The organism is Dehalobacterium formicoaceticum (genome assembly GCF_002224645.1).
GTDB lineage: Bacteria > Bacillota > Dehalobacteriia > Dehalobacteriales > Dehalobacteriaceae > Dehalobacterium > Dehalobacterium formicoaceticum.
Genome location: NZ_CP022121.1, coordinates 3,228,528 through 3,459,213, shown reverse-complemented (window position 1 = coordinate 3,459,213; position 230,686 = coordinate 3,228,528). Strand labels below are relative to the sequence as shown.

222 protein-coding genes, 2 tRNA genes, 6 pseudogenes, 1 CRISPR repeat array and 2 riboswitches (1 of these 233 running past the window's edge) are annotated in these 230,686 nt (G+C 43.0%); of the genes and pseudogenes, 161 read left to right on the top strand and 69 right to left on the bottom strand.

Translation table 11 applies throughout. The features are described from left to right. Window positions 1–5: 5 nt before the first annotated feature. The 18 genes from istB (CEQ75_RS16825) to CEQ75_RS16740 all read right to left on the bottom strand — a co-directional run bounded on the left by istB (CEQ75_RS16825) (window position 6) and on the right by CEQ75_RS16740 (window position 23,442). Complete coding sequence (gene istB / locus CEQ75_RS16825) at window positions 6–758, bottom strand: IS21-like element helper ATPase IstB (protein WP_198306583.1); 753 nt, start codon at window positions 756–758, stop codon at window positions 6–8. Further along, a complete protein-coding gene (istA, locus tag CEQ75_RS16820; protein WP_242965302.1) occupies window positions 751–2,304 on the bottom strand; it encodes an IS21 family transposase in 1,554 nt (517 codons plus the stop codon). Before istA (CEQ75_RS16820) ends, istB (CEQ75_RS16825) begins: the two co-directional genes overlap by 8 nt. Before the next feature lie 137 nt (window positions 2,305–2,441). After that, window positions 2,442–2,609, bottom strand: coding sequence for an AAA family ATPase (locus CEQ75_RS19620; RefSeq protein ID WP_089612214.1), 168 nt, complete (start codon window positions 2,607–2,609; stop codon window positions 2,442–2,444). A gap of 51 nt (window positions 2,610–2,660) precedes the next feature. Further along, on the bottom strand, window positions 2,661–2,915 hold the full coding sequence (locus tag CEQ75_RS16810; protein WP_089612213.1) for a hypothetical protein: 255 nt from the start codon (window positions 2,913–2,915) through the stop codon (window positions 2,661–2,663). 168 nt (window positions 2,916–3,083) lie between these two features. Continuing rightward, window positions 3,084–3,863, bottom strand: a complete 780-nt coding sequence (gene istB, locus CEQ75_RS16805; RefSeq protein WP_089608935.1) for an IS21-like element helper ATPase IstB — start codon at window positions 3,861–3,863, stop codon at window positions 3,084–3,086. After that, window positions 3,860–5,449 carry an IS21 family transposase gene (gene istA, locus CEQ75_RS16800; RefSeq protein ID WP_089608934.1) on the bottom strand — a complete coding sequence of 530 codons (1,590 nt, stop codon included), beginning with the start codon at window positions 5,447–5,449 and terminating at the stop codon, window positions 3,860–3,862. Before istA (CEQ75_RS16800) ends, istB (CEQ75_RS16805) begins: the two co-directional genes overlap by 4 nt. Before the next feature lie 90 nt (window positions 5,450–5,539). Then, a complete protein-coding gene (locus tag CEQ75_RS16795) occupies window positions 5,540–8,512 on the bottom strand; it encodes a helicase-related protein (protein ID WP_242965301.1) in 2,973 nt (990 codons plus the stop codon). Window positions 8,513–8,538: 26 nt separating this feature from the next. Then, on the bottom strand, window positions 8,539–8,763 hold the full coding sequence (locus CEQ75_RS16790; protein WP_089612212.1) for a helix-turn-helix domain-containing protein: 225 nt from the start codon (window positions 8,761–8,763) through the stop codon (window positions 8,539–8,541). A gap of 362 nt (window positions 8,764–9,125) precedes the next feature. Then, window positions 9,126–10,526 (bottom strand): relaxase/mobilization nuclease domain-containing protein, encoded by a 1,401-nt coding sequence (locus CEQ75_RS16780; protein WP_089612210.1) that lies wholly within the window; start codon window positions 10,524–10,526, stop codon window positions 9,126–9,128. A 59-nt stretch (window positions 10,527–10,585) separates the two neighbouring features. Then, entirely contained in the window at window positions 10,586–10,777 is a 192-nt protein-coding gene (locus CEQ75_RS19615) for a CD1845 family protein (RefSeq protein WP_420838533.1), read from the bottom strand. 160 nt (window positions 10,778–10,937) lie between these two features. Continuing rightward, window positions 10,938–11,273, bottom strand: coding sequence for a plasmid mobilization protein (locus CEQ75_RS16770; RefSeq protein WP_089612208.1), 336 nt, complete (start codon window positions 11,271–11,273; stop codon window positions 10,938–10,940). Continuing rightward, window positions 11,273–16,855 carry an SNF2-related protein gene (locus CEQ75_RS16765; RefSeq protein ID WP_420838532.1) on the bottom strand — a complete coding sequence of 1,861 codons (5,583 nt, stop codon included), beginning with the start codon at window positions 16,853–16,855 and terminating at the stop codon, window positions 11,273–11,275. Before CEQ75_RS16765 ends, CEQ75_RS16770 begins: the two co-directional genes overlap by 1 nt. A gap of 347 nt (window positions 16,856–17,202) precedes the next feature. Continuing rightward, complete coding sequence (locus CEQ75_RS19095) at window positions 17,203–17,547, bottom strand: TnpV protein (RefSeq protein ID WP_242842488.1); 345 nt, start codon at window positions 17,545–17,547, stop codon at window positions 17,203–17,205. Between the two features lie 822 nt (window positions 17,548–18,369). Beyond that, a complete protein-coding gene (locus CEQ75_RS16760) occupies window positions 18,370–18,591 on the bottom strand; it encodes a hypothetical protein (RefSeq protein ID WP_089612206.1) in 222 nt (73 codons plus the stop codon). Between the two features lie 15 nt (window positions 18,592–18,606). Further along, window positions 18,607–18,951 carry a DUF1413 domain-containing protein gene (locus CEQ75_RS16755; protein WP_157677515.1) on the bottom strand — a complete coding sequence of 115 codons (345 nt, stop codon included), beginning with the start codon at window positions 18,949–18,951 and terminating at the stop codon, window positions 18,607–18,609. An 84-nt stretch (window positions 18,952–19,035) separates the two neighbouring features. Beyond that, window positions 19,036–19,257: a transposon-transfer assisting family protein gene (locus tag CEQ75_RS16750; protein WP_089612204.1), complete on the bottom strand. Its 222-nt coding sequence runs from the start codon at window positions 19,255–19,257 to the stop codon at window positions 19,036–19,038. A gap of 2 nt (window positions 19,258–19,259) precedes the next feature. Next, a complete protein-coding gene (locus CEQ75_RS19675; RefSeq protein ID WP_089612203.1) occupies window positions 19,260–21,863 on the bottom strand; it encodes a YodL domain-containing protein in 2,604 nt (867 codons plus the stop codon). A gap of 52 nt (window positions 21,864–21,915) precedes the next feature. Next, a complete protein-coding gene (locus CEQ75_RS16740) occupies window positions 21,916–23,442 on the bottom strand; it encodes a DNA topoisomerase (protein ID WP_276327713.1) in 1,527 nt (508 codons plus the stop codon). Between the two features lie 123 nt (window positions 23,443–23,565). Here CEQ75_RS16740 and istA (CEQ75_RS16735) point away from each other — a divergent pair, with 123 nt between their 5' ends. Continuing rightward, the gene (istA, locus tag CEQ75_RS16735) at window positions 23,566–25,155 is read left to right on the top strand and encodes an IS21 family transposase (RefSeq protein WP_089608934.1); all 1,590 of its coding nucleotides are present in this window, start codon (window positions 23,566–23,568) and stop codon (window positions 25,153–25,155) included. Beyond that, complete coding sequence (istB, locus tag CEQ75_RS16730) at window positions 25,152–25,931, top strand: IS21-like element helper ATPase IstB (protein WP_089608935.1); 780 nt, start codon at window positions 25,152–25,154, stop codon at window positions 25,929–25,931. The genes istA (CEQ75_RS16735) and istB (CEQ75_RS16730) overlap by 4 nt, the downstream gene beginning before the upstream one ends. Before the next feature lie 204 nt (window positions 25,932–26,135). Here the strand turns inward: istB (CEQ75_RS16730) and CEQ75_RS16725 are convergent. The 15 genes and pseudogenes from CEQ75_RS16725 to CEQ75_RS16655 form a co-directional block, all read right to left on the bottom strand. Continuing rightward, window positions 26,136–26,669, bottom strand: a pseudogene (locus CEQ75_RS16725) (toprim domain-containing protein); the annotation flags it as partial. Window positions 26,670–26,835: 166 nt separating this feature from the next. Then, the gene (locus CEQ75_RS16720; RefSeq protein WP_089612201.1) at window positions 26,836–27,549 is read right to left on the bottom strand and encodes a DUF4366 domain-containing protein; all 714 of its coding nucleotides are present in this window, start codon (window positions 27,547–27,549) and stop codon (window positions 26,836–26,838) included. Beyond that, on the bottom strand, window positions 27,536–27,787 hold the full coding sequence (locus CEQ75_RS16715) for a DUF4315 family protein (RefSeq protein ID WP_089612200.1): 252 nt from the start codon (window positions 27,785–27,787) through the stop codon (window positions 27,536–27,538). Before CEQ75_RS16715 ends, CEQ75_RS16720 begins: the two co-directional genes overlap by 14 nt. A 13-nt stretch (window positions 27,788–27,800) precedes the next feature. Beyond that, a complete protein-coding gene (locus CEQ75_RS16710; RefSeq protein WP_089612684.1) occupies window positions 27,801–29,504 on the bottom strand; it encodes a CD1108 family mobile element protein in 1,704 nt (567 codons plus the stop codon). A 207-nt stretch (window positions 29,505–29,711) separates the two neighbouring features. After that, on the bottom strand, window positions 29,712–30,566 hold the full coding sequence (gene dinD / locus CEQ75_RS16705; RefSeq protein WP_089612199.1) for a DNA damage-inducible protein D: 855 nt from the start codon (window positions 30,564–30,566) through the stop codon (window positions 29,712–29,714). 110 nt (window positions 30,567–30,676) lie between these two features. Next, window positions 30,677–33,004, bottom strand: coding sequence for a VirB4-like conjugal transfer ATPase, CD1110 family (locus tag CEQ75_RS16700; RefSeq protein ID WP_242965490.1), 2,328 nt, complete (start codon window positions 33,002–33,004; stop codon window positions 30,677–30,679). Window positions 33,005–33,017: 13 nt separating this feature from the next. Then, window positions 33,018–33,431, bottom strand: coding sequence for a PrgI family protein (locus tag CEQ75_RS16695; protein WP_089612197.1), 414 nt, complete (start codon window positions 33,429–33,431; stop codon window positions 33,018–33,020). A gap of 18 nt (window positions 33,432–33,449) precedes the next feature. After that, window positions 33,450–34,319, bottom strand: a complete 870-nt coding sequence (locus tag CEQ75_RS16690) for a VirB6/TrbL-like conjugal transfer protein, CD1112 family (RefSeq protein ID WP_089612196.1) — start codon at window positions 34,317–34,319, stop codon at window positions 33,450–33,452. A gap of 13 nt (window positions 34,320–34,332) precedes the next feature. Then, window positions 34,333–34,548 (bottom strand): Maff2 family mobile element protein, encoded by a 216-nt coding sequence (locus tag CEQ75_RS16685; RefSeq protein WP_025434998.1) that lies wholly within the window; start codon window positions 34,546–34,548, stop codon window positions 34,333–34,335. 54 nt (window positions 34,549–34,602) lie between these two features. Beyond that, entirely contained in the window at window positions 34,603–36,375 is a 1,773-nt protein-coding gene (locus CEQ75_RS16680) for a VirD4-like conjugal transfer protein, CD1115 family (protein WP_089612195.1), read from the bottom strand. Beyond that, complete coding sequence (locus tag CEQ75_RS16675) at window positions 36,372–36,857, bottom strand: PcfB family protein (protein WP_089612194.1); 486 nt, start codon at window positions 36,855–36,857, stop codon at window positions 36,372–36,374. The genes CEQ75_RS16680 and CEQ75_RS16675 overlap by 4 nt, the downstream gene beginning before the upstream one ends. Before the next feature lie 35 nt (window positions 36,858–36,892). Continuing rightward, the gene (locus tag CEQ75_RS16670) at window positions 36,893–37,828 is read right to left on the bottom strand and encodes a DUF6017 domain-containing protein (protein WP_476728648.1); all 936 of its coding nucleotides are present in this window, start codon (window positions 37,826–37,828) and stop codon (window positions 36,893–36,895) included. Window positions 37,829–37,848: 20 nt separating this feature from the next. Next, window positions 37,849–38,787 (bottom strand): ParB/RepB/Spo0J family partition protein, encoded by a 939-nt coding sequence (locus tag CEQ75_RS16665; protein WP_089612192.1) that lies wholly within the window; start codon window positions 38,785–38,787, stop codon window positions 37,849–37,851. Then, on the bottom strand, window positions 38,744–39,565 hold the full coding sequence (locus tag CEQ75_RS16660; RefSeq protein ID WP_089612191.1) for a ParA family protein: 822 nt from the start codon (window positions 39,563–39,565) through the stop codon (window positions 38,744–38,746). Before CEQ75_RS16660 ends, CEQ75_RS16665 begins: the two co-directional genes overlap by 44 nt. A gap of 98 nt (window positions 39,566–39,663) precedes the next feature. Beyond that, on the bottom strand, window positions 39,664–40,068 hold the full coding sequence (locus tag CEQ75_RS16655; protein ID WP_089612190.1) for an RNA methyltransferase: 405 nt from the start codon (window positions 40,066–40,068) through the stop codon (window positions 39,664–39,666). A gap of 175 nt (window positions 40,069–40,243) precedes the next feature. Here CEQ75_RS16655 and rhuM (CEQ75_RS16650) point away from each other — a divergent pair, with 175 nt between their 5' ends. After that, a complete protein-coding gene (rhuM, locus tag CEQ75_RS16650) occupies window positions 40,244–40,969 on the top strand; it encodes a RhuM family protein (protein WP_089612189.1) in 726 nt (241 codons plus the stop codon). Here the strand turns inward: rhuM (CEQ75_RS16650) and CEQ75_RS16645 are convergent. Then, window positions 40,919–42,310, bottom strand: a complete 1,392-nt coding sequence (locus CEQ75_RS16645) for an IS4 family transposase (protein WP_420828388.1) — start codon at window positions 42,308–42,310, stop codon at window positions 40,919–40,921. The two genes, rhuM (CEQ75_RS16650) and CEQ75_RS16645, sit on opposite strands and share 51 nt — an antisense overlap. Before the next feature lie 142 nt (window positions 42,311–42,452). Between CEQ75_RS16645 and rhuM (CEQ75_RS16640) the strand changes: the two are divergent. From rhuM (CEQ75_RS16640) to tnpA, 13 genes and pseudogenes are all read left to right on the top strand, one after another. Further along, window positions 42,453–42,776: pseudogene (gene rhuM / locus CEQ75_RS16640) on the top strand (RhuM family protein); the annotation flags it as partial. A 98-nt stretch (window positions 42,777–42,874) separates the two neighbouring features. After that, the gene (locus tag CEQ75_RS18500; protein WP_157677514.1) at window positions 42,875–43,174 is read left to right on the top strand and encodes a hypothetical protein; all 300 of its coding nucleotides are present in this window, start codon (window positions 42,875–42,877) and stop codon (window positions 43,172–43,174) included. A gap of 384 nt (window positions 43,175–43,558) precedes the next feature. After that, window positions 43,559–43,849 (top strand): transposase, encoded by a 291-nt coding sequence (locus CEQ75_RS16630; RefSeq protein WP_089610851.1) that lies wholly within the window; start codon window positions 43,559–43,561, stop codon window positions 43,847–43,849. Window positions 43,850–43,863: 14 nt separating this feature from the next. Further along, on the top strand, window positions 43,864–44,319 hold the full coding sequence (locus tag CEQ75_RS16625; protein ID WP_089612186.1) for an IS3 family transposase: 456 nt from the start codon (window positions 43,864–43,866) through the stop codon (window positions 44,317–44,319). After that, window positions 44,264–44,608: a DDE-type integrase/transposase/recombinase gene (locus CEQ75_RS16620; RefSeq protein WP_089612185.1), complete on the top strand. Its 345-nt coding sequence runs from the start codon at window positions 44,264–44,266 to the stop codon at window positions 44,606–44,608. Before CEQ75_RS16625 ends, CEQ75_RS16620 begins: the two co-directional genes overlap by 56 nt. A 495-nt stretch (window positions 44,609–45,103) precedes the next feature. Continuing rightward, a pseudogene (locus tag CEQ75_RS19610) lies at window positions 45,104–45,361 on the top strand (transposase); the annotation flags it as partial. Window positions 45,362–45,600: 239 nt separating this feature from the next. Next, entirely contained in the window at window positions 45,601–45,942 is a 342-nt protein-coding gene (locus CEQ75_RS16610; RefSeq protein WP_089612184.1) for a hypothetical protein, read from the top strand. 355 nt (window positions 45,943–46,297) lie between these two features. Further along, window positions 46,298–50,323: a type II CRISPR RNA-guided endonuclease Cas9 gene (gene cas9 / locus CEQ75_RS16605; RefSeq protein WP_089612183.1), complete on the top strand. Its 4,026-nt coding sequence runs from the start codon at window positions 46,298–46,300 to the stop codon at window positions 50,321–50,323. Between the two features lie 11 nt (window positions 50,324–50,334). Then, complete coding sequence (gene cas1, locus CEQ75_RS16600) at window positions 50,335–51,192, top strand: type II CRISPR-associated endonuclease Cas1 (RefSeq protein WP_338031976.1); 858 nt, start codon at window positions 50,335–50,337, stop codon at window positions 51,190–51,192. Between the two features lie 4 nt (window positions 51,193–51,196). Then, entirely contained in the window at window positions 51,197–51,502 is a 306-nt protein-coding gene (cas2, locus tag CEQ75_RS16595) for a CRISPR-associated endonuclease Cas2 (protein ID WP_089612181.1), read from the top strand. Next, window positions 51,499–52,170 carry a type II-A CRISPR-associated protein Csn2 gene (csn2, locus tag CEQ75_RS16590; RefSeq protein WP_089612180.1) on the top strand — a complete coding sequence of 224 codons (672 nt, stop codon included), beginning with the start codon at window positions 51,499–51,501 and terminating at the stop codon, window positions 52,168–52,170. Before cas2 ends, csn2 begins: the two co-directional genes overlap by 4 nt. A gap of 108 nt (window positions 52,171–52,278) precedes the next feature. Beyond that, window positions 52,279–54,497: a CRISPR direct-repeat array (repeat unit 36 nt; unit sequence GTTTGAGAATGGTGTAATTTCATAGGGTAGCAAAAC). Window positions 54,498–54,716: 219 nt separating this feature from the next. Then, a complete protein-coding gene (locus CEQ75_RS19605) occupies window positions 54,717–55,232 on the top strand; it encodes a DUF6431 domain-containing protein (RefSeq protein WP_420828421.1) in 516 nt (171 codons plus the stop codon). 127 nt (window positions 55,233–55,359) lie between these two features. Beyond that, window positions 55,360–55,677, top strand: a complete 318-nt coding sequence (gene tnpA, locus CEQ75_RS16580; protein ID WP_089610477.1) for an IS66 family insertion sequence element accessory protein TnpA — start codon at window positions 55,360–55,362, stop codon at window positions 55,675–55,677. On the opposite strand, the gene tnpC is transcribed toward tnpA, so the two are convergent. From tnpC to CEQ75_RS19265, 5 genes are all read right to left on the bottom strand, one after another. Further along, window positions 55,666–57,258: an IS66 family transposase gene (tnpC, locus tag CEQ75_RS16575; protein WP_089610479.1), complete on the bottom strand. Its 1,593-nt coding sequence runs from the start codon at window positions 57,256–57,258 to the stop codon at window positions 55,666–55,668. The genes tnpA and tnpC overlap by 12 nt on opposite strands. A gap of 72 nt (window positions 57,259–57,330) precedes the next feature. After that, window positions 57,331–57,681, bottom strand: a complete 351-nt coding sequence (gene tnpB / locus CEQ75_RS16570) for an IS66 family insertion sequence element accessory protein TnpB (protein WP_089610481.1) — start codon at window positions 57,679–57,681, stop codon at window positions 57,331–57,333. Between the two features lie 107 nt (window positions 57,682–57,788). After that, window positions 57,789–58,889: a hypothetical protein gene (locus CEQ75_RS16565; RefSeq protein WP_198306582.1), complete on the bottom strand. Its 1,101-nt coding sequence runs from the start codon at window positions 58,887–58,889 to the stop codon at window positions 57,789–57,791. Between the two features lie 448 nt (window positions 58,890–59,337). After that, entirely contained in the window at window positions 59,338–59,577 is a 240-nt protein-coding gene (locus CEQ75_RS16560) for a helix-turn-helix domain-containing protein (RefSeq protein ID WP_157677513.1), read from the bottom strand. A gap of 153 nt (window positions 59,578–59,730) precedes the next feature. Beyond that, entirely contained in the window at window positions 59,731–59,862 is a 132-nt protein-coding gene (locus tag CEQ75_RS19265) for a hypothetical protein (protein WP_257914017.1), read from the bottom strand. A gap of 384 nt (window positions 59,863–60,246) precedes the next feature. Here CEQ75_RS19265 and CEQ75_RS16555 point away from each other — a divergent pair, with 384 nt between their 5' ends. Continuing rightward, entirely contained in the window at window positions 60,247–60,441 is a 195-nt protein-coding gene (locus tag CEQ75_RS16555) for a hypothetical protein (RefSeq protein WP_089612177.1), read from the top strand. 164 nt (window positions 60,442–60,605) lie between these two features. Here the strand turns inward: CEQ75_RS16555 and istB (CEQ75_RS16550) are convergent, their stop codons facing one another. Next, window positions 60,606–61,385, bottom strand: coding sequence for an IS21-like element helper ATPase IstB (gene istB / locus CEQ75_RS16550; RefSeq protein WP_089608935.1), 780 nt, complete (start codon window positions 61,383–61,385; stop codon window positions 60,606–60,608). Next, window positions 61,382–62,971, bottom strand: a complete 1,590-nt coding sequence (gene istA, locus CEQ75_RS16545; protein WP_089608934.1) for an IS21 family transposase — start codon at window positions 62,969–62,971, stop codon at window positions 61,382–61,384. The genes istB (CEQ75_RS16550) and istA (CEQ75_RS16545) overlap by 4 nt, the downstream gene beginning before the upstream one ends. Window positions 62,972–63,074: 103 nt before the next feature. On the opposite strand from istA (CEQ75_RS16545), the gene CEQ75_RS18765 reads away from it, so the two are divergent. From CEQ75_RS18765 to CEQ75_RS19410, 13 genes are all read left to right on the top strand, one after another. Further along, on the top strand, window positions 63,075–63,365 hold the full coding sequence (locus CEQ75_RS18765; RefSeq protein ID WP_198306581.1) for a hypothetical protein: 291 nt from the start codon (window positions 63,075–63,077) through the stop codon (window positions 63,363–63,365). Between the two features lie 611 nt (window positions 63,366–63,976). Then, window positions 63,977–64,384, top strand: a complete 408-nt coding sequence (locus CEQ75_RS16535) for a hypothetical protein (protein WP_089612175.1) — start codon at window positions 63,977–63,979, stop codon at window positions 64,382–64,384. Window positions 64,385–64,647: 263 nt separating this feature from the next. Next, window positions 64,648–64,938 (top strand): transposase, encoded by a 291-nt coding sequence (locus CEQ75_RS16530; protein WP_089612174.1) that lies wholly within the window; start codon window positions 64,648–64,650, stop codon window positions 64,936–64,938. A gap of 14 nt (window positions 64,939–64,952) precedes the next feature. Beyond that, the gene (locus CEQ75_RS18490; protein WP_157677511.1) at window positions 64,953–65,408 is read left to right on the top strand and encodes an IS3 family transposase; all 456 of its coding nucleotides are present in this window, start codon (window positions 64,953–64,955) and stop codon (window positions 65,406–65,408) included. Continuing rightward, entirely contained in the window at window positions 65,353–65,832 is a 480-nt protein-coding gene (locus CEQ75_RS16525; RefSeq protein WP_157677541.1) for a DDE-type integrase/transposase/recombinase, read from the top strand. The genes CEQ75_RS18490 and CEQ75_RS16525 overlap by 56 nt, the downstream gene beginning before the upstream one ends. A gap of 733 nt (window positions 65,833–66,565) precedes the next feature. Beyond that, window positions 66,566–67,780, top strand: a complete 1,215-nt coding sequence (locus CEQ75_RS16515) for a hypothetical protein (protein WP_198306580.1) — start codon at window positions 66,566–66,568, stop codon at window positions 67,778–67,780. Between the two features lie 400 nt (window positions 67,781–68,180). Next, window positions 68,181–68,852, top strand: coding sequence for a CPBP family intramembrane glutamic endopeptidase (locus CEQ75_RS16510; protein WP_089612173.1), 672 nt, complete (start codon window positions 68,181–68,183; stop codon window positions 68,850–68,852). A 109-nt stretch (window positions 68,853–68,961) separates the two neighbouring features. Continuing rightward, on the top strand, window positions 68,962–69,144 hold the full coding sequence (locus tag CEQ75_RS16505) for a nucleotidyltransferase domain-containing protein (protein ID WP_420828410.1): 183 nt from the start codon (window positions 68,962–68,964) through the stop codon (window positions 69,142–69,144). A 106-nt stretch (window positions 69,145–69,250) separates the two neighbouring features. Continuing rightward, the gene (locus CEQ75_RS16500; RefSeq protein WP_089612172.1) at window positions 69,251–69,445 is read left to right on the top strand and encodes a hypothetical protein; all 195 of its coding nucleotides are present in this window, start codon (window positions 69,251–69,253) and stop codon (window positions 69,443–69,445) included. After that, complete coding sequence (locus CEQ75_RS16495) at window positions 69,435–70,055, top strand: GyrI-like domain-containing protein (RefSeq protein ID WP_089612171.1); 621 nt, start codon at window positions 69,435–69,437, stop codon at window positions 70,053–70,055. The genes CEQ75_RS16500 and CEQ75_RS16495 overlap by 11 nt, the downstream gene beginning before the upstream one ends. A gap of 249 nt (window positions 70,056–70,304) precedes the next feature. Then, window positions 70,305–70,874, top strand: a complete 570-nt coding sequence (locus CEQ75_RS16490; protein WP_089612170.1) for a flavin reductase family protein — start codon at window positions 70,305–70,307, stop codon at window positions 70,872–70,874. A 174-nt stretch (window positions 70,875–71,048) separates the two neighbouring features. Continuing rightward, window positions 71,049–71,429 (top strand): EFR1 family ferrodoxin, encoded by a 381-nt coding sequence (locus CEQ75_RS19415; RefSeq protein WP_338031975.1) that lies wholly within the window; start codon window positions 71,049–71,051, stop codon window positions 71,427–71,429. Between the two features lie 38 nt (window positions 71,430–71,467). Further along, a complete protein-coding gene (locus CEQ75_RS19410) occupies window positions 71,468–71,812 on the top strand; it encodes a 4Fe-4S dicluster domain-containing protein (protein ID WP_338032031.1) in 345 nt (114 codons plus the stop codon). Between the two features lie 170 nt (window positions 71,813–71,982). On the opposite strand, the gene CEQ75_RS16480 is transcribed toward CEQ75_RS19410, so the two are convergent. Beyond that, window positions 71,983–72,444: a MerR family transcriptional regulator gene (locus tag CEQ75_RS16480; protein WP_089612169.1), complete on the bottom strand. Its 462-nt coding sequence runs from the start codon at window positions 72,442–72,444 to the stop codon at window positions 71,983–71,985. A 288-nt stretch (window positions 72,445–72,732) separates the two neighbouring features. Here CEQ75_RS16480 and CEQ75_RS16475 point away from each other — a divergent pair, with 288 nt between their 5' ends. The 4 genes and pseudogenes from CEQ75_RS16475 (at window position 72,733) to CEQ75_RS16460 (ending at window position 75,343) form a co-directional block, all read left to right on the top strand. After that, window positions 72,733–73,668, top strand: coding sequence for an alpha/beta hydrolase (locus CEQ75_RS16475; protein ID WP_089612168.1), 936 nt, complete (start codon window positions 72,733–72,735; stop codon window positions 73,666–73,668). A 28-nt stretch (window positions 73,669–73,696) separates the two neighbouring features. After that, a complete protein-coding gene (locus CEQ75_RS16470; RefSeq protein ID WP_242965295.1) occupies window positions 73,697–74,425 on the top strand; it encodes a dihydrofolate reductase family protein in 729 nt (242 codons plus the stop codon). Between the two features lie 46 nt (window positions 74,426–74,471). Further along, a pseudogene (locus CEQ75_RS16465) lies at window positions 74,472–74,940 on the top strand (cupin domain-containing protein). An 85-nt stretch (window positions 74,941–75,025) separates the two neighbouring features. After that, window positions 75,026–75,343: a carboxymuconolactone decarboxylase family protein gene (locus CEQ75_RS16460; protein WP_089612167.1), complete on the top strand. Its 318-nt coding sequence runs from the start codon at window positions 75,026–75,028 to the stop codon at window positions 75,341–75,343. A gap of 304 nt (window positions 75,344–75,647) precedes the next feature. Here CEQ75_RS16460 and CEQ75_RS16455 read toward each other — a convergent pair whose 3' ends face one another. Both CEQ75_RS16455 and CEQ75_RS16450 read right to left on the bottom strand, forming a co-directional pair. Next, window positions 75,648–76,043, bottom strand: a complete 396-nt coding sequence (locus tag CEQ75_RS16455; RefSeq protein WP_242965292.1) for a pyridoxamine 5'-phosphate oxidase family protein — start codon at window positions 76,041–76,043, stop codon at window positions 75,648–75,650. Window positions 76,044–76,242: 199 nt separating this feature from the next. Then, a complete protein-coding gene (locus tag CEQ75_RS16450) occupies window positions 76,243–76,710 on the bottom strand; it encodes a hypothetical protein (protein ID WP_089612166.1) in 468 nt (155 codons plus the stop codon). A 208-nt stretch (window positions 76,711–76,918) separates the two neighbouring features. On the opposite strand from CEQ75_RS16450, the gene CEQ75_RS16445 reads away from it, so the two are divergent. The 9 genes from CEQ75_RS16445 to CEQ75_RS16405 all read left to right on the top strand — a co-directional run bounded on the left by CEQ75_RS16445 (window position 76,919) and on the right by CEQ75_RS16405 (window position 84,179). Then, complete coding sequence (locus CEQ75_RS16445; protein ID WP_089612165.1) at window positions 76,919–77,542, top strand: class I SAM-dependent methyltransferase; 624 nt, start codon at window positions 76,919–76,921, stop codon at window positions 77,540–77,542. Window positions 77,543–77,595: 53 nt separating this feature from the next. Beyond that, window positions 77,596–77,928, top strand: a complete 333-nt coding sequence (locus tag CEQ75_RS16440; protein ID WP_089612164.1) for a CGGC domain-containing protein — start codon at window positions 77,596–77,598, stop codon at window positions 77,926–77,928. 111 nt (window positions 77,929–78,039) lie between these two features. Beyond that, window positions 78,040–78,906, top strand: a complete 867-nt coding sequence (locus CEQ75_RS16435; RefSeq protein WP_089612163.1) for an arginase family protein — start codon at window positions 78,040–78,042, stop codon at window positions 78,904–78,906. Window positions 78,907–79,059: 153 nt separating this feature from the next. Further along, window positions 79,060–79,542, top strand: coding sequence for a PaaI family thioesterase (locus CEQ75_RS16430; protein WP_089612162.1), 483 nt, complete (start codon window positions 79,060–79,062; stop codon window positions 79,540–79,542). 253 nt (window positions 79,543–79,795) lie between these two features. After that, window positions 79,796–80,965: an iron-containing alcohol dehydrogenase gene (locus CEQ75_RS16425; protein WP_089612161.1), complete on the top strand. Its 1,170-nt coding sequence runs from the start codon at window positions 79,796–79,798 to the stop codon at window positions 80,963–80,965. A 234-nt stretch (window positions 80,966–81,199) separates the two neighbouring features. Further along, window positions 81,200–81,784, top strand: a complete 585-nt coding sequence (locus CEQ75_RS16420) for a LysE family translocator (RefSeq protein WP_242965284.1) — start codon at window positions 81,200–81,202, stop codon at window positions 81,782–81,784. 25 nt (window positions 81,785–81,809) lie between these two features. Further along, window positions 81,810–82,586, top strand: a complete 777-nt coding sequence (locus tag CEQ75_RS16415; RefSeq protein ID WP_089612160.1) for an AraC family transcriptional regulator — start codon at window positions 81,810–81,812, stop codon at window positions 82,584–82,586. Between the two features lie 280 nt (window positions 82,587–82,866). Then, window positions 82,867–83,214, top strand: coding sequence for a PadR family transcriptional regulator (locus CEQ75_RS16410; protein ID WP_089612159.1), 348 nt, complete (start codon window positions 82,867–82,869; stop codon window positions 83,212–83,214). Continuing rightward, window positions 83,214–84,179, top strand: a complete 966-nt coding sequence (locus CEQ75_RS16405) for an HAAS signaling domain-containing protein (protein ID WP_089612158.1) — start codon at window positions 83,214–83,216, stop codon at window positions 84,177–84,179. Before CEQ75_RS16410 ends, CEQ75_RS16405 begins: the two co-directional genes overlap by 1 nt. 170 nt (window positions 84,180–84,349) lie before the next feature. Here the strand turns inward: CEQ75_RS16405 and mgtA are convergent, their stop codons facing one another. Together mgtA and CEQ75_RS19080 are read right to left on the bottom strand one after the other, a co-directional pair. Further along, window positions 84,350–86,884, bottom strand: a complete 2,535-nt coding sequence (mgtA, locus tag CEQ75_RS16400) for a magnesium-translocating P-type ATPase (RefSeq protein WP_157677510.1) — start codon at window positions 86,882–86,884, stop codon at window positions 84,350–84,352. A gap of 46 nt (window positions 86,885–86,930) precedes the next feature. After that, window positions 86,931–87,952 (bottom strand): annotated as a pseudogene (locus tag CEQ75_RS19080) (AI-2E family transporter). Between the two features lie 1,433 nt (window positions 87,953–89,385). Here CEQ75_RS19080 and CEQ75_RS16380 point away from each other — a divergent pair. The 8 genes from CEQ75_RS16380 (at window position 89,386) to CEQ75_RS16350 (ending at window position 93,981) form a co-directional block, all read left to right on the top strand. Beyond that, window positions 89,386–90,054: a class I SAM-dependent methyltransferase gene (locus CEQ75_RS16380; protein WP_089612153.1), complete on the top strand. Its 669-nt coding sequence runs from the start codon at window positions 89,386–89,388 to the stop codon at window positions 90,052–90,054. A gap of 108 nt (window positions 90,055–90,162) precedes the next feature. Continuing rightward, a complete protein-coding gene (locus tag CEQ75_RS18760; protein WP_198306579.1) occupies window positions 90,163–90,924 on the top strand; it encodes a polyphosphate kinase 2 family protein in 762 nt (253 codons plus the stop codon). 11 nt (window positions 90,925–90,935) lie between these two features. Further along, entirely contained in the window at window positions 90,936–91,637 is a 702-nt protein-coding gene (locus CEQ75_RS18755) for a polyphosphate kinase 2 family protein (protein ID WP_198306578.1), read from the top strand. Between the two features lie 39 nt (window positions 91,638–91,676). Beyond that, window positions 91,677–92,048 carry a DUF488 domain-containing protein gene (locus CEQ75_RS16370; RefSeq protein ID WP_198306577.1) on the top strand — a complete coding sequence of 124 codons (372 nt, stop codon included), beginning with the start codon at window positions 91,677–91,679 and terminating at the stop codon, window positions 92,046–92,048. A 109-nt stretch (window positions 92,049–92,157) separates the two neighbouring features. Beyond that, a complete protein-coding gene (locus CEQ75_RS16365) occupies window positions 92,158–92,862 on the top strand; it encodes a Crp/Fnr family transcriptional regulator (RefSeq protein WP_089612152.1) in 705 nt (234 codons plus the stop codon). An 85-nt stretch (window positions 92,863–92,947) separates the two neighbouring features. Further along, window positions 92,948–93,475, top strand: coding sequence for a nitroreductase family protein (locus CEQ75_RS16360; RefSeq protein ID WP_089612151.1), 528 nt, complete (start codon window positions 92,948–92,950; stop codon window positions 93,473–93,475). Between the two features lie 140 nt (window positions 93,476–93,615). Continuing rightward, window positions 93,616–93,690, top strand: a tRNA-Glu gene (locus CEQ75_RS16355). A 42-nt stretch (window positions 93,691–93,732) separates the two neighbouring features. Beyond that, window positions 93,733–93,981: an adenylate cyclase gene (locus CEQ75_RS16350; RefSeq protein ID WP_089612150.1), complete on the top strand. Its 249-nt coding sequence runs from the start codon at window positions 93,733–93,735 to the stop codon at window positions 93,979–93,981. Window positions 93,982–94,041: 60 nt separating this feature from the next. On the opposite strand, the gene CEQ75_RS16345 is transcribed toward CEQ75_RS16350, so the two are convergent. Further along, complete coding sequence (locus tag CEQ75_RS16345; RefSeq protein ID WP_089612149.1) at window positions 94,042–94,953, bottom strand: RluA family pseudouridine synthase; 912 nt, start codon at window positions 94,951–94,953, stop codon at window positions 94,042–94,044. Between the two features lie 302 nt (window positions 94,954–95,255). Here CEQ75_RS16345 and CEQ75_RS16340 point away from each other — a divergent pair, with 302 nt between their 5' ends. Beyond that, on the top strand, window positions 95,256–95,705 hold the full coding sequence (locus tag CEQ75_RS16340) for a universal stress protein (protein ID WP_089612148.1): 450 nt from the start codon (window positions 95,256–95,258) through the stop codon (window positions 95,703–95,705). A 99-nt stretch (window positions 95,706–95,804) separates the two neighbouring features. Here the strand turns inward: CEQ75_RS16340 and CEQ75_RS16335 are convergent, their stop codons facing one another. Next, on the bottom strand, window positions 95,805–96,173 hold the full coding sequence (locus CEQ75_RS16335) for a VOC family protein (protein ID WP_089612147.1): 369 nt from the start codon (window positions 96,171–96,173) through the stop codon (window positions 95,805–95,807). Between the two features lie 324 nt (window positions 96,174–96,497). On the opposite strand from CEQ75_RS16335, the gene CEQ75_RS16330 reads away from it, so the two are divergent. The 4 genes from CEQ75_RS16330 (at window position 96,498) to crcB (ending at window position 99,025) form a co-directional block, all read left to right on the top strand. Continuing rightward, window positions 96,498–97,046, top strand: coding sequence for a flavodoxin family protein (locus tag CEQ75_RS16330; protein ID WP_089612146.1), 549 nt, complete (start codon window positions 96,498–96,500; stop codon window positions 97,044–97,046). Between the two features lie 77 nt (window positions 97,047–97,123). Further along, the gene (locus CEQ75_RS16325) at window positions 97,124–97,567 is read left to right on the top strand and encodes a VOC family protein (protein WP_089612145.1); all 444 of its coding nucleotides are present in this window, start codon (window positions 97,124–97,126) and stop codon (window positions 97,565–97,567) included. A gap of 201 nt (window positions 97,568–97,768) precedes the next feature. After that, complete coding sequence (locus CEQ75_RS16315; RefSeq protein ID WP_089612143.1) at window positions 97,769–98,578, top strand: MBL fold metallo-hydrolase; 810 nt, start codon at window positions 97,769–97,771, stop codon at window positions 98,576–98,578. A gap of 57 nt (window positions 98,579–98,635) precedes the next feature. After that, the gene (gene crcB / locus CEQ75_RS16310; protein WP_089612142.1) at window positions 98,636–99,025 is read left to right on the top strand and encodes a fluoride efflux transporter CrcB; all 390 of its coding nucleotides are present in this window, start codon (window positions 98,636–98,638) and stop codon (window positions 99,023–99,025) included. Window positions 99,026–99,048: 23 nt separating this feature from the next. On the opposite strand, the gene CEQ75_RS16305 is transcribed toward crcB, so the two are convergent. Next, on the bottom strand, window positions 99,049–100,707 hold the full coding sequence (locus CEQ75_RS16305) for a nucleoside kinase (RefSeq protein ID WP_089612141.1): 1,659 nt from the start codon (window positions 100,705–100,707) through the stop codon (window positions 99,049–99,051). Between the two features lie 235 nt (window positions 100,708–100,942). Continuing rightward, window positions 100,943–102,427, bottom strand: a complete 1,485-nt coding sequence (locus CEQ75_RS16300; RefSeq protein WP_089612140.1) for a CehA/McbA family metallohydrolase domain-containing protein — start codon at window positions 102,425–102,427, stop codon at window positions 100,943–100,945. Window positions 102,428–102,878: 451 nt separating this feature from the next. On the opposite strand from CEQ75_RS16300, the gene CEQ75_RS16295 reads away from it, so the two are divergent. The 4 genes from CEQ75_RS16295 to carB all read left to right on the top strand — a co-directional run bounded on the left by CEQ75_RS16295 (window position 102,879) and on the right by carB (window position 107,373). Then, window positions 102,879–103,358 (top strand): DUF6530 family protein, encoded by a 480-nt coding sequence (locus CEQ75_RS16295; RefSeq protein ID WP_089612139.1) that lies wholly within the window; start codon window positions 102,879–102,881, stop codon window positions 103,356–103,358. A 50-nt stretch (window positions 103,359–103,408) separates the two neighbouring features. After that, window positions 103,409–103,759 (top strand): GIY-YIG nuclease family protein, encoded by a 351-nt coding sequence (locus tag CEQ75_RS16290; RefSeq protein ID WP_089612138.1) that lies wholly within the window; start codon window positions 103,409–103,411, stop codon window positions 103,757–103,759. A 27-nt stretch (window positions 103,760–103,786) separates the two neighbouring features. Beyond that, entirely contained in the window at window positions 103,787–103,957 is a 171-nt protein-coding gene (locus CEQ75_RS18750; RefSeq protein ID WP_198306576.1) for a hypothetical protein, read from the top strand. 197 nt (window positions 103,958–104,154) lie between these two features. Then, on the top strand, window positions 104,155–107,373 hold the full coding sequence (gene carB / locus CEQ75_RS16285) for a carbamoyl-phosphate synthase large subunit (RefSeq protein ID WP_089612137.1): 3,219 nt from the start codon (window positions 104,155–104,157) through the stop codon (window positions 107,371–107,373). A gap of 233 nt (window positions 107,374–107,606) precedes the next feature. Here the strand turns inward: carB and CEQ75_RS16280 are convergent, their stop codons facing one another. Further along, complete coding sequence (locus CEQ75_RS16280) at window positions 107,607–108,218, bottom strand: hypothetical protein (protein WP_198306575.1); 612 nt, start codon at window positions 108,216–108,218, stop codon at window positions 107,607–107,609. Window positions 108,219–108,501: 283 nt separating this feature from the next. On the opposite strand from CEQ75_RS16280, the gene CEQ75_RS16275 reads away from it, so the two are divergent. From CEQ75_RS16275 to CEQ75_RS16265, 3 genes are read left to right on the top strand one after another with little or no spacing between them, the layout of a single operon-like run. Next, window positions 108,502–110,898 carry a glycyl radical protein gene (locus CEQ75_RS16275; RefSeq protein ID WP_089612136.1) on the top strand — a complete coding sequence of 799 codons (2,397 nt, stop codon included), beginning with the start codon at window positions 108,502–108,504 and terminating at the stop codon, window positions 110,896–110,898. After that, complete coding sequence (locus CEQ75_RS16270; RefSeq protein WP_242965283.1) at window positions 110,879–111,862, top strand: glycyl-radical enzyme activating protein; 984 nt, start codon at window positions 110,879–110,881, stop codon at window positions 111,860–111,862. The genes CEQ75_RS16275 and CEQ75_RS16270 overlap by 20 nt, the downstream gene beginning before the upstream one ends. Next, complete coding sequence (locus CEQ75_RS16265; RefSeq protein WP_089612135.1) at window positions 111,862–112,506, top strand: GntR family transcriptional regulator; 645 nt, start codon at window positions 111,862–111,864, stop codon at window positions 112,504–112,506. Before CEQ75_RS16270 ends, CEQ75_RS16265 begins: the two co-directional genes overlap by 1 nt. 185 nt (window positions 112,507–112,691) lie before the next feature. Here CEQ75_RS16265 and CEQ75_RS16260 read toward each other — a convergent pair whose 3' ends face one another. Then, complete coding sequence (locus tag CEQ75_RS16260; protein ID WP_089612134.1) at window positions 112,692–113,666, bottom strand: uroporphyrinogen decarboxylase family protein; 975 nt, start codon at window positions 113,664–113,666, stop codon at window positions 112,692–112,694. 282 nt (window positions 113,667–113,948) lie between these two features. Between CEQ75_RS16260 and dinB the strand changes: the two genes are divergently transcribed. From dinB to CEQ75_RS16245, 3 genes are all read left to right on the top strand, one after another. Further along, window positions 113,949–115,196, top strand: a complete 1,248-nt coding sequence (dinB, locus tag CEQ75_RS16255; protein WP_089612133.1) for a DNA polymerase IV — start codon at window positions 113,949–113,951, stop codon at window positions 115,194–115,196. Between the two features lie 52 nt (window positions 115,197–115,248). Continuing rightward, complete coding sequence (locus tag CEQ75_RS16250; RefSeq protein ID WP_089612132.1) at window positions 115,249–115,491, top strand: hypothetical protein; 243 nt, start codon at window positions 115,249–115,251, stop codon at window positions 115,489–115,491. A gap of 77 nt (window positions 115,492–115,568) precedes the next feature. Beyond that, entirely contained in the window at window positions 115,569–116,186 is a 618-nt protein-coding gene (locus CEQ75_RS16245; protein ID WP_089612131.1) for an SOS response-associated peptidase, read from the top strand. Here CEQ75_RS16245 and CEQ75_RS16240 read toward each other — a convergent pair. Continuing rightward, window positions 116,163–116,681: a flavin reductase gene (locus tag CEQ75_RS16240; protein WP_089612130.1), complete on the bottom strand. Its 519-nt coding sequence runs from the start codon at window positions 116,679–116,681 to the stop codon at window positions 116,163–116,165. The two genes, CEQ75_RS16245 and CEQ75_RS16240, sit on opposite strands and share 24 nt — an antisense overlap. Window positions 116,682–117,019: 338 nt before the next feature. Here CEQ75_RS16240 and CEQ75_RS16235 point away from each other — a divergent pair, with 338 nt between their 5' ends. From CEQ75_RS16235 to CEQ75_RS16155, 17 genes are all read left to right on the top strand, one after another. Continuing rightward, window positions 117,020–117,778 (top strand): class I SAM-dependent DNA methyltransferase, encoded by a 759-nt coding sequence (locus CEQ75_RS16235; protein ID WP_089612129.1) that lies wholly within the window; start codon window positions 117,020–117,022, stop codon window positions 117,776–117,778. A gap of 2 nt (window positions 117,779–117,780) precedes the next feature. Further along, on the top strand, window positions 117,781–118,239 hold the full coding sequence (gene trmL / locus CEQ75_RS16230; protein WP_089612128.1) for a tRNA (uridine(34)/cytosine(34)/5-carboxymethylaminomethyluridine(34)-2'-O)-methyltransferase TrmL: 459 nt from the start codon (window positions 117,781–117,783) through the stop codon (window positions 118,237–118,239). 190 nt (window positions 118,240–118,429) lie between these two features. Beyond that, window positions 118,430–118,506, top strand: a tRNA-Pro gene (locus CEQ75_RS16225). A 256-nt stretch (window positions 118,507–118,762) separates the two neighbouring features. Further along, a riboswitch (TPP riboswitch) is annotated at window positions 118,763–118,871 on the top strand. Window positions 118,872–119,134: 263 nt separating this feature from the next. Then, window positions 119,135–119,701, top strand: a complete 567-nt coding sequence (gene thiW / locus CEQ75_RS16220) for an energy coupling factor transporter S component ThiW (RefSeq protein ID WP_089612127.1) — start codon at window positions 119,135–119,137, stop codon at window positions 119,699–119,701. Next, entirely contained in the window at window positions 119,682–120,503 is an 822-nt protein-coding gene (gene thiM, locus CEQ75_RS16215; protein ID WP_089612126.1) for a hydroxyethylthiazole kinase, read from the top strand. Before thiW ends, thiM begins: the two co-directional genes overlap by 20 nt. Next, window positions 120,490–121,137, top strand: coding sequence for a thiamine phosphate synthase (gene thiE / locus CEQ75_RS16210; RefSeq protein ID WP_089612125.1), 648 nt, complete (start codon window positions 120,490–120,492; stop codon window positions 121,135–121,137). The genes thiM and thiE overlap by 14 nt, the downstream gene beginning before the upstream one ends. Window positions 121,138–122,145: 1,008 nt before the next feature. Next, the gene (locus tag CEQ75_RS16205) at window positions 122,146–123,696 is read left to right on the top strand and encodes a radical SAM protein (RefSeq protein ID WP_157677509.1); all 1,551 of its coding nucleotides are present in this window, start codon (window positions 122,146–122,148) and stop codon (window positions 123,694–123,696) included. Between the two features lie 2 nt (window positions 123,697–123,698). After that, entirely contained in the window at window positions 123,699–125,264 is a 1,566-nt protein-coding gene (locus CEQ75_RS16200) for a radical SAM protein (protein ID WP_089612123.1), read from the top strand. Window positions 125,265–125,276: 12 nt separating this feature from the next. Beyond that, window positions 125,277–126,347: a radical SAM protein gene (locus CEQ75_RS16195; protein WP_338031974.1), complete on the top strand. Its 1,071-nt coding sequence runs from the start codon at window positions 125,277–125,279 to the stop codon at window positions 126,345–126,347. A gap of 13 nt (window positions 126,348–126,360) precedes the next feature. Further along, entirely contained in the window at window positions 126,361–126,585 is a 225-nt protein-coding gene (locus CEQ75_RS16190) for a hypothetical protein (RefSeq protein WP_089612121.1), read from the top strand. Between the two features lie 132 nt (window positions 126,586–126,717). Further along, window positions 126,718–128,391 carry a S8 family peptidase gene (locus CEQ75_RS16185; RefSeq protein WP_089612120.1) on the top strand — a complete coding sequence of 558 codons (1,674 nt, stop codon included), beginning with the start codon at window positions 126,718–126,720 and terminating at the stop codon, window positions 128,389–128,391. 19 nt (window positions 128,392–128,410) lie between these two features. Continuing rightward, window positions 128,411–128,683 carry a hypothetical protein gene (locus CEQ75_RS16180; RefSeq protein WP_089612119.1) on the top strand — a complete coding sequence of 91 codons (273 nt, stop codon included), beginning with the start codon at window positions 128,411–128,413 and terminating at the stop codon, window positions 128,681–128,683. 425 nt (window positions 128,684–129,108) lie between these two features. Further along, on the top strand, window positions 129,109–129,213 hold the full coding sequence (locus CEQ75_RS19600; protein WP_089612118.1) for a plastocyanin/azurin family copper-binding protein: 105 nt from the start codon (window positions 129,109–129,111) through the stop codon (window positions 129,211–129,213). Window positions 129,214–129,474: 261 nt separating this feature from the next. After that, the gene (ku, locus tag CEQ75_RS16170) at window positions 129,475–130,248 is read left to right on the top strand and encodes a non-homologous end joining protein Ku (RefSeq protein ID WP_089612117.1); all 774 of its coding nucleotides are present in this window, start codon (window positions 129,475–129,477) and stop codon (window positions 130,246–130,248) included. Window positions 130,249–130,252: 4 nt separating this feature from the next. Further along, on the top strand, window positions 130,253–132,730 hold the full coding sequence (ligD, locus tag CEQ75_RS16165; protein WP_089612116.1) for a DNA ligase D: 2,478 nt from the start codon (window positions 130,253–130,255) through the stop codon (window positions 132,728–132,730). 176 nt (window positions 132,731–132,906) lie between these two features. After that, window positions 132,907–133,536: a DUF3786 domain-containing protein gene (locus CEQ75_RS16160; protein ID WP_089612115.1), complete on the top strand. Its 630-nt coding sequence runs from the start codon at window positions 132,907–132,909 to the stop codon at window positions 133,534–133,536. A 36-nt stretch (window positions 133,537–133,572) separates the two neighbouring features. Next, complete coding sequence (locus tag CEQ75_RS16155; protein WP_198306574.1) at window positions 133,573–135,711, top strand: copper-translocating P-type ATPase; 2,139 nt, start codon at window positions 133,573–133,575, stop codon at window positions 135,709–135,711. 26 nt (window positions 135,712–135,737) lie between these two features. On the opposite strand, the gene CEQ75_RS16150 is transcribed toward CEQ75_RS16155, so the two are convergent. From CEQ75_RS16150 to CEQ75_RS16140, 3 genes are read right to left on the bottom strand one after another with little or no spacing between them, the layout of a single operon-like run. After that, complete coding sequence (locus tag CEQ75_RS16150; protein WP_276327712.1) at window positions 135,738–136,919, bottom strand: acetoin utilization protein AcuC; 1,182 nt, start codon at window positions 136,917–136,919, stop codon at window positions 135,738–135,740. A gap of 17 nt (window positions 136,920–136,936) precedes the next feature. Continuing rightward, a complete protein-coding gene (locus CEQ75_RS16145; RefSeq protein ID WP_089612113.1) occupies window positions 136,937–137,566 on the bottom strand; it encodes a CBS and ACT domain-containing protein in 630 nt (209 codons plus the stop codon). Between the two features lie 12 nt (window positions 137,567–137,578). Further along, entirely contained in the window at window positions 137,579–138,211 is a 633-nt protein-coding gene (locus CEQ75_RS16140) for a GNAT family N-acetyltransferase (protein ID WP_089612112.1), read from the bottom strand. Window positions 138,212–138,345: 134 nt separating this feature from the next. Here CEQ75_RS16140 and acsA point away from each other — a divergent pair, with 134 nt between their 5' ends. From acsA to CEQ75_RS16085, 11 genes are all read left to right on the top strand, one after another. Next, window positions 138,346–140,064, top strand: coding sequence for an acetate--CoA ligase (gene acsA, locus CEQ75_RS16135; RefSeq protein ID WP_089612111.1), 1,719 nt, complete (start codon window positions 138,346–138,348; stop codon window positions 140,062–140,064). Window positions 140,065–140,240: 176 nt separating this feature from the next. After that, window positions 140,241–142,394, top strand: a complete 2,154-nt coding sequence (locus tag CEQ75_RS16130; RefSeq protein ID WP_089612110.1) for a P-loop NTPase family protein — start codon at window positions 140,241–140,243, stop codon at window positions 142,392–142,394. Window positions 142,395–142,458: 64 nt separating this feature from the next. Then, window positions 142,459–144,567, top strand: a complete 2,109-nt coding sequence (locus CEQ75_RS16125) for a vWA domain-containing protein (RefSeq protein WP_157677508.1) — start codon at window positions 142,459–142,461, stop codon at window positions 144,565–144,567. A 4-nt stretch (window positions 144,568–144,571) separates the two neighbouring features. After that, on the top strand, window positions 144,572–145,771 hold the full coding sequence (locus CEQ75_RS16120; RefSeq protein WP_089612108.1) for a WD40 repeat domain-containing protein: 1,200 nt from the start codon (window positions 144,572–144,574) through the stop codon (window positions 145,769–145,771). Window positions 145,772–145,812: 41 nt separating this feature from the next. Further along, complete coding sequence (locus CEQ75_RS16115; protein WP_089612107.1) at window positions 145,813–148,023, top strand: nitrogenase component 1; 2,211 nt, start codon at window positions 145,813–145,815, stop codon at window positions 148,021–148,023. After that, window positions 147,989–149,302, top strand: a complete 1,314-nt coding sequence (locus CEQ75_RS16110; RefSeq protein ID WP_089612106.1) for a nitrogenase component 1 — start codon at window positions 147,989–147,991, stop codon at window positions 149,300–149,302. Before CEQ75_RS16115 ends, CEQ75_RS16110 begins: the two co-directional genes overlap by 35 nt. A gap of 193 nt (window positions 149,303–149,495) precedes the next feature. Then, window positions 149,496–150,422 (top strand): sugar-binding transcriptional regulator, encoded by a 927-nt coding sequence (locus CEQ75_RS16105; protein ID WP_198306572.1) that lies wholly within the window; start codon window positions 149,496–149,498, stop codon window positions 150,420–150,422. Between the two features lie 39 nt (window positions 150,423–150,461). Beyond that, window positions 150,462–152,093, top strand: coding sequence for an FGGY-family carbohydrate kinase (locus tag CEQ75_RS16100; protein ID WP_089612104.1), 1,632 nt, complete (start codon window positions 150,462–150,464; stop codon window positions 152,091–152,093). Window positions 152,094–152,113: 20 nt separating this feature from the next. After that, window positions 152,114–153,424 carry a RuBisCO large subunit C-terminal-like domain-containing protein gene (locus CEQ75_RS16095; protein ID WP_089612103.1) on the top strand — a complete coding sequence of 437 codons (1,311 nt, stop codon included), beginning with the start codon at window positions 152,114–152,116 and terminating at the stop codon, window positions 153,422–153,424. 67 nt (window positions 153,425–153,491) lie between these two features. Continuing rightward, entirely contained in the window at window positions 153,492–154,148 is a 657-nt protein-coding gene (locus CEQ75_RS16090; protein ID WP_089612102.1) for an HAD family hydrolase, read from the top strand. Window positions 154,149–154,162: 14 nt separating this feature from the next. Beyond that, entirely contained in the window at window positions 154,163–154,831 is a 669-nt protein-coding gene (locus CEQ75_RS16085) for an NAD(P)H-dependent oxidoreductase (protein WP_089612101.1), read from the top strand. Window positions 154,832–155,013: 182 nt separating this feature from the next. On the opposite strand, the gene CEQ75_RS16080 is transcribed toward CEQ75_RS16085, so the two are convergent. The 7 genes from CEQ75_RS16080 to CEQ75_RS16050 all read right to left on the bottom strand — a co-directional run bounded on the left by CEQ75_RS16080 (window position 155,014) and on the right by CEQ75_RS16050 (window position 164,067). Continuing rightward, window positions 155,014–156,186, bottom strand: coding sequence for a DUF4317 domain-containing protein (locus tag CEQ75_RS16080; RefSeq protein ID WP_089612100.1), 1,173 nt, complete (start codon window positions 156,184–156,186; stop codon window positions 155,014–155,016). Window positions 156,187–156,298: 112 nt separating this feature from the next. Continuing rightward, on the bottom strand, window positions 156,299–157,066 hold the full coding sequence (locus CEQ75_RS16075; RefSeq protein ID WP_089612099.1) for a sulfite exporter TauE/SafE family protein: 768 nt from the start codon (window positions 157,064–157,066) through the stop codon (window positions 156,299–156,301). 82 nt (window positions 157,067–157,148) lie between these two features. Beyond that, the gene (locus tag CEQ75_RS16070) at window positions 157,149–157,517 is read right to left on the bottom strand and encodes a hypothetical protein (protein WP_089612098.1); all 369 of its coding nucleotides are present in this window, start codon (window positions 157,515–157,517) and stop codon (window positions 157,149–157,151) included. Window positions 157,518–157,563: 46 nt separating this feature from the next. After that, window positions 157,564–158,898 carry a YeiH family protein gene (locus tag CEQ75_RS16065; protein WP_089612097.1) on the bottom strand — a complete coding sequence of 445 codons (1,335 nt, stop codon included), beginning with the start codon at window positions 158,896–158,898 and terminating at the stop codon, window positions 157,564–157,566. Window position 158,899: 1 nt separating this feature from the next. Next, window positions 158,900–160,291 carry a sigma-54-dependent transcriptional regulator gene (locus tag CEQ75_RS16060; RefSeq protein WP_089612096.1) on the bottom strand — a complete coding sequence of 464 codons (1,392 nt, stop codon included), beginning with the start codon at window positions 160,289–160,291 and terminating at the stop codon, window positions 158,900–158,902. 4 nt (window positions 160,292–160,295) lie between these two features. After that, entirely contained in the window at window positions 160,296–162,383 is a 2,088-nt protein-coding gene (locus tag CEQ75_RS16055) for an ATP-binding protein (RefSeq protein WP_089612095.1), read from the bottom strand. Window positions 162,384–162,720: 337 nt separating this feature from the next. Beyond that, the gene (locus CEQ75_RS16050; protein ID WP_089612094.1) at window positions 162,721–164,067 is read right to left on the bottom strand and encodes a YeiH family protein; all 1,347 of its coding nucleotides are present in this window, start codon (window positions 164,065–164,067) and stop codon (window positions 162,721–162,723) included. 646 nt (window positions 164,068–164,713) lie between these two features. On the opposite strand from CEQ75_RS16050, the gene CEQ75_RS16045 reads away from it, so the two are divergent. The 10 genes from CEQ75_RS16045 to CEQ75_RS16000 all read left to right on the top strand — a co-directional run bounded on the left by CEQ75_RS16045 (window position 164,714) and on the right by CEQ75_RS16000 (window position 172,717). Then, a complete protein-coding gene (locus CEQ75_RS16045) occupies window positions 164,714–165,346 on the top strand; it encodes a hypothetical protein (RefSeq protein WP_089612093.1) in 633 nt (210 codons plus the stop codon). Window positions 165,347–165,484: 138 nt separating this feature from the next. After that, window positions 165,485–165,841, top strand: a complete 357-nt coding sequence (locus tag CEQ75_RS16040) for a GerW family sporulation protein (RefSeq protein ID WP_089612092.1) — start codon at window positions 165,485–165,487, stop codon at window positions 165,839–165,841. 153 nt (window positions 165,842–165,994) lie between these two features. After that, window positions 165,995–166,450: a helix-turn-helix domain-containing protein gene (locus CEQ75_RS16035; protein WP_089612091.1), complete on the top strand. Its 456-nt coding sequence runs from the start codon at window positions 165,995–165,997 to the stop codon at window positions 166,448–166,450. Next, window positions 166,443–167,375, top strand: a complete 933-nt coding sequence (locus CEQ75_RS16030) for a HipA domain-containing protein (RefSeq protein WP_089612090.1) — start codon at window positions 166,443–166,445, stop codon at window positions 167,373–167,375. Before CEQ75_RS16035 ends, CEQ75_RS16030 begins: the two co-directional genes overlap by 8 nt. 266 nt (window positions 167,376–167,641) lie before the next feature. Further along, window positions 167,642–168,001 carry a BlaI/MecI/CopY family transcriptional regulator gene (locus tag CEQ75_RS16025; RefSeq protein WP_089612089.1) on the top strand — a complete coding sequence of 120 codons (360 nt, stop codon included), beginning with the start codon at window positions 167,642–167,644 and terminating at the stop codon, window positions 167,999–168,001. 5 nt (window positions 168,002–168,006) lie between these two features. Next, window positions 168,007–170,364, top strand: coding sequence for a M56 family metallopeptidase (locus tag CEQ75_RS16020; protein ID WP_089612088.1), 2,358 nt, complete (start codon window positions 168,007–168,009; stop codon window positions 170,362–170,364). A gap of 133 nt (window positions 170,365–170,497) precedes the next feature. Continuing rightward, window positions 170,498–171,334, top strand: a complete 837-nt coding sequence (locus CEQ75_RS16015) for a pirin family protein (RefSeq protein WP_089612087.1) — start codon at window positions 170,498–170,500, stop codon at window positions 171,332–171,334. Between the two features lie 317 nt (window positions 171,335–171,651). After that, window positions 171,652–171,912, top strand: coding sequence for a type II toxin-antitoxin system Phd/YefM family antitoxin (locus CEQ75_RS16010; protein WP_089612086.1), 261 nt, complete (start codon window positions 171,652–171,654; stop codon window positions 171,910–171,912). Continuing rightward, entirely contained in the window at window positions 171,902–172,174 is a 273-nt protein-coding gene (locus tag CEQ75_RS16005; protein ID WP_242965279.1) for a Txe/YoeB family addiction module toxin, read from the top strand. The genes CEQ75_RS16010 and CEQ75_RS16005 overlap by 11 nt, the downstream gene beginning before the upstream one ends. Window positions 172,175–172,420: 246 nt before the next feature. Beyond that, window positions 172,421–172,717, top strand: a complete 297-nt coding sequence (locus CEQ75_RS16000; RefSeq protein ID WP_089612084.1) for a LytR/AlgR family response regulator transcription factor — start codon at window positions 172,421–172,423, stop codon at window positions 172,715–172,717. Window positions 172,718–172,734: 17 nt separating this feature from the next. Here the strand turns inward: CEQ75_RS16000 and CEQ75_RS15995 are convergent, their stop codons facing one another. Then, on the bottom strand, window positions 172,735–173,229 hold the full coding sequence (locus tag CEQ75_RS15995) for a sporulation membrane protein YtrI (RefSeq protein WP_089612083.1): 495 nt from the start codon (window positions 173,227–173,229) through the stop codon (window positions 172,735–172,737). Then, entirely contained in the window at window positions 173,226–173,552 is a 327-nt protein-coding gene (locus CEQ75_RS15990) for a YtrH family sporulation protein (protein WP_089612082.1), read from the bottom strand. The genes CEQ75_RS15995 and CEQ75_RS15990 overlap by 4 nt, the downstream gene beginning before the upstream one ends. 196 nt (window positions 173,553–173,748) lie before the next feature. On the opposite strand from CEQ75_RS15990, the gene CEQ75_RS15985 reads away from it, so the two are divergent. The 9 genes from CEQ75_RS15985 (at window position 173,749) to CEQ75_RS15945 (ending at window position 183,642) form a co-directional block, all read left to right on the top strand. Next, entirely contained in the window at window positions 173,749–174,375 is a 627-nt protein-coding gene (locus tag CEQ75_RS15985) for a YigZ family protein (RefSeq protein WP_089612081.1), read from the top strand. A gap of 47 nt (window positions 174,376–174,422) precedes the next feature. Beyond that, window positions 174,423–174,635: an alpha/beta-type small acid-soluble spore protein gene (locus CEQ75_RS15980; protein WP_242965277.1), complete on the top strand. Its 213-nt coding sequence runs from the start codon at window positions 174,423–174,425 to the stop codon at window positions 174,633–174,635. A gap of 143 nt (window positions 174,636–174,778) precedes the next feature. Continuing rightward, window positions 174,779–178,183 carry a DNA polymerase III subunit alpha gene (locus CEQ75_RS15975; protein WP_089612079.1) on the top strand — a complete coding sequence of 1,135 codons (3,405 nt, stop codon included), beginning with the start codon at window positions 174,779–174,781 and terminating at the stop codon, window positions 178,181–178,183. 152 nt (window positions 178,184–178,335) lie between these two features. Further along, on the top strand, window positions 178,336–178,827 hold the full coding sequence (gene coaD / locus CEQ75_RS15970) for a pantetheine-phosphate adenylyltransferase (RefSeq protein WP_089612078.1): 492 nt from the start codon (window positions 178,336–178,338) through the stop codon (window positions 178,825–178,827). Window positions 178,828–178,853: 26 nt separating this feature from the next. Then, complete coding sequence (mtrB, locus tag CEQ75_RS15965; protein ID WP_089612077.1) at window positions 178,854–179,084, top strand: trp RNA-binding attenuation protein MtrB; 231 nt, start codon at window positions 178,854–178,856, stop codon at window positions 179,082–179,084. Between the two features lie 58 nt (window positions 179,085–179,142). After that, window positions 179,143–179,343, top strand: a complete 201-nt coding sequence (locus tag CEQ75_RS15960; RefSeq protein ID WP_089612076.1) for a putative signal transducing protein — start codon at window positions 179,143–179,145, stop codon at window positions 179,341–179,343. Between the two features lie 67 nt (window positions 179,344–179,410). Beyond that, window positions 179,411–180,370 carry a 6-phosphofructokinase gene (pfkA, locus tag CEQ75_RS15955; protein ID WP_089612075.1) on the top strand — a complete coding sequence of 320 codons (960 nt, stop codon included), beginning with the start codon at window positions 179,411–179,413 and terminating at the stop codon, window positions 180,368–180,370. A 15-nt stretch (window positions 180,371–180,385) separates the two neighbouring features. Next, window positions 180,386–182,131, top strand: a complete 1,746-nt coding sequence (pyk, locus tag CEQ75_RS15950; protein WP_089612675.1) for a pyruvate kinase — start codon at window positions 180,386–180,388, stop codon at window positions 182,129–182,131. An 86-nt stretch (window positions 182,132–182,217) separates the two neighbouring features. Then, a complete protein-coding gene (locus tag CEQ75_RS15945; RefSeq protein WP_242965274.1) occupies window positions 182,218–183,642 on the top strand; it encodes an oxaloacetate decarboxylase subunit alpha in 1,425 nt (474 codons plus the stop codon). A 165-nt stretch (window positions 183,643–183,807) separates the two neighbouring features. Here the strand turns inward: CEQ75_RS15945 and CEQ75_RS15940 are convergent, their stop codons facing one another. After that, on the bottom strand, window positions 183,808–184,026 hold the full coding sequence (locus CEQ75_RS15940; RefSeq protein WP_089612074.1) for a hypothetical protein: 219 nt from the start codon (window positions 184,024–184,026) through the stop codon (window positions 183,808–183,810). A 99-nt stretch (window positions 184,027–184,125) separates the two neighbouring features. On the opposite strand from CEQ75_RS15940, the gene CEQ75_RS15935 reads away from it, so the two are divergent. The 19 genes from CEQ75_RS15935 (at window position 184,126) to CEQ75_RS15850 (ending at window position 201,977) form a co-directional block, all read left to right on the top strand. Beyond that, a complete protein-coding gene (locus CEQ75_RS15935; RefSeq protein ID WP_198306571.1) occupies window positions 184,126–185,784 on the top strand; it encodes an S-layer homology domain-containing protein in 1,659 nt (552 codons plus the stop codon). A 187-nt stretch (window positions 185,785–185,971) separates the two neighbouring features. Next, a complete protein-coding gene (locus CEQ75_RS15930; RefSeq protein WP_089612072.1) occupies window positions 185,972–186,337 on the top strand; it encodes a helix-turn-helix domain-containing protein in 366 nt (121 codons plus the stop codon). A 180-nt stretch (window positions 186,338–186,517) separates the two neighbouring features. After that, window positions 186,518–187,150: a cyclodeaminase/cyclohydrolase family protein gene (locus CEQ75_RS15925; protein ID WP_089612071.1), complete on the top strand. Its 633-nt coding sequence runs from the start codon at window positions 186,518–186,520 to the stop codon at window positions 187,148–187,150. Window positions 187,151–187,198: 48 nt separating this feature from the next. Then, entirely contained in the window at window positions 187,199–188,059 is an 861-nt protein-coding gene (locus CEQ75_RS15920) for a bifunctional 5,10-methylenetetrahydrofolate dehydrogenase/5,10-methenyltetrahydrofolate cyclohydrolase (RefSeq protein WP_089612070.1), read from the top strand. A 58-nt stretch (window positions 188,060–188,117) separates the two neighbouring features. After that, window positions 188,118–188,534, top strand: a complete 417-nt coding sequence (locus tag CEQ75_RS15915) for a hypothetical protein (protein ID WP_089612069.1) — start codon at window positions 188,118–188,120, stop codon at window positions 188,532–188,534. Between the two features lie 53 nt (window positions 188,535–188,587). After that, entirely contained in the window at window positions 188,588–189,769 is a 1,182-nt protein-coding gene (locus CEQ75_RS15910; protein ID WP_089612068.1) for an anti-sigma factor family protein, read from the top strand. A 557-nt stretch (window positions 189,770–190,326) separates the two neighbouring features. Continuing rightward, on the top strand, window positions 190,327–190,623 hold the full coding sequence (locus CEQ75_RS15905; RefSeq protein WP_089612067.1) for a UxaA family hydrolase: 297 nt from the start codon (window positions 190,327–190,329) through the stop codon (window positions 190,621–190,623). Then, window positions 190,613–191,767 (top strand): UxaA family hydrolase, encoded by a 1,155-nt coding sequence (locus tag CEQ75_RS15900; protein ID WP_089612064.1) that lies wholly within the window; start codon window positions 190,613–190,615, stop codon window positions 191,765–191,767. The genes CEQ75_RS15905 and CEQ75_RS15900 overlap by 11 nt, the downstream gene beginning before the upstream one ends. Before the next feature lie 39 nt (window positions 191,768–191,806). Beyond that, window positions 191,807–193,087 carry a nickel-dependent malate racemase, LarAH5 family gene (gene larAH5, locus CEQ75_RS15895; RefSeq protein ID WP_089612066.1) on the top strand — a complete coding sequence of 427 codons (1,281 nt, stop codon included), beginning with the start codon at window positions 191,807–191,809 and terminating at the stop codon, window positions 193,085–193,087. 35 nt (window positions 193,088–193,122) lie between these two features. Beyond that, window positions 193,123–193,419 carry a UxaA family hydrolase gene (locus tag CEQ75_RS15890; protein ID WP_089612065.1) on the top strand — a complete coding sequence of 99 codons (297 nt, stop codon included), beginning with the start codon at window positions 193,123–193,125 and terminating at the stop codon, window positions 193,417–193,419. Further along, window positions 193,409–194,563, top strand: coding sequence for a UxaA family hydrolase (locus CEQ75_RS15885; RefSeq protein ID WP_089612064.1), 1,155 nt, complete (start codon window positions 193,409–193,411; stop codon window positions 194,561–194,563). Before CEQ75_RS15890 ends, CEQ75_RS15885 begins: the two co-directional genes overlap by 11 nt. A gap of 106 nt (window positions 194,564–194,669) precedes the next feature. Beyond that, entirely contained in the window at window positions 194,670–195,182 is a 513-nt protein-coding gene (locus CEQ75_RS15880; protein ID WP_089612063.1) for a tripartite tricarboxylate transporter TctB family protein, read from the top strand. A 57-nt stretch (window positions 195,183–195,239) separates the two neighbouring features. Beyond that, the gene (locus CEQ75_RS15875; RefSeq protein WP_089612062.1) at window positions 195,240–196,748 is read left to right on the top strand and encodes a tripartite tricarboxylate transporter permease; all 1,509 of its coding nucleotides are present in this window, start codon (window positions 195,240–195,242) and stop codon (window positions 196,746–196,748) included. Between the two features lie 40 nt (window positions 196,749–196,788). Beyond that, a complete protein-coding gene (locus CEQ75_RS15870; protein ID WP_089612061.1) occupies window positions 196,789–197,781 on the top strand; it encodes a tripartite tricarboxylate transporter substrate binding protein in 993 nt (330 codons plus the stop codon). Between the two features lie 132 nt (window positions 197,782–197,913). Next, on the top strand, window positions 197,914–198,618 hold the full coding sequence (locus tag CEQ75_RS15865; RefSeq protein WP_089612060.1) for a FadR/GntR family transcriptional regulator: 705 nt from the start codon (window positions 197,914–197,916) through the stop codon (window positions 198,616–198,618). 23 nt (window positions 198,619–198,641) lie between these two features. After that, window positions 198,642–199,325, top strand: a complete 684-nt coding sequence (locus tag CEQ75_RS15860; protein ID WP_089612059.1) for a response regulator transcription factor — start codon at window positions 198,642–198,644, stop codon at window positions 199,323–199,325. Continuing rightward, the gene (locus CEQ75_RS18485) at window positions 199,322–199,486 is read left to right on the top strand and encodes a hypothetical protein (protein WP_157677506.1); all 165 of its coding nucleotides are present in this window, start codon (window positions 199,322–199,324) and stop codon (window positions 199,484–199,486) included. Before CEQ75_RS15860 ends, CEQ75_RS18485 begins: the two co-directional genes overlap by 4 nt. Before the next feature lie 56 nt (window positions 199,487–199,542). Beyond that, a complete protein-coding gene (locus tag CEQ75_RS15855) occupies window positions 199,543–200,751 on the top strand; it encodes a sensor histidine kinase (RefSeq protein WP_089612058.1) in 1,209 nt (402 codons plus the stop codon). Between the two features lie 53 nt (window positions 200,752–200,804). Then, window positions 200,805–201,977, top strand: a complete 1,173-nt coding sequence (locus CEQ75_RS15850) for a S1C family serine protease (protein ID WP_089612057.1) — start codon at window positions 200,805–200,807, stop codon at window positions 201,975–201,977. Between the two features lie 100 nt (window positions 201,978–202,077). Here the strand turns inward: CEQ75_RS15850 and CEQ75_RS18480 are convergent, their stop codons facing one another. Then, complete coding sequence (locus CEQ75_RS18480) at window positions 202,078–202,236, bottom strand: hypothetical protein (RefSeq protein WP_157677505.1); 159 nt, start codon at window positions 202,234–202,236, stop codon at window positions 202,078–202,080. A 47-nt stretch (window positions 202,237–202,283) separates the two neighbouring features. Between CEQ75_RS18480 and CEQ75_RS15845 the strand changes: the two genes are divergently transcribed. The 11 genes from CEQ75_RS15845 to CEQ75_RS18740 all read left to right on the top strand — a co-directional run bounded on the left by CEQ75_RS15845 (window position 202,284) and on the right by CEQ75_RS18740 (window position 213,264). Then, window positions 202,284–202,481, top strand: coding sequence for a hypothetical protein (locus CEQ75_RS15845; protein WP_089612056.1), 198 nt, complete (start codon window positions 202,284–202,286; stop codon window positions 202,479–202,481). A 183-nt stretch (window positions 202,482–202,664) separates the two neighbouring features. Further along, window positions 202,665–202,765: riboswitch (glycine riboswitch) on the top strand. A 191-nt stretch (window positions 202,766–202,956) separates the two neighbouring features. Then, on the top strand, window positions 202,957–203,343 hold the full coding sequence (locus CEQ75_RS15840; RefSeq protein ID WP_089612055.1) for a GrdX family protein: 387 nt from the start codon (window positions 202,957–202,959) through the stop codon (window positions 203,341–203,343). Window positions 203,344–203,462: 119 nt separating this feature from the next. Beyond that, a complete protein-coding gene (locus tag CEQ75_RS15835; RefSeq protein ID WP_089612054.1) occupies window positions 203,463–204,752 on the top strand; it encodes a glycine/sarcosine/betaine reductase component B subunit in 1,290 nt (429 codons plus the stop codon). A 38-nt stretch (window positions 204,753–204,790) separates the two neighbouring features. Further along, the gene (gene grdB, locus CEQ75_RS15830) at window positions 204,791–206,098 is read left to right on the top strand and encodes a glycine reductase complex selenoprotein B (RefSeq protein ID WP_089612053.1); all 1,308 of its coding nucleotides are present in this window, start codon (window positions 204,791–204,793) and stop codon (window positions 206,096–206,098) included. A gap of 79 nt (window positions 206,099–206,177) precedes the next feature. Next, a complete protein-coding gene (locus CEQ75_RS15825) occupies window positions 206,178–206,939 on the top strand; it encodes an REP-associated tyrosine transposase (RefSeq protein ID WP_089612052.1) in 762 nt (253 codons plus the stop codon). A gap of 43 nt (window positions 206,940–206,982) precedes the next feature. Beyond that, on the top strand, window positions 206,983–207,564 hold the full coding sequence (locus tag CEQ75_RS15820; RefSeq protein WP_089612051.1) for a uracil-DNA glycosylase family protein: 582 nt from the start codon (window positions 206,983–206,985) through the stop codon (window positions 207,562–207,564). Between the two features lie 410 nt (window positions 207,565–207,974). After that, complete coding sequence (locus CEQ75_RS15815) at window positions 207,975–208,217, top strand: DNA-binding protein (protein WP_198306570.1); 243 nt, start codon at window positions 207,975–207,977, stop codon at window positions 208,215–208,217. 152 nt (window positions 208,218–208,369) lie between these two features. Further along, entirely contained in the window at window positions 208,370–208,576 is a 207-nt protein-coding gene (locus CEQ75_RS15810) for a helix-turn-helix domain-containing protein (RefSeq protein WP_089612049.1), read from the top strand. Between the two features lie 51 nt (window positions 208,577–208,627). Continuing rightward, a complete protein-coding gene (locus CEQ75_RS15805; protein ID WP_089612048.1) occupies window positions 208,628–210,733 on the top strand; it encodes a DNA methyltransferase in 2,106 nt (701 codons plus the stop codon). After that, window positions 210,734–212,236, top strand: a complete 1,503-nt coding sequence (locus CEQ75_RS18745) for a DEAD/DEAH box helicase (RefSeq protein WP_198306569.1) — start codon at window positions 210,734–210,736, stop codon at window positions 212,234–212,236. It abuts the gene before it with no gap. A gap of 14 nt (window positions 212,237–212,250) precedes the next feature. Then, window positions 212,251–213,264: a hypothetical protein gene (locus CEQ75_RS18740; RefSeq protein WP_198306568.1), complete on the top strand. Its 1,014-nt coding sequence runs from the start codon at window positions 212,251–212,253 to the stop codon at window positions 213,262–213,264. 378 nt (window positions 213,265–213,642) lie between these two features. On the opposite strand, the pseudogene CEQ75_RS15795 reads toward CEQ75_RS18740, so the two are convergent. Both CEQ75_RS15795 and CEQ75_RS15790 read right to left on the bottom strand, forming a co-directional pair. After that, window positions 213,643–214,506: pseudogene (locus CEQ75_RS15795) on the bottom strand (IS3 family transposase); the annotation flags it as partial. Between the two features lie 23 nt (window positions 214,507–214,529). Further along, the gene (locus CEQ75_RS15790) at window positions 214,530–215,213 is read right to left on the bottom strand and encodes a helix-turn-helix domain-containing protein (protein WP_089612046.1); all 684 of its coding nucleotides are present in this window, start codon (window positions 215,211–215,213) and stop codon (window positions 214,530–214,532) included. A gap of 112 nt (window positions 215,214–215,325) precedes the next feature. Here CEQ75_RS15790 and CEQ75_RS15785 point away from each other — a divergent pair, with 112 nt between their 5' ends. From CEQ75_RS15785 to CEQ75_RS19670, 18 genes are all read left to right on the top strand, one after another. Further along, entirely contained in the window at window positions 215,326–216,150 is an 825-nt protein-coding gene (locus CEQ75_RS15785) for a ParA family protein (RefSeq protein ID WP_089612045.1), read from the top strand. Continuing rightward, entirely contained in the window at window positions 216,101–217,042 is a 942-nt protein-coding gene (locus CEQ75_RS15780) for a ParB/RepB/Spo0J family partition protein (protein WP_089612044.1), read from the top strand. Before CEQ75_RS15785 ends, CEQ75_RS15780 begins: the two co-directional genes overlap by 50 nt. Window positions 217,043–217,127: 85 nt before the next feature. Beyond that, window positions 217,128–217,301 (top strand): hypothetical protein, encoded by a 174-nt coding sequence (locus tag CEQ75_RS18735; protein WP_198306566.1) that lies wholly within the window; start codon window positions 217,128–217,130, stop codon window positions 217,299–217,301. A gap of 188 nt (window positions 217,302–217,489) precedes the next feature. Next, window positions 217,490–218,200: a Flp pilus assembly protein CpaB gene (gene cpaB, locus CEQ75_RS15775; protein WP_089612043.1), complete on the top strand. Its 711-nt coding sequence runs from the start codon at window positions 217,490–217,492 to the stop codon at window positions 218,198–218,200. Continuing rightward, window positions 218,190–218,927 (top strand): CpaE/TadZ family protein, encoded by a 738-nt coding sequence (locus CEQ75_RS15770; RefSeq protein ID WP_089612042.1) that lies wholly within the window; start codon window positions 218,190–218,192, stop codon window positions 218,925–218,927. Before cpaB ends, CEQ75_RS15770 begins: the two co-directional genes overlap by 11 nt. After that, window positions 218,924–220,324, top strand: a complete 1,401-nt coding sequence (locus CEQ75_RS15765; protein WP_089612041.1) for an ATPase, T2SS/T4P/T4SS family — start codon at window positions 218,924–218,926, stop codon at window positions 220,322–220,324. Before CEQ75_RS15770 ends, CEQ75_RS15765 begins: the two co-directional genes overlap by 4 nt. Further along, window positions 220,321–221,235 carry a hypothetical protein gene (locus CEQ75_RS15760; protein WP_089612040.1) on the top strand — a complete coding sequence of 305 codons (915 nt, stop codon included), beginning with the start codon at window positions 220,321–220,323 and terminating at the stop codon, window positions 221,233–221,235. Before CEQ75_RS15765 ends, CEQ75_RS15760 begins: the two co-directional genes overlap by 4 nt. Before the next feature lie 16 nt (window positions 221,236–221,251). Then, window positions 221,252–222,157 carry a hypothetical protein gene (locus tag CEQ75_RS15755; protein WP_242965272.1) on the top strand — a complete coding sequence of 302 codons (906 nt, stop codon included), beginning with the start codon at window positions 221,252–221,254 and terminating at the stop codon, window positions 222,155–222,157. Window positions 222,158–222,260: 103 nt separating this feature from the next. Beyond that, on the top strand, window positions 222,261–222,458 hold the full coding sequence (locus CEQ75_RS15750; protein WP_089612039.1) for a hypothetical protein: 198 nt from the start codon (window positions 222,261–222,263) through the stop codon (window positions 222,456–222,458). Between the two features lie 80 nt (window positions 222,459–222,538). After that, the gene (locus CEQ75_RS15745) at window positions 222,539–222,748 is read left to right on the top strand and encodes a hypothetical protein (RefSeq protein ID WP_089612672.1); all 210 of its coding nucleotides are present in this window, start codon (window positions 222,539–222,541) and stop codon (window positions 222,746–222,748) included. A gap of 47 nt (window positions 222,749–222,795) precedes the next feature. Further along, entirely contained in the window at window positions 222,796–223,284 is a 489-nt protein-coding gene (locus CEQ75_RS15740) for a DUF4320 family protein (protein ID WP_089612038.1), read from the top strand. Between the two features lie 21 nt (window positions 223,285–223,305). Further along, the gene (locus tag CEQ75_RS15735) at window positions 223,306–223,674 is read left to right on the top strand and encodes a hypothetical protein (protein ID WP_242965271.1); all 369 of its coding nucleotides are present in this window, start codon (window positions 223,306–223,308) and stop codon (window positions 223,672–223,674) included. A gap of 112 nt (window positions 223,675–223,786) precedes the next feature. After that, complete coding sequence (locus CEQ75_RS15730) at window positions 223,787–226,900, top strand: DUF8195 domain-containing protein (RefSeq protein WP_089612037.1); 3,114 nt, start codon at window positions 223,787–223,789, stop codon at window positions 226,898–226,900. After that, window positions 226,878–227,315 carry a prepilin peptidase gene (locus CEQ75_RS15725; RefSeq protein WP_242965270.1) on the top strand — a complete coding sequence of 146 codons (438 nt, stop codon included), beginning with the start codon at window positions 226,878–226,880 and terminating at the stop codon, window positions 227,313–227,315. The genes CEQ75_RS15730 and CEQ75_RS15725 overlap by 23 nt, the downstream gene beginning before the upstream one ends. A 181-nt stretch (window positions 227,316–227,496) precedes the next feature. After that, a complete protein-coding gene (locus CEQ75_RS15720; RefSeq protein ID WP_089612035.1) occupies window positions 227,497–228,108 on the top strand; it encodes a hypothetical protein in 612 nt (203 codons plus the stop codon). Between the two features lie 14 nt (window positions 228,109–228,122). After that, entirely contained in the window at window positions 228,123–228,446 is a 324-nt protein-coding gene (locus CEQ75_RS15715; RefSeq protein WP_242965262.1) for a hypothetical protein, read from the top strand. A 31-nt stretch (window positions 228,447–228,477) separates the two neighbouring features. Continuing rightward, window positions 228,478–228,744, top strand: coding sequence for a helix-turn-helix domain-containing protein (locus CEQ75_RS15710; protein ID WP_089612034.1), 267 nt, complete (start codon window positions 228,478–228,480; stop codon window positions 228,742–228,744). Window positions 228,745–228,756: 12 nt separating this feature from the next. Beyond that, a protein-coding gene (locus tag CEQ75_RS19670) for a helicase-related protein (RefSeq protein WP_157677504.1) crosses the window boundary here: on the top strand, window positions 228,757–230,686 show its start. It continues 5,576 nt past the right edge of the window; only the first 1,930 of its 7,506 coding nucleotides appear in the window; it begins with the start codon at window positions 228,757–228,759; the stop codon falls past the right edge of the window.

The following is a 230,686-nucleotide window of genomic DNA, read 5'->3' as shown; positions in this document are numbered from 1 at the left end:
TAGTTTTAATTTTTGCCTAAGAATGAACTTCTGTGTTCTAATCGATAACTTTTTCCTTCTAGTGAAATCATATCGCAACGGTACGTAAGTCTGTCCAAGATTGCGGTAGCTAATGCCGCATCTCCTAAAAACTCTGTCCATTCCTCAAAACCTTTGTTTGATGTTATGATTATAGATGCCTGCTCATGCAAATCTGATATTAACTGAAAAAAAAGGTTTGCATCCGTTCTTTCTATCGGAAGGTACCCAACTTCATCAATTACAACAAGACTGGACTTATATATCCTGTTAATCTTAGTTTTGCTTCTTCTGGATATCTCCTGGGTCCTTAGTATCTGTACCAGGTTACTCATAGTGGTGAAACTTACCTTATAACCTTCCTGTGCTGCCTTATAGGCCAATGCTATGCTAAGATGCGACTTTCCAACACCCGGAGGGCCTAAAAATATTAGATTATACATTTGTTCAATCCACTTAAGCTCAGCAAGTTGCTTTAGTTGTTTCTCGGTAATCGAATACTGAAAACTGACGTCAAAATCTTCCAGTTTTTTTATGTAGGGGAAACCAGCCTCCTTGATTCGTTTCTCCTTTGCTCTGTTTACTCTATATTTTAGTTCTCCTGTTAATACAGCTGAAATAAGCTCGGTATAAGTCTGATTCTTTTCTTCTGCGACTTTTATGAGTTTATCGATGCTGTCCCTCGTATTGATTAAACCTAGGCTGTACGCGTCCGCTTTTATATCTTTCATGTTAATCATCAGCCACACATCCCTTCATTGCTCTCTTGTATTCATTGATATCCCTTACCTTAGGATTGTTGCCCTTATATTTTGACGGTATTTGGGATATCTTCAATGGTGATGCTTTATGTGGCTCCTGTTGCAATTCCTTAAAATATTCCATACTTGACCTAAAGTCACCCGCTGACCAAAGTTTTTTCTCAACACAGTAATGTAGTGCCTGTCTTATGACATAAGGATCAAGTATCTCTTCACATATCCTCAGTATTACGCCTAATTGGTCTTTAAAATACCGTGGTTTATCTTTCTTTATAGCATCAAGCAGTACTCTTGCCTCATCAAGATAGAGCAGAGATTTAAAAGCTTTTTGATAGAGCAGTTCCTGTTTATTATTTAAATCTCTCTCCTGATGGTTTATTGAAATTAATTTACCCTTGTCAATAGATATCTTATGTCTTGCGTATATTTCACCCGTTTCCACATCTGCAATTACCATACTGCCCTTGTCGATTAGTAAATTTACTTTTAGACCAGGTTTATATGTTCCCTTTGGAACCCTATATCGGTTGGACTTATATAAAACTGTATTGTCTTTTCTGACGATATAAGGTAAACTTTTACTGGAAGATATGTTTTTATATGCAGGTACCGGCATCAGGTGTTGTTTTTCAAGGGCGAACACTTCTGCTGGTATCTTTTTTGTAATTTCATGAACCTTTGCATTGCCTGTTCTTTCAAGCCAAGCAAGACAAAGCTGGTTAAAGTCATCTATATTATCAAATATGCGATGCTTGGCAAAATTATATTTTGCATATTTCACAACGGCTTCGACTCGTCCTTTGGTCTCTGGATCAGCACCCTTACACAAATAAACCTTAAATTTCATTATACTTGTATAATGCTGAAATCCTTCGGTGTAGATGATATCACCACTATTTTCAGATACTGCCAGCACTTTATCCTGATCATATACAATCTCTTTTGGCTTGCCCCCAAAGTAGGCAAATGCTTTGTTATGAGCATTCACAAACATCTGTGTAGTAAAGGGCCGGTCAGTCCAGTATACAAACTTGTACCGTGAGTGAGACAGCACCATTGCAAAGCAGTATACTTGTGTTCGTTTTCCGTCAGCCTTTTTTAACCATATCTGGCCCATATCTACCTGCGCTTGATAGCCCATTGGCGGGTCTTCTAGCGCTTCATATTGTCTGAAATTTGCCCTCTTTGGAATGTTGTACTCTATTCTTAAATGCGCTACATAAAGTCTTAATGTTCTGTCAGAAAGCTTCGCGTCACCATGCCGCTCTTTGAGCCAGTCATAAAGCTGCGCTGAAGACATATCAGGATTATCTTTTAGCCAACTGACAAGCTCTTCCTCATAAATATCGCCTTTTTTGCATCTTGTACGGGTATCCTCTAGAGTAAGCGCGTACTCATCCGGTGGCATGTCCCAATATTTGTTTACTGTTCTGAAATTAATGCCTAGTTTTCTAGCTGCCTGGGTCTTTTTAAAACCCTCTTTTTTCTTTTGTTGAATTTCACTATACATTTTCCAATCTGTCATCCTTTCTGTCACCCCCAAGGAAGATTGTACCATTCTTCTCCTAGGTGATGTTACTTGACGGATTGAAAAGTTGTATTTTTATTTGCCAAAATCACTGCACTATTGTTTGCCAAAATCATTGCACTTTATTTTACCATTCACAAAATATCTCGAACGTTACCAAAAGCAATATTTATTGCTTTGAGCAGGTTGGATTTTCCACAATTATTCTGTCCTATGATAATATTGGTTTTATTGATTGTTAAATCAATGTTTTCCAATGATCTAAAGTTATTCACTCTAATATTTGTTAAGGATATTGACATTAAGTACCTCCTGGTATGATATTACCGATGTTATTGGGAATTATGTGATAATCATTCCACTACTAAAAAAGAAATCAGTTCAAAGTCATCCGTCGTTTCCTCGGCAAAAGCATTGTTGAATCCGCCAAAGTCAAAGGTGGCTTGGAAGGCTTTTTCTTCTTCTTCACCCTTGATGGAATGTACCGCCTTGTTGAGAAGCTCGGAATAAATCTTCATGTCCTTTGTATTGTTTGTTTTCTGAAAGAACTGGTCAAACAAGGGCTGAACAGGTGTATTTGTCAACTTAAAATTAGGCCATATAGTCATTTAATTTTCGGCCACTAAGAAAAAAAAATTTAGTCGTTTCATAAGCATATTTAGTTTTCAAAGAGCATTGTTTCACGATGAATGCTAACGCGCTATCGCTTGTTACACCCTGTATAAATGTTTATCAAAAACATGATAAACCTTTATACAGGGTTATTGTTTTTTTCTTCATGCCAGTTGCTGTTGTTGTAACCACTCCTTCGTTTCTTTCATGCGGTACGAGTTTCCATTCATGTTGACGATGTATGACTGATGCGTCAACCGGTCAATCATGGCCGCCGTCATCACGGGATCCTGAAAAATTTCACCCCATCGTTCGAAGGATAAGTTGGTTGTGATGATTGTCGATTTGCGACCAGCCCTCAGCGACAAATGGGTAAACAATAATTCAGATCCTTCCTTATCAAAAGATATATAACCCATTTCATCGGCAATAACCAAATCATATTTTTCAAAGCGGTTCTGGAAGGCTCGAAGAGTTTGCTCTGCTCGGCATTCTTTAATCCGGTTAATGAGGAGGGGAACAGTTGTAAACCATACTTTATATCCCTCCAGGCAGGCCTTTAAGCCTAGCCCAATACTCACATGCGTCTTGCCTGTTCCCGGGTTCCCCGCCAGAATAATGTTGCGCCCCTCCTGAATAAACTCTAATGTTTTCAGCTGCTTTAACTTCTTTTGGGCATCATCTGGCAAATCCGCGATGACCAAATCTTCAAGGTACTTTTTATGTGTAAATTCAGCCAGACGAATGCGATTATGCCGCGAGGCTTCCCGACGAGCATCACATTCCTTCTCCAGTAACTGCGCCAGAAATGCTTCATAACTGGCATCCTGCTGCGTTGACTCCCGAACTTGCTCATCCAAATGCTTACGAATCATAGGGAGTCTCAGTTCTTTGCTATATTCCAATATCGCTTCCTTAAACGCCTTGCGCGGCGCGTTACTCATGCAACGTCCTCCTTTGCTTTTGGTGTATGGGTATCAAACATGTCATCGTACATGCGAAGCTGCTGTGCTGACCGCTCTACAATCTCTTTTCCCGTTTTCGAGAGATTTGGTTGAACAACAGGCATCGCGTCACGATTCCTAGCACAAAGCACTTTAATTTTATCCGTAGTCACTTGAGCCGGATGAATTTTCTCCAGCTCCCGAATAGCTTGCTCGACTTCCGCAAATGGGACATCGTCTCGAATATATTGCAATAGCTGTATAAATTCCTTGTCTTGTTTGGTATAATATGTTTCGTATATTTCTTTTATCCTTTTAGGAGCCTGCTGCCATGCCGCACTACCGGCAAATGCACCAGGTTTTTTCCTTAGCGTATCCAAATAATGATTCAGATCAAGCCGCCACTCGTGGTTGCCGGTTAATCGCACATGCTCCGCTACCAAGGATTCCTGATGGAAGCATCGCACCCGGGTCGCATATGCTTTAATCATGATCGATTCACCTACCAAATGATCCGGTACTGAGTAACGATTCTGATCAACGATGATGGTGGAATATTTGTTCACCCGTCCATAAATCACGCGAGCTGCATCAAATGGTGGAAGGGTGGGCAGCAATGCGGGGCGCTCTTCTTCCAATCGTTCCTCCGCCGTCTGGCCGTTGTACTCATCATGGGACTTACGATTACGCTTAGTGCACACATCCTGCAAATATTGATTTGCCTCCTCCAGGGATTCAAATTCGTCCCGAAAAGCGAAGGCTTTTCGGCGAACGACCTCGACGCTTCGCTCCACATGACCTTTTTCGTTGCCCTTGCGAATATTGCAAAACCGATACTGAAAACCATAGTAGAGCGACAATTGAAGCAATCCTTGCGTCGGCTCCTTCTCCGTTCCAATAAACCTTTTCACCGCGACTTTCATGTTATCGTACACCATGGTACGATACACTTGGCCGATATGCTGGAAAAACAGGGCGTGTGCTTCCTGAAAACACTCTGTTGTTTGTTTGGTGAACAGATAAGCAAAGCGATAGTTCCCGTAAGCCGTTGTGAATACGGCCATCTGAAAAACTTGAAATTTTCCATTAATTTTTAGTTTAACCTCACCCCAATCAAATTCGCAAATGTCTCCAAGTTCATACAGAGCCTTAATAAACGCTTCCTTTGGTTTCCGTTCCAAGCTTCTAATGGTTCGAAGAACGGTACTGTAACTTAGTTGAGTACCCTCGGCTTCCAGTGCTTCAAAGATATCAATGGCTTTTTTTTGCTGCTTGTGCCGCCCCTGATTTCGCTTAGTTTCATTCTCGTCAAGATAGAACTGGATCCTGTTCACAACCTCGTCAGTCATTTTTCTTTTGGGTCGAATGCCCACAGTATACTTGGGGGCAGAAGTGAGGGTGTCGACTAGTGCCTGGATATCTGCCGACCCGCTCGACAATAATTGCTGTCTCCCTTCCTCATATTGTCCAATGTACTTTCCTACGGTGTCCCGATTGATCCCTGTTATTTTCGCAATTTCCCGGCGCGATTTCCCTTCATGAATATGCATCATTAAAATTTGTTGCTTGATGTTCATTGTGATCATCTCTCCCAGCCCCTACCTGTTGAATTTCCTCTCAAGTAGGTTAATCTATTGTGGCCGGTTTTTCAATGACTACGGTGGCCTACTATTAGATTACCATAGACAAACAGGTACGCTTTTGCCATAACAGAGCTTTCTAAAGAGCTTAACCACTTCACGAGCCTTACCATTCCCATAGAGCACTTCCCCGTTGTTATCAAGGTAAAGCAAATAGTAGGGGTACAGGGAGCTGTCAGACTTAGGTTTTTCGTCAGCATTGCTATGCTTAAAGCAGAACAAAACGCCTTGCTCTTCACCGTCTGTTACAGAATATAGCCCATTAGGCACACCCTTTATTGCCGGAGTGTTGTTCACGTAATCAGACAATTCATAGAGGTATTCGTTCATATTTAGGTCGGTAAGAGATATATTCTCATTGGCATCTTCAATGTCAATGACTTCATCCTTCAAGCGTTCCAGCTGCCTTTTTCTAAAGTTGAAATCATTCATTTCAGGGGACAAGAAATCCTCATCGCCGGTGGAAACAATATTCAAGGTTGTCATTTTCCCTTTTACCCGCTGCTCCAAACCTAGGTATTCATTCAGCTCAAGGTTTGGGAAGAAGTTAATCATTTGAATACGTTCATTGGTGCTGCCGATACGGTCAATTCGACCAAATCTTTGTATTAAGGATACTGGATTCCACTGGATGTCAAAATTGATTACCGTATCGCAATCCTGCAAGTTTTGACCCTCCGAAATACAGTCTGTGCCAATAAGAATGTCGATCTGCTTATCCGCTGGAATCTCCTTTTTCATTTTTGATTTTGGAGAGAAGGCACAGAGCAGGGAATTAAAATCATTATCCACATGTTTATTGTTTGTCTTTACGCCTTTACCTGTCACGCAGGCAGTGTATAAGTAGTTTTTCTTAAGCTCATCTGCAATTTGCTGATATATGTATTCTGCTGTATCTGAGAAAGCAGTGAATACGATAATTTTCTTGTTGCCGCTGTTGTAAGGCATCTGCGTTACTTTTTTTATAATTTCATCTTGCAGGGTGCGGATTTTCAAATCTCTATTTTCATCTAAAATGCTCTTTGCATCATTGTATATTTTTTCTAGGATAATTTTGTCGCCCTCTAAATCGTACAGATAATCCGCAACACGAAGGTGGGCAACCTCAATTTCATATTTGCCTTCCAGGTATTCATATTCTTCATCAGTTGTGCCTGTTTCCTCGTCAACAAATCCGCCTCGATTAAGTATTTCCACGGTTCTGTCAATCTTTTCCACCAATCTTCTGATGGTTTCCGCAAAGGAATAGACCGAGCTTTCCAAGCGTTTAAAGAGATTGAAACGGTGCATAACAATCATACCCTTGGACTGGGTTTGGAAGTCCATGCTTCCGCCACGTTTTCCTTTCAAATTGTATTTCTCGGCATATATTTTCTGGTATTCGCTTTTAATATATTTTGTCGGCGTGTACACCGATAATTCAAGGGACTCAAGCAATTCATTCGTATCAGCAAACTTTAGCAGCTTTTCATGACTGTCAATTTCAGGACGTCTGGTTTCCGGCTTGTTTTTACTGGGGAATTTGCCAACGCTGCTGTTGCCGTAATAGCTGGTAATATGCTTTCTGCTTCTGGAAATAGTCATAAGCTCAAGGAGCTTATAAAAGTCCGAAGGAAGGCTGTCTAACAAATCATTTTTATTATGGTTGGGAGTAGTTTCCCATTGATTGATAACAGCAGAGGACTTCCTGAGAAGATTCTCTACACTGGAAATGCCTTCATCCTGAAAAGCGAAATCTCTATCGCCGGTTATGATGCTAATCTGGTTTTTAAGGTCTACCAAACTATTATTAACTGGAGTAGCAGAGAGGAGTAGCACCTTGGTGTTGTTTTTTCCTCTTTTGATTACGTCCTGCATCAGTCGGGCATACCTTGTCATAATCAACTGGTCGTTGTCATCGTAACGGTCATTTCTGTTTCTGAAATTGTGTGATTCATCAATGACAACAAGGTCGTAATTGCCCCAGTCGAATCGCTTTAGGTCTTGTCCAGATTGAGACATGCCTTTGTATCTGGACAAATCTGTGTGAAACATAATTCTGTAATTGAAAATTTCATTTAAAAAACTGTCCTTGTATGTACCACGGAATGAGTTCCAGTTATCATATAGTTTTGCAGGGGTGAGAACCAAGACATTATCCATCTTGATTTCAAAATATTTTATTACAGCAAGGGCTTCAAAGGTTTTGCCTAAACCAACCGAGTCGGCTATGATGCAGCCTCTGTATTTTTGCAGCTTTTGAATGGCAGAGACAACACAATCCTTCTGAAAATCATAAAGAGATTGCCATATTTCAGTCTTTTTGAATCTTTCGCTGTCTCTTTCAAATCTTTCTATACCGCTATCTATTTGATATCCAAACAGTTCGTTGAGGGTATAATAGTACAGAAATTCAGGGGAGTGTTCTTTATAAACAAAGGATAAACTCTGCAACAATTCTTCTTTGTAATCCGAAGAAACCTGATCGTTAAACCAGATTTGATTGAATATGTTTAATGCCGAAAGTATTTGATCTTTATCCATCGTGCCATTGAGCATCGTATCAAAATTGATATTCCTGTAAGAGTTTTTGCTTTTCTTTGGAGATACCTCCAAGGAGGATGATCCTTGTATCATAAAATCATCATCAATAATGATGATATTTCCACCTATTTTGGTTTTAGGGTTTGCCCTTTTTACACTCACATTCGCTTTGATAAAATCGTGCATAGCCTTTGCTTTTGCAAAGTGCTTCAATTTGTTTTTTTCGACAATATCATAGGAATTGTATAAGATATCCGCTGGAGCCATTTCAAACTCATGCGATATTTCAGATTTCTCAGGGACAAACTTAGTATCTCTGATTACAAAGTTTATCTCCTTTACATTTTTAAGATTTTGTTCGAGTAATGCAAAAACTGACAGTGTCAGCTTGTCATTTACAATATTAACAACCGCATTCTTTTTTGATTTAAGAACATCGTTGATTTTTTCAATCATTTGCTCTGTTGAAGCGATTACGTTTCCCATGTGAACACTCCTTTCCGCTGAATACTTCAATTATTTTCTGTAACATTGCCATCTGAAACCGCTGAACAAATATCACCGATGTCACATTGTAAAACTTCACAAACTGATAGCAATACGGCAACAGAAACAGGTTCGTTTTTATTCAGCTTTGTGATTGTTCCTGCCGATAATCCGGTTAGCTTTCTCAAATCACTTTTCTTGATATCTCGCTTAATAAGCTCAATCCATAATTTCTTATAACTGATATTCATATTCATCCCTCTTTTATCACCGACTTTGCTTTGCAGGCATTGTAATCCGGGCATTATAATAACCATTACATTGTAAACCAGATATCGTAAACTTACAAGAATTAATAGCAAATCAGTAAAGAAACTCACAACTTTATGTGATAAATGACTACAATTTAATGAAGTGGGATAAGAAGAAGCGGAGTTGAAGAGAAATTGTACTGTCTTAATGTCCTGTTTTTTTGAAAACAATCGTGGCAAGCAGGGCAAGGTGGTACACACCTTGCAATTTTGCTTGTTGGGGAGCATCCCCAATCCCCACTGAACACACAATGAATTGTGTGGCTACGCTCACTGCGTGAGCTGAAATAATATGGGCAATGCTATCTTTGATTTGGAGCTTTTTCATTCTCTTTTACTGGAGGCTCACTCTGTAAAAGGCGATCGATATTTGCCTTTGCGGTAAGTACCTCCTGCATTTCTTTTTTTGCTGCGTGGTAGATCCCATAGGCTTGTTTCTTTTTGGAAAGCAGCTCGGCATACTCTGCTTGCAGAGACTTAACCGTTGACAGCTTTTTAAGCCCAAGCTCATCAAAGGTCGCCTTTGATGCCTTGTGTAAAAGAAGGTCAGCAGCATGTTCTTCATAGAACTTTTTAGAGTATCCTGCTTTGCGATAGGCAGTATAAACTTCACGGGTTTTGGCGTAATTAATTATGTGGGCTTTAAGTATAGCAATCTCTGCCATACGCTTTTCAGCAGCCTTGATTTCTGTAGAAAGGCGATTGAAATTATCGGTGGCGTTCAGAGATTTTTTCTCTAAATCCTCATAGGCAAGAAGCTTGTTTTCTGTTAAGAAGTTTATTGTCTGTGCCATCTGCTTCAGATTGAAAATTTTAGCCCACTGCTCATAGCCAGCACCTTTGCCAGCCTGTAATTTTGCCTGTATATCCACAAGCAAATTGACACGTGACGGAGGTGTTTGGTGATGATTTTTCTTGTTTATCGGGGCTTTCTCGCCACTGATTATTGCTTTGATTTCATCCTCAGAATAACCATTGCCGAGAGAACGCAGGCGAATGAATTTCTTTTGATTCTCTCCCTTGAAGGATATGTTGTTTCCTTGTTTTATTTCAAAGCCTGCCAGCTTCATTTCTTCTAAGAAGACTGTAAAATCCGCAGGCTTTCTTGTAAGAACTTCGTCAATAATCTGGCGTAGCTTTTCGGAGTGGGAGAGAGGCTTTTTATCGCCTAACCACTTGCCATAATGATTCTTTCCACGCTTTGGATTTTCGATGATAGAGAGACTGTTTTCAAGGCAAAGGCGATCAGAAATTTTACGGACAGCTTTTCCAGAGCCTAAAAAATCCCTGAACTTTTTTGTGCAGTCCAAGGAAGTGGAGTTAAAGATAATATGATTGTGAATATGGGCTTTGTCGATGTGAGTTGCAACGATAAAAGCGTGGTTGCCTTTCGTAAAACTCATGCCTAATTCATAACCGATTTTGTTGGCAAGCTCTGGCGAAATCTCATCCGGTTTGAAGGACTGGCGTATTTGATAGGCTATCACATCGTTCTCTTGCTGCCTGCCTGTAATATCAGAATACTGTCGCTTTGCTAGGAGAAATTCACCCTGTATAGTTTTGGGATCGCACTCGAAAGAACGGATGAGTTCGCCATCGTTTGTCTTGCTTGGATTCTTTGCATAATCGGTACGATCCGCAAGGCAGTCGGCTATGGATTTGCCTTTATTTTGGTGCATGGATATCAAACGTGTGGTAGCCAGGATAACACCTCCCTTTGCAAAAAAACAGCACCTAGATCCAACGATCTAAGTGCATAGTATCAAATAGATTTGAGCCTTTCATTGATCCCGCCTATTGTACCAAGGAACCATGCGGCGAGCATCGGGATACCATAAGGACTGATAAGGTAAGCAATGAATAGGACTTTTAATCCTTCATTTGTTTCACCCAAAAGTAGCATCGTTGCAAGTCCAATTGCGAACAAGACAAATGCCAAAATTGAAAGCAGCATTGAGCTAAATACACAGATGAATTGGCACACCAGCAATATGATAGATACCATAAGGGTTATGGGGAACAAAATTATTTTAAGTAGGATTCTCATAAGACCGACCTCCATTTTTATAAGACAAGCGTACCAAAGCCTTATCTGTCTGTCCATGATACGGATTTTAAATTGTAGAAAGGCGGCAGAGTATTTCATCTGCCGTCTCCCAAAGTTTATCGTAGCTTTTTCTTAATTCCTCAATGTCATCACTGTAAATATTGCCTGTTTCATGTACGCGCTTTGTGAGCTGATTTAAACTGTTACTGGTGCGTCGAAGTAGGCTTACCAATTCACGAATATCTGACAAATCAAGCTGTATGACGTAGCCGTCTACCGCCATTTTGCGAAGATAGGCTCCTAAATTTTTTGTGCCGAGCTGCTCCATTTTTTCTGCAATAAAACTACGCTCCTGTTCCGTCACCATAAAGTGAAGTTGAATATTTCGTGCCCTTTTTGCCATTATCGTGCCTCCATTTCTTTCTCATGCTTTCCCTTAAGCTCTTTGCCGATTTTGGGAGGTTGTTTTAAGCAATCTAAGATGGAAGGACGGTCTTTTTTGCATAGAGCATCACTGGAGGGGGCGTGGCCGCCTGCATCCATATTAAGCTCAGCGTCGAGGGTTGAGAGCCGTATGGTTTTTTCTTTTAGCTCCTGTTCTTGAGGGAATGGCTTGCCTAGCTCTGCTTTTGCAGCAGCTTGCTGATTGTAGAGATTGTCCAGTTGATCTGTTACCGCCTTTAAGCGCTCAGGCATAGAAGCAAGAACATTATCAATACGAATGAGATTTCCTCGGGCATCCATACCTAGTCTAGCAGGATGGCTCATTGCTCCCTTGAGTGTGAGTTGAAACTCCCTGTTGAAGCTGTCAAAGGATAGATGCATAGAGAATCCACGGTATCTTCCAATCTCTACGGATTCACTACCTTTTACTTCTTTGCAGGCTTCCAAGAGTGCTGCTCCTGCGTTGTCCTTATCCGTTAGGGTATCGTTCTTAATGAGCATTGGTATGAATTCGCCATCCTTTGGAATATGCGCTTTTAGGGTCTGCAAATCCTGCTCAAAGCCTTTGATATAGCCTTTGTTTTTTTCTATGTTTTCAGGGAAGTATTTCAGCAAATTATCCTCAAGACGGTACTGGCTGCTTTGATGATTTGATTTTAAAAGTTTGAGCCTCGCCACATCGATATCAAGGTCCATCTTCTCTTTGATTTTGGGGTTGCCTGCACAGAGCGCTTTGATTTCGGCATAGGAGAGAGCAGCCTCATCTACATCCTCACAGGAACGAACAGGACTTTTGGAGGTCATTATTTGTGAGATGAATTTTTGCTTGTTTTCGACAGTCTGCCAAAGGTATGCATCAAAGGTCGCCTCAGTTACATAGCGGTAGATCCCAACTTGCTCATTGAGGTTGCCTTGACGTTCAATTCTGCCTGAACGCTGGGTCAAATCTCCGGGACGCCACGGGCAGTCAAGGTCGTGTAGGGCGACAAGACGGTCTTGAATATTTGTACCCGCACCACATTTGGCCGTACTGCCTAGCAGAACACGAACATCGCCAGTGCGAACCTTAGCAAAGAGTTCTTTCTTCCGCACTTCTGTATTTGCCTCATGGATAAAAGCCACCTGATGCTTTGGCATTCCCATTGACACCAGCTTGTTTCGAATATCATCATAAACATTAAATCCAACAGTGCCAGTTTCAGTGACGTAATCAGGCATACTATCCTCAAGCGCGGCAAGCTCAATACCGTTAATGGTCTGTGAACCTGCCTTTGCAGCCCGATCGTCCTGCATCATGGCCCTTCCTTTAGGCGTGGAGATATCACAAAACACAAGCTGTGTCAGCTTATCTGCAGAGCCTTCTTGCCAGATACGGTAGATGTTGTTGACGCAGGCATTAACTTTGCTTGCTTCATCGTCGGGCAGTAGGGGATTGATGATCCGTTGATCAAGCCCAAGCTTTCGACCGTCAGATGTAATTTTGAGCATATTATCGATAGATGGATCAACCTTATTCGCATGGACTTCGGCTGCCCGTTTTGATAGCTCCTTAACCATCTCCGATTGGATTTCTGTAGGCTTTACGGCAACCGTTTCATAGATTACTTTTGGGGTCGGCAAGTCTAACTGATCAGCAGTCTTGATATCCGCTACTTCCTTAAACATCGCCATAAGCTCCGGTAAATTAAAAAACTTGGAAAAGCGTGTTCTTGCACGGTATCCAGTGCCTTCTGGTGCAAGCTCTATTGCCGTTACTGTTTCACCGAAGGTGCTTGCCCAGCAATCAAAGTGGGTAAGACCATTTTTTTGTAACGTGTTGTACTGCAAATATCGCTGCATGGTGTAAAGCTCAGTCATGGAGTTTGAGATAGGCGTGCCAGTGGCAAATACAATGCCTTTGCCGCCAGTCAACTCATCCATATAGCGACATTTTAGAAACATATCACTGGATTTTTGAGCATCAGAGGTAGAGAGTCCTGCCACGTTTCGCATTTTGGTATATAAGAATAGATTTTTATAGCTATGTGCCTCATCAACATAGAGTCTATCAACACCAAGCTGCTCAAATGTCACCACATCATCTTTGCGCTCTTGAGCCTCCAATTTTTTTAGCCGTTCTTCCAGTCCTTTTTTGGTACGTTCAAGTTGCTTGACTGTAAAGCGCTCACCACCGCTTGCCTTGATTTCTTCAATACCATCAATGATTTCATCAATCTGCTCACGGAGTAAGCGTTCCTGCCGTTCTATGGACATAGGGATGCGCTCAAACTGGCTGTGGCCAATGATGACTGCATCATATTCTCCGGTGGCAATCCTTGCACAGAATTTTTTGCGGTTTTTTGTTTCAAAGTCCTTTTTTGTAGCGACCAAAATGTTTGAAGCAGGATAAAGCCTTAAAAACTCGCTTGCCCATTGTTCGGTTAAATGGTTGGGCACTGCAAAGAGAGGCTTTTGACATAAACCTAAGCGTTTGCTTTCCATTGCTGCGGCTACCATTTCAAATGTCTTACCTGCACCGACTTCATGGGCGAGTAGGGTGTTGTTGCCATAAAGAATGTGAGCAATGGCGTTGACTTGGTGGGGTCTGAGGGCGATTTCGGGATTGATGCCGCCAAACTTAATGTGCTGACCATCATATTCACGGGGGCGGATAGAATTGAATTTTTCATTGTACTGCCTGACAAGGGTTTGCCGTCTGTCTGCATCTTTGAAAATCCATTCTTGAAAAGCATCTTTTATAGTCTGTTGTTTTTGTTGTGCCAAGGTGGTAGCATCCTTGTTGAGAACACGTCGTTCCTTTCCGTCGGGATCTGTTACAGTGTCGTAGATACGAATGTCGCGAAGATTAAGGGTGTCTTCCAAAATGCGGTAGGCATTTGCTCTGTCAGTGCCGTAGGTTACATAAGCGGCTACATTGTTATAGCCGATGCTATTTTTATTGGTGATGTTCCATTCGGCAGTAAAAGGTGCGTATTTTACTTCGATATCGCCTTGATTCCGCCATGGGGTATCAAACAGATCATACATGAACTGTTCGATATAGCTTTTGTCAATCCAAGTTGCACCAAGACGGACATCTATCTCTGATGCTTCAAGGTCTTTCGGCTGCGCTGCCTCTAGTGCAGAGACATTGGGAAGATAAATATCAGATAGCCTTGCTGCAAGCTTTGCGGTTCGTAGTTTTTCACGGACATTTCCAGAAAGATATTCATCGGCAGTGACATAGGTGGGCTTGTCTTCGCTTTGGAGATCTGGCAGGCGAAAGATAACGCCCTGTAGTTCTTCAGCAAGCTGATCTTCCTGTATGCCTGTGAGCTTTGCCATGAATGACATGTCCACTACTGCCTTTTCTCCAATGGATACAGCCAACGCTTCACTTGCAGTATCAACGGAAGTAATGTCAGCCCGTTTTTTGATCGTGCGTTTGGTGAACATATCGGCTTTGGACTTCAGATTGCCATTTTCGTCTACATCCTCAAGAGAACAAAGGAGATAATAAGAATTGTCCTCGCTAAAGGCAAGACTGTTGCCACGACTATTAATAAGGCCATATTTTGAGGTGAAGCTGTCGTAAAGGTAGTTTAAACGAGCTTGTTCCTGCTGGATTGTCTCGTCCCCATAATCTTCAAGCTGATATTGGATAAGGTCATTAACACACTCTCTGAGGTTCACCAATCCAGTAATACGTTCCTTAGCCATTTGATTCAACTCAGGGCGCACCATGCGACTGTTTTCGCGGTAGTAGACTTCACCATTTATGAGGGTATAGGAAAAGTTTTTTACCGTAGGATCGGCAGGAAGCGAAGTAGAGGTACCTATTTCGATATCAGGTAGCTCTGCTTCAGGAATAATGCCATCGATGTTTGCCATAGCTGTCATTAGCAGCTCGGAAAGGTCAACATCGGGAACTGGCGAACAGGTGCTTTCCATGCCGAACTGACCGCTTTTCATCTCCATCTTTCCAAGAACCATTTCAGGATGGTCGGCAAAGTATCTGTTGAGGGTTATATCATCTTCATTTTTATCAAGGTAAATCCAATCTCGATCCACATCAATCGGTCTGTCGCGCTTTTGTAAAAACAGAATATCACTGGTGACTTCCGTGCCTGCATTTTTCAAAAAGGCATTGTTCGGCAGTCGGATTGCTCCTAAAAGCTCGGCCCGCTGTGCAAGGTATCTGCGAACTTCAGGGGATTGCTTATCCATTGTGCCTTTTGATGTGATAAAAGCGACAACACCTCCGGGACGAACTTTATCGAGTGCCTTTGCAAAAAAATGGTCGTGAATGAGAAAACTTTGGGTGTCGTACCGCTTTTCACTGAGTTTGTAATTGCCAAAAGGAACGTTGCCGATTGCAAGGTCAAAAAAGCTATCAGGCAGCTCAGCTTTTTCAAAGCCAGTTATTTCAATATTGGCATTGGGATAAAGCTGTTTTGCAATCCTGCCAGTTATGCTGTCCAGTTCAATCCCATATAGCCTTGAATCTGCCATGCTGTCGGGGAGGAGGCCAAAAAAATTCCCTGTGCCACAAGCCGGTTCTAATATGTTGCCCGTACTAAAGCCCATGCGTTCAACGGTATTATAGATTGCTTTGATTACGGTAGGACTGGTATAGTGAGCGTTCAAAGTGGAGGCTCGTGCCATATTGTATTCGTCCTCAGACAAGATGGCTTTTAGCTGTGCAAACTCTCCTGAGAAGCTGTTATTATCCTTATCGAATACTTCTGATAAGCCGCCCCAGCCGATATATTTCGACAAGATCTCCTGTTCTGCTTTTGTAGCGGGTCTGTTTTCTTTTTCAAGTGTCAGCAAAGTCGTGATAGCAGTTAGATTTCTCTGGAATTTGTCACGTCTGCTGCCTTCGCCTAAATGCTCATCGGTAATGCGGAAATTTTCACCCTTTTCATGTTCGGCTTCGGGCTGAGGATAGCGCTCCAAAAGCTGCAAGAAGCTTTCTCTACTTTCTGCTCTAAGGATTGGATAGAAGAGTGAGGGATCACGAAGGGTAATGTCATGTTGTCCGATTTTTTCAATGATGAATGCCGTGTTATTTTCAAGGTAGACCGTGTCGCCAGGGACATATGGAATAGGGGAAGGCTCCACAGTTAGGTGTTGGGGTTCGGATTCAACATCAGCATAAGAAGATTCAGGCTTTGTGAGAAAGACATCTTCTGCAATGAGCTTTGCCACGTATCGCTGTACTTTAGCCCACGGCAGTTCCAGTGTCATATCGCCTTTGGTGATGGTAAAAGATGCAGAACTACTTCCATACTCATTTCTCAGCCATTCGGCTGTGTTTCGCTCACGGCTGTGTTCTTGCATATATCTAGCAACATTTTGCTTGCTCTCTAAATTGCCATTCCACTTTTGTAAGGCAGCGTCTATGTCTACCTGTGTGATTTCTTGTGCTACGGGATCAGGCTGTGGCGCTTGTTCCATTTCACTTTCTTGGATGGCATTATCCATTCCTATGGAAGCTCTTTCACGGTGATCAAGCTCGTCTTTTTCAATAGTGGTTAAATAGCGATCAGATTGGACCATGGCACGAAGATGTTTTTCAACATCGTCCCACTTTAAAGCAATATTACTGCTGGAGGCATAGTGCTGTATTACCATGCCTTTTGATGGCTGATAATCAACAAATCCACTTGTGCCATCGGTAAAGGTGTGGCTATGCCCATAATATCCATATTCCTGTTTCAAAAAATCAATGGCAGTTTTGCGGTCTGGCATGGTCTGATAGAGCTGCTGGACACGGAATTTCCCATCCTGTGTGCCTGTGCCACGCACAAGCTCGTGCTCTATCTCTGATAAGGACAAAGAAAAAGCAGAGGACATTTCGCTCTCTGCTATACGCTGTATTTGTTCTTCTTCTGTTGGGAAAAGATTTAGTTGTAGATAAGTTCCGCCAGTATCAGTTCCTCCGCTTGCGCCTTCAAGTTGTTCATGTATCCTACCCATTCCATCTGATAGATCATCTTGTCGGGAGGTGTCTGCTTTTTCTGTAAATCGGTCATGATTTGATCCATCCGTCTGGTTGCGGTGTGATCTATCTCCAATAGATGAGGGTAGAGTTTCTCGCTCAGGAGTAGGGAATTGAACAAGGCTGTCCGATGCTTCTGAAGATATGTTTTTCGCATCCTCCCGTATTTCCCCAAAGGCTGATCCTGTGGCGCTATGCTCAGGTTTGGTATCTGATAATCCCCGTTCTTCTGATAAGTGATGTTGTTCATATTCGCTGCTCCTTTCACGTTCTGTTTTTGCAATGGTTATGGCTATTTGTCTAAATATCTTTTCGGATTGTTCACTGACGGCTGTACCCAAAAGGCAAACGGCATCAGCTGTATTAAAATCGAAAATAGGGAGGAAATCCTCATGGGTGAAATATGCCTCTGTATCCAGTCCGCATCGTTTCATCAAGGTATAAGAAGTACTGACAGTTGCCGCATCTACAAAAGCAGTTTGGAGACTAAGCTCATCGTAATCTTCTAAAAAGCTGCTTCCTGTGAGATAACGAATATCATCTCTGTGGTCTTCATAATACGCCTTCGATAGATTTCGTGCAATGATGTCAAACGCCTCGAAAAGAGAACTTTCTTCTACATCAAATTTATCTGAAAGCATTTCAAGAACAGGCTCGGTGTGGTGATTTTGCATCTCCCAAAGAAAAGGGCGGCGAGAATTTTCTCTGCCGCCTGTATCGGAAACATCAAATACATATTTAAGCTTTGGCTTGTCACCTGTGGAATCAAGAAGTGCAATGCCTGTGGAGCCACGGTGAACAAATCGGTTCATTTTGTTATTCCAAAGCTCATAATCAGCACAAGCCGTTGCATCAGGTCTTTGTGCGTAAATCATTAACTGCTCATGGTATGGATATTTATATAGTCGCCCTACGGTGGTAAGAAATCCAGTCCAGTTGGCAAGGCTGCTTGTCAGGTGCTCGGCGGTAAACTCTGCAAGTTGTGCAAAGGATTGCGCTTTTGTTGGCATGTGTTAAACCTCCTTTTTACAAAATTTAAAGCACCTCCAATATGGAAGTGCCTTTGCTCAATTTAGTGGATATAGCTTTCTTTTTTAGGGGTTATTGTTGTAATATGATGTTGTTGAAGTTTTGTGACGACGAAAGAGATATTTCCACTAACTCTTTGCTTGGTAGTCTGATGTTTCGTTGCAAGAACTGAAATCAAATCTCGAGTATTGTAGATACCTTTATTTTGTTGGACATAAAAAGTTATATCTGTTCTAATATTTTTGTTTAATTGTTGTTTATTCATGAAAATCTCCTAAAATCATATTATTTTATACTGTGCTCTACGACCACTATCAACCATTTTATTAAATTTAATTTTTTCCGAGCATTCAGTTTCAACAAAGTTAAAAAATTGCTTACCAAAAACTCCTGCTACACCTCTGGCAATGGTCCAATCATCTTCATATAGCTCTGGTAATGTAAAAGTGTCTCCACTTGAATATTTTTTTAATGCTCTATTGACTGCCTCTACTGGTGTAAATATTGTTGACACGTTAAATAGGCGATTTCTTATACAATCTTGAATACTAACCCCATCATCTTTAGCCATTTGTTCCAGTCGCTTCAAATGTTCATCATTCAGTGCAAATTTAATAGTTGGCATCTGCTTTCTCCTTCCACTACATTCTTGCAAGTCCCTACATGAATATAATAACATGGAGGGACCTGCATGTAAAGAAAGAATTCACTATTCCGTAAAATCAGCCACAAGCTCATCAACTATGTTCTCAAATTCAGCATCGTTCATAGCTGATAATTTATCCATAACCGTCTTGGTTAGATCAAGAAGCTCGGTTTCGTCAGCTTGAAGGTGTTTCTGCATCGCAGAAAGCTCAGATAGTAAATCTGTCCTTGAACCGATATTGTAAATACACATCAAATTAGTTTCTTCAACTGTAAATTTACTCATAATCATCTCTCCATTTCCGCACTCACAGTGGGTGCCTTTTTTGATTTTTCTTTCTCTTGAAACTGCTTGGAATTTAACTGTTCAACTACAGAAGCACGCTTGTCCTGCTTTTCTGCCTGTACAGCGTTTGCAAGGTCTAATAGGGAGATTGTACCTCCTGATTTTACGGTTGCTTCAAGCTCAGATACAGTCGATTGGTTGTTTATTATGCCATCAATTTTGTTGAAGTTTTGCTCTGTTGATATTTCAGCAGTACGAAGGGGGTTGTCCTCGTGTCTAATGGCAAATGCACGGGTGCCGTTTCCCATAATCTGATACTTGCCATCATCTGAAGAATGGTGAAAGCCATAACCAGCTTCCGCCATCTGTTCCTTTGTCATGGAGGTCAAAGAAAAACTTCCCCGTGGTGTATCAATCTTTTCCCCCGATAGGAAATCATCTGGCACAAGGGGTGCAGACTCTAAAAATTGTGGCAAATCCTGAAAGCCAAAGCTATCTACATAATGAGAGGATACAACATTATCTATCTTTAAGACAATGATGTCGCTGACAGACAGGGAATGTCCAGTGAATCCGGTAGGGTGGTTTATATTAAACTGCTCGTATAGCTTGTTCAAGGTGTTATTTATATCGCCATTGTAATTAGAGAGGGATGCCGTATAGATAAAATCATAGTTTTCATGTGCTACTTCAAGTCCAGCATTTTGTAAGTATTTTAGTCCTTCAAAGTGATAATCACGATATTCTTCGCCTCTCTTAAGCTGATAAATGGCAAAGGCATCCTTTGGACTTTCTATAAAGAGCTGTTCTAGTATTTCAGGGGAGCGTCTACCATCGCCCTTCAGTTCCTCATAATCTTGAAGTGCGGTCCAATCGTTCTTTTCAATGCCAAATAGTCCACTGTGGTTATCGATATCCTCACGGTCAAAAGCCATTGCTTCGGTATCATCTTCAAAAAGCATATACACGGTCAAGTCTTGATCGAATAACTCAGCAGCACGTTCTTGTGAGAGGGGAAGCATTTCATCGTTTAGGTAACCGTATGAGTTGCGGTCTGCAATGCTCACAACGGGGTCAGGCAGAGGATAGCTGTGTTCCTCTGAAGGTGGCTCCGGTAAAGGATGTTTTGTTGCAGAAGGTAATATATCAATACTATCAAAATGATCTTCCAAGTCGCTAAAGCCATTCCAAACACCGTCTATAATTAGCTCGGACAGTGCGTTTATGATGACATTAGATGATTCGTCTCCATATTCTTCATGCTCCAATAGAAAGTAATCCTTCCCATCGATATTGGTAGTATCAATAACATACCAAGTGCCGATATGTCCGGGAACTTCAATATGATCACTGTCTTTTGATAAGCGTGGTTTTTCTGTCGTTCTCATGCTTTCCTGCCACACCTGATCAGCGTTTGTAGTCAGCTCTTCATAGTCGATGATCGTTGCGTTTTGACGGTCGGATAGAGCAGAAATGCCACTTATGGAATCATCTTCGACAATCGAGTCGATGGCTTCATGGATTGAAATGGTGGGATCATCATAAACACCGCCATCAAGTAGGTTATAGGATTTATCGTAAATGGAATAATCATAGCCATCTTCGGTTGTTTGAATGGCGAAAAACAACTCATTTACCTGATAGGCTAAGTGTTCGGGAGCTTGTTCCAAGCCTTGCTCTTTTGCAATCTCGCCAAAATGCCTGTCGATATCTCCAATGAGAGCAGATGCAGTTTTGTTGATAAGCTCAAGAGATGAACGTAGTTCCGGAAGCTCTTTTCCTTTACTCCACGAAGCGATGTAGCCAAAACTGTTTTCATCAGTTTTGATACCGTAATATGTGCATACTGCATAGGCAACACTCTCGGCCTCAACTTCTTCGGTGCGGCGATCCTTAGGCACTGGGATTGGTGCACTTTCATCAACTTTTGCCGATAGCTTTTCAATCTCATAATTATGGAGCTTTGAATGAGCGATTTCATGTATAGCGGCTGCTACGGTCTGTACTTCACTCATGCCATCGCGTAGAGCAATTCGCTGTTCACGGCTGCTGAAATATCCATCTTGTCCGGCTCCCATAGGTTCAAACGCGATGGGAACAGGAGATGAGCGTTTCAAAGCCTCCATAAAAATTTTATACTGGTTGACATCACCTGTCAGATCAGCTGCAAGGGCAGGCAAGGGTTCACCTTCGGTTTGGGAGAGATCAAATACAGTAACCACTTTAAACATAGGTATCTTGACTTCAACTTCTTCTGTCTGTACTTTCCCGTGTTCATCAAGCATAGGCGCATGGGTCTCGGGATCAATCTTGTCTTGTTCTTTTTTCATCTTAAATGGAGTAGGCGCAATAATCTTAATGCCACGTTCACCTTTTTTTACATGGCGGGAAAACTGGTCACGCCACTTATTAAAGCCTGCCACAAGGGTTGCATCTGGCTTTTGCATAGAGATGAGAAGGGTATTGTTGAGGGAATAGCTATGAAACCTGGACATGGTTCTAAGATATTGCATATATTTGTCACTTTCAAATAACTCCTTTATGCCGGTTTCAATGCTATCGGTAATCTCTTTTAAGCGTTCTTTTGTTGTAGTGTTGTCTGCCATAAGGCGTTACTCCTTTCGTTTTTTAATTTGAGGGAGGGGGGAGGTACCGTTCTTATGCCTTGTCAGATGCAAACTCCAGAATGAAGTTCACATACTTGCCGCCTGAATCATCGAGCAAAACAACTGCATCGTAGGTCTTGCCGGTCTTTTCGGAATAACAGCCTGTGAGTTTCGCTTTGCCGTTTTTCAAAAGCTCAATGGCAATAGCTTTGGTGAGTTTCTTTTTTTTTGCGGTAAAAAACTTGTTGTCTTTCCAAAGAGCAAAGCCACAGGTCTTGTTTAGGCAGCAAAAGCCTTTCTTATTCTCTGTCACGTCATTTCTGCAGCGAGGACATTTTCCGATTGCTTCCTGAGTGGAGGGGAACAGGACATCAGATCCCTTTATTGGCGTATAGGTCTTGATGAGGATTTTAGTCATTTGAGAAATATCCTCCAAAAAGCTGTTGGGAGACAGAAGACCGTGTTCGATTCGTTTTAATTTTTCCTCCCATTCGGCAGTAAGCTGCGGAGACTGGATTGCTTCTGGCAATACGGTAATCAGAGAAACGCCCTTTTGGGTAGGTAGGAAGTGTTTCGCTTTTTTATCACCTTTTCGCTCTAAAAGCTCGGTTTTTATCAGCTTTTCCAAAATGCCTGCACGGGTAGCAGGTGTGCCGATACCCTTTCGCTCGCTATCCTCCAGTGCATTATTTGCATTTTCCATTGCTGCAAGAATGGTATCGTCAGTAAAGTGCTTAGGTGGACTGGTCTTACCATCTTTAATAGTTGCTCTTACTACAAAGGATTCATCCGCCGTAATGGTTGGAAGCACTTTTTCCTTTTCTAATGATTGCTTATCGTTTTGCATGGCATGATAGTGCTTTTCAATGTCATGAAAACCTTCTGAAAGGATTGTTTTGCCCTTTGCGGTAAACTCAACACCGCTGACAATTGCTGTGACAGTGGTTTCTTCATATTTGCATCTCTCGTTCACGGCGCACGCTAAACGCAGGGAAATGAGCAGTAAGAGTTCACGCTCACCAAAGGGCAGCGAGGCAAAATCACAGTCTTGTATGCAAATGGTTGGAATAATAGCATGGTGGTCTGATACCTTGCTGTTATCCGTCACTTGCTCAATACATATAGAAAACTCAAAGCTTTGGGGCATAAAAATCCCTGCTGCAGCTTTTGCCACGGCAGGGATACTTTCGGACATATCTAAAGTTAAATAACGGCTGTCGGTACGAGGATAGGTTATAAGCTTTTTCTCATATAGGCTTTGGGCGTAAGAAAGTGTTTGTTCAGCGGTAAAGCCAAGCTTTCTGTTTGCTTCTCGTTGCAAAGTGGTGAGGTCATAGAGTTTGGGTGGCTTTTCACATTTTTCTTTGCTTTCCACACTAGAAATGGCAATAGTTTGACCATCACAGTCTTTGAGTAAGGTTTCTGCTGCCTGCTGATTCGTAATCTTTTCGCTTGATAGTGAAAAAGTACCGCAGTCAAGCTGAACGGCATAGAATGGTTCAGGCTTAAATGCTGAGATTGCTGCCTCACGCTCCACAATCATGGCAAGTGTGGGAGACATGACTCTGCCCACGTTCAAGGTTTGGCCATAGAGAACGGATGTCTATGGTAATCTAATAGTAGGCCACCGTAGTCATTGAAAAACCGGCCACAATAGATTAACCTACTTGAGAGGAAATTCAACAGGTAGGGGCTGGGAGAGATGATCACAATGAACATCAAGCAACAAATTTTAATGATGCATATTCATGAAGGGAAATCGCGCCGGGAAATTGCGAAAATAACAGGGATCAATCGGGACACCGTAGGAAAGTACATTGGACAATATGAGGAAGGGAGACAGCAATTATTGTCGAGCGGGTCGGCAGATATCCAGGCACTAGTCGACACCCTCACTTCTGCCCCCAAGTATACTGTGGGCATTCGACCCAAAAGAAAAATGACTGACGAGGTTGTGAACAGGATCCAGTTCTATCTTGACGAGAATGAAACTAAGCGAAATCAGGGGCGGCACAAGCAGCAAAAAAAAGCCATTGATATCTTTGAAGCACTGGAAGCCGAGGGTACTCAACTAAGTTACAGTACCGTTCTTCGAACCATTAGAAGCTTGGAACGGAAACCAAAGGAAGCGTTTATTAAGGCTCTGTATGAACTTGGAGACATTTGCGAATTTGATTGGGGTGAGGTTAAACTAAAAATTAATGGAAAATTTCAAGTTTTTCAGATGGCCGTATTCACAACGGCTTACGGGAACTATCGCTTTGCTTATCTGTTCACCAAACAAACAACAGAGTGTTTTCAGGAAGCACACGCCCTGTTTTTCCAGCATATCGGCCAAGTGTATCGTACCATGGTGTACGATAACATGAAAGTCGCGGTGAAAAGGTTTATTGGAACGGAGAAGGAGCCGACGCAAGGATTGCTTCAATTGTCGCTCTACTATGGTTTTCAGTATCGGTTTTGCAATATTCGCAAGGGCAACGAAAAAGGTCATGTGGAGCGAAGCGTCGAGGTCGTTCGCCGAAAAGCCTTCGCTTTTCGGGACGAATTTGAATCCCTGGAGGAGGCAAATCAATATTTGCAGGATGTGTGCACTAAGCGTAATCGTAAGTCCCATGATGAGTACAACGGCCAGACGGCGGAGGAACGATTGGAAGAAGAGCGCCCCGCATTGCTGCCCACCCTTCCACCATTTGATGCAGCTCGCGTGATTTATGGACGGGTGAACAAATATTCCACCATCATCGTTGATCAGAATCGTTACTCAGTACCGGATCATTTGGTAGGTGAATCGATCATGATTAAAGCATATGCGACCCGGGTGCGATGCTTCCATCAGGAATCCTTGGTAGCGGAGCATGTGCGATTAACCGGCAACCACGAGTGGCGGCTTGATCTGAATCATTATTTGGATACGCTAAGGAAAAAACCTGGTGCATTTGCCGGTAGTGCGGCATGGCAGCAGGCTCCTAAAAGGATAAAAGAAATATACGAAACATATTATACCAAACAAGACAAGGAATTTATACAGCTATTGCAATATATTCGAGACGATGTCCCATTTGCGGAAGTCGAGCAAGCTATTCGGGAGCTGGAGAAAATTCATCCGGCTCAAGTGACTACGGATAAAATTAAAGTGCTTTGTGCTAGGAATCGTGACGCGATGCCTGTTGTTCAACCAAATCTCTCGAAAACGGGAAAAGAGATTGTAGAGCGGTCAGCACAGCAGCTTCGCATGTACGATGACATGTTTGATACCCATACACCAAAAGCAAAGGAGGACGTTGCATGAGTAACGCGCCGCGCAAGGCGTTTAAGGAAGCGATATTGGAATATAGCAAAGAACTGAGACTCCCTATGATTCGTAAGCATTTGGATGAGCAAGTTCGGGAGTCAACGCAGCAGGATGCCAGTTATGAAGCATTTCTGGCGCAGTTACTGGAGAAGGAATGTGATGCTCGTCGGGAAGCCTCGCGGCATAATCGCATTCGTCTGGCTGAATTTACACATAAAAAGTACCTTGAAGATTTGGTCATCGCGGATTTGCCAGATGATGCCCAAAAGAAGTTAAAGCAGCTGAAAACATTAGAGTTTATTCAGGAGGGGCGCAACATTATTCTGGCGGGGAACCCGGGAACAGGCAAGACGCATGTGAGTATTGGGCTAGGCTTAAAGGCCTGCCTGGAGGGATATAAAGTATGGTTTACAACTGTTCCCCTCCTCATTAACCGGATTAAAGAATGCCGAGCAGAGCAAACTCTTCGAGCCTTCCAGAACCGCTTTGAAAAATATGATTTGGTTATTGCCGATGAAATGGGTTATATATCTTTTGATAAGGAAGGATCTGAATTATTGTTTACCCATTTGTCGCTGAGGGCTGGTCGCAAATCGACAATCATCACAACCAACTTATCCTTCGAACGATGGGGTGAAATTTTTCAGGATCCCGTGATGACGGCGGCCATGATTGACCGGTTGACGCATCAGTCATACATCGTCAACATGAATGGAAACTCGTACCGCATGAAAGAAACGAAGGAGTGGTTACAACAACAGCAACTGGCATGAAGAAAAAAACAATAACCCTGTATAAAGGTTTATCATGTTTTTGATAAACATTTATACAGGATGTAACAAGCGATAGCGCGTTAGCATTCATCGTGAAACAATGCTCTTTGAAAACTAAATATGCTTATGAAACGACTAAATTTTTTTTTCTTAGTGGCCGAAAATTAAATGACTATATGGCCTAATTTTAAGTTGACAAATACAAACGGAAAACAATCTCGTTGCATTGATGCCTACAATCCAATCGGCTTTTGCTCTACAAAGTGCAGAGTGATAGAGGTCATCATAATATCCGCTGTCACGGAGGTTCTTAAAGCCATCCTCAATGGCGCTTTCCTCCATAGAGGAAATCCACAAGCGTTTTACAGGTTTTTTGCAGCCTATTTTTTCATAGACCAACCGGAAAATCAGCTCACCTTCACGCCCCGCATCGGTGGCGGATGTGATAACAGTCACATCCTTTCGATTTGCCAGCTCTTTTAGTATTCTTACCTGCTTTTCTTTGCCATTAGAAATGCTATATTGCCAGTTTTCAGGGAGTATAGGCAAATCGGCATAATCCCACTTCGCATAGCGTTCATCATAGGTATCGGCAGTGGCAAGCTCAACCAAATGTCCAATACACCACGATACAATATAGTTGCTACCCTCCATATATCCATCATGCCTTTTGTTTGCACCGAGAACAGCAGCAATGCTTTGTGCTACAGATGGTTTTTCTGCTATGACTAAATTCATTCGCTTTTTTTCCTTTCTTTTTGGAGGAATATGATTCCACGATAATGCTGAGATCTGTCCTCCTTTTTAGGACACTTTTCAGTGGAAGGGGCAGGGGATTTGTTTTCCTGCCCAGGTTGAGGCTTTCTATTTGTAGATTTTTTATTGATGCTTTCAGTAAATGGACTCACTTAACATCATCCTCGCTTTCTGCGTCATCATCATTTTCGTATTCTTCCTCGATGGCATTGTTATCGTCTTCATCCTCATCTTCATCGTAATCATAATCAAGAGGGTCAATATCACCTTTGGTCTTTTGTTTGTTTTTAAGCATTTTTAAAAAGTAAAATGCGCCACCCAAGCCGCCTACAAGGAGCAGAATAACAAGTAGGCTGCCAGTGTTGCTCTTTTTCTCAGGTGCTTTATCGACAGGCGCTGATGATTTGCCGACACATTGGTTTAGATCGTTCGTGCAAACGGGGCAAGTGCTGTTAACATTCCCGATTTCGCATTTTTCGCTACAAGTACACACCTTGGGTGGCTCGGTCTTTTTGCTATTGTCTTCGATAAGTGCCATTAAGTCAGCTTCGTCTACAAGGTTTAGAAAATAGACGTTTTCTTTATCTCCTGAACGGTCAATGACTAAGTAAAAGTAGTTGCCGTTTTTGGATTGGAGTGTCACAAACTGCTTTTCAGTGGATTCTTCCACCTTGATATCGTCCACGAGAGTCAGGTTTCCTTCAGGTGTTAAAGGTGAAGTGATAGGAATAGACTCTTCAGGTACCTTGGGTGTTGTATCGATATTCTCGCCACCACCTGCAAAAGCAGCGACTGGAAATATAATAGTGCTCATCATTACTGTAAGAAGCACGGTAAAAAGCATTGCTCTAATTTTTTTCATGGTCCATATCCTCCTGTGTTGCGGGCATTAAAATAGGCGCATCGGTTTTCTCTCGATACGCCTTTAGGAAAGTGGAAAGCTCGCTGGTATTCATCTTCATACTGCGGACAAGTTCTACAATCTCAGTATTCTCGATTTCTGTTTTCTGCTGTTCCAGTTCACGAAGCCTCGTCTGCTGTTCTGATATTTTTTGCTTAATCTTGTCGATCTCCATTTGGAGTTTGGTAAGCTTGTTCATAGGTGGTCTCCTTTCAATTCATTAATCCATAGCCCATGATGACATTGCTGTTTAAATCATAATCCCTGATGCGGCAGGAATCACCGCTGTTGCCTTCTACAGTGTAAACGCGCTCGCCATCTGTGCCGATGACAATACCAACATGGTCTGCGCTGCCATCACCTTCCCAATCAAAGAAAATGACATCGCCGGGAGCTAGGTCCTTGTAATTACCATTTGCCCACTGCCCATGGTCACGAAACCAAGGGACACCTTGAGAGTTGCAGGAGGCAAACTTTGGTTCACTGTAGCCGGCTTGATTTAAACACCATGATACAAAGCAGGCGCACCATTCTACACGGTTGTTAAAGCCATACCATGACCAATAGGGCTGGCCACCTACATTTCCGACCTGATCCTTTGCGATATTCACAGTGTTTTGATTGCCCAACCGTGTGCCGTTTTGAAACCTTACACCGCTTATATCAGTAGAAGGAGCAGAGTTGTTGGTGCCACCACCAAAAATAAATGGCTTGTTGCCTCGAGTTTCGAGGTAGATGCTATACATTTCAAGTTGTTCGCTATTAAGTTTTCTGTTTGCAATAGGCGTGACAGTGAAATTATCAAGTTTTACATTTAAGATGTAGTAATCATAAGGAACTTCAACAGTATAAGTGTCTCTGTGCCTATTACCTTCCGCATCCGTCCAAGTGTCCGTCCTAGTTTCTGTACGGTAACGGACTTCAACCACAGGTGTTAAGATCAGCTTATACTGGGAATCGAAGACACGCTGTAATTCGCTTTGTGCCTCGTTGGGCGTGTAGGTTTGGAGCAGTGCGGTTAAGTAGGCTGCAAGCTCATGGGGATTATGCCCAATGGTATCAAGATCATAGCGATACTCATCATAATCAGGATACTCGTTTTCAATGTTGTCGATCCGTTGTTGAAGAGCATTCTCTAAGGCTGTGTAGTTGTTGTCGGTTGCGACAATATCCGCATCCTCAGATGTGTAGGAAGTACCGATGATGCTGTTTAAACCGCCTTGAAGCATAAGTTGACAGGATGAAACCGTACTCATTATAACAATGATCACAGTAGCAATAGCAATCAGCATCAATACCATTTTCCGGTGACTGACAACATAATGAATAAGTTTATCAGCAGTTTCTGCTACAGTCTTAGCCGCTTTTTTAGTATGAGTAGCTGTTTGCTGTGTGGTTTTTGCTCCTTTGCCGTACCTTGTAGCGAGATATTCCTTTTTAATCCTTTGTTTTTGTTGCCACCTTGAAAGCGGGTTTGAGGAGAGCTGAGGATTATCTTTCAAATTCTTATGATAAAGGTAGTTAATCTCGGCTTTCACTGCGCTTTTTTCTGCTTTTGCAAGCTGTAGGTAAGGCTTAAGCTTGTGGCTGCGATAGGCTTTTTGCATACTACTTGCCACAAATTCTGCACCTTCCTCTGTTTTATGTGCTGCTTCTACGCCTACATTGTCCTGCTCGCTTTTTCGGATTTCTTTATGGATTTGAGCATTGAGCTCTTTTTGAGGAATTGACTTGATGACATGGGCAAGCTTAGATGGAGGCTTTGGCTTATCAATTTCTTCAAAATATAAACGCACCCTGCGTTTGGCTGTGCTGGTATCTTGGGTGCGTTCTGTAACAAGGGTTTTCTTTTTTGGTACTTTTGCATGGGCTTTTTCTAGTTTATCAGCAGCTTTCTCTGCTTTTTTTAGGGGCATTTCGAGGGCTGGATCAGCACGTTCTTCTTCTGAAAAGGCAAGGCGAGATACTTTTCCAGCAGGCCTGAAAGGCTTTTTTTGCCTTTTGCTCAAATCATAATCCTCCTTCCACGTAAAAAGCCGCCTGTATCTCTACAAGCGGCTTTCTAACAATCAATTTTTTCTATATTGCGATTTTGCTGAGGTCAGCAAAATCGTAAGAGTGCTCTATTCATCAAGCATAGGCGGTTCTTTTTTCTCTTTCAGTTTTTTAAGCTGTTCCTTGCCAATTTCAGCAATGCTCTTTTCGGGAGTTGGTAGATCCTCTGGCATTGTACCATTGTTTTTTATGATTGCTTCACGGACAGTTTGTCCGACTTGGTAATGGATGCCGCTTGCTGGTTCCAGACCTTGAGGTTGTTCACGTCGGAGCTTTGCCTCGGTCTGTGTAATGCGGAACAGATTTGCACCAAGTTCTTCACTGCCCATATGGTCAAGAATTTTATCGCTTTTTTTGAGATTTTTACGTCTGTGAATATCTGCGGCGGTTAGTCCGCCATATAATCCCATGTAGCCTGCATTTTGAAACTGAGCGTATTCTAATTGGTCAGTGATACCAGCTTTGTGTGCTGCTTCTACTAACATTGCATTCCAACTTGTGACCTCGCCACGGATAACAAGGCGCTTATTATCCTCATCAAGCTCATTGAATCTATCGGCTATTTCTTGTCGGCGGGTCTGGATAGCAAAGTAGGTTTGACCAAGGGCGATAGGCTCTTTGCGTGGATCGCCATTCTGAACAATCAAATAACAGGCATAGCGTGAAAGCTCAAAATCATTTATCGGTTTTGATGTTGCGCCTGCCTCCACGATTTTGCTGACCTCGACAAAATGGTCTGCACATTCAAAACCGCTGTTTTGACAGGACAACATCGCTTTATCGATGACCTTTGTGAAATTTCGCCATTGGGTGTAATCAAGGACACTGGCAAGTTCACGGGCATACCAAAACTCAACGCCGTTATCATCAGCGTGCTTTATATCTTCAAATTGCTTATATTCTGCTGCTATAAGTGTTGCCATTTTTCTCACCACCTTTCGTTCATTGTATCATTTTTTCCCATATTGTGAAATGAAAAGTGAGTCTTTTGAATAGCGACAGGGGGATAGATTGTCCCCCTGTTGTCCATCACCTAAGTTTTTTCTGTTTCATTCGGCTTTGTCGTCATTATGCGATAAAGCTCAGTATCCTTCGGGAACTTATCGGCAAAGGGTAGAATCACATTTCCATAGAAGAGAAGCCCTTCGCCCTCACCGGAATGGGTCACATAAGAAAGCTGGTGAGGAGAGATATTGAGCTGCTTTGCTAAGATTTGACGGTCGCCTGATGCCTGATTGAGCATATACACAAAATCAGAGTTTTCAAAGATGTTCTCAACTTCACGAGAGGAAAGAAGGTCTTTGACATTTTGAGTAATCCCAGTGGGAATGCCGCCCCATTTTCTAAAGCGTTTCCAGATTTCCACTGAATAGGCGGCAGTCTGTTCTTCTTTTAAAAGAAGGTGAAACTCATCCATATAGTAACGGGTGGATCGTTTTTCTGAACGATTGACCGTTACTCTATTCCAAACTTGATCCTGCACCACGAGCATCCCCAGCTTTTTTAGCTGTTTACCAAGCTCCTTAATATCAAAGCAGACAAGTCGATTATTAATATCCACATTGGTGCGGTGGTTGAATACATTGAGGGAGCCTGTAACATAGATTTCAAGAGCAGCCATGATATGCTGTGCTTCTTTTTCGTCCTGTTCCTTAAGGGCATTGTACAAGTCTTCAAGAATTGGCATTTTCTCAGGAACAGGGTTAGACAGATAATCAGCGTAGATAAGACGGACACAGCGGTCGATGATACTTTTCTCTACAGGCATAAGGCCTTCTTTTCCACCCACAATCAACTCGCACAGGGAGAGTATGAAGTCGGATTTCAAGGAAAGCGGACTATCGTCCTCGCTGTAATTCAAGTTGATATCCATCGGATTGACAAAGTCGGTGCTTGTGGGCGAAATTTTTACAACTTGGCCATTGAGACGATTAACGAGGGGATAATACTCTGCTTCCGGATCGCAAATGATAATGTCATCTGTAGTAATGAGAAATATGTTGGTAATCTCACGTTTTGCAGAAAAGCTTTTTCCGCTGCCAGGAGTTCCTAAAATCAAACCGTTCGGATTTTTGAGCTTTTTGCGATCCACCATGATGAGGTTATTGGAAAGGGCATTCAGGCCATAATAAAGCGCCTCACCGCTGGATTGGAAAAGCTCCTGTGTTGTAAAGGGAACGAATATCGCAGTTGCTGAGGTGGTTAAGCTCCGCTGAATCACCGTTTGATTATAACCAAGTGGGAGAGAGGACATAAGGCCCTGCTCTTGCTGATAATCAAGTCTGACCAGTGTGCAGTTGTGTTTCTGTGCGATACCGGATGCCTGAAACACTGTATTTTCAAGGTGCTGTTTTGTATCTGCGGTATTAAGTATAAGAAAGGTCACAAGAAACATTCGTTCATTTCGGCTTTGTAAATCCGCTAGGAGTTTTTTTGCCTCACCTCCGTAAGTGGCAAGATCAGAGGGGATAATATCCATGTCGTATCCACTGCGGACAGCTTTTTTCTGTTCTTCAATCTTCATCTTATCCAAATCGGTGATCTTACGTTTGATTGTTTTAATTGCTTTGGTCTGATCGACTGATTGAATGTGCATGGTCACAAGGAGATTGCTTTCAATGTCGAGAAAGTCTGCTAAAATGCGGTCATTCAGTTCAGGTGCAAGGATCTGTAGAAAGGATACAGCACCAAATTTGCCACCGGTCTTAAATACTCTGCCTTCCCGAAACTCGAAAGATGAGGGTGCAATGAAATCCTTTACCGATAGTCCAGATGGGACAAGCCACTTCCAGTCAAAGTGAAATGGCTCGTTGCCATCCATTCGCAGGATGTTGTGAAAGAGCTTGAGTCTTTCCTTGCCGTCAAGGGAGTCTACCTTTGCACCAAGTCGCTTAAAGCCGTTCCATAGATCATTTTCTATTCGCTCAAGCCTTGGTTTTGCAATTTTAATGTTTTCAGCTTCTATGCCAAAGGTAAGATACTTGGTTTTCATCAAACCGTTATTCCCCTTAGATAGCTGATTAAAAAGCATTTCTGTGTACTCGCTTCGGATGCTGTCAAAGTCATCCTGCTGTGGATTGATCGAGATACTGCTTTCATAGTCATTTGCGTTTGCGGTCATATTGAGGAATGAAAGCTGAAAGTAAATGGAACTATCAAAGTAATTGAGAAAATCGCACCAGCTCTCAAAAATAGCGGTTTTATCCTCGTTTTGAGCAAGTTGATAGTTGATATCGTGAAAGCGAATGGTCTTGGTGTAGAGATTATCCGTAACACGACAGATGCCATCAGGGTACATTTTTTGAAAGGGGATTGTATCTTGTGCGCTTTTCTCTTTTTTATTATTCTTGTTTTTTGCCATTATAATGGCTGCGTTAATTTTCTGTCGTTCTGCCTTTGTTAGCTTTGGACGAGATTGATTTTCTGCCTTCGACAATGTGCTTTACCTCCTTGTCCAATTGATCCTGCCGTATGAGTAGGGCATAGAAATTGTTAGTTTTGTAAGGGCGCTGTTTTGGTTTCAAGAAACGCACCTCAATATAGTGTTTTAGGATGACTTCCAGTGGCTGCCCATGCTTCTCGTATATGGCTAACATGAAAAGAGGGAGCATAGTGAAAATCATCATAAGCGTTGAGCTACTTGTACCAGTGCTATCCTTTGTGAGGAAGAACACTGGCAATCCTACTGCAAGTGCCGCAGAAAAACAGATGAGCTGTCGCTTGGTCAAATTGAATACGACTTTTGTTTTTACGGTACTTAAATCTTTGGGTACAGATACATAAGCCATGAAAACTCCTTTCTGCTCTTAATGAGCATTAAACAGGCTTTTCGCCATTGAGCTTGTTTTAAATAGGGAAAAGCAGAGCAGTACAGTATAGCCAACACAGGTCCATACAGCCTTGATAATATCTTCATCGATGGCAATGGACTGGACGAGCACGGCATATATGCCTACGCAAACCATGATTAGAAAAGCCTGAAATCCAAGAGCGAACATGGCTCTTAAATAGTTTTGACCCATGCCGCCCCATTCTCGATTAACCATTGTGGCAAAAGGGATTGCGCCCATGGAGGTCATTAAATAGATTTCGATCATTCGTCCATAGATGATGACGAAGATGCAAATAGATAGAGCGTGCATCGTAATGCCTATTAGTGTGCTTTGCAACCACAGTCCCAACAGAGGGCCAAGATCCATTTCCTTGAGCCTTTCCTCCATACTGGCGATAACAGTGGTGATGTCGATGTTAGTTTCAGAAATGATTACACCTGCGGCATTTGATACAACATGCTGAGACATATCAAAAATTCCCATGATGATGTTGAAGGTATTTGTAATAATCAGCACAGCCACAAAGGTTTTAAAAATCCATTTGAAAAACATAAAAGTTTCAATATCATGAAGGTTATTCTTTTCAATGACCATTTGTATCAGCTCGTAGCACATCACAAAGGTCAGAATTATACCGGCAATGGGGATAATCACGTTATCGGATAGGCTTTGGATCATGGAAAAGACACCACCGTTCCACGCCGATGGTGTCTTGCCCACTTCGCCTGCAATCTCGCCAACTTTGCTGTTGACGGTATCGAACATCCCCGACAAATTCGATGTAATACCGCTAATAAGCAGCTCCTTTAACCATTCGGTAATGCTGTCGATGATGCTTTGCATATGGTATTACCAATTAACTGAACAAGCCAGAGAGTAGGGGAACAAGCGTCATGCCGATAAGTGCTACGCCACCACCTGCCATGAGCTGTTTCATCCCTTGTGATTTAGCACCGGGGTTATCGTTTCCGTAACCTTCGAGCAAGTTGATAACTCCCCAAATTCCAAGACCTGCACCAAGTGCAATAACCAGTGTCTGCAAAACTTCTACTGCTTCATTAAAAAACGCCATAATTCGTATCCTCCTAATTTCTTATCATAGTTTTTAAATAAAAATAACCGCTCATTAGGCGGTTTCGGTTTCGTCTGTGAGGTCAATTTCATACACATCATAGACCTCATCAGGCTTTGGTTTTAGCTTTGTAGATAGATATTTTTCAATATTGAAAGTGTTTCTCTTATCAAAATCGGATAGGTACTTATACTGGGGATGCTTGGTTATATCGTACTTTTCCGAGAGAAACGGGCGAACACCTCGTAGCTGTAAAATGCACTTGCCGCCATCCATTACAGCAAGCTCATCCATGCTCATTAGCTCCTTTCCCAGCTTTTGATAATTAAGCCCATAGCTTCTTTGTGCACCTCTGGTGTCGGAAGTATTGAACATATCAATGGTTTCCTTGCCAAGGGTTTCAGATAAATCCTTGAGGGTAGTTTTTTCCTTGCCCCCAAGAAAAATCATGCTGTCGCAGTTGCCGATGATGGTATCGGCATTGTCCTTGTAGAGAGCCTTTAACTGGCTTTGTGCCTGCAATACAAGACAAGCAGAGATTTCACGGCTACGGATTGTAGCCATGAGTTTTTCAAGTTTGGGGATCTGTCCGATATTTGCTGCCTCGTCAATCAGGCATCGGACATGAATGGGCAGCCTGCCACCATATACATCATCAGCCTTATCACATAAGAGATTAAAAAGCTGCGTATATGCCATAGATACCAGGAAGTTAAAGGTATCGTCAGTATCACTGATGATGATAAAGAGGGCGGTCTTTTTGTCTCCCAAGGTATCAAGCTCCAGTTCATCGTAAGCAGTCAGCTCACGAAGCTCTTTGATATCAAATGGAGCAAGCCTTGCGCCACAGCTGATGAGTATGCTTTTTGCTGTTTTGCCAGCGGCTAGTTTGTACTTCTTGTATTGCCTTACAGCAAAATGCTGAGGGTCTTTTTTTTCTAATGTTTCAAACATGAGGTCAACTGGATTTTGAAAATCCTCATCATCTTCACGCACCTCCGAGGCGTTGATAAATTCGATGAGAGTGGAAAAATTCTGTTCATTTTCTGGAGCCTCAAAGTAAATGTAGCCAATGAGTGCTGTATAGAGCAGGGTTTCAGCTTTGACCCAAAAATCGTCACCCGCTTTACCTTCACCTTTTGTGTTGGCTATCAGAGTTGTGACGAGTTTCAAGATATCCTTTTCGCTTTTTATGTAGGCGAAGGGGTTATAGCGCATGGACTTCTTGAAATTGATGGTGTTTAAGATTTTGATTTTATAGCCGTTTCGAAGCAACATTTTTCCACATTCCACTACAATGCTGCCCTTTGGATCAGTGACCACATAAGAACTATGGCACTGCATTAAGTTGGGCTTCAGCCAAAACCGTGTTTTACCTGAGCCAGAGCCGCCTACAATCAGCACATTTTTATTTCTTGCATGTTTTGGGTTTTTAGGGCGACTCGACATGGTGAGACTTTCTGTTTTTGTCAGGATTACATTTTTGTGAAATAAGGGGTCTGCAAAAGGGCGGATATCCTCCGTGTTTCCCCATCTTGCCGAGCCGTACTCGATTCCTTTTCGATACTTTTTAGCGTTTTTGCCTTTGACATAAACCACAAGGCGAAGCACAGCACCGAATAGAAAGCCTATGAGCAGGTCTTGGGAGTGAAGACTTGGTAAGGGATTTTCAAAGGCTAGAGCAAAACCGCTTGTCAGGTTTAAAAACTTACTGGCAAAGTCATACCCTACTGCAAACCGCCATGCCTGAGATGCTTTTGTAAAAAGCAAAGCTAAAACAAGGTATGGGATATTCAAAAGGAGCAGCCTTTTTGTCTTTTCGTTCATCGACTTTGCTCCTTCTCTTTGTTCTTGATCCTGTCTGAAACGGTGTTTTTAACAAGCTCGGTGAACTTCTTGAGTTGTGATAGCACAGACGGACGGGCTGCCTTTTTAACAGCTGTGGCAGTAAATTCAGTGAAAGCAGCAGTGATGGCATCGGCGTCTCTCCCTTTGAAAAACACAATGTACTTTGGGGGTATCACACTTTTGTCTTTTTGAACTGCAAAATCTACACCGTATTTTCTTGCCACGCGCTCAAAGCTCTTAATGTTCTGATCCGTTATCTCAATGCTTGTCATGCCTTGATTTTGTATGGCCAGAGATTTGACGCTCTGTTTGCCATGGGGAATTTTAGGGCTGTCACGACTTCTGGCCCTATTTTTTTGAGATTCTAAATATTTGAGAATGGCTGTCTTTAGCTCTCTAGCGGTGAGTTTAGTAACATTGATAGCCAATGCCACTGTTTTATTTTCTACTTCTTCTTGCATGAGGTTGCCTCCTTTCGTGGTTTCTAAAAATGTTACTATGGCCTGCCACCAAAATCATGTTTCACCAGTGCAGTATAGTAATGGTCAATGGTGGATGGCGCATTAAAAAGGGTGGCAAGAAGGTAACGCCTAATATTGCGGATGTAAGTGGTATTCTTATCAAGGCAGAAAAACACATACTCGATATGCGAGCTATTTATCCGAAGAAGCTTTTCTTTGACAAGCTGTGCAGGATATTCTTCACCTGCAATGTTGATTGTAGGCTTGGTCGAACATAATGTTTCCACCATGAGATCAACAATTTCATCGAGGCGATCGTCATTGTAGCGCTGACTGATGCACTCATATTCAAGGTTTTCCAAGACCATTTCTTTTACTTCTTGGGCAGTATCACATCCTATCTCCTCATATCCAATCCGTTTTTGAGGGAAGTTTTTTATTGGATTAGGATTTGATTGATAAGGATTTGATGAATCAATATTTAATACATCAGGATTTAATGAATTAGTCTTTGATGTATTAGTATTTAATTGGTGGGGTTTTACCAAGATAGGTTCACCCAGTTTAGGTTTTTCCAATATAGGTTTTTCCAGTGTTGGGTTATCCAATATTGGCTTATCCAAGATTGGATTTTCCCGTTTAGGTGAAAGCTCGCTATTATCAAGGAGTTGAGGCTGCTCAAGAATTGTATATTCTATGCTGGTGAGTTGCCCTTTTTCGTTTCGTGTTCTTCTTCGGACAACATACCCATGTTCTTCAAGCTCTTTGATGGTGGCGTTGATGCTATCAATACCATCTTTGCAAATGCAGGAAAGTCCCTTAGTGGTGTAATCCCAGTTTTCCGGCAGAGAAAGCATGAGGGAGAGCAGTCCTTTTGCCTTGAGGGAAAGCGCAACATTTCGCAAATGATGATTTGCCATCACGGTGTAATCCTTTGTCTTTTCTACTCTGAAAACTGCCAATCGTATCACCTCCTTTTACAACGGATTTTCTATCGTTCTTGATCTTGTGTACGTTTTTTGTGCCACCCTTCTAGGAGCTTGATAATCGTAGCCTCCATTTGTTGCGGGGTGTAGTTCTTAGGAAAGTACTTCTTGATTTTATCGCCAGTCAGTGTAACTTTATCGGGTTCACCTTTCTTTTCCTCGCTCATAATGGCACACATCGCCTCAAGTGTGCAGTTGCCTTCTGCACTGAATTTTTTGAGTCGCTGAGCCTGTGAAAGAGAAGGGGTAGATTGTTCTGTATCCATTGCATCAATCAAAAGGAGTTGCTCATCTGATTTTAGATAGGACAGTTCCACTGCCGGGTTAAAGGCAATTTTCTTTTCATCCACCATTGAAAGGAGTTCGGGGACCAGCTCGGTTAAGCGAATATAGCGAAATATTTGGTTTTTGCTTTCGCCTGTTTGCTCTGCTAACAGTTCGCTTGATTTTTTACCCGATAAATTATTCCCAAATTGGGAACCATTTTCTTTTGCCGGTCTGCCTGCCTGTCTTTTCATAGCAGATAGTTTTAGTTTGTAGGCAAAAGCTCGTTCACTAGGCAGTATATTTTCTCGCTGCAAATTGCTGTCAACCATAATGATAGTGGCAGCATCGTCGTCAAGGTTACGGATAATAACGGGCATGGTTTCAAGCGAAGCAAGCTCACAAGCTCTTTTACGTCGGTGTCCTGATACAAGTTCATAGCCGCCATCTTCTCTAGGTCTTGCAATAGCAGGCACAAGCACACCATACTGTTTGATGCTTTCAGCAGTATCGAACATTGCTTCATTATCAATTACCTTAAAGGGATGATCTTTGAAGGGATGGAGTTCTGATAGGGGTATCTCAACAATCTTTTCTCTTTGTTCATCGACACGGCTTTCTTCAGTAGAAAACAAATCATCTACCGATGTCAGACTTATTTTTTTGGCGGAGCTTTTCAATTTTCAACACCTCCTTCGTCAAATCCTTATAACTTTCAGCAACTTTCCCCTTTGGGTCATGGGCAAATATGCTCTTTCCCTCAGCACTGGTTTCAGCAGCTCGCACAGAATGGGGGATTTCTACCGAAAAAACCTTCATATTGCCTCCGTAAGTTTCACGGAGCAAAGAGCCGATGTCCTTAGCAAAATTGGTGCGGTTGTCCACCATTGTCAGCAGAACACCATCTATCTTCAATTTGGGGTTAATCTGTTTGCGAACCTTATGAATAGTTTGCAAGAGCTGTTCCAATCCCTTAACAGGCAGATATTGAGCCTGCACAGGAATAATCACACTGTCTGCCGCAGCAAGGGCGTTAACTGTCAGCATTCCAAGGGAAGGCATACAGTCTAAAAGCACATAGTCATATTGCTTTCTTAAAGTGTCGATATATTGTTTTAAGACGGTTTCACGGCTCATAGCATTTACGAGAGATACTTCCATGCCGGAAAGTTCAATATTGGCAGGGAGTAAATCCACACCTTCAGCATGCGTTAAGATGCCATCTTTACAATCAATGGGCTTGTCCGTCAGTAAATTACTCATGACAGTAGCGAGGGTGATAGGGAGTTTATCAGGTTGCGGATATCCTAAGCTGATAGATAAACTGCCTTGGGGATCAGTGTCTATCAGCAGTACTTTTTTACCTTCAAGTGCTAGCCCTATACCTAAATTGACACAGGTGGTTGTTTTCCCGACACCGCCTTTTTGGTTAGTGATGGCGATTACATTAGCATTCACTTTTGTTCCTCCTTTGTGATTAGCGTTAAAAGATTGAAATTATCTTATTTGTACAAACAGAAATAGCCCTTTGCAAAATGCAAAAGGCGATTTCAGGTCTAAATGACTTCAAAATGACTAAGCGCTTCTTTAATAGCAACGACTTGAATAGGAGTGGGGTGCTTTCGAGGGCTTTTTAGTGTTTCGACTGCATTAGGTGCATCGAGCATAGGAAGTCCTAAACTGCGTTTGACTTCAGCAATGTATGCGGTATGCACATTGAAGCTATATTTATTTAGGACATAGTCCTTAATCATATTGTAAGTTGTTTTGGGTTTTGGCTTGTATACCTCTGCTTTTGAGGCTATATTAGTAAGAGGAAGCCTGTTGCTAAAAGCGCCAAGGTTATCCAATGGAATCATTCCATCGCCATTACCGAAGGCTACCGTTATATTGATGTAGCTGTCTGGAGGTCTGTGGTATTTTGGAATACACGTTGAGGCGGTTGTATCTCTCTCCCACAAAAAAGCAGACACTCATATCAACGTAAATGTAGAGTTTGGTGATGAGGAAGGACAGATTCCCATTGATGAGATAGCGAGAAAAGCTGAGGAAGATAGATATAACAAAAAAGTAACATAATGGAAGTACTTTGATTAAACATGTATAATAAAGGAAAGGTGCGTAAGGAGCGTAAATATGAGTTCAGAAATTATAATGTATCAAACAGACGACGGTTTGACTAAAATTGAAACTACTTTTGACGGTGACACAGTTTGGCTATCTATTGACCAAATGGCAGAATTATTTCAGCGTGATAGGAGTGTAATTGGAAAACATATAAGAAATATTTTCAAAGAAGGCGAGCTTCAGAAAAATTCAGTGTGGGCAAAATTTGCCTACACTGCTTCTGATGGAAAGGATTATCAAGTAGACTACTATAACTTAGATGTAATCATCTCAGTTGGTTATCGTGTAAGATCCATACGAGGCACTCAGTTTAGAATTTGGGCAAGCAATGTTTTAAAAGAATATATGAAAAAAGGATTCGCCATGAATGATGAGCTTTTAAAAAATAATGGCGGTGGAATTTATTTTGATGAATTGTTGGAGCGTATTCGTGATATTCGTTCATCAGAAAAAGTATTCTGGAGGAAGGTGCTTGATATCTATGCAACAAGTGTAGATTACAATCCAAATGCAGAAACATCAACTTTATTTTTTAAGACAGTACAAAATAAAATGCACTGGGCAGCTCATGGGCAAACTGCGGCAGAAAAGATTTATTATTCGGCAGATGCAGACAAGCCTTATATGGGAATGCTTAATTTTAAAGGAGAACAACCCAAACAAGCGGATGCATTAGTAGCTAACTCAACTTTCGCAGAAAGAAACAGCCAGTCGTTCCTTGAAAAACGAGGGTAAATTGCTGATTAAGAAGTCAATCAGTTTGCGGATTTCTGCCTCTGCCAGTTGTAGTTGCTCTTGTAAAAATTGTTCCATTAGGAAGAAGATTCTCTGTAGCGCCTCCACTAAGCTGATATCCTGTAACTCGTCGCAACAGATGTAGAAAAGGTTGCCAATGGTTCTCGGGTCTTCACCGTTTCGGCTCTCCAAAGCCAGCATGATGTATCGGATAAACACGATGGTAACGTGCGCCACCATGGAATCATAAGAACGTCCCTGAAACTCTTTGGACAACCCGAGATAGGACTTGGACATCTTGAAGAAAACCTCGATGTTCCAACGCTTCCCATAAATGCGGATGACCTCTTCATCCGGAAGTTCAGTATCGGTGGTGAGGAGCGCTAGCCATTTCTTCTTGGCTCTTCTGTCCCTGACAAATACGATCTTAGCTTGTACTGGTTCGCCGCTTGACATCTGGCCAATTTCTACAATGATAGAGGCAAGGACTTTGGCCCGACCCCGTTTCTTTTTGACTGCGGCATACAGCTTGTTCAGGGTGAGATTTTGTCCCTGGTATTCATATTTGACTGTGGGCATCGACTTAAGCATACAGATGGTGTGAAGTTGCTGTTCCAATACCTTTCTGATCACGACGGGAAAGGAAAACCAACTGTCAAACAGGAGGTAGCTGGCCGGAACCATGTACGCCTTGGCTTGTTTTAGCAGTTCCAACAACACTTCAGTGCTCTTGTGGATAGCCTCTTTACGTCTCTTATAGCCGTTTGTCCGTTTGTCCATAGCATTCATGCCTTGTAGTCGGTTCGATTCCTTCTCTGAGCTAAGCAGGGAGAAGGCTAGAGGCAAAAAGGTGTTGCCGTCTGACCAACCCAAGGTTAGCATTCGGAAGCCTCGGACGTATTTGTGTTCCACATGGTCGTAGACCCTAGCCAGAAGTTCTACTGCCTTGCTTCGGGATCGACTGAAAAGGGAGTCATCGATGATAAAGACATTGACTCGCTTCTCGTCAGTGAGCGGTACGATGTGGTTTTGAATGATCTGGGAGCTGAGCAGCAGCAAGAACTTACGCCAGTTGTAGTAGCAGTTGTTCAGAAATCGGTAGACAGCATCTTTTTGAAATGGGGCGTTGTTGGCATCGGTGTTCAGATAGCGCCATAGGTTTTTGCCCATAAAGATCAGCGTCACAAGAAACTGTAGTAGGTCTTTGCAAGGAAAGCCCTTCTGTTTAAAAAAGTTCGACTGCTTTAATGTTTGGCCAATTTTATGTTCCTTGAAAAAGTTTGCAACGTAATTGGCTGACTCCTTTTCAGAAGCTATTTTTTTTGGTAATATAGAAGTCACAAGAACACCCTTCTTTCTATGGAATAATTGGGTTTTGTCACTTCAATTTTACCATATCGAGGGGGTGTTTTTGTTGTTAAATTTCATATTTACCAAGGGTTTGAGGACATTTTTCTAGTGCGAAAGTTGAGTAGCTAAAAACTATTGTACAGAGGATGAGTTATCTGCATTAAACAGTATAGTTTCTGCTTACCTAGAATTTGCTGAAATGCAAGCTCGCAGAAGAATACCTATGTATATGGCTGATTGGATTGAGACTTTGGATGGATTTCTGAAATTGTCCAAGCATGAAATACTTACCCATGCTGGGAAGATCAGTGCTAAAACAGCTGAACTTAAGGCAAAGGAAGAATATAATAAATATAAAGATTTGCATTTAGGGGATGTTTCTCAGGCAGAGAAGGGTTATATAAAGGCTTTGGAAGATATGGAAATGAAGTTGTTAAATGGGAACAATAAAAAATAAGTACACATTACACATTATAGCTATTATGGGAAGTTGAGGATGTTAAGAGTATGTTTAATTTGGACTAACATCAATTATATTAGTGAAGGAGAGCAATAGTGGCTGAATTGCAAGAAATTTTTAATAATCGTGAGATTGCAGTTGGGATATGGGTTATACTTGCTGTTGCTATCTCAGTTTTTACAAAACCCGTTCGCCAATTCTTAAAATCAGTATTACCAATATTATTCAGTCGCAAATTTGTTGTGTTTTTATATTGTGTTTTTAAGTTATTTTGGATTAGTGACTTACGGGTTATATGCAATAGGGTTTTGGGATACTTCATTACTAAAAGACACAATCTTTTGGGTCTTGTTTGTGGAGTTACCATTATTTGTAAGAACAATAGAAAAGGCTAAAGATAACCATTTCTTTGCACGACTAATAAAAGAAAATATTGCATTAATTGTCATTATCGAGTTTATACTGAACTTCTGGACATTTGAGTTAATCATAGAAATAATTATTGTACCAATTGCTGTATTTATTGGGTTTTTATATGCGATATCAGTGAGGGGAAAAAATACCAAAAAGCAAAACATTTATTCGACTGGATTTTCACCATTTTTGGAGTAGTGATAATCATAAATACTGTTGCACATATTATCCAAACATCAGATGAAATTATAAATGTAGCCGCATTAAAAGAGTTTTAGAAAGGTGGAAACTGGAGTGCTATAATTAAAGTGCAGTCCAAAATCGCAAGGAAATGATATACTAAAAATACAAAGGAGCGATTTTGGATGGCAAAAAGTTACACAAAAGAGGAACGCATTGAAGCTCTAAAACTAGCTAATGAAATAGGGGCAGCGGCAGCAGCCCAACGATTGGGAATTAAAGAAGGTACAATTTACGGTTGGAAAGCCCGAGCCAAGAAACAAAAAATGGTATTTGATAGTAACGGCCGGCAAATGAGCGAAGAAGAAATCAAAGCAGAAAATGACAGACTTCGCAAGGAATTAAAACAAGCCCGGGAAGACATAGAAATACTTCAGGATGCTTTAGGTTTTTTCGCAAAAAGCCGGAGGAAGTAAAAAAGGATCAGCGGATGAAGTACATTGAATTACGCAGCCAGGAAAGAAAATGGAGCGTAGCGGCATTATGTCGGGTACTTCAGGTAAGCGAATCCGGCTATTATAAATACCTTAGAAATAAAAGTAAACCCTACAAATATGCTGATCTATTAAAACAGATTTATGATCTCTTGAAAGAAGATCCGGAAAACGCAAATTATGGAGTTAAAAGAATATATCAATACCTAATGAATAATAAAAATTATGAAGGTAGCTATAGCACTATATACAGAATATGTAAAGAAAACAATCTAATGATCCATTGTAAAAGAAGGCCAAAAGGAATAACGAAAGCCGATTCTGAGGCACAAAAAGCAGAGAACCTCATAAACCAGGATTTTACAGCACAAAATCCCAATGAAAAATGGTTAATGGATATTACCGAAATACCTTGTAAAAAACGGGAAGCTCTATCTTGCGCCAGTACTTGACTGCTACGACGGCAGCATACGTGGTTTTAAAATGGATACTAATATGAAAGCCGAACTTTGCGTAGAGGCCTTTAAACATGCCTGTCGCAATGATGGGGCCAGGGGAATGATCCTGCATTCAGACAGGGGAAGCCAATTTACCAGCGGTATCTTCAGAAACACCTTAACTCAATATGGGGCAATACAAAGCATGAGCAGTGTCGGCCGTTGTTATGACAATGCTAGAATGGAGAGCTTTTTTGCCACCCTAAAAAAGAAAAACGATATCAGATGGATACTACAAAAATGACTACAGCAGAGGTTAAAACAGTAATATACAGGTATATTTGTTACTATAATTTAAGGCGTATTTATAGTACGAACAATGGATGGCCCCCAATGATATTTAGGGGAATGTATTACCAAAATCAAATAGCAGCCTAAATTGACTTTTTAAAATATAGTCCGATTGTTTTATGAAACCCCGGTGGCCTTGACATCCACCCCACGCGTGTCGTTATTAAATTACCGACGGGCGGCTCCGAGAAACATAATGTTTCATTTAAGCCCGTCTAAAAACTATTTTAACACGCTTGGGGACCCCGTCTGTAAAGGCTCCCCTTCGGCACCTAAGTAGCCCAAGTGGTAATTATCTCTGGGCTAACCAAAAAACATTAATAGTTTTCATTAATTCTTAAACATGTTTTCAATGGTGGTGCTATTTTAGAAAGAGTAAATTTCCATTTTCAATTAAACTAATATTTTATCCTTGCGCTTTTTTACTGAACCAATATTGACAAATCCAAAATATAAAAGCCGTGCAGGACATGAATGGAAAAACGGTGAGATGAAAAATCATCATGGATTAAACCGTGCCCGAGGGTACGGTAAGCGAAGCATGTCCGTACAATCTAAATTAACGGCTATTGTGGTAAATTTAAAGAGGATAGCAGCCATACTATCCTCTGGATCTCTTTCACTTTCCTGTTTCAGTTTAAATATCTTTAAGTCAAGGCTAATATTTGGGGGGAAACCAACATTTGTGCCGATAGAGTTGTTTTAAAAGGGCACTTTTTCAGTGGTCTCGGACAGGTTCCTTGTCCCGCCCAAAGTTAAAATAATAAAAAGGGTTGGTTCTTTGTTTGACATAAATATCCAGACTTACCGACTTTGCTATTAATAAGATTTATCAGTGCTGGAACAGGGAACCGTCCCCTGTTTTACCCCTGTTTTATGTTTTAGTTGTTTTAGTCGAACAATTTGCTAAGGACTATATTTTTTTATATGAAAGGATAAAACTTAATGAATGAAGATTATGTAAAAGAGTTTGAAAAGATTAAACAGAAACATCTAAAAAATAGAGAAAAATTATTCGAAAAATACAAAGATTATATTATTCCCCCTGGCCTTGATGGAGAGCCATATAATAAAGAACTTAAAGAAGAAATGAACAGATTCCAAAACGAATGGAATAAATTAAAAGAAAAGTACAATAAATTAGAGCAGGGGACGGTTACCTGTTTGAGGAGGGTGCAAAGGGACGATCCTTTTGTTCTTGCAATTTTAATGGTGACAATGAATCTGTCCCCCTGTTGCGTAGTAAAGAAAACAAGGAAAAATAAAGGATTTTCCATAATTATGTAGAATTGACTAATGAAATGCAGTTTATTTATTTAAATGTGACGATCAATTTGATCCAGGAATTATCTTCTTTTTCTGTTATTCTGAACTGCAGGTGAAGAATCTTATGTTTTAAAAAGCTTAGATCTTTCGCTAACGCTCAGGATGACAAGAGCACATCGTTCATACCTATCCTGAGCTAGTCGGATAGTCATGTATTTAAATAATAAAAAGAACCTGCATAAGCAAGTTCTTATACCACACACTGTGGAGTCACAAAGACGATTTGAATAAATTTTTATTTGAACTAATGGTGTAATCTCATAGGGTAGCTATAAGACATAACTAATTTTAATATAAGTTATAGGGGTTGTCAACTATGAAAAAGAAGTTTGGAGACTATTATTTAGGACTGGATATTGGAACCGACTCTATTGGTTGGGCTGTAACTGATCTGAATTACAAATTACAAAAATTGAATGGTAAAGCTTTATGGGGTATTCGTTTGTTTGAAGGGGGAAAAACAGCGGCAGAACGAAGAATACACCGGACGGCACGTCGGCGGCAGCAAAGAAAAATCCAGAGAATACAACTTCTGCAGGAAATATTTGCTGAAGAAATTTGTAAAGTAGATCCGGGGTTTTTTCTGCGATTGAAAGAAAGTAAATTCTATCAAGAAGATAAAACTGTCAATCAGCCCTATGCGTTTTTTAACGATGTTGGATTTAATGATAAAGATTATCATCGAAAGTACCCAACCATATACCACTTAAGAAAAGCATTAATCGATAATGAAGAAGAATTTGATGTCAGATTGGTTTATCTGGCAGTTCATCATATCATAAAAAGCCGGGGACATTTTCTTTTTGAAGGACAAAACATGGAGAGCATCACTTCTTTTCCGAAGGTATTTAATGATTTGAAAGTGCATCTTTATGATGAATTTCAGATAGATTTTGAATGTGAAAATTTGGATCGGGTGGAAGAAATATTAAAGTCTAAGGAAATAGGTATTCGGGATAAGAAGAAACAGCTTGGGAAACTTTTGGATGGGGATACGAAACAAAAAATAGCTATGATTGGATTGATTTTAGGGTCACCTGCTAAATTAAGTGAATTATTTAATGATCAATCTTTGAATGAGGCTGAGATTAACAAAGTGTGTTTTAATAATGAGGATTATGAAACCAACAAGGATCAATTGGCTGCTCTACTGGATGATAGAATGTTTTATCTGGAAAAATTAAAAGCTATATATGATTGGTCTGTTTTGGCGAATATTCGTCAAGGAGAAAAATATTTATCATATACAAAAACAGCAGTCTATGAAAAACACAAAAAGGATTTAAAGCTATTAAAGAAAGTCGTAAAAACTTATCGGTCGGAAAAATATCATGAGGTTTTCTCAGACCCTGCAGTCAAAAACAATTATTGTGCCTACGTCGGCCTGTGTAAGAAAAATAATAAAAAAATTGCTGTTAATAAGAAATGTGTGCAGCAAGATGAAGTATGCAAGTACCTGGAGGGACTTCTAAAAAATATTGATACGGAAGATCCGGAATATTTATATATAATGAAGGAACTGGAAAATAAAACTTTGCTGCCGAAACAGACATCAAAAGATAATGGTGTTATTCCTTATCAAATGCATCGGGAAGAACTGGAGGTAATATTAAATAATGCGTCACGGTATCTTAATTTCTTGAATGAGGTGGATGAAACTGGATTATCCGCCAAGGAAAAAATTATCAAGATACTGACATTCCGTATACCTTATTATGTGGGGCCGCTTAATGATGCTCATAAAGATAAAGGCAAAAGTAACTGTTGGATCATTAAACGTGCACAGGAAAAGATTCTTCCGTGGAACTTTGAAGAGGTTGTGGATTTGGAGGCAAGTGCAGAAGGCTTTATCAGGCGTATGACCAATAAATGTACTTATCTTTTCGGGGCTGATGTGATCCCTAAGAATTCTCTTTTGTATAGTGAATATATGGTTTTGAACGAGCTTAATAATTTGAAGATTAATGGTGAAGGAATCTCTGTTGATCTCAAACAGAAGATATATGCTGATTTATTTATGAAATATACTAAGGTGACCATGAAACGCTTACGTGACTATCTTGAGGCAGAGGGGGTTATTGGGAAGCAAGATGAGATCAGCGGTATTGATGGGGATTTCAAGACATCTTTAACGTCCTACTTAGATTTTAAGCGGCGAATTGGTGACAAGGTTAGTAATGTTACCATGGTTGAAGATATTATTTGCTGGATTGTTTTATTTGGTGATGATACGTATCTGCTGAAAGGACGAATTAAAAAACATTATGGTGACGAGCTTTCAGATAAGGAAATAAATAACTTAACTTCTTTGAAATATTCAGGCTGGGGGCGATTTTCAAAAGAATTTCTGGAGGATATTGTACATAAGGATAAAGGAACCGGAGTATGTTTAAATATTATTTCTGCCCTGCGGAACACAAACAATAATCTGATGCAATTGTTAAGCGGGCGTTTTGATTATTTGGATGAGGTGGAGAAATATAATGCATCTCAGACAGGAACTCCATCAGAGATTACCTATGAGATGGTCGAGGATCTTTATGTATCACCGGCGGTAAAAAGGAGTATCTGGCAAACCTTACTCATTGTTAAAGAAATAGCGAAAGTGATGCAGTCTCAACCCAAGAAGGTTTTTGTGGAAATGACACGAGCTGATGCACAGAAGAAGCCAACCAAATCCAGAAAAGATAAATTGGTTGAGCTTTATAATGCTTGTAAAACAGAGGAACGCAATTGGTCAGAAGAAATCGCCGGAAAAACGGATGGAGATTTGAGAAGTGATAGGTTGTATTTGTATTACACGCAAATGGGACGCTGCATGTATACCGGTGAATCCATTAATTTGGAAAACTTGTTTGACCAAAATATATATGATGTGGATCACATTTTCCCTAGATCCAGGATCAAAGATGATAGTCTTGAGAATCGTGTTTTGGTGAAGCGGACAATAAATCACGATAAATCCGATAGATATCCTTTATCCAGGGAGATTCAGGAAAAGAACCGGGACTTTTGGAAAAGTCTATATAATAAAAATTTTATTGGACAGAAGAAGTATGACAGGTTAACGCGTACGATACCTTTTTCTCAGGATGAGTTGGCAGACTTTATAGCCCGCCAGGTTGTAGAAACGAGCCAATCGACAAAAGCTGTTGCGGATATACTGAAAAAAACATTTGATACTTCAGAAATTGTTTATGTAAAGGCAGGTAATGTATCCGATTTTCGCCAGTGGGCTGATTTGATAAAAGTTCGTGATATCAATGATTATCATCATGCCAAAGATGCTTATTTAAATATTGTTGTAGGAAATGTTTACAATACCAAGTTTACACATAGCCCCATTAACTTCATCAAGGAATATCACGGGAAACAGTATAACCTCAACCGCATGTATGATTTTGATGTTGCCAGGAATGGCCTTACTGCGTGGAAAGCAGGGGAAAACGGAACCATAATTGATGTAAAGAAGGTGATGGCAAAAAATAATATTTTATTTACCCGATATGCTACAGAGTCCAAGGGTGCTCTTTTTGATCAAATGATTGTCAGAAAAGGGACTGGTCAGTTACCAATAAAAAGCAGCGACCCGCGGTTAAGTGATATTGGGAAATATGGCGGCTATAATAAAGTAGCGGGTGCTTATTTTATGCTAGCCGAGCACGACCATAAAAAGAAGAAAGTTCGCACTATTGAATATGTGCCTGTGCATCTTGCAAAACAGCTGGAAGGTGATAATGAGGCGAAACTACGCTATAGTTTAGAAAATTTAAAATTGAAAAATGCAAGAATTTTACTGTCCAAGATAAAAATAAATACTCTCTTTGATATTGATGGATTTAAGATGCATTTATCGGGAAGAACAGGGGACAGGCTGATTTTTAAAGGAGCTAATCAATTATGCATTGGAAGGGATGATGAACTATACCTTAAAAACGTCCTTAAATATCTAAATAGATCCAAAGAAGCAAAACGCGAACTTCCCATCACAGTTTTTGATGGAATATCTGAAGAGGAAAACAATCGGATTTATGAAGTTTATCAGCAGAAACTGCAGAACACGGTATATAATGTACGGTTGTCCGCCCAAGTCGAGAAATTTGAAAAAGGCAGGGAAAAGTTTGGGGGAAGTTCTTTCGGACAACAATGCAAATTATTGGCTGAAGCATTATATCTCTTCCAATGTAATAGTGTTTCGGCGGATTTAAGTTTGATCGGTGGAGCGAAAAATGCAGGTATCATAGTGCTGCCAAAGGATATTTCAAAAAATAAACAAGCAAAAATTATCAATCAATCTCCTACTGGCATCTTCACCCAAGAAGTGGATCTGTTAAAGCTATGAGCTGGCGCATAGTGGTTATTTCCCAACGGGCAAAATTGGATTTAAAACTCAATTATTTGGTTGTGCGGGGGGATACGGTTACAAAGATTCATCTCGGAGAAATTTCTATATTGATGATAGAAAATACAGCCGTATCACTTACAGTGAGTCTATTGAGTGAACTAATGAAGCGCAAAATTAAAGTGATCTTTTGCGATGAGAAGAGAAATCCAAGTTCAGAACTAATTCCATACTATGGAAGCCACGATACCAGTGCTAAGGTAAAAGATCAATTGGCTTGGAAATTGTCTACAAAAGATTTGGTGTGGACTGAAATTGTTACAGAAAAAATCCGGCAGCAAAAAAATCTTCTGCAATTACGGGGACATTCAGAAGCTGAGATGCTGGAAGAATATATCTCCCAAATTGAATTTAAAGATATAACAAATAGGGAAGGCCACGCAGCCAAGGTATATTTCAATGCTTTGTTCGGCATGAATTTTACCAGGACTGCAGATAACACTTTGAATGCAGCACTTAACTATGGATATAGCATACTCTTGTCGACATTCAATCGGGAGATTGCCGCCAATGGTTATATCACGCAAATTGGTTTATATCATGATAATATGTTTAATCAGTTTAATTTTGCATCTGACTTAATGGAACCGTTCAGGCCAATGATTGACAGGCAAGTTGTGGAAATGACCCTTCAAAATTTTGAACACGAAGAAAAAATGCAGATAGTAAATGTTTTGAATAAAAACGTAATCATCGATGGGAAAAAGAACTTTTTGAATAATGCGATAAAAATATACTGTAAGAGCGTTTTTGATGCTTTGCATCAAGAAGATGTATCGCTGATAAGGTTTTATAGAAATGAGTTATAGATTTATGAGAGTGTTAGTATTTTTTGATTTGCCCACAATTACATCAGACGAGAGGAAGGAATATACCAGATTTCGCAAATTCTTGCTAAAAATTGGCTTTATTATGATGCAGGAATCAGTATATAGTAAACTGGCTCTTAATACTACGGTTGCTGATGCCATTGTGTCTAATGTTAGAAAAAATAAACCTTCAGCCGGTCTGGTGCAGTTGCTGACTTTAACAGAAAAACAGTTCTCGAAAATGGAATTTATTGTTGGAGAGAAAAATTCACATGTTATCGACAGTGATGAAAGGTTGATTGATTTATGAAACTAGCCCACCCTTTATTGGAGAGACCAATTGTTTTTGAAGAGAATAAAATAAATGTGTTGGTAATTGAGAACCAAAAGGCCTTTTCAGAAATCGTCTGGGAGCTAATGGAACAAATTAATGATGGAGAAGGACAATTTGTTCTGTCATCGGACTTGACGCACCTTGAATTGCAGAAATATATGGACTTAGTCATCGACCTGTTTTCTCTGGATTTTAACCAGAAGAGGATCATTAACAAGGTCTACAGCAAATTGAAAATGATTGCGGTAGAAAGTGAATATTATGTGGATTCTACGGGCTTAATTAGTGAGATTATGCGATATCTTGAAAAAATACTGCAAGAAATACACTACCCTCTTGAGTATAATCAAGAAATGGATATCGGAGCAATATTTAAATTTGCCGATGTCAAAATAGGTACGGATTATGAAACGATTATTGAAAAAACAATAGACTACTTAACTTTATTGCAGGAATTTATTGGAATTAAATTATTTGTTTTTATAAATTTAAAGTGCTACTTATCAGACCAGGATTTAGAGCAGTTATATCAGTTTGTGATTTATAATAAGTATGATATTTTGCTTTTAGAAAATACAATGAGAGAAAAAAGATTCCAGCAGGAAAAAATCCGAATTATCGATGGGGATCTATGCGAAATATAAAGGTTATATTTGATATTATTGGTTTACGATGTTAAATTTATTGTATTGTAGGGAATAGCTATTCCAAGAAATTACGGTGTTGTGGTGGCACTTAATTCTCAATTTGAGGTTTGAGAATGGTGTAATTTCATAGGGTAGCAAAACTAAATCGGGGTGGCTTGGTCTGGATCTGTCCGTTTGAGAATGGTGTAATTTCATAGGGTAGCAAAACGCCCAATCAACCCAGCCTCCCTTATCCCCCGTTTGAGAATGGTGTAATTTCATAGGGTAGCAAAACGCGAAACCTAGACCGAAACTAACTCCTTCCGTTTGAGAATGGTGTAATTTCATAGGGTAGCAAAACGCGAAACCTAGACCGAAACTAACTCCTTCCGTTTGAGAATGGTGTAATTTCATAGGGTAGCAAAACCCGGAAATCGCCAAGATTTTTCACCTCCAAGTTTGAGAATGGTGTAATTTCATAGGGTAGCAAAACCCGGCCATGCGTGACGAGGATTATGAACGCGTTTGAGAATGGTGTAATTTCATAGGGTAGCAAAACAAAAAGGGGTTGATTTGGTGATTAATCAAAGTTTGAGAATGGTGTAATTTCATAGGGTAGCAAAACTCAGTGTTAAAAGACTATGCAACTGGAATAGTTTGAGAATGGTGTAATTTCATAGGGTAGCAAAACGATACTGACATAATTACAGTCTATGATGCAGTTTGAGAATGGTGTAATTTCATAGGGTAGCAAAACTATTCTAAACACACTAAATGTCGCCGGGTAGTTTGAGAATGGTGTAATTTCATAGGGTAGCAAAACTTACTTGTATATTAGGTGTGAATGTCCTTAGTTTGAGAATGGTGTAATTTCATAGGGTAGCAAAACATGTAACAACCTTGCCCGGCCCGTCCACAGGTTTGAGAATGGTGTAATTTCATAGGGTAGCAAAACCTTCTCAGTCTCGGCAATCTCCGGTTCCTCGTTTGAGAATGGTGTAATTTCATAGGGTAGCAAAACCACAGTCATTTTCATCGCTCTCACAATCTGGTTTGAGAATGGTGTAATTTCATAGGGTAGCAAAACGTAGTTGATGTATGCACGATGTACCCCAGGGTTTGAGAATGGTGTAATTTCATAGGGTAGCAAAACAAAGGCAACACTGTGATGAGAATATTGTCGGTTTGAGAATGGTGTAATTTCATAGGGTAGCAAAACGTTTGTAGATGGCATCAATATCAATGAGTAGTTTGAGAATGGTGTAATTTCATAGGGTAGCAAAACTTTCTTGGCCAATGAGGGGCTAAGTATTGTGTTTGAGAATGGTGTAATTTCATAGGGTAGCAAAACTATCGGCAGCAGGAAGTTACGCCAGGGAAGCGTTTGAGAATGGTGTAATTTCATAGGGTAGCAAAACTCGTCACCGTTTCTATATTCAACCAGTGCAGTTTGAGAATGGTGTAATTTCATAGGGTAGCAAAACCTAAAGGCCCATGCTGCCGTTGGCGTGGTTGTTTGAGAATGGTGTAATTTCATAGGGTAGCAAAACAATAAATCAAGCGGCTCCTCCGGTAGTTCAGTTTGAGAATGGCGTAATTTCATAGGGTAGCAAAACAACATTAGGGCTGATGTCCGGCACCTCATAGTTTGAGAATGGTGTAATTTCATAGGGTAGCAAAACGGAGAGGACTACGATGCAAGGCTAGACGATGTTTGAGAATGGTGTAATTTCATAGGGTAGCAAAACCAGCGCGCCGATTCCAAGCACTTCGAGCGAGTTTGAGAATGGTGTAATTTCATAGGGTAGCAAAACGTCTAGCACCGGCGGCAGGTCAAGTATTGAGTTTGAGAATGGTGTAATTTCATAGGGTAGCAAAACTTGCAATGTTTAGCATCCCGTCAGTAATACGTTTGAGAATGGTGTAATTTCATAGGGTAGCAAAACAGAAACAAATGCTTTTTATGCGCAAATTGAAAGTTTGAGAATGGTGTAATTTCATAGGGTAGCAAAACTATGAATTCAGCGAATAACAACTTGTTAAAAGTTTGAGAATGGTGTAATTTCATAGGGTAGCAAAACTTGATGTATTCATCCATCTTGCACAGGTCAGTTTGAGAATGGTGTAATTTCATAGGGTAGCAAAACGTAAAGATGAGGGAATAAAGCATAATCCCTGTTTGAGAATGGTGTAATTTCATAGGGTAGCAAAACTCAAAAACGCTTCCAAAACGCCCTCACAGGGTTTGAGAATGGTGTAATTTCATAGGGTAGCAAAACTAGGAAGGTTGATTTTTCATTACTAAAACCGTTTGAGAATGGTGTAATTTCATAGGGTAGCTATTATTTTTTAAATTACACGCACCGAAATCTTTCATTTTCAAGCAAATTAAAAGAAGGTACAGAATAAATTAATCTGATGCATTTTCCGACAGATTGTTTTACTCTATACCTTCTTGTGTTATCATAACAGTATTACTATATTAATGTAGCAGGAACCGCACCGACTAAAGAGGGATTCCTGCCACAAATACATAATTGTGGATAAATCCACACTACATATATATGATAACGTTATCTGTCAATTATTACAATCCTATTTCTCAAAAAACTTATGATGAAGTCATTTCAAATCTTCAGTTTCATCAGCTCGTATGCTCCTGTGGGCATTCCGGCTGTCTTACTATCCATGCTTATTATTACCGCCATGTTATGTCAGGAGATTCGAAAGAACGTCTTCGCATCTGCCGCGTAAAATGTGCTATCTGTGGTCATACACATGCATTGCTTTTATCTGTTCTCGTACCTTATTCGCAGATTCCTCTTTCAACTCATGTTGAGATTGTTTCCCGCCATTTAGAAAATAAAAGTTTTTCTTCCATCATGGATTCAACACCATCTATCGATGAAAACAACATACGCTATATCGTTCGGCAGTATCTCCGCCATTGGAAGCAGATGCTCCTTTCCGAAAGCATCCCTTTAAAACCACCTCTTTCCCAGTTCGTAAAAAGATGCTTTGATGCGTTCAGCCGACAATTCATGCAGATTAAACGCACTCCAAATATCTTTTTTCCATAACCCACATAACCTTACACGACTCCTAACCCGGAACCTTCTATACGTAAGCGTCAAATACTACCCACATATTCTTTTGAATCTAGCTATGAGATAATGTCTCCATGATAACTATAAGGAGGCCTGCTCATTGACCAAAGTTGAAAAGTGCCAAATGTGGAAATCCAGGGTGAATGAATTTAAATCGAGTGGCCAAACGGCTACAGCATGGTGCACAGCACATGAATTGAAGATCAATCAGCTGCGCTACTGGATGCGTAAGTTTAAGTCAGAAAGCAAGTCAGCAGAGAAGAAAATGCAGTGGCTTTCCGTGGAGATCGGCGGGTTAGAAGTAAGCGAACCTCAAGAAGCTTTGCCCGTTCGTGTAGGCAAAGCAACTATTGAAGTGCGTCCGGGATTCAATCCCAAACTTCTCTCTGATGTCGTTAAGACGCTATCAGTTATTTGAAGAAACTTTGCAGGATTCCGGAAGCGTGTCCGACCATGGGAGCAAAGCATCCAGTTGAGCCATATTTCCCAAGTCAATGTTGGGCAACTTCTCAAATAGATACGTCAAATAATGAAAAGGGCTCAGATGGTTGGCCTTTGCCGTCTCAATCATGCTGTAGATGATTGCACTGGCCGTAGCACCCTTCGGAGTGTTACTGAAGAGGAAGTTTTTTCTTCCGATTACGAAAGGCTTGATGGCTCGTTCTGCTCGGTTATTACTGATTTCCAGCCGACCATCAAGCAAGAACGCGCACAGTTTATCCCACTGCTTCAGGCTGTAATCAATGGCTTTTCCTAAAGCACTTTTCGGAAGAACCTGTCTTTTCTTCGTTCTTAACCAGGCTTCGAAGACATCAAGAACCGGTTTGCTTTGTTCCAAACGCTTGTCGTATCGCTCGTCAGCATCCAGATCCTTGAACCCTTGCTCTAGGTGAAAAAGCTGGTTACAATAATCCAGCCCTTCTTTCGCAACAGAAGATGTCTGGTCGGAGCCTTTTGGCAAGGCTTTGAGTGCATCAGAAAAATACCTTCTGGCATGAGCGAAGCAACCGACCGGTTTGACACCTGGAATGCCGTTATACCCTATATAGCCATCAGTATGCAAGTATCCATTAAAACCGTCAAGCATGTTTTGCGGATGCTTACTGGCTCTGGTCGTACGATAGTCATAAAGATAGATCGGCACATCCGTATGACCTGTAGCATACAGCCACATATATGATTTGTTAGCGGCTGTTCTTCCTTCTTCACGCAGCACTTGCAATATCGTTTCATCCGCATGTAAAATCTCATGCCCAATTAGCTTGGTATGCATGCGGTTGTACAGATGAACAAGCCAATCATTCGCACCGTGAATCATCCAGTTGGCCAGTGTCTGGCGAGATAAATCGATACCAAAGTGTTTGAATTGCTGCTCCTGCCGGTAAAGCGGAACAGCTAAAGTATATTTTCGATCCATCACAAACGCCATTAAAGAGGGCGAGACAAAGCTACCCGGAAGCACAGGGGCAGGCATGGGTGCAGTGATCACCGGCGTGGAGATGTCATTTTTCTCACAGTTACGGCATGTATATACGTGTCGCACGTGTTTGACTACCTTAACCTGAGCTGGAATAACCTTGATCTCCTTTCGGATTTCTTTACTCATCTGATGTAAATGCTCACCACACTGTGGGCAAGTTTGTGCTTCATCCGATAAGGGGTATTCCACAGTCTCTACGGGAAGATCATCAAGCATTTTGTCGTTCTTGCCCTTGGTCTTGCGTCTTTTATATGTAATTTCCTCAACCGTTGGTTCAGATGCCTTAGGATCGGCTTCTTGTTCCGCTTCATCGAAGAAACTTAATTGATCTGGATTGGTTTTCTCGCTGGATGCACCGAATCGCCGCTTCTGGCTTAAAAGGAACTGTTCTTCGTACCATTTCAGCTTAGCGGACAACTCTTCGATTTGGTGCTCTTGAACAGAAATTTTGTCCTTAAGACTTTGTATATGTTCATCCGTTTGAGGATGGTTTGCGTCTGATTCAGTTATGTTTTCCATGGCTTTATTATATCATTTTTCGCTAATGAAAGATAGCCAAAAACCGCATAGAATCAAGGTTTTTCGCAGTTTTTATATGATGATTCTCTCGCTTATTTCCGGATTGGCACTTGCCTGATGAAGGGGTAAACCATCGAGCAGCCATCGAAATTCTCGCTGGCTGACAGCAAGTGACTGGCTATTGCCATCTGGCCACTGAAAGTGTCCTTTCTCGAGGCGCTTGTAATGGAGCCAGAATCCATCGCCACCCCATTCTAGGACTTTGACTTTGTCCTTTTTGCGATTACAAAAGACAAAAAGATGCCTAGAGAATGGATCCAAGCGGAAATGCTCTTGCACGATTACAGCCAAGCCATCGATAGACTTGCGAAGATCCGTTGCGCCGGCTGCAAGATAAACCGTGTCTACTCGGCCTAACATCATAGCCACACTCACTTCCTTGTGATTGTCATGGAGGAGGTTTTGTCCCTCTTTTCGAATTCATTATCTCATAGTAAGAAAAGGACGAATATGTGGGTTTGATTTGACGCTTACATATACACAGCCCGTTCACCGGTCTTGGCGTCTATAATGATGACTTCGCCGGTTTCAAGATTCACATTCTCCATCAATATTTTTAATTCACAGGTCCTGACACCCATACAGTGCATAAACAAAAACGCCGCCGGCAGAACGATGTGCATGGATGGTTGTTTTTCATCCGCCTTCAATTCAGCGCACGCGCCAAAGAATGTATCAATATCGTCTTCTGAAAACAGATATGGAGGCTTAGGAGTCCTCCTTTGCGCAGCATCAACCGCAATCATAAAAGCTTTGGGATGTCCAATGCTTGTAAGATATTTGCCGAAAACTCTGACTGGGTCTACCCGGCCAGCGCGTGTATTAGGATGCTCATTGTCTCTTTTTAGGACCCATTTATCAGCCAACTTTTGAGGGGTCAGAGATTCGTTTTCTTTCGTGGCGCAAAACACATCAAAAAACCTCAGATGGTAACCGGAATTAATATACTTAAATCCACAAGATTTTTTGAAGGCGACAAAATCCGATATCTCCTCCGCGTATGGGCCAGCGACGAAATTTTTATCAATGATAGTAAAAGCGTTTGAACAACCATTATCAGTAAGATAGTTACCGAATGCTTTAATAATGGAGGCACTTCTTCTGCTCTTGGAATAACCGCGTTCCTCTTGGAAATGTATAAACGCGTCAGCCAGTTGCTGCGGAGACAATTTCAAATTAGATTGCTCATTGCAAAATTTATCGAAATCCTTTAGACGAAGCTCCTCATGTCTGTACTTCAAACCGGCAGATCTTTTCGCTTTAAGAAACGATACGATTTCTTCCGCAAATGAACCTGTGTACCCAGTAAATGCCGGTTTTGGCATATCTCCATTCGCGTAAGGAACCACAAAAGTTTTCGTACTACCCTGCATGGTGAGGTACAAGCCTAACTCTCTGATCATCCCAATATTAGCGGTGCTTTTTTCTCTAACCTTCCAGCGCCAGGCGTCTGCCAACTGCTGGGGAGTCAATAATTCATTCTCCTTCATAGCGCAAAATTTATCGAAGGCTTTTAGACAGTACTCCTCGGAAATATATTTTCGACCCGCTGATATTTTTTCGATCAACAAACTCCTTGATTTCCCTGACAAAAGGACCAGAATTTATACCAATCAGCCTGGGAGCGTTTCCTTTAGCGCTGAGTACAGTAAATGCCTTGGGATGCCCTTGCGCGGTAAGTTTGGTGAATAGATATAAGCAAAGCGGTAATTCCCGTAAGCCGTTGTGAATACGGCCATCTGAAAAATTTGCAATCTTCCATTAATTTTTAGTTTAACCTCACCCCAATCAAATTCACAGATATCTCCGGGCTCATACAAAGCCTTAATAAACGCTTCCTTTGGTTTCCATTCTAAACTGTGAATGGTTCGAAGAACGGTACTGTAACTTAGTTGGACACCCTCGGCCTCCAGCGCCTCAAAGATATCAATGGCTTTTTTTGCTGTTTGCGCTGCCCCTGATTTCGCTTAGTTTCATTCTCGTCAAGGTAGAACTGAATCCTTTTTATAACCCCGTCAGTCAATTTTCGTTTGGGTCGAATGCCCACAGTATACTGGGCGCAGTGGTAAGAGAATCGATTAGTGACTGGATATCTGCCGACCCGCTTGCCAATAATTGCTGTCTCCCTTCCCCATATTGTCCAATGTACTTTCCGACGGTGTCTCGATTGATCCCTGTTATTTTCGCAATTTCCCGGCGTGATCTTCCTTCATGAATATGCATCATTAAAATTTGTTGTTTGATGTTCATTGTTATCATTCTCTCCCAGCCCCTACCTGTTGAGTTTATCTCAAGTAGGTTACTCTATTGTGGCCGGTTTTTCAATGACTACGGTGGCCTACTATTAGGTTACCATAGACAGTTGTTTATTAATGAGGCCATAAAGCATTGAAAAATGATATGATAATCCTTTCACACCGTAGTCTTGTCGGTACCGTGCCGATATCCGCTGCGCTCTTCCGTATTGTGCTTCCCTTTGGGGCCGGCATACTGCACTACATCTTCCTCCAGCATCATCCACATGACATCGAGGCCCAGCGACATCGAGAGCTCCATCAATCCCTAGCGTGCCTTTTCGTACAGCACTGTACTGTTTATTATTTGGATACTTCCATTGACTGATTCTTTGTTTTCCTGATATACTTTCATTATGACAGCTCCTTCTGTTATTCTGATTGTCTATCGTCTAGCAACTTTATTCTATCAGAGTTACTTGGAGTTGTCATTTTCAATTTCTACGGAGTTTAGGGCAGATTCCCGTTTCATACAAGCAACTGATCGTGATGTTTTGATGGATTCGGGAAAAAGTAGTGCCTTTGGTAATAAAAGTCCCGTATATTGAAGGATATGGTTTAACTGCTGTCGAAAATTTTGGGATAATTGTTTAGTTAGAAGCTTCAAAATAAAAACTTTGAGGAGGATGACTCAGTGAAAGCTGTGAAATCACCCTATATAAGCCTTTCAGACAGCGTTCGCTATAGACCGGAATACTTTGGCGGAATACTATTCGACATTAGCACAGGAACTATGATGGATGTTGATAGGGAAGCATATTTATTAATAGAACTGATCAAGAATATGGGTGTATTTGTCAACTTAAAATTAGGCCATATAGTCATTTAATTTTCGGCCACTAAGAAAAAAAAATTTAGTCGTTTCATAAGCATATTTAGTTTTCAAAGAGCATTGTTTCACGATGAATGCTAACGCGCTATCGCTTGTTACACCCTGTATAAATGTTTATCAAAAACATGATAAACCTTTATACAGGGTTATTGTTTTTTTCTTCATGCCAGTTGCTGTTGTTGTAACCACTCCTTCGTTTCTTTCATGCGGTACGAGTTTCCATTCATGTTGACGATGTATGACTGATGCGTCAACCGGTCAATCATGGCCGCCGTCATCACGGGATCCTGAAAAATTTCACCCCATCGTTCGAAGGATAAGTTGGTTGTGATGATTGTCGATTTGCGACCAGCCCTCAGCGACAAATGGGTAAACAATAATTCAGATCCTTCCTTATCAAAAGATATATAACCCATTTCATCGGCAATAACCAAATCATATTTTTCAAAGCGGTTCTGGAAGGCTCGAAGAGTTTGCTCTGCTCGGCATTCTTTAATCCGGTTAATGAGGAGGGGAACAGTTGTAAACCATACTTTATATCCCTCCAGGCAGGCCTTTAAGCCTAGCCCAATACTCACATGCGTCTTGCCTGTTCCCGGGTTCCCCGCCAGAATAATGTTGCGCCCCTCCTGAATAAACTCTAATGTTTTCAGCTGCTTTAACTTCTTTTGGGCATCATCTGGCAAATCCGCGATGACCAAATCTTCAAGGTACTTTTTATGTGTAAATTCAGCCAGACGAATGCGATTATGCCGCGAGGCTTCCCGACGAGCATCACATTCCTTCTCCAGTAACTGCGCCAGAAATGCTTCATAACTGGCATCCTGCTGCGTTGACTCCCGAACTTGCTCATCCAAATGCTTACGAATCATAGGGAGTCTCAGTTCTTTGCTATATTCCAATATCGCTTCCTTAAACGCCTTGCGCGGCGCGTTACTCATGCAACGTCCTCCTTTGCTTTTGGTGTATGGGTATCAAACATGTCATCGTACATGCGAAGCTGCTGTGCTGACCGCTCTACAATCTCTTTTCCCGTTTTCGAGAGATTTGGTTGAACAACAGGCATCGCGTCACGATTCCTAGCACAAAGCACTTTAATTTTATCCGTAGTCACTTGAGCCGGATGAATTTTCTCCAGCTCCCGAATAGCTTGCTCGACTTCCGCAAATGGGACATCGTCTCGAATATATTGCAATAGCTGTATAAATTCCTTGTCTTGTTTGGTATAATATGTTTCGTATATTTCTTTTATCCTTTTAGGAGCCTGCTGCCATGCCGCACTACCGGCAAATGCACCAGGTTTTTTCCTTAGCGTATCCAAATAATGATTCAGATCAAGCCGCCACTCGTGGTTGCCGGTTAATCGCACATGCTCCGCTACCAAGGATTCCTGATGGAAGCATCGCACCCGGGTCGCATATGCTTTAATCATGATCGATTCACCTACCAAATGATCCGGTACTGAGTAACGATTCTGATCAACGATGATGGTGGAATATTTGTTCACCCGTCCATAAATCACGCGAGCTGCATCAAATGGTGGAAGGGTGGGCAGCAATGCGGGGCGCTCTTCTTCCAATCGTTCCTCCGCCGTCTGGCCGTTGTACTCATCATGGGACTTACGATTACGCTTAGTGCACACATCCTGCAAATATTGATTTGCCTCCTCCAGGGATTCAAATTCGTCCCGAAAAGCGAAGGCTTTTCGGCGAACGACCTCGACGCTTCGCTCCACATGACCTTTTTCGTTGCCCTTGCGAATATTGCAAAACCGATACTGAAAACCATAGTAGAGCGACAATTGAAGCAATCCTTGCGTCGGCTCCTTCTCCGTTCCAATAAACCTTTTCACCGCGACTTTCATGTTATCGTACACCATGGTACGATACACTTGGCCGATATGCTGGAAAAACAGGGCGTGTGCTTCCTGAAAACACTCTGTTGTTTGTTTGGTGAACAGATAAGCAAAGCGATAGTTCCCGTAAGCCGTTGTGAATACGGCCATCTGAAAAACTTGAAATTTTCCATTAATTTTTAGTTTAACCTCACCCCAATCAAATTCGCAAATGTCTCCAAGTTCATACAGAGCCTTAATAAACGCTTCCTTTGGTTTCCGTTCCAAGCTTCTAATGGTTCGAAGAACGGTACTGTAACTTAGTTGAGTACCCTCGGCTTCCAGTGCTTCAAAGATATCAATGGCTTTTTTTTGCTGCTTGTGCCGCCCCTGATTTCGCTTAGTTTCATTCTCGTCAAGATAGAACTGGATCCTGTTCACAACCTCGTCAGTCATTTTTCTTTTGGGTCGAATGCCCACAGTATACTTGGGGGCAGAAGTGAGGGTGTCGACTAGTGCCTGGATATCTGCCGACCCGCTCGACAATAATTGCTGTCTCCCTTCCTCATATTGTCCAATGTACTTTCCTACGGTGTCCCGATTGATCCCTGTTATTTTCGCAATTTCCCGGCGCGATTTCCCTTCATGAATATGCATCATTAAAATTTGTTGCTTGATGTTCATTGTGATCATCTCTCCCAGCCCCTACCTGTTGAATTTCCTCTCAAGTAGGTTAATCTATTGTGGCCGGTTTTTCAATGACTACGGTGGCCTACTATTAGATTACCATAGACATATGGGCGTTGTAAATATTAATGATCTCGACAGGATTTGGGTCAAAGTACATAACAGACCCCATAGCCGTAGAGCGGCTATAGGGATTATAGAAAAGTTACTATTAATACAAGGCGATTACCGGTCCTTGTATTCAGTATGGGAAAAATATAGCTATTTTGTTGAAGACGATAAAGAAGATGAAGAAGATGAAGATGAAGATGAAGAAGAAAGGATGATATCCCCACCCATTCCGTCTGAAAGATCCTCCGGAAGAGGTATCATTGAGCAATTCTCAAATATGCTCGAATGACTGGGAAGGAACAGGCAGGTATGATTCGGTTCTACGGTCAAATACCATGCTGTTTATGGCTGTGACATGGCATTTAGTTTCGCATATTTGCTGGATGGGCGAAGAACAAGGATATCTTACGGATACCTGCATGTCGTCACAAGATCAATACGTAGTGATGGTATCATATTTCTTCCCGGACATCACACAACCCAGCGCCCTTTGGTTTCAATTGAAATTTAAGGACGCTTTTTTTAGAAAAGAGATGATCAAATGTCAAAATAAGAGAAATTTATATTTAAAGGACCTGAAGGAAGTTTATGGCTTATCAATTAGACGAATTGAGAGGCTAACGGGAATTGGCAGGGGGATTATCCAAAGAGCATAATGTGACAGGACCCCCGTCCCCGTGTCACTTGTTCACGTGGCACTTGAAACAAAGGGTTTTTAGCTGTTACAGAGGAGGGATAAGGGAACATTCAGGCAATTACCCAAAATCACCGGTATATCTAAAAGTGTAATTGACTGGATATAGGGACGATGTACCTGTCCCCTCCTGTCCCTCCATTTTTGGTGGACGGAATATAAATCTTATATAAGGGCAATATATCTCCTGAAAAGGAGTGTTATATATGTACTGGAAATATTCTTTGGGTTTTTTAATCGCATCCCTTACTCAAGCTGCAATAATTGCGGGATCAGAAGCCTTTGGGATTTCTACCCTTGGAGCTAAAATAACTTTTGGGCAACTAATTATCCATATTCTTGCTGGGCAGGCTGCCGGATTTTTGCTAATGGTTATAATGCAAGGCATAACGGGTATAGCTAAAACAAATTTTTGGTTGCTTGGCAGTATTTACGGAGCTATTGTTTGGGTAGCGTTAGTTTCAATCAACTCTGCGCAGGGTACTATTAATGCCCCCTGGACTCAAGGTCCCTCTACCATAATTGCAAGTTTGCTTGCCTTTGTTGTCTATGGAATAACAGCAACTTATACCATTAAAAAATATGGAGAACAAGTTGTTAAGGCGGTTTGTTGAGAAAATTACGGTTTTTGATAATAAATCCACCGTTAAATTTAAATCGATTGACATAGTGACATAACATTTGTGACTGACCGCCTATCAGGAGATAAATTCTCTTGTTTGGTGGTTTTCCTTTTTCTATTCAATGTTCAGATATGCTGTGAATGGTAAAATAAAGTACATAGTTTTTGGCATATAGAAACTGGAGTGCTATAATTAAAGTGCGGTCCAAAATCGCAAGGAAATGATATACTAAAAATACAAAGGAGCGATTTTGGATGGCAAAAAGTTACACAAAAGAGGAACGCATTGAAGCTCTAAAACTAGCTAATGAAATAGGGGCAACGGCAGCAGCCCAACGATTGGGAATTAAAGAAGGTACAATTTACGGTTGGAAAGCCCGAGCCAGGAAACAAAAAATGGTATTTGATAGTAACGGCCGGCAAATGAGCGAAGAAGAAATCAAAGCAGAAAATGACAGACTTCGCAAGGAATTAAAACAAGCCCGGGAAGACATAGAAATACTTCAGGATGCTTTAGGTTTTTTCGCAAAAAGCCGGAGGAAGTAAAAAAGGATCAGCGGATGAAGTACATTGAATTACGCAGCCAGGAAAGAAAATGGAGCGTAGCGGCATTATGTCGGGTACTTCAGGTAAGCGAATCCGGCTATTATAAATACCTTAGAAATAAAAGTAAACCCTACAAATATGCTGATCTATTAAAACAGATTTATGATCTCTTGAAAGAAGATCCGGAAAACGCAAATTATGGAGTTAAAAGAATATATCAATACCTAATGAATAAAAAAAATTATGAAGGTAGCTATAGCACTATATACAGAATATGTAAAGAAAACAATCTAATGATCCATTGTAAAAGAAGGCCAAAAGGAATAACGAAAGCCGATTCTGAGGCACAAAAAGCAGAGAACCTCATAAACCAGGATTTTACAGCACAAAATCCCAATGAAAAATGGTTAATGGATATTACCGAAATACCTTGTAAAAAACGGGAAGCTCTATCTTGCGCCAGTACTTGACTGCTACGACGGCAGCATACGTGGTTTTAAAATGGATACTAATATGAAAGCCGAACTTTGCGTAGAGGCCTTTAAACATGCCTGTCGCAATGATGGGGCCAGGGGAATGATCCTGCATTCAGACAGGGGAAGCCAATTTACCAGCGGTATCTTCAGAAACACCTTAACTCAATATGGGGCAATACAAAGCATGAGCAGTGTCGGCCGTTGTTATGACAAAGCTAGAATGGAGAGCTTTTTTGCCACCCTAAAAGAAGAAAAACTATATCAGATGGATACTACAAAAATGACTACAGCAGAGGTTAAAACAGTAATATACAGGTATATTTGTTACTATAATTTAAGGCGTATTTATAGTACGAACAATGGATGGCCCCCAATGATATTTAGGGGAATGTATTACCAAAATCAAATAGCAGCCTAAATTGACTTTTTAAAATATAGTCCGATTGTTTTATGAAACCCCGGTGGCCTTGACATCCACCCCACGCGTGTCGTTATTAAATTACCGACGGGCGGCTCCGAGAAACATAATGTTTCATATAAGCCCCGTCTAAAAACTATTTTAACACGCTTGGGGACCCCGTCTGTAAAGGCTCCCCTTCGGCACCTAAGTAGCCCAAGTGGTAATTATCTCTGGGCTCACCAAAAAACATTAATAGTTTTCATTAATTCTTAAACATGTTTTCAATGGTGGTGCTATTTTAGGAAGAGTAAATTTCCATTTTCAATTAAACTAATATTTTATCCTTGCGCTTTTTTACTGAACCAATATTGACAAATCCAGTTAACAGATGAAAATGCCCAAAAAATAATCAAGGATCATTGCCATGTATATCATGCGCTAGATTTGCAAAGGTTTGACGCAAATAAGAGAAATTTATATTTAAAGGATCTGAAGGAAGTTTATGGCTTATCAATTAGACAAATTGAGAGGTTGACGGGAATTTGCAGGGGGATTATCCAAAGAGTATAATGTGACAAGACCCCCGTCCCCGTGGCACACCGTGGCACACTGAAAGCGAATATACCTCAGTGGTTTTATTGACGTCTGAAGATTACGAGGATGAGCAAGAGTAAAAATACATTCGCGAAAATTACAAGTATTATAATGAGGTGCTTAATATCCTCATCAAATCTTATTTCGGAGGAATAACATGGGGGAAACTGTAAACATTAATAACTCTAATGAGCTTGGGGTCGTTAGAAAAGAAAACGATTTAATAGAATTTACAGAGGGAATGCTGTTGGCTGCGCGTGCTACTATAAATAGTAAGAAAACATTAAGCGTACCAATTGCAGAGTTATCGGCTTTAGGAGTTGGGGTGTCATCACTTATTCCAGCATTGAACACTGTCACACAGACAACCACATTTGCTACAGAGGGCTTATATCAATTAGCCAATGCTGGCGTTGGTGATGTTCTGAAGGTTGCGAAGAATGGTAATTTTTGGGGAGCATTTAAGACTGCTGATGGTACATCAAAATTTGCACAGCTTCAGGCAGCAGGCCCATTGTCTGCTACAACTACAACAGCCGCCACAATTAACCCAGCCATAATGTTAATGGCAGTAGCGCTTTTCCCGATCGAAAAAGAGCTCGGTAATATTGCAGAAATGGAAAAGCAGATTTTATCATTCCTGGAAATTGAAAAGGAATCAGAAATCGAAGCTGATGTAGAAACATTGATGAATATCGTCATGAAGTATAAGCTCAACTGGGATAATGAGCATTTCGTTGCTAGTAACCATAAGCTGGTATTGGATATTCAAAGAACCGCCAGAAAGAATATGATCGTATATCAGAAGAAGGTTAATGAGTTCCATAAAGCGAAACACTTCATTGTCGCACAGAGTAAAGTAAATTCAACATTGGCCGACTTAGAGAAGAAGTTCAAATATTATAGATTATCACTTTACACGTTCTCGTTGGCATCGCTTATGGAAATAATGCTAAGTGGTAATTTTAAAGAAGAATACATCTCAGGCATTAAAGATGAGATAAGAGAAATGTCACAAACCTATAGAGATTTATTTGGAAAGTGTTCGGTTCGTCTTGAAAAGATGGGTAACTCCGCGCTGGAAGCAAATGTGATAAAAGGATTAGGTGCCGCAGGCAAAGCTGTTGGAAAGTTCATTGGTAATATTCCTCTTGTGAAGGAGGGGTCGGTTGATGAGTTCCTTCAAGATAAAGGTGCTCATTTAAAAAGCAATGCTATCGGAATGGAAAAGAGAGCTGTCGGGGCATTTGCGGCAATAGGCAATCCGGGTACAGGCATGCTTGTTGAAAAAATGCAGGATATGGTTCAGATATATAACCATACTTCGCAGATATGCTTTGATAAAGAAAAGATATATTTAATAGCTAATTAGGGGAAAGGTTTAAAAATGGGGCTATCGTTAAATGGTTCGTGAACCATATTCCAGATAACGACAGACACATATGACATACTTCCTGTCGTGTCGAGCCGTGGTGGTGAGACATCAATATCAACGTCTCAACCTATAAGCTTGGACATGTTCCCACTTACGTAAGACTGAAAATCGGCCATATAGAGACGGTGGAATTGATGTCAAGGGTAAAAGAATGAATGCGGGGAAAAACCTTATATGCAAGGCTTTTAGCACATATGGGTGAGAAACCCATTGCGTGAAAGCGTGATTTTATCGCTCATCGGGAACAAGTCCAAAAGGGCAGTTTTTGATATTAGTCAAGTGTTCAGGTTAGATGTATTGAATTTTTATATTAATATTTTAAGAAATGGGTTTAACTATGGATAGAAATACAGAGGCAATTAAGTCAAATGCGAAATCTTTAATGATACAGTTTGTTATATCTGTTTGCGGTGTATTTGTTGCTGCGTTTGGTTTGTGGATGTTTAATCAACATTTACTGATGTCATTTTCTTTGCCATTGCGCATGATTCTTATGATCGTCACGCAATGGTTGCTATTCATCGTTCCGGGGATATTAATGATTGTAAATAAGGAAACCCCCGGAGATATCGGTTTCAGAAAGGAAAAAATTCTGCAGCAAATAGGCATCGGTGTATTACTTGCTTTATCTATGTCATTAGTTTTGACTGTTCTCCCCATTATGATTGGTTTTAAAGACATGGTCGGAAATACAACTTATACGCAGACATGGCAATTTGTTTATCAATTTATCTATGCAATATTGGGAGTTGCCCTTGCAGAAGAACTAATCTTTCGCGGTTACATATTCCATAAATTATTGGTAATCAGGAACTCTAAGTTGTTTGCTATCATTATATCATCTTTGCTGTTTGGGCTATTTCATATATTTAACGGAAATATCATTCAGATTTTTATGACAGCATTTATTGGATTTCTCTATTGTATATCTAGAGAGAAAATCAAAGGTTGTACGCTACTTTCGTTGATTATTGCTCATGGTGTGTACGATGCCATGATTGTATTATAGGTTTCTATATTATGATCAGATCGTAAAGCTGTTTCAGATTAGCTATCGGGTCTTGCTGACTGAGTAGGTTAGAAGCCAGGTGTTCGCAAGTGGTCAGGTTAGGTGTTGCATGGTAAATAAAACAGATGCCATTGAGATAATGTCATATGCCGAAGAAAATGGGATCGCCATTTGGGTAGATGGCGTTTGGGGCGTTGATGCGCTATTAGAAGAGGAAACAAGAGCAAACAACGATATTGATTTATTTGTGGAAAAAAGCAATAGCAAAAAATTTATTGAAATATCAAAATAAAAAGGCTTTGCTGAAATTACAGAAGCGTATACAACTACATCGCACACGGTTTGGAAGGACGCTAAAGGTAGGATAATTGATCTAATGCTAGAATAAAGGAGATAAAATGAGCGAATATGCGAAACAGGAGTTGGAGGAGGCAATTATTTCCCTTGCTTCAACTCTGCACAAGTGCGAAAAGATGCAGGAAAGCGGCAGGCTGCTGTCCTCGCAGAAAACTTTAAACGACAGGCGGGTAAAGGCATTGCGGATTGCACTGGCGCTTATTGAGAAAGAGGTGAGGTGCAGCGATGCCGATTGACTATAAGAAAACCCAAAAAGACTTATACCAACCAAAGACGACGCCTTCTATTATAAATGTGCCGGAAATGACTTTCATTACGGTCGACGGTAAAGGTGACCCGAACATAAGCCCGGAATATACCGCCGCCATTGAGCTGCTTTATGGGCTATCCTATACCATCAAGATGGGCAACAAATCGGTCTTGGAATATGTTGTTCCGCCGCTCGAAGGATTCTGGAGCGTAGACGATGATTTTAGAGGCAGTGGCGCGGCGATAACCGACAAGGACAAGTTTATGTGGACAATGATGATTCGACAGCCTGACTTCGTAACAGAAGACATTTTGGAAGCCGCAAAGGCTACACTGGCAAAGAAAAAACCTAACATTGATACATCAAAGGCAAAGCTTAAAACAATCACAGAGGGTTTATGCGTTCAGGTAATGCACATCGGTTCCTATGATGATGAACCCGCTACTGTAGCGGAGCTTGATGGTTTTGCTATAGAAAACGGCTATGCCATCGATATTGACGACACACGCCGTCATCATGAGATATACATTTCTGACCCACGCAAGGTCGCACCGGAAAAATTAAAAACGATAATCCGCCATCCAATACGGAGGTAGTTCTGCAGACGGAAAATAGCTATATCGTCAAAGGGGACAGATTAATCACATGAGCTGAGTATGCTCCGATGAACAAAGCCAAGGCATCCTACGTTATTATTTTTGACCCTATACTTTATCAATTATAGAAAGCTACTAACTTAAAAGCCGGTACTTGATTATTGTTAGGCTCTCAATTATCATAAAGGTAAACAGAAGATTTGTACAGTTGGATTAATTAAAATCTTATTAAGCGGAGGTATGATTTAAATGAAAAAAGACCTTGGAGTAAAACCTTACTTGTTTCCTATGCCAGTTTTAATGATTGCCACTTACAGTGAGGGCGATGTCGTCAATGTTATGAACATGGCGTGGGGCGGCATATGTGCAAAGAATATGGTTGCACTGAACATTAATGAAACCCATAAGACGGCAAAAAATATTAAGGAGCGTAAAGCATTTACCCTTAGCATTGCAGATATTGACCATATCAAAGAAGCGGACTTTTTTGGTATTGCGTCCGGAAATAAAATGTTCGATAAGTTTGAGCGAAGCGGCCTCCATGCCGTAAAGAGCAACAAAGTAGATGCACCTGTCGTTGAAGAATTTCCGGTAACTTTGGAATGCAGGGTTGTTGAAATTCAAAATGGGAAATACGGTTTTAGAGTGTTAGGTGAGATTGTAAATGTTTTGGCGGATGAAGCAGTCCTTGACGAAAAAGGAAATGTAGACCCAGTGAAACTGAATGCCTTTGTCTTTGATCCGTTCCAGAGCGGTTACTACGCAATTGGCGATAAGGTTGGGCAGGCATGGAACAGTGGTGCAGAGCTGATGAAATAACCACATTAATATTTGTGAAGATGTGTAGAAGTAGGGCTGTTGCACTAAATGAAAAATCGGTGCACGGTCCTTTTTTTCGTTGAAGCATAAATTCCTATTATACTGTTGTTTCACAAAATGCATTGATAGAGGGACGATGTACCTGTCCCCCCGTCCCTCGGGGAGGAACCAAAAATGTTAGGGATTTATTTTAGTGGCACAGGGAATACAAAATATTGTGTTGAAAGATTTTTAGGTTACTACGACGGGAGCAAGCCAATTTCAATAGAAAATCCAGATGTAACCGAAGCAATGAGAAAAGCCGAAACTATTGTCTTGGGGTATCCAATTTATTACAGCAATATCCCTAAAATTATGAGAGATTTTATTTATCATAACAGAGCTAATTTCAATAATAAAAATGTTTTTATTATTTGCACAATGGGATTGTTTAGTGGTGACGGTGCAGGTTGCAGTGCGAGGCTATTAAAAAGATATGGAGCAAATATTGTAGGTGGACTTCATCTTAAAATGCCAGATTGCAAAGGTGATGTAAAGTTGCTAAAAAATCTTTAGAGGAAAACAAGCAACTTGTAAAAAGTGCAGATAATAAAATTAAAGATGCGGTGGATTCAATAAAACGAGGAAGGGCCACAAAAGACGGGTTGAATATTTTATGCCATGCCGCAGGACTATTCGGGCAAAGATTGTGGTTTTACAAAAAAACACTAAACTACACCAACAAATTAAAAATTGATAAAAGAATGTGTATCGGATGTAGTAGATGCGTTTCTCTTTGTCCAATGAGTAATTTGTCAATATTCAATCAAAAAGCAAGTGCTGATAGTAAATGTACTATGTGTTATCGTTGTATTAGTAATTGCCCACAAAAAGCTATTACACTTTTAGGCAAAGAAGTTATTGAACAATGTCTGATGGAAAATTATTTAGCAAAATAGCAAAGAACAGCAAGTGCAGTACTGTCAGACAGCATATCATCCTATATTTAACAAGAAGTATTTACTCTTACACCAAGGGAAGGAGATTGTAGATCAACAATTAGCCATAATAGCAAATCCGCAAATAAAAACAGCGGTCCATGGACTTGAACCGCTGTTTTTCGGAATATTTATTTTTTAGTATTTGTCAATCCTTTTGATTTTTCTCTGGCGCTCCGAAACTCTTTAGGAATATCCTTTTCTTCCATTGCTGCATGTACCGCACAAGTGCCGGCTTTCCTAGCGGTTTCATAATACCAGTGCTTGTATTCCAACATATTGAGAGTTTCCTGCATTTGCTTAATTTGATTAAGGACAGATTCATGCTGCTTATCAATCAACGTTAGTCGCTGCTCGATAGTGGAATCCCCCTCAATACACCAATCTATAAAGAATTTAATATCCTTGATTGACATTCCCGCTTTTTTTAGGCATTCGATCGTAGATAACCATTCAAAATCCTCATCTTTAAACATTCGAATGCCGCCACCGGAACGTTCTACAAAAGGTAGCAAACCTTCTTTATCATAATATCGCAATGTGGAAGGTGCAACATTTAATTTTTTTGCCATTTCCCCGACTGTATATAGCATGTTCATCTCCTCTAATTATTTTTATTATGATACCATTGACTTAAAGTTAGCTTTAAGTCGTATAATGTTAATTAAGTTAAACACATTATATATTTTAGATTATGGTTCTGTCAATACCAAGAATATTTAGATAAATGATAAACAAACTAAATTTGGACCAAAGATGAAAAAAAATTAAAAACCTATTGACTTAAAGTCAGGTTTAAGTTGTATACTTTAGTTAAACTTATAGTTCGATAATTGATTGAACTAGAAAAATCAATGGGATAGTAAAGGAGAAAATAAATTATGCCACAAACAGGTAATTACATTTTCGAATTAAGCGACAAGGTCATAAGGAAATCCGTTTCTTATAGGAACCGATATGGAATTACGATATCTGCTGATTTGTATATCGAAAAAGATTTTGATGAGCATAAAAAATACCCGGCAGTTATCATTGGTGCCCCATATGGCGGAGTAAAGGAACAAGGCCCTGGCATCTACGCACAGAACATGGCAGAGCGTGGATTTGCTGCTCTTAGCTTTGATCCGTCATTTAATGGATACAGCGGCGGACATCCAAGACATGTCTCATCACCGGATTTTTTCGTGGAAGATTTTAGTGCGGCGGTGGACTATATTGGTACTCAGGTTTTTGTGGACAGAAGTAAAATAGGAGCGATCGGTATATGCGGCAGTGGCGGATTTGCCCTGAGTGCAGCCCAGGTAGACAGACGTATTAAAGCGGTTGCTACAATCAGTATGTATGATATGTCACGTGTTAATTCAGATGGGATGACAGATGAGGAAAGAAATGCAAGACTGGATGATTTAAATGAGCAAAGATATATAGACTTTGAAGCAGATTTCCCGGTGCTTTCCCAGAGAGGGGCGCCAATTGGTTTTGATGCTGCAACAGATCCAATTGGCATAGAATTTGGAGAGTTTTATTCCACACCACGTGGTTATCATCCCAATTCTATTACACAGTTTACTGCAACAAGTAGTATGTCTTTTATGAACTTCCCCCTTTTGACCTATATTAAGACAATTTCTCCCCGTCCAATCTTATTTATAGTAGGGGAAAATGCCCATTCGCGTTTTTTCAGTGAAGATGCACTTAAGGAAGCGTTAGAGCCGAAGGAACTTTATATTGTTCCAAATGCCAATCATGTGGATTTATATGATAAGACAGATTTAATTCCATTTGATAAGCTTGAAACCTTCTTTACGACAGCATAAAATAGAAATTATTGAGAGGAAAATTAAAATGAAAATGAACAGACCGTATATATTTTGCCATATGATGACTTCGGTTGATGGAAAGATTATGGGTTCTTATATGGGAACCACAGAGGGAAATAAAGCTAGCGGTGTATTTTATAATATTGCCTTTGGCAAAAATCCTTATTACAAACATCAAGGTTGGCTATCCGGTCGGGTGACTACTGATGATAACTTCACAAATTATCGTAAGCCTGAGTTAGATGAAAATGCCCCAACTGTCCCGGAAGGGGATTTTATTGCAGAACGCCATACCGACAAGTACTATGTTTCGGTAGACCCTTACGGTAAGCTTGGTTGGGAAAGTAATATACTAACCTATATTGATACCACCGCAGATGTATTGGAGGTACTTACAGGAAAAGCAAGCAACGCTTACAAAGCTTTTCTCAGAAAGTTAGGCATTTCCTACATTATTGCCGGTGAGGAGTCTTTGGACTATACAGTTGCTATGGAGAAAGTTAAGACACTATTCGGCATTGAAACCTTGATGCTAGGCGGCGGCGGTGTCCTCAACTGGTCATTTATGCAGGCCGGTATGTGCGATGAGCTGAGTCTTGTAATTGCCCCGGTTGCTGACGGTTCCTCGGAAACTCCTGCATTGTTTGAAACACGGGGTGGTTTAGCTGCTGATCATCCTATCGGGTTTACATTAGAAAGTGCTGAAGTCAAGGATGGGGGCAGTGTGTGGCTACGCTATACAATGAAGAAATAGAATGATGAATTAGAGTGAAGAAGTAAATTGAAGGAGTGATTATCCAATGAATACACAGGATATTAAGACCATTTTTCCCATTGGCGATAAAAATGAAGCATATGCAAAGTATTTTGTCGGGCAGAGTTATTTGAATATGCTGACCACCACCGGGGTGGTAATTGGCAATGTGACCTTTGAACCAAAAAATAGTTGACTGGTTTGTTGTAATGCGAGAGGTGGTAATTGGCAATGTGACCTTTGAACCGGGGTGCCGTAACAACTGGCATATCCATCATAAAGGCGGACAGATTCTTCTGGCCACCGCAGGCCGTGGATATTATCAGGAATGGGGTAAAACAGCACAGGAGCTGCATCCCGGTGATGTGGTAAACATTCCGCCGGAAGTGAAACACTGGCATGGTGCAGCTCCCGATAGCTGGTTTGCCCATCTTGCCGTTGAGGTTCCCGCGGAAGGTGCATCGAATGAATGGTTAGAAGCGGTATCATACGAGGATTATAGCAAATTGAAATAGAGGGAGGACAAGGTTGGGCTGAAAAGAAACTGTTCACATTGACGTAAGTTGCCAGGTGAAATTCTCGGAATAGGGGGATTATAGCATGAAAAAAGTTACAGCAGGGAGAGATATATTAGGTGATTTTGCTCCTAAATTTGCTGAGTTAAACGATGATGTTCTATTTGGTCAGGTATGGTCCAGAGAAGAACAGCTTTCGCCGAGAGACCGCAGCCTCATTACTGTTTCTGCATTAATGGCAAGTGGAATTTTGGATAGTTCTTTGAAAGGGCATATTCAAAGGGCTAAAGATAATGGTGTTACTAAAGAAGAAATGATTGAGATTTTGACACATCTTGCTTTTTATGCCGGCTGGCCAAAAGCATGGGCAGCATTTTATATGGCAAAAGAAATTTATGATTGAATAAAACAAAGCGTTAACCGTCACTTAAGGAATTTCCTTGGTTGGCGGTTTTTTTTCATAAAACCGAAAATAATTATTGACATATATCATAAACGAAGTATAATAAAAACCAAGATGACATTAACGGGCTGCGCTCATAATGGCATCATAAATATAATTGAGCATTTTCATAGAGCTTTTCGAATAGCGCATTTGCATTGTGGAATGGTATTTGCACGGGGAAATTAGTGCAAGTACCATTTTTTAAAGATATAGGAAGATATAGGCCTCACTACCGATATGTTTCAGTTGTGAGGCCTTACAATTAAAGTTCTTTTTTGTTGTCAGCATTAGGAGTAGTTACAATAACCTTTTTTGGAGTAATAATCAGTGCTCCTTTAGCCGTAGCAGCACCGTTAAACATATCCGATACAAGCTTTTTGTAGGAATCAACAATAGCACCCTCGGTAATATATTCAGCAGTCCCTTTAATCTGATAACCTTCCATGGTCGTTGGATTGCAGGCAGATACAGCGATTTTTCCGTTAGCCTTGATGTTATTTAATGTGGTTTCCAGGAATACATCTCCGACGATTAACTTTCCGTCTTCGGTCACATCTTTGAATGCAACAGGAACTGCATTTGGTTCATCAGAATAAGTTGCCAAATACCACATTTGTTCCTTCAAAAGATTTACTACATTGTCATTCATGCTCATCATCAATTACCTCCATTGTTTTATTTTTAGTTTTCCCCATGTGAGCTTATTATTATTATAGAAAGGATGCTTAAAAATTGCAAGATATAAGCAAATTTATGATATGCTAATAAATTACATAGTAACTTGTTTAAAGATAGTAATGCTCATGTAAAATAGCTTATTTCTACGGACGGGACAATCCATTAGCCCCATTAGCCAGTTATTTTTTGCTTTTATCAGTTAGGTACCATTTAGAATTTTTTAATTTAAATTCAACAGATTTAAAACCTTTAAGTTTCATACCATGAATAATTTTTTTGTCAGGTAATACCGCTTCAACTGTTTTTAATCCTGCTGGACAACTCATAACGATGACGGTATCAGCACCATTAGAAACTTCCTGAATTGATTTCTCTTTTTTCTTAGTATATTTACATAAACCCATAATTACTGTACTATCAGTTACATGATATTCGTTTTGAAGGATGTTGCTTAAATGATCCATTTCTTTATTCATTGCTAGCGGTTTAAAAAATATACTCATTACCGGCTGATTTACTCCTTGATACAGGCTGCAAGAGATGTTAGCACAAACACCGCAACCTATGATGCATATTTTTGCGGAGTTATTTTCCGCTAATTTTTTGCAAAGATAATCTTTTGGTAATGGTTCTGAATAAACTGGCATTTTATTCTCCTTGTTAAACCAATTATAACGCTTCTTAAATGAGCGCAAATAGATTTATATCTACACGTAGATTATATCCAAATTGCTAAAAGAACTAAAGATATAAACCAATTTATGATTTGCTAATAAAAATCATAGTAACTTATTTCAAAATAGCAGCGGCTTGGTTCTTAGAATATCCATAAAAATTGAAAGTGGTGAGAAAATAATGCAAGAGGATAATCTCTTTAATACAGATGTTGAAGAATACGAAAAGTGGTTTCAAACAAATGATAAGTTACTTGATTCAGAAGTGGAAGCCATAAAACACCTTATTCCGATCTCTGGAAAAGGGATAGAAATTGGTGTCGGTACTGGAATTTTTGCTTCCCGCTTAGGTATCCGGGATGGAGTAGAACCATCCGATAAAATGGCTGCCAAAGCCGCAAAAAAAGGTGTTAATGTAATACATGGAAAAGCAGAAAAAATTCACGTGGATGATGGATCATATCAATTCGTATTAATGGTGACAGTTGATTGTTTCCTTGAAGACGTTTTGCAGGCTTTTTCTGAAGTTCATCGAATACTTGTAAAGGGTGGGGTATTTATTATTGCTTTTCTTGATAAGGCTACGCCGCTTGGTCAATTATATGAAAATAATAAGCATCTGCATAAAAGTTACAAAAATGCCAATTTCCATTCTTCAGAAGAGATGACAGAATTACTGAATAACGCCGGGTTTGAAATCCTCGAAAGAAAGCAAACAATCTATACATTAGAGAATAAATACCAAGAAAGTAAAGCCGGATTTGGAGAAGGGATTTTCGCTGTTATTAAAGCAATGCGGTCTTAAAAGTTTTGCTATTGAAATTAAATTAACTTTGTTTATAAAATGAGGTGAATATCATGAAAGCAGGAGTAATCAGATGTATGCAAACCGAGGACTACTGTCCCGGTACAACCGATTTTAAAATGATTAGAGAAAAGAAAGGGGCCTTTGAGGGGATCGAAGAAGATATTGAAATCGTAGGTTTTATAAACTGCGGAGGATGTCCCGGTAAAAAGGCAGTTTTACGCGCTCGGGAACTTGTGAAAAGAGGTGCCGACACAATCGTTTTTGCCTCCTGCATCCAGCGGGGCAATCCTATCGGTTATCCATGTCCGTTTGCTAAAAAAATGAAGGAACTGATACAGAAAGATTCACCGGAACATATAAAATATTTGGATTACACCCACTGAAATTTTGGGGTTTAGCCTGCAATATTACAACAAGACATCCTGCGTTGTAACTTTGCAGAGTACCTTGTTTCGTCGTATGCTTGTATTAGCAAAATGGAAGGGGTGGTTATAATGGCAAGTAAGACGGTTCGTTTAATATTTCCGGAATGGCAGGGAGGCGTCAATCCCAATTATGCAAAAGGTGCGGAAATTCTGGCACTGATCGCACCTCAGGGGAATCAGTGTGAAACATTCAGGGTGCCGGTGTCGGAAGACTTTGACAAGGAACTGGAGTTTACGGACGGTTTTTATGGCAAGATAGCCATCCTCGCTCAGCAGAAAGCAGCATATCAGATCTTGGAGAAGAGCCAGCCAGATAAGATTTTAACCTTCGGCGGCGATTGTTCCGTGTCACAGGCACCATTTGACTATCTTCATGGGAAATATCAGAAGGACATGGGCATTTTATGGATTGATGCGCATCCTGATATTTCGGAGCCGGAGGATTTTTCCCACGAGCACGCAATGGTTCTCGGTAATCTCCTGGGCGGCGGAGCCCCTTCCATTGCGGAAATCGTAAAGCATCCCTTTACCCCCCAACAGGTGATGTATGCCGGACTCATCGAATCAAAACTTATGGACTATGAAGCAAAGAAATTGGAGAAAATGAAAATAGCTTATGCTACGCCTGCAGATTTGGCTGACGGTGGCCAACCTGTGATCCAATGGCTGAAAGAAAATAAGTTTAAATATTTTGCGGTTCATTTTGACCTGGATGCATTATCGCCGAAGGATTTCTATTCTCTTTTATGTAATGAACCCCATACTCCGACGGTTGATTATGCTGTAGGCCAGCTCACACTTGCGGATACCGTTCGCATGATTGCGGATGCCTCAAAGGAGGCCTCTCTCGTAGGGCTTACGATTGCAGAATACTTGCCATGGGATATCATTAACATCAGGAAGGAATTTGCTAAACTCGATATTTTTAATGATTAATTCTTGTTTAATTAATATCCGCGAAGAGGCCAACAAATTCTATAAGACTTTGTTGGGCATTGACAAATTTCAATTTATCGCACGGCTTAGATTTCAGATTAGATATATAATGCAAATCTTATATTTAAGCGTAGAAAGGAATAATTAATTCATATGAAAAAGCTTAATCCTGAACACATAAAAGCCATTTTGGAGTTAATTAACCAAGGACCTTACTTTCAGCTCTTATCAATGGAAGTCTGCAAACTGGATTTTGGATATTGCAGAGTTGATGTAAACTTGGAAATGAAGCACCTTAATCCTTTTGGAGGGCTTCATGGCGGAGTTTACGCTTCCATAATTGATACCGCCGCTTACTGGGCGGTTTATTGTGACCTTAAGGAAAATGTTGGTTTAATTTCTCTTGATCTTAAAGTAGACAATCTGTCTACTATCAAAGATGGCAAAATAATAGTTGAGGGGAAACGGTTAAAGGCTGGGCGAAGTATTTGTTTGTCAGAAGCGACGGTTACAGATACCCAGGGAAAGCTTTTGGCGCATGGCACATCCAAGCAACTGATAACCACAGGGTTGCAGTCTATAAACCAAGCCGTTACAGCTATGGGGTATCAATCGTTACCTCCAAAATTCTTATAATAATGAGGAGCGGTATAATTCCTCCAAAAAAATTTTAATTCAGGTATTGACTTAGAGTTAACTTTAAGGGTTAAAATAGCATTACATCAGATAAAGTTGCTGGTAAAGTTGCCGGTTTTACGCAGCATGCGTTCTATGTATGATGGCCTAATGCATGGGCAGCCTTTGCATTGGCGAAAGAAGTATACGATGAAGAAGCGGCGAAGTGAAAAAGAGCTAATTAAGTCTTTTGAAATAACAAGGAGGATAAAAAATGTTAGGAAATTTCAGCTATTCAAACCCTACTAAATTGTATTTTGGAGAAGATTCTTTAAATTACTTAAATGAGGAACTACCTAAATACGGTAAGGGTGTATTGCTGGTTTACGGCGGAGGTTCCATTAAGAAGAGCGGCCTATATGATAAGATTGTCAAAATTCTTAAGAGTAATGGCAAAGAAGTATTTGAGGATGCTGGGGTTATGCCCAATCCCACTGTTGAAAAGCTATATGAAGGCTGTAAAAGGGCCAAAGACAACAATGTCGATTTGATTTTGGCCGTAGGCGGCGGCTCGGTCTGTGATTATGCGAAAGCTGTGTCGGTTTCAACCTATTGTGATGAAGACCCCTGGGAAAAATACTTTCTGCGTATGGAGGATGTTGATAATAAAATTATCCCCGTAGGATGCGTTCTGACGATGGTCGGTACAGGTTCCGAAATGAACGGCGGCTCCGTTATTACCAATCATGCCGCAAAACTGAAAATCGGTCACATATTCGGCGATAATGTTTTCCCGAAATTCACCATTTTGAATCCTGTATTTACCTATACTGTACCCCAGTATCAGATGGTTGCCGGCTTCTTTGATATCATGTCGCATGTCCTGGAGCAGTATTTCTCTGGCGAGGATGACAATACCTCGGATTATATTATGGAAGGGTTATTGAAGTCCTTGATTCATAGTTCCAAGATCGCAGTCAAAAACCCCACAGACTACGAAGCAAGAAGCAATATTATGTGGACGGCAACATGGTCGCTTAATACCCTTATTGATAAAGGTAAATCCACAGATTGGATGGTTCACATGATTGGACAGTCTATCGGCGCTTATACCGATGCCACACATGGTATGACACTATCCGCAATCTCCATGGCATATTACCGCTTCATCATGCCTTATGGGCTTCACAAGTTCAAGCGCTATGCAATCAATGTCTGGAATGTAAACCCCGAAGGAAAAACAGATGAACAGATCGCTAAAGAGGGTCTCGACCAGATGGAAGCATATATGAAAGAGATAAGCCTAGTGATGAGCATCAAGGATTTGGGTGTAACTGAGGATATGATTGACGGTATCGCAAATGGCGCTTTTATCTTAGAAGGGGGATATAAGGTATTAAACCATGATGAAATTGTCAATGTCTTGAAAAACAGCATGATTTAACCTTAAAGTAATCTTATACTTATCATAATTATTTGCGCCAATTGCATTTCATGCAGTTGGCGTTCTACTTTTATACTTATATTATGGCGATGTTCCCCTTGCCTGAAATGCGGAAGAATTGCTCTGCAATAATATACTATATGCCTTGAACGATGGGATGTATAATTTAATTTATCCGATAGCTTAGGGTCAATAACACCACCCCTTCTTGACTATGAATATACTTTTAAAGGAGTGTGTATCATAAATATTACATCCTTTTTAATATACTGTATCATTGTTACCTTCACACCAGGACCTACCAATATCGTCATATTATCTACAGTGCATAATTTTGGGGCAAAAAAGGCAATGGAATATACCTATGGAGCAACTTTTGCATTTGGGCTATTACTTACTATTTCCGCTGTGTTGAATACTATTCTTATCACGATAATACCGAAGATTTTAATTCTGATGCAGATAATCGGAAGTGTCTATATGCTCTATCTTGCTTATCAAATCTATAAAATGGAGGTATCAGAGCCGGCTGAGATACAAACGGGTACTTTTGCTTCCGGTTTCCTGATGCAGTTTGTAAATCCCAAAGTAGTATTGTTCACAATGACAGTAATTCCAAGCTTTGTTATGCCATATTATACTTCAACCTCTGCCCTTGCAGCATTTGCTGCCGCTATAACAATTATTGGATTTTTCGCATTTGTTACATGGGTTCTCTTTGGTGTAATGTTCAAAGAATTATTGCGGAAACATCAAAAGGCTGTTAATATAATTATGGCATTGTTTTTAGTTTATTCTGCATTAATGATCTGGATGTAGGAAAGCTAATTAAGAGGTGAATTTAATGGACAAATTTATCTATAAAAAATCGGCGGGTATTACTGCACTATCAGCAAGTATTTCTGATTTTGTGTACAAAAAGCACTCTCATCAGGATTATGCAATAGGTGTAACATTACGAGGTATTCAACAATATAACCTGGATGGCAGTTTGCAATTATCATATCAAAATGGTGTTATGCTTTTTAATCCGGAACAGGCACACGATGGAATGGCACGGGATGAAACAGGTCTTGATTATGTTATGCTATATATTGAGCCACAATTACTCGCGGAGGTTCTTGAGAAAAGGGATGCAGTACGTTTTGAAACCCCTGTTGTGTACGATTATAGGCTTGAACAAAGAGTGTTAAGTCTCTCTGATGCAATATTAAGCGAAAAAGATGAGGCTTTGTGCAGTGAATTGTTTTTATCTTTGACAGATAGCCTTATTCAAAATAATCTTTCTACAGACTGTAAGAAAGATAATTTTTTAATTAGAAAAGCAAAGGATATGATTCATAGCAACCTCGAAAATGTACTTAAACTTGGCGAGATAAGCAAAGAGTTTAATTTATCGAAGTTTCAACTTATCAGATTATTCAAGGCTCATACTGGGATTTCGCCATACCAATACTATCTTAATTGCAAGGTAGAACTTGCAAAGCAGTTAATAGAAATAAATAGAGATGTTTATTCAGCAGTAGCAGAATGTGGTTTTGTCGATTTATCCCATTTAAATAAACATTTTAAAAGCATATATGGAATAACAGCATTTGAATATATATCACACATAAATTAAAGTCCTATCCTCGTAGACAGTGACTTTTTCAATCAACTGTCGAGCCAGTTGTTCGTCGTATTCGGTAAAAAAGGTTAAAGAACATGCTCTCAGTGCTATGATGGTCTTAGATTATTTTAATTATATTAAGGTAAATGATTAGCAAATCAAAATCAAGGCTCTCTACGTTCAATTTCGTAGAGTACCTTGATTTTTTTATCGCTCTTTTGCATGAAATACAATATATTATAATTGACAATAGTGTGTAATACACAGTATAATATAGCTGGAAGGTGATACAGTGGAAAACAGCAATGATGATCTTGTTTTAAATGGAATTATCCAGGAACTGAGAAGAGGATCAATTACACTGGCTGTCTTAAGTCAGTTGAAACAGCCACAATATGGGTACTCTTTAGTTGTTCTTATGAATGAAAAGGGATTTGATATCGAGGCAAATACCCTATATCCTCTTTTACGGAGACTGGAAAAGCAAGGAATCCTGGAAAGTCTTTGGGACACGGATGGAACGAAACCCAGAAAATTTTACCGGCTAAGTGAATTTGGTGAGGGCGTTTATTCAAAGCTTTGTGATGCTTGGAAGGACATTAATAAGGTAGTGAATCATTTAATTGACGAGGAGGGGTAATGGTGATTAACAGATATATTTATGCAGTAACAAATGGACTGCCGGAAAAATCCAGAAAAGAAATTAGCAGCGAATTAAAATCCTTAATTGACGATATGATGGATGGCATGGATAATACTCTTTCTGAAGAAGAGAAAATCGACAAAGTTTTACGTGAACTTGGGAATCCAGAGGAATTGGCAAATCGCTACAGGGGAAAAGAAAGATATCTGATTGGACCGAATTACTTCGACAAATATCTTTTTGTTATGAAAATCGTTGTTTTATCTATTTTTATCGGGATATCAATAGCATCGGGATTGGGCGTCATATTCTCCATTGAGAGCATCGGTAAAATGATCGGAGGTTATATAAGTACACTGTTTTACGCTATTTTACAGGGAGCAGCCTGGGTAACTCTGATTTTTGCGGTATTGGAGTATAAAGAAATATCTGTTGAAACTGGTATGGAACAAGGGCTATGGGAGCCTTCTCAATTACCCGAGTTACCGGAAAAAAAGGCTCTTATATCAAGGGGAGAATCTGTCGTTTCAATTATTATTACTACCATATTTCTGCCTTTGATGTTCTTCTATCCTGAAGCTATTGGAATTTATTACAAAGTTGGTGGTGAGTTTAATTTTATTCCATTCTTCAATATAGAAGGACTTGCTCCATTTAAGATCATTATTTTTCTCGTCTTCACTATTAACATCCTGATTGAACTTATTAAGATTATTAAAGGCAGATGGACGATGAAAATAGCTGTGATCACAACAGGGTTAAACGTAATCTCGGCGGCGCTATTTGTTAATGTCATTTACAACACGAATATTTGGAACAGTGAAATCGTGCAAAAATTTGAACAGTACACGCCGATATCCTTTGAAAGGATGATCTTACTTACAACGGTAATAATTATCATTGTAGCTATTGGTGAGTCTATATCTGCTCTATACAAGGGGATTAAGTATGGTGGAAAATAATAAAAGGCAACGCCAGACAAGGATGTAATAGTCTCTTTTAAGCAATATAATGGGAAGTACTGGAAATTATTGATGAAACGTGCACAATAATTTTACAATAAGCCCTCAAAGCTTTCTGTAAAGGTGCTTTGGGGGTTTTGCATTTTGCCGGGTGAAATAACCTATATTAACTACTGGTTTGACTTTATTCTATAGAAATAATGTTTTGCAATTTCTGTAACCACAATGTATAAGCCTGCAATTATCAGCATTGAAAATAGAATCTGCGGCTTGATCGGGTCGATATTCAGCAACTGATGAAATGGTAAATATGGTAGGGCAAATGTAAAAATGCTTACCAATATAGATGAATACAGCAGCATTGGAGCTGGTTTGCTCTTAAAAAATGGCCTCTGGGTTCGCATTACCATTAAAATCAATAATTCTGTCAAAACTGAGACGGTAAACCAACTATCTTGAAATACCTCTTCCGATGCTTTAAATAATATAAGTAAAACAGCAAAGGCCAAGAAATCGAAGGCAGAACTTATCAAACCGAAGATAATCATAAAATTGCGAATCAGTTTAATGTCCCAACTGCGTGGGCTTTTCAACAATTCAGCATCAACAGTATCATTTGAAATTGTTAATGCAGGGAAATCTGTTAAAAAATTAATCAGCAAGATTTGTTTAGGCAACAGAGGTAAGAATGGCAAGAATAATGAAGCAAATGCCATACTAAACATATTGCCAAAGTTAGCACTTGTTGTCACTTGAATGTATTTAAGGGTGTTGCCAAAGGTTGTCCTTCCAAGTTTGATTCCGCGATCCAGGACTTTTAAACTATTTTCCAACAACACAAGATCTGCCGATTCTTTGGCAACATCGGCGGCGTTGTTAACGGAAATGCTAACATCCGCAGCATGAAGTGCCGGAACATCGTTGATACCATCCCCCATGTATCCAACAACATGGGAATTCTTTTTTAATGCTAAGATGATCCGTTCCTTTTGATTAGGATCTACTTCAGCAAATATATTAGTTGTTTCGATTTTATTCCACAATGATTCATCGCTTAGCTTCCGAAGCTCATCGCCGGTTAATACCCCGGTAACATCAAGCCCAACAGCTTTTGCAGTATGCATAGCAATCAGTTTATTATCCCCTGTGATTATCCTTAGGCTGACTCCGTTATTAGCCAGGTCGACTATGGTTTCTAATACATCCGGTTTAGGGTGATCGGAGAGGAGAATAAACCCCATTAAAATCATATCCTGCTCGTCGGCAATCACATATTTTTCTTTTATTTCCACATTCTTTTGTGCAATGCCGAGAATCCGGGTACCCTGATTACTCCAGGTTGCATAAAGTTTTTCAATGTCTTTTAAGACCGTATCATCCTTAGCTTTAACTTCATCTCCAAGCTGAACATAGCTGCAAATGCCAAGGATGCTGTTCAATGAGCCCTTTACTATCATTGTTGGCGGGCTGTCGCTGTCCTCTTGTACAATGACGCTTAATCGCGCCCGCGTAAAATCGAAGGGAATTTCACCTTGTTTCTTCACCTTGCTGATATCCATGTTTTTTGCTTCGACAATGGCATCATCCAAAGTATTTGTCATACCAGTCTGAAGGGCGGCATTTATATATGCCAATCTATATACTGCTTCGGACTCTTGGCCATTAGCATCTACCGCACCATCTATACGGATAGTGCCCTCTGTTAAGGTGCCTGTCTTGTCGGTACATAATACGTCCATGCTGCCAAAGTTTTCAATAGCATTTAAACGGCGTACGATAACTCCATTATCTGCCATGATACGTGACCCTTTTGAAAGGGTGATGCTGATTATGGCAGGCAATAATTGTGGAGTGATGCCGACTGCAAGGGCTACAGAAAAAAGCAATGAATCTATGGCCGGTCTTTTAAAGATAACGTTGATAGCAAAGACTGCAAGGGTGAGGATCAGCATGATTTGAGTCAGCAAATAGCCGAAGTGACGAATGCCTCTTTCAAAATCCGTTTCCGGCGGGCGCAATGTAAGTTGATTTGCAATCTGCCCAAATTCGGTGTTTTCTCCGGTTTCAACTATTAAAACCTTTGCTCTTCCGTTTTGCACATTGGTTCCCATAAAGACACAATTTGCCCGATCCTTGATGACCATATCTTCAGGAATAACTCCTGACCTTTTTTCGGTGGGAAGTGATTCACCGGTGAGAATAGATTGATTTACCGTGAAGTCAAGGCTTTCCAGTATCAAGCCATCTGCCGGAACCAGGCTTCCTGCTGAAAGCTCTACAATGTCCCCGACAACCAGATTCTTTGAAATAACTTCAATTATTTTTCCGTCACGTAAAACCAAGGATTTAACCTGCACCTTTTCCCTAAGCTCTTCGAGGGCATTGCTGGCACTAAATTCTTGCAGATAACTTAAAAAAGCACTGGCTAGTACAATAATTAAAATTATGCCTGCATCGATCCATTCACCTGTTATGGCCGATATTATGGTTGCAATTATTAAAATAATGACGATTGGATTATTAAACTGATGAACAAACATCATCAGCTGGGAAGTCTTTTTTTGTTTATTTATGGAGTTTTCCCCTTGTTCTTTTAGCCTTGCAGCAGCATCTTCTGATGTAAGCCCCTCCATAGTCGAATGAAAATGTGATAGTACAGCATCATCAGGCATACTCCAATATGATATAGAAGATTGTTTTTGCATCGAAGCCATCTCCTTATAGATAATTTCAAATGAATATGGAATCAGACTATGCTAATGGTTTACTATTGACATCTTTTTTGATTAAAGTATAGATTACAGCCCCGATAGGAACGCCCATAATTATTCCGGTTGCACCGGCTAAACCTGAACCCACCATAATCGAAAGAAGAACCCAGATGTCGGGAAGACCTACTCTTTTTCCTACAACCTTCGGATAAATCACATACCCTTCAACCTGTTGTAATACGATAATAAATATAATAAACAAAATTGCATTGATCGGATTAATCATAACCAGTATTCGAAAGGCTATTAGCCCTCCGATATAGGGTCCGATCATGGGTACTAATGCAGTAATACCAATCAATGCACTGATCAGTATGGGATATTCAATGCCTAAGGCGAGCATTCCCACAAAACAAAGCCCGCTTAAGATCAGGGCTTCTACGATTTGACCGACAAAATAATTACTGAAGGTATCGATGGTAATACGGTAGAGATAAGAACTTTTTTCATATACTTTTTCCGGCATATAGTGGCTAAAAAAAGCCTTTCCTTGACGTAGTAATTTGCTTTTTCCTGCTAAAAAATATACAGAAAATATAATAGAGAAAAAAATCTGGCAATCAGAGACATACCTTCTGCTGTTAAGTTGATAATATGCCCAAGAAATTCTGTGATCATTTTTGCCATTTTATCTGTATATCCGGCAGTCCAGCTAAACATGGCAGACATATCGATGCTGTTTTTTAATCCAAAGAAACTTGCTGCCTTATCTACCAGTGACTGTAAATTATTAGCATATACATCAATATTTTTTAACAAGTCTTGCATGCTGCTTATTAAGCCAGGTATAAGATAGCTAACAATAAGCACCAAAAGTACAGCAAATAATGTATATAAGATTACAATAGAGATAGTTCTGGTAAGGGCTTTGCTTTTACCTTTTAATAATCGCTTTTGCAATAGATTTTCTATGGATGCACAAGGTATATTTAATATAAATGCTATTATCATTCCATGGAGGAAAGGGTCAAATATTTCGATAAAGCTTCCTATTCCCTGCATAATCGGTTTTAAATTTAAAATAATCAATAAAAGAGCTGCTAAATAAGAAATAGAAATTAAAATGCTTCTGGTTGTGCTATCATTCATATCAGCCGCCGCCTCCCAAGGTCATATTTCCATTGATACCCGTTAATGAAAGATACTTTTTAGGGAAGAAAGACACTCTGTCTGCTGGAGAGAGATTAATGAAAAAAGATTGAGTACCGGCAGAACTCAATCCTGTTTTACTGTCCCCTAATCCTTTATAAATCACCTTTAATAAGACGATTAGGAATTTTTGGACCTATATATATGGAGATCATTATTTTAACTAGCTCTCCAGGTATGAAAGGTATACCATCTGCAGCAAGTGCGGCACAAACTGGCATATTTGCTCACAATACTAACCATAGATTGCTAATATATAGCAAACAGCTGTACCAAGGATCATACTGAAATACCAGCAAAATCAACTATAAATATATTAATGAAGCTTATTGTTCCTTTTTTCATTCCTAGTGTGTTTATTGTAATGTAAATTGCTAGATTTGTAAATGATATTCGTAAATGATATATTTTAAATGCCAAGCATGTTTTCTGCATGGAAAGGTCTCTCCTTCTTTCAAGAAACGGTTGAGGTAGAACAGGGGGGGTAGAACAGGGGACGGTTCATTGTTTCAGCACCGAAAAATCTTATTAAATCTAGATATCTGTGTGAAACAAAGAACCGTCCCCTGTTTGTCCCCTGTTTGTCTGTTTGTCCTAATCATAAAAGAAAAGTATGTCCTTTCTGGGTTGTTTGGTTTGGCGATTAAACAATACCACAAAAAGGCATACCTTCCATTATTTTTATTAAATTTTTATTTGACTATTATCCCAAAAACTATCGCGCCAGCGATTTCGTTCTTCATTGTTTTAGCACCGAAAAATCTTATTAACGGTAAAACCGTTAAATCTGGATATCTGCGTGAAACAAAGAACCGTCCCCTGTTTGCCCCCTAGATTTGTAAATGATATTCGTAAATGATATATTTTAAATGCCAAGCATGTTTTCTGCATGGAAAGGTCTCTCCTTCTTTCAAGGAAACGGTTGAGGTAGAACAGGGGGGGGTAGAACAGGGGACGGTTCATTGTTTCAGCACCGAAAAATCTTATTAAATCTAGATATCTGTGTGAAACAAAGAACCGTCCCCTGTTTGCCTGTTTGTCTCCCCTGTTTGTCCTCAGAGAAACGCAGTCTAAAATGAATCTGCAAAGAAAAGAAGAAGGAAATCGAAAGTTTTTTATCGAATACAGATCTAAAAATCTCTGTAGATTGATTATTACCAGAAAGTTATTTTGCCTTAATAAGATAAATAAGGTGAATGAGCATGGTGAATAATAGAATACTGGGGTAAAACTGCAGCATGATTACATACGCCTGATTTATAAAAGGTGTAAGGGGAGTGAGGATAATGGATTTGGGACCAAAGAAAAAGTATCCCTTGTTTAATCGCATTTCCATGGTTTATGGTCTCTTTTTCAACTGGCAGGTGAGGAGTTATCAATCGATTCTTGCTCAAGTTCATCATGATTTGGATCTATCCCTCTATAAAAATGTGATTGACATTGGATGCGGCACCGGTGCCCTCTGTAACGCATTGCATCAATATGGATTAGATGTTACCGGGATAGATCCGGCGGAAAAAATGATTGAAATCGCCCGGAAAAAGACGAAGGAAAAGATGACAAGCAATTCTTTTGGTCATCGGTCAGAAGATCAGAATGGCAGGCAGGTTCTTCCAATGAAGGGTATTAAATTTTTGCAAGGTGATGTGCTCAGGGGTTTACCCTTTGAGGATAAAAGCTTTGACTTGGCCTTCGCTTCTTATGTGGCTCATGGATTCGATTCCGGGGAAAGACGTATCATGTATGAGGAAATGAAAAGAATTTCCAAAAAACTCGTGGTTCTGATGGACTACAATGAAGGGCGATCCAACATTACTAATATCGTGGAATGGCTGGAGGGCGGCGATTATTTTAATTTTATTAAGACCGTAAAAGATGAATTGAATGAACAGTTTGGGAATATGAAAGAAATCAATACCGGTAAACGTTCGTCCCTGTATTTATGCAAAATATAGAGAAAGACCACTTATTGCGGTGTGGTCTTATTCCTGCTTTTCGTGTTTAATTATCTTTAAATGGGGGGCATTGACATAGATAGCAAAAATCCCAGAAAGGGTGTTGTTATGATTAAGGATTTTAAATTTGAAGATTTTAATAACCCATATCAAGAGTTTAAACGTACGGAGCTGGGTGAAAAACTGGCAAAATTACAAAGACGTGTCAAAGATCTCAACATTCCTGTCTTAATTATTGTCGATGGCTGGGAATCCTCCGGAAAAGGTTATGTAATTAAAGATTTGATACGAGAGTTAGATCCCAGAACAAGCAGGGTTCAATTATTCGAGCATCCCACCGATGAGGAAAAAGCAAGACCGTTTTTATGGCGGTTTTGGAAAAGGACACCTAAGAGAGGTAATATTGCGATATATGACAGAAGTTTCTATTTTAAAGTCATGAATGATCTAAAAATTAAGGACGAAGAATTAGAAAGGGATATTAAAGATATTAGTTCCATTGAAAAACAGCTTTTTGATGATCATATGATTATAATTAAATTTTTCCTCCATCAAAAAGAAAAAACCATGGGAGAGAGAATAGAAATTCTGTTAAATGACGAGCACAGAAGTTTTTTTATTACGGAACGCGATTTAAATCAAAAGAACGAATATGAAAAATATTTGCATCATTTTGACCATATTCTCAAAATGTCGAGTTTTAGTTACAGTCCCTGGCATATCATCTCCAGCGAAGACTTTAAATCAGCTTCAAAGTATGCTTTGGGTCTGGCGATCGATTTGATTGAGGAAGGGATCGAGAGATGCCTGGGCGGGGGTAAAAATACAGTCAGCCATTGGAGGGGGATATCCCCCAGGGTAAAATTATAGGGAATATTGACTTGTCCCTGGGCGTGGACGAAGGAACATATGAGGTAGAATTAAAAAAGCTGCAGGAGGAAGCCCAGGGAATCGCCTATAAATTTTATACAGAGCAAATTCCATGTATCATTGTATTTGAGGGCATGGATGCGGCCGGAAAGGGCGGCGCTATCCAAAGACTAACACGACTGATGGATCCAAGAGGTTTAGAAGTTATTCCTATTTCAGCACCTGATGAGACAGAACGAAATCATCATTATTTATGGAGGTTCTACAGAAATTTTCCGCCAAGAAGGAGGATAGCCATATTTGATCGAAGCTGGTACGGGAGGGTATTGGTAGAGAGAATTGAGGGATTTGCTTCCGCGGAAGAATGGAATCGGGCTTATGAAGAAATCAATCAGATGGAAAAACATCTGCACAATTTTGGAACGCTAATGCTCAAATTTTTAATATGTATTGATAAGGATGAACAATTAATCAGATTTCAGGATCGGGAAAACGAAGCCGATAAACTATATAAAATCACAGATGAAGATTGGCGCAACAGGGAGAAGTGGGATCAATATCTGACAGCTTTTGATGAAATGCTGCTGAAAACTAATACAAATTATGCTCCCTGGATCATTGTAGAAGGAAACAATAAAAAATATGCCCGACTGAAGGTTCTAAAAAATTTTGTGGAGCATGGCAAGAGAATCATCAATCAGAAGTACAATTAAGAAGTACAATTAAGAAGTACAATTAAAGGAGGGTTTATCATGATGTATCATACCATCATCAAGAGAATATACGAACCACCCGGGGAAGATGATGGGTATCGAGTATTAGTTGACAGGTTGTGGCCAAGAGGAATCAGTAAAGAAAGGGCCCATATTGATGAATGGGCGAAATCTATTACTCCAAGTTCGGAAATCAGAAAAGAATTTCACCATGACCCTGATCTGATGGATGAATTCAAACAAAAATATCTTTTTGAATTGGACAATAATCAATATTCTCCTGCATTCGCAGAGCATATCAGAAAAAAACTTGAGCATGGTAATGTGACATTGCTGTATGCCGCCAAAAGCCAGACCATCAATCACGCAATCATCTTAAAGGAATGGCTTGATCAGCTGATTTCAGGGTGATAAAGTGAAACTCCTAGATGAAAGTTTTCCTTTATCACCATTGTTATCAGGCGGAATATTGATTAAACTGATAATGAGAAATAAGGAGATATGATTGGAGTGGTTCCCAATGGATTGTAATTGTAATGATAACTGCAACTGCCATACCGGAGAACAGATCACGTGCATCGAGATCGTACCTATATTCAGCAGCCTGACCCGGGAGGAAATGTTAGAAGTTGCTGCCATAACCACCCAGCAAACTTTTCAAAAGCATGAGATGATTTATCTGGCAGGGGATGAAGGAGGAAAGCTTTATGTACTCCACACCGGACGAGTAAAAATATCCAGATTAAATGCCAATGGCAAGGAACAGGTAATCCGCGTGGTTAATCCCGGTGATTTTTTGGGAGAACTCTCTCTTTTCAGCCCTTTATCAATGACGGACAACGCAGAAGCCTTAGAGAAATCAACTATGTGCACCATTGAAGGGATCAAGCTGAAAGAAATTATGGGAAAGTATCCTTCTATTGCCTTTAAAGTCATGGAAGAGCTGAGTGTGCGCCTGGAAAAGGCGGAAAATCTTATCGAGAACATTAATCTGAATACGGTGGAACAACGGCTGGCACAGGCATTGACTAATCTTTCAGATGAAAAAAATGAGGTGCTGCTGTCAATGACCAAAGGGGATTTTGCTTCCCAAATGGGTATGAGTCAAGAAACCCTGAGCAGAAAACTTACAGCTTTTCAGGAAGAAGGGTTAATTCAGCTCAAAGGACACCGGAAGATTATCATCATTAATAAGGAAGGGTTAGCAGCAATTATTTCAAATTAATCTTAGAACAAATGCAAAATAGAAAAGAAAAATAATTATAAAATTTGTACAATTAGTTTGTACAATTAGAAAGAAGGAAAATGAAATGGAATGGGAAGATGTATTGTATATGCGACGCACGACACGTAAGTACCAACCGCATCAAATAGAAGATGATGATCTTGAGCGCATTCTGGACGCAGCACAGATGGCACCAACTGCCATGGGTAATGAGAAGACGACACATTTGACCGTGGTGCAGGACGTTAATCTTCTTAATCGTATTAGGGAGGTTGTGCAGCTGACCTCCCGCAAAACCGGTCAAAAAATGGACGCATTTTATGGAGCACCAACGGTGATTTTTCTTTCCGCTGCCGATTTGTCTGAAGATCATATTGAGTATTCTGATGTAGCTTGCTTGATTGAAAATATGATGCTTCAAGCAACTGCCCTGAATCTGGGTAGTACATACATCTGGGGATGTTTGCCAAAATTGCGTAATAATGCTGAGGTGTTAAAGGAACTGCAGTTACCGGCAAACTATGAGATTCTTTCTGCTGTGGCTGTTGGATATTCTGACAAGCCTTTGGTTAGGCGGGAGAAGAGGACAAGGATATCAATGAACAGAATTTGACCAAAAAAGAAGGGTAAGAATCTGCATGATCATGTATAGTTAATGTTTTCTAAATTAATAGGGATTTCCATATCGGCGTTCCCTTTTTTTAAAATTCCTATGGATAAAACCACCTATTAGGTGTATAATACAGAATAAATGGCCCATTGGTCAAGCGGTGAAGACGCCACCCTCTCACGGTGGAATCAGGGGTTCGATTCCCCTATGGGTCACCAAAAAAACCACCCCAATCATTAATGAAATGGAGGTTTTGCCCAATGTCCTTCACAATCCAAAGTAAAACCGATGTATTTAAGTTTGCTTTACCCCTTGTTGATTATCTAAATCAGCACGGTTATGAGGAAGAAGCAAAGGATTTAGGTAATCTGGTGGACTCCTGTTTTCCCGAGGACGAACAGGCTTTGGAGGCTCATCGTAAAGCCTTTCGTTTGATTCAGGAGAAGGTGGTTGACTTACCCCCTGCGTACCGCAAGGCACTGGAGGATGCACTGGAGATAATATCTTAACATATTCTTAACATAACATTATCATAATAAAAGTATGTTCCTAAAAAGGAGCATACTTTTTTAATGATGGAGATCAGGATTCTTTATGAGGTCAATTGCACGTTTTATGTCTGCCGCCAGGGGAAGCTCCAACCGGATTTCCCCGCCGCTCCTGGGGTGGATGAAGCGTAAAAGATAAGCATGGAGAGCCTGTCGGTCAATCAATGGGGAAGGAGATCCGTATAAAAGATCGCCGCATAGGGGATGACCGAGAAAACTTAAATGAACCCGGATCTGGTGGGTGCGGCCGGTTTCTAGTTTTAGAGCCAGCAATGTGTGTTGGGGAAAGCGGGTCAGAACACGGTAATGAGTGACCGCTTTTCGACCTTCAGGATGGACAATCCTACGGCGCAGGTTAATATCAGGATGGGCAATGGGCAGGTCGATGCAATCCTGGTCTTCAGTCAGAACGCCTTCCACCAGAGCCAGATAATGCCGCTCAAAAATAGGACTCTTTTTTGGATTGAAAATGGCTTGGTGGGCAAACTGGTTGTTGCCGATCAGCACCAATCCGGAAGTGTCCCGATCCAGGCGGTTGATGGGACGAAAGATGGTGTTCTGTCCCCGGTTACGCCAGTAATAGGCAACAGCGTTTGCCAGAGTCCCGGTTCCATTTTTTCGTGATGGGTGGGTAGAAAGCCCAGCCGGCTTGTGCACCACTAAAAAGTCCTGATCCTCGTAAATGATTTCTAAAGGAATCGGTTCGGGAATGATCGTATTTTCCTCAGTAAATTCTACATCGATCGTAATCACATCCCCCGGATTAATGGGCTGGTTGGTACGAGCCGGAACTCCGTTGACCTTAATTCTGTTTTCCTGCTTGAGACGCACAACCAGGGAATGGGACAAGAGAAGTTTTTCATATAGGATGTTTCGGAGTAATGTATTTTGATCCAAGGTGCCTGCGCGATAGGTCAACTGTGTATTTTTCAAGTTATTCCCTCACTAAATGATATTAATTATTTTCTTAATTTCTCAATGCTCATTTCAGAAATTTATCCGATAACTTTCTAAGCATCAGATGGAATAAAAACTTACCTGCTCCTTAGAACTCTGTTAATTATAAAATAAAGGAACATCCTTCTTCAAGTTTTTTTCCCCCATGGAAGCACTGCTGTGTTTACGATATTAACGTTTTATGAAGGATAATGGCCTCTTTATATAGAATTTATTATTTAAATTGATGTTTAATCTGATTACACTTCAATTAAATCTGCGTTAAAGGAGTGGGAAAGATGCTGAAAAAAATCTTATTGGCTGTTGACGGATCGGACCAAGGAATGAAAGCAGCGGATTACGCCGTAAGACTGGCACATACTCAGGAAGGACTAGTGGAAATTATTTATGTTATCAATAACACGCAAAATATTTTAAGCGATGTTCCCTTTATGGATCCGGCTATGAGCGTGCGTTTAAAAGAGGAGATGGCAAATAATCTCATTGAGACAGGAAAAAATATTATTGCTCAAGCAAATGAAAAATTTCGAGACACCGGTATTTCATACACAACCAAGGTTATTGAGGGTGATCCTGCAGAAGAAATTTTACGGGAAGCAGAAAATCAGAATGTGGATGTGATAGTGATAGGGAGTCGGGGATTAAGCGGTGTCACTCGTTTTGTCTTAGGCAGTGTGAGCAATAAGGTAGTAAACCATGCGCATTGTTCGGTGTTTATCGTCAGATAATTCTTTAAGTAGGTCATAAACTCTGAAAGCACAAAAACTACCGGTGAAGACTGCACGCTTCGTCGGTAGTTTTTTCAAAAAAATAGGGGGATATTTATATCAATCCTCCGGCAGAATCTCAATCCAGTAGCCGTCCGGATCATTGATAAAGTAAATGCCCATTTCCTGATTTTCATAGCAGATACAGCCCATTTTTTCATGATGTTCGTGGGCTTTTTGAAAGTCATCGACAGTTAAAGCCAGGTGGAATTCATTTTCTCCCAGGTCATAAGGTTCCGTTCGATCTCTAAGCCAAGTGAGTTCTAAGGTGTGGGAAGTGTTCCCATCACCCAGATAAATGAGGATAAAGGCACCGGTAGGTTCCTGATACCGTTTTACTTCGACCAGGTCTAAGGCTTTCTGATAAAAATTAAGGCTCTTTTCAAGATCCAAAACATTAATGTTATTGTGGGTGAATTTAAAGTTCATGGGTATCGGCCTCCATTCGTATTTGATCAAATTCCAAGACTCCCACTTCTATAAGTGAGCCCCGATGTTCAGCTTTAGCTGAACGAGTTCACTCATGATGGCATTCTCCAGGGACTAATCCAGGATGTCTTATGATGAAATAATAAGCAGAGACAAGGTGATCATCTCTATTGTATAATTAAAACAAGAAGTTCACAATGGGAAAACGGGAAAAATTGATCGGCTAAAATTTTATGCAAGACATTTAGTAAAATGCTTATGAAGTTACAAAAAAGCGTTAAGAATTTATTGATGCATAATATTTTTTTTGGAGGGAGATATACTATGAAAAAAAAGATTATTGTAATTACCGGAAGTCCACGTCGAAACGGAAACAGCTTTGCAATGACTGATGCTTTTATCAAAGCCGCCGAAGAAAAAGGTCACACCGTTACCCGTTTTGATGCCGGGTTAAGCAAAGTGGGTGGTTGTATCGCCTGTGATAAATGTTATAGCAAAGAGGGCAAAGCCTGTGTCTTTGATGATGATTTCAATAAGATTGCTCCCCTTATCGAAGATGCGGACGGAGTGATATTTACCGCACCATTATACTGGTATACTTTTCCTGGGCAGATTAAAAATTTTATTGACAAGATGTATTCCTTCATGATTGGTGAAAAAAACATTGCCGGCAAGGAATGCGGGCTGATTGTCTGTTGTGAAGAGCAGGATGCGTCCGCTATGGAGGGAATTCGCTTTTCCTATGAACGCAGCACATCCCTCATAAAGTGGAAATCCCTGGGTGAGGTTTTGGTTCCCGGTGTTTTACATCCCGGTGATGTGAAAAATACAGACGGCCTGCAAAAAGCGGCAGCTCTGGCTGATTCTTTCTAACTTGATCAAGACCCGGGCTAAAACTCTTGATATGGATTTTAGTCTTTCATAGAATGTCTGAATTGGAGGATGATACGATGGTTGGTGTTGAAATTGATATGGTTGTAACAGACAGCATCAAGGCACTGGCGCTTTATGAGAGTATTTTTGATGTGGTTCCCGTTGAGGTGACGAATTACGCGCAAGGTATGAACGAGGCAGTTTTTACTATGTATGGCACGAGGTTCCACCTGCTGGATGAAAATCCGGAGTACCAGTTGACTGCTCCTAAGGAAGGTGACGCAAAGCCCATGTGGGTCAACGTTCTGGTAGCGGACATCAAGGACACCTTTGGCAGAGCCATTGACGCCGGATGCTCGGAGGTTCAGCCTGTCACCGAACTTGCAGATTTTGGAGTGAGCAATGCCATATTTTCCGATCCCTTCGGCTACGTGTGGTTGCTTCACCAAATTCACCGCGAAGTCAGCTTCGAAGAGCGAAGCCGAATTTTTGAAGAGCAAATGAAAGCCGGAAAAGAATAATAATTGTAAGATATGTACAATTGGAAAGAAGGAAATGGAGGTTTTGCCCAAGTATGTTCCCCAAAAGGAGCATGCTTTTTTTAATCTTTATAAGCAGAGACAGATCAATCATTTCTATTGTATAATCAAAACAAGAAGATCACAATGGGAAATCATAAAAAATGATGGAGATGAGTTTTCTTTATATCGGGAGGTAAGGACGTGGATGAATTAATCGTTCTGGGAACAGGAAATGCCATGGTTACAAAATGTTATAATACCTGTTTTGCCCTTTGGGATCAGGAAGAGGATCAATATTTCTTATCGGATGCCGGGGGAGGAAACGGTATTCTAAGCCGTTTTGCCGGTGGTTTACTTGATGCCAAAAAACTGCATCACGCTTTTATTACCCACAAACATACAGACCATATGTTCGGGATTTTTTGGGTGATGCGTGAGATTGCGGGACATATTTTTGACCAATCTTATCAGGGAAATTTTTATATTTATTGTCATGAAGAACTGGCAAAAACCATTACCGCAATTTGCTCTTTAACTCTTTCTGACCGGGTGAATGCTTTATTTGGTGAACGCATTCTGATTCTCCCTGTGCAGGATGGGGAGACGAAAGAAGTGTTTGGTAATCAGGTGACCTTTTTTGATCTGGGCGCACGGAAATGCCTGCAATACGGTTTTACGATCAGCTTAAAAAATAGCAAGCGACTGACTTTTTTAGGAGATGAACCTTATCGAGCCTCAAGTCATCAGTATGTCCAGGAGTGTGATTGGCTCCTGGCGGAAGCCCTCTGTCTGGCCGCCCATGGAGAACGTTACCGTCCTTGGGAGATTGAGCATTCCACGGTGGTTGAAGTTTGTCAGATGGCTGAAGAACATGGGGTGAAAAATCTGGTCTTATGGCATACGGAAGATGATCACCTGGATCGGCGAAAAGAACTGTATACTCAGGAAGGAAGAGGATATTTTTCCGGCCGGATTTTTGTCCCTGATGATTTAGAAAGGATTCGCTTATAGATCCTGATTCCAAAAATTCTCTTATTCAATAGGCAGCGGGGTGGTGTACTGTCATATATGAACAACATTTACTTGTTAATTGCAGCGGGAGGTGCCTGCGGTGCCGTCGCGAGATATGTGGTATCCGGCTGGATCAATGGAAAATATCCCCAGTATTTTCCCTATAGCACCTTTTTTGTTAATCTGAGCGGGTGTTTTTTGTTAGGCTTATTTTATACCTTGTCATTGGAAAGGTTAGGCAACAGTCCCCAGCTTAAAACCATGATTACGGTAGGGTTTTTAGGTGCCTTCACCACCTTCTCCACCTTTAGCTTGGAGGGACTGAATCTGCTCAAAGAGGGAAAAGTAATGCTCTGTTTTCTGTATGTGGGATTAAGTGTGTTTCTGGGCATTTTAGCGCTCTGGATTGGCATGGGGGTAGCTGGTTTTCTCAATAAATTAGCCTGAAGGGGAAAAAGAAAATCTTGCTTTTAATTATAAAAGCAAGATTTTCCGATGAATTCCCTAAGGATGGAGTTTAAGGGTATTTCCGCATCTTCCACCGGTTCAAAGAAAGAGAGGAGCCGCATCAAACGACGTGCTTGGCTGTATTCAGGCATATCTGGACTGATGGTTTCCAATAAAGGGGTGGCGAAGGTGCGAAAAACAGCCGGTTCATAGATCAGTACGGAATTAAACATAATGTCGGCTTCTTCCGAGAAAGGAAAGATGTTCCTATTTTCTCCCAACTGTACCGAAGGCCAAACCTGCAGAGTATGGGAAGCATCATGACTGCGAAATTGGCTGTCCCGTACAATCCGCCTGATCAAACGTGTATCCGTAGAGGGGGTGCGGCTGTGCTGGTCAATGGCGATGGGGGTTAAGGGGCTGATATAGATTTTGACTTTATGCTGTTTGGGCACAGAAATGGTCAGTTGTTCGTTTAGACCATGGAGTCCTTCAATGATCAGCAGCTGTCTTTTGTCAATCCGGACTTTTCGTCCGGAGGGAAGCTGTTTTCCCGTGGGAAAATCGAAACGGGGCGGCTCAATTTCCTCCCCTTTGAGCAAGCGGCTCACATGGTTGTTAAGCAGATCCACATCTACCACATCCAGGGATTCAAGATCCGGATCATCGTTGATTTCAGCCAGCTTTTCCCGATCAATAAAATAATCATCGATGGACATGCGAATGGTACTGATGCCCAGCACTTTTAACTGAATACTTAGCCGTTGGATAAAAGTGGTTTTCCCAGAAGAAGTGGGACCGGCAACCATGATGATGCGCAAACGGTTTTTATTAGCAAAAATATGGTCGGCAATTTCGGCTATTTTTTTTTCGTGCAGGGCTTCAGACATTAGAATAACCTGATTGATCTCTCCATCCCGGATAAACTTATTCAGTCGGGCGGCATAATCACATTCTACGATCTCGGCCCAGTGCTTGGCCTCCTGGAACACTTTCTCCAGTTTAGGCATTTCTACATAAGTAGGCAGCTGATAAGGAGCCTCCTTCAGAGGGTAACGCAGGATCATGCCCGGGGGGTAATATTTCAACTCAAAGGTTTTTAAATAGCCGGTGCTGGGTACCATGGTACTGTGATGATAACCGTATCTCTCGCCGCAAAAATACATGGTCACGGTTTTCCGATTTAATTGTTTCATTAGATCAACTTTGGTTTGATCCCCGATTTCTTCATAAAGCTGAATTGCTTTTTCCAAGGGGATGATTCTTTTGACAATCGGCCGGTCTTCTGCCACGATTTCCCGCATTCTTTGCCCCAAGGCTTCCACATCCTCTTTTGTGGTGGGATATTCTAATCGACATTCACAGTATAGTCCTTTGCTTAAAGAATGTTCTACTGTGACCTGACCCGTCGGGAAAAGATCCTGGGCAGCGATGACCATCAGATAAATCAGACTGTACTGATAAACCTTGTTGCCCAGTTGTGAAGTCAAATCAAAATACTCAAGAGAACAGTCTTCTTCCAACCGGGTAGCCATATCCTTTAGATCATTATTAATCACAGCCGCCACGATCGGAGTTTTAAAAGCGGTGGCAAATTCCCTGCTGATTTCCATTAGGGAGGTGCCCTTTTCATAAAGCTTGGTTTTTCCACTTATGAATCTAACATTAATCATTTCCGCCATTTTATGATCACCTCGCTATAGTATTATACTCCGCAGTTAGATGTTATATTGATGGGTGAGATTTTATTCAGATAATATAACATTAGCCATGCACTGAGTAAATACCTGCTAAAAGAAGAAAACTCTGACACGGTTTTTTAAAATAGGTAAGTTGCTATGATCAAAAAAACCGCCGCTCCAGAGTTTGCGGCTCTGGAAACGGCGGTTTTCCTGCTATCGAAGAATTTGATGGCGATTATTTCCCCGGATTGATTACTACCGGTGCACTCTTTTCCATGATTGTGTTATCCTCTGCATACATCACGCATACGAAATATTCCTTTTCGTTTTTCAAGCCTTTGATATGTACGCCTTTGGAATTAAAATTTACATTGCTGTAAGGAGCAAAGGTCCCTTCTTCTCCGCTTTCAGAGAGACAGACAACATAACCCTTGCCATTGGCGGAACGAATATCAAAATTCACATTAGCCTGTTTGTTGCCATTATCAACGCTGCTGATTTCAATCTCTTCCGTATTATCTGTTACGCTGAAAGGCTGGGTGAAAGCAATTCCTGTGTCGTTCTTTAACTGTGCCCGTACGTAGCTATTAATCTCATTCTCATAATCGTTCAGGTCAAGGGTTTCACCCGTTGCGATAACAACACCGTCGGCAATCCACTCAATCTCATCATAATCATCTCCGTCGATTACGATGGCATTGTCTTCTTCGATTACTTCGATGTTGGAAATGCTAGGTGTATCCTGCTCAAGTAAATATAAGGTGTTAGTATTACCACTGCCCGGCATGGCGTCTCCGTTAGGTAAGGTGGCATTGATGCCATCAGGACGGGAGACACGGCTTACTGCATAAAAGGCGCCGTTTTCCATGGCTGTTCTGGTATCTTCCTGAGAAAGGGAAGGCATCAGCATCATATTCCAGGAATATCCGGTGGCGTTAAGGCTGTGGGTATCATCGTTAGAGAAGCCCCAAACAAAGCGGCCTTCAGGCATCATTTCTTTCAGAATATTATCCCAAAGAACTCGGTCGCTTCTGGATTCATTATCGATTTTGTTGACGATTTCCATACCGACGCAGGAATCATACGCAGCAAAGAGATCAACATATTTCTGGATCGTTGCAGGGTTATTGGAAGCAGCGATTCCTTTTTCACCACCTGCGCTGCCGCCGGTATATCTGCCGGGATGGTTAATATGAGTGATCCCGCCCAGGTTTTCCACGGTTTCATTAGTGCTGGCCATGGTGGCGCCAGAGTTGTTATTAAAATCTGCCCAGAAGGAATTGATATGATCCGTTCTGGATTGCTCGTTGGAATTGTAAATATCGATCATACCTTTGCCGTCACGGTCTACACCTGCGATAATTTCATCATATCTTGCTTTATCCATGGGACCTTTAGCAGTCTGATCCCAGCTTTTGGTGAGATAATTGTGATCGGTCATAGCAAGAATATCAAAACCTTTAGCATAGTGATCTTCAACCATGTCTTTGGTCAGATTGCCGCCGTCGGAATTAGTGGAGTGGGCATGGAAATCAGCTTTGTATTGGCCGAATTCTTCCCAGTCTACATTTTCATAAGGACTGACGATGGTGTAGCTTCTTTCATACTCTGTGCCTTGCAGTGAGCCTGCAGCAAATACCGGTGCACTAATGGCATTAATTCCAAAAGTAACTGCCATCAGAAGTGATGCAACTTTGACACTTGTCTTCTTGATTTTCATGTAAATCCCCCTTGTTTTTAATTTGAACATTTTATGCTCAAATTCATCTTATCATAGCATTGCTAATTTTTAATTAAGGAAAGGTAAAATATACTTTATCTATTATTTCTCCCGGTATGGGCACATAAAAACCTCGCATCCTTTGGTTAGATTGACATTCCCAAGAGATCTGAGTTTTTGGGTGATACTTCACATGTAAATTTTGTTAAGCAAAAGGTAAATTTGACGGGATTTTTCATGGAACAGGAATGTCACCAAATATGTGGGGAATAACGGACGCTGAGTTCCTGATTGGTTCAACTAAATATTAGATTTTTTATAATTGACAAAAATGCTGATTAGTAATATACTAATTTATAAACCTAGTAAATTAATAGATGAAAGGGTAGCCCATTGATTGATAGTTTCATAGATTGATGCATTAATCGGGGCCATTATTGGAGGGGAAAAAGTGAAAATACCAACGACTTTGAAGCATAAACCGGTTATTGTCGCCGATAACTACGAAAATGTCGACGGCAGAAATGCCTATCATTCTGATGCCAAAGGAATATCACTGGGATTGGCACAGTGGAATGACCGGGGCAAGGTAGATATTTCGGCCAAAATATGGCGGCATACGGGGGAAAAGTGGTCCCGGCAGTCGGAAGAAATGCCTTTACATCGAGTACTTGATCTGGCAATTTTCCTTTGCCGGGCGAAAATGCATTTTCAAGATGCTTATCGCTTTGAAAAATTATATGACCCTGAAAATCCCATAATCGATAGGATTGGTTTGCAGGGTGACGCTATGACCGTGGCCGTGTGCACGGACAATGAAAAAATCGATGAAGATATTAAATTATTCAGCCAGGCTTTGAGTAATGATGACGAACTCCTTGGGGAGCGGCTCAGGGCATTATCAAGAATCTTAAAAGAAATGGGATATTAGTTAGTCAAACCGGTGATGTAAATAAGATGATAAGAATGAAGGGGCATGCGATGGATCGAAAAAAAGAACTAAAAATGCAGTATAAAGAAATGAAACCTCCCATGGGTATGATGATGATTCATTCCCACCTTAGCAACAAGTGTTATATCGAAGGTGTGCAAAATGCGGCGGCCAAAATCAATCGTTATCGGTTTCAATTGACAGCCGGCTCCCACCCGAACCAAGGCTTGCAAAAGGATTGGAAGGAGCATGGTGAAGAAAACTTCACCATGGAGATCCTGGAGTATCTGCCTTATGATAAAGATGAATCTAAAACCGATTACTCGGAGGATTTAGCAATATTACAAATGACCTGGGAAGAAAAACTACGCCAAAAGGGCTGGGAATTTTACCAAAAATGATCATTGGTTAAAGAAAGGTGGTTCAAAATGAGCAGGGCTTTCGTCAGTGAAAACGATGGCTGGCGCCGATGTGTCAAATATATGGAGGATTGTATGATGGCAGACGAACAAGGTAATTGTGTGCTGGATCATTGCCGTCAACATCCGGAAAAAGAGAAGCAGGAAGAAAATCTTTCCCGCAAGGAAAAACCGAATTAAGCTTATTTCTGACACAGTATCAGTCCCAGCTGAATGGATTGATGCTGTGTATTTTTTTAAAAGCCCGGATTTACTCTTGCAATTGTGGGCTATGAAAAACTTGTTGAATTTTATCGATTTAACATTGTAAAAATAGAAAAAAAGCTATATACTACAATATTAGAGCGGTAGAGAATATATGAAATGAGGGAACGACTATGCCAAAACGATTAGATATTGATAAGATTTTGATCATTGGTTCCGGACCGATCATTATCGGTCAAGCTTGCGAATTTGATTACTCAGGTACACAAGCATGCAAAGCCCTCAGGAAATTAGGTTATAAAATCGTGTTGGTAAATTCCAATCCGGCCACTATTATGACCGACCCTGCCATGGCGGATGCCACCTATATCGAACCCCTGAATGTGAAAAGGTTAACAGCTATTATCGAAAAAGAGCGACCGGATGCTTTACTGCCTAATTTAGGCGGACAATCTGCCCTCAATCTATGTATGGAGCTTTCGAAACAGGGTGTTCTGGAAGCTAATGGTGTGAAAGTAATTGGTGTCCAGGTGGATGCCATTGAACGAGGCGAAGACCGGATCATTTTTAAAGAAACCATGAATAAACTGGGCATTGAGATGCCAAAAAGTGAACCTGCTTACTCTGTGGAGGAAGCGGAAAAAATCGCAGACCGGCTGGGTTACCCGGTGGTTATCCGCCCTGCCTATACCATGGGGGGCACCGGCGGCGGCCTGGTTTATAACATTGAAGAATTAAGAACAGTAGCCAACCGGGGTATTGCCGCCAGCATGGTGGGACAGATACTGGTAGAAGAATCTGTTCTGGGCTGGGAAGAGTTGGAACTGGAAGTAGTGCGTGATGCCAAAAATCAAATGATTACCGTTTGTTTCATCGAAAATATTGATCCCATCGGTGTCCATACCGGGGATTCTTTTTGTGCTGCCCCCATGCTGACTATCAGCAGGGAACTGCAGGAACGGATGCAAAAATATGCTTATGATATTGTGGAAGCCATCGAGGTGATTGGCGGCACCAACGTCCAATTTGCCCATGATCCCAAGACGGATCGAATCGTGGTTATTGAAATTAACCCCCGGACCTCCCGCTCCTCTGCCCTGGCCTCCAAGGCTACCGGCTTTCCCATCGCTTTTGTTTCCGCCCTTCTGGCCGTTGGCTTAACCCTGGATGAGATTCCTTATTGGCGGGAAGGGACTTTGGATCAATATACCCCTTCCGGAGACTATGTGGTAATTAAGTTTGCCCGCTGGGCCTTTGAAAAATTTAAGGGTGTAGAAGATAAATTAGGCACCCAGATGAAAGCTGTCGGGGAAGTGATGAGCATTGGCAAGAATTACAAGGAAGCTTTTCAAAAAGCAATTCGCTCCCTGGAAATCGGCCGTTACGGACTGGGTTTTGCCAAGGACTTTCATGAGCTCTCCTTAGAAGAGTTACTGAACCGCTTGGCGGAACCCTCCAGTGAACGGCATTTCCTTATGTATGAGGCTTTACGTAAGGGCGCCGATATTGAAGAACTGCAGCGTCTGACCTTTGTAAAAAAATGGTTCATCGAAGAAATGCAAGCCTTGGTTCTTCTGGAGGAGGAGCTGCTTCAATACAAAAATAGCCGCCTTCCTGATGATCTTTTGGTTCGCGCCAAGAAAGACGGCTTTGCCGACCGTTATCTGGCGGCCATCCTGGAACTGCCGGAAAAGGAAATCCGTGACCGGCGCATTGCTTTAGGCGTTACGGAAGGCTGGGAGGCGGTGCCGGTGAGCGGGGTAGAGAATACCTATTATTACTTTTCCACTTATAATGCACCGGATCAGACCCAGGTCAGTGACCGGCAAAAAGTGATGATTTTAGGCGGCGGCCCCAATCGGATCGGTCAAGGGATTGAGTTTGACTATTGCTGTGTTCATGCCGCTCTTGCCCTCAGGGAAATGGGTTACGAAACCATTATTGTCAACTGTAATCCGGAAACCGTATCCACGGATTATGATACCTCAGATAAATTATATTTTGAACCCCTTACGGTAGAGGATGTTTTAAGCATTTACCGCAAGGAAAACCCCATTGGGATTATTGTGCAATTTGGCGGACAGACTCCTTTGAATATTGCCGGGGAATTAGCCCGGGAAGGGGTACGCATTTTAGGTACTTCTCTGCAATCCATTGATTTGGCAGAAGACCGGGATATGTTCAAAATGGCCATGGAAAAATTAAACATTCCCATGCCGGAGGCGGGGATGGCGGGCAACCTGGAAGAAGCCTTAACCATTGCTCGTAAGATTGGTTATCCTGTAATGGTACGCCCTTCCTATGTGTTAGGCGGACGGGGCATGGAGTGCATTTACAATGAGGAAATGCTGCGCCGTTATATCAGCGGAGCTGAAAATCTGTCTTCAGACAATCCGATTTTAATTGATAAGTTTTTGGAACATGCCATTGAATCAGAAGCTGATGCCATTTCTAACGGCACGGAGGCTTTTGTGCCCACAGTGATGGAGCATGTGGAGTACGCAGGCATTCATTCCGGTGATTCCGCTTGTGTGATTCCTCCCATCACGATCCCTGAAAAGCACTTAAAGACGATCAATGAATATACCGAAAAAATTGCCATTGAGTTAAATGTTGTGGGTCTGATGAACATTCAATACGCTATCTATCAGGATCAGGTTTATGTGCTGGAAGCCAATCCCAGAGCCTCCCGTACTGTGCCTTTGGTCTCCAAGGTATGCAATATTTCCATGGTACCCATTGCCACGGAGATCATGATGGCTGAGGCACGAGGTGAAAAATACGATGTGACCGCTTTAAAGGCCAGGAAGATTCCTCATTTTGGGGTCAAAGAAACGGTCTTCCCCTTTAATATGTTTCCGGAAGTCGATCCTTTACTGGGGCCAGAGATGCGCTCTACCGGAGAGGTTTTAGGTTTGGCCGATTCTTTCGGCATGGCTTTCTATAAGGCTCAGGAAGCTACCCAGAGCTCCTTGCCTACAGAAGGCACGGTGCTGATCAGTGTACGGAATGAGGATAAAGCAGATGTGTTGGATGCTGCCCGAAAATTTGCCGAATTAGGTTTTGAGATTAAGGCTACAGAAGGAACTTATCGTTTTCTGATCGAAAACAACATTCCCGCCGCAATGATCAAAAAATTATTCGAAGGCCGGCCCAACATTCTGGACAGTATTACCAATGGGGAGATTCATTTTATTATTAACACCCCCACCGGGGAAGTAGGGCAAAAGGATGATTCCTACATGAGGAAGGCTGCGATTAAGCATCATGTACCTTATATGACCACCATTGCCGCGGGCAAGGCCAGCGCAGCTGGGATTGAAGCCTTTCTTGAAGCCCGGGACAATACCGCACCCAAGAGTCTCCAGGAATATCACGGGGATATAAAGTGATAGAGTGAACTCGTTCAGCTAAAGCTGGACATCGGGGCTTCAGATGGGGAATCTACCCCACCTGAGGTAAAATAGGAACTCCCACTTATAGAAATGGGAGTCTTGGAATTTGATAAATAGCTAAAGCTAACCAATGTCTTAAATAAAACCGTCGTAACAGAACCAGCAGGTATCTGTAGAGGCGGTTTTCTTATCTCATGGCGGCAGCTTTCATTGATTTTCGTTCCATATATTTAAGTCTGCCTGCAGCCTGGAACGCTGGCTGTTACTGTTTGATCTCCCTGATCTGCTATCGGAGCGGCCGCTGGAGGACAAAGGCTATCGTTTCCTCGTAAAGGAATAGAAAACTGCCTTTGATGATGATTAATTTTGTGGGATAAATTTCGTGGGTTAAACAGTTCTTCATCTCCCAGACGGACGGCTAGAAATGTTTTTGTGGTGCCAAAGGCCACATGGGAAAGAAAGTTTGCCACGGCATCTTTGGGGCTAACCGGGAAAATGTGGGTTGCTCCTAAATGTGACGCCACCCCGTATAGGGATGTCCATTCCGCTGCCCCCAGACCGCCTCCCTTTAAAAGGTAGTGATCCTTTCCCATAAAGGAGAGCCAATAGACACAGGTGACACCCAGTCCGGCGGCAATCATATGATCGGCAATTTCACCAACCACTTTGCCATAAGGTTTGGAGATTTGATGTTTTTTAAGAAATATACCGGCGGCGGTTTTTCTTCCGCTACTATTTGAAAACCCGATTTTAATAAAATAGTTTTCCAGGATGCGTTTGCTGATATTGCCTCCTAAGCCGCAAATAATACCTAAAGCAAATCTGTCCTTTATTTTTTTCATATCATTTCACCCTAATCCTTTGATAGAGTTTATTTTCTCCCAGAGACAAGGATTTATCCGAGAACTAATTGTCACTATTACCCACGAAAGATGACTTGCAGAGAGTGACAAATATGATCATTCATCTTTCTGAACCAAAGAAAAATAATCAAAATGAGATTATATTGAAAAAATATTTTTCATATGTTATTATGCATTTGGGATCCCAAAATAAATATGGGCTCCGTTATGATACATAAAATAATAAACCTGGTAAGTTTAAATATTCTGGGAGGTGTCCATAATGACAGAGTCCATTGAAAACCCCTCATATATGAAGCGTATTAATCGTTTGAAAGAAAGAGTCCTTCATACCCGGCCGGAAATGGATTTGGAAAATGCCCGTATTCTCACTGCAGGCTTTCAGGAAGCAGGAGGGGAGCCCCTGGTGTTACAGAAGGCCAGGGCTTTTCGCCGGCAATGCCGGGAAAAGACGGTGACCATCTGGGAGGACGAACTGATTGTGGGCTGTTCCGGCAGCAAGCTGCGGGGAGGTATTTTGTGTGCCGATACTTGCTGGTCCGTGTTAAATGATGAACTGGATACCATCAGTGCACGGCGCTATGATCCTTTTGAATTGAAGGAGGAGGATCGGAAAATTTTCGAGGAAGAAATCCGTCCATATTGGAGAGGACGTTCCAACTATGAGGAATGGCTGGCTCAAATCCCCGAGGATACCCGGGAATTACGGGATCACGGGGTAATCTACATTGACCGGAAAGCGGTGCGCGGCTTTGGTGAAACGACAGCCGGCTACGAGTGGCTGATCCGGGAGGGGATTACCGGGATTGTCCAAAAAATAGATATCCGCCAGGCTCAATTTGACCTGACCCGCCCCGGGGATTACGAAAAGGATTATTATTTACAATCTCTGCGGATTGTTGCGGAAGGGATTATGGATTTGGCGGAGCGATATGCCACAGCAGCGGAAAGATTAGCCCCTTCAGAGCAAGATCCTAAGCGCAAGGAAGAACTGGAGGAGATCGCCCGGGTGTGCCGCTGGGTGCCGGCGTTTCCTGCCCGTACCTTCCGGGAAGCCATACAGTCTTTGTATTTTTATCAAATATGTATTTTTATGGAACAAAATGCCGCCAGCTATAATCCGGGACGCATGGATCAATATCTCTGGCCCTATTATCAGGCAGATCTGAAGGCCGGACGTATTACCCCGGAGCAGGCCCAGGAGCTTCTGGATTGTTTATGGGTAAAATTCAGCGAGCCTTGTCTTTTCCAGGATGCGATCACCGCGGAGTTTGCCGCAGGTTACCCCATGTTTCAAAATGTCTGCGTCGGGGGCGTGGACGGAACCGGACGGGATGCGGTGAATGATCTGTCCTATATGATGCTCCAGGCCACCATGGATGTGCAGTTATATCAACCCTCCCTGTCAGTACGTTATAGTCTGGCCAAGAACCCCACTGCCTTTTTGCGCAAGGTCGTGGAATTAATCAGCTTGGGCACGGGATTCCCCGCCTTTCACAATGATGATATGGGAATTCGCATGATTATGAACAAAGGGGTACCTCTAAAAGAAGCCTTTGATTGGAACCCCTGCGGCTGCGTAGAGACTAATTTGGAAGGGCGCATGCGTCAATACACAGCTTTGGCGGATATTAATTTGGGGAGCATGGTGGAATTTGCCCTTCTAAATGGGCAAAACAGGAAGAGCGGCCAAACGATTTCCTGCTGCACCGGGGATGCCGCCCGGTTTGAAACTTATCAGGAGTTTCTGGAGGCGCTGAAAAGTCAAATCGCTTATGCTGTCCGGGCAGTGGTAAAAGGAAGTCATGTCATCGATGAAATCTGTATGAATCGTCCTGTCCCTGCCCTGTCCCTGACCTTCAAAGATTGTATTGAAAAGTGTCAGGATTACGCCTGGGGAGGCGCTAAATACAATGTGGGCAATGGCATTATTTTAATTGGCGTAGCGGATTTGATCAATAGTGTGGCCGCGGTACGGCATCTTGTTTATGAAACCAAGCAGATGACCATGGAGGAACTTTTAACTGCTCTCGATCAGGATTTTGCAGGGCGTGGGGATCTTTTAAAACTCTGCCTGGATGCTCCCAAATATGGCAATGATGATCCCATGGTTGATGATCTGGCGGGGGATCTCCTCACCTTTATCGCGGACGAAATTGAAAAATACAGCAGCAAATTCGGCCGGATGACACCAGGCATTTTGCCTGTTTCCGGAAATACCCCTTTTGGCTTGGAGGTGGGTGCTCTACCTTCCGGACGCCGTGCCTGGAAGCCTTTGGCGGACGGGGTCAGCCCCAGCGGAGGGACTGATGTCAACGGGCCCAGCGGGGTGTTGAAATCCGTTGCCAATATTCCCCATGACCGTTTTGTTCAGGGGACTCTTTTAAATATGAAGGTGGAACCGGCCATGCTTGCTACAGAAAACGGCATTACTCAGATGATGGCCCTCCTCAAGAGCATGTGCAGCCTGGGGGTTTATCATGTGCAGTTCAATGTCATTGACCAGAAAAAACTGATTCAGGCCCAGAAAAATCCGGAGGCTTATCGGGGTCTTTTGGTGCGGGTGGCCGGATATACCGCCTACTTTGTGGAATTGGGCAAAGACGTTCAGGATGATATCATCGGACGTACGGTGCAGCATGGAATCTCAGTGGGGTGATGGGATGAAGGATGATTTGTCGCTTATGGGTACAGTGCTTAGAATTGAGCGCACCTCCATTCATGACGGAGCAGGACTCCGCACAGTGCTGTTTTTAAAAGGCTGTCCCCTGCAATGCTCCTGGTGCTCCACCCCGGAATCCCAATGCCGGGCGCCGGAAAAAGGATACGACGCAGGACGCTGCATGGGATGCGGTCGTTGTGTTGCCTCCTGTCCCGCCGGAGCTCTGCATTTAAGTTCAGAGGTATCAAAGGTGTCAAAGGTGTCAGTTGATCAGACCAAATGCAGTCGTTGTTTTCTTTGTGTCGTCAAATGCCCCCATAGGGCCTGGAAGCAATATGGGAGCATTATGACTGTTGAAGAAGTTATTAAAGAAATCTCCAAGGATGAAATTTTCTTTTTCCACTCCGGAGGCGGGGTAACCGTCAGCGGAGGTGAAGCTTTAAGTCAGGTTGATTTTACGGCAGCGGTGCTCAGGGCGTGTGGAAGACGGGGCATTCCTGCCGCCTTGGAAACCAGCTGTTATGCTCCCTGGGGCGAAATGGAAAAGATCCTGCCCTTCCTGCAGAACCTCTATGTAGACTTAAAGCTGATGGATCGTGATCTTCATCAGCAATGGGTGGGTGTGGATAATAGCCTGATTCTGGACAATATCCGGCGCATTGATCAGTCTTCCCATCCCGTGGAAATCATGGTGCGTATTCCTCTGATCCCGGGTCTTAACGATTCTGATGATAATCTGGCAGCAACAGGAGCATTTTGCCGCTCCCTCAAAAAACTTAAAGGGATCGAGATCCTGCCCTATCATCGTTTAGGCAAGGAGACCTACAGCCATTTGGGCCGGGACTACGCTTTCAAGAAGTTGCTGCCTCCCTCACCGGCATGGATTTTGGAGCGGGCCGGATTTCTTGCGGGGCAGAAACCGGGGGTACCGGTATATGTGAACGGAAATGAGGTAGCTTGATGGATAATCATCAATCTTTGTCTGAGATGGCCTATGATAATATTAAGAGAAAAATATTAAATCTGACCTATGCTCCCGGCTCTTTTCTCACGGAAGCGAAGCTGGCAGAAGAACTGAAGACCAGCCGCATGCCGGTGCGTATGGCGGTGCATCGTTTGCAAATCGAGGGCTGGATTGTCGCTGATTTTCGCAAAAAAATGCGCGTCAAGGAAATCACCCGTCAGGATGTCCTGGAGATTTTTCAATTACGCAGTTTATTGGAGGAAAATGCTTTAAAAATGATCTTTGATCAGGAAAAGACCTGGGAGTATGCTCATCGCATTGAGGAGAAAGTAGTGCGGATGAAGGCAGCTCAGCGGGATCCATACGAATGGGAACGGGCAGATACGGAAATGCATATGGAGATTGTCAGCATCTATGGAAATGAGCGCATTAACCGTATTTATCGGGGGAATCAGGATGAATTGATCCGCATTGGCATTAACGCCCAAAAGGAAACAGGCTATGTCAGGGAGGTTCTGGAGGCCCTGTATCAATTTGTGGAAGCGATCCGGGAGGAACGCTTCCTGGAAGCCCTGGATATTTTGCGGCGGGATCACCTGGAAGCTGGTCGGGAAATGGCCCTAAGTAAAATTATGGGGTAATTTAATGCCAATTTAATACTTGAAATTCATTAGGAAACTTGGCTTACGCCAAGCCTCTGGCGACGGCGGAAGCCGTAGTTGCACTTATACTTTCATCATTTACAAACCTATACCTTCTGAAAGTAAAACCAAAGCCTCTGCATGGATAAGTGCCATGCAGAGGCTTTTTATAGAGTAAAACTTTTTTAAAAACGATTTGCTGTCTGCAGGAAACATTCCACATTTTCCATGGAGGAATCCGGCGACAAATCACATCCTGTGGAGAGTCTCCAATTGTCTCTCTCTCCATAGGTATTCAGGAGCGCTGTCGTTTGCTTTTCGATTTCATCGGGTGTGGCTGTGATAAATAAACGGGGGTCAACATTGCCCATGACAAACTTATTCTTGCCCAGGATATCCAGAGCCAGACCCATATCCACATCGCTGCCAAAGTGGAAAGCATCTGCATCCAGCTGGGAGATGGTCTTTAAATGGGGATTAACGGCGCCGCAATTATGATAGATGAGAGAGAAAGTGTCGTCCTGCACGGCTTTGATTATTTTTTGAATATAAGCATTGGAGAATTCCTCCATCATGGCGGGGGAGATCATGCTGGCGGAAGGCTCCGCTAAAATAATTCCCGCGGCACCCACAGATTTATAGGCAGAGATATATTCAATTATATAATCCGTGATGCGGCTTAAAAAATCGTGAATCTGATCCGGGGCTGTCATACAGGTCATCATAATATTTTCGACACCATTCAAAACAGAAGCCAGGGTAAAGGGGCCCGTGACACCGATAATTAAAGGCTTCTCTATCTTGGGCACAGCCAGGCGCACTGCCTCAATCAAGGGGGCGGTGGTCTTATTTTCAATTTGGGGGATTTTTACATCTGCCAGAGCTTGGGGCTCTGTGCATATGGGATCACCTAACCGGGGAAAAGAATCATCTGCTATAGTGCAAGACATACCGAAGGAGGCTCCTTCGCACCAAAGCTCGGTCATACGGATCACGGCATTTACAGGATAGCCGTGGGCTATTTTCGTCAGCACCCGTTCCTGCACCTTACTGTCCGTTAAAAGCTCCGTCATAGAAATTTCCATTTTGGGCGCCATAGGATAAAACAGGCAAGGGCTGGAACCCTTGTGACTTTGTATTTGATCAGTGAAAAAACTCATCTTTTTTCCTCCTATCTTGGTTTAGGAATCAGTCCGGAATTTTATTGAGTGCAACGAAGGCTTACGCAAAGCCTTCGGCTTGGCGTAAGCCAAATTTTCTTTATAATGATAATGATGGGGAATTGCTATTAAAGTAAGACAAATCTTTTTTTCAGTATAACATATTCTGTCAGGTGATTCTATCAAATTTAAGAATATTTTTATCCTTGCCCAGCCTTGATTTTTTCTGAGAAAGCCGCTATACTTTAACCAAACACATGTTCTAGATGTGAGGTGTTTTTCTTGGATCGAGTTATTCTGCATGCGGATCTGAATAATTTTTATGCTTCCGTGGAGTGTCTGTACCGGCCGGAACTCCGGGAAAAGCCGGTAGTGGTGGGCGGGGATCCTACTTTACGGCACGGGATTGTGCTGGCGAAAAATTATCCGGCCAAGAAATTAGGCATTCAAACCGGGGAAGTTTTATGGCAAGCTCGCCGAAAGTGTCCGGATCTAGTGGTGGTGCCCCCCAATTTCAGCCTTTATCTCCGCTTTGCTCGTTTGGCTCGGGAGATCTATTTAACCTATACGGACCAAATCGAACCTTTTGGCATTGATGAAGCCTGGCTGGATGTCACCCACAGTGCCAAACTTTATGGCACGGGCAAGGAAATTGCCGATGAAATCCGGGAGCGTATTAAATTTCAACTGGGGATCACTGCTTCCGTGGGCGTGAGCTACAATAAAATTTTTGCAAAATTAGGCTCGGATATGAAAAAACCGGATGCCACCACGGTGCTTTCCCGGGAAAACTTTCGCAGCCTGGCCTGGCCCCTCCCGGTGTCCGATCTCCTCTATGTAGGGCGCTCCACAGATAAAAAACTAAGGCGGTATATGATTCGTACCATTGGGGATCTGGCCCGGACCAGTCAATATTTTCTTCATTTTCTCCTGGGGAAATGGGGGGATATTTTATGGTCCTTTGCCAACGGGGAGGATATCTCTCCCGTGGCTCCCTTTGGCTATGAAGGTATTATTAAATCCATCGGCAACAGTACCACCACCCCCCGGGACCTGGTGAATAATGAGGATGTGCGCCTGGTGATCTACGTATTGGCGGAAAGCGTGGCTGCCCGGATGCGGTCCCATGGTTTCAGGTGCCGCCGGGTGCAGATTCATGTACGGGATACGGATCTGGCTGTTTTTGAACGCCAGGGAAGACTGGAAAGGCCCACAAACCTGTCCGGGGAAATTGCTCTTTTGGCCTTGGAGCTGTTTGCCAAAAATTATTCCTGGGATAAGCCCTTAAGGAGCATTGGTGTCCGGGGCATGGACTTTGTTCCGGAGGGAGAACCGCTGCAGGTTTCTCTGTTCATCAATGAGGCAGAACGGAAACGCCGGGAGGATCTGGAGCGGACTGTGGATATCCTCCGAAAAAGATTTGGCTATTTCAGTATTCAGCGGGGGATGATGCTGGAGGATCGGAAACTCACCGGCCTCAATCCCAAAGAAGAGCATGTGATTCATCCTGTCGGGTACTTTCATAAATAGGCATGAGCAGATTTCATGATTGGATCAGGGTATGATGTAAGGAGATGATAAAATGACACGGAAGGTTTACGTGGATGTTACAGCCCGTTTCGATAAAGAGGGAGGACTGGTTCCCCAAAGTGTTATCTGGGAAGATGGGCGTCGTTTCGAAATTGACCGGGTGCTGGACGTGCGGCCGGCGGCCAGCTTGAAAGCCGGGGGCTGCGGGATGCGTTACACCTGCTGTATTTGGGGACGGGAAACCTTTTTGTTTTTGGAAGAAGATCGTTGGTTTGTTGAAGGGAAAAAGGATTAAAAAAAGAAACCTAAAGGGAAACCTAAAAGGAAATCTAAAAGGAAGATTAAAAATCAGAATAATAGGGGGTAACCATCATGTGCGGTCGCTATGCCATCATTGATGAGGAAGATCACTTGGAGATGAGAAAGATACTTCAGGAAATTGAAGAGAATTTTGCCGGAACCCCGGAGCAGGAGGCGATGAAGACGGGAGAGATCTTTCCCACCAATGTGGCCCCGGTTCTTCTGCCCAAAGAGGGAGGGGGATCCCAGGCGGTTCCCCTGAAATGGGGGTATCCCCGCTGGAATAGCCCGGGGGTGATCATCAATGCCCGTCAGGAAACAGCGGACACCAAAAAAATGTTCCGTTCCTCTCTGGCCGCCCAACGCTGTGTTATTCCTGCCAGCGGATTTTTTGAATGGAAGGATGTGGGCAAAAAGAAAAAGGACAAATATTTTTTATATTTGCCCCATCAGGAAATTCTCTATATGGCCGGTCTGTACAACCAATTTAAAGACGATAAAACCGGCCGCATGTACCGGGCTTTTGTGATTTTGACTACCGCAGCCAATGCTTCCCTGGTGTCCATTCATGATCGGATGCCGGTGATTCTTGAGGATCAGGATTTGCCCCTATGGCTTTCCACGCATCAGGAGGGAGCCGACTTGCTAAGGGGTATCGGACCCGACTTACGCGCACACATCTGCAACTAGAATTTTCTTTATTTCAGCAATATATAAGGTATGAAGATCCTTGCCCGGATAGTTTTTAGTGAGCAGCCCCTGATCAATAAAAGATCCTTCCAGATATTCCTGGGCAAATAGCTTTTGGCAGATGATGACCAGCTTCGCTTCAGCGAAATAAGGGGTTTCTCCCCAACGGGCCAAAGTTAGCCGGGATTGGGCGATTTTATCCTCATCTCTGCCGGAGACAGTTCCCAGGTAAGATAAGGTTTTACGCATGCTTTCATCGTAAAAAGTCAGAGAAAAGGTATCGGCTCCGTCGATAAACTCCTTGGTATAGCGTTGGGGACGAATGACCACAAAAGCCACATTCTTGGCCCACATCACCCCGAAGCCGCCCCAGCCGGCTGTCATGGTGTTGGCTTTTCCATCCTTTTCTGCCGTTACCAGCATCCAGTCCTTGCCGATCAATTGAAAGGGGCTTTCGTGAAAATCCTCCGGTGCCAGTTCTTTGAAATTAGACATTTTAATTTCCTCTTTTCATTTTATATTTTTTCGATTCATACGCGGACACGCTGCTTAATTAGATCTTTATTATACTACAGTTTTATGAACCAAATGATACCATATACCATGATTTTATCAAATTCCAAGACTCCCACTTCTATAAGTGGGAGCTCCTATTTTCACTTCAGGTGGGGTAGATTCCCCATCTGAAGCCCCGATGTTCAGCTTTAGCTGAATGAGTTCACTTCAAATCACGTTTTACGTTGCTTTTTAGCTTGGGATCAGGTATTTTAAAGAGCCCTGCCATCTTGCAGAATGGGAAAAGTATGTTAAAATATTAAGGCGGGGTGATTCGGTTGTCAATATATCAAGGTTTGGCCCTTATCTATGATCAGTTAATGGAAAGCATTGATTATCAGGAGTGGGCTCAATATATTAAAACATTATCAGAAAAATATAATAAAGAAATTGAAAGTGTTCTGGACATTGCCTGCGGGACCGGGAATACCAGTATTCCACTGGCCCAGATGGGCTGGCGGGTAACAGGGGTGGATCTTTCCTTGCCCATGCTGCAGCATGCCAGAAAAAAAGCTGCTGAGGCAAAAATGGAAATTATTTTTCTCCAACAGGATATTCGAGAACTGGAGCTATCACGGGAATTTGACCTGGTAACCTGTTTTCAGGATGGCTTAAATTATCTGATCAACAAAGAAGAATTAGCGCGCTGTTTTCAGAGTATCAACAAAACATTAAGCGATGACGGAATCTTTATCTTTGATTTGAATCTGGTGGAGAAATATTCCTATAGTGCAAAAGAGGAGATCAGCTTTGTGGATACAGAGGAATTCTCTCTGATTTACGAAATCTATTATTTGGCGGATCAGGAGATTTGGGAAATCAGGGTAACAGGATTCGTAAGAGGAGAAGATCATGATTATGGGAAATTTAAAGAAGTGCATCAGGAAAAGCATCATCATTTAAAGGATGTGGAAGTGATCCTGGGGGAAACCGGATTTAAGGTATTAGACGTGTTCAATGCTTTTTCTTTTGAACCTCCTTCAGAGGCCAGCCGCAGGATCTTTGTGGTGGCACAAAAAACAGAAGGAAGGGTATAGGCGTGCATGTTGTTTTGGTGGAACCGGAAATACCGGCAAATACCGGGAATATCTCCCGCACCTGTGCTGTAACGGGGACCTCTCTCCATTTAGTGAAGCCGCTGGGCTTTTCTGTGGATGATAAACATTTAAAAAGAGCCGGCTTGGATTACTGGGATTATCTGGACATATATTATTATGAGAGTTTTGCTGAGTTAAGGGGTAAATACCCGCAAAACCGCTTTTTCTTTGCCACTACCAAGGCGGATAAAAACTATTCCCAGGTGCAATTTCAGGCAGATGATTTTATCGTCTTCGGCAAGGAAACGGCGGGGCTGCCCATGACTCTTCTAAAGGAAAATTGGGATCATTGTATCCGCATTCCCATGGGCAAACACCTGCGGTCGTTAAATCTCTCTAATTCCGTGGCCATCATCCTTTATGATGCCTTAAGGCAGCAGGGCTTTCCCCAATTAACCTAAAGGGTTCATTACATAAGATAAAATCAAGTAAAGTCGTCTTAATTCATCATTATAAATACTGTTGACATTATGGAATAACTGAGTTAAAATTGAACGTGCTTGGGACATGGCTCAACTTGGGGGGGAGTTGCTGAACCAGCAAATGACTGTTAATGCGCAATAACATTTAAATTACATATATGGAAAATTCCGGGATGTGGCTCAGCTTGGTAGAGCGTTGCGTTCGGGACGCAAAGGTCGCAGGTTCAAATCCTGTCATCCCGACCAAACCAAACATGCACCATCTACTGATAGAGGATTTCTGTCGGCAGATGGTTTTTATTTTGCCCCTAAAGGCTTGAAATTTTATAGCAAACCAAACCCGACATGACTTTCAGTGCCGATTATGTCCTCGGCTTGGGATCGGGAGGTGGGTGTCCATGGGGACGGATTGTGGCGGCTTCTGGGAACATTATAGGAAAATATCTGTAATGCTGATTATGAACCGTCTTTCTTGCTTTTTTAAAAACAGTGCAGTATAATATACTTAAATAAGGGGAGCTTGTATTGCAGGCTGAGAGGAAGTCATTGAACTTCGACCCTGGAACCTGATGCGGATAATGCCGCCGTAGGGAGTCATAGTCTGATTCTTTCGGAGGAGACACCGTATCGGTGTTTCCGTTTTTTATTGCACTTTTTGAAAGGATGTGATGACGGCATTCACGGTGAGGCCGTGACGGACAAGGGGGAGCGCCCTGTGTCTTGTATAACAGCGATGGGAAGCCGTGTTCCGGCGCGAGAGGAGACCAGAAAGTCTCGACCGACCTTTTGGACGAAGTTTGACCATTTCTACTAAAAAGGAAAGCGACGCTGTTATTGCCGTTTTCACTGCATCAATCAAAAAGGAGCTTACATTATGAACAAAGTAAATATTCAAAAGCTGTCGATTGCCGGAATTTTATGTGCGGTAGCTGTTGTTGGCAGTCTACTCGCCGTTCCTGTTTTGGGAAGCAAGTGTGCCCCTGTGCAGCACATGGTGAATATCCTCTGCGCCGTACTGCTCGGCCCCGGCTATGGCTTGGGCGTTGCTTTCAGCGCAAGCCTGATACGGAATTTACTTGGCCTTGGCAGCTTGATGGCTTTCCCCGGCAGCATGTTTGGCGCCCTGCTTTGCGGGTTGATGTATCGTAAAACCAAAAAGCTTTTCCCCACACTGGCCGCGGAGGTATTCGGCACCGCCATTTTGGGCGGCCTCAGCGCCTATCCCCTAGCAGTTTTGTTTTTGGGGCAGGCAGTTGCCGGACTGGTGTTTTACGCATACATTATTCCGTTTTTGATCTCAACCGCAGCCGGTGCGTTCCTGTCCGGCGTTTTAGTCTATTCACTGCAAAAATCCGGTGTTCTGGCGGATATACAGTTTCGCCTTAACGCCAGCTATTTACAACAAGAAAGGCAATTGAATTATGATGAAGGAAATGCTTGAAAATGTTCGGAATCAGTCCCCGCTGATTCATAATATCACCAACTATGTCACCGTCAACGACTGTGCCAACATTCTTTTGGCCTGCGGTGCTTCACCCATCATGGCCGATGATATAGATGAAGTAGAAGAGATCACTTCCATATGCGGCGGCCTTACTATCAATATCGGCACCTTGAATCAGCGCACCATTCCCGCGATGCTTGCCGCCGGGCGAAAATCGAATGAGCTGGGACATCCCGTCGTTCTCGATCCTGTGGGCGCCGGAGCATCTGTCCTTCGCACCAGCACTGCTATGAAGCTGCTCCAAGAGATTCAGTTTGCGGTCATTCGGGGCAATGTCTCCGAAATCAAGGTTCTGACCCAAGGGAATGGAACGACAAAAGGGGTGGATGCGGATGTCTCCGACCGGGTTACGGAAGAAAATCTGGAGCAGGCGGTCACCTTTGTCAAGGCGTTTGCCCAAAAGACCGGCGCAGTAATTGCCATCACCGGAGCCATCGACATTGTTGCTGACCGGAACACAGCCTACTGCATCCGGAACGGCCATGCGGACATGAGCAAGATTACCGGAACCGGCTGTCAGCTTTCCGCCATGGCGGCGGCGTATGTGACGGCCAATCCGGGGCACACGCTGGAGGCAACTGCCGCCGCAGTCTGCACCATGGGTCTTTGCGGAGAAAAGGCAAAGCGGCGTATGACGGAACTGGACGGGAATTCCAGCTATCGAAACTATATCATTGATGCTATTTACAATCTGTCTCCTGATGAGTTGGAAAGAGGTGCGAACTATGAAATGCGATAAAAAAGCAATGCTGCTGTATGCGGTAACGGATCGGGTATGGGTGGGGGAGCGAAGCCTGTATGAGCAGGTGGAAGCTGCCCTGAAAAACGGCGTTACCTGTATCCAGCTCCGAGAAAAAAATTTGGACGAAGATGCCTTTCTTGCAGAGGCTATGGCTCTTTCCAAGCTTTGCAAGCAATACCATGTTCCCTTTATTGTCAACGACAATGTGGATATTGCCATTCAGTGCGGCGCAGACGGCGTCCATGTGGGGCAGGAGGATATGTCCATTTCCGATGTCCGGGCGCGTGTGGGCGATGGCATGATCATCGGCGTTTCCGCGCACACCGTGGATGAAGCTCTGGAGGCAGTGAAAAATGGCGCGGATTATTTGGGCTTAGGCGCTGTGTTCTCTACTTCTACAAAAACGGATGTGAATCAGATGTCCAACGCAACCCTTAAGGCCATCTGCAGCGCCGTCCATGTTCCCACCGTCGCCATCGGCGGCATTTCGGGTAAGAATATCCTGCAACTCTCTGGCAGCGGCGTGGATGGCGTCGCTGTGGTATCGGCTATTTTTGCGGCGGAGGATTCCGGTGCGGCAACCGCCGAACTGTTGGCGCTTGCGCGTGAAATGCTACAGGTTCATTCATAAGTTCTTTGCCATTTTTGGCATGGACAGCAAAAGCCACCGGCTGATTTCATCTTCCACATCAGCCGGTGGCTTATAAAACGTAAGCTCCAACGAACCTTTATCGACTTTTCTCCTCAATCTGCCTTCTGCTTTTGTTTCCCCATTCATCAACCTTTCAGTCTTGCCCAGCCTTTTTTATCTCACCTGTTATTCCGTTTCTTGCTGCTTACCCGGACTTGCGCACCTTCCATGCTTTTTTACTCAGATCTGATGATCTTTTCATTTGGGCACTTCCACTTTGCTTATCTGAAGCAATCAGTTTCTGTTTCCTTTCAAGGGACCTTGAATCTTAAGATTCTTTAGCTGTCTGATCGGTTTTCATGTTTCGTTTCTGCTTCCGGCTCCTGAGGTGTTTCGCCTTAGGTATTCCTTGGAGCTTAATTGAATTATAGCAGAAGCATCTGATAGGGTCAAAGTTCAAATAAAAGAATTTCAAACGAAATTTTCTGCTTTAAAAAGTATATCCTTTTAATTGCTCACAATTTCTTTTATTTCCAGAAAATTTAATATAATAATGTAAACAAAAAATAAAGGCAACCCATCGTTGCTGTATTTCATCGATAAAATGTCAAGTCAACCCCCTCAATCCCGATTTTCTGATCGAATTATTTATATACAAAATTATGCAATAATAAATTGCGAAGGAAACAATTATTAACAGGATTTAATCGAAATATATAAAATATTCAGAACAAATAAATTGTTGATTCAATATATCCGATAACTAATTGCCACAAAGTTTCTGGATAACGATTTCTAAGAATTCTATGCATCAGATGGGGTAAAACTTCACCTGATGCAAGAACTCAGTTAATAATAAGGAATTGTGTTTAAACAATCTATACAACATCAAATTTCATCTTATCTTTATATACTAATTAACTTATGAGGCACGTTTGGCGAAAAGATAAAATTATAAAATACGCGCATGTGATAAAAAATTCTTTGATTAAGATAGGTGATATGTTTATGTATGAAATTGTTGAACCTCGTATTGAGGCCATAAAAAGTGAAATTGAGAGAATATTGTCCCTTGTTGAATTGGAACATAAGGGACAACCAATAAAAGTTGATGGGTTCCGTTTGCGGAATTTAGCCCACTGGCAAACTGGTTGCGCCCAGACCAACATGGAAGCTTTAGGTCCTCTTTCGGGTGTTTGCAATGCCAAGTGTGTTTTCTGCATGGAAAGATCTCTCCCTTTCGAACGGGACTATTCTTTCTTATCATTACCGGAGGCTTTAACCAGGTTACAGTATTTTGATCAGCAAAACAACCGCTGTTTATTCCCCTCAGCTCGTCCTCATATGGAAACATTATTAAACAGGGATGCCATTCGTATCCTTAAAAATGCACGTCAAAAAAACGCTTCGGAATTGTTCATTCTTACTACTAACGTTTCGCTTCTTACCCCTGAGATCATTGAGGAATTGGCAAACCTTAAACCAATACTCCTCAAGCTTTCAATAAATTCTACTACTTCGGAAAACCGTAAATCCCTGATGGGACTCCGGGAGGACTCAGAATTAACTATTAATAGCATGAGTTTGTTAAATAAGTTTAACATCCCCTTTATCGGCAGTATTGTTGTCTGGCCAAAGGTAGATTTCGCTGAACTCAATAAAAGCATTGAGGATATTTGCCTTTATAAACCTTATGGGATTAGAATCAGACTTCCTTTGATCCATAAATTTATGCCCAAACCTCCGACCGCAGATCTTAATGATTTTTGGCAAGGTACATGTGATTATGTTAATTCAATCAAAGGACAATTTAATGTTCCTATTTGGATTGAGCCTGTTCAATACGCGAGAGTCCCGCTGCTGCCAATAGTTGATGGGGTGATCCTTAATTCCCCGGCGCAGGTGGCAGGGATAATGGCCGGCGATATGGTTATGGAGATTAATGACAGGATCCTGCCAACCCGGGTTGATATTAGAAACTTTTTTAGCTCTGGTGCTTTAGATCAGCTTAATAACCTGACAGTAAAGATCAAAAGAGGGGAAAAGCTGCTAACCTTTAACCTGGTTTGCCATCAGTCTTATCCATTTAGCCCGGATTTGGGTCATCCGGGAGAAAGATTCGGCATGCTGTTTTTGCCGGACTTTGACCTGAATTATCTGGACAATATTCTTCGCGTAATCAAAAAGCATGACGCCCGGAAAGTACTGCTCTTTTGCTCTCCATTAACCGCCGGAACTTTAGAAAATGTTATCGATCAGATCCCGGTCTATCGTGATTTTTTTCAGGAAAGGTTTCTATGGATTGATACCTTGGATCATACTTGGATGGAGGGGAATACCCACTTATTGGACAGCCGTTTCGTGGTTGACTATGAAAATGCGCTTTTAGAGTTTTGTGATGGGGTTAACGAAAGACCTGATTTAATACTGATCCCGGATAGTTTTGGCTCTTCCTGGGGCATTGATTTTCAGGGCCGATCTGTTTTCGAGATCGAGACCCGGACAGGCATTCCAGTGGAATTGATTCCCTGGCACTACATTTACGGCAGGGAGGACTAAAAATGAGTGTTGAAGAGAAAAACTACCTGCATCCTTTCATTAGATATTTAAAATCAAGACTGGAGTCACTATTATCACTTGTGCAGTTGGAAGAAGAAGGCCGGGTGATCGAACCTGACAGTTTCGTTCTGAAAAACTTGTCTGACTGGTCATTCGAAAAATATAATAACATTTTTGATAGCCTCGGTTCTCCTTCCGGTTATTGTAATCTGCGCTGTAAATTTTGTTATGAAGCGGGAAATCCTTTGCCTTTTGAGAAGACTTGTTTATCTGTTCAGGAGGCTGCCACACGCATCAATTATTACCGCCGCGATGTTCAAAAAGGGTTGCCTCTTTTTACAACACGGTTGTACAAAGAACCCTTTACCAACAAGGAGCTGCTTCCTATTTTAAGAATGGTTAGAGCGGCCGACAGGGAGGTAGAGATCCAATTAACGACCAATGGCTCTTATTTCAACACGGATATATTGGAACAACTGGCTGAAATGGTGCCGATTAATCTATGTATCTCCCTTAATTCTTCCGACCCGGAGGGGCGAAGGAAGATTATGGGGGATCGGAATAGTGAAAACTCCATCAAGATGATCGAAAAATTCAAGTCATATGATCTGCCCTTTGTGGGAACTATTGTTGCCTGGCCGGATATTGAAAAAAGTGAAATGATCGAGACCATTCGTTATTTGGACCAAAATCTGGCGCGTGCGATTCGGATTACTTTGCCGGGGTATACCCGATATTTTTCTAAAGATATGCTGTTTAATTCACAGGCTGCATGGGATAAGGTCTTATCGGAGGTGTTGCCTTTACGTAACGAAATTAAGACTCCGATATTGGTATTACCCAGCCTTTATCATGCCCAGGCCCTTGTCCCGGAAGTAGCGGGCGTAATCAGGGAGTCTCCGGCAGAGCAGGCTGGTCTGCAATTCGGTGATCTGATTAAATCAATTAACGGAGAAGATGTTTTTACCCGGGTTGCCGCCGGTAAATTGCTGGTTCAATATCATAATAATCCCAGATTGCAGATTACTTTTGAAAGAAATGGCCAATTATTAGGGGCAGAACTGATCGAAAAAGGTACGAAGGAAAGCCGCTATCCCTATCGGCCCATAGGGTATCCTTTATCCCAGGCTTATCCTTTCGGCATTGTGCTGATTGATGATTTTGACCCTGCCTGGCTGCAGGATCTATTGAAACGCATCGCTGATACCAAGGCCAAACACGTCCTGCTGATGACCTCAGCAATCATGGAACCTTTGGTGGCTGCCCTTTTTGAGTCAATACCGGAACTGGAACATTTGCTCGGCGATACCAATCTTTATCTCTGGGTGCCGGAGCATAGATTTTGGGGAGGTAACATCATTCTTGGTGATTTATATACCTGTTCTGATTACTTGCAGGCGATCTATGATTTTCAGCAGAAACAGGGAATAAAGCCTGATCTGATCGTATTGCCCAATTCCTTCAGTCCAAATAAAAATAATGATCTGCTAGGTATTTCTTACAGCAGCATTGAGCTTGTCACCGGAATTCCGGTGATCCTGGCCGACAACACAACAATTACAATCTAAGGGTGATCAAATTTGGAGCATAGCACAGATTTAATAAACAAATATTTGGAAAAGGACAATTTGTTGATCTTGCACTTAACAGACAGATGCAATAACAGGTGCAGGTTTTGTATGGTTGATGAGATTCACGGACAGTTTTCATTTCCTTATGAAACGGCGCTGGAATTGATTGATAAGCTTCCTGCCGGTTCAAAAGTGGATTTGTTTGGAGGGGAACCAACTTTATACCAACATTTTTTCGACCTATTGCAATACATTCAGTCTAAAAGGTTAAAATGCTCCATCGCCACTAACGGCCGGTTGTTTTCCAAAAGAGAATTCACCGATAAAGTTGCGGCTATTACCGGAGGGGAATGTTATATCCGGACCTCGCTGCTCGGTCTTTCCGCTGAAGTTCATGACAGGTTGACCGGAGTAAAGGGAAGTTATGCTGAGTTAATAGCGGGTTTGGATCATATTGTTTCCGCCGCGATGCCTTGTCAGGTTAATATTGTAATCACAACGGATAATCTTAGGGAGCTTTCGGAAATTACCAAACTTGCCATTGATAAAGGTGTGCCGCGCATAAAGTTTGGACTGATTGTTGATGCTCAGTCTTCCCCTGAGCTGGTGCCTACTCTTGATCAAATTCGACCTCAATTGTCAGAAGCGGTGCAAATAGCTGAAAACAATGGTTTAACAGTTACCGTTGAAAAAGCCCCCCTTTGCCTTTTGCCGGAATACATGAACCAATTTTCCAGCGAAAGTGTAATCGGTAAGTGGCCCAGATTTTATGATGACACCGGGGAGTGTGGTGTTTGTGTAGCCAGAAATTGGTGCGACGGTTTAGACCCGCAATACGCTGCGGAATTCGGTACAGCAGGGATCAGGCGGATTGAGAAAATTCCCCGTAAGGTATTGACGCCATTCCCCAATGACCTTAGTAATGGCAATCAGATACGTTTCCTGAAACTAAACCTGTTTGCAATGCCCCAGAAATTCATTGAACATGAACAATGTGAAATGATTATGCTCAATTTGATAGAGCAAACCAGGCAGAAACACGCCCGGATTGCTTTTATCGATAACAATATAGTCCGATAGCAGACCAATAAAAATGAAAGAAGGGATAGCAATGCCGGTAACAAGATTTGGCGGTTCTGAAGAAGAAAGGCTTGTACCTATGGCTAAGGCTCAGGTAGAACTTTTGAGTGCAATGAAAACCAACAGAGCTATTTCAGATGTTATTATGTCGGAAATCAACACAAGATTTGGAACGGTAGATTTGGGTACTAAACTAAATAATCCCGCAGCAATCCATGTTTCATTTTCATGGGGTTAATAGGTAAAGAAAGAATCAACAGCTAAAACTCTAGTAATTAATTAGTTTCCTGAATGCTATCGGATTATATTCCTTTTTTCTATTTTAACATCCCATGGCAAGAAGTTGCCGTAAATAAGTGAGGGATAAAAAATGCAATTTATGAATAAAAAAAATAAAACCGTTTTAACACCTGTTAAAGGTGAGTATTTGATAAAGTTCAAGGAAGGTTATGAGGGAGAAAAACAAGTAAGAAACCTTAGTGAAATAGAAAGATTTAAACATTCAAAATGGGTCCCAAAAGATAATTTGTTAATTTTCACTTTTGATGAACAAGCAGAAAAAACGCATACCATGAGTGAAATATTAGATGAACTTAATGAAGATCAAACAGTAGAAGCGGTCATACCTGTATTCGAAGACGAAGAAGGTTTTAGACGGTTAGTTGTTCCTAACCGCTTGCTTGTCGCCTACCACCCGGGTCTTAAAGATGCGCTGATAGATAAATTGGCCGGCACGTATAGCATAGCCGAGCAAAGCCGTTTTGGAAATTGGCTGATCCTCGAGCTGCCGGAGGGCGTGGAACTGACATCAGCTTCTGAAAATTTAGAAGATATCCCGGAAATAGATTACATTGAACCTGTTTATTATGGGGTAAATGACGCGGAAGAAATTTCGACTAACGATGTGCGATGGAATCTTAACAGTATTAATATCAATGATGCCTGGACCATAACGAAGGGCAACCCGGAAATTCTAATTGCTGTAATAGATGGGAAGCCGGATATTAGTCATCCATCTCTTAAACAATCTTTTCAACAGGGTCTTTCTGACGACTGGGACTTTGCAGATAACTCAATATTTTCCTCACATAGCACCCAGATACTTAGTATTTTGACAGGACAAAGGGATGACTTGCAGGGAATATCACCCCTGTCACGGATTATATCCCTGTCTGTAAACCTTAATGCACAGTATTATCACCAGAGGGCTGAAGCGATTTACTACCTGAAAAGTATCATGGAGGCCAGACTATTAGATGTCCAACCGGTAAAAAGGGTGGTCGCAAATTGTAGCTGGAAGACTTCCGGCGATGTTAGGATTATCAGGGAAGCAATTCAGGAGGCAGCGGCTGCCGGAGTAATATTTGTTACATCTGCTGGAAATGAGAACACTTCAGGGGCTCATTATCCCTCGGATTATAGCAAAACCATTAATGGGGTATTTTCAGTGGCAGCTTTAGCGCCATCAGGTCGGAAGGCAGATTATTCCAATTACTCACCTACAGTTACGATCAGCGCTCCCGGAGGAGCCGGACAGCCTTTTGACGATGATGATATCTATTGTGCTGATTTAAACAACAGCACTGCTTTTGTCGCCGGGACCTCTTTCGCAGCACCCCACGTAGCCGGAGTAATTGCCTTAATGTTATCCGTGAATCCTGCCTTGGATATTGAGAGTATTTCCGACATCCTGGTCAGAACGGCGGTACCTATCTCAGAGCAAAATCCTGGTAATTGGCAGTATCTTGGTGCCGGTAAGTTAGATGCGGGAAAAGCCATGGATGAGATCAGGAAGAATAACGAAATTATCACTGAACCAACTGATACGGATATTCCAGATCAACATGGCGGCCCTAAAATTAATATTACAATAGCTGATGATACCTTCGATAATATTGACACTGACCTTTTCGCCAAGGAGATCTGTAATAGGGCCTGCATGGAAATTAATCAGTTGTCGGGGAATTGGGTTTTGGGCAGCAATGTAAGGATCACTATTAATGACTCCAATGGATCATCCGTTATCCTGAACTACACAATATAAAATTGTAAAGGTGAAAATAATGATAAAAAATACACCTGAAAAAAACGATATTATGAATATGAATCATCAGGGAAAGCCGGAGTGCCAGGATGATTATGTATTTCGTTTTAAAATCGAACCGAAAAATCAAGACTCAAATCCTGATACACTCCTCGGAGAATTCTACAGTGAGCAAATAAAGGATCTCTTAAAGATTGTATTTTTTAGCCGGGATGGGGAAAAATTAATTCCTAATGAGTTTGGATTTTTGAATGAGCCCGACAAAAAATACCCAATAAAGTGTACAGAGTGACATACTCCCATCATCTGCGTTAACACGCACCATCGGCTGGGAGAGGATTTCTGTCGGCAGATAGTTTTTATTTTGCCCATAAGGCTTAAAAGAAGCGGCTATGGCCGAACTTTCCCGAGCGGTATCATAAAAACAGCAAAAACCACCGGCTGATCGCATCTTTCCACATCAGCCGGTGGCTTATAAAACGTAAGCTCCAACGAACCTTTATCGACTTTTCTCCTCAATCTGCCTTCTGCTTTTTTTTCCTCATTCATCAACCTTTCAGTCTTGCCCAGCCTTTTTTATCTCACCTTTTATTCCGTTTCTTGCTGCTTACCCGGACTTGCTCACCTTCCATGCTTTTTTACTCAGATCTGATGATCTTTTCATTTGGGCACATCCACTTTGCTTATCTGAAGTAATCGGCATTTGAGAGTGATATAATGGGAATTGGTGCATCCTATTCCTATACATTCAACGAAACGGGAACCTTTGAGTATCATTGTTCTCCTCATCCCTTTATGACAGGAAAGGTCATCGTAAAATAGCATCGATTATCAGCAGATTACGAAACAAAAGCACATCTGTAGGACAGTGATATGTTCCATAGATGTGCTTTTTTATAGGTTTCGCCAGCCCCAGAGGTTTGGCGTAAGCCTTAGATTTATAATAGGGATTGCATTTTGGCGATTTTTAAATGATGAAGAATATTCATCATTTTTATAGGGAAAATAAAAAAGAGTGAAAAAACATACGAAAGATCATCGGAAGCATAGAGAAATTCAATAATAACATCGGAGGTGTTTATTTTGATATCCCGTAAGTCGGTTATTACTTTCGGTATGGTTGCCATTCCCATCGCCATGTATACAGCCACACAAGACAATGATATCCATTTCAATCAGCTCCATAAGGAAGACAACGGCCGTATCCGTTACAAGAAAACCTGCGCCCATTGCGGCAAGGAAATTACGGCGAAGGATATTGTCAAAGGTTATGAATACGATGACGGCAAGTATGTCGTGGTCACGGAAGAAGAAATTGAAAAGATCAAGACGGAAAAGGAAAAATCCATTCAGATCCTGCATTTTGCCCAATTGAATCAGATTTCACCTGTTTACTACGACAAAACCTACCAGGCTGCTCCCGAAGCTGGGGGGGAAAAAGCCTTCGAACTGCTGCGCTCCGCGTTGATGAATGAGCAGAAGATTGCCATTGGTAAAACCGTTATGGGCACAAAGGATACACTGATGGCGATTATTCCCCGGGAGGACGGGATCCTCATTTCCACCATGTTCTACGCCGATGACATTAAAGAGCTGCAAAAACAGTATGCGAAGCCGGAAGTATCCGAACAGGAACAGAATATGGCTAAAACCCTGATCAATGCCATGGACACGCCCTTTGATGCCGCTCAATATAAAGACGAATACCAGGAAAAACTGCGCATGCTCATCGAGTCAAAAATTTCCGGCAAGGAGGTCGTTGCGGCGGAAGCCGGCACTACCGGAAAAGTGATCGATCTGATGGAGGCCCTTAGAGCCAGTGTTGATAAAGCCCAAAAAAACAGGGAATTAGCGTAATATTATGACGGGACGGCTCAGGAAGTATCATCAAAAAAGAAATTTTAACAGAACACTGGAACCGGAAGGGAAAAATGAAGATCATGAAGATCCTGAAGATCCTGAAGATCCTGAAGAGCAGCTAAGATTTGTCATCCAACACCATATCGCCCGTAACGACCACTATGATTTGCGGCTGGAATGGAAGGGAGCTTTAATGAGCTGGGCAGTACCCAAGGGCCCTTCCTATCAGTCTCATGATAAAAGGCTTGCGGTTCAGGTTGAGGATCATCCCCTTGAATACCGGAACTTTGAAGGGACGATTCCTAAAGGGGAATATGGGGGCGGCGTGGTCATGCTCTGGGATGAAGGTTTTTGGGAACCTCACGGCAATGTGGAAGAAGGGCTGCGGGAAGGCAGCCTAAAATTTATGCTCAAGGGAAGACGGCTGAAGGGCAGGTGGGCTTTGGTCCGACTGAAATTGAAAGCTGGGGAGACAAAGGATAACTGGCTTTTGTTGAAAGAAAAAGATGAATATGCCAATAATGAAACCGGGATTGCAGAATTTACCACCAGCATTCGGACGGGACGCACAATGCAGGAAATTGAAGATGGTGCAGATGAAAAAATAACAAGGAATCCTTTTTATCAGGCGGATGTTCAACTGGCAAAATTGGTTAATAAGGTGCCCGCTGATGGTGAGGATTGGCTCTATGAGATGAAATATGACGGCTATCGGATCTTGGCCTTTGTGGAAGGCAACAGTGTTCGATTGATCACCAGGAACGGTCATGATTATACCAGGCGGTTTTCAGATGTGGCGTCTGCCCTGATTGATTTTGCTGCCGGCAGGGCGATGATTTTGGATGGGGAAATGACTGTTACGGACCCGGAGGGCAAGACGAATTTTCAGGCGCTGCAAAACTACTTGAAAAATAGCGAGGAACAAAACCTGACTTATATTGTCTTTGATCTCCTTGCCCTGGACGGCGCGGATCTTCGGGGACGCCCTCTGACCGAAAGAAAAGAAATCCTGGAAGCATTAATGAAGGATGCACCAAAAAACCTTTATTATAGCAGGCATGTTATCGGAAAAGGCAAGGAAAGCTTACTTGCCGCTTGTGAGGCTGGGATGGAGGGCATCATCGGCAAAAAAGTGGATTCCCGATACAGTGGAAGAAGGAACGGTGACTGGATCAAGTTGAAATGTGATCAAAGACAGGAATTTGTCATCGGTGGATATACTCTGACGGACAAAAAAACCGGCGGGATCAGCGCATTGCTCCTTGGTGTTTTTGAAGGGGCAGAGCTCATTTATTGCGGACGTGCCGGCACGGGTTTTAGTGAACGCACCAGGGGAATATTGGAGAGGGAATTTAAAGGCTTACATCAGGCGGAGCCGCCTTTCAAAGAGGCACCTAGCCCTAAGTCCAATGAAAAAATAACCTGGCTTGAACCCAGGCTGATTGCGGAAATCAAATTTAGTGAATGGACAGCGGAGCAGCTTTTAAGGCATGCCAGCTTTAAAGGCTTGCGCAAAGATAAAAATCCTGAAGATATAAAAAGAGAAGCACCGGTTAAAGCAGTCAAACAGGTTAAAGTGGTCAAAGAATCGGAGGGGACCATGACAGTAAAGGACAACACAATTTTCATCGAAGGAATCAAAATTACAAACCCGAATAAGGTAGTGTTTGACGACCCTGAAATTACAAAAGGGGAGGTGGTTCGTTATTATGAAAAGGCAGCGGAGCGTATGCTGCCCTATGTGGAGCACAGGATCCTTAGTATCGTACGCTGTCCCAAGGGTGTCTTGCAATCATGCTTCTATAAAAAGCATCCCGGCCCGGACAGCCGGGGCATCGTCACGATAACTGTTGCCACCGGCAGCGGAGAAGAGGAGGAATATTTCTATATTGAAAACAAATTGGGGTTAATCTCGGAAGCACAAATGGGCACTTTGGAATTTCACACCTGGGGAAGCCGTGTAGATGAACTGGAAAAGCCTGATCTGATGGTATTTGATCTGGATCCCGATGAAGGGATGGATCTTGGCAGGGTACGCCAGGGGGTGCGGGATCTTAAAAGCATTCTCACGGATCTTTCCCTGGAATCTTATCTCAAGACCAGCGGCGGTAAAGGCTATCATGTGGTCGTCCCACTAAAACCATCCGTCTCATGGGAGATATTTCATGATTTTGCAAGACGTGTTGCCCTAGTGATGGAGCAGAAGTGGCCTGATCGCTACACCGGTAATGTGAGAAAGGCGAAGCGAAAAGACAAAATATTTATTGACTGGATGCGAAACGGCAGAGGTGCAACAAGTATTGCTCCCTATTCCTTAAGGGCGAGAAGAGGGGCCAGGGTATCCATGCCGATTGGGTGGGAGGAACTTGACACCATTGCCCCGGACAGTATTGATATGGTGGAGGCGCTTGCCAGGATTGGCGGTAATGACCATGATCCCTGGCAAGATTTTTTCCGGAATCAGCAGATGCTGAAATAAGTTAACCATCTATCGATGGAAGAATTTCTATCGGTGGATGGTTTTTCACGCTCTTTCATGCTTTTTATGCCTTTTTTAAGCTTGATGAAGGAATTTAATCTTTTATAAAGAATCTAGAAATTATAAAAATTACAGGATACATAATATTTTCTTTGCTTAAGGAGGTGTATTTATTTATGGAAACGAATTACCGTATTGCTTACAATAAAGGCTGGCAGGACTTAAAAAAAATAAAGCCCGAAGAAATTATTGCGCGGCGCTCGGTTTCATATTGCAACAGCACCCGCCAATTTACCGTGACCTTCTTTAACTCGGAGTATATTCTGGACTGGGATCATGAAACCATCTATCAAAAATCTGATGGGCAGTCTCCTAAAATCATGGCCTCCATCATCATCCTTAACTATCTGACATTTTCGGAAGTGTCCCGCAAACCTGATCACAAATGGGTTTCCCTAAAAGAAATTCCTACCGGCGGTGCACTTTTTTATCCGGCATTTCAAAAGAATTCAATTGAGCTTCTCATTGAAGCCTTTGGCAGTCAGTCGGAGAAATTATTAAGTTGTGGGGCTGCTTTAGGAGGCGTGCCCGAATCTATGGGCAGCGCTTCTGTCAGCTTTCAGGCATTTCCGGAAATTCCTTTATGTGTCGTGATTTGGGAGGGAGACGAAGAAGTCCGGGCCAATGGAACGATTCTTTTTGACCCTTCTATTGCCGATCTGCTGCATATTGAAAGCCTGATTGGGTTGGGTATGTATCTGGCATCGAAACTAAAGCAGCTGGCGGCTTCCAAAATGGTTACTTGACCCCGCCAGACATTTCAAATGACGAGGAGGTTAGACATGGATCATACGAATCATGAACATAATGGACATAATGAACAGAAGGGAAAAAATGAACATCATGGCCCTAGCCATACAAATGCAACAGAAAAAGAGGCAGACGTACAGGAACGTCATGGATCCCATGACCAACAGGAAAAAAATTTTGACCATGGATCCCATGAAACCCATGAATCCCATAAATCCCACGAGAATCATGATCATACGTCCATGGTTAATGATTTTAAAGTCAGATTTTTTGTTTCCTTACTGATTACGGTGCCCATCCTTTTACTGTCGCCCATGATTCAAATGTTCCTGGGGATTGATTTCAGTTTCCCTGGAGATCATTATCTACTCTTCTTCCTTTCCACGGTTCTTTTCGTGTACGGGGGAAAGCCCTTTCTAACCGGATCTGTTAAGGAATTAAAAGAAAAAACCCCGGGCATGATGACCCTGATTTCTTTGGCCATCATCGTTGCTTATTTATATAGTTCTATATCCGTCATCTTTTTTGATGGCATGGAGTTCTTTTGGGAATTGGCTACTTTGATCGTGATTATGCTGCTGGGGCACTGGATTGAAATGAAATCTGTGCAGGGGGCTTCCCGCTCTCTGGAAGAATTAGTGAAACTAATGCCGGAAGAGGCCCATTTGATCAGGGAAAGCGGGGAGATCAGTGACGTTCCCGTTTCGGCACTGAAAAGCGGAGATCGGATATTGATTAAACCAGGGGAAAAAATCCCGGTGGACGGACTGGTCTTCGATGGGATTTCATCGGTGAACGAGTCCATGATTACCGGCGAATCTGTCCCTGTGGAAAAAGGTCAGGGGGATGAGGTGGTCGGTGGTTCCATCAACGGGGAAGGCATCATTAAATTTTCTGTCAATAGGGTGGGGCAGGAAACATTTTTGTCCCAAGTGATGAAATTGGTGCGGGAGGCACAGAGTTCCAAATCAAAAACTCAGAGACTTGCGGATAAAGCCGCAGGATGGCTGTTTTATATCGCTGTTTCTGCGGGCACGATTACCTTTCTGGCCTGGATGGCGGTTACCGGTGATCTGGGCTATGCCATGGAAAGAGCGGTCACGGTGATCATCATTTCCTGCCCCCATGCTTTGGGTTTAGCCATTCCATTGGTCACAGCGGTATCTGCCGGTATTGGAGCCAAAAAAGGATTACTGATCAGAAACCGCGCCGCCTTTGAAAATGCCCGAACCATCAGCACCGTGGTATTTGACAAAACAGGTACCTTAACGGAGGGGGAATTTGGCATCACGGATATCCATGCACTAGCCGTCACCCAGGATGAACTGCTGGAAATCGTCTATGCATTAGAAGCCCAGTCTGAACATCCCATTGCCAAAGGGATTGTCCGGGAAGGCAGGAAGCGGAATCTGCCGCTGAAAGAAGTCGTCAATTATCAAAATATCACCGGCATGGGATTGAAGGGTCAGGTCGAAGGAAAAGAGATCATGATTGCAGGCCCGGCTTATTTAAGAACAGAGCAGATCCCTTTTGATGAAGGTGATTACGAAAAATTAGCCCAAGAGGGGAAAACGGTCATTTTTGTTTTGGAAGGAAAAAAACTGTTGGGGTTAATCGCCTTATCGGATATGGTGAAAGAGGATGCCAAAGAGGCTGTAGAGAGACTGAAGGAGATGAATATCGATTCCTATATGCTGACCGGTGATAACCGGCGCGTGGCTGCTTATGTGGGAGAACAATTAAATATAACCCAGGTTTATGCGGAGGTTTTGCCTCAGGAAAAGGCAGAAAAGATTGAAGAAATTCAAAAGACAAAAGGGAGAGTTGCGATGACCGGAGACGGGGTCAATGATGCTCCGGCCTTGGCAAAATCCGATTTAGGCATTGCCATTGGTGCCGGAACCGACGTGGCCATTGAAACCGCAGATATCATTTTGGTCAAGAGCAATCCCCTTGATGTTGTCTACCTGTTGAAACTTTCCCGTGCTACTTACCGGAAAATGATTCAGAACCTGATTTGGGCCACCGGCTATAACGCCATTGCACTGCCCCTTGCTGCCGGGGTGCTGATCAATCAAGGGATTGTCATCAGCCCGGCTTTGGGTGCTGTCTTGATGTCCCTCAGTACCATTGTCGTGGCCATTAATGCGCGCTTGCTGAAAATTGAGTAAATAGAATTTTTTATCCTGACCTGGGGCTAAAATCTTTGATCTAATTTGTGTACCAATTCATTGGAGATGGAATACAAGGCATTTTTCAAGTTCATTTCATTCTTATAAGAAATTTCTTCTTTCCTGGGAATGGCTTCGTAGGGATGCTGGGGATCGCTCCATTTTTCAGGAATGGGGCCATCCCAGTATTTTTGCCATTTTTCAATCCATGTCCGGGGCAGGGTATCTAACCTTCCTTGATAATGGATCATCTCCAGCCAGATCAGGGCCCAGGCCCGTGGTACGACTTGAAATATATTATAACCGCCGCCCCCCAGGGCGACCCATTTTCCCTGGCAATATTTATGGGCCAGTTCATGGGCCAGTTTGGGGATGAAATGATAAGATTTCATCGTGAGCATCAGGTGGGTAAGGGGATCCTGGTAATGGGCGTCGGCGCCATTTTGTGTAATGATAATATCCGGTTTAAAATATTCCGCTACCTTTTCAAAGGATTCCCGATAGCTCTCAATAAAGGAATCATCTTCGGTAAAAGGCTCCAGAGGAATATTTACGGTAAAGGCATAGCCTGCGCCGGAGCCTCGTTCGTGTACGGCTCCAGTGCCGGGGAATAAGTATTTTCCTGTTTCGTGCAGTGATAATGTGCACACCCCGGGCTCGTCATAAAAGGCCCATTGCACCCCGTCACCATGATGGGCATCCGTGTCGATGTATAATACCTTTTTGTGGTAATTTTTCAGAATATGTTTAATACCGATGACAATATCGTTGTAAATGCAAAAGCCGGATCCCTTGCCGGAAAGTGCATGATGCAAGCCCCCCATGAGGGACAAGGCATGTTTGGCTTTTCCTTGTAAGACCAGATCGATGGCCTCCAAAGTCCCCCCTGCTGCCATAAGACCGGCCCGGTGCATGTTCTTAAATATGGGCGTGTCTTCTGTCCCGATGCCGTAATTTAGGAGCAGCTCTTCATCTATGGCATGACCATCCAATGTACCGGCATCATCTATAGATTTAACAAAGTCCACATAATCTTTGCTATGGCCTAAAAGGATTTCTTCCTCCCGGGCAAAACGGGGCGTTAAAATATAGCTGTCATCAAGGGAACCCATGCATTGTAAAAGATCAACGGTCATTTTTGTGCGAATGGGATTAAAAGGATGGCCTGGCCCAAATTGGTAAAGCATACAATTTTCTTTTGAATACAAAAAAACGGCCTCTCCATTTATAAAGTTTCCGGCCATATAACATCAAAACCTTCCTCTTTTAATTCCTTGACAATAGCATCCGTATTCATGGCCTGAACTCTGATTACTAGCCGGTCGTGTTTTTCGTCTTCGGCGGGATACAACAAAATGCTGATGATATTGAGCCGCCTTCTTTGAAAAACATAGGTGATGGGGCATAGGATCCCGGGAATGTTGGGAATCCTGATTTCGATGCGGGAGCTTGGTTTATGGGAACCGGTAATTTGGACAAAGGTGTTCAGAATATCTGTTCCGGTAATAATGCCCACTAATTTTTTGTTAAGGACAATGGGTAAACAGCCGATTTTAAATTCGTATAATAAGGCGGCTGCCTCCTCAATAAAATCCAGAGGTGTGCCGGTAATCAGATTGGTGCTCATCACCGTTGCCACCGCATTTTGCAGCTCGTTGTTGTCCTCCATCTGAAAGACATCAACTCCCTCATCCCTCAAATCCCGGTCAGAAATAATGCCCAGGAGATGAAAGGATTCATTTACTACCGGCAGATGACGTAGATTATGGGTTTTCATGATCCGTACCGCATCGTAGATGGTGGCACTGGGCAGAACTGTTTTTAAGTCGGTTTTCATAATTTCCTTTACGATCATGGAATTTCCTCCTTAATAACGATATTTATATTTAAAGCGCAGCCGGTCAAACTTTTGGATGGACTCAAGGTCAATCCGGCTTCCGATGCGTGCCATCAGGCAGTTGGCCGGATGAGAGGCGATTTCTTCATCGTCCGTAGCATACCATTCCAGCCCCCCGGCGGACATGGTCTTCTCCATCAAATCCCGGTATTGCCAGACGTTGAGACCTGTGCTCTTTAAGTCCCAATGCCAATAATACTCCGTGGTAATAACAATATAATCATTCATGGCATCATCCATCATGGAAACTTCGAGAATTTTTTGGCTTAAGGATAGATTTCTGTATTCCGGTGCAACTTCAATGGCACCTAATTCCAGCAAATTATCCATGTTTTCTTCCGACCATCTTTCCATGGGGTCGGGAAATAAAAAGGTGGCGTAGCCAACAATAGTTTCCTGATCCCGCGCCAGAATGATTCTTCCCTCGGGTAATTGGGCGATTTCTAAAATCGCTTCAAATTGTTCCTCCGGCTTCCTGAAAGCAGTTAACCCGGCGTGGAAGTCATACCCTTTTAATTTTTCATATACCACGGGACCTTCAATAATCAGAGCACCAAACTTGCTGTCCAGGGTAATGGAAAAACATGTTTTGATATGATTCATAACATAACCTCATTTGACTTATTAATATCAGAAAATTTTAGTATATAAAAATAATATAATACATTATAATAGTATGAAAATACCTTTTAAAATATAATAATATGATTTTAAAGAAAGGTAAAGGGGTAATTATTATGAATAGCGAACTTCTAAAGGTTGTGCCGGGCAAATATAACTTGGCAGACTATGAGCAAGAATGCCAAAGTTTCAATTGGGAAAGCACAGAGAAGTATTTTTCGTGGCATCAGACGGGAAAGGTAAACATAGCTTATGAAGCTATTGATCGTCATGCTGAGTCTGAACAGAAGAACAAAACCGCTTTCATATATTGCGATCAAAACCGGGAAGAAAGATACACTTTTGAGGATATGAAAAAGCGCTCCAATCAATATGGCAACCTTTTAAAGCAATATGCCCAGGTAGAAAAAGGAGATCGGGTTTTTATCTTTATGCCCAGAATGCCGGAACTATATTTTTCTTTATTGGGCGCCGTCAAACTGGGGGCGATTGTAGGGCCGCTCTTTGAAGCCTTTATGGAAGGAGCCATTAAGGATCGCCTGGAGGATAGCGGAGCCAAAGTGTTAATCACCACACCGGGATTAATCGACCGGGTTCCGGTGAGCAAATTACCGGATTTAAAGCATATTGTACTTATCGGTGCAGACGCCAAGGAGGGCGGTCCCTTTATCGATTGCAGAAAACATATCGATGGGATGAGTGAAGAACTGGACATAGAATGGATGGACCGGTCAGATGGCATGCTGCTCCACTATACCTCAGGCTCTACCGGGAAACCGAAAGGCGTCTTACATGTACATAATGCCATGATCCAGCATTATCAGACGGCAAAATGGGTCTTGGATTTGCAGGAGAACGATGTTTTCTGGTGTACTGCCGACCCGGGCTGGGTTACAGGCACAACTTACGGCATCTTTGGACCCTGGCTTACAGGAACGACCAATATCGTCATCGGCGGCCGCTTTAATCCGGAAAATTGGTACGGGACCATTGAAAAATATCAAGTAACCGTATGGTACAGTGCTCCCACCGCTTTTCGCATGCTGATGAGTGCGGGAGATGAACTGATCAAAAAATTTGATTTATCTTCCCTGCGCCATATTTTAAGCGTGGGTGAGCCTTTAAATCCGGAAGTGATCAAATGGGGCATGAAGGTATTTGGGAAAAGAATCCACGATACCTGGTTCATGACGGAAACAGGTACGCAAATGATCTGTAATTATCCATCTATGGACATCAAACCCGGCTCCATGGGCAAACCTATTCCCGGCATCACCGCTGCCATTGTTGATGACCGGGGTCAGATCCTGCCCCCTAATCAAATGGGGAATTTGGCCATCAAAAAAGGCTGGCCCTCCATGATGCACAGTATCTGGAACAATCCAGGAAAATATGAGTCCTATTTCATGCCGGGAGATTGGTATGTTTCCGGGGATTCTTCATACATGGACGAAGACGGTTACTTTTGGTTTCAAGGCAGAATTGACGATGTTATCATGAGCGCCGGGGAAAGAGTAGGCCCCTTTGAAGTGGAAAGTGCCTTACTGGAGCATCCTGCCGTGGCCGAGGCAGGGGTAATCGGCAAACCGGACCCCCTGCGGGGAGAAATTATCAAAGCCTTTATTGCCTTAGCAGAAGGGTATGCGGCCAGCGAAGAATTAGAAGAAGATATCAAATCCTTCGTGAAAAAAAGCTTATCTGCTCATGCAGCCCCGCGAGAAATTCAATTTATCGACAAACTGCCTAAGACGCGCAGCGGTAAAATAATGAGACGGGTGCTGAAAGCCTGGGAATTAAAGCTGCCTACAGGTGACTTGAGTACCATGGAGGACTGAGAAGTAAAAATACCCTGCCTGTTGGCAGGGTATTTGTTTTTCGTGCAGAAGTTTAATTATCAAGATGATAGATAGATCTTGCGTAAACATGGCAGTTTATTTAAAAAAATATTATAATTAAATTATTAAATTATTAAAATGCCCGAGGGTGAAAAATTGACGATGGGGGGAAAAAGATGAGTAATAAATCAATCCACAAAGATGCTTTGGGATCTGATGAACTGCAATTATGGCGGAGCATTGAAGACCAGATCGAGGCACAAAATAAAAAACTTATTGAAGCTAAACTGGCACGAAAATCCTTAAATTATATCGAAACCGTCAAAAACCCTGAAGATCGGGAAGCATGGGATCTCCTGCGTGCTCTTTACCTGACCGGGGATGATCATCGAGAGGTGCGGGAAATCAAGGATGTCGGGGTAGATAATGCTGCTTATCACCAGGATTCCCAGGCGGATCAGCTGGGAAAAATGATCCAAGGGAATATGCTGGCGGCAGCCCGGGCAGATAAAAAATTAAAAAACAAGCTGGTTTTTGCCGAAATCATGCTGGATAAAGAGCGGAAACTGATTCTCAAGAAGTATCCTCGGACCTTGAACCTGAGGGTAGAGCCCACCAATAGCCTGGTTCAGGAGATCCTGGAAACACAGGATCAGCGCTCTGAGCTAAAAAAAACCAATCCTGATGCTTATTTTGCCATCAATGCCCTGGAATACAGAAACTATATTGAAGAAGTGCAAAAAGGTAATTTAGTACAGACCGCTCATGTAAAAATATGTAAAGCAAGAATGCTGACCAATATGAATGAGGGACAAGCCACCTTTATCCACGGGCATCTAGGGGGCGGTAAAACCGAGCTGGCCATTGTCACCGCCAAAGAATACCTGATGCATAAGCATGCTGTGCAGGCAGCGGACCAGGCTTTTGTCAAGTGGCTGAAAAACAATCAAAACAAAACCAAGGAAGAAAAGGTCAATAAATACGGTAATATTTATTACCATCAAGTGCAGGAATATAAAAAAGCTTTTGAAAGCGGCGATCCGGAAGCCGTGGAAAAATTCACCCCTTTGTTTATTTCCGGATCCAGAAACACATCGACCCAGGATTTATTTATTGAAAAAGGCTTAAAATTAACCAAATATGACAACAAGCCCATCCTGGAGCATATGGAGGATCTTAACCGGGAATATGGGGCATGGCAAGAAGAGAATCACCGTGCCTTAAGTAAAATGTCGGATAAATTGCGCAGGCAGACGGAAAAAGCGGCGGCCCGGAAGATCCTGGAGATTTATAAATTGAAAAACCAGGCTTTTGGCACGGAAATCGAAAAAATCGAAAAAGAAATTTACCGAGGGGCAAAAGAGGGCAGACCCGTAATTATTGATGAGATCAATACCATTCCCAATGCCGTTTTGATCTCCTTAAATGACGTGATTCAAAGCTCACCGGGTCAGACCACTTATATTCCCGGCGGCGACCGTATTGTCATTGCCGACGGTTTTTCCATCACCGGAACCGGGAATTTAAGCAGTAATTTTGTCGGATACAGCGGTACCCATGATTTTAATGAAGCCTTTGCCTCCCGCCTGGATATTTTTGAATATGATTATTTGCCTCAAACAGACGAGGGCAATTGGGATAATCAAACGGATCCGGAAAAAAATGAGCTTTTCCATATTATGATTGCCGTCCTGGCTGATCGTTCCGGGGCTTTAAAGCTGCCGGAAATTGATCGGTACATTGATAAGCTATTTAAGCTGGCCCAGCTGGCTCGCACCACCCAGGATGTTTTCTCCGGCAAATGGAAAGACAGCCAGGCCCAAGCCACATCCTCCGGTGATGCTCTGGAACCGCGCTTGGAACGCTCCGTTTTGTCCATCCGCAACGTGCTGCGGGTTTTAAAGCAATGGAATGCCGGCCAGGAAAAGGACCTGGATAAAGCCTTGTGGGAAGGTTTTCTGTCCAGTATTACCAATCCTGATGATCAAAGCTATATTTTTTCTCAGGCTTTACGCTTTGGCTTTTTCCAAAAAAACGAAGGATGGAATGTGCAGGTAAAACCTGTGGGCTCAACTTTAACCGGGTTTGATGAAATCAGATCAACGGAATATCGATATCGCAGCAAACCGGAGGAAATTAAAACACCTCGGGAAATGATTGAAATTTTATACGGACCGATGCCTGCCCGTCAAATTTATCCGGAAATAACTTTTGATGAACCGATGGGAGAAAAAATTGAAATGGATCGATATGCCGATTTTGCCGGAAAGATGGAAGAGCTGCATTTAACTGAAAAAGCTTTGGAGAAACTTAGCAAGGATATCAGCTGACCTTTTGCCGGAAAGAGTCTGCCTGAAATAAGGAAGGGCGGGCAAAAATATGGGAGAACAAAAAATGAATCAAGAAAATAACCCTCAAAGGGAAGAAGAGCAAATTAAACAGGAAGCAATCAAGGAGGAGTTGCTCAGAAAAGAGCGCCTGCGCAATTCCTTGTCCCAGGTGAAAGACATGATCCGCCGGGAAAGCCGAGATTTAGTGACTTTTGCCGGGGATGCCTCTATTTCCTACCAGGCATCGGCGGATGCGGAAGTTTTCTCCTTCGAGCCGGAGGAGAACAAGGTGGTTGTTCCGGCCCTGTGGTTTATCGAAAAGGGCTATTCCGTTGAAGAAACCAAGTTCGCCTTTTATCACGAGCTGGGTCATTTTATCGATATGCGCAAAAATCCCCGTGCCTACTTAAAGCATTTTGAACAGCTGGAGCAAGGGGCAGAGGGAGCCGGCAACCACATTTCAGAGATCATGGCGGAAAAAAACAGGGATGACCAGCCTTTGCCTGATCAGGATCTGGTCACTGATTTTGCCTATCAGGAACTTTATACCCTATACACTGTTTTCGATGATATCTATGTCAACGACCTGGTACGGAAACGCAGCCCTTATTATGCTACCGCCGAAGGCTATCATCATGTGGCCAGCTTATACCAAAAATTAGGCTATGACCAAGAGAACTTGATGACTCTCCCTAAACATCAGCAGTTAATCTATTATCTGTTTCAAAATGAACTGAAAGGCGGCGCTGCCCACATCACCCGGGTGGATCCTCAGGTTTTGGCCCTGATCAACAAAAAAATCCTGGGCAGGGATTTAAGAGAAATTGTTGACGAAAATTTAAAACCCCGAGTCGGCAAATTAACGGACACTGAAAAGCGCTATCAAATTATTCGTCATATCATCCAGCCCATGTATCTGGAATTGTTATATGATGAACTACGCGGTCTGCCTTTTTCCGACATTATTGGGGCACCGGATTCCTCCCGAACTAAAAAAAATTCCCGGGGCCGATCCAAGAGGAAGGAGGAGGATCCCGGGGTATTATCTGAGGAAGAGACAAATCAAGGTGAAGATTTTAACCCCTTTAAAAACAGCCCCCAAGGGGATCCGAAGCAAGAAGCCATCTCCCAGGAGCAGATTAAGAAAATTCTGGAGGAGTTTGCCAAACAGGATACTTACAACAATATGAGTCCCGAAGAAAGGGAGGCTCATAACCGGGAAAAAGCAAAGGCTGAGTTTGATCAAAAACACGGAATTGCCTCCCTGGAGCGTACAGATTATGAGAGCATCCGAGCCAGCGTCACGGATTACCGCAACAGCATGAGAATGTTTTGGAAGGAATTAGTGGAACGATCCATTGAATACGATGACATTGTTATGGATAAAAAGCGTCGGGGACGATTAAATGTAGACAGCTTTGTGGGGGAGTATCCCAATATTATTGAAAATCAATTGAAAGGGATCCGTTACCATCCTTTGATTTTTGATGAAGTGGAGGTCAAGCCCAGCGCCATCGAAAAGCCAGAAACCATCCAGGTCTCCTTTGTGATTGACTGTTCCCGCTCCATGGACCAAAATAAAATCATTGCCGCCAAGCAAGCCGCCTGTTTAACCATGCTGTCCATCAAGGATTTTAATATTTATCTGGATGAAACCCGGAAGGAAATCAACAATAAGCTCAAGGTTTATTCCGAAGTATATTTATTTGGCACCGGTTTTCAAAAGGTTAAGGAGTTTGAGAGAAGCAAGCGCTTTCAAAAAAATGAGGCGGATATTATTAAGTCCATTACCGCAATTAGAGCCATTAAGGGCTGCACCAATGATGCTCTGACATTGGCAGATATCTTAAACACCTTAAGCCTTAAGGATAAACTGATGCTCAAGAATCAAAAACTGAAAAAAATTATTTTCGAAATCACCGATGGGGAACCGGACCATCCCCTGGAAACGGCGGCACGCATTCAACAATTGATCCAGATGGGGATCTACGTTTTTGGTTTTCAGATCGGGGAAGTAAATGAAACGGAAAGTTATCTTTTCAATGAGGTCTGGAATAACAATATCCCCGGCCTGCAACTGGGCATTGCTATCGGGCAAGATTTAAAAAGTTTGCCGGAGAAGTTAACCGTAACATTAAAAAATGCTTTAAAGGATATGGGAGTTAGGAGCTAAGATCATGAATGTTCAAACATTAAAAGAAATGATGATCAAATACAAAGGTCTGCTGGATGAACTGGAAGAACTGTATCGGCAGTTAAATGATAGCGGTTACTTGACCCCTGAATTTGAGGAAAAGATGACCCAGGTGCAGGGGGAACAAGACCGGATCCTGACGGAACTGCTGCCTGCCTTTCAGGCCCAGTATCCAGCCCTCATTAAAGGCTTGTGGGAAGTGGACCAAAGTCTCAGTGCATTTGATGCTTATATCCACGATTTATTATTGCTGCCCGATGGCCAGATTCTGGTGGCGGGTAGTCAGGAGGGCATAAAAGTTCTCAGCCCCCCATCTCAAGATGAGTTCGGCTGGAAGGTCGGCCAAATCATTACCGGGTTTAATGATTATTCCCATACTGCCATCCACCTGCCTGACGGTGATGTACTGGCGGGGGGTGTCTCCGGGGAGTTGAAAGTGCTGGGTCCCGACCCCGGGCAGGAAGGCCGATGGATTATAAAGCAAGAGATTGAGGGCAGTGACCATTATGTGGAAAATTTATTGCTCCTGCCCAATGGGGATGTATTGGTGGGGGGAATTCGGGGCGAAGTGGAAATCATCCGCTTTGACGAGGGGAGTAACATCTGGAAAATCCACCAAACCATGGAAGCTGTCTCAACAGTATCCTTATTGCTGCCGGAGGAGAGGATCCTCATTGCCGGATATAAAGGAGAAATAAAAATTCTCCGGCATAATCCTGATGTTGGTGATAATTGGCTGGTACAGGAAACTGTTGATGGTAAACAAAGCTATATCACCACGGCTTTGCTGCTGCCGGAGGGCCATGTGCTCATGGGGGGAAGCGACGGTATCATCAAAATCCTGGGACACAATGCCCAAAACAAAAATACCTGGGAAATCCTTCAGGAAATCACAGGTTTTGATCATTATGTTGCCGGCTTTTTGCTTTTATCACCGGATGAGGTGTTGGTGGGGGGAAGCTTCGGTGCCATGCAAATCCTGAGCCGCATTCCTGATAAGGAAAATTCCTGGAAACTTGGTCAAAAGATTTTAGGCTTTAATCAATATGTCTCCGCTTTGCTTCTCTTACCCAATGGGGATGTCTTAGCCGGGGGAAATAAGGGAGAAATGAAAACCATCCGTTTAAAAGATGTAACACTGGACCAGTTAAAAGGAAAGTTTCCCGATATCCTGAAGAAGTGAACAAAGAGTTTTAAAAATAACCATAAAAAAGAAGTGATATTATGAAAAAGGTTGCCATCTACGGCAAAGGCGGCATCGGCAAATCCACCATCTGCGCCAATATTTCCGCCGCTTTGTCCCAAGCAGACCGGCATGTGCTGCAAATCGGCTGTGATCCCAAGCATGATTCCACCCGATTGCTGCTCAAAGGTCAAAAAATTCAAACCGTACTGGATTATCTGAAGAACACCAATCCTATGGATTATCAATTGAGTGATATCCTCTGCACTGGATTTGGCGGCGTTGACTGTATTGAGGCGGGAGGCCCCGAGCCCGGGGTGGGGTGTGCGGGGAGAGGCATTTTATCCACCTTTGAACTGCTCAATGCCTTGAATCTGCAGAAGCGCGCCTATGACCTGGTGCTCTACGATGTGCTGGGGGATGTGGTCTGCGGAGGATTTGCCGTACCTATTCGTGAGGAATATGCCGATGAAATTTATATCGTTACCTCAGGAGAGTTCATGTCCCTCTATGCGGCCAATAATATTTTGCGGGGTATTAAAAATTACGATTACGGTAAAAAACGGGTGGCCGGACTGATTTGGAATATGCGTAACGTGCAGGGTGAAAAGGAACGGGTGGAAGGCTTTGCCCAGGCGGTGGAGCTGCCTGTCTTTGCGGTCATTCCCAGAAGGGATGAATTTGCCCTGGGTGAAAAAACCGGGCAGACTATCGTGGAAGGATGGAGTCATTCGCCCCTAGCCGGGATCTTTAAGGAACTGGCTCAAAAGATTATCGCAGGTCCCCTATTGTATGCTGCCAAGCCTTTAACAGATGAAGAATTAGAAAAGATTGTCTTAGGACTGGAGCAGTCCCCGGTTCCTAAAAAACCGGAGCAAAGGGAGGATGCTGCCCCGTCAGAAATTATGGCGGGAGCAGAGGCATACCCTACCAAACTGGATGATGATCAATATTTTTCCAAGAGCATTGTTTCCCAGGAACCCCTGCGGGGCTGTGCCTTTAATGGGGCTGTTACCATAAGTGTCCATGTGCAGGATGCCATTGTCGTGGCCCATGGGCCGAAAAGCTGCACTTATATTACCTATCAAGGGGTGACTTCTTGCGGCAGAAGGGGCCTTTTCGAACGGGGCAGCCTTTTGCCTGTATCTATCGCCCCAAATCTGATGTCGACAAAAATGGATGAAAAAACCATGGTCTTTGGCGGTGCCCAGCTGCTCAAGGGAAAGGTAGAGGAGGCCAAAAGAGATCAGCCCAAGGCGGTGATCCTGGTCAGTACCTGTCCTTCAGGCATCATCGGAGATGACCTTACCGCCATGGCCGCTTTGGAGGAAGAAGATCTACCTGTTATCCCCATTGTCACCGACGGCAATATCGGAGGAGATTATCTTCAGGGCATGATCCTGGCCTATCTCAACATTGCCAAAGCTTTGATTGACCGGGAAGCATCTCCCTTGCCGGATACCGTAAACATCATCTCGGAAAAGGTGGTGGCCAAAAACACCCCTGATAATTTCACTGCCATTACAGATTTACTGACCCCTTTAGGCATCACGGTCAACTGCCGTTATTTGTGCGAAACCACTGTGGATCAGATCCGGAATTTTATGAGGGCGCCTTTGAATATCCTGGCCCACCAGGATTATACCGGGCGGCTGCTAAAACGCTTTTTTCAAAAGGAGTATGGGGCGGTTTTTTTGGATGATCCGTTCCCCATCGGTTTTTATGAAACGAAAAACTGGCTGGCCAAGGTGGCGGATTTTTTCCATAAGACCCATCTGCTGCCTCAAGTTATTGCGGACAATGAAGCGGTTTACCGGCGTGAAATAGAAGCATTGAAAAAGGTGCTAAAAGGGAAAAAATTAATGGTGGTTGCCTACAACCATCAACTGGATTGGCTTTTGGAAGTGGCCCTGGATGCCGGGATGGAGATTGTAAAGGTCGGCATTTTGGATTTTTCTCAGGATGCTGTTTTTGTGACTCGCTTTGGCGGTCAATTTCCCCTGGAGGAAAAATATGATCCGAGAGCCCGGGAAAAGGATATTCAAGAACTAAGGCCGGATCTTTTCCTGTCCAATTATGCCATTTCCGATTTGGAAGGGAAGGTGGTGGCCGATACCATCCCCTATACCCCCGATGTGGGTTTCTTTTCCGGATTGTGCTTGGCCAAAAGATGGGCCAAGCTTATGCAGATAAATCTGGTGGAAGGGTGGAAAAAAGATGAAATATTATTCCAAAAATATCACACCCGATAGTTTATCGGGCATCGTTTTTGCTTTGGAAGGCATCAACAAGTCCGTGGTGATTATCAACGGGCCTACAGGCTGCAAATATTACCACAGCGCTATTTCCGACAGCCGCTTTCCCAGGCAAACATCCTTCGACCCCCTGAACTATCCGGATAAATTTTATTTTAAACAACCCAGAGTACCTTGTACCTATCTGGACAGCTATGATTATGTATATGGCAGCGGGGAGAAACTGAATGATTTATTAGATTATATTGACAAACAGGATCAGGATTTAGTGGCGATCGTCAATTCACCCGGGGCTGCTTTAATCGGAGACGATTTGGCTGGGATTGCCGCCAAAAAAATTCACCATTCCCATGTGATTACCATCGAGAATCCCGGATATTCCCAAAACTTTTATCGTGGCTTTCAGGATGCATTGATTGTCTTGTTGAAAAGTCTTCCTCTAGAAACAGCACCGGGCAAGAAACAGGGCAATTTGGTCAACTTAATCGGAATTTCCATTTACAATAAATATTTTCTAGGAGATATTCAGGAAATGGAACGGCTTTTCAATGCATGCGGTCTCCAGATCAATTGTGTTTTGTGCGCAGATACCAGCCTGGAGGAAATCAAAAAAATTCCCCAGGCCGACCTGAATGTGATCCTCTATCCGGAATTAGGTCTGGAGGTGGCAAAATATCTGCAAGAAGCTTTGGGGATGCCCTACTTTTTATTTGACAGGGGGCTGCCCATCGGCTTCGATCTGACTCAGTCCTATTTTGAAGGAGTTTTAAGGGAGGAGAGCCTGGCCGGGGGAGCATCCTTTACAAGCCGTTCCTTGATCTCGGCCCTGGAAAAAGCCCGGGCCGACGCCTATATTCCGATTTCCAATGTATATGCTCTGACCGGACTGCCCAAGGGAACGACCTTCGCAGTTGAAGCCCCGTCCTCAGCCCTCCTGGCTTATACGGATTTTCTTTTTCAATACCTGGGCATGGTGCCGACAAGCCTAAATCTCCCGGAGGATGATCCTGGTTTATATGAAGAACAAGTGCAGGATTTGTTAAAGGAGCACCACCTGGAGTCTGCCTGGCAGCGGGATATTTTTGCAGCCAAAAGCGATATTGTCTTGTCCAACGGGAGTACCATTGCCCAGCTGAAATTACAGGAGCAGATCTTCAGCGGCATCGAAATTGAACTGCCCAGCCTGGGCTATCTCGATGTGATCCCCAAAACCCATTTAGGTATCCAGGGGAGTCTTCTGCTGGTAGAGCAGCTATTAAACGGTCTTAATTTCTAAAGGTTATACAGTGGTAAAACAGGGGACGGTTCTTTGTTCGATGAGCATCATCGAACAAAGAACCGTCCCCTGTTTTACCCCCTCTGTTTTATTGCACAAATGTTCATAAGTGCACAAATGATTGAAGAATGCTTTTTCTTATAGTATAATTTTAGTTAGAATGATCATAACACTTGCTGAAAGATGTGATTTGATGGATTCAACCAGGTTGAAATTGATGGTAGATATTAGCAAATTATATTATCTTGAAGGTTTAAGTCAAAGTGAAATTGCCAAGAAGATGTATATCTCCCGGCCTCAAGTGAGCAGGATTTTATCTGAAGCCAGAGAAAAAAACATTGTTTCCATTACCGTCAAGGATCCTTTTTCTGAAGCTTACAAATTAGCCGATGATATTAAAAATAAATTTCATCTTTCCGATGTCCTGGTGGTAGATACCTACGGCAAGGAACCATTAAGAGCAATTGCCGAAGAACTATCCAGAGTTGTTTCATCAAAAGTACGTCCAGGTGACTATATTGGCATCTCCGCCGGCAAAACACTGGCAATGTGCTCCAGCTATACGATGATTCACAATAGTGAAGATCTGAAATTTATTCCCTTGCTGGCCGGGGCGACATCCCGGGGCATCGACTGGTATGCCAATAATAATTGCCGAAGATTTTCCGAACGTTTGAATGCCGGTCATATGGTATTAAGTACGCCCATGGTTATCCGGGAAGAAAAAATCAGAAAAGAATTAATCAATAATCCGGCCATCAAACCGGTTTTTGAAGCCTACGAAAAACTGGACATCATTATTACCGGAATAGGACAAACTACCACTGAATCCAGCCTTAGTCAATGCGATATCAGTAATGAAGAAATTTTAACGGCCCATCAAAAGGGGGCACAGGCAATTATTGCCGGTTCCTTTATTGATGCAGAGGGTAACGAAATTCTAAAGGAACAGAGCGATATGTTTTTAGGTGCAAAAATCAGGCACATCAAAAAATGTCCCTGTGTTATAGCTGCCGCCGAGGGACTGGGAAAGACAGAAGCCATACGGGCTGCTTTAAAGGGAGGGATCATTGATATTTTTTGTACCAACTCAGAGACAGCCAGGGAATTGTTACAATAAATAAAAGAAATGAAAGCAAAAATGTTAAGGGGGATCTAGATGAAATACTATATCAGCCTCGATTGCGGAACCCAAAGCACCAAAGTTGTGCTTTATGATGAAAATTTTAATAGTGTTGCTCAACATGCTACAGCAAATGAAATATTATATCCTCAGCCCTGCTGGGCAGAGTTGGACGCTGATGCTTATGTGACATCAGCATTAAATGGCATCAAACAATGCTTAACCAAAAGCGGTATCGATCCCCGAGATGTACGGGCAATTTGTGGTGATGGGATCATTTGCGGGGTTGTGGGGGTGGATGAAGAGGGCAATGCCATCACTCCATTTATTCCCTATCTGGATTCCCGGGCAGAAAAAGAAGCAAAGTGGATTAAAGAAAATTGTGAACCGATTTGGATTGAAGAAAGCGGCAACTCCATTGTTGAGGCGTTACAGCCCACTGTCATCGCCATGTGGCTCTTAAAAAATCATGAAGCATTTAAAAAACACGGTGCCAAAATCATGAATAACGGGCCTTATGTTTTATCTAAATTAGCCGGATTAAAAGCCAAGGATATGTTTATCGACTGGAGCACCATCTCCGGCTGGTTAATCGGCTTTAACGCTGTAGAAAAGACCTGGTCCCGGAAACAGATGGACATGTTTGGCATCCCGATGGAGATATTGCCCCGCATCGTAAAACCCTGGGATATCGTGGGCAATCTTTCCCAAGAGGCCGCAGAATTTACCGGACTGCCCCAGGGCGTTCCCATTGTGGCAGGTGCCGGAGATACCATGCAGTCCTTCTTAGGCTGCGGGATTGTGTCACCGGGTATGGCTGCTGATGTGGCGGGAACCGCCGCCATGTTCGGTGTGATGGTGGATGGCATCAATGAGGAACTAAGCCGCAATTCCGGTTTGTACTTCACTACGGGAACACTACCGGATACCTACTATTACTGGGGTTATATTCGCACCGGGGGACTGTCCCTCCAGTGGTTTCGGGACAGAGTCATCGGCCGGACCGGGGATAATAGTTTTTATGAAGAAGCCAATGCCCTGGCAGAAAATGTTCCCCCGGGATCTAATGGCACCATGTTTTTCCCCTATTTACAAGGGGGATGTAATGAAGCAGCCAATGCCACCGGATGTTTCTTAAATATGTCCAGTGCTACCGATACCGGAGTTCTGTGGCGGGCCATTCTGGAATCCATCGCCTATGAATATGTCACTTTTACAGACAAAATCAGAAATGTAGGTGTGGATATTAATAACGTGATCTTCACTGAAGGGGGCAGTAAAAGTGATGTTTGGAATCAAATCAAATCAGATGCCCTGAGTGCCAAAGGTGTAACATTAAAGAGAAAAGAAGGTGCTACACTGGCCAGCGCGTTGGTGGCAGCTTATGCTGTGGGGGATATTTCCGATATCAAAGAAACCTTGGCCCAATTGCTAATTCCGGATAAAACATATCAGCCCAATAAAGCCCATGCCATTTATTATCGAAATGCCTATTATTGTCATCAGGGATTATTAAAGGTTCAAATGTCAGATACTTTTAATGTATGTTCATATTTGCGGGAGCTGGAATTGGATCCAACCATGAAGAATCACGAAAATGATGACGATTTAGCCAGGTATCAGGAGGAATTGTTTAAAAGCAATCCTGTATTAAATAAAAATTCATAAGAATGGAGCGTGCAAAGATTATGCATACAAAATATGATCCCATTATTTTTTGTCAGCCAGAATCATTGAACTTAGACGAATTTATTGTGGCCACCTATTTAATGAAAGCGGAGACCAGTGACTTTTTAATGCGGGCCGGAGCAGTGGCGGTAGAGCAGACAACAGGCACATGGATGCCGGTACCCGATGAAACACCAGAAGTGAGACGGAAACACGTGGGTCGGGTTATCGGCGTCTTTCCCGTCCCCGGATATGAGGCTTATGCACCGGAAGGAGAAAAGTCTTGCATCGTAAGAATCGCTTTCCCCTGGAAAAATATCGGCCATCAAATGCCGGAGCTTTTAAGCACGGTATTCGGCAATATTTCCATGACCAATAATTTAAAGCTATTGGAATTGGAATTTCCCAAGAGCTTTACCGCCGGCTTTAAAGGGCCGAAATTTGGGATTCAGGGCTTAAGGAAATTATTGAACATCGAAGAAAGGCCGCCCGTAATGGCCATGATCAAGCCTTGCACCGGGATTCCCGTCGATGTAATCAAAAGACAGTTCAGACAACTGGCTTTAGCCGGAGTAGATATTATTAAAGATGACGAATTAATTGCCGATCCGGTGCATGCGCCTTTGGAAGACCGCATTAAAGCCTGTGTTCAGGTTGTGCACGAAGTTTATGAGGAGACCGGCAAAAAAGTCCTTTATTTCCCCAATATCACCAATCGCCAGGACATTATGCTGCAAAAAGCAAAAAGAGCCCTTGAGCTGGGGGCGGAAGCCTTGATGTTAAATGTGCATGCTTCAGGATACGGCAGTTTGGCAGCTTTGGCGGAAGATTCGGAGATCAATGTGCCCCTCCTTGCCCATCCCTGCTTTGCCGGAGCCATGTATTTGGGGGAAAATACCGGACTGTCCTCCCATTTGGTGCACGGTAAATTTATGAGATTAGACGGTGCGGATCTTGTCGTCTACAACAGTGCCTATGGTAAAGTTCCCGGGATGAAGGAAAGATATGTGCGGGTCGCCCAGGCATTACAGGCTCCTTTCCATGATCTGAAACCAACCTTCCCCAGTCCCTGTGCCGGCATTCATCCGGGCATGATCCCGGCGATGATGCAGGATTTGGGCAACGATATTGTCATTGGCGCCGGGGCCGGGATGCATGCTCATCCCCTGGGTTTGGAAGCAGGTGTCAAAGCCTTAAATCAGGCAGCAGAGGCGGCCATGAAGAACATTCCTTTGTCAGATTATGCCAAAGAACATGGGGAATTAAAAGCGGCCATTGATCAGTGGGGGATTTATGATCCTCATAAATCCATCTTTGAATTGACGAATTAAGGTCGGATGAAGTGAGAGTCTTGGAATTTGATGAATCAAAAAAAATGAAATGGATTAAAATAATAAAATGAATCAGAAAAAATTAGCTATCCTTGATTTTGACGGCACCATTGTAACTTCGATGAATTATATTGATGAGATGCTGAAGAAGCTTTTGGCAAAGCACGGCATCAGTCCCAATGATGACATGTTACGGGAGATTAAGCCCAAAGGTTTCCGGGATGGGGCATCCTATATCAAAAAGGAATACCATTTGGAGGCCTCCCCGGAAGAAATTTTTAAATTTATGATAGACGAGGTAGCTTTAATTTATCGAGATAAAATTCAGTTAAAGCCCCATGTATTTGAATTTATGGAGCAGCTATCCAAGAAGGGTCTAAAAATTTGCCTGGCAACCGCCAATATGCGGGATTTTGCGGAAGCAGCCGTAAAAAGAACAGGGGCCGATCAATTTTTGGATTATATCATTACCATTGACGAGCTAAAGACCACCAAGGACAGCCCGGAGATCTTTATCCATTGCGCCCAAAGATTTCACATGGAACCAAAGGAATGTATGGTCTTTGAAGATTCTTTGCTGGCTTGTCAGGTGGCAAAGGAAGCCGGTTTTTATGTCGTTGGGGTGCGGGACGATTCCAACCGGGGTAAGGAAGAAGCAGAAATGAAGGAGATATGTGATCTTTTCATCGATGACTTTGCCCAAGCCTTACAATTAATGGTTTAAAGGGGTGATCTGGAATGCAGGAGGCAAGAAAATTTATTTTAGAAACCTTTCAAAATAGATATACATGCAAAGGCTATGACCCGGAAAAGAGAGTAGCAGATGAGGATTTTATGGTGATCATGGAGGCGGGCAGACTTTCGCCCAGTTCCATGGGCTATGAACCATGGAAATTTGTCTTACTGAATAATCAAGCAATCAAAGAAAAAATAAGACCATATTCCTGGGGGGCGGAAAAATCCATTGACGGCGCCAGCCATTTTGTACTGATTCTGGCGCGGAGCAATCAGGATATGCGCTATGATTCCGAATATATTCAATATATTACCAAGGAAATTCAGCAGTTTCCTGATGATCAGATCCCGGCCCGAACGGAAAAGTTTAAGAATTTCCAGGAAAAAGATTTTAAGCTGATGGAAAGTGAAAGAGCATTATTTGACTGGACCTGCAAACAAACCTATATTCCCTTTACCAATATGCTGACCGCTGCGGCCATCTTGGGTGTGGATTCAACCCCCATCGAGGGCTTTGACCGGGAAGAGGTGGAGGAGATTCTGATTAAAGAAGGGGTCTATGATCCTGAACATTTCAGGCTGTCTTGCATGATTGCCTTTGGCTATAAAAACAGGGATCATCGGCCAAAGACAAGGCGGAGAATGGAAGAAGTGCTGGAGGTTTTCGATTAAAAAGCGCAAAAGATCTCTGTTAAAAAAGCAAATGATTACGATGCACGATCAATGAGAAGAGGATAGCCAGGTTGTCTGGTATCCTCTTTTTGTACTTTCAGAAAGCATAAATTTTAAGATTAAAAGGATAAGTGCAACTAAGATTTCCACCGGTGCCATAAGTCGGGTTTCCTTATAAAGCCTCATAAAGCCTCTAAAGCTTCCGTGCTTAACTCAAACCCTTCTAGATTTACCGTTTCATCAATTTCGATAAGCAAGTACTTCCGACCATCTTTTTTGACTTGCTTGATGTTTTTCAGGTCTTGGGGACTGATGGCAATGCTCACCGTATCATTTTCGATTTTAATCGATTTCCCGGTAAATTTGGGCACAATGTTGGATGCTTTAAACTCATAGTTGTCCGTACCTGTGATATCCATGAAAGCAGTCTCAAGATGTTCGGTATTTTCTACCCCGCTGGCGTGCAGAATTTGCTCCATATCCTTTAAGCCCACAGCGGCACTTTCGGGGTTCTCTTCCTCTTCATTCCTCGTCAAAATGTAGTTCACACCTTCATAAATACTTGCGATCTTTTCTGCTTCAATCTCAATACCCACAACCTCCTGCACGATTTCAAAAAACTGCTCCTTTTCTAATTGGGCAGTAGCATGAAAATCGCAGTCCAAAACCTGCTCCAAAAACTCCATATTCGGTTTATTTGCTTTATTAGAGTAATAAACTACTCTATTCACATCCGCTGCCTGATCATTCCAGGAGGGAAACATAAACCCGTCTAAGGGAGCATTTAAGTTGATAATTACGTCCATGGGCAGAGCCGCTCTAAATACCTTGCCTTCAAAATCAAATTTGAGAGCCGTTTGGGGTACCGTTACCGGATTAATACTGCCCATAAAAAAATTAAAGGAAAATACCAGGTCATCAATGCCGGATTCATCTTCCCGTTTTTCCAGCTTCATTGGTTTAAAAACCTCACCCCGTAAAAAGGAAACCACAAAATCATCTTGATAATCACAGCTCTCAATGATCTTACGAGCCAGTTCTTCTGCTTGTTCGATAAAATTACTTGACTGCAGGGTGTCCATCAATGCTTTTTGGGTAAGGTTTTGCCCTAATTCATTATGGGAAAACTCAAGCTCAAATACTTTGGTATCAAGTGGACCGGTGAGCAGCTTTTTGAAATTTTTGAGATAAAGTTCCTGTTTTTGAGTATCCATCATGCCGAAATACTCTTTTTCGATGCCGATGATCTGTTTGCTGTCTCCTTTCACGTAAATACTTACAATGTCTTCTAGTTTTAATTTTGTATTATCTAATTTAAATTCTTTGCGAATACTTGCTACATCTTTTTTATTCATTAAATAGTGCCCCCTAATTCAATTCTCATATTAAAATAACAGATTTCAAGTTTAAGAGTCAACATAAATAGCAAATTAGCACAAAATCTGAGCAGCTAATGATTTGGCAGTATCAATAGAGGGACAATATGGCAAACAGCGTGGGCAGACTGGATAGAAATGTGATGATGCCGGCAACGCCAATAAAACCATAGACTAATTTCCTCATCATTTGTGCATCAATATGCTTTACTACCTTGCTGCCCAAAAAAATACCGATGATCAAGGCGATCATGCCGGCGGCAATTAACGGAAGCATGGAAGGGGTAATCTGATGTTTCAGAATGCGCATCGTCACCCCATAGATGGCACAAATCATAAAGTAAGCTTGCAGGGTACCCAGATACTCTTCTTTTGTTTTGGTAGCGGCTAGAAGATAGATGACGATAAAAGGACCTCCAATGCTGAAAAAGGCATCTACGATGGCATTGAGCATGGTACAGATCAGGGCAGTTTGTATATTCGCCTGCAGGGTGAATGTGCCTGAGAAAAAAATAAAATAGACAGCCAAACCCAGAAAAATTATGCCTAATACTGGTTTCAAAAAATCAGATTGGACGCGGACGGCCAATGATAAGGCTGCAAAGAAGGCAGGAAAATAAAAGATCAGGGGGACCACCAATAATTTTAGGTTAGCAGCTTTACGATATTGAAAAAACAGCAAAGAGGTGGATAGAATTGCCAGGGACGCGCCCAAAGCCGCCGATTGCCCTATGGAAAAAACCATGGGTAAAAATATCATCAGTACGATACCCATGCCGAAACCGGTAACACTATGTATAGTAGCAGCCAATAATGTGGGGATTACCACCCAAAGGAGATTTGTCAAAGAAAAGACCATACAGAAAACTCCTCCTAAATTATTTTGTCACAGCTAAAGATGATATTTTAACAGGCGATTCCCCTTAATACTTGATTTTCTTTTATAAAACTCCCCATTTGCGGGTGTATTCCACCTTTAAAATAAATTCGTCATCATGAAAGCCATTTTGTTTTAAAACCTCCAGCGCTTTGTTGAAGTCAAAGGTTTCGGTTTCCATTAATACCATGTCTTTTTTGCCGGTAACAGCCCAATCATCATGGACTTCCAGCAATAGCTCCATCATTTTCGCAATCCTGTCCAATCTGGTAGTAAGAAATTTATTTAAATTACGAATTGCTTCCGGGCGTAAATTTTTCTTCTTCACAATATCATCAAGAGGAGGCCTCTCACCGGGTAACCAATCTTTTTTCTCAAAAAAGTGAAAAAAGAATCGAGCTCGTTGGACACATGTTTCATTATCTGGATGCATGATTTTGCTCCTTCCAAAAAGATCTAACTTCCTTTAAAAATCAAAACTACTTAATTCCAGCCCAATAACTACCCATAATCACTACCGATAGCAGATATGCTATGGGAATATTCACCAGAACCCCAATGCCTATGGCCGCAAAGGGTTTCCATCCTTCAAAGGTAAGATCCTTTAGCCGGCTGGTCAAGCCAATGGAGAGGAAAGCAAAGATAAAGGTCCAATTTCTCAGCTCCTCCACAAGGCTGATAATATTATTACTTATTATATTATAGCTGTTTACATCTGAAACGGCAGTTAAAATTGTGATTAGAATTGATGCGACAAAAAAACCCAAGATAAATTTAGGAAAACGGATCCAAATGTCCGAGGGATTAGGTTTTGTCCCATCAAATCTTTTATCCCACCTGGTAATAGAAAAAAGGGCCATAATAAAGCACCAAATGCCGATAAACATGTCCCTGCCGATTACTTTCACCAATGTAAAAGTCTTAATGGCTTGTTCATCAATAGCTGCCGCTACAACCATACCCGGTGCATCGGCGAATTCTGATGTGCCAATCCAGGCACCCGCCGGTCCCGGCGGAACATCCAGCACATTAATGGCAAAAGGCAGGAGAAAGATCATTAAAATTGACCAAATGATAATTACCGAAATAGCAATAGACACATGTTGCTTTTCCGCCTTGATCGCCCCGCCGATGGCAATAGCTGCGGAAACACCGCAGATAGATCCCCCGGCAGCCAAAGTAGCTGCAAAACGCTTATCCAAGGAAAAGAGCCGGGTTCCCGCCCAGTAAACCGTGAGAAAGGTAGCTGACGTGACAATTGATGCTTGGGCAAAAGCTGTTACCCCTGCCATCATGATCAGGGTAAATGGTAAAGTGGCCCCCGTTAGGACAATACCGGTCTTCACAAAAAAACCGGTATGAAGTACATTGTCCACTCCCTTCGGTACCTTTAAAATATTACCGATTAATAGACCAACAATCAAAGCAAGGAGTGGTGTTTCCAAACCGTAGTTTTCCATGAGACTCCATGAGCCCCATACGATGATTGCCGCACTCATGACAAAGAGTACGGTAAAGCCGGCAATAAAAGAGCTTATCCGGTGCCCCATGGCCTTTACCGCAATGGCAAATAAAATCATAAAAAACAAATAAAGGGCAAAGAGGGCTGTCATGTGATTTTGTACATAGCTTATTGCTGCAGCCGGATCACTGTAATCAGGTACAATAAAAACTAGCAAGGTTAAAAAACTATTCCCGGTGTTCCTAAATAGAATAGCGGCCAAAACAATAACCAGGCCAATCCATACTGCCCAATAATCTTCCTGTTGCCAAAGATCCGACCATTTGCCGGAAGGAACAGTTAGTTTCTCCATTTTATTCTACCCCATAACTCTGGATTTTTCGGTAAAGGTTGCGCACACTGATGTCCAGTAATTTCGCTGCCTGGTTGCGGTTCCCCTCTGTTTTTTCTAATACAGATAAAATATAATTCTTTTCTACATCCGCAAGTGTCGGGTATCGGTTATCATTAGATAAGTCAGGGTTATCTTGATCGGAAGATACTAATTGAGGACTGTTTATTTTGGGCTTAACTTTCTCCGGCCAGATATCAATGGGTTCAATTATCCCGTCATTGGTCAATATCATCCCCCGCTGCACCAGATGGGCCAGTTCCCGTACATTACCGGGGAAATTATACTTCAGTAATTGTTCCTTGGCAGCGGATGACAAGAGATAACTTCCTTCGGCAGGGTTGACCTTACTTCGGCTCTCTAAAAAATATTCGGCCAGGGGAATAATATCATCCCGGCGCTCCCTTAATGGGGGAACATCCAAAATCAAGCTGTTTAGGCGATAATACAAATCCTGGCGAAACTTTCCTTGATTAACTTCTTGTTGCAGATCTCGGTTTGTTGCTGCCACAATACGGACATCAACTCTTCTCAGTCGGGTATCTCCCACCCGGCGAAATTCCCCTGATTCTAAAAACCTTAAGAGCTTTACTTGCAATAATAAAGGCATTTCACCTATTTCATCCAAAAAAAGCGTACCATTATCAGCCATTTCCACTAGACCGATTTTTTGTCCCCCGGCCCCGGTAAAAGCACCTTTTTCATGGCCAAAAAGTTCACTCTCTATTAATGCTTCCGGAATGGCCCCGGCATTTAACGGGATGTAGGATCGGTTAGCCCTAGCACTGCCCAAGTGAATCGCCCGGGCAAATAGTTCCTTGCCCACGCCGCTTTCTCCCTGGATCAGTACCGGTGCATCAGCCTGAGCGAATTTGCCGGTAATTTCCAAAAGGCGGGACATTTGCGGGCTTTTTGCAATAATTTTTAGTTCTGAGGTCTGCCGGCTGACAACCTGCCTCAGCCCCTTATTTTCTATTAAGAGCTTCCGCTGTTCTTGGGCTTTTTCCAAGGTAATTTCCAATTCGGAAAAATTGCAAGGCTTGGTAAGATAATCATAAGCGCCCAGTTTCATGGCCTCGATGGCGGATTCAATGGTACCATGTCCCGTTAACATGACAACCTGGATATCCGGCTGCATTTGTTTTATTCTAGGAAGAAGAGACAGCCCGTCCCCATCGGGGAGCTTTAAATCCAAGAGGACAACATCAATTAAATTATCTTTCACACAGGCCGCACCTTCCTCTGCTGTACCCGCCTGCATTGTGTCATAACCTTTGCGCTTTAAGCGTTGGACAAGAATAGAGCGCAAAGCTTCTTCATCATCGATAATGAGGATTTTTTGATAATGTTTCATAAAATTATGCACCCACCTTATAAGAAGGTAAGGTAATATCTACGATGGTCCCTTTTCCTTCTGTACTGTCAATAAACAATTTTCCCTGCATCTTTTGTACGATACTGTAACTGATAAATAAACCAAGGCCGGTTCCTTGTCCCACAGGTTTGGTGGTAAAGAAAGGGACAAAGAGTTTCTTTAGATATTTTTCCGGAATACCCTGCCCATAATCATGTACAGAAAAATGGATCTCTTCATTATTATTGTCGTCACGCCCGGCCGCGACTTCCAGTGTTCCTCCAGCATTTGACGCATCCAGAGCGTTGGTGACAATATTTAAAACCACCTGCTGCCACTCACTTTCGTTGCCTAATACAAAAAGGCCGGCATCAATCTGGCTCACAATTTTTATGTTTTTTTGTTTTGCTCGATGCTTTAATAGTTCCAAAACCTGAGCGCTTGATTGCCCAATATCCACATAATCATTATCATGGCTCTTGCGGGCAAGACCCAGGAGACGAGATATAATCTGTTTACAGCGGATAACTTGTTCTAATACGATATTTAAGCCCGCTTTAATTTCGTCCTGCTCCAGACTCTGATCTTCCTCTTTCAAGCGGTCCAGCAAATCCTCACTGTGGGCGGCAACAATCGCCAGAGGATTATTAATCTCATGGGCTACCCCTGAGGCCAAAAGACCGACAGTTGCCATTTTATCCGATTCTATCATCCGGGCTTCCATTTCCGTTTGTTGAGTAACATCTTCGAGGAGCAATAGGTAAGCGGCATTATTGGATTTATCAGGTGTTAATTCATACAATATCTGACGCATGTGCCGGTGTTCTCCATTAACATTGACGGTAAAGACCCGATCTTTTTCCAGGGAAAGTTTCCATGGTAAATCAGTTAATTTATCACCAAACCAACGGGCGAAGATGGAATTCCACCATACGATATTTCTTTCTTCATCGAGGAGTACCATTCCTGCTCCAATTCCGTCAACAACGATGCGCAATAATTCTTTTTCGTTTTTTAAATTTTCATTAGTCTCGTCTAAAAGAAACAATAATTGATTAAAAGATTGGACCAACCTGCCGATTTCATCCCAACTCTCAATAGGAATTTCCTCCTGAATGTCGCCTGTAGAGATAATTTTCTTAACCTGTCCTTCCAGGTTCTCCAAAGGCTGAACCAGCTTCAAACCAAAGATAATACTTAGAAGAGAACCAATGATCATTATCAAAATGGCAATGATGAGCAGTTTCAATGTAAAACTATAAATAGGTTGATAGGCCTCTCTGGTGGTTTGCTCAATAAATACGCCCCAATCAGGGTTACCCACTTTGGCAAACCAGCCAATAACATTTGTGCCCTCAGAGTTTTTATACTCTGTGCCCTGGGAATATTCATTCCCTTCCAAAAAGTTTTGTACAGCAGGATTTCCCCGAAAATCCTCCCGGTCTAAAACCCGGCTGTATTCAGTATGTCCAATTAAATTACCGGATTTATCAATAAAATATAAATTCCCTTCTTTACTCAACCGATGTCCGGTAAAATTGTCAATGATGCTATTTAAATCAATTTTTACTTGAAAATACCCTATTCTTTCTCCTGTATTAGGATCCGGAATAGCCGTTGTTACATACATCTTGGGATCACCAGTCTCAGAAAATATAACTTTGCTCAGAAAAATAGACTGATGGGAGGGAATAAATAAATCAGATTCAGCTGTATTTCCCCAGGGGATTTTATCCAGCACCGTTAAATTTTTGTCAGCTACCCTTATTTCTTCAACAAAAGGTTCCTGATCTAGTAAAGTTTTAAAAACTAATTGCCTTTTGTTTTCATCATCACCTAAAAGAGCATCCCCATTAGCTACAGAAATATAGCTTAAATTGTTTTCAATATTCTTAAATACCTCTTGTACTTCGTCCGCCAGTACGGAAACTCCCTCAAAGTTTTGTTCCCAAATACTATTTAGCATATATTGCTTAACAGTATTGAAGCTTAAATTGCTAAGGATAAATAAGGGGAAAATAGACATAGCCAGGCCAAATAGGAGTACATGCGTCCTAATACGCATCCACCAGGGAATAGAAGTATTGTCCACAGTGCTCCCCCATTTCCACAATTAGTAATTGCATTCATTAAATCATTTTACCATTAAAATAACCGGCTTGATATTAAAATGTTCTCCTAATAAGGTAAAAATATTACCGATCAATTTTCAGATCGGAAATCTTGACGCAAGTTCTTAATTCAGATGGAGATTTTTTTACTCCATCTGAATTTTAGAACTGCTAATGCATGACTTATTTGGCGTTTGACTCCCGCCTAAAGAGGTGGGAGACTTACGCCAAGTTAGTCAGGTGAAAATAAGGATGTTGGCTGTTTATCCTGGCCAACATCCTTATTTTAAAATTTCTTGAGGTTGATTCACTATTTTATTATTTCACTAAGGCCCAATAACCGCCCATGATAATCACCGATAGTATATATCCCAGAGGAACATTTATTAAAACCCCGGTGGTAAAGGCTGCAAAGGGTTTCCAGCCTACAGAGGTTAAGTCCCTGAAACGAGTAGTTAAACCGATAGAAAGGAAGGTAAAGATAAACGCCCAGCTCCTTAATTCTTTAATTGGTTTAATAATACCCGCATCAACCGTCTTAGCAGCAGAGGCATCAAGACCGGAAATCAAGAGGGTAACAATAATAGAAGCAAGAAAGAATCCTAAAACGAATTTAGGGAAACGGGACCAGATCTCACCGGCATTCGGCTTTGTTCCATCGTCTCTTTTTTCCCATTTGGTAACAGAAATCAATGCCATGATAAAGGCCCAAATACCTACAAACATATCCCGCCCAACTACCTTCATTAAGGTAAAGGTTTTAATGGCCTGCTCACCAATTGCTGCAGCAGCAGCAATACCTGCTGCATCGGCAAATTCTGAGGTTCCGATCCAAGCGCCCGCAGGACCGTCCGGAATACCCAAAGCCTTAATCAAGATCGGCAAGGAAAAAATCATGATCGTTGCCCACACGACCACCAGGGAAATTGCTACGGAAACATGTTGTTTTTCAGCTTTTACCGCGCCGCCGATGGCGATGGAAGCAGATACCCCGCAAATAGAACCCCCGGCAGCCAGACAAGTGGAGAAACGTTTGTCCAAGCCAAAGAGCCTGGTTCCTGCCCAATAAATAGTGAGAAATGTAGTTACTGCAATGATGGTAGCTTGCAAAAACGCTACCGGACCGGACTGCATGATCAGGGTAAAAGGAAGGGTTGCCCCCATTAATACAATACCTGTTTTTACAAAAAATTCGGTTTTTAATGCAGCATCCAGCCATTTAGGAATAGTTAAAAAGTTACCTAAAATAAGTCCGACAGCAAGTGCTAAAAGGGGTGCTTCTAAGTTCCACTTTTTCATTAATGTCCAGGATCCAAAAATTGTAACAATGACACTGAGTACATAAAGTACAGTAAAGCCGATAGCAAACTGTTTTACGTCATATCCTAAAACCTTAACAGCTAAAGAAAAAATTGCTAAAAAACAAAGATAAAGCAAGATGATATTGCCGATGTTTTGGCCCAGAAAAGCGGTAGGCTCACCAAACTCACTCCAACTAGGTATCGAAACAGCAATAGTTTTCATAATATTACTTCCAAAAGACCATAAAAGAATAGCAATAAGAACTACCCCGAGACCCAACCACACTGCCCAGTAATCTTCTTTTTTCCAAAGATCGGACCATCCTCCGGAAGGGGATGTTTTGTTTACCTTAACCTGTGCCATCTTATTTTCCTCCACTATATTTTTGGTAAAACCTAATCCGGGATTGTTTATAATCCACCTCCTTAACTCCCAATCTTTTGCTTAGTATATTAATAATGATTAGGTTCTGCCCCTTAATATAGCAAGAGTCGTGCCAAAAGTGAAAGCACAAAAAAGTGCTTTAGATAGCCGGGTTACAGCCTATATTCCTAAAATTAATAGGCTAACTATGACATTTTGTCGGTGACATTTTGTCATAGGTGACAATGTGACAAAGTGACAAACATAACATGGGAACAATTCACTAAAGCGATATTGTTGAGTCGGAAAATTTGTATCTTCCATTTGGAACTTTTCTCCACAAAATGGGTCTAATCATATAAAGAAAATTTTGGGGAAAAAGTAGGGAGTGAAGCTAGAATATGATTTTGAGAGGGGGCTGCCGACGGGGGTAAGCCGCATTAGTAAAGTGTTTATCTTTTAGGATTTTTTTAAAATTTTTTAAAATTTATTTTAAATTATGCAACCGAATTTGGTTTTGGGTGTATAATAATTTTAGGGATAAGGGTAGTTTAATTTAAGGTTAGGGAAAATTCAGTCATGGTGGAGTATTAATCTGATTCGACGATGCAAAGCAAAAAATCATCGGTGTGTAGGTGAATGATAAATGATTGTGCTGAATATTTTGGCGGGGGCAGTCTTAGTTGTTTTTGCTCTGTTTTTTATCATCATCCTGACGCCGATCAGGTATGATTTGCGAGGGTTATGGCAGGATAAATTCAGTGGGGAGATGAATATTGGCGCAGGGCCATTTCAGATTTCTTTTACATGGGCAGCTGGGGGTAGAAATATCTTTGGCTTGCAGCTGGCAGGGATTACCCTGTTTAAAAAACCACTTGCATCATCTGAAAAAAAGAAAGAAGAGACAAAACCGGAAAAGAAGCGTCAAAAAGGGAGATGGGGGGATGTTTTTGGTATCTTCGATAGGGGTTTTATCAAGGCCATCCTAAAAACGGTTCGGGACATTTTTCGTCATAGCGCACCCAAGGTCATGAAGCTGGAAGGGGTTTGGGGATTTGATGATCCTTATTACACCGGAATTTTGGCAGCCTTCCGGTCAACTGTTCCCGGTATTCATGTGGAGCCTGATTTTACCGGGGGAGTAAGGGACCTAAGAGCATTGGTTCAAGGACGCATCAGACCGGCAGTAGTGCTTTTCTATGGTTTGAGGTTCATTGTTGCTCCGCCGGCAAGACCGGTTCTGAAAAAAATGCTGCAAAAAAGAAGAGGAAAAGAATAAAAATAAATGCAACCATTCGTGAAATTTCGTGTATTGAATAATTGAAAATAAAAAGATGAAGTAGGATGAACTATGCTGAAGTAGGATGAAGTAGATTGAAGACAACAAAAATACGATGATAAAAAGGGGGTCTTTTTTATGGAATTAAAAGAAAACCTGGATACGCTATTTGACAGACTGGAAAAATTTTTCCGTACGGAAACCGTGATTGGAAATCCCATTAATGTAGGAGAGGTTACCTTGGTGCCCATTATCGAGGTGGGTTTCGGTATGGGATCCGGCGGAGGTTCAGGCAAGGACGGAAAAGGAAATGACGGTACCGGCGGCGGAACCGGAGTCGGAGCTAAAATCTCTCCTAACAGCATATTAGTGATCAAGGGTGGTGAGGTATCTTTAATTACCCTGAAAGATAAGGGATCCCTGGAAAAGGTGCTGGCGATGGTTCCTGATATTGTAAATCAGATTAAGGATAAATCGGAGGAAAATGAAGAGTAAATAACAATAACAAACAAGGGGAACGGAAACGTTCCCTTTTATCTTTTTTTGGGGGAGGCGGAGGGACAAGGTACCTGTCCCTATGTCCCCCTTTCCCTATGTCCCCCTTGACACTATAACGGAGTACCGATATACTAAATATAGGTGATGAATATGAATATACAACAACTTATAAAAGAAAAAGGCATGTCAAAATATAGTTTATCAAAAGCAAGCGGTGTACCCTGGTCTACATTATCTGATATATTTTCAGGTAAGACAGACCTCAATAGATGCAGTGTGAAAACACTTTCTAAACTATCCAAGGTACTTGAAATGCCCATTGAAGAAATTATTGAATTAGAAATAGAAACAAAAGATGATATAGATGCTAGAAAGCCTAGAGATAAATCTTATTTAGAAACAAATTTATCGGGAACTTTAGATGGAGCATTAAGAGCCTATATTCAAGGTGAAAAAGAAGGGGTGCTTCACTTAGATTGCTTATGGAACGAACTATATGGTTCAATTAATGCAGATCTTTGGGCAGGCTATATTACTGAGGAACAAGCAAATTATTTAAGAAAAGAATATCTCTATGGAGAAACTCAGGAGGATTTAGATGATTGATTTTACATCGTGTGAGATAAATAAGTTTAAAGCCTATGGCGGGGCAAACGGAAATAAAATCAATATCATTTACGAAGGCGAAAGTTATATGTTAAAGTTCCCACCTGTACCTAGCAGAAACAAATTCATGAGTTATACAAATGGATGTATTAGTGAATATATTGCTTGCAATATATTTAAAATCCTTGGGATTATAACACAAGAAACTATATTAGGAACATATACAGATAGACGTGGTAAAGAAAAAATTGTAGTTGCCTGCAAAGACTTTACAGCTGATGGTAAGAAATTGATGGAGTTTGCTCATCTAAAAAACACCTGTATTGATAGTGAACAAAGTGGATATGGAAAAGAATTGTCATCTATTTTAAAAACAATGGAAGAGCAAACTTTATTACCACCAAATGAAATTCGTTCGTTTTTTTGGGATTTGTTTATAGTAGATGCATTGCTTGGAAATTTTGATAGGCATAATGGCAACTGGGGATTACTGATAGATGAAGAATTAAAAACTGTGGAAATAGCTCCAGTTTATGATTGTGGTTCTTGTCTGTACCCACAGCTTTCAGAAGAAGGAATGAAGAAGGTTTTGGACAGTGATGATGAAATTAATCAAAGAATATTTGTATTTCCTGCGTCATCTATTGAAGAAGATGGTAAAAAGATTTCCTATTTTGACTTTATATCTTCATTAAAAGATCCAGAGTGTAATAAAGCTTTAAAAAGAATTTCCCAACGGATTAATATAGATAAAATAAATGAATTGATTGATGGGATTCCTGCACTTATACCAATTCAAAAGGATTTTTACAAAGTAATGATTACCGAGCGCAGGAAAAAAATACTAGATTTCAGTATGGATTTATTGATAAAACAAGAGAAAGAAATGTCACAGCAAGATGAAACCACGGGATTTAATCAATAGATCACTATGTAAAATTAAAATTTATAGGAATTAAATCAATAAAATTGATTTAAGGATCACTCATATACATGGGTGATTTTTTTGAGTTTGATGGGATGTCATATGTCTAAGGTGAAAGTCCTTCTTTTTTTGGGGGAGGGGGAGGGGGAGGGACAAGGTACCTGTCCCCCCGTCCCGCCGCCCCCGTCCCGCCTTGACAAGGACGGTCTATAATGATAGACTGTGATTATAATAAGTCTACATAAATAGACCAAAGGAGATGCGCCATGAATAAATTAAATCTTTGCGAAAGTGAATATCGTTTTGCTTGTATTGTATGGGAGCATGAGCCCCTCGGCTCAGGGGATCTGGTGAAGCATTGCCATGAAAAGCTGGGCTGGAAAAAATCTACTACTTATACCGTATTGAAAAAGTTATGCGAAAAAGGAGTATTGAAAAATGAAAACGCCATCGTTAGTGCTCTTGTAAAACGAGAACAGGTACAGAAATTTGAAAGCGAGCAGTTTTTAAGCAAAACCTTTGATGGTTCATTGCCCCAGTTTATTGCCAGTTTTATGAGTGATAAAAAACTGTCTTCCGCCGAAGCGGAAGAACTGAAAAAACTGATTGATAGCTTTGAGGGGTGATAAACATGGAACATTTTCTGCCTTTTCTGCCGGATTTATTTTTAAAAGTTCTGAATATGAGCATCACAGCAAGCTACGTTATTATCTTTGTCATGGCTGCACGGCTGTTGCTGAAAAAAGCCCCGAAGATTTTTTCCTATTCCCTGTGGTCGGTGGTATTGTTTCGCCTGATATGTCCTTTTTCCTTTACTTCCGCGTTTAGTATTTTAAAGGTCTTCTTTCACGGATCAAGGAGCATGGATCACATTCCTAATCAGATTGGGATGATGGCACAACCCCGGATGGAAACCGGGCCGGATCAGGTAAATGCCATGATCAACGGTTCATTACCGGCGGCAGCTGTGCCTTATTCCGGTGCCAATCCCATGGAGATGATTATGTTTGCTTTATCGCTGATCTGGGTAATCGGCATGATGATCTTGGTCGTTTACGGTGTTTCGTCCTACTTTTTATTAAAACGAAAAGTCAGCACAGGGATGCTTTTGAAGGACAATGTTTTTGAAAGTGAAAAAATTGCCGCACCCTTTGTTCTGGGTATCATTCGTCCGAGGATTTATCTGCCCCTAGGTCTTTCGGAAACAGAGAAAAGCTTTATTTTAAAGCATGAGCAAACCCATATCAGACGTTTTGATTACATAATTAAGCCTTTTGCCTTTTTAGTCCTTTGTATTCACTGGTTTAATCCTATAGTCTGGATCAGCTTTGTACTGATGAGCCGTGATATGGAAATGTCCTGTGACGAACAGGTAATCAAGGAGCTGGGTACAGAAATCAAGAAGGATTACAGCGCGTCTTTATTATCACTGGCTGTAAACAGGGGCAAGATCAGCGGAAGTCCTTTATCCTTTGGGGAAACAGGTGTCAAAGGGCGTATCACAAACGTCCTCAATTACCGGCGCCCCGCTTTGTGGGTAATAGTTGCGGCCATCATTTTAGTGGCGGCCATGGTCATTGGACTTTCCGGCAATCCCGATGCTATTACCGATAATGAAGGGAAGAAAATGCAGATGGCAGAAACTTGGGCCGAATCCCTCAGGACCCGGGACGGTAAACCACGCTACGAAATCATGTCCGAGAGTATGAAGGAAAAATTCGTAGCCGAGCAAATACAACGATCCGGTGATGATTGGAATTATAATATTGGTGGTTCCAGCCCTTGGGTGGAGAGTTTTACCATTGACGTGGAGGGAGATAAGGCAAATATCACCTATCATTTGGCAGACAGCGACGGCGGAAAGTATGAACAGACTGAGATTATTACCTTTGGCCGAGAAGATAATCGCCTCGTTGTCATCGATGCCTGGGAACAAATTGCCGAATGGGAAAGAGTGAATTCTTTTGCGCCCACAGCTTTACAGGCTGCCCAGGATTACATCAAGGCCCTCAAGGAAAGTAATTATCTGTCCATCCTATCTTGGTCCCATGATCATCCCTTTGATCCCATGGGGCAGGAAATTTGGGACACGGTAAAAATCAGAGATGTCAAAATAATTCAAGAAGATGTACGTGAAAACAAGGCATGTTTTTGGCTGGAAATGGATATTGAGGAGGGAGGCACTTCTGCCTTTGAAAAAGGAGTTTCCCCCCGATGGCTGTGGCTGGTCAAAGGTGAGCATGGTTGGTATGTGGAAGGTTTGATGACCGGGGGGCCGCCAACTGATGATTGGTATCTTACCGGAAATCAACCGGCAAAGGAAATAAGTATTGCTGATTTAACCGAAAAGTCAATTATCACCAGTGATCGCTTTGAATTCACAGACTATCCCTTGATCGCTGAACTTCCCCAGGAGGATATCTATTTATATGGCATGAAGCCTACCGGCGTAGTACTAAAATATGGTGATGATATGCAACTTTTTAATTGGATTTACACAACGCCGAGATTTATTTTGCCTGTGTTAAATAAGCAGGATCTGGATCATGACGGCAGGGATGAAATTGTATGTGTCCTCAATGTAAATTCAGGTACAGGAGTAGCTATTGATGAATTACATGTTTTAAAGCAGGCTGGAACTCCCGGTTATATTGATTATATCTTCAGTGATTATTTGGAACAAATGAAAACGATGCTTTCTGCTGATTATGATAAAAAAGAAAATAGTATTTTATTAAAAACCAGCAATAAAAGTTACACCTATGATATGCCGGCAGGATATGAAGAGTATACTTTCAAAAATATAGCCTACGGAAATATTGTTTACTTTGAGGCGGAAAATGGATTAAAAATAAAGGTTCCCATTGGTTTGGCCTTTGAGGAGATGGCAGAACCCCAGTTTTTCGAGGATACTCCAATTTTTGAAGGAGATATTGTATTTAGAAATGGTAAATTTCAGATTACAAATCCAGAAATAACAATTGAGTAATGATAATTAATAAGGTTGTGGTAATTATCCTTTTTTGCTATACTTTTGGCAAAGATGCTGTTATATCCTTCGGGAAATTGCAGCAAATATCTTTTGAAGAGCCTTTTAAAGAAAATGAAGGAGTGGAAAAAGGATGCAAAAACGTGAAATTAATAAAATGATTCGTGGACAAAGAGCCACAGACGGTGCGGGAGTCCGGCTTGTCCGGGTGCTGGGGCACAAAGACGTGTACGATTTCGATCCCTTTCTGATGCTGGATTCTTTTGACTCAACCAATCCGTCAGATTATACGGCCGGTTTCCCGATGCATCCCCACCGGGGTATTGAAACCATCACTTATTTAATTTCCGGGAAAATAGAGCATGAGGACAGCATGGGTAACAAGGACACCATTAATCCCGGTGAAAGCCAGTGGATGACTGCCGGAAGTGGTATTATGCACCAAGAGATGCCCAAGGCGGCGGACAGAATGCTGGGTTTTCAATTGTGGCTGAACCTGCCCCGGGAGGAAAAAATGGCTGAGCCTGCCTATCTGGCGATCACCCGGGATATGATCGGCAAAATAAATAAGGATGGAGCAGAGGTTCGTGTGTTATCGGGCAGTTTTGAAGAAAAGACCGGCGTTGCCCCCCACCATATTCCCGCATCCATCTACGATATTTCCCTGGCCAAGGGCGGAAGGATTCAAATTCCTACCAAATCCGATGAAACCGTGTTCGTTTTTCTCATCGAGGGAGATGGTGTCATTAACGAAGAGACAGTTTTGTCCAAAACCGCTGTTTTGTTCGGAGAAGGTGATTATATCACCGTATCTGCATCTGAAGAAACTGAACTGCGCTTCATTTTCTTTGCAGGAAAACCCCTGCACGAACCTATCGCCTGGGGTGGTCCCATTGTGATGAATACCCAGGCAGAGCTGCAGCATGCCTTTGATGAGTTGAACAAAGGTACTTTTATCAAGCATAAGTGATACTACAGAGTGAATTAACTTTAACCAATAAGGCTCCTATTTAATTTCTTTAAGCTATGGGACTTATATGCACAATAGTTACGACGAAAAAATCCAACCTTTTTCGTGGAAAGCAGCCTGATTGCGCGGCTTTGTTCTAAAAGGCTTGGATTTTATTTTTGTTCTTCCATCCATCCCCGTTCCCACTAAAAGTGTTCACCTTTTCCCTCTTGACCATAAACTATATTAAACCTATAATGTACGTACATGATCATGTACGTTTTAAAATGTTTATTGATGCATAATAATGTATATTTATCAAGGAGGTGTTCATATTTATGACAATTATCAACGCCACTACCGCGAGAAACAATTTTTTTAAATTGATAGAAGAAGCACTTACAACCCACGAACCCGTGTATATCACAAGCAAAACGGGAAATGTGGTTGTATTGTCTGAGGAAGATTACAGGTCAATCCAAGAGACCCTCTATCTTTGCTCTGTACCTACCATGAGGGAAAAAATTATGGAGGGATTAAATACCCCTCTTGATGAGTGTATAGAGGATGATTTGGAGGATACCGCCGGTGAATTATGAGCCCTGGAAAATTGTCTACACAAAGCAAGGCTTAAAAGATAAACGCAAGGCATATGAAGCAGGCTTTTCCGAAAAAATTAAAACTCTCCTGGAATTAGTACGAAAAAATCCCTTTGAAGACTATCCACCCTTCGAAAAACTTGTCGGAGATTTAAACGGTGCTTACTCAATAAGAATCAACAGACAACATAGATTTGTCTATCAGGTTTATCAGAAAGAGCGCACTGTGAAAGTAATTAGTATGTGGACACATTACGAGTGAACTCGTTCAGCTAAAGCTGAACATCGGGGCTTCAGATGGGGAATCTACCCCACCTGAAGTGAAAATAGGAGCTCCCACTTATAGAAGTGGGAGTCTTGGAATTTGATAAAATAGGGGTCAGGCCTGAAAATGAAAATATTATCCTTAAGTTTATTAACTTTGCTTATGCAATAGCATATAGTGTTATTTCATGACAAAGCATGTTATAATTTACAGTAAATATTTCATGTAAAGGAATGAATCAGGATGTTAAATATCGCTATTTGCGATGATGAAAATTCCTTTTGTACAGAATTAGAAGAATACCTGTTAAAAATAAACAACAAATACCATGTGGATATATATAGTACCGGCGAAGAATTATGCCAAAAAATAGCGGAAAAAGCACATTATGATTTAATTTTTCTGGATATCGAGATGAGTAAGTTGAACGGTATCGAAACAGGAAAATACATCAGAGAAAATTTGCATGCCCATTTTATTCAAATTGTTTATGTCTCGGCTCAATCCAATTATGCTATGGAATTATACTCAGAAAATTAAAATCTAAGAATCTATTTTTATAGAGAGGGTGGCAGGCGGTTTTCTTCGATATCCACTTCCAGATAAAGGGCTTCTCCAATGACCATGGTTTTAACGAGGATTTTAAATTGTTTTTGTTCCACTGTGATGATCCGTCCATTGAGGATGCCCGGCAATATGGATGGTTCCAGGGACTTGACAGGAAGGCCGATCATCTTTTCATATTGTTTAATGATTTCTTTATTTAAGGCCAGTTTGATTCTTTCTATTTCCTGAGGGGTATAATCGTCGGACAATAGATTAATCTTGGGGCTGATTTTTGTGACTACCCTATCTTTTGATTGGGAAAGAGTGGACTTCACTTCCGTCAGTTCCCTGCTGGTTGTCTCCAGCTGTAATGATAGTTCATTGTTTTTGAAATAGAGATCATCAACGGTATGACCAATGGCAACCACGGTCAGGGCAGCACCCAGCAACACCCCTATAATAAAGGCTGCTATCAGGGAGGCTTTGTGAAAGAAAAGGGCGATCATAAGCTGCGGCCTACCAGATGGGTAATAATCAAATAGCCGGTATGGGCTCCGGCAAAGGCAGAGATGATATAAAATAATTGTTTGATTAAAGCCCGGATTTCCCCTTCCAAAATGCCCAGCTGAAGGATTTCAATGGTGGAAAAGGTGCCCCCGATGGCTGCCACAATGGCCCAAATTTTGATTTCCCGGGATATTCTTAATAATATTTCGATGGGGGGATAGCGGGTAATCACAGCGGCAATAGAGCCGATCAAGGAGGCACCGACTAATACGCCCAAGGCGGTAAAGTATATTAAAAGTAATTTTTGATAAAAAAGATTCATTTTCCTCCCCTGCTCCTTTCCATTGAAGCATGGTCAGCACAAATTTACTAATTACTTTTTGTATTTAATATTCTCTAGGGGAGATTTTTATGCAGAAACTGCTTTGATAAAGGAAAGTTATGATGCAATTGAAGAGCCCCTTTATTTATAGTAAAATAAGACAATAGATTATATGCAGAGGGAAAAGGGTTAGACCATGGAAAAAATTTTAACTCTAAGCAAAAAAGGCACTTCCCGCCTGGTTGAAAAGAAATCCGTTTTTATGGGTCATGCCGCTCCGGTGCGGGATGAGCAGGATGCCCTGGGCTTTATTGATGAGGTGCGCAAATCCATGCCGGATGCGGGACATCATACCTTTGCTTATAGAATCGGCAAGAACAATGAAATTCAACGGGCCAACGATGGAGGAGAACCCTCCGGAACAGCGGGGCGTCCCATGCTGGAGATCATTAAACAGGAAAATTTACAGGATACCTTGGTAGTTGTAACCCGATATTTTGGCGGAGTTCTATTGGGCACAGGAGGTTTAATCCGGGCTTACGGCAAAGCAGCCCATGAAGCGATGCTGGATGCGGTGATCATGGAAAAGATTGATGGGCAAAAAATTGCCTTATACCTGGATTACCACAATCTGGGGAAAGTGCAGAATTTTCTGGAGCAAGCACATATTTTTGTGGAAAATATTCTTTATACGGATCAGGTTCAGCTTTCCTGCATCCTTGTTTTTGATCGGCGAGATGAAGTGATCCAAAAAATCCGGGATCTTTGTCACGGTGAGGTGGTGGTCTCTTTGGGGGAACGAGAGTATTTCCCCGGACTTTGAGCATGAAATCATCTGCCTTGGGTAAGATATCAAGGGAGGTGGTTGGTGTGGACACAAAAATTAAACCATCAAGAAAAAGCAAGGTCAAAAAAACTCCTGAACATGTAGAGAAAATGAAGCTGGAGATTGCCGAGGAACTGGGACTGACGGACAAGGTAAAGCAAGAGGGATGGGCAGGGTTAAGTGCTGCAGAGACCGGAAAAATCGGTGGGCTGATGACAAAAAAACTCAAGGATATGAAAACAGGTCGATTAAACTAAGTCAATCAAATTCGATAAGACTAAGAAGGATGCGCTCCAAAAGGGGTGCATTTTCTATTAAAGGAGATTCATTTTTTTTGTAGAAGTTTATTTCTTTACGACATTACGACATTATTTTTTTGAAGCAGAAATGAGATGATCATGTGAATTTCGTGCACCTTCATAACCATACGGAATATAGCTTATTGGACGGGGCCAGCCGCATTAAGAAACTGGTCAAAAAAGCCCGGGAGCTGGAGATGCCGGCGGTAGCCATTACAGATCATGGCGTCATGTATGGGGTTATTGATTTTTATAAAGAAGCATTGAAACAGGGCATTAAGCCCATTATTGGCTGCGAAGTTTATCAGGCTCAGCGCAGCCGTTTTGATAAGGAACCCCGCAGGGATGATTCTCCTTATCATCTGGTGCTCCTGGCGGAAACCCAGGAAGGTTATCAAAATCTGGCAAAGCTTGTTTCCTTAGGTTTCCTGGAAGGCTTTTATTACAAGCCCCGGGTGGATTGGGAGCTGCTTGGCCGCTACAGCAAAGGGATCATTGCCTTAAGTGCTTGTCTGGCCGGGGCAATTCCCCAGTGTTTAATGGAGAACCGCTATGAAGAGGCCAGGGATATTGCCCGAAACTATGGAGAAATTTTCGGGCCCGGCAATTTTTATCTGGAGCTCCAACAGCATGGGATTGAAGAACAAACGAAGGTCAATCAGGGCTTGATCCGCATCGCTCGTGAATTAAACCTTCCTCTTGTTGCCACCAACGATATTCATTATGTAAGAAAAGAAGACGCCGCCGCCCAGGATGTGCTGCTTTGCATTCAAACTGGGAAAATTCGCGAGGAAGAAAACCGCATGCGTTTTCCCACCAATGAATTTTACTTAAAATCTTATCAGGAAATGAACCTGCTTTTCGGCGATTATCCGGAAGCTTTAGAGAATTCACTGCGCATTGCCCAGCGCTGTCAGGTGGATTTTCAGTTTAATCATTTATATCTGCCGGATTATCAGGTGCCGGACGGCTTTACCCTGAACAGTTATCTCTGCCATCTGTGTCTCCAGGGCGCCAAAGAAAAATACCCGGATTTTCCCCCGGAAGTTGAGGAACGGCTCCATTATGAACTGGAAGTCATCGCCCAAATGGATTATCCCGGCTATTTTCTCATCGTCTGGGATTTGGTGAATTTCGCCCGAGAGCATCAGATTATGGTAGGCCCGGGGCGGGGTTCAGCTGCCGGCAGTATTGTGGCCTATTGTCTGGGCATCACCAGTATTGATCCTCTGAAATACGAATTGCTTTTTGAACGTTTTTTAAATCCGGAACGCATCAGCATGCCGGATATTGATATCGATTTTTGCTTTGAACGCCGGGGTGAAGTGATTGATTATCTGGTGGAGAAATACGGTACCGACCGGGTGGCTCAGATCATTACCTTTGGCACCATGGCCGCTAAGGCAGCGGTGCGGGATGTGGGACGGGTGCTGGACATCCCCTACGCCCAGGTGGATCGGGTGGCAAAATTAATCCCTAATGATCTGGGCATGACCATTGATAAGGCTCTGGAGGTAAATCATGATCTCAAAGCCTATTATGACGAGGATCCCCAGATCCGGGAAATGATTGATTTGGCCAGAGAGCTTGAGGGGATTCCCAGGCATGCCTCCACTCATGCCGCCGGGGTGGTGATCTCCAAGAATCCCTTGATCGACCATCTGCCCATCCAAAAAACCACCGACGGTGCCGTGACCACCCAGTTTGCCAAGGAAACGGTGGAGGAAATCGGCCTCCTCAAGATGGATATTTTAGGATTACGCACCCTGACGGTGATTCAGGACGCTTTGGAGAATATTAGGCTCAATCAAGGATTGAAATTAGATATTAGTACCATCTCCTTAAAGGATGAAAAAGCTTATGGACTATTGGCCCAGGGGGAAAGCTCCGGTGTCTTTCAATTAGAAAGCTCCGGGATGAAGAATATCCTGAAAAATCTGAAACCGGAAAGGTTTGAGGACATTATTGCCTTGGTGGCTCTGTATCGTCCCGGTCCTTTGGGGAGCGGCATGGTGGAGGATTTTATTGATCGCAAGCACGGACAAAAAGAAACTCAATACCTGCACCCCTCCCTGCAGCCTATTTTAGAAGAAACCTACGGCGTTATTTTGTACCAGGAACAGGTGATGAAAATTGCCAGTGTCATGGCTGGATTTACCTTGGGTCAGGCGGATTTGCTGCGCCGGGCTATGGGGAAGAAAAAGCCGGAGGTCATTGCCGGGCAGCGGAAAAACTTTATTGAAGGAGCCCGGGAAAAGAGCATTGAAGCGGGGATTGCCAGTCAGGTTTTTGATCTCATGGAGTATTTTGCCGGTTACGGCTTTAATAAGAGCCACTCGGCGGCCTATGCCCTGGTATCTTATCAGACCGCCTATTTAAAGGCTCATTATCCTGTGGAGTATATGGCGGCTTTGCTCACCAGCATCATGGACAATATGGACCGGGTTCCCGTGTACCTTGAAGAATGTAAACGCATGGGCATTCATATCCTGCCCCCGGATATTAACGAAAGCTTGATTAATTTTACGGTGGTAGAAAATAAAATTCGCTTTGGTCTTGCTGCCGTCAAAAATGTAGGGCGTTCTGCCATTGAGAACACCATCACAGCCCGAAGGGAAGGAGGAAAATTTATTTCCTTGATGGATTTTTGCGAAAGAGTACCCATCAACAAACGGGTTCTGGAAAGTTTAATCTCCTGCGGTGCTTTTGATTCTTTAGGCTTTAAGAGATCTCAGCTGCTGGCAGGCATGGAAATATGCCTGGAGTATGGACATAAAAGAATGGAAGAAAAGACCTCCGGACAGTTGTCCCTCTTTGATCTGGGCATGGCGGAGCCTAAGGGGGCGGCAGGTTATGAGTTTCCTGACTTACCGGAATATCCTGCCCGGGAATTACTGGCTATGGAGAAGGAAATGATCGGGTTTTATGTCAGCGGACATCCCTTGGATGATTATAGTCAAGCCCTGCAGGAAGAATCAGTAGTCTCCATCGACTCCTTGTCCCAGGTAGGGGACGGCTCCCCGGTGAAAATCGGCGGCATCATAAACTTTGTGCGTCCGGTGATGACCCGGAAAGGGGAACTGATGGCCCATTTTACCATCGAGGATTTTACGGGCAATTTAGCCTGTATTGCTTTTCCCCGAACCTATCATCGTTTTCAGGAGTTGATTCAGTTGGATCAAGTGCTGGTTATTGAAGGGAAAACCAACTTTCAGGAAGAAGAAATGAAGGTGTTCTGTGAAAGCCTGCATCCCCCGGGGGAGGGTAAAAAAGCCCAAGGTAAGCTTTATATCAAATTAAAAGCGGAGGAAATCGCAGCGGATCTCAACACAATTCAAAAAATCCTGCACGGTTTCCCGGGAGATACCCCTGTCTATTTATTTAATGCGGGGACTGGAAAATATTTATCGGTCCAAAAAAAATACTGGGTTACGCCCTCGGAGGAGATGATGGAGCAATTGAAAGGCCGTTATGGGCCGGAAAATATAATTTTAAAGATTTCATGATTTTTCTTGGCCCTGGCAGGAAATTCTTTTTAAAGATGGAATAAAGATTGCATTAGGTTGTATCAGGATTAATAATCGGGAAAAAATGAAGCTATGAAATGAAGCTAAGAAAAAATGCTGCACCAGATTTAATTTTTTAAGGAGTGGAAAGAATGCGTATCGCTGTCTATGCCGGTACTTTTGATCCGGTGACCAATGGACATTTAGACGTCATTCACCGATCTGTTCGGTTATTTGACAAAGTGATTGTTGCCGTGGCTAGGGATAACTACAAAAATACCCTTTTTACCCTGGAGGAGCGGGTAGATTTAATACGTGCCGTGCTGGATGGAGACGATCATGTGGAGATAGAGTTGTTTCAAGGCTTATTAATCGATTATTGCAAGAAAAAGAAGGCATCCACCATTATCCGTGGTTTACGGGTAGTGTCAGATTTTGAATATGAAATGCAAATGGCATTAATGAATAAAAAATTACATCCGGATATTGAGACCACCTTTTTAATGACGGATCAAAAATATTCTTTTCTCAGCTCTAAAATTATTAAGCAGGTTGCTCAGTTCGGGGGCTGTGTCAAGGGCTTAGTGCCGGAAGAAGTATCCTTAGCCTTGGCCAAAAAATTTGGCATTCGGCAACAGGACTGAATGGGTGGATAAAGGAGGTCGGTAAAATGGATCAGGAAAAATCCCTGAGCAGCGATTATGTAGTCGTTAAGGCCCAGGAAAATGGGGTTAACATTTTTGGCTTAACACGGGGTAAGGATACCCGATTTCACCATACGGAAAAATTGGACAAGGGAGAAGTGGTAATTGCTCAATTTACCGAGCACACCTCCGCGATTAAAATTCGCGGTAAAGCGGAAATTTTAACAAAACACGGCCGGATTGAGTCCGGGGATTAGCAAAGGCTCCGGGGATATTAAGGACAATTAGTGATCGATGAGAAAGGAGGCGCCGAAAGTGTGGACAGTCGTCTATATTGCTTCAAATCGAACGACAGCTGAAATGATCAAAAATTATCTCTCCAATGAAGGAGTGCTGGTGATGTTGCGTTCCATCGGGATTCCCCATTTGGGAGATTCCGGTTCTGTCGAAGTTTTAGTGCCGGAAACGGAGGTAGAAGAGGCCCAGGAGGTATTAAGAGCAGCAATTGGAAGCTGATCATGTTAATCTCTGCCTTTCATAGTAAATTATTTGCTGGATAAACTACCTTTAAAGGGGTGGAAATATGAAAAAGGTGGCTGTATTAACCAGCGGCGGTGATGCTCCGGGCATGAATGCCGCCCTTAGGGCGGTTGTACGTACGTCGATTTATCATGGCATGGAAGTAATGGGTGTGAGAAGAGGTTATTCCGGTCTCCTGAATTGTGACTTTGTTCCCTTGGATATTAGCTCTGTCGCCGATATTATTCAACGGGGCGGAACGATTTTGCATACGGCCCGTTGTGATGAATTTTTTGTTCCCGAAGGACGGGCGCTGGCTTTCACTCATCTAAGAGAGGCCGGGGTGGAAGGTTTAATTGTGATCGGGGGAGACGGGACTTTTCGCGGCGCTCTTGAATTAGAAAAAATAGGTATGAACGTCATCGGAATTCCCGGGACGATTGACAATGATATCCCTTGTACTGAGCGTACCATTGGTTTTGATACCGCTGTCAATACGGTAGTGGATGCGATTAATAAAATCCGGGATACCGCAACCTCCCATGAGCGGGCTTTCGTCATCGAAGTCATGGGTCGGCGTTCCGGTTTTATTGCTTTAGCGGCAGGACTGGCGGGGGGCGCAGAATCGATTATAATTCCGGAAAAACCCTTTGATATCCATGAAATTGTCGCTACCCTAAAACGGGGTCAGGAACGGGGCAAACAGCATAATATTATTATTGTGGCGGAGGGCGTTTCCGGCGCTTATGAAATCAGCAAAAAAATTCTTGATATTTCTCGACTGGATACCCGGGTCATTGTCCTGGGACATATCCAAAGGGGGGGCTCGCCTTCTGCCGGAGACCGGATTTTGGCCAGTAAAATGGGGTCAGCAGCGGTTCAACTCCTTTTAAAGGGTTTCAGAAAAAGGATGGTCGGAATCGTCGGTGATGAGATTAAAGATTTTGATTTGGAATGGGCCCTCAGCCAGTCTAAAGAGATTAATATGGAAGATTATATTTTGTCCGGGATCTTAGCGATGTGAAGGAGAGTGATTCAGCTGATACATACGAAAATTGTCTGTACCATCGGGCCGGCAAGTGATTCTGTGGAGATCCTGGAAAAGCTGATGAAGTCGGGCATGAATGTGGCTCGGCTCAATTTTTCCCACGGTACCCACGAAGAGCATGGCCGGCGTATTGTTAATATTCGGCAGGCGGCAGATAATACGGGTACTAATGTGGCGATTTTACTGGATACCAAAGGACCGGAAATCCGGCTGGGCAGTTTAAAGGAAAGCAAGGTTCCGGTGGTGGAGGGACAGGAAATTATCTTGACAACCCGGCCCATGATTGGGGAAGGGAATGTTTTTCCTGTCACTTATCAAGGCTTGCCCCGGGATGTGGTGCCCGGGAACACGATTTTAATCGATGATGGCTTGATTGGCCTGGAAGTGAAAGAAACCGGGGAGGAAGACATTGTTTGCCGGGTGAAAAATGCCGGGGAAGTTTCATCCAATAAAGGAATTAATGTGCCTGGAGTGGAGGTCAATCTCCCCGGTCTGATGGAGAAGGATATCGGGGATATCCACTTTGGTATCGAACAGGAGCTTGATTTTATTGCCGCTTCTTTTGTCCGCAAGCCGGGAGATGTTTTGGATATCCGGCGCATTCTGGAGGAAAAGGAATCGGATATCGATATTATTGCGAAAATAGAAAGCCGCTCCGGTGTAAAAAACCTGGATGAAATCTTAAAGGTGTCCGACGGCATTATGGTGGCCCGGGGTGACCTGGGAGTGGAAATTCCGGCGGAAGAGGTTCCTTTGGTGCAAAAGACGATCATTCATAAGTGCAATAAAGCGGGGAAACCGGTGATTACGGCCACCCAGATGCTGGATTCTATGATCAGAAATCCGCGCCCTACACGTGCGGAAGCCAGTGACGTGGCCAATGCCATCTTTGACGGCACGGATGCAGTGATGCTTTCCGGTGAAACAGCCTCCGGCAAGTATCCGGTGGAGGCGGTGAGCACGATGGCCCGAATTGCCTCCAAAACGGAGACTGCCCTGCACTATCGTATCCCAAACTGGAGAGACAGCAAAACGGTCACCATTACCGATGCCATTAGTCAGGCTTCCTTCAGTATTGCCCATGGGTTAAAAGCGGCGGCCATTATTACGCCCACTTCTTCCGGATCGACGGCTAAGATGGTCTCCAAATATCGGCCCAAGACACCGATTATTGCCGCCACTCCCTCGCCTCGGGTTAAGAAAAAGTTATCTTTGCTCTGGGGTGTTGAAGGCGTACTGACACCCATCACCAGCGGAACGGATGAGATGGTGGGAGTGGCGGTTGCTGCTGCTTTACAGGAAAAATTGATTAAACATGGGGATTTGGTAGTGGTGACGGCAGGGGTGCCTGTTGGTACACCGGGTACCACCAATCTGATTAAGGTTCATGTGGTCAGTGAGGTTACCGCCAGCGGCATCGGAATCGGCCGCATGGTTGCCACCGGTATTGCCCGGGTCGCACGAGACGGGGCGGATGCCAGGAATCGATTGAAAGAAGGGGAGATTCTGGTCACCTCCCGCACCGATCGGGATTATATGGATGTCATCGGAAAAGCTGCGGCGATAATTACCGAAGAAGGGGGTTTAACCTCCCATGCCGCTATTGTCGCTATCAATTTAGGAATCCCCGGGATTGTCGGTGTGGAGGGAGCTACAACCCGCATTCCTGATGGGGCAGTTGTTACCGTAGACAGCGCGCGGGGGCAAATTTATTTAGGCGTCACCCAGGTTCTTTAAAAGTTCGCATTTGTTAAAAGAAATAATCTGGGCTATAATGGCATTAATGTGAAAAAGAACTCTTGTTAATCAGGGAGGAATAGATATTGAAGAATAAGGTCAATGAAATAAATAAACCAAAACCAATTGGTATTACCGATACCACTTTTCGGGATGGTCATCAGTCTTTGCTGGCCACCCGGATGAAGGTGGATGATATGCTGCCCATTGCGCAAAAGATGGATGAGATCGGTTTTCATTCCATGGAGGTATGGGGAGGTGCTACCTTTGACACCTGCATGCGTTTTTTGAATGAAGACCCTTGGGAAAGACTGCGTAAACTCCGTCATCATATCAAAAAAACCAAGCTGCAGATGCTCTTAAGGGGACAGAATCTGGTGGGATACCGCCATTATGCTGATGATGTGGTGGAGTCCTTCGTAAAAAAAGCCATTGATAACGGGATTGATATTATTCGCATCTTTGATGCTTTAAACGATGTGCGCAACATGGCCAAAGCCATGGATGTAACCAAGAAGGAAGGGGGTCATATTCAGGCTACAATTTCCTATACCATCAGCCCCTTTCACAATCTGGAATACTATGTAAAACAAGGGCAGACTTTAAGGGACATGGGCGCGGACTCCATTTGCATCAAGGATATGGCGGGGATTATTACCCCCTATGCCGCCTATGATTTGGTCAAGGCTCTCAAAGAAAAAGTACAGCTGCCGGTGCAGTTCCACTGTCATTATACCAGCGGTATGGCCTCTATGGTTTATTTAAAAGCGGTAGAAGCAGGGGCTGATGTTTTGGATTGTGCCATTTCTCCCTTTGCTCTTTCCACCTCACAACCGGCCATTGAAACCATGGTGGCTGGCCTGGCTGATACAGATTTTGCTACCGGTTTGGATCTGGATAAGCTTTCGGAAGTGGCGGAATATTTCAAGAAAGTGCGAGGTCATTACAAACAATTTGATGTGGCCGATGGCCAGGTGGATGTGAATGTTTTAAGATATCAAATTCCCGGGGGCATGATCTCCAATTTTATCTCCCAGCTGCAGCAGCAAAATGCTTTGGATAAACTCCCCAAGGTTCTGGAGGAAGTGCCCCGGGTGCGGGCGGATTTCGGCTATCCTCCTTTGGTAACGCCCTCCAGTCAGATTGTGGGCGCCCAGGCGGTACTCAATGTTTTGGTAGGAGAACGATACAAAATGGCTTCCAACGAAACCAAAAGCTATATGAAAGGTCTCTACGGACAGCCACCGGCGCCCATCAATGAAGAGGTGCGTAAAAAGATCATCGGGGAAGAAATACCCATTACGGGACGGCCGGCAGATTTCCTGAAACCCCAAATGGACGAAGCTAGAAAAGAAATTGGTTTTTATGCGGAAACGGAAGAGGATGTGCTCTCCTACGCCTTATTCCCTCAAGTCGCGAAAACTTTCCTGGAAGAGCGTCTGGCAGCAAAAACCAAGGTGGACTATACCCTGGTGGGAAGCGATCAGAACGTTAACAGCTACCCGGTTTGAAAATAGAAAAATACCAAAAAAACCTCAGGCCTTGCCTGGGGTTTTTTCTCTAACCATCTTCTAACCAGGGGTCTAACCAGGGGGACGGTTCTTCTGGTTAGCTTACTTGGGAACCACAGGAACCGTCCCCCTGGTTACCCGGAACCGTCCCCCTGGTTACCCTGGTTAGCTTACTTGGGAACCATAGGAACCGTCCCCCTGGTTACCCTGGCAGCAAAAACCAAGGTGGACTATACCCTGGTGGGAAGCGATCAAAACGTCAACAGCTACCCGGTATAAAAATAGGTGAAAATAGGAAAGTACCAAGAATACCCCAGGCATTGCCTGGGGTATTTTTTTCATCACGGGAACTATTTGGCCTTCAAAGTCGTCAATAATAGGCATGTGTTTTTCTGCCTGTGTGCAAGGGTCTCCAATTCTGGATAGATTTCCTTGCAGGAAAGAAGAGCGGTAAAATCGAATTAACTCAGGATGTGAATGTGTATGAAGAATAAAAAGGTAGATATTTTTAATGTAAAGGAAGATAAAACCTTGAAAAAAATCATATGTTTTTTATTATTCCTGGGGATGGTGGTTTTTCCCGGGCAAGCCGGGGTGGCTGCTAATCGGAATAAAGAGGTTGTCAAATCTGATCCCTGGGTTTATACCATTACCCATCGCACCGTGGTGAGTAATCCTGATACGGAAAGCATCTATAATATTCAGGTGACCATTCCCCTGATGAATGATGAACAACCGGTATTTCAGGAATTCCTGGGGGAAGAACTGAGTCCCTGGCCGGTGAAAATCATCGAAGATAAAAAGGGCACCCGTCTGGGCGTTTTTCATATTGCCGTCCTGCAGCCGGGAGAAGAAAAAGTGATCGAGCAACGCTATGCGGTACGCAACTTCGGCATCGATTACAAGCTGGACGAAGCTCTGATTGGCACCAGTTATTCCCGGGAGAATTTTGATGCTGGGTATCTGGCAGAGGAAAAAAAGATCGAGTCGGCCAACAACCTGGTCATTCAATATGCCCGGGACGTGGTAAAAGACGAGACCAGTCCTTATCAGATGGCCCGTAAGCTATTTGCCGATATCAACCTGTTTATGACCTATCAAAATGAACCGGAGGAAAGCATCAACCAAGGTGCCGTCCATGCCTTACGCACCGGGATTGGAAATTGTGAGGATTACACGGCCCTGTTTATCGCCGCCGCCCGCTCATTAGGGATTCCTGCCCGGGCCCAGACCGGCTACCTGTACCTGCCCAGGGAGCAAAGCGGCCCTCCCTTTATTAATGAGGACGGGAGTTTGGATATTACCCTGATGCGCCATACCTGGCCGGAAATTCTCTTGCCCAAGCAGGGCTGGGTGGTCTTGGATCCCACCTATACACTAACGGTCAACAACGGTACCCGTAAAGATAAGGTGGTGGATTGGAGCAAATTTGGCCAGATTGCCCCCGGTTCCCGCCATATTTTCTTTACTTACGGCCGCAGTGACGATGCTTTTATTGAAATCAAATACAGCGGTGCCAAACCTCAGGTTGATTTTTCTGAGAATCTGGTTTTCGGGCACCATATCTTTCCTTTCCGGGATTCCACGACCCATTGGGCGAAGGATAGTATCCGTTATTTATCTCATTTCAGCCCCCCCATCATCGGCGGATACGGGAATGGTTTGTTTGGACCGGATGATCTCGTGACCAGAGCCCAATTGGCAGCCATGTTAAACAGGGCTTTGTCCCTGGATTATCATGTCTCTCAACCCCAGTTTTCCGATATCACCCCTGGTTATTGGGGTTATGCGGATATTGCGGCGGCAAAGGGTGCGGGGATCGTCGGCGGGTTTCCTGACGGTACTTTCCGTCCGGAAAAATCTGTCACCCGGGCAGAATTGGCGGTAATCATCGGCCGGGCCTTTAATTTTCCGCGCATTTTTTCCGATATTTCTTTCCAGGATTTAGGCCAGCCCGGTTATGCCTGGGCTGACGAGGGCATCATCAATTTAGCAGAAAGCGGAATTGTGGCCGGATATCCGGGGAATTTGTTCAGACCGGAAAAACCTGTCACAAGGGCGGAGGTCGCAGTCATTTTGTCCCGGGCGATGGATGGCACATTTCGTTTAGCGAACAAAAGCGAGGGTCTGAATCAAGAGTAAGTCAAATAATCGTAAATCTAAGTCTCATTGATATACCTTCTTTGAAAACCGCCGGTGATAAGAACCGGTGGTTTTTTAGATCAAAGGGGAAGAATAAGATAATAAAACCTGTCAATGTATATTATGGAGCAAATTTGAGTATAATCTATTACTGACAAGGAAGTTCAATGAGAGGAGGGTTGTTAATATGAGTATCAATAAAAACGTTGAAAAAGAATTTTTTACTTTAAAAGAAGTGGCAGAGGCCATTGGAGCTAGCTATGGCACAGTAAAAAGGGATATTGATCATGGAAATCTTCCGGCTTACCGAGTAGGACGCAAATACTTTGTCGGCAAAGAAGATGTGGTGAACTATCGCACCAATATGCATGAGCGCCGCAACGTAAATGGTTATACCATTCAAGAGCTGATGGAAAAAATCCCATTAAGCTACGCTTTCATTGTAGAATTGATTAAATCCAAAAAGCTGGAGGCAGTCAAGGTAGGCAGGCAATACATTATACCCTTTGAAACTTTTGAAAGCTTTATGAAGAATAAGAAAATAGAGGGATAAGCAATTAGATCCTCCAGAAACGTGGGGGATCTTTTTGGTTCCTATGAGATTATTTTTGGGATCATTTTTTGCACTTATTGATGAATTATCTTTGCAAATAATTGAAATTATGGAGCAAAGACTGTTATAATAAAAAGGATTGTATTTTACGGTAATTATTTGAACATAGGAGGTATGAATATGTCTTTGGTGGATAAAAGCTGTCGTGAATTTGTTACTGCTCTGTCCGATAAGGTTTCTGTTCCCGGTGGAGGCGGAGCGGCCGCTTTGGGAGGCGCTATCGGAATCGCACTTTCCACAATGGTAGGTAATTTCACAGTAGGAAAAAAGAAATATGCCGAGGTGGAAGATGAAGTCAAAGAACTGATCGAAAAAGGCCTGAAAGTCCAGGAAGAGCTCCTGGCTTTGATTGCCAAGGATGCGGAGGCTTTTGAGCCTTTGTCCCAGGCTTATGGCTTACCTAATGGCACCGATGAAGAAAAAAAGGTGAAAGCAGAAGTTTTGGAAAGAGAATCCAAGAATGCTGTCGCTGTTCCCATGGAAATCATGCGCAAATCCTATGAAGGAATCAAAATCCATGAACGCATGGGTCAAATCGGCAGCCGGATGCTCATCTCTGATGTGGGCTGCGGTGTGGTCTTTTTGCGCGGTTCTTTAATCGCCGGGAAATTAAATGTCATGATTAATCTGAATACTATAGAAGACCAGGAATTTATTAAAGCAACCAAGGCAGAAGTGGACCATCTCACAGATGACGGGATTAAAGTGGCAGATGAAGTCTATCAATCCGTATTAAATGAAATTACAAAATAAATGAATACATAATCAAATGATTTGGTAAGAGAGAAAAGGAGGATCAACATGGCGGAAAAATTAATGGGAAAAGATGTAGCCGCTGCCATTAAAGAAAACTTAAAGGCTCAGGTTGCGGAAATCAAGGCTCAGGGCGTAGTGCCCAAATTAGGGATTATCCGGGTGGGTGCACGGCCTGATGATTTATATTATGAAGGCGGGGCCAAAAAGACTGCCGAATCCATCGGTATTGACTTTGAGGTCTTTGAATATGCGGAAGACATTAGTCAGGAAGCATTTGAAAAAGCGGTACAGGAGATCAACGGCCGTAAGGATGTTAACGGGATTCTCATGTTCAGCCCTCTGCCCAAGCATCTTAACGAAAGTAAAATCCGGGAGCTGATCTCTCCGGATAAGGATGTGGACAGCTTAACCCTGGGCAGTGCCGCCAAGGTCTTCGTGGGCGATAAAACCGGTTTTCCACCCTGTACCCCTCAGGCGGTGATGGAAATCTTACATCACTTTGAAATTCCTCTCCAGGGAAGAAAAGCTGTCATTTTGGGCCGTTCTTTGGTAGTAGGAAAACCCTTAGCCATGCTTTTATTGGGGGATAATGCCACTGTGACCATCTGCCATTCCAAGACCCAGGATTTACCCGGCGTATGCCGCGAAGCAGATGTACTTATTGCTGCCGTGGGACGGGCCAAGATGGTGAAGGCTGATTATGTCAAAGCAGGACAGGTGGTCATTGATGTGGGGATTAACGAAGATCCGGACAACCCGGGGAAATACTGCGGTGACGTAGATTTCCAGGCTGCCGAAGGGATTGTCGATAAAATCACACCTGTGCCCGGCGGCGTAGGCTCTGTAACCACAGCGGTACTTTGCAAACATACGGTGCTGGCTTGTAAAATGCAAAATCAACTGTAAATCATAAAGAAAAAGCTGGCCCTCCGGGCCAAGCTTTTTTCTGTCCGGGGGTGAAGTAATGAGTAGTTACAAAAAAAATAATCGATTGAACCTCATCACCAGCATTTTATTTTTCCTGGGGGCAGTGGTATATTATTTGTCAGAGTCCTATCTGATAGCCGGATTGTTGGTCGTATTAGGGATTATTTGGCTGATTTATTATCGGGCGGGACAAAAGCCCTATGTGGTGATTGAGGATGGAAAAATGATCCTTGCCCAGGGCCTGACGGGGCCCAAAGCATATGAATTGTCCAGGCTCTCCTTTCCCACAAGGGGCAAGGGTTATCTCCGTTTAAGCTATCACGGTCAGGAAGGGCAAGAAGATGTAACCATTGTCCTAAATGCCTTGAGCAGAAAGGACGGAGCAGCATTATATCAGGAGTTAAGTGAAATTCTAAAAAATAATCAGCAGGACGATCTTTCGACCCAAGTTTAAGGGAACAATTTTTTGTCCGGTTTCGTCTATGAGAGGAAAGGAGGGGATAGTAAGTGACATGTGAAAAAATTCAGGATATGCTCTCTCCTTATTTGGACCAGGTTTTAAGTCAGGAGGAAACAGCTTCCGTTGAGAAACATTTGGCAACCTGTCCTGACTGTCGTCGGGAATTAGAGGATTTGAAAAAAACAAGCAAATTAATGCAGAACATGCCGGAGATCCCCCTTCCCACCGATTTTCAGCGCGATTTGCATCATCAGCTGTCGGCGCTTGACAAAAAAGGAAAATCGGGAAAATTCATGGGGGGTATTTTTACGCACCGGTGGGCTCCTTTGGCCATGGCAGCTGTACTCATGTTGATCTTATATCCGGTTATTTCCTCTCTGATGACCAATCCCTGGAATTCTGCAGCTCCCATTGACGATGCCGGCACATCCGCCCCGGGTATCAGCGAGAGTCAAAATTCTGCTCTGATGCAGGATGATTCGGACGAGGGGATTCAGGAGCAAAAGATTAAGATCCCGGAGCAAAAGACCCAAGTTCAGGATAATCAGGAAAGCAACGCAGTAGGTGTTTTGGAGAACAATGACGAAAATAATTCAACGAATAATGCAATTAACAGGGAAGAAAAGCAAGCTGCAGAAAATAAGGTTAAGAGTAGTACCGGGGATCAAAGGGCTGCTGCGGAAAAAAAGCCGGCGTCGGAGAATAAGGTCCAACCGGCTCAGTCGGCTCAGACCCAGGTGACCCCGGAACAGAAGCTTGCCAAGGAAACGGAAAAAGCGGCTCCCTCAGATCAAATTTTAATGCGGAGGGCAGTCCCGGAAGATCCATCCCCAAAAGAAGCTCCCCTCCCTGCGGCAGGAGCTGACTTAGATAAGAGTGCAAAAATATATGAAGATACCCAAGAGAGTGCTGAAGCATTCGATGAGTCAAAGAACATGCTGATGATGCAGATCAGTCCGGATCAGGTGGTGGAACATCAGGTCAGCCGGGATCAATATCAAGATTTTATTGAACGAATGGAAAAGCTGCCTGCTGCAAATCCTGATGTCCTGGAAGTGACCAAAGAAGTGACCGCCCCGGAAGAACCGGAAAGGTATTTCATCCTGGTATCAGAAGGCAAGACCACCCAAGTGATTTCCACCATCCGGGGGCTTACGAAAGGTTCCGCCGAAGAAAAAGATAAAATTCCTTTGACCCTTAATATCAGAGAGAAGCATGAGAATGATTGAGGTATTTGGCAATAACAAAGATTATACCCGTTAGAGTGTGTTGGATATGAAAAGCAGAATCTCCGCCTTAAACGAAAGGATAAGGCGGAGATTCCGGTTTATAAAAAAGATTCAGGCTATACGAAGAATCATCAATAGGCACAATATACAAGTTCATTGCATTTGACTTTCTTCTCCCTGGTATTTTCGTACCTGGGAGATTTTTTAATATTCCTGAACTTCAGGTTATAGTATGTGATTGCACTGCCTGCAAGACATCCATAGATTGCGATGCCGATGATTATTGAAAGGTTCGTTGACATTATTGATAATACACCTCCAGGTTTTTACATTATTATTATAGATTGGATAGATACCTTTGTAAAATTGCAATTAGTTATGCGATAGATAATTTAAAACTATCCGACCGTTTGTAATCGGATAAATTGATTGTGAAAAAAAAAAATAAAGTATATTGACAGGTTGGGGAAAATCGTATAAACTGACCATAGTAAGTGGTAATACCACATACAACATACCATTAGTAAATGATGATAAATATTATTAGGAGGAAAAGGATGAGCAGTCACAAATTCTTATTACATGAAGCTCAGGATGACGTTGGTGTCGCCGTGCAAGATATAAAAGCCGGCGAGGAAGTCATGGGCGTAGACATTCATAGCGGAAAAGAATTTCATGTAAAATCCAACCATGATATTCAACTGGGGCACAAGATAGCCCTCAAGGAAAAGAAAAAGGGTGAAAACCTAATAAAATACGGTGAAAACGTAGGTAGAGTAACCGAAGATATTAAGGTTGGAGATTGGGTGCATACCCATAATCTGAAGACTGCGAGGTGGGACTATGGAAACTAAAATTTTAGGCTATCGTAGAGAAAACGGACGGATCGGCATTCGTAATCATGTGCTGATTCTTCCGGTGGATGATTTGTCCAATGCTGCTTGTGAAGCAGTTGCCAATAATATAGCAGGAACCCTGGCTCTGCCCCATCCCTATGGCCGGATTCAATTCGGGGCAGACCTTGAATTGCATTTCAAAACCATCATTGGAGCAGGCCGCAATCCTAACGTGGCGGCAGTTGTTGTCATCGGGATTGAACCGAACTGGGCGAAGCGAGTTGCAGATGGCATTGCAGAAACAGGGAAACCGGTGACCTATTTCGGAATTGAAGGTCATGGTGACTTAAAAACAATTGAAATGGCATCCCGAAAAGCCCATGAATATGTAAAATATGCCACATCCTTAGAAAAAGTAGAATGTGAATTAAAAGATCTTGTTGTAAGCTTAAAATGCGGTGAATCCGATACGACTTCCGGTCTTGCCGGAAACCCAACTGCCGGTGTCGTCGGAGATCGATTGGTGGCAATGGGCGGCACAGTTATTTTTGGAGAAACTCCTGAAACGACAGGCGGGGAGCATATTCTTGCTAAACACTTTGCTACACCTGAACTGGCGCAAGAGTTTTTAAGAGTCCATAAAGACTATATGGATATGATTGAATCCAAAGGAGCCGACCTGTTGGGCACACAGCCAACCCAAGGGAATATTGCCGGTGGTTTAACAACCATCGAAGAGAAGGCGATGGGCAATATCCAAAAGGCAGGGAAGAGCCCAATTATCGGTCTGTTGGAAATGGCCGAAGAACCTACGAAACCGGGGCTCTATTTCATGAATACTTCAGCTGCAGCAGCTGAATGTGTCACACTGATGATGGCAGCGGGAGCGACGCTCCATATCTTCATCACGGGTCAAGGCAATATTGTGGGTAACCCCATTGAACCGGTGATAAAAATGTCGGCTAATCCGAAAACCTGTGAATCAATGTCGGAGCATATCGATGTAGATATCAGCGGCGTACTGAGCAGAGAACTGACTCTTGATCAAGCAGCAGACAAGGTGATGGAATGTGTTGTCAAAACATCCCGAGGATGTTTCACTGATGCCGAAGTGCTCAATCACAAGGAATTTGTGCTGACACGTCTCTATCCCAGCGCGTAAAAATCATTAATCCATCCATAAGTGAGGTTGAGTTAAACCGTGAAAAAAATTGAAGTGCCCTATGGGCATGAGACACAATCTTGCTTGATTTCAGATGAAATTAACTGTGAATATGGCAGGTTAAAATCGGTAGAGTCTGGTGCCGAAGCCGGTGAACAAATTTCTGCAGCTTTACAGGATTTAATAGGAAATATCAATTTTGATAAACTCAGAAACGCGAAGTCAGTGGCAATTGCTGTCAGTGATATGACACGTCCCGTCCCTTCCCGCCTCATTTTGGAAAAGTTGTTGCCCTGGTTAGCTGAATTTGGGATCCATGAAGAACAAATTACCGTGCTTGTGGGCGGCGGATTGCATCATCCGGCAACTCAGGAAGAAATAAATTATATCCTGGGCGAAGAAGTGCCAAAAAGGGTGAAACAGGTGCTGCCCCATGATGCCGATGATCAGGATTGTCTTGCTTTCATGGGTACATCTTCCTTGGGAACTCCGGTATACGTTAATAAATATTTTGCTCAGGCAGATTATAAAATCGTTACAGGCATGGTTGATGCCCATCAATTTATGGGCTTTACGGCAGGTGTAAAAGGTGCGGTCATCGGATTAGGCGGCAGAGAAACGATTACAGGAAATCATGTCCGGCTTTTTCAACCAGGGGCTGAGTTGGGGCATTTGGAAGGAAATCCGGCGCGCATGGATTTAGAAGATTGCGGTCAGCTTATTGGTGTGGATATGATTGTGAACGTGGTACTGAATACACAAAAAAAGGTCATTAAAGCAGTGGCCGGTCACCCCCAGACGGCTCACCGTACCGCAGTTGAATTTGCTAAAAGTATTTTTGGGGTAGCTATGAGTTTAGCCGACATTGTTGTGGCTTCTCCCGGAGGTTTTCCGAAAGATATCAATGTGTACCAGGCTCAGAAGGCCTTAACCCCTGCTCTGCAGCTGGTCAAACCGGGGGGAACCATCATCTTGGTAGCTCAATGTATTGATGGGTCAGGAGAAGAGAGTTTTATAAACACAATGTCTCAGTACAAGGATCCTTCAGATCTTGTTGCTTCTTTCAAGGAAAAAGAATTTGTTGTCGGTCCCCATAAAGCTTATCTGTGGACCAGGACATTTTTGAAAGCGAAAACGATTTTGGTTTCTGACAAAGTACCCCAGAAATTGGCAAAGACTCTTATGGTGAAGGTTGTTCGGAGCCTGCAAGAGGCGATTGACGAAGTACTCCCTGATAATTCGAGAGAGTTAAAAATAACAGTATTGCCTTATGCAAACTCGGTTATTCCCATCATCAGAAATGAAAAAATGGCACTTTAATTTAAAAAATAAAAATTTATTGAAGGAGGAAAAGGATGAGCAGTCACAAATTCTTATTACATGAAGCTCAGGATGACGTTGGTGTCGCCGTGCAAGATATTAAAGCCGGCGAGGAAGTCATGGGCGTAGACATTCATAGCGGAAAAGAATTTCATGTAAAATCCAACCATGATATTCAACTGGGGCACAAGATAGCCCTCAAGGAAAAGAAAAAGGGTGAAAACCTAATAAAATACGGTGAAAACGTAGGTAAAGTAACCGAAGATATTAAGGTTGGAGATTGGGTGCATACCCATAATCTGAAGACTGCGAGGTGGGACTATGGAAACTAAAATTTTAGGCTATCGTAGAGAAAATGGACGGATCGGTATTCGTAATCATGTGCTGATTCTTCCGGTGGATGATTTGTCCAATGCTGCTTGTGAAGCAGTTGCCAATAATATAGCAGGAACCCTGGCTCTGCCTCATCCCTATGGCCGGATTCAATTCGGGGCAGACCTTGAATTGCATTTCAAAACCATCATTGGAGCAGGCCGCAATCCTAACGTGGCGGCAGTTGTTGTCATCGGGATTGAACCGAACTGGGCGAAGCGAGTTGCAGATGGCATTGCAGAAACGGGGAAACCGGTGACCTATTTCGGAATTGAAGGTCATGGTGACTTAAAAACAATTGAAATGGCATCCCGAAAAGCCCATGAATATGTAAAATATGCCACATCCTTAGAAAAAGTAGAATGTGAATTAAAAGATCTTGTTGTAAGCTTAAAATGCGGTGAATCCGATACGACTTCCGGTCTTGCCGGAAACCCAACAGCAGGTGTCGTCGGAGATCGATTGGTGGCAATGGGCGGCACAGTTATTTTTGGAGAAACTCCTGAAACGACAGGCGGGGAGCATATTCTTGCTAAACACTTTGCTACACCTGAACTGGCGCAAGAGTTTTTAAGAGTCCATAAAGACTATATGGATATGATTGAATCCAAAGGAGCCGACCTGTTGGGCACACAGCCAACCCAAGGGAATATTGCCGGTGGTTTAACAACCATCGAAGAGAAGGCGATGGGCAATATCCAAAAGGCAGGGAAGAGCCCAATTATCGGTCTGTTGGAAATGGCCGAAGAACCTACGAAACCGGGGCTCTATTTCATGAATACTTCAGCTGCGGCAGCTGAATGTGTCACACTGATGATGGCAGCGGGAGCGACGCTCCATATCTTCATCACGGGTCAAGGCAATATTGTGGGTAACCCCATTGAACCGGTGATAAAAATGTCGGCTAATCCGAAAACCTGTGAATCAATGTCGGAGCATATCGATGTAGATATCAGCGGCGTACTGAGCAGAGAACTGACTCTTGATCAAGCAGCAGACAAGGTGATGGAATGTGTTGTCAAAACATCTCGGGGATGTTTCACTGATGCCGAAGTGCTCAATCACAAGGAATTTGTGCTGACACGTCTCTATCCCAGCGCATAATTAAGAATTTGTCTTGAAAGGCTAAGTGCTTCTTTCAGAAGCACTTAGCACACATATCAATTGTGAAAACATTCATTTAATAGACAGCCCCCAAAAGGAGGAAGAAATGAGCGAGAATAGTGCTGCTGAACTAAAAAACAATATGTTAACCAGTAAAATTCCAATTACAAAGAAGACGGATTTTAGAACAGGAATATGTTTGTTAATCTTATCGATATTCGTCATTGTAATGGCAACAAAAATGCCGAAAAGCATGCCGGGTGTGGATTTTGGACCGGGAATCCTGCCAATGGGATTAGGGGTAACTCTTGCAGTTCTTAGTATTTTATTGATCATTCAATCTTTTAATATTAGAAATATAACACATTCAGTTATTCGGCTAAGTGATGCAATGCCTGTCGCGGGAATGTTTTTAATCTTGCTTCTTTATCTTGGGCTAATGGAGATTATCGGATATGGTTTAGATACTTTTCTTCTGGTAACCTACTTAACACGAAAACTTGGAAAATATGCGTTATGGAAATGTGCTTTATTAGGTGTATTAACAGGGGGACTTATTGTTTACTTTTTCAGGATATTGCTGGGTCTTCCTCTGCCGATCGGCATCTTTGGATTCTAAAGAACAATCACTTGGAAAGAAAGGGATAAACGATTTTCATTCGTGTGAGGTGAGACGATGGATTTTTCAATGTTATTAAGCGGTTTTGCTACAGCATTAACACCTGAAAATCTGTTATTTGGATTTTTAGGTTGTCTGGCAGGCACATTAGTTGGAGTATTACCTGGATTAGGACCAACATCAGGTATTGCCATTCTTCTGCCACTAACCACAGTTTTGCCGCCGATCCCAGCCATTATCATGTTAGCGGGGATCTACTATGGGGCCATGTACGGGGGGTCAACGACGGCGATCCTGGTTAATATTCCCGGTGAGGTTGGTTCCGTCGCAACTGCATTAGATGGTTACCAACTTGCAAAGCAAGGGAAGGCAGGTCCGGCATTGGCGGCAGCGGCAATTTCTTCTTTTGTTGCAGGGACTCTCGGACTTGTTGGACTGACTTTTTTTGCACCTACTTTAGCAAATGTGGCTCTTCAATTTGGACCGCCAGAGTATTTTGCCTTAATGATTCTGGCCTTAAGTGTGGTTATTAATCTTACCGGAAGATCTTTAGTTAAAGGATTGGTTTCCGCTGTACTGGGATTTCTCATTGCGATGGTTGGGATGGAATCCGTGACGGGATATTCCCGCTTTACCTTCGGCAATATGGATCTCATGTCAGGGATCGATTTTATTAGTGTCATTATCGGGTTGTTTGCTGTAGGAGAAATCTTTAGCAACTTGGAGAATATTGGTGCTCCGGTCTATAAGGCAAAACTGGAAAGGCTCTATTTAACGGCTAAAGAATTCATCTATTTGTTACCGACGATGATTCGATCAACGATTGTTGGGTTTTTCCTGGGGTTATTACCCGGATGCAGCCCGGGCGTTACTTCTTTTATGGCATATGATATTGAAAAACGTGTCTCTAAACATCCCGAGACATTTGGCAAAGGGGAACTGAGGGGCGTCGCAGCTCCCGAAGGAGCAAACAATGCGACCACCAGCGGTGGTTTTGTGCCCCTGCTATCCTTCGGAATTCCTTCCGGACCGGCATTGGCTGTTCTTTTAGGTGGATTTATGATGTATGGGCTTCAGCCCGGTCCCACGCTTTTTGAAAAAAATGCGGATTTGGTCTGGGCGGTAATTGCTTCAATGTATATTGGCAATGTCATTCTGCTTGTCTTGAATCTCCCCCTAATCCCTATGTGGGCAAGACTTGTCAAAGTACCCTATTCCATATTGGCTCCGATGGTTCTGGTCTTCTCTTTTATCGGAGCATATAGTGTAAGGTTTAAGTTGTTTGATGTTGGTGTAGCGATCATATTTGGACTGATCGGCTGGTTATTCAAAAAAATAGAGATCCCGACGACACCTTTGATTTTATGTCTGATCTTAGGGACGATTTTTGAGACGTCTCTAAGACAATCATTGAACATGTCTCATGGCAGCATAGCTATATTCTTCTCAAGACCTATTTCTTTGGTACTGCTTGCTGTTGCTTTCGTTTTACTGGCAGTGTCCTTATATACCCGTTTTAAGAATCCGGAGGCTATTCAGGATGCTTTGGCTGAGGAATCTGAGTAACTATTGTGCAGTAAAAAAATGAAAATATGGAGGTAAAATCATGAAAAAATGGGTCAAGCTAGCAGCAGCTATTGTGTCAGTGAGTGCGTTACTCCTAACTGGTTGTGGGGGTAACCAAAAAACGCCGGGAGGGGAAGCTGTCAACTTTCCTGATAAGCCGGTCAACATGATTATCGCATTTACAGCGGGTGGTTCAAGTGATGTTCAGGCACGCATCATCGACAAGTATTGGAAGCAAGAGTTTAAGGATCAGCCATTGACCTTTGATTATCAGGTCGGTGCAGGCGGACAAGTTGGTTTTACAGCAATCACAAAAGCTAAAACAGATGGGTATACAATTGGCGGGATTAATGTCCCTCATATCAATTTGCAGGCTTTAAGTCCCCAGGCTACTTATAAGATCGAAGATTTCGCTTTTATTTGCCAGGTTGTAAAAGATCCTAATCTTCTGGTTGTTCAAGCTAACAGTCCGATGAATTCTGTTGCGGATTTCGTGGCAGAGGCTAAGAAAAAAGACGGTAAAATGACAATAGGCGTTGTGGGAACCTTTACAGCACATCATATTGCAGCACTGCAGCTCATGGATTTGCTTGGTATTGAACTCACACTTGTTCCTTTTACCGGTGCGGCAGATGAGAATGTGGCTTTGATGGGTGGTCATGTTGATGCGATGATTGGCAACTTAAATGACGTGATGAGAGATGTGAGTAAGTATAAGTTTTTAGCTATTGCATCTGAGGAACGTCATCCATGGCTCAAAGATGTTCCTACTTTCAAAGAACAAAATGTTGAATTTGTTTCCGATATTCGCCGTGGATTTGCAGCTCCAAAAGATATTGACCCGGCAGTATTACAGGTGTTGCGTGATGGATTTGAAAAAATATGCACAAACCCGGATTATCTTGCAGACATGGAGCAGATTGGACAACCTGCAGATTATCTCAATGGGGAAGAATTCGCAGAAGTGGTTAATACCTATACGGAACAAGTCAAACCTCTTGTAGAGAAGTATGGGCTTGATAAATCTAATTAAGCGATTTTAATCAGCATGCAAAGAGCAATAAACACATTAAATATTGTTTATTGCTCTTTTGTTATTTATAGTGATATTGTATAATGTATAATATTACCTAAAAGGGCATTACTTGTTGAAAGGGTGTTAATCGTGTTTGAAGCAGTTAAAACACATGGTAATCTATCCGAAGAAATTGTCAAGCAAATTGTGCAGAATATTAGTAACGGTGAACTTAAACCTGGAGATAAATTGCCTGCTGAACGGGAAATGTGCAAAGTGTTTTCTGTAAGCAGAACCGTTGTTCGCGATGCATTAAAAACTTTGTCCGGACTGGGCATGGTAACGATTCGACATGGTCTGGGCGCTTTTGTTAATGAAGTGGACGAAGATGTATCCCGATTAGCAGCGCTGATTCAGATCACAGATGGTACCTTTGATGAAATATTTCAAGTCAGGGAAATTTTAGAGGGTTATGCAGCGTTATGGTGTTCGCAAAATGCCAAGGAAGAGGATATTTTAGCCCTTGAAAATATTGTCAAAAGGGGTAAAGAGCTTGGCTTAATGAATAGTGAAAAACTTGCGTTACTTGATGCCGAGTTTCATCTGAAGATCGTGGAAGCATCGGGAAATAAAGTTCTGATGAGATTAATGGTTAACATATTAGATTTAACCGGTGAAATAAGGGATAAAAGCTTCAAAATTCCGGGCCGTCAATACTTATCTGTATTGGAGCATGAGGAGGTTTTCAAAGCGATTAAACAACATGACCCGGATTTGGCGTTTACCAGAATGGTTCAACATGTACAAAACGTTAAAAAAGATCTTGATGCCCATGATCTTGTAGCAGAAGAGTAGAGTCTTTTTTCGGAGGTAAGTCTGTGGAAGGGAAAATACTAGTCGTAGATGATGATCGAAATATTGTGGATTTGATCCGGCTTTATCTGGAAAAGGAAGGCCTTTTAATCCAGGCCGCCTATCAAGGGGAGGAAGCTTTGTCCTTGTTTTATTCCTGGACGCCGGATCTGGTGCTGCTGGATATTATGATGCCCAAAGTGGATGGGTGGGAGGTGTTGCGAGCCATCCGCAAGGTGAGCAGTATCCCTGTGATCATGCTTTCTGCCCGGGGGGAGACCTTTGATAAGGTCTTAGGCCTGGAAATCGGCGCCGATGATTATATGGTCAAGCCCTTTGATCCCAAAGAATTGGTGGCGCGGGTCAAGGCGGTGCTCAGGCGCGCCGGTCATGGCCTTCAGACACAGGAAAAGGTGGTTTTCCCCAATCTGGTGATTGATAAAAGTGAATATAGAATCACTTATCAAGGCCAAACCATAGAAATTCCTCCCAAGGAGCTGGAACTTTTCTATTTTCTGGCCCTTCATGCCAATCAGGTTTTTACCCGGGAGCAGCTTTTGGAAAAGGTGTGGGACTATGATTTTTCCGGGGATTCCCGCACTGTGGATGTCCATATCAAGCGCCTCAGAGAGAAGTTTCATGATCAGGAAAAAAGGTGGGAACTGAAAACAGTTTGGGGTGTCGGCTACAAATTTGAGGTGAAAAAATGAAACGGACCCTGTTTAAAAAAATGTTTTTCATTTACGGCATCACCTTGATTTTTGGCTTTGGCGTCCTGGCTCTGCTTTTATCCCAGCTTTTTAATCAATATTTTATTGAGACAAAAAAGAGCTGCTGCTGGAGCAAGGCAAAAAAATCAGTGAAAATCTGATCCAGGCCCTTTATACCGGCCGCATTGATCAGCAGCGTCTCAGAGATGATCTGGAAGTGCTGGATCAATTTTTAAAGGCCCGGATTTGGATTGTCAACGAGGATGGCTTGATTGTGGGGGTTTCCGCTGCGGCGGAGGAGGGTTTTCTGGGGCAGCGCATCGCACAGGATCAATTAAAACAATTATGGGAGCAAAAGGTGCTGTATGAAGAAGGTACCTTCGGCGGAAAGTTAAACCAACCGGCTCTTTCTGTCGGCTATCCCATCTATTTTGAACGTACTTTCCGGGGGGGCATCTTAATTCATGCCTCCCTTCCTGAGGTGCGGAAAACCTTTGCTGATATCTATCGCATCACTCTTGGGGCGATGATCTTTGCCATGCTCTTTGCTTATGCTATCCTATATTTTCAGGTGCGGAAAATTTCCCGGCCCTTAAAGGAAATCAGTGAAGCGGCGAAAATTATCGCCGGGGGAGAATTTCAAAAAAGGCTGAATATTCATACCCGGGATGAAATTGAAGAATTGGCCAAAAGTTTTGATCTAATGGCGGAATCCCTGGAAAAAATTGAAGATAACCGGCGCAATTTTATCGCTAGTATTTCCCATGACCTCCGTTCCCCCATGACCCTGATCCGGGGTTTTATTGAAGGAATTCTGGACGGCACCATCCCTCCGGAACAACAGCAGCATTATCTGGAAATTGTGTTGGCCGAGAGCAAAGGCATCATCAAGCTGACTAATGAACTGCTGGAATTAAACCAAATGCAGCAGGGCAAGGTGGAGGTGGACAATCAGGTTTTTGAACTTCATGAGGTCCTGCGCCGTAAACTCCTCTCTTTTGAACAGCCGATTCAGGAGAAACAGCTGGAGGTTACCCTGGTCTTGTTTCAGGAAAGTGCTGCCGTACAAGCCGATCCTGATTTTTTGGATCGTATTCTCACCAATCTTTTGGATAACGCCGTGAAATTTACCCCCCACGGGGACAAAATTATCATTCAAACCTCAGAACACAAGGATCGGATCTGGGTGGAAATCACCAATACCGGCGTCACTATGGATCAAGAGGAACTGGAAAAAATCTGGACCCGCTTTCATAAAGGAGATCCTTCCCGGGGCGAGGATAAGAGAGGGTACGGCCTGGGTCTGGCGATTGTGAAAGAAATGATCAGCCGTATGGATCAAAAAATATGGGCCGAGAGCACTGATAATCAAGTTAAAATGACCTTTACCCTGACAAAATCCCAAATGTTAACAGTCTGTTCATAATTTGTTCAAAGGTTCATGTTATAGTAAAAAAAACAGAACAGGAGGGAATTGTTATGGATGAAGAAAGATTCAATGATGAAGAAAGATGCTATCAGGAAGTTATTAATAAGAAGCCTTCCGGAGGGAAAAAAGGGATTATTATTTTGTTGCTCTGTGCCTTCATCATCGGCACGGGATTCGGTTTAGGTGTAAATCAACTGCTGGCCGCGTCAGTGGGGGAAAACAGTTCGGCCTATGCCGCTGACAGCCTGGCGATCAATCAAACGGCAAGTACCGGAGCGGGAACCTCGGCAGGATCGAATTTAACCGCATCCCCGGTGGTGCCCATCGCCAAAAAGGTATCGCCGTCCATTGTCGCAATTGAGATTACCGCCAACCAGACAGATGTTTTTGGGAAGCGTTATGAAAGCAGTGGTACCGGCTCCGGGATCATCATTGATAATCAAGGACATATCGTGACTAACAACCATGTGGTGGAGGGCGCAAGTGCCTTAACCGTGATCTTACAGGACGGGACGAAACTGAAGGCTAATTTAGTCGGTCGGGATGCAACCACGGACCTGGCCGTGATCAAGGTGGATAAAACCGGATTACCGGCAGCCGAATTAGGAGATTCCGCAAAGCTTGCCGTAGGAGAATTGGCGGTAGCCATCGGAAGTCCTATGGGTACTAATTTTGCGGGGTCGGTTACGGCCGGCATCATCAGTGGGGTGAATCGGGAGCTGGCTTTAGGGGATAAAACCATGAATCTGATTCAAACGGATGCTGCCATCAATCCGGGCAACAGCGGAGGCGCTCTGGTCAATGAAAAAGGCCAGGTAATCGGGATCAACACCGTGAAACTAGCTCAGTCCTCCGTGGAGGGGATGGGGTTTTCCATCCCGATCAATGAAGCGAAACCGATTATTACGGAATTGATCGAAAATAAAAAGATTGTGCGTCCTTATCTGGGCATTCAGGGTAATACCGTAACGGAGGCAGATAGTCAAAGGTTTGGCTTAGCGCAAGGAGTCTATGTCTATCAAGTTGTGCCCGGCAGCGGGGCCGATCAAGCCGGTATTAAAAGCGGCGAGGTGATCACCAAAATTGAAAATCAAAAGATCACAACCATTGAACAATTGGTAGGCTTGATCAGTAACAAAAAGGCAGGAGATAAGGTTACTGTAGAAGTAACGGATAGCAATCAGAAAACAAGGAAAGTTACCGTGATTTTAAAGGAAAGTTAACTTGCAGATGGTATAAAAAGGAAAAGGGAAAAGGAAAAAGGAAAAAAGAAATAAAAAATCCGCTGAATCAGCGGATTTTTTATTCACTGCCGATAAGGGTTTAAAGTTTTTCTTGCTCGCTGCTGGAGGATTGGGCTTCATGAAAAGATTGCTCCAGACTTAAAGGAGATTCCTTTTGCCTTTGGCAGCTGGATGAGGAGAGAGAAGACTTCATTTTACTGTTACTAATGTTATCACGTTTCGTTGATTTTTTGGCCATTCATATCACCTCAAAAATAGTATCCCTTATTTCGCGGGTTTCATGATATGAAAAATATGAAAGAAATGGGTAAAAAAAGAAGCCGTTTTTTGGACGGCAACAGTAAAAGAAAAATAATGCATTTAAGAAAAGGGTTTAACTACAGTAATATTTTAACATTAAAAGCTTTGGAAAAAAACAGGTGCCGGCCAGGAAGTCAAAATATTAAACAAATCAGGCAAAATAATCCTGAATTGAGAAAATAATGTGGCAAAATTGATGCAAAGGTTTTGAAAAATGAAGTAAAATGATTTTACCCGGTTGACCTGACATGAAAAATTTGGTACAATGCAAATAATTAAATAATAATTGATATAAGAAGCTTTTGATTTCCTGTAAATAATTTTACCAAAATAAAATTCGTTTTATAAAATGAATAGTATTTGAGTATGAAAGACGTGGGAGAATCCCATTGGGTACCGAAGAAGCAAGCTTTTGATTTTAGCAAATTGAAAGTGAAACTTTCAGGTAAAAGGACCGCGTCAGGACTCAACTCTGGAAAGTCAAAAGACACCGACGGAGCAAACTGGTTGGTCTACAGCTAATCTCTCAGGTAAAAAGACAGAGGCACGGCAATATTTTCTTTGCTGTGTCTTTTTATTTTTAAATTTTTTTATTAAATTTTTACCTAATTTTACGATGATTAAATTTGATTATTAAATTTGATTTCAGGTGATAAAAATGGAGAAAGCCTTTATTATCAGCAATAATCCTGCGGTATGGCAATCTTACCGGCAGGCGCGCCAAGTAAAGGGGTCTTTACAGGAGGTTTTCGTGGATGCAAGGAACTTCATTCACCAGGGCAGCAAGCTCTTGAATCATCCCTTGGCAGGAAGCATCAAACCAAATGAAACCCCTTTTAAATCTCTGATCCTGACCCAGGAAAGGGGAACCCTTGATTACCAATCCTTAAGCATGATTGAGTCCGCAATGGAAATACTAAACAAAATGCCGGTTTTGGCAAGGTCTTGGAACAATTCGGTTATCGAAGATTTTGCCATGATTGATTTAAACCTGTTGCAGTCAGCGATTGACGCTCTGCCAAACACGATCTATTTTGAAAAATGATGACGAAAATTTTAAAAAGATGGTTTCGTTTTAAATACAACCTTAAAGCGAATTTAAAACGAATTAAAAAGAGAAGATTAAGAAAAATTTGCAGGAATATTTCATAGGAGGTGAAGGTTGTGCGCTTAGAATTGGGGAACATTTTCATTAGGGATGTACAATTCGGCAGTAAAACTGAAGTTGTCAATCAGACTCTTTTTATCGACCGGGATCAACTGGCAAAGGCTGCTGCCGGTGATGATGAACGGATTGTTTCGTTAGTGATTGATCTGGCTAAACCGGGAGACAAAACCAGGATTATCCCGGTGAAGGATGTCATCGAGCCCAGAGTAAAGGTATCCGGCAGCGGGGGCATTTTGCCGGGATTTATCAGTTCCGTAGACACAGTCGGGGAGGGAAGAACCCATGTGCTGAAAGGGGCTGCTGTCGTTACCACGGGCAGAATTGTTGGTTTTCAGGAGGGAATTATTGATATGTCCGGGATCGGAGCCAAATATACCCCCTTTTCCGTCACCCAAAACATTGTGCTGAAGGTAGAGCCTGAAGCAGGCTTGAACCAGCATGAACATGAATTGGTGGTAAGAATGGCCGGATTTAGAGCTGCCGCCTATTTGGGAGAGGCGGGTCGAAACATCGAGCCGGACGAAGTGAAAGCATACGAAACCAAACCCCTGGTGGAGCAAGTGCAGGAGTATCCTGATCTCCCCAAGGTGGTTTATGTTTATATGCTGCAAAGTCAGGGCTTGCTCCATGATACTTACCTTTACGGGGAAGATGTCAAGAAAATCCTGCCCACCTTGATTTATCCCACCGAGGTGATGGACGGAGCCATTGCCAGTGGGAACTGTGTCTCTGCCTGTGACAAAAATCCTACCTATGTGCATCAAAACAGCCCTGTAATCCATGAACTTTATGAACGCCATGGTAAAGATATTAATTTTATCGGGGTTGTCCTGACCAATGAGAATGTAACCTTGGCGGATAAAGAACGTTCTTCCTGTTATACAGCCAAACTGGTGGAATTTTTGGGTGCCGACGCAGCCATTGTTTCAGAAGAAGGTTTCGGAAATCCCGATGCGGACTTGGTGATGAACTGCACTAAATTGGAAAACAAGGGCATCAAAACGGTTTTAATATGTGATGAATATGCCGGACAGGATGGGGCATCCCAGTCTCTGGCTGATTCCACGCCCCTGGGCAATGCTGTTGTAACTGCAGGCAATGCGAATCAGGTGGTGACCCTGCCTCCCATGGAAAAAGTCATTGGCTATCCGGAAGCGGCAGATATGATCGCCGGTGGTTCAGCGGGAAGCTTGGGGACAGATGGGAGCATCACGGCGGAAATCCAAGTGATTACGGGAGCCACTAATGAATTGGGCTTTGGTAATCTGACCGCCCGGGGATATTAATCAATATCACTTATCCACCATTGAGAGGGGGAAAAAGCGTGAGCAAAATTAAGGTTGTCCATTATCTGAACCAATTCTTCGGACAAATCGGCGGTGAAGAAAAAGCCGATGTTCCTCCGGAGCTTCGGGCAGGTGTCCTGGGGCCAGGGATGGCTTTGAACGCCGCCATGGGAGAAGAAGGGGAGATTGTCGCCACCATGATTTGCGGCGATTCATATTTTAATGAGAACATCGAGCAGGTCAGTAAAGAGATCATTGCCATGATCAGAGAATATCATCCTGATGTGGTCATTGCCGGCCCGGCCTTTAATGCAGGACGCTATGGAGTTGCCTGCGGGGCGGTTGCCAAAGCAGTTACGGAGGAGCTGAATGTTCCGGTGGTCTCCGGCATGTATCCGGAAAATCCGGGGGTAGATCTCTATAAAAAGTATGCCTATATTATTGAAACAGGAAATTCGGCGGCAGGTATGAGAAAAGCGGTGGCACCTATGGCTAAGCTGGCATTAAAACTAGGCCAAGGGGAGGCTGTCGGCAGTCCGGCAGAAGAAGGCTATCTGCCCCGAGGGATCAGGGTGAACCTTTTCGCCGAAGACCGGGGCGCGAAAAGAGCCGTCGAGATGCTGGTCAAGAAGCTGAAAGGTGCGAGCTTTGAAACCGAATATCCCATGCCGGTGTTTGACCGGGTTCCTCCCGGAGCCCCAATTAAAGACCTTTCCCAGGCAACCATCGCTTTGGTTACCACCGGTGGTATTGTGCCCAAAGGCAATCCGGACCGGATTGAGTCCTCCAGTGCATCCAAATACGGGAAATACAGCCTGGCAGAACTGAATGATCTGACTGAGGCTAACAGTGAAACGGCTCATGGGGGCTATGATCCTGTTTATGCCAATCAGGATGGGGATCGGGTCATGCCCGTGGATGTGCTGAAGGAAATTGAAGCCGAGGGGAAGATCGGCAAACTTCATGAATATTATTACAGCACAGTTGGTAACGGGACCTCCGTGGCCAATTCCAAGAAATTCGCAGCCGAAATTGCCCGGGATTTGCTGGACGCCGGTGTGGACGGCGTGATTCTTACTTCCACCTGAGGCACCTGTACCCGTTGCGGCGCAACGATGGTGAAAGAAATTGAAAGTACAGGCCTGCCGGTGGTCCATATGTGTACCGTGGTACCCATTTCCCTGACAGTCGGGGCGAACCGCATTGTACCCACTGTGGCCATTCCCTACCCCTTGGGTAATCCCCAGTTAACCAAGGAAGACGAAAAATCCCTGCGCAGGAAACTGGTGGACCAGGCTCTGGATGCACTGACAATACCAGTGAACGACCAAACAGTATTTAAGTAGAACAGGGTAGAACAGGGGACGGTTCTTTGTTTGACAATCACCTCATCAGTATGGTAATCTACTGGTGAGGTGATTTTTTATGCCAAGAACGGCAAGAGAAAAAAGCGAAAGTGGAATATATCATATTATGTTAAGAGGAATCAACCAGCAGACCTTATTTGAGGATGAAGAAGATAATGAAAAATTTATTGATATTCTTGAAAAATATCAGGAAGAGATAAACTACAAAATATATGCTTATTGTTTAATGGGAAATCATGTGCATTTATTAATGAAAGAGGGGAAAGAGGAGCTTTCCAATACCATGAAAAGAATAGGCGCCAGTTATGTATATTGGTATAATTGGCAGTATAGCAGAAAAGGGCACTTATTCCAGGATCGATATAAAAGTGAGGCAGTGGAAGATGATAGATATTTTTTAACAGTGTTAAGATACATACATCAAAATCCGATAAAAGCAGGAATAGTAAAAGACATAGGAGCATATGAATGGAGCAGCTATCAAGAATATATAGGCGGAAAAAGGATTGTTGATACTGAATTTGTCTTAAATATGTGGGATTCTGATAGAAACAAATCCAAACAGGATTTTATTATATTCAATAGGGAAACCAGTAATGATGAATGTTTAGAAGTTACGGAAGCGAGAAAAACAATCTCTGACAAAGAAATAAAAGAATTAGTTATGTCCAAGTATCGTCTGGTATTATCATCATTACAGAATCAACCGGAGGAGACGCAGAAAGAAGTACTAAAATATTTAAAAAAGATTGAGGGAAGTTCGTTAAGACAGATATCCAGACTTACCGGTTTTACTGTCAATAAGATTTACCGAAGTTAGAACAAAGAACCGTCCCCTGTTTGCCCCAAAGGACGTGTATAATATGACAATATTTGAAAATATTAAACAAGAAATAATGACTGATCCAAAGAACGAATCCTACACAAGAGCGGGGATTGCACCTTTGTTTAAAGCATCTAAAGATGCTCGTATTGCTATTGTTGGGCAAGCACCGGGTCGTAAAGCAGAGGAAACCCGTTTGTTTTGGAATGATCCAAGCGGTGACCGTTTGCGAGATTGGATGGGAATATCACGAGAAGAATTTTATAAAACAAACCGTATCGCCCAATTACCCATGGATTTTTACTATCCAGGCAAAGCAAAAACGGGAGATGTGCCACCTCGAAAGGGGTTTGCAGAAAAATGGCATCCTCGTTTATTAAAAGAAATGCCAAATATTGAAACGATAGTTCTTACTGGAAATTACGCACAAAAATACTATTTAGGTAAAGAATGCGAGAAAAATTTAACTGAAACATTAAGAAACTTTCAAAAATACTTACCAAAATATTTACCATTAGTTCATCCTTCCCCATTAAACCTTGGTTGGTTAAAACGCAATCCATGGTTTGAAAAGGATGTTTTGCCTATTTTAAGAAAAATAGTGGCAGATTGTTTGGGATAGAACAAAGAACCGTCCCCTGTTTGAACTAAAAAGACTCTCAGGATAACCTGAGAGTCTTTGGTGCCGAAGGTCGGGGTCGAACCGACACGGTATCGCTACCACTGGATTTTGAGTCCCTCAGCTTCACCGGAAGCATTGGGAATGCAACGTACTCTACCGGAATCCTCAGACCCTCAAAAACCTTGTATAATGCGGGTTTGCGGCACTTAAAACCCGGAAACCCACGTCACTCCAAGGCTCTCTCAAAAGAGCGTTTTTGACATCAATTTTGGACGTTGGAGGGATATTGGAGGGATATTCAGGAGGGATATCCGAACCGTCTGCCGTCGAAACGTCGAACGTGTTTAATCAAAAACCAATATTGTAACAGTCATCCTACCATTGACAAATATTTTTAGGAGCTGATGACTGTGAAAAATCAAGAATACTACGAGCAGCTTTTTGAGTCGTATCCTGATGTCGTTACACTGGATGAATTTAGAGCCATGTTAGGCGGCATTGGAGAGACCACGGCACGAAAGATTTTGCATGGCAACCATATAAAGTATTTTTTCATCCGCAGTGCCTATAGGATACCTAAAGTGTGGGTTATCGAGTATGTGTTAAGCGACCATTACGCCCAATACCGGCAAGAGCTGAAAGTACAGATTTAGCAGTAATTAAAATGATGAACATGAGGACATAGGTTTTGCGCTTATGTTCTCTTTTTATATAAATTAAATACGCAAACATAGAATAATTTTACAATATTGCATTGCTCTCCCCTGGGTATTCTGATATTCTCTTACTAAGTGGAGGTGTCAGTATGGCTATTAGCTACAACAAACTATGGAAGCTATTAATTGACAAAGGTATGAAAAAAATGGATTTACGTAAGGTATGCAAAATAAGCCCATCCACTCTTTCTAAATTAAGCAAAAATCAACCAGTTAGCATCGAGGTAATACAAAAGATCTGTAATGAGTTGGATTGTACTTCTGCTGACATTATGGACTTAACACCCGATGAATAGCTATTAAAGAACTAAGAAGCAGTTGCAAACTAATTCGTGGAGGAGTTTATTATGCTAAACCAATATGATATTGACTATATAGTTAAGTGTTTAAAGGATGGTCAGAGTATTCCTGCTGAATACAAATATTCTTTATTCCCTACTATTCAAAAGGAATACGAACTTGCTTATGCAGGGAAAATGCGTAAAGAAGATATACTGTCAGATACTGATGAAATATCTAACGTACCTTTACAAATTGAAAAAACCTACAATGGGGATGAACATCCGTCAGTAAATGAAGATTGGAAGAATCTTTTGATATTTGGAGATAATCTTCAAGTGCTGAAAACTATATATTATGATAAAGATCCGATTATTGCCAAAAAAATCAAAGGGAAAGTTAAGCTTGTATATATAGATCCCCCGTTTGGTACGGGAGATGATTATGACGGAAACAAAGGTCAAAGTGCATATAGTGCAAAGCGGAAAGGTGCAGATTTTGTTGAGTTTCTTAGACGCCGACTCATATTATTGCGCGAAGTGATGGCGGATGATGCGGTGATTTTTGTTCGCTTAGATTATCATTTTGGTCATTACATTAAAATTATTATGGATGAAGTCTTCGGCAAAAATAATATTAGAAACGAAATTGTTATCAATAGGGTCAAACGGTCTCTCCGAAACCTTACAAGATTTAATGTTAGCACGGAATCAATTTTCTTCTACTCAAAATCGTCCACTTTCTATTTCAATAATCCCGAAATGCCTCGGAAATGTAATTTTTGCGGTAAAGAAAAAGAACCCATTTGGGACGATTTAACATCACCCGGTTTAAGGAATCCTCCTGAACGGGTCATTTTTGGAAAGCAGTATTTACCGAGACGAGGAAGGCATTTTACATATACCCAAGAAAAGATTGACGTTTTTGAAAAAGAAGGAAGGCTACGTTTAAACCCTGACATCCCCTATTATGATTTAGAGGGCAAAAAAATTGAAGCTCGCCCGGAGTATTTACAAACAGATTCTGTTCCCATTGATAATAACTGGACAGACATCAAGGGATATGCGTTTTCTAATAATTATCCAACAGAAAATGCTGAAGAATTGCTAAAACGAGTTATTGAAAGCTGTACACAAGAGGGCGATCTAGTAATGGACTGTTTCGCTGGATCGGGAACAACATTAGCTGTAGCTGAAAAATTAAACCGCAGATGGATCGGGTGTGACATTGGAAAATTATCAATGTACACTATACAAAAAAGGTTGCTGGAAATATCAAAAAGCAAGGATGTTGTTAATCCTAAGAAAGAATATAAACAGAATGCAAAAGCATTTTCTGTGGTAACTGCAGGTCTATATGACTTAGGAAAGGTGTTTTCATTAACGGAAGATAAATATAAGTCTTTTGTTAAAAATTTATTTGACATTGAGGATATTGATAAAGACAATATCAACGGTGTATCAATTGATGGAGAAAAAAGGGGTTCCTTTGTTAAAATTTATCCGTATTGGGATGAAAAGATGCGTAATGCAGATGTTGATTCAGAATATCTACATGATCTTCATAGAAACATAGGCGAGCGGATAAGAAATCGGTTTTATATTGTAGCTCCTGCCAATAATGTTGCTTTTGTAAATGATTATTATGAAATAGACAGTATAAGGTATTATTTTTTGAAAATACCTTATCAAGTAATCAAAGAACTACATAACCAAAACTTCAAGAAAATCAAACAGCCTCAAAGTCAAAGCCAGATTAATGATTTAGACGAAGCAGTAGGGTTTCATTTTATTAGGCAACCAGAAGTTGGAACTGAACTGACCAATATCGATGGGAATTACTATATAACTATGAAAAAATTTATGTCCGATTATAGTATGGATGAAACGGGAAAAGAAATAAATAACTTTGAGAGTTTGTCTATAGTACTCATCGACAACGATTATAGCAGAGATTTTATCATGAAGGATTATTATTTTGCTAAAGATTTAATATCCAAAAGTAAAAAAAGGGCAACTACACACAAAGATATTTCCGATGATGTTAGAAAAGACCTCAAAAATGCCAATATTATCAATATCCCCATAAAAAATCCGGGCAAGAAAGTTTTAGCAATATATATCGACATATATGGGAATGAGTTTAAAGAAGAGTTCTCTGTGGGGGTGCAGTAGATGGAAGGCATTATTAGAAACAATGCTTCAGATCTTACTCTTAAAGTTAGAAGTAGTTATGATGTCAAAAAGCTAAATCTATATGAATGGGAAGATTATCTGGATATTCTTTGCGGAAACCGCGATTACCAGAAAGAGGCCATAAAGACAGCTATCATATACTTAGCTTCAGGTGAGTATTCCAATATTGATCAGTTAGCAAGAGAGAATTATAAGAATAATCAAGATTTACAAAGACTTTATCGTACAGAGCATGATTTTATTCAACATATCCCATTAAAAGGGAAGCTTTCCGGTGTTATTGATTTGGCAACCGCTACGGGTAAAAGCTATGTTATTTATGGCATAGCGCAAATTATGTTGTCCCTGGGTTTAGTAACCAAAGTTTTAGTTTTGTGCCCGTCTTTGACAATTGAGTCAGGTTTAATGGAAAAATTTGAAGAAAAAACCAGTGATGTAAGATTAAAAGCAAGTATCCCTGAAACGGCGTTTTTTAAAAATCCTAGAATAATTGATGCGAACAGCACTATAAAAGATGGAGATATTTGTGTAGAAAATATTCATGCTGTTTATGATGGGACAGGCTCATCCATAATAGCAAGTCTTAAGGGGTATGGAGAAAAAACATTAGTTTTAAGTGATGAAGTGCATCATGCATATAATTCCAGCGGAGAGAACGACATTAGGAAGTGGAAAACTTTTTTAATGAGTGAAGATTTCCATTTTAAATATTTGCTTGGTTTTACTGGAACAGCTTACATAGAAAACGAGTATTTCTCTGATGTAATATATCGCTTTTCTCTTAGAGAAGCTATGGAAAGAAGTTTTGTAAAACTGGTCGAATATGTGGCCGAAGATGAAAATGGAGATCCATATGAAAAGTTTCAAAAAATATATGATAATCATAAAGAATTTCAAAAGAAATATGGTGATATTAAGCCTATAACAATAATGGTTACAAAGGATATAAAATCGGCAGGATACCTATATGAAGATTTTTTAGATTTTATTGAAAAACAGGAAGGTATACGCCGAACTGAATTTGACGATAAAGTACTTGTTGTAACGTCGGCACCTAAACATAAAAAGAATGTTATTGCCTTAAAAACGGTTGATGATAAGAGCAATCCAGCAGAGTGGGTAATTTCTGTATCTATGTTAACCGAAGGTTGGGATGTAAAGAACGTTTTTCAAATAGTACCTTGGGAAGACAGGGCTTTTAATTCCAAGTTGCTAATAGCGCAAGTATTAGGCAGAGGCCTTAGAATACCTGAAAACACAAGTGGTCAACCAAAGGTTAGGGTCTTTAATCATGCTAGCTGGAGTAAGAGTATACAGTCTCTGGTGGACGAAGTGCTGGAAAAAGAAATGACAGTCTCCAGTAAAATTGTAAACTTAACTGAAAAAAATAAATATAACTTTGGAGTATATACAATTAATTACACAAAGAAAGAGCGTACCATTGAAAAAAAGATAATAAGACTCAAGAAGTATTTGACCTAACAAATGGTATTAAATTGGTCTCTCAAAGCGAAAAAGAGCCCAAGAAAACGACTTATGAGGATATAAAGGGACATCTTCATTTAAAATCGACAATTATTCAAAAAGAATTGATTTCTATTGATGAAGTGATCAATAAAATTATTGAGAGTTTTAAAGGTCGTGCATTGGAAGCAAAGTTGATCTTTCCCAGTGGCGAATATGAGCAAGAGAAACTTCCATCTATACAAGATATTAGAACCTTCATTGAAAAATCAATGAGAGATATTGGGGAGAATGGTTCATTCCTTACTTTAGAAAATGCCGATAAAATATATGGCCGTTTTAATGGATTACTTAGAAAAAAGCCGACTACTCCTGTATTGGAAAAGGCGGTAGATATTTTAGTTCCATTAAATACGGCAGATATGAAATCAGAAACTTCAAGATATGGGACTCTGATTAGAGATGTGTCGCTATTTTTCTCGGATAATTATAAAAATGAGATAGAAGAGGATGAACTGACTATTTTTGAAGCAGTGCGTCAAGAATTAAAAAAACGCCAAGATAACGAAATTAACAGGTATAATTTCAAAACACCAGTTAATGTAGTTTTTACCACCCTTGAACCTGAGAAAAAATTCGTAGAGCTATTGACCAGCGACGGATTTTCGCAACATATTGATACATGGATTAAATCAAGAGATAAAGGGTTCTACAGCATTGATTATCAAAAAAATAAGGGAAGTAAATTTAAAGCTTTTAATCCTGACTTTTTTATCAAGAAAGACAATAACATTATTGTCGTAGAAATTAAGTCAGACAATGATGATAGCCTTGAAAATAAAGCAAAAAACAGAGCAGCTAAAAGGCATTTTGAACTTCTAAATGCGGAACTTGAAAAACATAGGAAACCAGATCGGTATTATTTTACGTTCTTAAGTCCGGTAGATTATAATACGTTTGCCGATAATGTTAAGGATGGTAGAATATTTGAATTGAAATTCCGTAGTCATCTGGAAATATTGTTAGAGGATTGTGATGATGACTAACTGCCATAGCCAATAGCACCAGAACCATGCTTCGTTTTATTTTTGGCACTCAAATTTGGATGGTTAGAGTTTATTTGTAATACAGTCAAGGTTCTAAAATGTTCCTTATTTAACTTTGCAATAAAAGAGGTATTGAAAAAACCATGTTCGGCATGTTTATATGTATTATTTTATCCCAGTGGTGACATATGTAAAGTGTTCAAATTTTAGAATGAGTAATGATTGAGAGAATGTCGTTTTTTACACGGTGTTCTCTTTTCATATAAACTAAGAAAAAAAGCCGTTTGCTTTATTCTCATATGAACTGCTCCCTGTCAAGTAGACAGATGAAAAAATAAAGTCATTTTTCCTGGACTCCGTCAAAACGGGGTCCATTTTTTATGCTGCATTTTCGAACAACTGGCGGTAGGTCATCGGAGGCATTTTGTTCAGCTTCTTTTGCCTGCGTTCGTAGTTGTAGAAATATATGTAGCTCTCAACGGCTGCTACTAGACTGTCGTAATCCTTGAAATTGCCAAGGTAGTACATTTCGCATTTGAGAATGCCCCAAAAGCCTTCCATGGGTCCGTTGTCGATGCAGCGACCGACCCGCGACATGCTTTGTATCATTCCAGCCTTGTCCAATCTGGTCTTGAATTGCTTACTTGTATATTGATAACCCCGGTCACTATGAAATATCGGGTGGGCATCCGGGTATTTGGAAACAGCCAAATCAAAGGTTTCAAATACGAGCTGGTTATTGTTGCTACGGCCAATTGCGAAAGAGACAATACCTTTATCTTTGAGATCAAGGATTGCGCTCAAATACAGCTTTGCATTTTCTCCGTATTTGAATTCTGTCACATCGGTTAGCCACTTCTCGTTAAGATTTTCTGCCGTGAAATCACGGTTCAGAATGTTCTCCGCCGTAACTTCCGGCGTAGAACGCTGGTATTGCGGACGTTTCCTGCGGATGACCGCTTTTATTCCTACCAGTTGGGTAAGACGGTATATACGTTTGTAGTTGTAGTTGGTTTTGTATTTAGCGTTCAGTTCGTCTGTCAGTCTCCTGTATCCATATGTACCGTTGAATTCAGCGTAAAGATATCCAAGCTTGTGAAGAAGATCCTCGTTCTCACACTCACGGGTGCTCTTGTTGCGGTGGAGCCATTTGTAATAGGACGACCTGTTCAGGTCTAATATCCTGCAAATATTCCCTATTGGGTATGCTTCGTTTTCATGCAGCTCCTTTACAGACAAGTAAAAACTTTCCTGCCGAACGCCGCTTAGCCCCGCCTCCTTTCGATTTCCCGGACTTTTTTTAGCACAGCAATCTCCATTTCTTTTTGTTTGTTCTCGGCTTTGAGCATCTTGTTCTCCGCTCGAAGGCGCTCGACTTCAGTCATTTCCTCCAGCTGCTTGTGTTTCCCGCGCTTATCGATCAGCCCGTCTACGCCTTTTTCCTCATACTTGCCAACCCAGCTGTATATCTGCTGGTAGGACACCGCGTATTTCTCGATTGCCGCGCCATAGTCCTTGCCTTTAGCTATGCAGTAGCTGACAATTTCAATCCGCTCGTCTAACGTGGTGGTACGTCCTTTGGTCATATAGATTCCTCTCCCTGGGCCTCCGATAGCCCGAAACTCTTTATGACCATTATACAATGTTATCCAATCCTGGAGTTGCTTCTTACTGCGGATGCTATACCTTTTACATATCTCTACTTGGCTTCCTTCGCCCCGGAGATACGCTTCTGCTGCTACAGTTTTTAATTCTAGGCTGTATCTGTTGTTCATATGTCCAGTTGCCAGCCCTAATGGCCCCATGGCATCGTAATTTGCTATCCATTGCTGAAAGCTGGCTTGATGTACCCCATATTCATGCGCTATATTCTTCTGGCTTCCTTCCCCGCGATTGTATTTTTCTACTGCTTCCAATTTTTCTTCATAACTAACATATCTTTTTCCCATAAAAACTCCCCTTTGCGTAGTCCTGAATTTTTGTTATTTCAGGTGTCTACTCAAAGGGGAGCATATCAATATAAAGCAGACGGCTTCATTTACGTGAAAGGAGGAAATTTAAGTGTCAAAAGTAATCGCCCTTGCCAACCAGAAAGGCGGCACGGGCAAAACGACCACAACGGTCAACCTGGGTATCGGCCTTGCGACACAAGAAAAAAAGGTGTTACTGGTAGACGCGGATGCTCAAGGAAACCTGACAGACTCATTGGGTTATCGGGAACCGGACAATTTACCCGTTACGCTGGCTACTATCCTTACTAAGACAATGATGGAGGAACCGTATGGATCTGACGAGGGCATCCTTCGCCATTCGGAAGGTGTTGACCTCATGCCGGGAAACATCGAATTGTCCGCGATTGAGGTGTCACTCGTCAACACCATGAGCCGGGAAACGGTGTTGCGCAGCTACATCAACACCGTCAAAGACAAGTACGACTATGTACTGATCGACTGTATGCCGAGCTTAGGTATGATGACCATCAACGCCCTTGCTGCCGCAGACAGTGTTATCATTCCCGTTCAGGCACACTATTTGCCCGCCAAAGGAATGACGCAGCTCTTACAGACCATAGCCAGGGTAAGACGGCAAATCAATCCGAAGCTGACCATTGACGGCGTTTTGGTGACAATGGTGGATACCCGCACCAACTTTGCCAAGGACATTTCCTTTATCCTGCGCCGCGACTACGGTGACAAACTGCGCATTTTCCAAACGGAAATCCCCTTGTCTATCCGTGCGGCGGAAACCAGCGCCAGAGGAAAGAGTATTTACCTTCACGACCCTCACGGTCTGGCGGCAAAAGCCTATGAAGCCTTTACGAAGGAGGTACAGGACATTGGCGAAAAGCAGCGCAAGAGACAGCATCAAGCTGGCCTCAGTAGATGATCTTTTCACCACAGAGGAAAGCCGCGCCGAGGAACAGCGTGAAAAGGTGCTGGACATTCCCCTGTCTGAAATCAGCGACTTCCCAAACCATCCTTTTAAGGTAAAAGCGGATGAAGCCATGCTGGAAATGGCGGACAGCGTAAAGCAGTATGGCGTTTTGGTCCCCGGCCTCGTGCGGCCAAAAACAGGCGGCGGCTTTGAAATGGTGGCCGGGCACCGGCGCAAAAAGGCAAGCAAGCTTGCGGGATTGGAAACAATGCCCTGCATTGTCCGGGAACTGGACGATGATCAGGCCACCATTATTATGGTTGACAGCAACCTACAAAGGGAAAGCATCCTGCCAAGCGAGAAAGCTTTTGCCTATAAAATGAAGCTGGAAGCCATGAACAGGCAGGGACAAAGAACAGATTTAACTTGTTCCCAAGTTGGGAACAAGTTAGACGGTAAAAAATCAAGTGAAATTTTAGCAGAACAAATGGGCGAAAGTAAAAATCAGATTTTCCGCCATATTCGCCTTACCTCCTTGCTCCCCTCCATTCTTGAAATGGTAGACGAAAAGCAAATTGCCTTTAATCCTGCTGTGGAGCTTTCCTATTTGGCCGAAAAGGAACAGCAGGAGCTTTATGAAACCATGCAATCGGAAGACTGCACTCCGTCTTTGGCGCAGGCGCAACGGATGAAAAAGCTCAGTCAGGACGGGCGGCTGAGTGTGGACGTCATCTTTTCTATTCTCACTGAAGAAAAGCCCAATCAAAAGGAAAAATTCAATATCCAGCGTGAGCGCATCGACCGTTTTTTCCCTAGTAACTTTACCGAAAAACAAAAAGAGGACTTAATTGTTCAGTTGCTTGAAAGCTGGTACAAAAAGCGACAGCGGGAGCAGGAACGATAAATCGGTATTTGACCGCTACCTATAGCAATCCCCTCTTTAATGAATGAGGGTTTTTTTGTGCCTTCTTTTGAAAGGAGGTGCTTTCATGCACTTTACAGAAGGCCCTCTGCGCGCATACGAACGCTTAATGCAGGAAAAACCGGGACATGACCGCAAACCCGTTAAAGTGGCGGAGGAACGGGATTGCAAGTATTGTTTACACTTCGACGAGTATAAAGGAAAATGCGGCAAAAAAAAGTGTGTAACATTCCATGATTAAAAAAGTGGTTTTACCCCGAGGGTGGCTTACGAAAAGTGCAAATAGCGCCGCTTTTTCCTCATTCTCCTTCTCAATGCCTTTATCCCACTGAAAACTTACCAGCCGAAAAAAAAATTCTGCTCTTTTTCGGCTGGTAAAGCCTTCCTTTATCCTTATTTTTAAAAACTTGAAAGGAGGAACAAAACAATTTGAAGCTACTCAAGAATCGGATATTTTTAAGCGCCCTTTGCCTAATCCTGGCGGCGGGCGTTTCGTTTTTTCTGTTGCCTCGCTTTTACGAAAGCAAAAACGCGACCGCGACAGTGTTGCGGGCGGCAGCGGACATCCCAGCAGGGACGGAAATCCAGGACAAACACCTTGTTTCAGCGGAAGTCGGAAGCTATGGCCTGCCGGAGAATGTCATGAATGACAAGTCCCTGATTATTGGAAAAATCGCGCAGACGGACATTGCCAAGGGAGATTTTTTGTTTCCGCAAAAACTCGGCGGAACGGTTGCCAGCAAGCTGCTTGACCGCATTGCCGCAAACAATCAACGTTTGGTCACTATCAGCGTGCCCAGCATCGCGGCGGGATTATCCTCCCACCTAAGAAGCGGTGACATCGTAACGGTGGCCGTGTTTACGGACAAATCACCCAACGGGCAAAGCGCCTCTCCGCAGGTGATCATCTATTCCGAATTAAAAGAACTGGAGGTTTACAGCGCGGAGAATGCCCGCGCCCAGGATGCCGCCCAGGTCCGGAAGCAGCAGGCCGAAAGCCAGTCCTCCACCGGGGACCCCATCGTGAAAGCCGTGACATTGATCGTCACCGAAGCGCAAGCGGAAAGGCTTATCCAGGCCGAATACACCGGCAAACTGCACTTGGTCTTTGAGAAACGGGGTGTGAGCCATGAGCAGTAAAATCATCACCGTCTGGGGCGGCAACAACAGCGGAAAAAGCACCTTCGCGACCAACCTGGCTTACGCCCTTTCCGTCCGTGAGCGTCTGGTGGCCCTCATTTCTTCCAATTTGGTCTTCGGAGAGCTGCAAATCTTCTTCGGCCAGAATGTCCCCCCGGATAAGGGCATGTTCCGGGCACTAAGCGAAGACAACCCCAACATCGGGGAAAAATTCGTAGCGTCCGGAGAGAGCAAAAACCTGTTTTTCCTGTCCCCACCCAGCCGCTATACCGGCCTTCTCTGTGATACCGTGACCCTTGAGCAGGTGGAACAGATGATCAACGCCGCATCCGTGGTGTTCGACATTCTAATCATCGACGGAGCCGCGGAGCTGACAAACCCGGTGTCAGGCGTGGGCTTGTGGCTGGCGGAAACAATCTGCACCCTGCACCGGCCTTCCATTGCGGCGCAGATGTGGCATCAGGGCGTTGCCGATTTTGTGCGGGAGTTGCACATAGCGGAAAAGCAAATCCATATCCTGCAAGCTCCTAACGGCGAATTCGACGATCAGACCTACCGGGAGATGACCGGACTTTACTTTCCCTTTGAGCTGCCTTACGTCAAGCGAGCCAGCGAGCTGCAAAACGCTGGAACGCCCTTGTATTTCCACCGCGACCGGGCCTGCCGGTATTACGGCAAGGTGCTGGAACAGATTGCTGACGGAATCTGCGGAGGTGGCAAGCCATGAACAGCCGATTTTCCATCCATGACTTGATCTATCGCGCTAATAAGCGGCGTTCCGCCACTGAGGAAAGCAACCTGGAGGCGCGGGACTACGGCGAGATTTTAGACAAATTACAGCGCATTATCGCTCAAAACCATTCCACGGAGCTAGCCCAGGTCCTGTACTCCCAAGAAGCTGAAGCCAAGCTCAAAGACCTGATTATGCGCTACTTAGCCAGCGAACAATTGGTAGCTAAGGACGTGCGGAACATTTCCGAGCTGGTGGACGCGGTATATAACGATATGGCCTTTATGGGGCTTTTATCCCCCTATTTGCAGGACGACGATACCGAGGAAATCAATGTCAATGGCTATAGCGGCGTCTGGGTGCAGTACAAGGACAAAAAGGTGCGCCTGCCGGAAACCTTCGGCAGCCCGGAAGCCTGCGCCAACATCGTCAGGAAAATGAGCAGGTTTGGCGGCGTAATCCTTGATGGCTCGAAGCCTGTCGGGGACAGCTATATTTCACGGGGCGTCAGAATGTCGGGCGCAATAGAGCCCTGTGTTGACGCAAACGCCGGAGCCATCGCCTCCATCCGCAAGCAAAAGCCGTCTTTCATCACCAGGCAGAACCTGATTCGCTGGGGGACGGCGACGGCGGAGGAATTGGACTTTTTGACTATCTGTGTCAACAATGGCGTTTCCATAGCCATCGCCGGAGCCACCGGCAGCGGCAAAACGGCAGACATGGGCTATATCCTCAGTTCCGTAGCTCCCGCAAAGCGCATTGTCACCATCGAGGACACGCGGGAATTATCCCTGGCCAAGTACGATGAAAACGGCATTATGTCCAATGACGTGATTCACCTTTTGACAAAAGAAGCGCCAAATCCCGTCACCATGCTGGACTTATTAAAGCTGTCGCTACGGCTGCACCCGGAAATACTTGTCCCGGCGGAAATGCGCGGTTCGGAGGCCTTGACCGTGCAGGAGGCCGGGCGGACGGGGCACACCATTGTGAGCACCCTGCACGCCAACAGCGCCGGATCCGCTTACGACAGGATTTTAACCATGTGCCTGGAAGCCGGGACCTCACTGTCGGAGGAACGGTTGCTGCGCAATATCGTTGAAGCGTTTCCGATTATGGTTTTCAAACGGCAGCTCCCGGACAAATCCCGCAAATACATGGAGATTTTTGAAGCCACCGGCGTGCGGAATGGTGAAGTCACCGGCACCACCCTTTACCGCTATGCAGTGGACCACTATGAGCATGACAAAGCCGAAAGAATTGCCAAAGTAGCGGGAAGCCACCGGCGTTTGGGCAACATTTCCCCGGCGCTGGCCGAAAAGCTCTTAATAGGTGGCGTTCCGCAAAAGGAAATCCGCCGCTTTGCGGAAGGTGCGGAAGGAGGCTCCCCATGAACTCTATTCATCTATTCCTGATGCTTGTGTTCGGGCTTATTAGCTTTGCCCTGTTCCTTCTGCTAAACCTGAACCCTTTTGCGGTGGAGCAGAACCTGCTGAAAAAACGCCGCCTCTATCTCACAGGCGCAAAGCTGAAAACCGCCGAGCGAATCGCCATCCGCTTGCAAACCCTGTTCCGGCAGACCCGCTGCACGCGGAAGAAATTTCTCATGATGATGCTGGCAACGGCGGCAGGTGGTTTTCTGTCCGGAATGATGCTGTTTAACAGCCCGGACCTGGCGGCGGTAGCGGCGGCATGTCTGCTTCCCGTCCCCTACATCTTCCTGACCGTAAAAAGCGCGACGGTGGCGCGGGAGGAAATAGAAGGATTGGAGAACACAATGTCCGTCATTACCAACGCCTACGCCTCTTGCGACGATATTGTCAAAGCAATCGAGTTGTATGTTGAAGAAAAAAACCGTTACCTTCCAATCCATCTGAGAACCATCACGCCCTTTGACGAGTTTATTTCGGAAATAAAATACATCAATCCCAACATCGAACATGGATTGTACCGTTTGTCGGCAAAAATACGCAACCGCTATTTTGCCGAGTGGACCAAAATGCTTATTCTTTGTCATCACGACCGGCGGTTGAAATTCGCTTTGTTTCCTATAGTAAAGGCCATGAACGACGCCAAGTCCATGCAAGTGGAGAGCGACGGCATGATGGTACGCGTCTGGCGGGACTATTTATTGACCGCGGCCCTGATGTTCAGCGTGATTCCCCTCATGCGCTTCTCCAACGCCGAATGGTTTTCCATCCTAACCGCAACCGCCATCGGCAAGCTGCTGGTTGTCCTCATGCTGCTGACCGCCCTTGGCACGGCCTTTTACGTGCTGCGGGCGACGAAACCGGCCAACCGATAGCAAAGGAGGTTCACCGTTGTTTTACCAAATTGTCGTTTTCATCCTGCTGCTGGCGGCAGGATTTTTCATTTGCCGGGAGCTTTGGAAAATCCCCAGGGCCAGCATGAAGAAAAACCTGAGAAATTTGCAGACCCAAAAAGAGAAACCGGGCAAACGGCTGCTGAACCGCTTGGTCATGCCCCTGGTCAAGCCGGTTGCCCGGCTGATCCGGCTCGACCCCGTACAGGAAGCAAGGATGTTCTCCATGCTGCGGCGTGGGGGGCTGGGCCTCACACCCCAGGAATACCAGGCAAGGGCGCTTATCTGCGCCGCCTTCACCCTGCTGCTCCTGATTCCGCTTTTGCTCATCGGCGCGGCAAGCCTCACTCCGATCATTGTCATCTTCGCGGTGGTTGTCTATTTCCATTTTACGTCCGACCTGAAAGACCAACTGAAAGCGAAAAAGAAGCGCATTGAAATGGAAATGCCAAGTTTTATCCGCTCCATCCTGTACAAGCTGGACGACATGCGGGGAGACAGCCAAAAAACCGTCGTCCAGGCGGACCTGGTGCAAATCTTTGAAGATTATCTGCGCGTTGCCAGCGACGTGTTCTATGACGACATCTCCATTCTGGTCCTGGAGATGAAGTCCATCAGCATTGAAGCCGCGCTGCGCAACTTCAACGCGCGTCTCGGCCTGACCGATATTTCCTTTCTCGTCAACGCCCTCATCGGACTGCACCGGGGCGAGCGCCAAGGGGATGCCTTGGCCTATCTCGCCCGGGACATGGACCTCAAAGCCAGGGAAGCCCTCAAGACAAAACTGAATCTGCTGCCCCGCCGGGTCAAAATCGCATCTATACCGCTGGTGGCCGTGACCCTGGCTACCCTGCTCTACGTCATCGGCTCCCACATGACCCGATCAATGGGGGGCCTTTTTTAGCGCGCTGAAACGGGGAAAGCCCCTTTCAAATAACCATCTTCTAGGAGGTAGAGCATGTAAAAAAATGCGGACCCCCTCAATACCGAAGAAAGGAGGAAAATCCATGAGAAAAAGGATGACTACCGCTCTGGTGAAAGCCGGAAACGTGCTGGCAAAGCGCGACGGCGACCAAATGACCGGCTGGCTGATTGTGGTGCTGGTTGTCGTGGTGGTGGGCGCAATCTTCATGACCCTGTATCAGGGTTCCATCACCGACATCTGGAACAGTATCGTCACCAAAATTACCGGCCTTTTGAACTAATTGCCGCCAAAAGGCAGCGGCCCAAGGGGAGGCATTGCTTCCCTTTCCAACCAAATCTAACAAATATGGAGGTATTTATCATGATGACTGCTTTGAAAAACAAAATCAAAATGGCGGGCCTGAAAGCCCGGAACGTACTGGCAAACCCCTCCGGGGACCAAATGACCGGTTGGCTCATCGTGGTGCTCATTGTCGTGGTGGTGGGCGCGGTCTTTATGACCCTGTATCAAGGCTCCATCACCACTATCTGGAACAGTATCGTTGCCAAAATCACCAACCTGTTGAACTGATGAAAGGCGCAAAAAGCATATCCGCGGATGCGGGAGGTGCAAGAGCAATGAACAGACAGCACCGGGGCTTATGGGGGAGAGCTTCTCTCCCCCGGCCTTTTCCTAAGCTGCTTTTGAACCAAAAAGGCAGCAGTTATATCGATCTGATCATCAAGACCCTGGTAGTGATTACGCTTATGGCCACGGTAATCAGCTTTTTGGGCGTTTTCACGACCTATTTGAATTTGAATCACATGTGCCGCCGGGTTGTGCGCGTGGTTGAACTGGAGGGGCAAATAGCCGAACCCGCCTATGACGTGTTTTATCGGTTGAAGCAGCAAACCGGCCTGTCGCCGGAAATGACCGTCGAAGACGTGGCGTATTGCGATGAGCAAAACCAAAAAATCCAGTTAAGGGACACTTTCACCATCACAATGGCATACAGCCACGCCTTTACTCTTTTCAGGCCGTCCTTTACGGCCCCCATTCAAATCCATATTCCCATGCGCGTAAGTATCACCGGCATGTCGGAGAAATACTGGAAACTGCCCGAATAAGCGCCGGAAAGGAGGAAAGCCGTGGGCCATTTTAATCGAATGATGAACAACCGCAAAGGCGACGTTTTTTTGTTTATCCTGATCCTTGTCTTTTTCATTCTGACCCTTTCCGTAATGCTTATCGAATACTTCCGCATGGAAAGCCTGTATCAGCAGGTGGAATATGTTCTCCAGCGGGGCGTAAACAGCTCCGTGGAATACGCCATGCGGGACGATTACCGTCGGGACGGCTATTCCCGGATGGACAGCGCCCTGGCCCAAGAGATGCTGTACGCCTATTTCTACGAAAATATGGAGCTGGATTCTGGATTAAATAAGTATGCCGGGAATCAGTGGGTTTACCAGCTTGAAGTTGAGCGCATCGACGCCACCGACAGCCCCCCTGCCTGACGCTGACCGGGGCGCTGAAAACCCGCAGCGTTTTTAACTTTCTGAGCGGCACGATCCGGCTTCCCTTTACCATATCCAGCGTCAACATCCGCATTGAGGAAGGAGGTTCCCCATGATTAAAAAGCTCATCCTTGCCATTCCGCTTGTGCTGGTCTGCTGCCTGCTGATGTCGGCACAAGCCTTCGCCTTGTCGGAGAGCGACATGGCCATCAATATCGCTTCTCCCATAGACAGCCTGGCCAGTGAAAGCGGAGTGATCGCCGTGGAGCAATTCCCGGCCCGGATTTCTATAAATACCACGGCTAAAACCGGCAATCTTACAGAGGTTCGGCTGGAGTACGGCGGCCAAAGCCAAGCGATAACCCCAAACTATCCATTGACCATTGAAAACAAGGAGGCTTGCGGCCCTTATACTGTCACCGCCCAGACAGATGAAGGGGCCGTTCTTGTCGTTACGGCCAATGTGGTTTTCCAAGTCCCCGCCACATATGACACCCGCTACCGCACCATCGGCATGAACGTGAAAGAAATCTATGAGGGCGAAACGCTGCTGAAAGCCTTCCCGGAGCCGCAGCGCATTGATCTCGTCAGCGCCAACACTGTGGCCGACCATGAACAGGAGCGGATCGCCGCCTGGATCAACCGCTGTGACGGCGGGACCTACACTCTGAAAGGCAGCCTGGTAGTGGAAATCCACGGCCATGCTTCCGGCAAACTGTACGGAACCTATGACACGGACACCGATTTTGAACCGCTGACCACCCGCTACGGCTGGACGGCAAAGACGCTCGTCGCCTTTGAAACCATGCGGGACACGGCACTATCCTATCAAGCCCCGGTAAAGATTGATGTAGAAGCAACCTGGTGCGACGAAAATAAGCAGGAGATTTTCGGGAAGCTCACCGCCCAAGACAAAGGTGTGCCGGAACTTCTTTATCCTTATCAAACCACCTCTGTAACCTTTGCCAAAGACGATATTCCGCTGTCCCGCAACTTCATCTATTGCGGCCTTGAATGGGATTACACCCCGGAAACCGCCGAATACACCGATGGGGAAAGCAAAACGCAGACCGAAATCACGCAGAAAATCCACTACCAAATTCCTGCTGCTCAATTTTACTTTAAGTTCAAAGCATGTGAAGGAAACGATCTGTCGGTTGCCATCCGCGCCCCCGCCACAGTGAACCGGGGCGACAGCTATTCTTTTACCGTGATTTACCTGAACAGCGGAAGCAGTCCGGCCTATGACGTACCCCTAAAGGGTACGGTGGACGACGTAACCATTAAAGAAATACCGGTCACGCAGGACTTCCCGGCCAATACCAGCAAAGCCTATGAAGTGAAGCGCACGGCGGACACCGCCGCCGACGAAATCCGTCTCTGGACGCATATCGGCGTGCCCGAAGGCTTTATTGACGACGATCCTGATAACAACACAGCCACGGCTATTATCAAGGTGGTTGACCCCGCGCCGGAACCGACGCCCGGTGACAACGACACGCCCGACGAGCCGGACACGCCGGATAACCCCGGCAATCCTGGCAATCCCCCGGACGAACCGCCCGGCCTGAAGGAACCCTGCGACCTGGCGGCTGCCATTCTTGCGCCGCCGACCGTTTACGAATATGAAAAATACGCCTATACCGTAAGTTTCACCAATCATTCCGGCCGGGAGCTGAATGCTGTACCCCTGGAAGGGAAAAGCGATGAAAATACGCTGGTGGAAATTCCGCAAACAGCAGCCTTCCAGCCGGGAGAAACCAAGTCCTTTACGATTGAGGACACGGCGGGAAAGGCAGGCGAGATATATCATTTGTGGGCCAACGTGCAAGCGCCGGAGGGCTTTATTGACAGAAATCCTAGCAATAACACCGCCGTTTCAAGCGTCACGGTCGTGGCAAGACCTGCCGGCAGCCCGGAGGACCCGCATAACCCCCCGGACCCTGACAACCCGGATAATCCAGACGACCCGGACAATCCGAATAATCCAGATAACCCCGATAACCTACTGTGCGACGTATGGGTGAATCTGTCCTGGCCGCCCATAGCCTACCAGCAGGAGGAATACAGCTTCACCGTATACTTTGCCAATTCCACCGGCAAGGCCTTGACCGATGTGGTCCTGAATGCCGCCATCGACGGCAAGGCGGTTCCCGCCGTGCCCGCCACGGCCAATTTCAAAGCCTATGAAAAGAAATCCTTCCTTATCTCCGGCACGGCAGGCGAAAAAGGAACCAGCATCCGGCTTGCGGCGCAGGTGTCGCCGCCTACGGATTACACGGATACCAATATGGGCAACAACCAGGCGGCGGCGGAAATCATGGTGTTGGAGCGCCCCTATGATCTGGACGTGCAGCGCATTACGCCCGCCCAATATAAAGAAAACCAAACGGTGATCAGCACCATCCGGGTATCCAACCAAGGAAGCATGGATTTTACACCCGGCGAGAGAGTTTCCGTGCTGTTTCAAATTCCGGAGCTTTCGCTGCAAAAGCGCGTGGACGCGGTAGTCATGGAGCAAAATACCTGGAATACCGTGTCGGTCAAATGGGATACCCCTAGTGTGCAGGCCGATAAGGGCGTTACCCTGATTGCCATCATCAACCCCGATAAGATTTTGGATAATGAAACTTCTACAAGCAACAACACCTATACCCAATCGGCCGTCATCAAAAACGTAACCTATACGGAACCGGAGGAAAGCCGGACGCTGCCCGACCCGCCGCCAAGAAGCGAACAGCCCAGGGTGACATGGTGGGAGCAACGCTATGAAAACGGTCAATTTGTGTGGCGGCAGTTTTACGCGGAGCTGAAAGTTACCGCCGCATTGGACTACGACACCAAATCCCGCGGCTATCTTAAATCGGGTTATGGCTATGGCATCCTTGTCACCGCCACCGTGAATAGCAACTACGACAGGCCGGAACTGATTACCGCTCCACAAGTTGCAGAAATTTATCTGCCCGAGCACCGTTATGAAACCGCCATTCCCTTAGAGAAGGAAGGCGGCCAGTTTGTTTTCCAGGAGAACCCCTCCTCCCCCTTCCGATATAGGAGGCAGTACGTCCCCATCTGGTTCCCCGACGATAAGGACTACATCGCGCAGCTCCTTGTCACCGATGCTCATACTCCCGGCGGAACACTGTCCAAGTGGATTACCGGCGGGGCGCTGAAAATCTATGTGGTGGACAGCATGTACGACGATGATGTCACCACGGGAAATTGATATGCTGCCGCTTTGTTTTATCTCTCTCCTGTGGGCGGCTTTCATGGATTGGAAAAAGCGGATTATTCCCGATTGGACATGGATTTCCATCCTCCTGATCGGCGGCGTATCCGCTTTTTTGTTTCCAGAACCGGCTTGGCCCGAGCGGATTGCGGGATTGCTGCTGCCGGGTGTTTGCCTGCTCCTTCTGGCCGTAAAATACGGCGGCGTGGGGGGCGGCGATGTAAAGCTGACGGCGGCACTGGGTTTTTGCTTCGGCTTGAATGCGTTGGCGGCCATTCTCTTTTTTGCCCTGCTTCCCGCCTGCGTCTATGGGTTGGCGACCCGGCAGAGAAGCATCCCGTTGGCCGTCTTTTTGTGCATCGGCTTTTTTATGTATGCCGGTGCTCTTTTTATCTACGGACCAACCTGCTGATTGAATACAAGGAGGTGTTTTTGTGTGGAGTTGAAGACAATTTTAGCTGTCGTGCTTTGCCTGGTGATTATCGGCAGCGCGGTGTACCTGCATAGACGGAAAGAAAAATAACGGGCGTGCGGTGTGAAGGGGACGGATAATCGTCCCTTTTCCGCTGCCCCAAAGGAGCGTGAACATAAAAATGGCTGAAGAAAAACGCATGGTGAGCACCTATGAAGTCAAGCACGCCATCCATGTTGGCGATAAAGAGGTCCTTTTCTGTGCAGACAACAGCCGAACAATCGACTGCATCTACATGGTGTGCTATTGCACGTGGGATAATCCCTTGGGCATCGACCAATTTTCTGACCCTGTCGGAAGTGACGATTATTTGAAAATGATGACCGAGTTTACCAACCGGGTGCAGGCGCAGCTTGAGGCGGTCAAAGCGGAACGGGATAAAATTACCGTCCCGCTTTCGCCCTTCACACCGGAACATTGCACACCAAACAATTACGGCGAAAGCATTGAAAACAAGGTCGTGGTCATCAGGACGGAGCGCCTGCGCCCTGAATACCGCACCGCCGATAATCAGCTTGCGCTTACCGTGGGCGGCTTTGGCACTTATGCCAATGCCAGAGGCCGGGCGGTCTACACCGTTAATCTATACTCCGGCAAGGAATCCCGCTGGAATCGGGAGGACATCCTGGGCGTTCTGAAACCCGAATATCTGCCCGATTGGGCGAAGGAACAGCTAAAACACATACTGGCCGGGCAACAGGCCAAGCACAAAAAACAAGTACAAGAGCGTTAGGAGGTTCTAAGGATATGGAAAAGGAGATCAACGCCGGGTATGTCATTACTGACCGACTGGCCGTGGGCGATGCGGAATTTGTCATCGGATACAGCGAGAAAGCACCCGCGCAGTTTGTCACCTGGAAGTGCAGAAAGGGTGAAAAAGCATACTTTTGGGGCCACTACCTGGGGGACCGGCTGGCCGCCGTGGAGGATTTATGCAAGCGCGCCCTGGAGGAAATTGAGTATTTGCGCTCCCTCCAGCCCCAAAGAGGCACCGGGGATGAAAGGGAACGACTGAGCGAGCAAACGCAGAGCAAACCAATCCATAAGAAAAAGCACGAACCGGAACGGTAAGGCCCCGTGCTTTCAAGGAGGGAGGGAAAAGATGAACGATCTGACCAGATACAGGCTGTGCGCGGGCCTCCACGCCCCCGCGTCGGCCAAGCTCCTCTACTGCTACCTGCTGGATATGGCGGGAGGCCGCCACCACAGTGTGGTCATATCCATCAAAAACCTTGCCAAAAGCGTGGGGTTTTCCCGTTCGGCCACCAGCCGCAATCTGAACCGCTTGCGGCGGTTGGACATGATCGGCATTGTTCCCCGGTACTCCGAGGACGGCGGCAGGCTGTCCAACCAATATACATTAAAATAAGGAGGGATTTCATTGGCAACCAAGCTGCAACTGATCACCGAGCTTTCCGAAAGGACGGCCCGCAGCGTCACCAGAAGCCATGCCAACTGGATTTCCTTCCTGAAAACCGCGGCCTGGAGTTACAAATATCCGTTTCAGGATCAGCTTTTGATTTACGTACAGCGGCCCGACACGACGGCCTGCGCTTCCATTGAAGTGTGGAACGAAAAACTGGGACGCTGGGTAAACAAAGGTGCAAAAGGCATTGCCCTCATTGACGACAGCGGAGGCCGGTTAAGGCTCCGCCATGTGTTTGACGTAAGCGACACCAACAGCCGCTACAACCGTCCCGTCCCACTGTGGGAAATGCGGGACGGATACGCCGAAGCGGTGACAGAATCCCTGGAAAACACATTCGGGGAATTAGACGAAAAAAGCAGCCTGCCCTATGCCTTGCTCAGTGCCGCCGTAAACGCGGTGGACGACAATTTCACGGATTACCTGCCGGAGCTGCTTTCTTTCCGGGAAGGCAGTTTTTTGGAAGAATTGGATGATCTGAACGCCGAGGTGTTTTTCAAGGACGCGCTGAAAAGCTCCGTGGCCTACATGCTTTTAACCCGCTGCGGTTGCAATGCCGACCAGTATCTGCGTTTTGAGGATTTTCAGAGCGTTCCTAACTTCAACACCCTCGACACCGTTTCCCGCTTGGGCGCGGCCACCAGCGACATAGCCGAAATGCTCCTGCGGGAAATCGAGGCCACAGTCAAGGACATGCAAAAAGCGGAGCGAAACCAAAGCCGCACCTTTGCCAAAAATCGAGGAGCGGCGCACAATAAAAGCGTAAAGCAAATTGACGAAAGGAGCGGTGAGCATGGAACTGACCTACACGCAGCAGGGCGATTATCTGATACCCGACCTGACCCTGCCGGAAGAACAAACACACATCGGCAAATATGGGATGTTGCGCAGAACATACCTGAAAAACCACCGGAAAGGAATGTACGCCAGCCTGATGCTGTCGGGGGGCCTGCACAGCCACCTGGCGGAGATCGACCGGACGGCGAGGGAGCGCGTCGAGCGGATCACGGCACAACTCCTGGAAAAGAGCCCCGCGCCGGACAAGGCGAGCGAACAGATGGCCTGGACGGGCCACATGAACAGCCTCAAGCACCAGGCGGAGGAAACCGTACTGGCGGAACTTATTTACAGCTAACCCTGCTGCCAACCGAGGAACAGCAAATAGCGGCCATAGAACAGGCGGAGGACGAGAAATCCTCCGCTTTTTTTATCCCCCAGGAAGCCATTGACGCGGTTTTGCAGCAAGGAAGCGGTGTCCAGGACGGCAAGTACCGGATTTATCTGCACTTCCAGCAAAACGCCTCCGCGAAAGAAAACGCCGATTTTCTAAAAAATGAATACGGCACCGGCGGGCGGACGCCTGTCCTGATCGGCACGAACATCAACGAATGGCACGACGGCAAAGGCATTACTCTCACCAGCGGAAAGCTCACCGGGCCGGATGCGAAAATCCTTCTACTCTGGAAAAAGGTACAAAAGCGAATCGGTGAGCTAATTGCCGCCGACCGTTATTTGAACAACAAAGAAAAGGAACATCTCCCCGCCTACCAACAGCAGATGGAGGAACGCAGCCAGCAGCTTGCCGAGGAAGCCCACGCCCGGGAAATCCTGAACCGAGAGCCTCCCCCCGCCACACCGGAGCCGCCAGCACGGGAAAATACGCAGTATGCTTTTTCTCTTGGCGACACCGTTTATCTTGGCGCGGATGAATATGAGATTTTTTCCTTTGACGACAGCACCGTGCATCTGCGGGACATAAGCTTCCCGCTGTTCGGCAAGGAACTTGCGCGGAGCGACTTTGAGCGGATGCTGCGGGAAAACCCGCTCAACGACCATCTTATAACAGCCGGGGAAGCTCCGGAGCAACCAGCCGAAGAAAAAACGG

Coding starts and splice junctions, on each gene's coding strand:
- CEQ75_RS16445 (WP_089612165.1), top strand. CDS start 76,919: ATGCAAGAGGATAATCTCTTTAATACAGATGTTGAAGAATACGAAAAG.
- CEQ75_RS15870 (WP_089612061.1), top strand. CDS start 196,789: ATGAAAAAATGGGTCAAGCTAGCAGCAGCTATTGTGTCAGTGAGTGCG.
- CEQ75_RS16060 (WP_089612096.1), bottom strand. CDS start 160,291: ATGAAACATTATCAAAAAATCCTCATTATCGATGATGAAGAAGCTTTG.
- CEQ75_RS16610 (WP_089612184.1), top strand. CDS start 45,601: ATGAATGAAGATTATGTAAAAGAGTTTGAAAAGATTAAACAGAAACAT.
- CEQ75_RS16680 (WP_089612195.1), bottom strand. CDS start 36,375: ATGAACGAAAAGACAAAAAGGCTGCTCCTTTTGAATATCCCATACCTT.
- CEQ75_RS16140 (WP_089612112.1), bottom strand. CDS start 138,211: ATGAATCATATCAAAACATGTTTTTCCATTACCCTGGACAGCAAGTTT.
- CEQ75_RS16160 (WP_089612115.1), top strand. CDS start 132,907: ATGGAAACGAATTACCGTATTGCTTACAATAAAGGCTGGCAGGACTTA.
- CEQ75_RS16685 (WP_025434998.1), bottom strand. CDS start 34,548: ATGGCGTTTTTTAATGAAGCAGTAGAAGTTTTGCAGACACTGGTTATT.
- CEQ75_RS16470 (WP_242965295.1), top strand. CDS start 73,697: ATGAAAATGAACAGACCGTATATATTTTGCCATATGATGACTTCGGTT.
- CEQ75_RS15805 (WP_089612048.1), top strand. CDS start 208,628: ATGCTAAACCAATATGATATTGACTATATAGTTAAGTGTTTAAAGGAT.
- CEQ75_RS16440 (WP_089612164.1), top strand. CDS start 77,596: ATGAAAGCAGGAGTAATCAGATGTATGCAAACCGAGGACTACTGTCCC.
- istA (WP_089608934.1), bottom strand. CDS start 5,449: ATGATCACAATGAACATCAAGCAACAAATTTTAATGATGCATATTCAT.
- pfkA (WP_089612075.1), top strand. CDS start 179,411: ATGAAAAAGGTGGCTGTATTAACCAGCGGCGGTGATGCTCCGGGCATG.
- CEQ75_RS16530 (WP_089612174.1), top strand. CDS start 64,648: ATGGCAAAAAGTTACACAAAAGAGGAACGCATTGAAGCTCTAAAACTA.
- CEQ75_RS16475 (WP_089612168.1), top strand. CDS start 72,733: ATGCCACAAACAGGTAATTACATTTTCGAATTAAGCGACAAGGTCATA.
- CEQ75_RS18480 (WP_157677505.1), bottom strand. CDS start 202,236: ATGGCCAAAAAATCAACGAAACGTGATAACATTAGTAACAGTAAAATG.
- CEQ75_RS16695 (WP_089612197.1), bottom strand. CDS start 33,431: ATGGCTTATGTATCTGTACCCAAAGATTTAAGTACCGTAAAAACAAAA.
- csn2 (WP_089612180.1), top strand. CDS start 51,499: ATGAAACTAGCCCACCCTTTATTGGAGAGACCAATTGTTTTTGAAGAG.
- CEQ75_RS16125 (WP_157677508.1), top strand. CDS start 142,459: ATGAATCAAGAAAATAACCCTCAAAGGGAAGAAGAGCAAATTAAACAG.
- CEQ75_RS16770 (WP_089612208.1), bottom strand. CDS start 11,273: ATGGCAAAAAGGGCACGAAATATTCAACTTCACTTTATGGTGACGGAA.
- CEQ75_RS16030 (WP_089612090.1), top strand. CDS start 166,443: ATGATTGATTTTACATCGTGTGAGATAAATAAGTTTAAAGCCTATGGC.
- CEQ75_RS15900 (WP_089612064.1), top strand. CDS start 190,613: ATGGAAACTAAAATTTTAGGCTATCGTAGAGAAAACGGACGGATCGGC.
- CEQ75_RS15720 (WP_089612035.1), top strand. CDS start 227,497: ATGGCTGAAGAAAAACGCATGGTGAGCACCTATGAAGTCAAGCACGCC.
- CEQ75_RS16250 (WP_089612132.1), top strand. CDS start 115,249: ATGACACGGAAGGTTTACGTGGATGTTACAGCCCGTTTCGATAAAGAG.
- CEQ75_RS19675 (WP_089612203.1), bottom strand. CDS start 21,863: ATGGCAGACAACACTACAACAAAAGAACGCTTAAAAGAGATTACCGAT.
- CEQ75_RS15905 (WP_089612067.1), top strand. CDS start 190,327: ATGAGCAGTCACAAATTCTTATTACATGAAGCTCAGGATGACGTTGGT.
- istB (WP_089608935.1), bottom strand. CDS start 3,863: ATGAGTAACGCGCCGCGCAAGGCGTTTAAGGAAGCGATATTGGAATAT.
- CEQ75_RS16260 (WP_089612134.1), bottom strand. CDS start 113,666: ATGAGTTTTTTCACTGATCAAATACAAAGTCACAAGGGTTCCAGCCCT.
- istB (WP_198306583.1), bottom strand. CDS start 758: ATGATTAACATGAAAGATATAAAAGCGGACGCGTACAGCCTAGGTTTA.
- CEQ75_RS16085 (WP_089612101.1), top strand. CDS start 154,163: ATGCAGGAGGCAAGAAAATTTATTTTAGAAACCTTTCAAAATAGATAT.
- CEQ75_RS16245 (WP_089612131.1), top strand. CDS start 115,569: ATGTGCGGTCGCTATGCCATCATTGATGAGGAAGATCACTTGGAGATG.
- rhuM (WP_089612189.1), top strand. CDS start 40,244: ATGAGTTCAGAAATTATAATGTATCAAACAGACGACGGTTTGACTAAA.
- CEQ75_RS15760 (WP_089612040.1), top strand. CDS start 220,321: ATGAACTCTATTCATCTATTCCTGATGCTTGTGTTCGGGCTTATTAGC.
- CEQ75_RS16265 (WP_089612135.1), top strand. CDS start 111,862: ATGGATAATCATCAATCTTTGTCTGAGATGGCCTATGATAATATTAAG.
- CEQ75_RS16090 (WP_089612102.1), top strand. CDS start 153,492: ATGAATCAGAAAAAATTAGCTATCCTTGATTTTGACGGCACCATTGTA.
- CEQ75_RS16120 (WP_089612108.1), top strand. CDS start 144,572: ATGAATGTTCAAACATTAAAAGAAATGATGATCAAATACAAAGGTCTG.
- CEQ75_RS16155 (WP_198306574.1), top strand. CDS start 133,573: ATGGATCATACGAATCATGAACATAATGGACATAATGAACAGAAGGGA.
- CEQ75_RS15725 (WP_242965270.1), top strand. CDS start 226,878: ATGATGTCACCACGGGAAATTGATATGCTGCCGCTTTGTTTTATCTCT.
- CEQ75_RS15770 (WP_089612042.1), top strand. CDS start 218,190: ATGAGCAGTAAAATCATCACCGTCTGGGGCGGCAACAACAGCGGAAAA.
- CEQ75_RS16000 (WP_089612084.1), top strand. CDS start 172,421: ATGTTAAATATCGCTATTTGCGATGATGAAAATTCCTTTTGTACAGAA.
- CEQ75_RS18765 (WP_198306581.1), top strand. CDS start 63,075: ATGGGCGTTGTAAATATTAATGATCTCGACAGGATTTGGGTCAAAGTA.
- CEQ75_RS16185 (WP_089612120.1), top strand. CDS start 126,718: ATGCAATTTATGAATAAAAAAAATAAAACCGTTTTAACACCTGTTAAA.
- CEQ75_RS15715 (WP_242965262.1), top strand. CDS start 228,123: ATGGAAAAGGAGATCAACGCCGGGTATGTCATTACTGACCGACTGGCC.
- CEQ75_RS16765 (WP_420838532.1), bottom strand. CDS start 16,855: ATGGTCCAATCTGATCGCTATTTAACCACTATTGAAAAAGACGAGCTT.
- CEQ75_RS16380 (WP_089612153.1), top strand. CDS start 89,386: ATGGATTTGGGACCAAAGAAAAAGTATCCCTTGTTTAATCGCATTTCC.
- CEQ75_RS16305 (WP_089612141.1), bottom strand. CDS start 100,707: ATGGCGGAAATGATTAATGTTAGATTCATAAGTGGAAAAACCAAGCTT.
- CEQ75_RS16715 (WP_089612200.1), bottom strand. CDS start 27,787: ATGAACAAGCTTACCAAACTCCAAATGGAGATCGACAAGATTAAGCAA.
- CEQ75_RS19095 (WP_242842488.1), bottom strand. CDS start 17,547: ATGAACAACATCACTTATCAGAAGAACGGGGATTATCAGATACCAAAC.
- CEQ75_RS15875 (WP_089612062.1), top strand. CDS start 195,240: ATGGATTTTTCAATGTTATTAAGCGGTTTTGCTACAGCATTAACACCT.
- CEQ75_RS16625 (WP_089612186.1), top strand. CDS start 43,864: ATGAAGTACATTGAATTACGCAGCCAGGAAAGAAAATGGAGCGTAGCG.
- istA (WP_089608934.1), top strand. CDS start 23,566: ATGATCACAATGAACATCAAGCAACAAATTTTAATGATGCATATTCAT.
- CEQ75_RS16710 (WP_089612684.1), bottom strand. CDS start 29,504: ATGCCCCTAAAAAAAGCAGAGAAAGCTGCTGATAAACTAGAAAAAGCC.
- CEQ75_RS16760 (WP_089612206.1), bottom strand. CDS start 18,591: ATGAATAAACAACAATTAAACAAAAATATTAGAACAGATATAACTTTT.
- CEQ75_RS15740 (WP_089612038.1), top strand. CDS start 222,796: ATGAACAGACAGCACCGGGGCTTATGGGGGAGAGCTTCTCTCCCCCGG.
- CEQ75_RS15995 (WP_089612083.1), bottom strand. CDS start 173,229: ATGATCGCCCTTTTCTTTCACAAAGCCTCCCTGATAGCAGCCTTTATT.
- CEQ75_RS15710 (WP_089612034.1), top strand. CDS start 228,478: ATGAACGATCTGACCAGATACAGGCTGTGCGCGGGCCTCCACGCCCCC.
- CEQ75_RS16675 (WP_089612194.1), bottom strand. CDS start 36,857: ATGCAAGAAGAAGTAGAAAATAAAACAGTGGCATTGGCTATCAATGTT.
- istB (WP_089608935.1), bottom strand. CDS start 61,385: ATGAGTAACGCGCCGCGCAAGGCGTTTAAGGAAGCGATATTGGAATAT.
- CEQ75_RS16370 (WP_198306577.1), top strand. CDS start 91,677: ATGATGTATCATACCATCATCAAGAGAATATACGAACCACCCGGGGAA.
- CEQ75_RS19415 (WP_338031975.1), top strand. CDS start 71,049: ATGTTAGGGATTTATTTTAGTGGCACAGGGAATACAAAATATTGTGTT.
- CEQ75_RS16290 (WP_089612138.1), top strand. CDS start 103,409: ATGGATCGAAAAAAAGAACTAAAAATGCAGTATAAAGAAATGAAACCT.
- CEQ75_RS16145 (WP_089612113.1), bottom strand. CDS start 137,566: ATGATCGTAAAGGAAATTATGAAAACCGACTTAAAAACAGTTCTGCCC.
- CEQ75_RS18750 (WP_198306576.1), top strand. CDS start 103,787: ATGAGCAGGGCTTTCGTCAGTGAAAACGATGGCTGGCGCCGATGTGTC.
- CEQ75_RS15845 (WP_089612056.1), top strand. CDS start 202,284: ATGAAAAATATGAAAGAAATGGGTAAAAAAAGAAGCCGTTTTTTGGAC.
- CEQ75_RS16300 (WP_089612140.1), bottom strand. CDS start 102,427: ATGAAAATCAAGAAGACAAGTGTCAAAGTTGCATCACTTCTGATGGCA.
- tnpC (WP_089610479.1), bottom strand. CDS start 57,258: ATGGAAAACATAACTGAATCAGACGCAAACCATCCTCAAACGGATGAA.
- CEQ75_RS15820 (WP_089612051.1), top strand. CDS start 206,983: ATGACAATATTTGAAAATATTAAACAAGAAATAATGACTGATCCAAAG.
- CEQ75_RS16080 (WP_089612100.1), bottom strand. CDS start 156,186: ATGAATAAAAAAGATGTAGCAAGTATTCGCAAAGAATTTAAATTAGAT.
- CEQ75_RS16690 (WP_089612196.1), bottom strand. CDS start 34,319: ATGCAAAGCATCATCGACAGCATTACCGAATGGTTAAAGGAGCTGCTT.
- CEQ75_RS15840 (WP_089612055.1), top strand. CDS start 202,957: ATGGAGAAAGCCTTTATTATCAGCAATAATCCTGCGGTATGGCAATCT.
- CEQ75_RS16240 (WP_089612130.1), bottom strand. CDS start 116,681: ATGTCTAATTTCAAAGAACTGGCACCGGAGGATTTTCACGAAAGCCCC.
- CEQ75_RS16015 (WP_089612087.1), top strand. CDS start 170,498: ATGCAAAAACGTGAAATTAATAAAATGATTCGTGGACAAAGAGCCACA.
- CEQ75_RS16450 (WP_089612166.1), bottom strand. CDS start 76,710: ATGCCAGTTTATTCAGAACCATTACCAAAAGATTATCTTTGCAAAAAA.
- mgtA (WP_157677510.1), bottom strand. CDS start 86,884: ATGCAAAAACAATCTTCTATATCATATTGGAGTATGCCTGATGATGCT.
- CEQ75_RS15810 (WP_089612049.1), top strand. CDS start 208,370: ATGGCTATTAGCTACAACAAACTATGGAAGCTATTAATTGACAAAGGT.
- CEQ75_RS16810 (WP_089612213.1), bottom strand. CDS start 2,915: ATGACTATATGGCCTAATTTTAAGTTGACAAATACACCTGTTCAGCCC.
- CEQ75_RS16425 (WP_089612161.1), top strand. CDS start 79,796: ATGTTAGGAAATTTCAGCTATTCAAACCCTACTAAATTGTATTTTGGA.
- CEQ75_RS16630 (WP_089610851.1), top strand. CDS start 43,559: ATGGCAAAAAGTTACACAAAAGAGGAACGCATTGAAGCTCTAAAACTA.
- CEQ75_RS15790 (WP_089612046.1), bottom strand. CDS start 215,213: ATGGGAAAAAGATATGTTAGTTATGAAGAAAAATTGGAAGCAGTAGAA.
- CEQ75_RS15890 (WP_089612065.1), top strand. CDS start 193,123: ATGAGCAGTCACAAATTCTTATTACATGAAGCTCAGGATGACGTTGGT.
- CEQ75_RS16065 (WP_089612097.1), bottom strand. CDS start 158,898: ATGGAGAAACTAACTGTTCCTTCCGGCAAATGGTCGGATCTTTGGCAA.
- coaD (WP_089612078.1), top strand. CDS start 178,336: ATGCGTATCGCTGTCTATGCCGGTACTTTTGATCCGGTGACCAATGGA.
- istB (WP_089608935.1), top strand. CDS start 25,152: ATGAGTAACGCGCCGCGCAAGGCGTTTAAGGAAGCGATATTGGAATAT.
- CEQ75_RS16560 (WP_157677513.1), bottom strand. CDS start 59,577: ATGATAACAATGAACATCAAACAACAAATTTTAATGATGCATATTCAT.
- thiM (WP_089612126.1), top strand. CDS start 119,682: ATGATGAAGGAAATGCTTGAAAATGTTCGGAATCAGTCCCCGCTGATT.
- CEQ75_RS16010 (WP_089612086.1), top strand. CDS start 171,652: ATGACAATTATCAACGCCACTACCGCGAGAAACAATTTTTTTAAATTG.
- CEQ75_RS16415 (WP_089612160.1), top strand. CDS start 81,810: ATGGACAAATTTATCTATAAAAAATCGGCGGGTATTACTGCACTATCA.
- CEQ75_RS16190 (WP_089612121.1), top strand. CDS start 126,361: ATGAAAGAAGGGATAGCAATGCCGGTAACAAGATTTGGCGGTTCTGAA.
- CEQ75_RS16095 (WP_089612103.1), top strand. CDS start 152,114: ATGCATACAAAATATGATCCCATTATTTTTTGTCAGCCAGAATCATTG.
- CEQ75_RS16505 (WP_420828410.1), top strand. CDS start 68,962: ATGGTAAATAAAACAGATGCCATTGAGATAATGTCATATGCCGAAGAA.
- mtrB (WP_089612077.1), top strand. CDS start 178,854: ATGGATCAGGAAAAATCCCTGAGCAGCGATTATGTAGTCGTTAAGGCC.
- CEQ75_RS16110 (WP_089612106.1), top strand. CDS start 147,989: ATGAAATATTATTCCAAAAATATCACACCCGATAGTTTATCGGGCATC.
- CEQ75_RS18760 (WP_198306579.1), top strand. CDS start 90,163: ATGATTAAGGATTTTAAATTTGAAGATTTTAATAACCCATATCAAGAG.
- CEQ75_RS16180 (WP_089612119.1), top strand. CDS start 128,411: ATGATAAAAAATACACCTGAAAAAAACGATATTATGAATATGAATCAT.
- CEQ75_RS16035 (WP_089612091.1), top strand. CDS start 165,995: ATGAATATACAACAACTTATAAAAGAAAAAGGCATGTCAAAATATAGT.
- CEQ75_RS15915 (WP_089612069.1), top strand. CDS start 188,118: ATGAGTAGTTACAAAAAAAATAATCGATTGAACCTCATCACCAGCATT.
- CEQ75_RS16325 (WP_089612145.1), top strand. CDS start 97,124: ATGGTTGGTGTTGAAATTGATATGGTTGTAACAGACAGCATCAAGGCA.
- CEQ75_RS15930 (WP_089612072.1), top strand. CDS start 185,972: ATGAGTATCAATAAAAACGTTGAAAAAGAATTTTTTACTTTAAAAGAA.
- CEQ75_RS16490 (WP_089612170.1), top strand. CDS start 70,305: ATGAAAAAAGACCTTGGAGTAAAACCTTACTTGTTTCCTATGCCAGTT.
- CEQ75_RS16510 (WP_089612173.1), top strand. CDS start 68,181: ATGGATAGAAATACAGAGGCAATTAAGTCAAATGCGAAATCTTTAATG.
- thiW (WP_089612127.1), top strand. CDS start 119,135: ATGAACAAAGTAAATATTCAAAAGCTGTCGATTGCCGGAATTTTATGT.
- CEQ75_RS16105 (WP_198306572.1), top strand. CDS start 149,496: ATGGATTCAACCAGGTTGAAATTGATGGTAGATATTAGCAAATTATAT.
- CEQ75_RS19605 (WP_420828421.1), top strand. CDS start 54,717: ATGATAACGTTATCTGTCAATTATTACAATCCTATTTCTCAAAAAACT.
- cas2 (WP_089612181.1), top strand. CDS start 51,197: ATGAGAGTGTTAGTATTTTTTGATTTGCCCACAATTACATCAGACGAG.
- CEQ75_RS16435 (WP_089612163.1), top strand. CDS start 78,040: ATGGCAAGTAAGACGGTTCGTTTAATATTTCCGGAATGGCAGGGAGGC.
- CEQ75_RS16755 (WP_157677515.1), bottom strand. CDS start 18,951: ATGCCAACTATTAAATTTGCACTGAATGATGAACATTTGAAGCGACTG.
- CEQ75_RS16275 (WP_089612136.1), top strand. CDS start 108,502: ATGACAGAGTCCATTGAAAACCCCTCATATATGAAGCGTATTAATCGT.
- carB (WP_089612137.1), top strand. CDS start 104,155: ATGCCAAAACGATTAGATATTGATAAGATTTTGATCATTGGTTCCGGA.
- CEQ75_RS16335 (WP_089612147.1), bottom strand. CDS start 96,173: ATGAACTTTAAATTCACCCACAATAACATTAATGTTTTGGATCTTGAA.
- CEQ75_RS15825 (WP_089612052.1), top strand. CDS start 206,178: ATGCCAAGAACGGCAAGAGAAAAAAGCGAAAGTGGAATATATCATATT.
- CEQ75_RS15765 (WP_089612041.1), top strand. CDS start 218,924: ATGAACAGCCGATTTTCCATCCATGACTTGATCTATCGCGCTAATAAG.
- istA (WP_089608934.1), bottom strand. CDS start 62,971: ATGATCACAATGAACATCAAGCAACAAATTTTAATGATGCATATTCAT.
- CEQ75_RS16515 (WP_198306580.1), top strand. CDS start 66,566: ATGGGGGAAACTGTAAACATTAATAACTCTAATGAGCTTGGGGTCGTT.
- CEQ75_RS16535 (WP_089612175.1), top strand. CDS start 63,977: ATGTACTGGAAATATTCTTTGGGTTTTTTAATCGCATCCCTTACTCAA.
- CEQ75_RS16100 (WP_089612104.1), top strand. CDS start 150,462: ATGAAATACTATATCAGCCTCGATTGCGGAACCCAAAGCACCAAAGTT.
- CEQ75_RS18485 (WP_157677506.1), top strand. CDS start 199,322: ATGAAACGGACCCTGTTTAAAAAAATGTTTTTCATTTACGGCATCACC.
- CEQ75_RS15925 (WP_089612071.1), top strand. CDS start 186,518: ATGTCTTTGGTGGATAAAAGCTGTCGTGAATTTGTTACTGCTCTGTCC.
- CEQ75_RS16365 (WP_089612152.1), top strand. CDS start 92,158: ATGGATTGTAATTGTAATGATAACTGCAACTGCCATACCGGAGAACAG.
- CEQ75_RS16020 (WP_089612088.1), top strand. CDS start 168,007: ATGGAACATTTTCTGCCTTTTCTGCCGGATTTATTTTTAAAAGTTCTG.
- CEQ75_RS16430 (WP_089612162.1), top strand. CDS start 79,060: ATGAAAAAGCTTAATCCTGAACACATAAAAGCCATTTTGGAGTTAATT.
- CEQ75_RS18745 (WP_198306569.1), top strand. CDS start 210,734: ATGGAAGGCATTATTAGAAACAATGCTTCAGATCTTACTCTTAAAGTT.
- cas9 (WP_089612183.1), top strand. CDS start 46,298: ATGAAAAAGAAGTTTGGAGACTATTATTTAGGACTGGATATTGGAACC.
- CEQ75_RS16040 (WP_089612092.1), top strand. CDS start 165,485: ATGGAATTAAAAGAAAACCTGGATACGCTATTTGACAGACTGGAAAAA.
- acsA (WP_089612111.1), top strand. CDS start 138,346: ATGAATAGCGAACTTCTAAAGGTTGTGCCGGGCAAATATAACTTGGCA.
- CEQ75_RS16350 (WP_089612150.1), top strand. CDS start 93,733: ATGTCCTTCACAATCCAAAGTAAAACCGATGTATTTAAGTTTGCTTTA.
- thiE (WP_089612125.1), top strand. CDS start 120,490: ATGAAATGCGATAAAAAAGCAATGCTGCTGTATGCGGTAACGGATCGG.
- CEQ75_RS16050 (WP_089612094.1), bottom strand. CDS start 164,067: ATGGCACAGGTTAAGGTAAACAAAACATCCCCTTCCGGAGGATGGTCC.
- CEQ75_RS16280 (WP_198306575.1), bottom strand. CDS start 108,218: ATGAAAAAAATAAAGGACAGATTTGCTTTAGGTATTATTTGCGGCTTA.
- CEQ75_RS15750 (WP_089612039.1), top strand. CDS start 222,261: ATGAGAAAAAGGATGACTACCGCTCTGGTGAAAGCCGGAAACGTGCTG.
- istA (WP_242965302.1), bottom strand. CDS start 2,304: ATGACAGATTGGAAAATGTATAGTGAAATTCAACAAAAGAAAAAAGAG.
- CEQ75_RS16025 (WP_089612089.1), top strand. CDS start 167,642: ATGAATAAATTAAATCTTTGCGAAAGTGAATATCGTTTTGCTTGTATT.
- crcB (WP_089612142.1), top strand. CDS start 98,636: ATGAACAACATTTACTTGTTAATTGCAGCGGGAGGTGCCTGCGGTGCC.
- CEQ75_RS15880 (WP_089612063.1), top strand. CDS start 194,670: ATGAGCGAGAATAGTGCTGCTGAACTAAAAAACAATATGTTAACCAGT.
- CEQ75_RS16270 (WP_242965283.1), top strand. CDS start 110,879: ATGGAATCTCAGTGGGGTGATGGGATGAAGGATGATTTGTCGCTTATG.
- CEQ75_RS19600 (WP_089612118.1), top strand. CDS start 129,109: ATGGGAATTGGTGCATCCTATTCCTATACATTCAACGAAACGGGAACC.
- CEQ75_RS16750 (WP_089612204.1), bottom strand. CDS start 19,257: ATGAGTAAATTTACAGTTGAAGAAACTAATTTGATGTGTATTTACAAT.
- CEQ75_RS15885 (WP_089612064.1), top strand. CDS start 193,409: ATGGAAACTAAAATTTTAGGCTATCGTAGAGAAAATGGACGGATCGGT.
- CEQ75_RS16460 (WP_089612167.1), top strand. CDS start 75,026: ATGAAAAAAGTTACAGCAGGGAGAGATATATTAGGTGATTTTGCTCCT.
- CEQ75_RS19265 (WP_257914017.1), bottom strand. CDS start 59,862: ATGTCGCTGGGCCTCGATGTCATGTGGATGATGCTGGAGGAAGATGTA.
- CEQ75_RS16405 (WP_089612158.1), top strand. CDS start 83,214: ATGGTGATTAACAGATATATTTATGCAGTAACAAATGGACTGCCGGAA.
- CEQ75_RS16130 (WP_089612110.1), top strand. CDS start 140,241: ATGAGTAATAAATCAATCCACAAAGATGCTTTGGGATCTGATGAACTG.
- CEQ75_RS15935 (WP_198306571.1), top strand. CDS start 184,126: ATGAAGAATAAAAAGGTAGATATTTTTAATGTAAAGGAAGATAAAACC.
- CEQ75_RS16795 (WP_242965301.1), bottom strand. CDS start 8,512: ATGGGAAACGTAATCGCTTCAACAGAGCAAATGATTGAAAAAATCAAC.
- CEQ75_RS16700 (WP_242965490.1), bottom strand. CDS start 33,004: ATGGCAAAAAACAAGAATAATAAAAAAGAGAAAAGCGCACAAGATACA.
- CEQ75_RS16075 (WP_089612099.1), bottom strand. CDS start 157,066: ATGGTCTTTTCTTTGACAAATCTCCTTTGGGTGGTAATCCCCACATTA.
- CEQ75_RS15745 (WP_089612672.1), top strand. CDS start 222,539: ATGATGACTGCTTTGAAAAACAAAATCAAAATGGCGGGCCTGAAAGCC.
- CEQ75_RS18735 (WP_198306566.1), top strand. CDS start 217,128: ATGCACTTTACAGAAGGCCCTCTGCGCGCATACGAACGCTTAATGCAG.
- CEQ75_RS15730 (WP_089612037.1), top strand. CDS start 223,787: ATGATTAAAAAGCTCATCCTTGCCATTCCGCTTGTGCTGGTCTGCTGC.
- CEQ75_RS16790 (WP_089612212.1), bottom strand. CDS start 8,763: ATGAATATCAGTTATAAGAAATTATGGATTGAGCTTATTAAGCGAGAT.
- CEQ75_RS15985 (WP_089612081.1), top strand. CDS start 173,749: ATGGAAAAAATTTTAACTCTAAGCAAAAAAGGCACTTCCCGCCTGGTT.
- CEQ75_RS16205 (WP_157677509.1), top strand. CDS start 122,146: ATGTATGAAATTGTTGAACCTCGTATTGAGGCCATAAAAAGTGAAATT.
- CEQ75_RS15850 (WP_089612057.1), top strand. CDS start 200,805: ATGGATGAAGAAAGATTCAATGATGAAGAAAGATGCTATCAGGAAGTT.
- CEQ75_RS16115 (WP_089612107.1), top strand. CDS start 145,813: ATGAAAAAGGTTGCCATCTACGGCAAAGGCGGCATCGGCAAATCCACC.
- CEQ75_RS18490 (WP_157677511.1), top strand. CDS start 64,953: ATGAAGTACATTGAATTACGCAGCCAGGAAAGAAAATGGAGCGTAGCG.
- CEQ75_RS16495 (WP_089612171.1), top strand. CDS start 69,435: ATGCCGATTGACTATAAGAAAACCCAAAAAGACTTATACCAACCAAAG.
- CEQ75_RS16200 (WP_089612123.1), top strand. CDS start 123,699: ATGAGTGTTGAAGAGAAAAACTACCTGCATCCTTTCATTAGATATTTA.
- CEQ75_RS16360 (WP_089612151.1), top strand. CDS start 92,948: ATGGAATGGGAAGATGTATTGTATATGCGACGCACGACACGTAAGTAC.
- CEQ75_RS16330 (WP_089612146.1), top strand. CDS start 96,498: ATGAAAAAAAAGATTATTGTAATTACCGGAAGTCCACGTCGAAACGGA.
- CEQ75_RS19615 (WP_420838533.1), bottom strand. CDS start 10,777: ATGCTGCTTTCAATTTTGGCATTTGTCTTGTTCGCAATTGGACTTGCA.
- CEQ75_RS16720 (WP_089612201.1), bottom strand. CDS start 27,549: ATGAAAAAAATTAGAGCAATGCTTTTTACCGTGCTTCTTACAGTAATG.
- ligD (WP_089612116.1), top strand. CDS start 130,253: ATGACGGGACGGCTCAGGAAGTATCATCAAAAAAGAAATTTTAACAGA.
- CEQ75_RS15920 (WP_089612070.1), top strand. CDS start 187,199: ATGGCGGAAAAATTAATGGGAAAAGATGTAGCCGCTGCCATTAAAGAA.
- CEQ75_RS16480 (WP_089612169.1), bottom strand. CDS start 72,444: ATGCTATATACAGTCGGGGAAATGGCAAAAAAATTAAATGTTGCACCT.
- CEQ75_RS16455 (WP_242965292.1), bottom strand. CDS start 76,043: ATGATGAGCATGAATGACAATGTAGTAAATCTTTTGAAGGAACAAATG.
- CEQ75_RS15940 (WP_089612074.1), bottom strand. CDS start 184,026: ATGCCTATTATTGACGACTTTGAAGGCCAAATAGTTCCCGTGATGAAA.
- CEQ75_RS19620 (WP_089612214.1), bottom strand. CDS start 2,609: ATGTCAATATCCTTAACAAATATTAGAGTGAATAACTTTAGATCATTG.
- CEQ75_RS16045 (WP_089612093.1), top strand. CDS start 164,714: ATGATTGTGCTGAATATTTTGGCGGGGGCAGTCTTAGTTGTTTTTGCT.
- CEQ75_RS16500 (WP_089612172.1), top strand. CDS start 69,251: ATGAGCGAATATGCGAAACAGGAGTTGGAGGAGGCAATTATTTCCCTT.
- CEQ75_RS15990 (WP_089612082.1), bottom strand. CDS start 173,552: ATGAATCTTTTTTATCAAAAATTACTTTTAATATACTTTACCGCCTTG.
- dinD (WP_089612199.1), bottom strand. CDS start 30,566: ATGGCAACACTTATAGCAGCAGAATATAAGCAATTTGAAGATATAAAG.
- tnpB (WP_089610481.1), bottom strand. CDS start 57,681: ATGATGTTAGGCCGAGTAGACACGGTTTATCTTGCAGCCGGCGCAACG.
- CEQ75_RS16340 (WP_089612148.1), top strand. CDS start 95,256: ATGCTGAAAAAAATCTTATTGGCTGTTGACGGATCGGACCAAGGAATG.
- CEQ75_RS16070 (WP_089612098.1), bottom strand. CDS start 157,517: ATGCATCCAGATAATGAAACATGTGTCCAACGAGCTCGATTCTTTTTT.